Origin of the sequence: Niabella drilacis, from assembly GCF_900101395.1 — a bacterium.
Lineage (GTDB): Bacteria > Bacteroidota > Bacteroidia > Chitinophagales > Chitinophagaceae > Niabella > Niabella drilacis.
Genome location: NZ_FMZO01000005.1, coordinates 1 through 230,686, shown reverse-complemented (window position 1 = coordinate 230,686; position 230,686 = coordinate 1). Strand labels below are relative to the sequence as shown.

Here is a 230,686-nt window from a genome sequence, read left to right as displayed (position 1 = left end):
GTGGTATAGGCACTGGCCCAGGGCGGTATTACCTTATCATTCCACATGCCCTGAAGGTTTAAGGGCTGTCCGCCCACCCGGGATCCTGCTATCATCAGGTATCTTCCATATTGGAAGAAAAGGGTTACCAGGTCTTCATCGCTGCCTTTTGCATAGTTCATGATCCGCTGATCTGTTGGCAGCAACGCCTGTTTATTTTTTGCATTTAACGTAAAACGTACCCGGTCAAATAATTGCCGGTAGTCGGCTATATGCCGTCCCAATAATGCGCTATAACTGAACCTGTGGAGTTTTGTCATCTGCGCACGGGTGCGTTCTGCAGCCAGCTCCGGAAATAAGGCCGGGCTGGTTTGAAAATCCTTAAAGCTGGTAGCCGCGGTTATATACAGTACCAGCTCCTGCACTCCTTTTACAACAATCCGCCCTTCCCTGATCATCATTTCACCCCCGGTATGGGTAAACCGGATCCTGTTTTGGAAATACATTCCCAGGCCATTGGCTTCATCTGCATAGAGCACTGTTTTGGCAAGGGGTTTCCTTGATCCATCCAGGTTAAAGAGCTCCGGGTATTTCCGCTGATCGCCCGCAGCCTCCACCTGTGCCAGGCTTCTCCTTAATACAAAGCCCGGCGCACGGCCATTTAAGATGTACGCATTTCCTTCTGCAGTCAGTTGCATTACCGGCGTATGCGGAGTGGTAAGCCGGATGCTTCCATTGATCGTACCCGGCCCTGCAGCGCTCATCTTCAATACAAGTACCCGGTCCGGGTTGGATGCAAATACCCGGCGTTCGTAGCGCGTGGCTCCCACCGTATACTCCACACCGGCAACAGCGTTTGAAATATCCAGGTAGCGCCGGAAATCTTTAACGGCACCATTGTACTCCAGATCCAGGAGGAGGTCGCTCATCGGCTGATAACATTGTAATGCCCTGCCCAGCCACTGTTTGGTAATAAGGCCCTGTGCTTCGGCATACCTGCCCGCACGCATCCGCTCCATTACCGCATTGTAGTGTTCGCGTACCGAAGGCACCTTATAGTTGGTTGCAGGGTCGCCTGAATAGAGCGTACTTTCATTGAGCTGGATCCTTTCCTTCACCGGATCTCCAAAGATCATGGCCCCCATAAAACCATTACCCACCGGCAGGGCTTCCGTCCAGGTTTTGGCGGGTTTGTTGTAGTAAAGCTCCTGCTTATTGTCCTGGGAGAATGCCGGTCCTCCACAAAGGAGCAGTATCATTATCCCCCAAAACCGCATTGGCAATTTTCGTTTTCTATCTGTTTTTATTTTTGTATGGCAGCGCATTCAGAACGAAGATAAGGTTTCTCCCGGGCAATGACGGAGCGCTGTATGTTTCCTGCTGATTACCGTAAGCGCTTTTAAAAATCAACCCGGGGTTGATGCAGGGAGCCTACCATTTATGCATGACGGTTGTTTTTATCCGCCCGGACCTGGCGGGCACAAACGCCCTATTTTACCGCAACGGGGCAGCTCGCTAAAAGCTGCCAGCCTGGTGCTGCCTGCTATCTCAATACCAGCTCCACTACATAATCTGTTTCATCCGGTTGCTTTTCCAGCAATAACAAAACACCATCTTTCTGCTGAACAAATTTTACCGGCTTTTTATCGATGAACACCCGCGCAGACCGGATCTTCTTGCCGGTCAGCGGAAGAAGCAATTTCGTGTCCTGCAGATCGAGAATATGCACAAACAGGCGGTTATTTTTTTGCGTGGTAACGCCCCATTTTTGCGCAGCTACCAACCCACCCCTGGTACCATAAATGGTTTCACCATATTGCTGCAGCCATTTGCCCATGGCCTCAAAGCGCTGCACTGCGATCTCCGGCAATGTTCCGTCCGGGCGGGGGCCCACGTTCATCAGCAGGTTGGCATTGTTTCCCGCAGCCTTTACGAGGTACTGGATCAACGTTTTTTCTGATTTGTATTTATTATCCGTGATCTTATATCCCCAGGAAGTGTTCATGGTTTCACAGGTTTCCAGCGGCAGCGCTGAAACTTCCACGCCATGTGAAAAGCCCGCTGTGTTCTGCCCGGGCAGATCCCGCTCAAATGCCTGTGCATCCTCGCCTGCCAGTGCTGCCCAGTGATGGTTGTTGATGACGAGACAAGCGGGCTGCAGGGAATGAATGAGGGTGTAGAGCTCATCAAATTTCCAGTCAAACACTTTTCCCTTATCCCAGGCGCCGTCGAACCAGATCGCCCCGATCTCCCCATAGTTGGTCAGCAGCTCTCTCAGCTGCTTTAACATAAACTGATGATAGGTGTTATAATCCGGCTGTCCCTGCCCGGTCCATTTTGCTGCAAGGCTTCCGCCTTTGGGGTTGTAATCGGGCCGGCCCCAATCCAGCAGGGAATAATAGAAATGCAGCTTCATACCCTGTTTGTGGCAGGCTGCTGCCAGCTCTTTTAATACATCGCGCTTAAAGGGGGTTGCGTCTACAATATTATAACCGGAGCTCTTTGTGCCAAACATGGAGAATCCATCATGATGACGGGAGGTAATGCAGATATATTTTGCACCGCCTGCCTTTAACGCAGCCACCCATGCTTCCGCATCAAACTTCGACGGGTTAAAGCCGGCTGCCAGTTTGCTGTATTCTTCATAGGGGATCTTTTTTTGCAACATGGCCCACTCACCATCAGCCAGCATACTGTAAATACCCCAGTGGATAAATACCCCCAGCTTATTATCCTGGAACTGCTGCCGGTAGGCCAAATTTTCCTTTGCAGGAACATAGTCTTTTTGTGCGGCGGCGGATAAGATTACCGCAACCAATATTCCCATTAAAAAAAAACGTTTCATATAATTATACCTGTTTTTAAAAGCCAGTATCCTGCAACCAATATTGCAGGATACAAAAGCCATAAAGCTATTATTTTTCTGCCGGATTTTGTTAGCACCCGGGCACTTATTTATGATCCTATTTTAGAGCCTGTTTAAAATTCATTCAATGGCTTTATTATGGCTGTTTTGGGCTGCAACTGCGTTAAATTTTTCGCCATAGTGGCCTACTATGCCTGCAAAATTTTCCTTGTTTCGCTCCAAAATAGCTTCATAATAAATTCCATCAATAAAATTCAAACAGGCTCTTAACCATTTGCGGTATTATCTTTACAACGGTCCGCATTGTTTTGCTCACCAGCGCTGCACTGCACCCAGCTCTATCAATGATACTGCTTTCGAGTTTGTCCAGTCATTTTTAAACAGGCATTTCACATAACGCAGCGTGGTCCTGCCGGCCAGCCATACCGGCTGGCGGTCTGCACTCCTGTTTAAAACAGCCGTAGCTAACGAGACCCATGGCTGGGTATCATCACCGGTATTGTTGGTCAGTATTTCCACATCCTTCAGCTGCGCTGTATAGCCGGCGGTACGCTGTATAAAATAAAAACCGTCAACCGGGGTCTCCTGCCCCATATCAATAATGATCCAGTGCGGGTAGTTATACGCGGCACCCGGATTGGTGGCCCAGTATGATTTCTTAGTATCATCTGAAAAATATCCGTCAATACATTTTGAGGCGGTTTGTGCGGCATCTGCACTCGAAACGGCTTTTACACTCCAGCCAGCGGTCTTTGTGATATCCGGGTAGTGCAGCACCTGCTGCGTTTGCATGCCCGTCTGAAATACATCCATACAACTGCTATCCGGCCGTATGGTGGTCTGGCAGGTAAAGGAAGTGCCTGTCTTGTATCCGGGAAGCGCAGTTCTTAACGAATCCCGGGGCACAATAACCGAAAGCGCCTGGCCATCGGTTCCCGTATAACTTACGTTCACTTTTGTATCGGCATAAGAGGCATTGGCATCACTCCATTGTACAAAGACCGTATCCGTTTGAAAATTACTGGCGCCTAACAGCATCCGGTTCATCACCTTTTGCTCAAAAACGGGACCGTACACTTTTGAAAAGAACTCAGCCGGCACAGACGGCGCCCCGTTATGATCATAGGTAATCACCCGGAAGGTATATTCGCCTTCTTTAACGGAGGGGATCAGTATTTCTTTTCTTGTTCCTATTTCTGCCGGCGTTATGGCTGTTTCAAAAGAGTCCCTGTTATTGTTCCAGAATACTCTTAACCTGTTCACTTTCGGATCTGAGCTCAGCAGCGCGTTTATTTTGATCCGTTCCTTGCCGGTGAACACCCTGATCGAATCGACCCTTCCCGGATAAAGGATATCCGGGTTTGTAAGAAATTTGCTGTAAGTAGCATCCATCTTGGAGCAGCCGGACAAAACGGCAAGCCCAACAAGAAGCGTACAAAAACATCCTTTCATATTCATACTATTTTTATCTTATGTCCTGAATAATTACTAATTCCCGATTTTTCCCCAAAAGCTTAACTCGGCAATGGCCATTGACTGTTGATTGCCCCAGGTACTCAGCACCCTGAACCTGATATAACGGAAAGCACCGTATATCGGGGGAAACTCAAAATCATGCCCGTCTTTTGCCACCTGTGTGTCTTCAGCGGAATTGGTGCCCAGGGCGCTTCCGGAAGGTTTGATCACTTCGTAGCTGCCCAGCTTTGTCCAGCTATCCCAGGACCCATCGAGGCCAGGGCTGTTGGAACCGTATACTTCAAAGGTTTTTACATTGTTAGCATTGTAGATACTTGATTGCCGCTGGAATAGTTTCATCCGGCTAAGGGTTGCATTTACACCCAGGTCAATCGTAAACACTTCCGGCCATACAGCCAGTAAGGGTGCGGTATGGAACATATTGTCGCTGCCCAGGCTGTTGTCCCACATCCGTTCAAAATACCATTGGGTATAGGTAGGATGCGGAGCGGTGTTATCGCCCGGCAGTTCAAATTTCTTCCAGGTGGTTTTGGGGATGGATTCTTCAAATACGGGTGTGAGCTTTTTAACCAGCGTGTCTGAAGTATTCCCCCACTTATCTTTTACAAATACCCCAAAATCCCGCTGGTCGGTATTGTAGCCCCTGGCCGAGAAGAAAGCGCTCCGGGCATTGGAGTAGTAAGTGGTCTTCTCCCTCCATTTCCCGGTGGAATCCTTGTCGAGGAGCCGGATGGAAAGGTCGCCCTCCGCCGCATTCAGGAAGCTGACATATACCCCGCCAAAGGTCTCGGCCAGGTTCAGCGAGTTCCTGGTAAGTAAATAGGGCGGTTCCGAAACCGTTACCTTTACCGTAACAGGGTCTGAATACACTTCTCCCTTTGCCACTGCATTAAGCGTTACATCATATTCGCCAGCCCTGTCAAAACCCTCCACGATGAGATAATCTTTATACAGGGAAGATTTGGCCTCGTAAGTTTTACCGGAATTCAATTTATAGGTAGCTTTTACATAAAGCAGGTCTTCCGATACGGGCATCCTGAATTTTATTTCGGCGGCCCCGCTCAGGCTGGTCACCTTGTATTGTGTAACCGGCGCCGGCTTTTCTCCTTTTTGCCGGGGACCTTTCACATCTTCTTTAGCGCAGCCGGTACCCAGCAGCAAAAGCCCCCAAACGGCGTATGTGTATATTTTTTTCATAATAATAGTCTGTTCAATAGTTGATTAAATTACCAGCCCGGAGTTTGCACCAGGTTATGATTTACCTCAAGCGTATTTTCCTTTATGGGCCAGAAATAGTTCTTATTCAGAAAATGCTGATCAAATACCGGGGTGGGAACATAGTACTCTGCCTCTGTTTTTTTAAACACACTCCACCCCATAACAGGGGCATTCAGCTCTGTAGTTGCGGTCTTCCAGCGACGGAGATCCCAGGTGCGCTGGCCTTCCAGCATTAGCTCAATGGTCCGTTCCCCCCGGATAATATCGCGTAGCCCTTCCTGTGTCTGGTATTTGCCCGGGTACCTGGAATAGCCGTTCCAGCATTCCTTAACGCCTTTTACACCGCTGCGCGCCCTTACCAGGTCCAGCAATGCAATAGCTTCATCATTAGGTCCCTCGGCCTCATTGATTGCTTCGGCACAAAGCAGGTAAAGATTCGCCAGGCGCATTACCGGCCAGGCATAGTTGCGTGCGGTGGCGCTGGATGCATTGAGAATGGTTTGGTAATTGATCAGCTTTTTGGGGAAATAGCCCGTTAACACATAGTTATCGTTCCGGTAAATACCCCCCGATTGCCCGTAGCGCATATTAATATCGAACTGGTTGTTCTCCGCCGTCCTTCCCTGGCCAAACAGCTTTCCCCCGTCAAAACCCAGGGTGCTGTAGAACCGGTCTTCCCGGTCAAAATTCAGGTCGGCGGTCATGTACCCGTTGATCAGGTTGGTACTTTCCCCGGGCGTCACCAAACGTAAATTATAGCGGGCGCCGTAGTTACGGGTCTTGTCCTCATCCAGGGGCACGCCATTGCTGGTGTAGAACGCTTCGGCCAGCTTTAAGGGTACTGCCAGGTTACCGGTGGTGCCCCCGGTATTGCTGCCAACAACTCCCCGGGCAATAAAGAACGGCTGCTCATTACGCCCCCCGCCTACAACGGCTTTGTTATTTACCCAGATGGCTTCCTGGTTGGTCCGTTCAGTAAGCGCTTCCCGGAAGCTTAGCTGGTTTACCAGGCTGGCAGAAAATGTTTGTACCGGCGAGGGTAAGAACCGGTGCAGCACAAAACCGTTTGCCTGGCAAAACTGTACGGCATCGCGGCAGGCAGCGGCGGCTTTCACCCATTTATTTTTGTCGAACGAGGGGCTGAACAATCCTTTGCCTTCTTTGCTCACCATGCCGGCATAATCCGCATTCCCGTTAAACAAAGGGCTTGCTGCGTATACCAGTACATAGGCTTTCAAGGATTTGGCCACGCATTTATCAATACGGCCTTTTTCCTGCGTAAGTTCGGTGATCACATCCGGAAGGCTCTCCGCCGCTTCGTCCATTAGTTTTACGATATAATCAAAACAATCGTCCGCTGGCTGCTGGTATACTTTTACCTCATCTACAGAAGCTGAAATAGGCAGGTTCACATCGATGATGGGAATGGGGCCGTACATCCGCAGCAAGAGGAAATGATAGTAGGCCTTTAAGAACTTTACTTCACCGGCCCATCTTGCTTTCTCCAGGTCATCCATGTCGGGTACCCTGCCAATGTTCTCCAGGAAAATATTGCATTCCCTGATGGCCCTGAACAGCGGAACACCATCCTGCGCGCCATCCCAATAATTCAGGTAGGGCTCTACAATGCCCTGGTACCCCTTTGCAATTTTCAGGGAGTTCCCGCTATAAGCTTCGGCCCCTACATCCACGGCCCAAAGCTCATCAGCCGTCATCAGCCCGTAGCTGCTATTGACGTTAGCCTCCGGGGGCATATAGGAATAACAGGTAAGCAAAAAGCGTTCTGCCGTAACCCGCATGGTAAATGCGTTGTCGAGGTCGGCAATATTGTCCGGGATGATATCGAGGTATTTTTTTACACAGGAAGGAGCTGTAGCCAGCAGCACTGCCAGGCATCCTGTTACGATCTTTTTATGAATGTTCATTTGCAATACAATTGTGTTTGATACAAAACTTAGAAGTTGATATTGAGGCCAAGGCTATAGTTGCGCTGTATGGGATATCCCAACCCGTTGCTGCCCATTTCTATATCCCAGAGCTTAAAGTTGCTCCAGGTATAAATGTTGGAGACCACCGCATACAACCGGAAGCTGGATACCCCCAACCGCCTGAAATACCTGGTGGGAGCGGTATATCCCAGCTCTACCTGCTTTAAGCGCAGGAAAGCGCCGTTGTACATAAACCAGGTACTTTGCTGGGTATTATTCTCGATCAGGTTGGGGCTTAACCGGGGCCAGATGGCATAGATATCCCGGTTGTCCTCGCTCCAGTGATTATCCGCATACACTTTCAGCAGCTGGGTATTGGCCTGGAAGGGTGCCGTAGCTTTTGGATCAACCCAAAATGAAGAGCGGGCCGATCCCTGGAAAAAGAAGGAAAAATCGAGGGTCTTGTTGCCGGTGGACACCCCAAAGCCATACACCATTTCCGGTGTGGTGGGGTACCCGATGGGCACCTGGTCTGCCTCGGTGATCCTTCCGTCTCCATTTACATCATGATACTTAATATCGCCCCCGGCATACTGCCCGAAGCTTTGTGCAGGCGAGTTGCGGACCTCTTCATCATCAATAAACAGCCGGTCGGCTATATACCCAAATTGCTGGCCGATGCTATAGCCGATCCGGGAACGGTATTGCTCCGTATAATCCGGTTCTTCATAGTTCAGGTACTTGCTGGCAGCATAGGTAAAATTGGCACGCGCCTGGGCCCACCAGTTCCCGGAGAATCTTGCATTGTAATCCATAGAAAGATCCACTCCCTGCCCGGTAGCTTCCCCTACGTTCGCTGAGATATTTTTTACCAGCCCCATCGTGGAGGGGATCGACTTCCGCTCCATCAGGATATTACGGCGATGCTCTTTATAGATCTCGGCCGTCAGGTTCATTTTTCCAAAAAGCGACAGTTCCAGCGCCAGGTTCTTTTTTTCAGCTACTTCCCAGGTGATATTGGGATTGGGATAGGATACAATACTGATGCCGGGTTTGGAATATGCCCAATCCTGGCCCAATGAGTATCCCCGGCCTCCATCTGTCATATTCATTTCGGAAAGGAAGAAGAACCGGTTTGCCGGGTCCCCAATGGCATCGTTACCCACCAGGCCATAAGTAGCCCTTATTTTCAGGTTGGTGATCTTGTCTTTTAATCCTTCAAAAAAACGTTCGTTGGATACTACCCAGGCCGCCCCGGCAGATGGAAAGAACCCAAAACGATGATGCATGTCAAAACGCTCTGAACCGTTATACCCGAAATTAAACTCCACGTAATAACGCTTGTCAAAACCATAGGTGGCCCTGCCCGAAACGCCCAGGTTCCGGAAGGGCAGGGATGCGGTTAGTGAGCCGGCATTCCCGTTCAGCGAATTACGCATGATATAGATAAGCAGGGCGCTTACATTATGTTTTTGGGCAAATGTGCGGTTATAGTCCAGCGAGCTTTCGAGGTAAAATGACGATCCCTGTGTTTTGCCGCCTTCCTTATAATCCAGGTACTCTGTTCCTTTCTCTTCATTTAAAAGTTCATACTGGTACCCCCCGGTTACCGGGTCCTTCCCGGTTACCTGGTACCAGAAAGGATTATACTGCCGGGTAAGATCAAAATACGCGTTACGCGTGGTATTCATCATTGCCTTAAAAGACAGTCCCGGTATGATAGCGCTCAATTGCTGCTTCAGCTCCAGCTGTGCATACATATTGGAGCGGGAATAGTTCTTGTACCCCTTTACCATATCTGCGTACGGGTTCGCATAAGCCCCGTCATCACCGGCATTACCAAAGAGAATATGACGAACGAAGCGCTCGTTATAGCCGGCCGGGTAATAGGGAGCAAACAGTACCTGGCTCGTATGCATGATATCATTATATACATCTGCGCCTCCGCTCAGGGGACCGGTATAGTCGTCGAAAGTACCGCTGAGGCGAGCCACCAGTTCGGTTGTTTTGGTGGCATTTACATTTACATTGATACGGAGCGAAGAAGTAGTTAACCGGATATTGTTGTTGAAATCATTCATTTTGGGAACCTTCAGCACCCCGTTGTCCTGCGCTATATTCCCGGCAATAAAATACCGGGCTACTTTTCCGCCACCGGATATGCTCATATTGAGCCGGTGATTCAAGGTATTGTCCTTCAGTAATGCACTGCGCCAGTCAACGGCGGGATAGAGATAAGGGTCTGCACCGGCCGTTGCTGTTTTTTCGATCTTTTCCTTCGAAAAGGGTTCCAATCCCAGCGGGTTACGGGTGATCACTGCTTCGTTATTCAGCTTCATATAGGTAACCGGGTCGGCCAGCTCTACATTCCTTGTAGGGGCCGACATTTTGCTTTCCACCCTGAAATTGATCTTTGCCTTTCCCTCCTGCCCCGTCTTCGTCGTGATCAATATGACCCCGTTGGCACCCCTTGCACCATATAAAGCAGTAGCGGTAGCGTCCTTCATAATAGAAAACGCAGCGATCTCATCCACATTCAGGCGGGCCAGGTCGGTTACCGTGATCTCCATATTGTCCACCAGTACCAGTGGATCCACCTTATACCCGAAGGTAGTTACCCCCCTGATGAAAAAGCTGGCATTATCTGCCCCCGGCTCCCCGGAACGCTGGTAAGCGATCATACCGGCAATATTACCGGCAAACGCCGTTGTGAGGTTACTGGAAGGAATTTTCAGCTGTTGCGGATCAATAGTGGTCACAGATCCAACTACAGCTTCTTTCCGCTGCCTGGTACCAAAAGCCGTAACCACCACCTCGTCCATTTTTTGCTTCTCAAGATCCTCCTCCAGGATAATGATCCTGTTGCGGTTGCTTCCGGCAAGCAGTGTCTGCGGTTTATAGCCCACCGCAGTCACCACCAGTGAGTCCCGGTCCGAATCTATTTCGATCATAAATTCCCCGTCGTTATTGGTAGAAGTTCCGCGCGGTTTGCCCTTGATGGAAACCGATACGCCGGCGATCGGCCGGCTTTTTACATCAAGGATCTTTCCGTTCAGTACCCAGGAAAAAGCAGCCTTCTGTTCCGTTTCCCGGAAGATCGAGATCAGGCGTCCTCCTGTTTTCTGGTACGTGAGCCCGCTTCCTTTTAACAATTCTTCCAGGGCCTGGTCAATGGTCACGCCCTGCAGATCGGCCCGTACCCGGCGCCCCGACAGCAATTCATTCTTATAAAAAAAGCTGTACTTTGTTTGCTGCTCAATATTCCTGAGCGCCTGTTCTATAGGCACATTCTTAAGACTCAGGTTTACTTTCTCCTGCCCGCTGCTGTTTGCGGCAATACACTGTAACCCTGTTACCAGGATCATTAATACAGAAAGCTTCATTAGTAGGAATAACTTAACAGATGTTCGATGTTTTAGCCGTTCTAAAACACGAAATAATAATTTCATATCTTCGTAATGATTAAATGAATAAATAACGCTTGGCAAAGCTTTTTTTTCGTTGATCACAGGGAAATGTTTGCAGCATTTCCCGTTTTTTTAGGGATACTCACATAGTTGGTCGTTTAGATTAAAAAAATCAGGGGGTTATGGTTACTGTTCTGTTATGTATCGTATAATTAAAAGCACCCGTCAGTTTCAGCGATTCCAGCACCTGCTCCAGGCTGGCATTGCCTACGGCGCCACTGTATTCCATATCTTTTAAATGATCATCGGTGATCTTTATTTCCACATCAAACCAGCGCGACAGTTCCATAGCAATCGCATCCAGCCGTTCATTGTCAAATACGAGGCGGTTCTTCACCCATTCTGTTTCCACCGACCCGGAGCTGTCACTAACGGGTTTTATTTTATTGACCGTATACAAAGCAGTATTGGTCCGGGTGGTTTCCTTCCCTTCTTCGGAATTGCGCACCGTGATCTTTTCAAATGGTTTCAGTAAGAACTTACGGGCGGGGTCCTTCCGCATACTGATCTCCACCGATCCCCGGATCAGGGTTGTTTCTGTATTGCTGTCATTCTTATACGCCCGCACATTAAATGCCGTGCCCAGCACTTTTACATCGATCGTTTCCGTATGGATGATAAACGGCCGGCTTTTGTCCTTCACCACATCAAAATAAGCTTCACCCGTCAGAACGATCTCCCGGTTTACCTTCCCGAAATCTTCGTCATAAGATACCTTACTCTCTGCATTCAGCCATACCTGTGTGCCATCCGGGAGCAGGATATAGGATTTTGATCCCTTCTTGGTTGCTACCACATTTTGTTTGAGCGATGGGCCTCCCTTTCTATACAAAAAGTACCCGCCCAGGCCGCCCAGGAGCAGCAGGCAGGCCGCTGCAGCAGCCATCCTGTTTAACCGGAAGATAGCTTTCTTTTTCCTGACCGGCTCCTGCTGCTGCAGTTGCCTATGCAGTCGCTGCAGTGAGGATTCGATCTCGGGCACCGGGTACGGATCTTCGTACTCAAGCGGCTGGCGGAATACATCATCCACCAGTGACGCCAGCAACTCCGCTTCCGGGTCCCCGGCCAGCAGTTCCTTCAATGTTTTCAGCTCCGGCAATGACAGTTCGCCCGATTTCTTTTTTGCCAGTAGTTCAATCAACCTGCTCGCTGCCATGTCACGTAGATGTTATTCTGTTATATAGACAAGATTTTTCCGGGATCCCCCCAAATCCGGGAGATTATTTTTGCATTTTTTTTTGCGCATAGTACGAAGCGTACTCGGGCAGGGATTTTTCTAGCAATTCCACGATCCGCTTCATGGCAATGGTCATCTGGTTCTCGACCGTTTTAACTGACAGGTCCAGTAAGCCAGCCACGTCCTGGTATTTTAATCCTTCTTCTTTGATGAGCCGGAATACCAGGCGGCAGCGGGGCGGCAGTTCATTGATGACCCGGGCGATCGCCTGAAGGTTCTCTGCCGTGATCATGCTGCCTTCCGGTGTTTTAAATGACAGGGCCGCGGGCTCTCCCAGGTCTTCAAAGCTGATGTTCTTACGGCTTTTGACATAGTTCAACGCCTGGTGGCGGGTTGCAATATAGATATACTGGGAAAAGTTCCGGATGGCCGTGAGCGTTTTCCGGTTCTCCCAGATCTTCACAAAAACATCGCCCACTACCTCTTCTGACCGGTGGCGGTCCCTGACCACTGAATTGGCAAAGGATACCAGGCCCGGCAGGTAATACCGGTAAAGCCGGTCGAAGGCCGAAAGATCATTCTGTTCGGCCATGGCATTTGTAAGCGTTTTGATTTCCTCCGCAGTCATACTATTTCTTTATACGGCTTGCATTCATAATGAACCGGAATCAATTTTATTAAAATGCGTAATTACTAGTGGTTTGTGAGGACACAAACCATGGCCCACGCCACGGTCAGTGTCCTCACTGACCGAGAAAAGAAATAATTTTGATGCCGGCTTATTATAACACGGTAAAACTATTTATTTCATCCGCTCCCGGCCTATGGTAAATTGATCATTCCTGATGCTATTTTTGCACCCCGGCATAACAGGAAGCCAATGATCCTTTTGAGGCAGGAAGCGAACCGGATATTTTGGGAACTTCTTTTTGGGAACTTTTTTTTTGTTTCCAAAAAAAAGTTCCCAACTCCGTGGCAGCCTCCGGGTACGGCCCTCCATGATAGTGGCAGCTCCACCCATTGCGGCCGGATCCGCAGGCTGCAGCGCCCTGAAATCTCCTGTAAAAGACCGGCTGGCTCCTTATTCTTTTATTTCCGGCATAACAGATCGTTAACAGTTTGATAAAACCGGGAACGGGCAGGCGGATCATTCCCAGACTGTATCAAAAGGCGTTATTGGGTTGTGCCGGACAATATCAGGCTGAGTTTTTGATTTGTATAGCAAAATCGATGAGAGGCGATGACAAAATACGCTTCCGGTCACCCTGAATTTAGTTCAGGGGTTGCTCTTGTTTCAGGATCTGCCTGCATTGTACTTTCCATTGTCGTCTTCCGGGCCCATTGTAGTACCGGCAATGATCTCCATAAAAAAACGCGGAGACTGTAAATATCTCCGCGTTTCATATCGTACCCGACATGGGGTTCTCAGTGCTGCTGCACCACCGTCCTCCCCACTAAGGCAATGTATAAGACTGAGCTATGGCAGTCAGCGTATCGATAGATCCGGCGGGCAAATAAGCCGTGGCTACCTGTATGCTTGTTCCCGACTGAAGCCCCTGCAATGTGGTTTGGGTATCGGCATTTGCCACCCGAACGGCTTGCGCAACTCCGCCCAACTGGTATTTTACGGTTGTATAAACAATGGCGCGACTGGCAATGTCGTTCCAGTTAACGCGCATATCCCCGTTGGATTGCTTAGCAATGGAGGCTATGGTCCTATTGCGCAGGTTACCGATGTAGCTATCACCCAATACCGACACGGATATCTGGCGCGGCAGTGAGCGAAGCCCCGTGGCATCCTTGGTCATAAATTCAAAAATATAATCGCCTTCATCTAAATTATCCATAACGTAGCTAACGGAAATCCGTTCAGTAACCGGGCGGTTAACATCCAACAGAACGGAATCCTGCCGGTTGTTCCAGTAAATCACCGTTTGGGTAATACGGGGGTCTGCTTTTACCTGCCAGGTAAACTCCGCCCGGTGATAGCCCGGAGCCACACTAAGGGAGTCGGCAACACCAAGATAGACTCCTTCGGGCCGGTAATAAAATTCCTCGCTTACATCAAACATGCTTTTATTACAAGATGCAAAAACACCGGAAATAACGAGCGCCGTTGCGATCGCGGCCCATACTTTACCCCGATTCTTTTGCTCCGCAAATACATTCCTATATAACTTCATAATAGTTGTATAATTTTAATTAGTGTACAGAATCATCCCCGAATATGGAAAGCTCCGCAAAGTGGATTGCTGCGGTCTTTTGCCAGGTTTCTTTAATTACAAACCGGAGGTAGCGCATTTTTCCGGCGCCTGGTTTAAATAAGAACTCAAAACCTGCGGCTTCTGCTGCTTTATCTTCATTGGTAATGCCCGGTCCGCCAGAGGGTTTTACTTCTTCAAAATCACCCAACAGGGTCCATTCATTTTTCCAGTCATCGGTTTCCCAATATTTATCGGTATGGCCGTGGCTGAGTGTATTGCTGCCCCATACTTCAAAGAAACGGGGGTTGTGCTGGCTGTAAGAATAATCCAACCGGTTCCAAAGTACCATCCGGCTTAGCAGGGCGCTAACACCCAGGTCGATGGTAAAGGTTTCCGGCATTACAAAGCCCGCTGTGGGCACGGTATGCCAGATGACGCTGGTGCTGCCGTCCCATACATTGGAAAGTGGGCGGGTATTATGGCTGGTATTATTATCCCCGGCCAGATAGCCGTCTGTAAACTTCTTTTTATCCAATTGTTTTTCAAACAGCGGCGATGCGGCTTCCACCAGTGTATCGGTGGTATGTCCAAAACGGTCCAGGATCCGTACCCCAAACTGACGTCTGGTGGTGTCGTACCCTCTTAATGCCCGTACATCTTCATCCCTGCTGGAAAAGGAAAGTCCTTGCTCTTCCCATTTTCCCTGGTCGTTCACCGCGTACAGGAAAAAGCCCAATAGCTCCTGGGTTTCGTTGGTCCAGTTAACGAGCACCCCACTAAAGTCGGGGGTTATTTTAACGGTTCTAAAAACCGTTTGTAATGCAGGTTCCAGGGGCACAAAGGAGCCGGAAAAGGGTTGCGAACGGTTTTCACTGTGGTCTACCAGGTACAATGAGTAGTCAACCGGCGCCACTTTCCCCAACCCTTCTACTTTAATCGAGTTTTGATACACGGAGGAACGGGTTACTTTTTTTTCACCGTCGTCACCGGTGTACTCACAAAGTACATAGGAAATATCGGTTTCATTAGGAAGGCTATAGCTGATCACTGCTCCACCGGGAGTGGCCGTTACTTTGGTACTGGTAATGGCAGATGGTGGCTGGCTATCAGTGCGGGGTTGCCCCACTTCCTCGCGTTTACATGCTGTGGTCAAAACAGCAAGCAGGGCACACGCTGTAATTTTGGACAAAACGCTCCTGCTCCAAAAATGTATACTGTACATAATCACTTGTTTCTTGTTAATAATCATTTTACCATCCGGGATTCTGTACCAGGTTGGAGTTCCGGATCACCGATACCTGGTATATAGGCCAAAGATATTCCTTGTAGGTAAAGTTGCGGCTATTCTGATAGGTGGTTACTACATAATAATCCACATCTTTCAACCCCTGAAAGTCCCATCCCTGTACGGGCTGGTTCAGGTATTTTTGGGCATCTTTCCAGCGCCGCAGATCAAATGGCCGCTGTCCTTCAAAGGCCAGCTCAATCATGCGTTCCCGCTTAATGATCTCCCGCATTCCCTCTTTCGTAGAGGGCTTGGCGGGCAGCGAGGAATGAAGACGCCAGGACTCTTCTACCCCCTTGAGACCGGCACGGTTGCGGATACTGTCTACCCACTGATACACTTCATGATCCGGTGCGTCCTTTACCTCATTGAGGGCTTCTGCATAAAGTAAGTAAAGATCTGCCAGCCGGATCACCGGTATGGTATAATTATACGGACTTAAGCCGGTACCGGTGATAGAAGACCGGAAGCTTACCAGTTTTTTAATAAAATAGCCGGTGGGAATATGATTTGCGCTATAAACCACACCCTGCGGTTCTCCGCTCCGGTGTTTAATAGTGGCCGTAGTTACCCCCAGCTGGGCCTGTACATCATACAGTCCGCGGTCGAAAGCAAGGTTGGCATAAAACCGGGGCTCCCGGAAATAGTTCAATTTGGCCGTGGTTTCATTGCTGGCAATAAAATACCTGTGGGTCTGGTTCGTATTTTTCTGCATGCCGTACCGCTCTGCATAGTTCCAGGAAGGATCCTCGTCAATAGGCACCCCATTATTGGTATAAAACTGCTCGGCAATTTTGAGGGTGGCGCACAATTCCTGACTTCCCGATACCTGAGTCGGGTAAAAATTGGGGGTGCAATAGTTCTGGAAACTATTGGCAGATGTGGTGGGTGCAAAAATAATTTCCGGATTTAGTGTGGCCCGCTCGGTTACGGCCCCTCTTACCGTAAAGTTTAATTGAAGCGTATCGGGTATACTTATTAATCCGCTTTTATAACGAAACAGTCCATGCCCAATCGAATGGGCCATATCTATTGCTTCCTTTATAGCGGCAGTGGCCCGTACCCATTTGTTACGGTCTACCGTAGCCGGAAACAATTTGATTCCCCGGTTATCGGCCACCTGTGCATAATCGGGGTTGCCGTTCAATAACGGACTGGCCGCCCATACCAGCACTTTTGCTTTCAGTGCTGCTGCCGCCACCTGGGTGGGGCGTCCCATTTCGTTAATGGGATCTTCAATCATTTCCGGCAATCCGCTGCGGGCTTCATCTAAAAGGTCTACGATATAGTCGGTTACCTTATCCACCGGCTCACGGTATACCCTTGCTTCAGACGGTTCCACTTCCATGGACAGGTTCTTATCCACGATGGGGATAGGCCCGTACAGCTGGAACAGGAAATAGTGCAAATAGGCTTTTACAAATTTCACTTCGGAAATCCAGCGCTCCCGCTCATAATCGGTAATGTCCCGTACCTTGTTGATATTTTCTAAAAAGATATTGCAATCCCGGATGCCGACCCATATGTTTTTACCATCGCGGCGTCCATCCCAATAGTTCCAAAGCGGGTCTGCCATATTCTGGCCTCCCCTTGCAATCTGAGACCCGCTTCTGCCATGGATACCACTGTTATCCATATCCCACCAGATCTCGTCCGAGCCCACATTTCCGGGGTAGGTAAAGGGGTCATTCTGATTAGGCATCATATTAAAGCAGGAAAAGAGAAATTTTTCCGCACTGGCCCGGTTGCTGAAAGCATTGTCCAGCGTGGCCACACCGTCCGGTACCACATCCAGAAATTTCTTACAACCAAAACTACTCAAGCACAGCAGCAACATAACTGCGATCCTATATCTGTTCATCATTGTTTGCATCATTGTCCGATTTCGTTGTTAAAGTTCAAGATTGATTCCCAGGTTTACCACCCGCTGAACGGGATAGTTAAAGGCGTTGCCCGCCTGCTCCGGATCCCACAGTTTAAAGTTCCGGATCTGGAACAAGTTATTTCCGGAGGCATAGATACGTGCTCCTTTAAAACCGATCCGTCCTAAAAGTGATTTGGACATGGTATAGCCGATCTCTGCGGTTTTCATCCGCAGGAAGGAACCGTTACGCATCCACCAGGTGCTGGAAACCGTGTTATTGTCGATATTAGTGGTGGAGAGCCGGGGCCAAAAAGCAAATATATTGCGGGTATCTTCCGACCAGTAGCTATCCGCGATAGCCTGCAGCACGGCCCGGTTTTGTACACCGGCAATATCAGTATTGGTTCCAAAAGGCGCAACAGCCTTAGGATCAATCCAGAAAGAGGATAGTGCAGAGCCCTGGAAGAAACAGTTAAAATCAAATTTCTTATACCCTATAGAAAGCCCAAAGCCATAAATAATTTCCGGGGTGGTCGGATACCCGATGGGAACCATATCATTTTCATCGACCCTTCCGTCACCATTGATGTCTTTGTATTTGATATCGCCGGCCTTATATTCACCAAAGGTTTGCAGGGGTGAGTTGGCTACTTCTTCATCATCTAAGAAGTACCGTTCTGCGATATAGCCCCAGCGCTGTGAAATTTTTTGCCCTTTATGAAACCGCCAGGGCGTGTTGGCATAATCCGGCTCTTCGTACAACTCAAACTTGCTGGATGCATAGGTAAAATTTCCACGCACAACAGCCCAAAAGTCCTGCGAAAAATTCTGTGTATAGTCCAACGAGATATCAACACCCTTTCCATTGGCTTTACCAATATTGGCTTTGGGGCTGGCCTGAAGGCCCATGGTAGTGGGAATATCGGCCCGTAGCTGTAAGATCTTGCTTCGGTTTTCAACAAAATAATCGGCCTGAATATTGATGTTCCGCAACAGGCTTAACTCCACGCCATAGTTACTCTTCTGGCTCACCTCCCAGGTAATTAGGGGATCCGAGTAACGGGAAATAGAGATGCCCGGCCGGTTATAGCCAAAGTTCTCTCCAAATGTGAAGCCTCTTCCGCTATTGTTCATATTTACATTGGAAAGATAGTAGAAGCGATCCTGAATGTCTCCGATGGCATCATTACCCACCAGGCCATAAGTGGCTTTCAGTTTTAGTTTGGAAACGATATCCTTCATGGGCTCCCAGAATTTTTCATTGGATATTACCCAGCCGGCACCGGCCGAAGGGAAAAAGCCCCAGCGCTCTTCCATAGAAAACCGTTCAGACCCGTTGTACCCGAAATTAGCTTCTACAAAATACCGGTTATCATAACCGTAGGTAACCCTTCCGGCTAAACCTGCATTCCGCTGCGGCAGCGAGCTTTGCAGATCATCGTAAGAGCCATTCTTATTTTCGCGCACATTAAACAATAACATACCGGAAACCGAATGGTCGCCAAAGCGGTTGTCATAATTCACCGCAGATTCGAAATACACGGAATTGTTCATGGTCCGGTCTCCAGGCACATAGTCCAGGTAGTCCGTACCAGTGTTCGGATTCAGCGCCATCAGCCGGTAATCATTCCTGCCTGCCCCTATTTCGGCAGTTGGCGCCAACGCATAAGTGAACGGTATATACTGGCGCCTTACTTCCAGATCTGCAAACCGGTTAATATTATACATGGCCCGCGCAGACAGTCCCTTGGTAATAAAGTTCAGGTTCTGGTTCAGCCCAAACTGGATGTACATAGAAGAGCGGTCATCTGTCCGGTATCCTTTTACCATATCCGCATAAGGATTCAGGTAGTTTCCTGAAGCCGTATTACCAAAGAGGATATGCTTGGTGTAAATATTTGCAGAGTCGGGCTCATAATATGGCAGGAAATACACCGGGTTGGCCACCACTGCTTTATTGTACAGGCCCGTACCGCCATCCAGCGGTCCCTGGTAGTTATCAAATGTACCACTCAGCCGTACGATGGCTTCCGTTGTCTTTGTCAGGTTTACATTTACATTGGATCTTAAAGAATAGCGGTTGATCTGGATATTATTATTAAAATTCTGCCGTTTATCCATTTTAATGATCCCGTTATCCCGCGTGTAAGCGGCGGCAATATAATAACGGGCCACTTTTCCGCCTCCGCTTACATTGAGGTTATAGCGCTGGTTATAAGTGATCTTGTCCAGCAAAACGCTTTGCCAGTCAATGGCGGGATATTTTACCGGATCCGTTCCCAGCGCGGTATAATAGATCTTGCTTTCATCATAAGGAAGACGGGTTCCCTCTATCCGGGTGCGTACGGCCTCGTTTTGCAGTTTCATAAAGGTTACCGGATCTGCAAAGCGTACATTCTCCGTGGGAGAAGAAGAGGAGCCTTCTGCCCTGAACTTAATTTGAGCCGCTCCCTGCTTTCCTTCTTTGGTTGTAACCAGGATGACCCCATTGGCACCTCTTGCTCCATAAAGCGCGGTAGCATTGGCATCTTTCATCACCGAAAAGCTGGCAATATCATCCACCGTTAACCGGGAAAGATCGCCGGTTTCCATTTCCACTCCATCAATCAAAATGAGCGGATTGGCTTTACCGGTTCCAAAAGTGGTAACACCCCGTACAAAGAATTGTGCATCATCGGCACCCGGTTCTCCACTGCGCTGATAGGCGATCACCCCGGCAATACGTCCGGCCAGTGCGGTGGTCAGGTTGCTCGATGGCACCCTTAGGGTAGACGGATCTACCGTAGTTACGGATCCCACCACCGCTTCTTTACGCTGCTTTTGTCCGAAGGCCGTGATCACCACCTCATCCATTTTTTGTTTCTCCAGGTCTTCTTCCAGTACGATCACGGTATTCCGGTCGGTGCCGGCTGCAATTGTTTTGCTTTTGTATCCAACAGCCGTAACAACCAGCGAGTCCTGTTCGGAATCTATTTCGATTATGAATTTTCCATCATTATCTGTAGAAGCGCCCCGCTGTGTGCCCTTAATGGAAACAGAAGCGCCCACAACCGGAACGCTCTGCACATTGATCACTTTTCCGTTCAGCACCCACGAAAAGGCATTGTTTACCGTTACATTTTTTACAGTTGTACGAACGCGGGGGCCCGATAAAAGCCCGTTCTTATAAAAAGAAAGATCGCGGGTCTGCGGTTTCGTTTTAAAGGCCTGCTCAACCGGTATCTCCCTCATGCTCAGGCTTATTTTTTCCAGCCTGCTGCCTGTAGCTGCCATAGATTGAGCCCCTGTTACCAGGATCATTAAAATAGAAAGTTTCATCAAAAGGGATAACTTAATAAGGGTTCGATGCCTCGGTTTTACCAAAGCATGAATGATTAATTTCATATTTTTGCAATGATTTAATGTGATAATATCGCTTGGGGAAGCGGTTTATTGCTGCAAATTCTGCGGGGGATGCTGCGAACATTTCCCGCTTTTTCTTTAACTCTTCATGTGCATAGTGTGTCTGTTTTGTATTTTATGGCGAAATCGTTACAATTTTATTGTGGAATAGTACAATGAAATACCCGGGTTGATCTGAGAGATTCCAGCACCTGGCTCCCTCCCCTATGGCTCCGCTATACTCCTCCAGTTTCAGTTGCCCGCCGGCGATCTGAACATCTACGTCAAACCTCCACAACAATTCCCTGGCAACCGGTTCTGGATCTGAATGTCACCGGCGATCGGGCTAAGATCATTTCTTTGTACGTACAGCAGCAATCGATGATCCCGGACCCTTTCATTTTTCCCCGCACAAAGGCACCCCCGGGGGCCTTGTGCAGTTAAACTGTTCCATTCTGATGACCCCAAATCTATAATAAATTGGGGGCTTCGGTCACAGTTTTTACGATAACGTTATAGCCGTATCTGAATTGGGTGAAAAGAATGGAATCAGACACCGTAAGTACCCCCGGGCTGCAGCAAGGTGCTCAAGAGAAAAAAAGCAGCTGTCTCCAAAAGCTGCTTTATAGCACATTGTCGTTCTCTACCTGTTTCAGTATCTATTGACGGATAATCATCTTCAGAGGCCGGAACAACCCCGATCGCTATCGCATCTGCATCAAGGTAAGCGGTAAAGCCCCGGATGGGGCTATGCCCGGATAGCCGGCGGTGCAACCGTAGGTTTATTTACGATTGGTTTGCATTAAACCCCGGCCGGGGTTCAACCAGGATCCGGATCATTCCTGATGCCCTTTTTTGTACCCGGGCCAAAACAATTGCCGCAAACCGGCTGGCCGGGTCATTACATTTATTAACCCGCCAGCTGGTATGCGGCAAATATCCTTTATCAACAGGATCCTGAAGCCGGCAACTGAAACAGTAACCTGCTATATCATCATTATTCTACAGGAACAACGGCCTGCCCAGGGGTTAATCCGTCTGCCGCTGCTTTTATTTTCAATACGCCCCGGGCTCCTTTTTTTGCCTTTACGATCACCAGGGCCATACCATTATAAGCGCTTTTTTCGGGGCTCTGGAAAGACTCAAAACTGGTAGCATCCCCGTTATCAGTGGCCACGATCTCACCGGGACCTTCTACTGAAAACCGGATCTTCGGATGCGAACGGGGCACCATCCGGCCGTTTTTATCTTCCACCTTAACGGTGATAAAAGCAAGCTCCTGCCCGTTGTTCTTAATTCTTTTTGCGTTACTGCTTAAACCCAGTTTTGCGGCTTCCCCGGTTGTGGCAACCCTATCCGTTGCCCACTGTTTTCCCTGTTTATAGGCAATCACTTTTAGCTCGCCGGGTGCATAGACCACATCATCCCAAACCAGCCGGAAATCTTTGCCGGGCTGCTTTTTCTTACGGCCCAGGCTTTTCCCGTTCAGGAACAGCTCGGCCTCATCGCCGGAGGTATATACATGTACGGGAACCACTGAATCTATACGCTCCTGCCAGTTCCAGTGCGGAAGGATATGCGCCATGGGCAGGTTGGGCCGCCAGTGCGACTGATACAGGTAGAAGCGGTCCTTGGGAAAGCCCGCAAGGTCAATGATCCCGAAATAGCTGCTGCGGGAAGGCGGATTATTCTTAGTTAATTCTTCCAGCGCTTTTTCCAGCTCAGCGCGCTTTGAAGGGTCGGTCCGGAAATTGAGCAGGTTGGTCTCATCCGAGTTATAGGGAGTCGGCTCGCCGAGGTAGTCGAAGCCGGTCCACATAAACTCTCCCAGCAGGTTCGGGTATTTTGCATTAGTGGCAAATTGCACGTCCGGCGTGCAGCCCCAGCCCGGATGATCGAGGTCGTAGGAAGTGATCTGCCAGTTCTGACGGTTGGTACCAAAAAAATATTCTCCCCGCGAACTTACGCAGCTGGAGGTTTCACTACCCATGGTAGGCATGTTTGCATACCGCGGATCCGCATCCCATTTAGCCTGCTGACCAAAGAAATAATTCACCCCCATCAGGTCCAGCCCCTGAACGGCGCCGGAGGACCTTCCTCCATCCGGATCGTTATAGCCATTGGATACCGGGCGCGTGGGATCCTCCCGGCGCATAATATCCGCCAGCTCTTTCGTCATGGCTACATCCCGCTGATCCATTACTTCGTTCCCGATGCTCCAGATAAATACCGAAGGATGATTTCTGTCGCGATGTACCAATGCCACCAGGTCCTTCTCATGCCATTCGTCATAAAGCTTATTGTAATCATTCTTCTTTTTGCCATGTTTCCAGGCATCAAATGCTTCATCCCAAACCAGGAAGCCCATTTCATCGGCCAGCTCCAGCAATTCAGGGGCGGGCGGGTTATGGGAAGTACGGATAGCATTCACCCCCATTTCCTTTAGCAATACCAGCTGCCGTTTTAATGCACTTGTGTTCATGGCTGCGCCCAGCGCACCCAGGTCGTGGTGATTGCACACTCCCTGGATCTCTACGCGCTTACCATTTAATAAGAAGCCATTCCTTGCCGTAAACTCCAGGGTCCTTAGTCCAAGTGTGCTGTAATAGGTATCGGTCTTCTTTCCATTCACCAGTACGGTCGTCACGGCAAAATAACGGTTCGGGTTTTCAATGCTCCAGATCCGGGGATTCCGGATCGTAACCGTCATATCCACTTTGTTATTGCTGCCTTCGGCCACCTCGATATTCTTTTGCTGAACGGAAGCTACTTTCTTTTTGAGCGTATTTCCTGCTCCCGCTTCAAAAATATCAGTTTGCAGGGTGGCTTTTACCGGCTTGTTGCCCTGGTTATCGAGGGTTACTGCCATTTTTATATCGGCAGCCTGTGTGGTAACGCTGGGCGTGGTAATATAGGTACCCCAATGCGCCACATGCACAGGTTCCGTTTTTACCAGCCATACATGCCGGTAAATGCCGGCCCCGGGATACCAGCGGGAATCCCATTTTTCAGTGTTCAGTTTTACGGCCAGCACATTCTCCTTTCCAAATTCAAGATAAGGTGAAAGGTCCATCCGGAAGGAGGTATACCCGTAAGGCCAGGTACCCACATAGTGCCCGTTGAGCCAGATCTCTGCGTAGGCCATGGCCCCGTCAAAATCAATGAATATTTTTTTGCCGGCATCTGCCGCGGGGATCTTAAAATGCTTGCGGTACCAGCCGATCCCTTTCCAGGGCAGTTTACCCGTATTTCCGGAAAGATCTATCCGGAAGGGACCCGTAATACCAAAATCGTGCGGCAGGGAAAGCCGCTGCCAATCCCCGTCGTTGAACCCGGCTGTTTCTGCCTGCTGCGGCTCCTCCAGCCGGGTGCCGTCCGGTTGCAGTCCGTATCTTTTAAATAACCAGCCTTCATCAAAGGACGTTGTCCCTGCACTGCCGAGACGGGTAAAGGAAGATTGTGCATGAATGCCGCTACCGCATAAGATAACGGCCAGTAAGCCTAAAATAAATCGCATTCCTTGTTGTGTTGTTTTTTTGTTATAAAATATTTTCCTGATTGATGCATATTTCATTTGAAGGATGTGCAGGGAACGGGAAAACTAATGGGCATTGCCCGAAGTTATCGGACCAGCCAGACCCTGCCGCTTTTTTTACCTTTTAACCCCCATTCTTTAGCCCCGGGCGCTGTTGCCGGCTAAAGCTCCCGGATGGCATCATCCGATAGCTCTACGTTAAACACTTTCAGATCACGGATCCATGCTTTGGCGGCATTCTTTTTATCACCGATAAACTGCAACGGGAAAAAGAGCGTCTGCACTTTGGCCGTTGTGTGTTTCCCGTTCGGAAAGGTCCTTTTTGCCCCCTCCAGCTTCTCCTTCAATACCCCGTTTACATAAAGTGCCGTGCCCTTGTTATTCCCTTTGATGGTAAGGTTCGTCCATTCATTCACCGGCACCGTATAGTCAAAATTATAATGATAGCCTTCCCTCGAAAAGCCCAGTTTCCCGGTGCCCTGCTGGTTCAGGGTTACCACGGCATCTTCTGAACCAAACAATACGGAATTGGGTGCGTTGCCGGATTCCGGCTTTATAGCAAAGCTAACGGTATAACCGTAGCCGATACCCGGGAACGGTGATGCAACAAAACTTTCACCGCCTTTTAAACCCAGGGCTTTTTCATTTTTATCAAAGGATGCATTTACAGCTGCCGGTTTCCGGTGCCCTTTAAAATGGCCGCCGGCATCCATAGCCAGTACCAGCGAATCCTTTGCCCGGATACGCCCCAGCATGTTCAACCCCGGCCCTTCACCTACCTGTTGGGCGCGGGCTGCAAAATCAACATACGCCATTGGCTTTACACTGCCGCCCCACATCTTCTGCGACAATACCTGCATAGCCGGGAATACCCGGTGGTGCACATCTTTTTCAGTGATACCGTTGCCCACATGATCGTTCCAGACAGCAAAGGAGCCTCCTCTTAACAGCGGGTAGTTTTCATCAAAGGTCTCTTTGCCGATCCGGTTGGGAGTCCATTCCTCGTACAGTCTTTTTACATTCAGGTAGTCGTAATAATAACCGGCAGCCGGCACAATGTAAAGCCAGCCATCCGGTGTGCTGATGCCTTTGTAACCCAATGCAAACATATCCTTTGGTTCTGCATACCCATTATACCAGAGGTTCATGGTAACCCCTTCTACTTTTACGGGAGTGGTTCCCTGTGCATGAGTGAGTGATCCCCACATGCGCACTTTCTTTCCAAAGCCTTCTACAAAGCGGATATAATGATCGGCAAATTTCCTGAATTTTTCCGCATCTTTTTTAGCATATTCATCCGTACCAATATGCACTTCCCTGCCAATAAAAACCGGGTTGGGTCCCTGCAGGTATTCCCTGAACACATTATCGATGACCTCATAGGTAAGCGGGTTATCCAGGTCCAGGTGGTCCATACCATATTGTTTGCTGCCCACGCCCGGAACGGCTTTGCTAAACGCCAGCGAATGGGCCGGAACATCAATTTCAGGAATGATGTTGACCCCGTACTGCTGCGCCATCAGCTGAAGGTCGATAAATTCTTTTTTTGTGTAGCTGCCATCTTTTGCTGTAAGCCCGGGATACCGGTCGTTCTGCAAACGAAAGGCGGAATAGGTGCTGTCCCAGTTATCACCGAAGAATTGTTTAAAGCCGTTATCATTGAGATGGATGTGAAAATCGTTCATCTTATAATAGGACATGAACTTTACATAATGCTTCAGGAAATCGAGGCTGAAGAATTTACGGCCCACATCCAGCACAAATCCCCGCACTTCGGATTGGGGGTAATCGCGCGCGGTCCCTTTTGGAAGGGAGCTTTGCTGCGCTAATAACTGGAGCAGGGTGCGCGTGGCCCAGATGGCGCCCACCGAATCTTTTGCCTCGATGGAAATGCGGTCACTGATCTGCAGGGCATATCCTTCTGCAGGCAGGGCCTCGCCTGTTACCTCCAGGGTAAAGAACACGGCTCCCTTTTGCGGCTGCCCTGTTCTTACCGGCAGTTTTGTGCCGGGAGTCATTACGGCCAGGTCTTCTGCCAATAACCGGGCAACAGGAAGCAGCTGTTTTGCATACCGGGGATCTACTACCAGGCGGGTTGCCGGCTTCCACTTAAAAAAACCATCGCCCCCCTGCCATTGCCGCAGGGCCGGAATGATAAAGGGTGCCGGGTTGGTTTGTGCCTGCGAGACCTCTGAAAGTCCTGCCAGTCCTACAACCACTAAAATTAAGACCAGTGTTCTTTTTTTTATTTTCATTATTATCATTTTCATGTTGCTATTATCGCTGCCGGCGGCGGCTTCAACCTGAGCACCCCGTAACAGTATCATCATTGCCCGCGCTGAAATTCCGGCTGTTTTTACAAATGGATAAAAACATTGCCCGGTATCAGCCATAAGACCAATTTAATAGGCCTTTGTTTCTTTTCCTTTCGTAATCCCGTTTTCGTTAAAGGCGTCTACCCTGAAATAATACGGAACGTCTTTATTGAGCCCGGGCAGTTCCAGGTTGCTTTTATCATATACCATTGCCGAATGGAATAGCTGATGCGGAGCCGTTCCAAAATATACCACATAGCCCGTGGCTGTTGCCGCCTGCTTCCATACAAGATGCCCTCTCCGGCTATCCGCCGCATCACGGCTTACTTCAACGGAGTTCACAGCCGCCGGCCTGTTACCTGCGCCCTTCCCAAACACGCGGAATCCCGACAATGAAAATTTGCCTCCCGGCACTGACCGGTTCGTGATCCGCAAAAACCGTGTTTTAACAGGCCTGGGTAAAACGATATAGTCATTTGCCCTATCCAGTTTACTATCTGTTCTATCGATCAGCGGCTTCCAGCTTTTGCCGTCAGCGGAACCTTCGATCACAAATTGATACGGCCCGTATGCCATACCGGCTTTGAGCAAGGCATCCTGGTCGGCAAAATTCACCTGCAGCGCATTAACCGTACACTGCTGCTGCAGATCCACCTGCAACCATTCGCCCGCATTGCCTGTTTGCGCGCTCCACCAGTTGCGTATTTCCTCGTTCACTGCCTGCTCCGGGGCGTGCCCCGGTAAGGTTGAAGAAGCCTGCACCGGTTTATTATAGGAAAGCAGCATCCACCCGGTAAACAGGCTTTCCTTTCCAAAATCCATTTTACGATGCGGCATCACGGAAGGATAATCGCCAAATGCGGTATTGCAATGCAGCTGCCCGTCCTTATCAAAAAACGCCGGGAACAGGCCGATCCTCCTTTCAAACATATGCCGTACGGAGATGGTCATAGTAGCCACATGCCAGTAGTTCCCGTACCTGTCTTTAAAGGTGCTGCCATGTCCCGCGCCATTTATAAAGCCCCCGGGCTTATAAGAGAAAGGGCTGTTGGGCATATAGGTAAAAGGGCCCAGCGGTTTATCCGATACATACACCCCATCTCCATACACTTTAAACTCGGTGCCGGGGGAAGCATACTGCAGGTAGTATTTACCATTGTATTTGTTCATCCAGGCGCCTTCATTCCACCCTTTTTTGCCGTTGCTGTGGGTTTCCCCATGCTCTTCCCACCCGTGCTCCCTGATGTTGTGCTGAATGAGGACCAATGGCGTGCCGATGGTATCAAAGCGGCGTTGGGTATCCAGCTCCACTCCCATGATCGGATCTACATTGGAGCAACCGTAATAAAAATACACTTTGCCATCATCATCGTTAAACAATGCAGGATCGGTAACCCCCAGCGGAAATTTTTCGCGGTATACCTTCCAGTTGTCTGTTTTAGGGTCCGTACTGTAATAAATATTGCGGGCGCCTTTTGAAGCGATAAAAAATACCGTATCATGAATGGTTGCAACCGTAGGCGCATAATCCTCGGTGGGCAGGGTTTTGGAGGGCAGGAATACCCAGTTGAGCAGATCGCTGCTATGCCAGTAACCACCAGACTTGGAGGCATAAAGGAAATAGGTATTCCTGTACAAATGGATCACAGGATCCGCAGCTTCCCGGTAACCCAGCCCGTCATAGCTAAAACGGTAATTAAGGTTGAGCGGATTGCACCAGGTAGCCGGTGCCTGACCCCATGCGGCAGCGCTGAGTAAACAACACCCGATAAGTATGACTTTTATTTTATTCATTTTTCTTAATACTACTGGTTCGTGAGGACACGGACCATGGCTGTGGCCTTTTATTATTTTTTCTTTTTAGCTTTTCCCGGGGCTATTTCTTTGGGATTTTCTGTTGTCTTCAGAACTGCCTTAGCGTTAAGTGCTGTAACTACTTTTTTTCCGGTCCTGGCTTCCAGTTCCTTACGGGCTACTTTGGCAACATTCCCACCCTGCCGGGCTACGTCTGCATTTTCTTCAAACGTATTGGGATTAACAGACTGTGAAATATCTTTGGCAGAAGCCTCAGCGAGCATATTCAAAATCAGTTCAGTATTGGTTCACCCCGTTAGATAATTTATTAAGATTTTCATTTACTTGTTTTTTGTTCATCGATATTTAACTGATGGCTCCCATTAGATAATTTTTCATTCTCTGCTTTAAATAGCGTTTTCCCCAAGCTGTTTTTAAATATTTTTCTCTATGAGTTGCATCCTGTTGGTTTATACATCCCTCAAAATATATCAGTTCAAAAGGTATTCTATTTTTCGTCGAATTAACCTTTCCATTATTATGTTCGTCCAAACGATGTCTTAAGTTATTCGTATAACCTGTATATAAATCACCGTCTTTAAGGGACCTCAATACGTAAATATAGTAAAACATTTATCCTACAATTTTATATCTAACTGGGTAAATATTATCGCGGAGGTTTTCTTTCTTTAGCCCCTTAAGGATTTTGTATTCCTTAGTGGTTTTATCTGACCATGCTTTGGTAATGATATCCGTAAGTGTGGCAAACTGTCCCCCCTCCTTCATTCCTCTTTTTTTCCATTCATCGGTAAGTTCTTTACGAATTTCAATACTTTTCACCCTTTGGTTGATCCAGTTTTCAGAATAACCTAATTTCAGGTATTGCTCCAAAGCCCTGTCGATAGTAATTTCCGGGTCCTGCATTTCGTCCAGGCGCTCGGAGGCCAGTTCCGCCAGCCACAGTTTGAAAGGTTCCGCTTTGGGCGACGGAATTGACTGTATAAGTCGGAAAACCTGCTCCGTATCGGCAACATCGGTCAGACGTAATTTCCCGTCGGGAGCAGGCATCTTCAACTGTCCGATTTTTTCGGACAGTTCACTTCCTTCTTTTCTGAGTTTGGCTTTAAGGTCACTCCAGTATTTACGGGGCCGGTCGGTGCCCGTGAGGACTTCGATAACATCAATTACCGAAAGATACCATTTTTCCTGCTCCCCATCCCAATGCGTGCGGACCTGTTTTTGTTCAAAGACATTGATGGTATTTTCTTTCTTCATAACCATTTTTTTGATGTGTAGCAAAAATATCACGGGCGGGCAGATCATTCCACCACAATTTCATCACAAAACAGCCAGGCGGCCTGCCCTTCACCGGGATGGCCTTTAGGGCATTGCCCCAGGTTCTTTGCGGTAATACGCACATACCGGAAACTGCGCGGATCAAACCGGGTGGTAAAATCCTTTGTTTGCGGCGCTTTGTCGGCAACAGGCACCGTGTTGCTGACCGTAGCCAGCTCAGTAAACTGTTTCCCATCTGCGGATACCTCAAACTTTACCCATTGCGGAAAGAAGATCCATTGCCCGTAGCTCTGCAAACATCCCAGGGTAATGGAACCCGCTGTTGCTGCCTGCCCCAGGTCAACGGTTGCCACCATATCGCTCCCGTTGAATGCATGCCACTGTTTTCCAGCATCTGTTGTGCCCCGGATACCATCCACCAGCGTGGAGGGGCCGTTAGCCGGATAATACTTACTGTAGGGCGTTGCATACTGCAACGGGCGCCCGGTTGCTTTATTCAGTGTAAAAGCCTGTTGTGCAGGCCGCCCTCTTATCATACTATTGTTTATGGCCAGGGCTGCTTTTACCGTCATCGCACCCTTTACTTCAAAAGGGTTTTCATAACGCAGGCTGCCCGTACCCGGGTCGGTACCATCGGTTGTATAATAGATCGTACCGTCTTCATTTTCCGTTTCAAGCTTCACCAGCAAGCGACCATCAACCACCTGCGGTTTAATGTCTACTTTAAAATTGCCCTTCGAATAATGCAGCCCTCTTTGCTCAAAGCCCACGAGGTGCGGCTGCAGGCGCTGATTAAAATCCTTCCAGTTGCGCGATTGTTTTGTACTCCACAATACTTCTGCAAGTGCCGGCATCCGCGGCAGGATCATATACAATACATGCTCGTAGCTTGCGATCTGCTCCGTCCATAAATTAGCCTGTGCGCCCAATACATGCTTTGCCTGTTCGCTATTCAGCTCCGCCGGAATGGGCTCATAGCTGTACACCCGCTTGAGGGTATTAAAACCTCCGAAAGCCAGTGGTTCCGTTTCGGGATCGCCCTGGTAGTAGTCAAAGTAGAGCGGGCCGGTTGGGCTCATGACCACATCATGATTCATCTGCGCGGCCTTAATACCTCCCGATTCGCCCCGCCAGCTCATAACGGTTGCCTGTGGCGCCAGCCCCCCCTCCAGGATCTCATCCCAGCCGATCAGCTTCCGGTTATGGGCTACCAGAAATTTTTCCATCCGGTGGATAAAATAGCTCTGCAACTCCTCTTCGTTTTTCAGGCCCTCCGTCTTCATCCGGCGCTGGCACCGTTCACACTGCTTCCAGCTGGTCTTATCCACTTCATCGCCGCCTACATGAATGTACCGCGACGGGAACAATGCCATTACCTCCTCCAGGATGTTCTGAAGGAATACAAATGCGCTGTCATTGCCTGCACAATAATTGGGATGCACATCCCGGCCATAAAAATCGCCGGGCTCATTAAAGGTATGTTTATGCGGTAAACAGGAATACTCCGGGTAAGCTGCCATGGCGGCTTCGGAGTGACCCGGCATTTCAATTTCGGGCACTACAGTAATCTGCCTTGCTGCTGCATAGGCCACAATTTCCTTTATTTGTTCCTGTGTGTAATAACCTCCATAGGTGGCCTTATTCCTGTCGGCATTAAACCGGACCTGGGACCAATCCCAGGCTTTGCCCCAGTCGTCCACGCGCCATGCCGCCAGCCCTGTGAGCTTCGGATACTTTTTTATTTCGATCCTCCAGCCGGCGCCGTCTGCCAGATGCCAGTGAAAACGGTTCATTTTATAGGCGGCCAGCAGGTCGATAAACTGTTTTACGAGCTCCGGTGAAAAAAAATGACGGCTTACATCCAGCATCATCCCCCGCCATTTAAACCGGGGATAATCACTGATCTCCATACAGGGGATCCGGATGACCTGGTTGGTGCGCACGGCCGGGAGCGTTTGCAATAAGGACTGCACGGCATAAAACAATCCTGCCGGTTTGCTGGCGCGGATCGCAATGCGGGTGGGTGTAACGGATAAAACATAGCCTTCTTCACCAACCCCCTCAGTTGACCCAATACTAAAATGGATGCTCTTTCCTACGGCGGCGGCTTTTACCGGGAGCGCATAACCACTTACCTGTTTTACCGCACCGGTAAAATAGCTGATGATGCCGGATACCTCCCTGCCGGCGGCTGAAGCCTGTACCTGCACATTTTTATCCAGCAGGAAAGCCCCGTCCTGTAACTGCAGCCTCACCGGCTGTGGGATGATATGCACCGGTGGTTGTGCATTTAAAAAAAATGTCCATAACAAGAACCCTGTCAATAATCCGGATCGCATATTTTCTTATTTAAAAATTCATATTCAACCAATACCCGGGTATTTTACAACCCTCCTTCTAACCTGACCACTGCCGTATAGCCCCTGCCGGCGGAAGGCGGAATGGTCAGCCGCAGCGCTTCATCATCCTGCCGGAATATTATTTTTTTGCCGGCTCCCAGCAGAACGGCCTTCTTTATATTGCCCGGGTGCTGCCCCGATCGCAAGCCCAACGAAGGAAGTACCAGCTCACCGGCAGCCGGGTTCAGCACAAACACATACAGGTTTTTTCCTTTTACGGTAAAGCGTACTTCGTTGGGCGAATAAGCCGGGCTTGCAATAGTCCGTTCGTTAAAATCATCGGAAGAGCCCTGTTTTTTGTAGGCTTCTTCATCAGTAATGCTTACATCTTTTGTACGCACGATCCCCTTGAAATTATCACCGTATATGCTCCATGGAACTGAAGCATAGATGGCTTCTTTATTCCGGTTCATCCACCAGCCGATCGTATCCAGTATCATTTTGTGATCCGGCGGAATGGTACCATCGGCGAGGAGCTCCACATTCAGCAACAGGTTGCCGTTCTTACTGATCATGTCGGTGAAGGATTCGATAACGGTTCTTGCATTATGGCGGGAAGGGATCTCCTTTTTATAGAACCAGTGCGTAAAGGTCATGGTTCCCTGCCAGGGATCAGGCAGTATGCCGGAAGCGCCGCCACGCTCAATATCCTTCAGTACCATCGGCTCATTGCTGATCTTTCCGGCCACCACCACGGAGAGATTCCCGTGTTTTTGCAAATGACGGTTCAAAAAGACCCTGCTGGCTTCTTTCCCATACTTACCGTATGGAAAACCATAACCATCGAACCAGAGCATATCCACATCATATTTCGTTGCCAGTTCTATATGCCGGTCCAGCCAGTTCTTCTTCACCCCTTCCTCCCATTCTTTTGTTCTTTTTTCGGGTGGCAGGCCGTAGAGGTCGGCCGGATCCAGCCCCTCCCACCATTTGCCAACGCCATCGGCCTTTGTTAAGTAGCCATCATATTTTACCCCCTTTTTGGGTCCGGAAATATCGCTGCCAAAAGCCGGCAGCCACCAGCTCATAAAACGGTCATCATGCGAGCTGACCCCAAAAGGGATATCGTATTTTTTTGCCGACTGCCGGAATAAACCAATAATATCTTTTCGGGGCCCTACGTTAACAGCGTTCCAGGCGTGATAGGTAGAGTTGAAATTATCAAAATGGTCGTGATGGTTGGCCAGTGCCACAAAATACTTTGCCCCGATGCTTTTGAAATAACGCAGGAGGGCATCCGTATCCAGGTGCTCGGCCTTCCATTGATGGATCACATCCTTAAACCCCACTTCGGAGGGGTGCCCGAAATGGCGCAGGTGGTAAGGGTAAGCATTTTCTCCAAACTTCTGGCCACCGACATCCTGCATATACATATGGCGTGCATACCAGCCGCCGCCGCTATCCGGCAGGGTTTGCGCTCCCCAGTGGACCCAGATACCCAGCTTTGCCTCCGTGAACCACTTTGGGAAGCGGTAGTGTTTTGAAAGCTGCTCCCAGCTCTGCTCCCCCGTTCCCTGTGCCCGGGCAGCATGAATGCTTCCCAATAGCAGGATCGATAAAAAAACAAGACGCCCCCGGGCCTTATACATATCACTTACTTTTTTGCGGTTACAGATGTGGTTTCAAGAATACGGCCATCGATCATCAGTTTAACCGGCCGGGGTTTTTCAGAAGAGATCCTGTAAGCCGTTACTTTTCCGTTCTTCCAGCTACAGTCCACAGTAAATCCTCCGCGGGCCTTCAATCCCTTAAAGGAACCGGAAACCTTCCATGCCGCCGGTATGGCCGGCAGCAGGCTGATGAAACCGGCGTGGCTTTGCAACAACATTTCCGGTATGGCGCCACTGATGCCCAGGTTGCCATCGATCTGGAACGGGGGGTGCGTGGTGAACATGTTGGGCAACATATTGTAGGTAAACAACCCGCGGATCATCATCCCTGCTTTTTCTCCCTCGCCCAGACGCGCCCACATGGCACAGCGCCAGGGCCAGGACCAGGACCGGCGGCTGTCGCCTATGGTAGACGCGACTGTAAAAGGCTTATTGATATTTTTTCCATAGTTACCGCTGCGGCTGCGTAAAGAAATGATCGCCGCTTTTGCCAGCTCCGGTGTTTGTGTAGGGTTAATCTGCCGGCCGGGATATACCGCAAACAAATGCGAGGTATGGCGGTGCTGATCATCCGGATCATCCCGGTCTGCCTGCCATTCCTGCAACTGCCCCCATTTTCCGATTTTATTGGGCGCCAGGTGACGTTGCATGTCCGCTACTTTTTCCTGGTAGTCTGCATCTATCCCTAATGCCCTGGCTGCATCCAGGTAGTTCTGGAACAGGTCCCATACCAATTGCTGATCATGCATCACCCCATCTTCGCGGGGGCCGTGCTCCGGCGACCATCCATTGGGCACCACAAGGGTACCATCCGGCAATTTCTTTAACCGGTCTTCCCAATAATTACAGATCTCTTTCAATATGGGATAGGCCGTTTTTTTAAGGTATCCCGGATCCCTGGTGAACGCCCAATGCTCGTATACATGCTGCGCATACCAGGCGCTGGCCGGTATATTCCATTCCCAGCCATTACCCCCAAAAATGCTCTGGCTGGTGCGGGCCGTCCATCCACGTGTATGCTGACCAAAAGCCCTGCGGGTGGCTATACGGCAGGGTTCCGCCTGTGCCACGATATAATCGATCAGCGGCTGGTTGCATTCCGAAAGGTTGGCCGGCTCTGCCAGCCAGTAATTCATCTGGATGTTGATATTATTATGATAATCGCTGGCCCATGGCGGGTTATTGCTATTGTTCCAGAGCCCCTGCAGGTTGGCCGGCAGGCCACCGGGACGCGAACTGCTGATGAGCAGGTACCGGCCATACTGGAACAGGATCTCTTCCAGGTCCGGATCCTGCCCCCCGGCTGCATACCTGGTACGCCGGGTATCGGAAGGCAGGCTGCGCAGGGCGGCAGGCGTGGTTCCGATATCGATACGCGCAGCGGCAGCCAGCCTTGTAAAATCCTTTATGTGCGCCGCGCGCAATTGTACATAACTCTTACCCATAGCTGCGGACAACTCCTTTTCGATCACCGGCAGCGGATCTGCACCGCGCCAGCCGGCGTTGTAGTCCGGCTTGTAATTGGTACGGGCATCCAGGTACAGGGTCAGGGTTCTGCAACCGGTAAACACCAGCTGATCCTCCTTTGCGAGCACAGTTCCCCCATCATGCGCTACCCTTACCTGCGCGGCATATTTGAGCTGGTTTGCCATGATACCGGCTAACTGCAGCCGGCTTTCAACGGCCTCCGCTTTTGCGCCCTGGGCCGACCACAGGCTGATGCGTCCGGATAATTGCCCCTTGCCGCCGGCGGTATACCGGAACACCATTACCTGGTCCGGGTGGCTGGCAAAGGCTTCGCGCTGATAAGTAATTCGATTGCTCTTAAATGAATTGCTATGGATTCCGCTAACGAGGTCCAGGCTCCGCCGGTAGTCTGTACAGGCAGCGCCCTGGTCAAACGCCAGGCGAACCTCCCCAAAGTTGCGATAGGCACCAAAACCGTGGTCGCCGGTATTGTAAGCCCCGTCCCAGTTGTTATCTCCGCTCCACAGGCTTTGTTCATTAAACTGGATGGTATCGTTGGCCACACCTCCCATGATCATAGCGCCCATGCGCCCGTTGCCGACCGGGAGTCGTTCCGCATCCCATTTAACAGCCGGTTGGGCGTACCACAGAACAAGAGGTGCATCCTGTGCCCAGGCACCGGATATCGTCAAAAATGTCAGTAAGACAATCAGTATTCTTTTTTTCATGCTCAATATTACTATTTTTTATGGCGTTTGAGGTTATCCTTTGGGCAACAAGGCCACCCTGGGTACTTTGCTTTCCGGTAACGGGAGGATGGAAAGCGTTTCGCCTTTGGAAGTGGGTATCAGAACCCGGTTTCCCGATCCCCGGAAGTCCCGTCTTTTATTACTCCGGATCACCAGTTCTTTACCCGGCCACGGGTTTTGCAGGGTCACTGTTCTGCCCTGCTCACTTATTATTTTCAGATACTGTACTTCTTTATTCCTGATAGCGGATGAAATAAGGAAGGCTCCTTCACTCCGGATATTGGTAAACGCTGCATCCTTGTTTTTGGGCCATACCGCAAACACCCGCAATACGCCCTGGTGCCCCATGCATAACATTTCATTGATGGTATTGGGCACGGTACTGCAGTTTTCAATCCCATGCGGGTTATTGAGCTGAAACCCGTTGGGGTAAGTGTGCAGGCTGTACGCATGCAGCTCTTTGAGAATCGTATCTGCATCATACCCCACGCGTACCGCTGCGGGGAAAAAGCTGTTGGATCCGTTAAAGTCCTTCCAGCGCCGCATGGCATCGATCGTATTATGTGCTACTTTCAGCAAACCGGGGTCGCTGTTGAGCCCGATGGCGCCGGCGGGATAAATATGCTGGATCCCCAGGGTATTATCGCCCCACCAGGCCGTTCCCTTTTCGCTGTACCGGAAAACGGTGCGCCCCTCCCGTTCCTGCGTGGTATACCCTGCCAGGCTATCAGCCTTTCCCTGCCAGCTGCTGCGCAGCGTTTTATCTACCCCCAGGAATGTACTCATATCAATAGCAGTTTTGAGCACCATGGGCACCAGCCCCAATGAGAGTACCGGGTTCAGGGTGCCGATCGTGCCTTCATGAATGGCATCATTTTCGATAATATAGCGGCCGTTCTCTTTCTTCAGGTATTTTTCCCAAAACAGGGCCACGGCTTTTATATAGGGATATACCCTTTGGGTAAAGGTCTTATCATATGTGCGGTAGAACTGCATGCTCAAATTAACAGCGCCATAAGCCGCATTGCTCTTTTGTCCAAAAAACAATCCTTCATCCTCCGCTTCCCCGCTTTTAATATAACCCGGCCGGCATTTTTCCATCAACGCGTTCTTCCGCGTTGTTTCTATACCCAGGGGACCGATCCCTACCGGGTATAGTATTCCCTGGCTGATCCCGGTAATTTTTTGAGAATAGTAGCGGCCCCGTTTAATAAAGCCGAGCAGGGGGGCCTCGTAGGGTAAGGCCTGCTCCAGCCGGTTGGCTCCATATAATGCATAAAAAGGCGCGCTGTAATTATAATTCAGGTGATAGTCCCCGTTCCATGCCGGTATTTCCCTGGTAACCCAGCTGCCAAAGATGCCGGGAGGAAACCGGGGATCACGGCTGCAGGCTGCCATATTGTAAAGCGAGCGGTAATACTGGTGTTCCGTTATTGAATCGCCGATATGTACAAAACTCTTATTCCAGTAATCATTCCACCAGGCCTGGTGTTGCGCCGTCATTTTGTTAAAAGCCGCGATCGTAAATGAATTCACCCGGTGCAGCACGGAGGAAAGTGGATCTTTGCTTTTGAAATTACCCGAGAACGCGCAGGCCAGGTAAACGGTTTGCCCGGGCAATACCGAAAGCGTTTGCCTATCGTTCCCTACCAGCTTACAGGCCGCCGTAGCTTTTGTGGGCAGGTCCACGTCTTTTGCAAATCCCCTTTCAATCCACACCGCGCCGGTCTTATCTGTTCCTTTGTGTACCACATCCTCAAATTTGTTTTCCAGGGGCGGGTTTATATGAAACTGGTCCTTACCCGGCAGCTCCAGCGCCATATTGCCCTCCAATGCCGTAGCGCCTGTGTTGGTGACCGTGATCAGCAACATATCTTCTGCCGCAGAAAGGATCGACGTTAATTGCACCGCTGTTGCCTCCTTTATGAACGAAGACTTTGTTGTTGCCGTATACAGATCCTGCACCACGCGGTATGCGGCACCTTTTAAGGCAGGGAAACAGATACTGAGCCTTCCCAATACCGCTGGATAGGACTCATTAAAGCCCGACTTCAAACGCCAGAAATCATTACGGGCCAGGTAATAATATTGTGCCTCCGGCGGCCCTGCCATTGCCGCTGCGGTATAGCCATTGCCCAGCAGCGGGGCATCCACAGCCACAGTGCCAGGGGTTTTAACAGGCGGCGCATTAAAAATATTGTGGTAACGGGTTACGATCGCTTTTGCCCCACCGGTTTGTGCGGATGCCGCAGTGCTAACCAGTAAAAGAATAAAGCCTGTTATTTTTTTCATTTGTGGCAATACGGTAATGTTCTTACTTAACAAGAAGTTTCCAGTCTGTTTTAATATCCTTTTCTGTCATACCAGACAGTTCTACGGTCAATCCTGTTGCATCGGCCATCACATTCTTCTGAATACGTACATTTTTGCAATCTGCCAGCCATACCGGCTTCAGCAGGTGTTCCTGATCCATTGATGGAAGCCCGGTGATCTTATTACCGGTAAACAGGAGTCCGTCCACGCTCCGCGCGGAAAGCAGTTTCCCATCCCGCGTATTAAAAGTATTATCCAGGATGCGGATATTCCGGTGCACATAGCGGCCCGGGACTTTTACATGATTTTCCGGCGCAATGTTTATGGCGCCGCTTCCGCTGTTGTACCCGCATCCGTCAAACACGTTATTGCGGATGGTAACATCCTGTACCGCGCCCGACTCGAACCAGCTGCTGGCGTCATCGGCTATAAGTATGGGAAACATACCTGTATGATAAAAGGTATTCCCTTCAACCAGCACCTTACGCGGTGTTGTGATGAGCAGCCCGCGTGTATTGGTCCGTTCAAACCGGCTGTTGCGGATGACCACTTCCGGCGTCCAGGTACGGTTCTCGATACACAGGCCGACAGTAACTCCTTCCGGTATAGCCCCGCTGAGCCGCAGTTCCATTTCTTTTTTATTGACCAGCGTTGCCGACTGAAGCCTGGCCCAGGCCACGGGCAAAAGGGTTTTGGGATCAACAAAAGCGATGCTATCCCCGGCAAAGAACGCCGGGAAACCATAGGTCTGGTGATGCATAAAGCGAACCGTGAGCTTTCCGTTCTGACCCATACCGGTGATCTGGAGATGGGTGCCGTGTACATTTATAGGATCATCATGCGCACCGGAAGTGTAACAGCTATCAATAAGTACTTTGCCCCGGCAACCGGAGAAATGAAAGCAATCGGCAAAGGCAGCAATAACCCGCCCGCTTCCCGGCGGGGGCGCTACCGCTACCTTACGCAGGGTAATATTTTCCGAGAACTGGGATACAATGCCCAGCCCATGCATATAATACATCTTTACATGCTCCAACACGGTGTTCTTGCTTTGCGCGATCAGTCCCCCGCAATTATCGCGATAGGGATCACGTACCGTAAGCACATTGCCCGGCTTATAGGGCGGCTTTTTAAAATCGCCTTCAAACACTACGGTATTCGGGCCTGTTTGCCGGGCAACCGCCTGCTGCAAGGGTTTCAGGCTGCTGTAATACATGCGGTCTTCAAGCGGATCAAACCGGAGGGTATGATCGTGCTCCGTCTTCCACCCTTCTCCAAAAAGTACCAGTTTGCCACTGTCCACGGTAAAACGGGAATCAGGGTGCAGCCGTACTTCTACCGACCGCTCCTGTACAGCCGTAACGGTCAGTTCGCTCATGGTTGGGCGTTCATAATCGAACCGGATCTGTTCTATCCGGATATTCTGACTGCGCAATATGGCAAAGGAAACCATTTTGCCATGCAGCATGATAAGGCTGTTGCTGCCATCGATGGTGATATTGGCGCAATCTTCCAGTAAGAAAGCAATGGATTTTATCTTACTCAAGGTATCACTTTCTGTACTGTTGGAGATATACAGTTCCCGTTTTGCCGCCCCATCCGGCCATACATCAATACGCCCCTGCGGTAGTTTTAGTATGGCTGCCGGATGCCTGCGGCAGGCCGCGATGGCACGCTGCAAGGCCGGAGCAGCGTTCTCATAACTGTTTGCCTTTACGCCATAATCCTCCGCATGAAGCACTGCCGGAACCCGGGCCGGTAACTGAAAACAATAAAACAGGCACAGCAATAACAGCCAGCCGCACCGTACTGTTGTTAGCCGGGCCGTTTTTATGCGATGTATTGTTTGTTTTAGTATCATCTTTGTTCGTTAGTGAGATGTTATTAGTGAAATGTTATGAGTGAAATGTTATTGGTGAGATGTTAGTAGTGAAATGTTATGAGTGAAATGTTATTGGTGAGATGTTATTGGTGGGATGTGAATAGTGAAAGATGGGGGATGGACACCGTTAATGTATAAAGAGCTTGCCGTTTTGCCCTATCTGTACAAGAACTTCTCCACCGGCCCTTACAGCCACCTTTGGCCAACCTGTAAATGCCGTATACGACAGGGGTTTTGCCGCCTGCCTGCTATTTTCCGCAAACACAGATACCGATGCATCATACCTGGTGTTATTCTTAACCGCCAGCGTTATCCCTTCCTTTCCGGCTTTTACGATCCGCGCCTCCACATGATCAAATACCCGTATTACCTTTTTATCCGGCTGCACATAGATACCGGGCAGCTCTATTGCCATTAATGCCCCGTTGGTCTCTGTCCAGGAGTTCCGGGTGTTGATGTAGTTGCCAATAGCCCCCTTCCCTTCCGCGTCGCTGGGCTGTATACGCTCCATACTACTGCCCACAAGGTTGTTGGTGGTCATATGATCCGGCGGTATATTCACCGCCTCTGCCTGTGCATGCTGGATATCCCTGATCAGGTCCGCATACAAAGGATTGCCCGTTGCCCGGAACAGTTTGAACAGGTAGTCGCCCGATGCGGTACAGATACCGGGTGCCGCATGTTTGTTCTGGATACTGGCCCATACAGCACCGGCCATTTTACTTCCCAGTTTACCGATCTGGCTACCTGCCGGAAAAACCGGGTCATAAGAGATCGTCCATGATGCACACAATGCGGCCTGTACTTCTGCTTTCCTGAGCCAGCTTTTATCACCGGTATAGTGATAGAGGGCCATCAGGGACTCCAGGAAACCAAAGGCCGATTCAGAATTGGCATCCATTGAAATATCCCCGCAGTCTCCGCCGGTAAGCCCCTGCTTTACCACATCGCGCTGGTAGTAATATTCAGCGGATTCTTTAGCAACCTGCAACCATTCTTTATTTTTAAAATACCCCGATGCGATGGCCAGCCCGGCGGGAACAATGGCTCCTGCTGTAGAATTATAAACAGCGATCCTGCCGGTGGCGGGTGCAATATATTGTCCAAATTGTCCGTCCTGCTTCCAGGTACGGGCAAAAGCCGCTGCCAGTTTTTTTGCCGCCGTTTCCCATCCTGGTTTGACTGATGCTTCGTATCCCTGCGCTTTCAACAGCATCAGGTGTTTTAGCAGCCATAACAAGGCATCCGCGTTCTTACGTACCATGGCCTGCACTTCCGGAAAAGCGGGATTCATTTTTTCCGGCCGGATCTTTCCATCAGCTGTAATCCCCCCATAAAAATACCCACTCCTGCCCTGCAGTTTCGTTACTACAAAATCCAGTTCCGCTGCCACCCTTGCCCGCTCTTTTGCATTATTCAATGCCAGCATGGGGTAGGTATTCATCATACCGCTTACCCATCCCAGCTGAAAGTCTTTACTGTTTTCCGGGAGATAATAGCTGCCTACGGGAAATGCCCGGAAATTATTGCTGGTAATAGTGGTGGCCAGCCCGGCATAATAACTCATCGGCAGCCAGTTGCGCGGCTGGTTGGGACCGGAGATATCCTTCCGGTGCCTCATAAACCCGGTCAGCAGGTCCGGGATGCCGGTTGCAGGCATTATACAGATCCTGAAATGCAGGGCTAACTGATCCCCGGCCTTCCAATCCGGTGCTTTATCGCCGCTGGGATGAAAGTCGCCAAACCCAGGGGCCTGCCGGCGCATTGCCGGGGCCGTAATGGAAAAGCGGCATTGATCGCCCGCAGCATTTTCTGCAATCGTCAGTCCATGATTGCCATATGCCGATCGTTGTTCTGTTAGTACCATAAACGCTTTCTGCTTTGCCGGTGCATAATAACAAAGCGCCGGTGTGGCTGTATTGCCGGTCTGCAATTCAACCAGTGAAGCCTTTCCCGGTTCTATGGATAAGCGGGGGTTATTGGAGATGGTGAGGGGTACCCTGGGATTATAATACAGATCCTTTGGGTAATCCGGGTTATAACCGTTGCCGATAGCGGAGTACCGGTTGCCATTGTATACAATGGCCGGTACCAGTACGTAATTGTTCCTGCTCCAGCCGCTGAAATCAAAATCCACATTTACCGCAGTTGCCCTGGATATTCCTTTGGTCAGCGTGAAGACAGCCGTGATATCCAGCACACCCCGAGTATCTTTAACCGGCCGCACATTTAACTGCACCTGCCATCCATCCGGCAGGCCGGGCTGCTGCTCCGTAGCAATATGTTCCTCTGTAAGCGCCGTACCCTCATATTTCCGGATACTTACCTGCAGGCGGCCATTCAGAGGTTTTAACCATCGGTCTACCATAGCAAACGACTGCGCACCGGCGTTGTGACAAAACCAGCTGCCTAATCCGATGGCCAAAAAAAATAAATACCGAAGACTATCTTTCATTTCTAATGTTTGTCTGGCATGAGGCGTCATGCACCGCGTCACTGTATGATATCATTGTACCGATACCGTTTTCTGCACAAAACCCGGCGTAGCAGCCACCGGCTGCCCCCCTCCCACACTGATCGTGAGTTTTCCGGAGGGTATATAACTTTTACCAGCGTCGCTGATCAGTTCCAGGTCTTCCGGCTTCAACAGAAATTTCACTTCCGCTGCTGCCCCTTTTTTCAGCGAGACCCGCTGAAATCCCTTCAGTGCCCTTAGAGGGGCCCTTTCCCTGATGCCGGCATAAGACAGGTACAGCTGAACCACTTCCTCTCCGTCCCGGTCACCGGTATTGGTTACCGTTACGGATACAGGTACTGCCCTGCCTTTTGTAATTTTCGAAGGCAGGTTTAAACCGGCGTATTTGAACCGGGTATAGCTAAGCCCCCAGCCAAAGGGATATAATACTTCCTTCGTATAATACCGGTAGGTACGGCCGGCCATGGCATATTCCTTAAAGTCGGGAAGAGAAGCATCGTCCTTATAAAAAGTTACCGGCAATCTCCCGGAAGGATTATAGTCGCCAAACAGCACATCGGCAACAGCTGTACCGGCACTTTGCCCGCCATACCAGGCATTCAGGATCGCCGGAAGCTCCTGCTGCTCCCAGGGCACGGCGATGGCGCTGCCGGTAAGCATTACAAAAATCACGGGTTTTCCCGTTGCTTTTAACTGTTTCAATAGTTCTGTCTGAACCTCCGGTAACAGGATGGAAGTGCGGTCGCCGCCATTAAAGCCTTTGGCGTTCACCCACATCTGCTCACCTTCCAGCTCCGGCGAAATGCCGCCGGCATAGATGATCACATCTGCTGCCGCTGCCTGCCTGGCAATTGCCTGCATATCGGCCTTCCTGTCACTTCCTTTTTGCAGGCGCATAAAGGCGCCGTCTTCGTTCTGCCGGTATTCTAAAACCAGGTTATAGGTTTTGTTTTTCTGAACGTTCCATTTCAGGTTGCGCACCCCCAGTCTTCCTTTCCAGGAATTTGCCACCAGGCTGTCGTTAATAAACAGGCGGTAACCATCGTCACCTTCCATCTGGAACAATAGTGTGGTATCGGCAGCTGCGGTAAAGCTGCTGCGGTAACGGGCCGAATAGTGATCGGCGCTAACGCCGGCCGCCGGCGCCTGTCCCTGGCTGAAAAAGCAGTTCACCGCAGCGACCCTGCCTGTATGAACAGCCGCCCCTTCCAGGTTTTCATTATTGAAGTATTGTACCTCAAAGCCCGGCTGGCCTTCGTAACGAAAGAACCCATTTTCCACATCCGGTGTAAAGATGGTATCTGAAGTATACCCTACACCCGGCTGCCAGATCACTTCCGCGTCCGGGCCCAGCTTTTCCCTGATACCTTCAAGAACGGAAACGATACGCGTGGGGAACCCATTATAATTGCCCAGCAAGGCAACACGGTTATCTGCATTGGGCCCTATAACGGCTACCCGTTTTAGCTTTTTACTCAGCGGCAGCACTCCTGTGTTTTTTAACAACACGATCGATTCCCGCGCCATTTTTAACGACAGGGCTTTGTGTTCCGGTGCTTCGAGGGTACTCATCGGCAACTGCCCATAAGGCACTTTATCTGCCGGGTCAAACATCCCCAGCCGGTAGCGAATGGTAAATAACCGTTTTACAGAAACATCAATTTGTTTTTCGGAAATCAGTCCCGTCTTTACCGCATCCACCAACGACCGGTATACATTGTTACCGCATTCCACATCGGTACCGTGCATTACCGCATCGGCCGAAGCATCTGCATTTGTTTTATGTGTTTTGTGCCTTTTTACAAAATCATCAATACCGCCACAGTCACTGGTGACATAACCGGTAAACTTCCATTGGTTGCGAAGGATATCGCTCATCAGCAGATCACTACCACAGCAGGGTTGTTTGTATACTGCATTGTAAGCACACATTACCCCGGCCACTTTTGCATTGACCACCAGCTCCCTGAAGGCAGGCAGGTAGGTATCCCAAAGATCGTAGGGCGTTGGATTAAAATTATCTGTGTGCCGCGATGCTTCCGGGCCGCTATGCACTGCATAATGTTTGGCACAGGCCGCCGCCAGCAGGTATTTGGGATCATTCCCCTGCAGGCCCCGTACAAATGCAGCGCCCAGTTTGCCGGTCAGATAGGGGTCCTCACCATAGGTTTCCTGCCCGCGGCCCCAGCGGGGATCACGAAAGATGTTGATATTGGGTGTCCAGTACGTCAGTCCTCTATAGCGGTCGCCGGTTTTGCCTTCCGTAACGGCAAGATGGTTGATGGCCCGGCCTTCCAGTGCCGAATAATAGGCCATCTGCTTTAGGGCAGCGGTATCCCAGGTAGCCGCCATACCGATGGCCTGCGGAAAGACCGTTGTTTTATAAGGTGTACGCGCCACTCCATGTAAGATCTCATTCCACCACTCATAGGCGGGGATGCCCAAACGCTGAACGGCCGGGGCCGCATTGAGCATCTGCGCTACTTTTTCTTCCAGCGTAAGCCGGCTTACCAGGTCCTTCACCCGCTGCTCCATGGGAAGGGAGGCATTCCACATGGGATATTGTTTGTAATCCTGGGCATGGGATGCTCCTAAAGACAGGATGGCAATGAGCGCGGAAGTTATTTTTTTTATTGACATTATATTATTGTTGTTGTATGGAGAAGGGGGGTATAAAGACATTGAATCTGACTGAAGCCCCTTGTCTTTCTTAAATTTTTTCGGGTTTGCCGATAACGGGCACAACCAGTTCCATTTTTACTTTTTCGCTGCCGGCATGCAGTGCGCTTATTTTAAACCGGCCTTCTCCCCTGCTGATCTGCAGCGGCTCATTTACCGGAATGATGTCCAGTAATTTTCGGCCCCGGTCTGCATGATAGAGTTGTCCGTTCTTATAAATAATGTACTGCCCCCCGGAAAGTGTTTTATTCACCGTCAGTTCCTGCCCGCCCGGGGTTATCATTTTTAATCCCTCAACAGTTACTTCTTTAGGCATATTCATTTTAATGGAGAACTCCAGGGGTTGTGCTTCAAAAACATTCTGCAAAGGCAGTGCCGCCCCGTTTACCGTATAAGCCAGATCGCGGAAGCGGTTCTCTTTAACAGGATACAACAGGAAGGAACGCGCACCCGTTTGTTCGAGATGGAATTTATAATCCAGGTCTTTCAGCTTTTCTTTATGCGCCTTTGTAAATACAGCGGCAGCCCGGGCATTTTCCCAGGTGCGGTAGGCACTGAAGATGGCCTTCTTTTCGGCGCTGGCTTCTACCGTTTGCTGGCTTAAGCCCAGCATATACGTAGCATCCCAGCCAATAGATTTTGCCTGCAGGTTCTCAGCGTCATACAGGCTCCAGTCTGCCTGGTAACTCTGAATGCCAAACGTTGCGGGGAAATAGCTGCTTTCAAATACATACCGCATATCTTTTCCTTCGATGCCCCATTTATTCAGCACCGGGCTGAACATATGATCACCCCCGCCCACATTGCACACACTCATATAATGCCAGGAGCCCTCCTGTATGGCGCTGCCCATTACCCGAAGGTAACGGCCGCCATTACGTTGATAGCTGTCAAAAAGACCGCGGAAGAAGCGTTTGAACGAATACTGGCCGTGCCCCTGGTACACACAGCTTTCCAGCCCGTCAAAATCGATATAGTCCATCCCGCCATCGGCCAGCCATTTGCCGTAAAAACCCGCATATTCGTCCTGCAGGTTCATATCCGGTGCAAAGCCATGATAGCAGTTCGGCTGCAGCTTTACAATTGTAGTTCCGGCTTTGTAGGATCCGCGGGCCGTACCATGAAATCCTCTTTTTATTTTCAGGAAGGTGTAAGGCGCCGTGCGCGTGATACCGTCATACTCGATCAGCTCTTTTCCTATTTTGAGCACATTGGTATGATTGCCCTCCCAGCCGCCAAATTCATTAAAATAAGCGGTATCGGCAACAGTGATCACTGTATCTTCCCGGCCTATATCTTTTGTAAGAACGGTACGCTGCATAATGGCCAGACTATCGCTGGGCACGGGCGCCACATCCCGGTTGCGGCCCGGCTGCAGGAACTCGCAGAGGGTATGCAACCCATACCGGATACCCTGCTGCTGCATCATTTTTCCAAATTGCGGAACAGGAATATCTCTTTTCCCGTTCAGGGTGATCCGTTTTCCATCCCAGGGCTGCACCCGGTCCGGGTAATATTCGCCCAGCCCTTCGTCCTGTACGCTGGTCAGCTTCAGCTGCCGGGCATAGGAAGCAAGGCTGTCATGCGGTCCCCACCACGCCATATCCGGGCGGTAGGCGGCGGGATCTTTGATCCATTTGCCATCGATAGTAGGATGCGGCAGCCCCTCAGCCAGCACTACTTTTTCGATCGTATTGAGCCCCTGCATATCCGGGCAGGCATAAAAAGCAATGGATGAGCCGATATAACCGGCATTGGTGGGCGTTACCAGCTGGTAGCGGGCCGAGTTGGCTTTCCCATCTATATTATCCGGGTAATAAGGAAAGCGGATCATCTGCTCTTTAAGCCGGTTACGGGAATGCATGCAGATGCTGGAACCAAAAGCCGGCTCCAGCTGCGCGCCATTGCCATAGTTCATCCGGAAGTATTCTTCCGGCTGCGAATAGAAGGCCACATCACTGATCCCATCTCCACCGATGCTGAAGGTTTGCCCCTCTTTCAAATGTGGCGGAAGCGGGTATTTCTGAGGATCGGGCGAGTGAATGTAATAATACATAAAGGACATATCCCCTTCTGTGGGCGGGCCGCTGGTTGTGTTATCATCCAGCCCCAGCATCCCGATCGCAAAATCATCATTGCGCACCACACTGATCAGGTCTCCAATTTTTTTTGATATAATTGTTTTGTAGGGCCCCCACACAATATTATCAATATGATCTCTTTGAGTAAGTTCAATCAATTTAAACTTAAGGTATGGCTGCTTTTGTTCCAGCTGCAGGGTTGCCCGTGAGCCATTGGGGTACGACAGAACAAGCCGGCCGTTCTTTTCCCTTTTAGCAGCCTCAGGCAAAATGTACTGCCTGTTGCTGTACAGGCTCATTAATGCCGAAGGCTGGCCTGCCGGGCAGTATTCCCTGCCGGAGCCCCTGCTTTTGATGGAAGTGATCCACCCTTTATTGCTGATGGTAACGGTTGCATACTGTGTTTGTAACCGGATGGCCTGCGCTGCAGCCGGCGCGCTGTATAACAGCACCGCCAGCAGCACCAGTACCGCTGCGGCTCCTCCTGCCGGCTTTTTTGACTTCTTCCTGGTCCTGTCTCCCGGAAGCACCAAAAAAGGAACCCGCCCCCGGTCTGCCGGCGGCCTGGAAGGGTATATCCATACTTTCTTTTCCTGAATTGCGGCTTCGTTCCCCGTCTTCTTCATTTTTACTGGTTCTTTATGGTTGTAGCACCGGGTAAGGGATCACTTAAAATGGCATCATGCACGCGCTAACCCGGATTAAGAAAAATTACCGCAATAGCAACGTATCGTTTCATTCTCATTCCATTGAGCTGTCCGGCTCAAGCTTTCCATTAGCCTTCTGCGGCACTGATACAAGTGGTAAAATTATCCCATTCCCGATCAACAGGAATACACAGGATTGATAAAGACTGATGCTTTTTTAACTCCCCGGGGGTATCAGGCGAAGACCGGGTCCATGTGTACCGTATAATGGGGCAACTGAGGAGACCATTTACCAGCCGGGACTCCTTTCAGTAATCAACTATCAATCAGGAATTTCAGGCTAAGAAACGGTCTATAATCAGTGAGAAGCGGTACACAGGGGCGATTAAAAACCTAAACGCGATCCCGGCTACGCAGAAAAAACCGGTACCGTCAACCGGATCACTTCACCGGTCGGATCCAGATGGCCTGCCCCCCTGAAGGACGCAGCGGGGCGTCCAGCACGGTTGATGCATCAACCGGTATCCGTTTAATGGACATACGGGTACGTACCGGGGATGCGGGATCATCGTAATAGACCGAAGCCATGTATTTTTTGCCCGGCGCCAGGAAGGAACAATTAATTTTTATATCCCGGGCATCATTGTTGGTGATACTGCCCACAAACCATTCGTTCCCGCTTCTGCGGGCAATGGTCACGTACTGCCCGATGGCTCCATCCAGCACTTTGGTATCATCCCATACCGTAGGCACCCGGTCAAAGAATTCCAGTTCGGGCTCATCCTGCGAATCTTCCGGCCTATCGTACCAGTACATAAATTGCAGCGGGCTGTAATATACCACGGACAATGCCATTTGATGCCCGGAGGTTGTTTTTAATACCCGGGCATTCTGAGTAGCCGCCAGGTTGGGTTTGAGCTCGGGCCGGTGATAATAACAAATGGTATAATCAGCTGCCCCGGCCAAAAAACGGGTAAACGGCAATATGGTATTGTTATTGGCATCCGGCATTTCCTCGTTGCCCCTTATTCCTTCCTGTGTCAGCAGGTTGGGATAAGTACGGCTAAAACCGGTGGGCCGGTATTCGTCATGAATATCTACCATCAGCTGGTACCGCGCACATTTCTTTACCGCATCATGCAGCCATTGGGTCCACTTAAAGGAGCCCACATTTACAAAACCGAACTTGATACCCGCCACGCCCCATTTCTGGTACAGGGGAAGCAATGCATCCAGTTGTTTTGCCAGGGCGATCTGGTTCACATACAGGAACACACCAACGCCTTTTTGTTTTGCATATCGGATCACTTCCTGCATATCCAGGTCGTTGACCGGGTTCCGTTTGGGATCTACGCTTACCCTGGTAGCGTCGGCAGCAGTATCATATTCATGCCCGTACCAGCCCGCGTCGAAATGAATGTACTGCAGGTGCCTTTTTGCAGCAAAGTCCACCAGCGCCTTTGCCCCGCCTGTGGAAAGCGTTATTTCCCGCATTACCTTACCGGGTTTGATCCAGCTGGTATTTTTAATAGCGCAGGGCGGATTGAGGTTCAGGAGCAGATCATTGTTTGCCAGCAGCTCTGTGGGCTTTTGCGCGATCATGATCACCCTCCAGGGCGTTGCAGCCGGTGTGGGCAGTACCACCGGGTCATACATTGAACAGGCGATCGTATTGGGCTGTGCCGGGTCCAGCATAAATTTTGTACGGCAATAATTGACTACTTCCGCTTCAGCCAGCACTGCGTACAACCCGTTCTTCAACTCCACGGTAAGCGGCCGCTCGGCCTGCGAGGGCCATTTATTTAACGGCAACAAACGATAGATCCCCTGCGCATGATCGGTAAACCATACACGGGTGTCTTCCGGAAGTTCAAACGCTGTAAAATCTTTACGGATGCTGACCGTTGCCGGGCCGGAACTGCTCTTTGGGAAACTGTAGCGGAATGCAAGGCCTTCGTTATACGCCCGCACCTCTACCTGCATGGTTTGCCGGGAGCCGCTCTTCTTCCTGAAGCTGAAGATCTTTGCCTGGTACCGGTCGCGCACCCGGCTGCGTTCTCCGTAAACGGGCGTCCACCAGGTGTCTTTTGATTGCGACCGCACGGCATAACAGGTGAGCCCCGTTTGCCAGTCATCTACCCCCATCACCGAGCGCCGGACCACTTCTTTTCCCTTGTAGGATACGGTATAGCTGATACTGCCATCCGTTACAAAAAGATTGAATTGTATCTTAGCGTCGGGCGATCTTAATACCGTACCGGTTTGGGCAAAAGCTGCTGTTGCAGTAACCAATAATAAAAAGAAGAAAAGACTTTTATTCCGCATAATGTTATTTTTCCACGAAGATTCTGAAGCGCTGAATACTTTTATTTTTTGCTGCTGAGGCCTGAGATCTGATTTAACCGCAATAGCAAGGTTTCCCTATTGTAAGTACCGCCTGCCCAGCCAGCCCTACGTTCCGGCGGCTCCTTCTAAAACACCCGTTGCTTTATCCCCGGCAACCCTGCTGCCTGAACCGTTATTCCCAGCTGGGCCGTGGCCTCCGTGGTCCGGAGCAGGAAGGTGGCGATACCTGCTTCTGCCTGAACCGTAGCAGGGCTTTCCAGCGTGGCATTCCCATTTATTTTCAACGTAACGGCGGGGGTAGCATTGACCACCAGGTTGCCCTTTGCATCCATGATCTTTGCATATACAAAAACCAGGTCGTTGGTGCGTGCTTTCAGCCGCCTGCCATTCTCCCCTATTTCCAGGCGCAGTTTTTGCGGCCGGCCGGGGGTACTGAGTTCTTTAACGGCAACGGCCTTCCCATTGATATAACCTACCGCCCGCAGGTTTCCCTCATGGAAGGTTATATCCTTAAATGTAAAGGGCGGATGCGGCAGGTAATTGGCATTACCTCCGTTAAAGGGCCGGTTACGGTCAGGTAAACCGGTGCCATGGCCTGTTTCCGGGCCTGCATCGGGATGCTGCCGGGCAATAAGCCGGTTGTTCACATACAAGGCCACTTCATCGCAATTGCTGTACACCAGCACATTCTTCCATTTATTGGGCGCCTGCCAGTAATGCGCAACAGCAACCATGGGCCCGGTTGCAACGGCTGCACCGGGTAAGCGCTGAGCGCTGCGCTGGCTCTGAAAGAATGAATAAGAAAATTTGGGGATGCGGAAAATATCTGCCACGCCCCAGCCCTCTATCCCCACCACGGCACCGGCCAACCCGTCGAAGAAAGCCCAGGTAAGATCCCCGATGGCACGCGGATAGTTTTTTTGATTCTTATTATGCTCCCATTGCAGGTTCCATGCCTGCTGCAGCAGGGCATCCTGTCCATCGCCCCGTATTTTACGCGTGGTACTGTTGCCACCGCCAAATTCGTAGTCGCCATATTCCCGGATCAAAAATGCATGACCCGGATAGGTGGTATTATTCCGTGCACCCGGGTCCCCGTTCCAGTCATCATAAGGCACATCCCAGCAGGCTTTGGTGAAATAGGAGTCACCACTGGTAAAAAAATTTGCGCTACCCTTCCATTCACTCCGGGCCACTGCGGCCTGCAAACAGCGAAATTCGGCGGGTGGGTATGCTTCATTTATGCTAACCTCCCAAAGCAGTACGCTGGGATGGTTCCGGTCGCGCCGGATGGTTTGGCGGATGTCTTCCATTACATGTTCCTGGAAGGCCCGGGAACGATTGAAGAACTGCCATCCCGGGATGCAGTTGATGATCAGCAGCCCCAGTTCATCTGCAGCATCCATAAAGGCCGGGGCGGGCGGATAGTGACCGGTACGCACCGCGTTCATCCCTGCATTCTTTATCAGCCAGGCATCCCGGTAGCTGGCATTGCCCGGCAACGCATTGCCCACATAGGGATAGCTCTGGTGCCGGTTGGTGCCGGCGATCTTAAAGGGCTCACCGTTAATGAGCAGCCCTTTTTCTTTGGTGATTTCAAAACTGCGGATGCCGATCGGGGTTATTCTTTCGTCAACGATCTTACTGCCGGACCTGATAATGGTTTTTAGCCGGTACCGGTAAGGATGATCCGGATGCCAGAGCTGCGGGTGCACAACGGTAAGCTGCTGCTCATAGTGGGCAGCGCCTGCTGCAGCCAGGTTGCTGGCGGGAGCAACTGCACGGGCCGCCACCTGGTCCTGTTTATTCAACAGCACCTGCTCTATTGTGAACCTGCGTGCTGTTGAAGATTCGTTGATGATATGCGTTTGTACCTGCACAGTGGCCTGCGCTTTTCCTACCTGCGGGTAGGTAACAAAGATACCGCCACCCGCAGCCTGGTTGGCCGCTACCGCATCTGTAATGTGCAGGGGATCCTTTACATCCAGCCATACGCTGCGGTACAGACCGGAGTAATAGATAAAGTCCAGCTTCTCCACCGGTTTGCCCGGGGGCACTACCGGGTTGGCTTTATTGTTCAGCTTCAGATAAATTGTGTTATCCGTATTAAAGCGGATCAACTTTGTAATGTCGATCACAAAAGGAAGATACCCCCCCGTATGCCGGGTTATATAGGTTCCGTTTACCCAAACATCTGCAACCTGCATGGCAGCTTCAAAATAAAGAGACACAGACTTCCCGCGGTTAGTCGCCGGCACGCGGAATGTTTTTTTATACCAGGCGATGCCCTCCCTCGGTTTCACAATCACGAGCGGTTCGGGGAATGCCGTATGTGGCAGCGTTACCTGCTGCCAGGCTCTTTGCCCCAGGTCCTGCAGCTGTGTCCCCAGGTCCTTTGCACCATCGGTTATTGCTGTATCGGTCACGTTGGTCTGTTCTGTCAGGAACTGATCATTCCAGTTATTACCCAGCCGGCGAAATGAATCGATCTTTTGTTTGGAAACATATTCCTGGCCGATGAACTGCCAGTTGCCGTTAAAAGAACTGCGTTGTGCAAAACCCACCTGTAACAACAGCAAGGCACTTATGAACAAACAACCTTTTTTATATTGCATAAAATCCTTTTTTAATACCCCGGACACCGGCTACAGGTATCCGTTGTAGATCGTTTACTGATTATTTTACCTACTCCAAACAAAGCATCACTGCCGTGGCGCTTAATACGACGCGATCTCCATCGCCTTCAATACCGCGCCGTTCATGGTCTGGCGCAGACCGATGGTAATATTATTGGTTGCTCCCGGGCCTGTCTTCAGCCAGCATTCCGGCAGGTAAAACTCCCGCTGGGGGCCCACTTCCCAATAACGGCCGATATTGTGCCCATTCAGGTAAATATCACCCACGCCCGATGCATTGATCAGCATCCTCCAGGTGTGCTGCTGCGCTTCCTTTGAAGCGGGTAGCGCAAAAGACGCGCGGTACCAGGTCATCAGTGCCTCCTGTTTCCCTTTCGGCTGCAGGTTGTTGCCCTTTCTTGGAATTTCCATTCCGGTGTCCAGCGTAACCGTCTTCCAGCCTGCATTTGCGACCATACCACCCGTCCACCCGTTTTGTATACCGGAAAGCTGTGCCCCCAGCTGCCAGTCCAGCTCCTGGCTGATGGCCGCAAGGGTATCGGCCAGGCCGGCCCGGCGGATACCGCAAAGTTCTTCCATTGGTACATAACCATGCTCATGGCCGATATTCTCATACAGGGCAATGATCTCGTTCGTTCCTTTTTTAAGAAGTCCGCTGATGTCAAAGGCATTATCAAATTCATCCGGCCGTATACGGGCAAAAGATTTGTCGAGGTTGCGGGTGGCTTCCGCCGCATATTTATCGGAGGGATACAGGCGGGGCGCTATCTTCCCGTTTACCTGCACGCTGATAATATCCCGGGAATAGGTATTGAACAACAACCGTGTAAAGGCTGCAGGGTCTTTAACCACCGGAGTAGAGCGGTACAATACATACCGCGGATCGTTGATATTGAGTTCCGGCAGCGATTGCCCGTTTATCCTTTTCCATGCCACATTAAAATCCTCATCCCTTTTCAAAACTGTTTTTATGCGGATGGTTACCGGATCGTTCTTTACTACGGGATCCTTTACCGGATCTGCAAACCACCAGGTGCCCTCGGCAGCCTGTTTTCCCGGTGGAATCACCAGCACTTTGGTGGCCAGCCCGTCCAGCTGGTATGCGATATCGAAGGTAGGCAAGCCTGCCGTTAATTTATGGGCAGTATCTCCACCGGCACTGATCAGCACCTTGTTCCCGTTCTGGTCAATATTGTAGATCGGATCTTTGATAACCGCTGTTGAACCGGGGATCAATGTTGCGGTGCCTGATGCGGCACTGTCCGGATGGGTATTGTGCAGGAACACGAAACGGGTGCCATCGGCGGCTGTTCTTACCCCGCCATAAACACCGGCAGGCGCGCCGGTAATGCTGCAGGGCCCGCCCCTGCTGTGCAGCAGCTGATCCTGGTAAGTTTGTATAAACCGGCTTACAGACCGGGCCACCTCATATTTTTTGCTCAGGGCTCCATTTTCGCGTATGGCCGCATTGTAATCATAGGTAGCCGTTTGCCCGCGCGCTCCCCAATTTGCAAAATGGGTGCCCCCTACAAACATATAGGTATTGATGCCGGTAGCGCCTCCCAGGATCGACATTAAAGTAATAGCGCGGTAATGCCGGTAATCCGAATAATTATCCTCGCTTAAACTTCCCTTTGTTGTAGAAAACCATCCGCCCTGCAACTCTGTAACAAAGGCTGGTGCATGAGGCTGACGCCTGCGCAGGGACATGATGCGCTGGGCGCAGCTGGGCGCTTCCCTTAATCCCACATAAAAATTGTCCGTGTCAAACACTTCTTTCAATATGGGATCCCTGCTGCCCCTGGTTTCGCTGGTTAAACAGGTAAATACGGGGAGGTTAATGCCTGCATTCCGCACGGAATGGTACAGCGCTTTCAGAAACTGGTCTTTACCCTTTGCTCCATGTGCGTTGTATTCATTTTCGATCTGCACCATAATAACCCCCTTGCTGCCCGCCGGCTTACGGGTAAGCTGGTAGCCCGCAAGTACTTTGCTGACCGCATCAAACCAGTGCAGGCTCCATTTTACATGCTCCGGCTCATTGCTGCGCAGCCAGAATGCATCCGGTATATCTTTGGGCAGGAACTTTGCCAGCCACCGGGGGTAACCACCCCCGGCCCACTCCGCGCAGATAAAGGGCCCGGGGCGGGCGATCACATAAAGCCCGAACTCATCCGAAGCCATTTTTAAATAGGCCTTCAAGGTTGAAAAATCAAATTTCGACTGATCCGCCACACCGGAAGGCATGTTCAGTTCTGTAATATTCCAGGGAATATAGGTTTCCACGGTATTCATACCCGCGGCTTTTATTTTCCGGAAACGGTCGCGCCACAATTGCTGAGGAGTTAGGTAATAGTGAAAGGCCGCGCTGTAAATAAACACATCCTTTCCGTCGATCTTCATACAATCCCCGTTATAGCTGATACGGTCGTTCACCACCGGAAGCTCATTACTTCCTGTAAAATGAAACCAGTTAAAGTCTGCATAACCCGGTACGGCATCAGGGACTGTATTATAGTTAAACAACATGAACCGGTTGGCCGTCCATGTAAGTCCCAGTCCCATCTTCAGCTCATTACCGAGCGGGTGGAATTCCTTCCCGTTGAAGCTATAAGAAAAGGTTGCAATAAATCCTTTATCCGTTGCCTGCGCTTTTAACCATACCCGGCTGGCCGGAGGCAGCACTGCACTGTCGATGGTTCTTCCATTGTTGACCATCACCAGCCGGCGCGCCCGGCCCTTCTGCTCAATACCCACAAAGGCATAGGGTTTTTCAAATACGGCCAAACCGGCCACATCACCATCTTTCATACGGCTAAAGTCCAGTTCCGTTATTGCCGCGGAGGCGGGTCCCTGCACGCGTTGCGACAGGGAGTTTCGGGCGCCCAGCAGGTCTTTGGCGTAGCCGCCCTTCAACCGTAAATAACCCGGGCGTTCTGTTAACGACCATTTTGCATTATCCGGGTTATGGTTCCACTGCCACTGCAGGCCGGGCCGCTTTGAGCTGAATTCATCGGATGTGGCAGGGGTCTGTACCGGGTAGGTTTTGCCGGTGCGGGGTTTTGTATGTACCACCACGCCTTTTCCTTCCCCGTTCTTACCCAGCATGGGCCAACCCTCTTTCCATACAACCGGCACCAGGTGCGGTACACGGCCCATGGGCCCCCTATCCTGCATAATGATGAACCACCAGCTCCCGTCCTGCACCTGTACCATGCCACCCTGGTGCAACCCGTTCCGGGGATACGAAGACTCATCCTGTACGATGATCTTACTTTCATAAGGCCCGTAAATATTTTTACTGCGCAAACATACCTGCCAGCCCTCCGTGCCGCCAGCCGGGCAGGTGATATAATAATACCCGTTGATCTTGTATACGTGCGATCCTTCCATACCGTAGTTTCCCCCGGGTGCTGATGATCCATCCGGCACCGGGATACCTTTATCCCAGATCAGCTTTTTTTCCCCTTTTACGGAAAGCGCGTCCGCAGCCAGTTCGGTTACGTATAAATGATGCTGGCCATGTACCACGTATACTTTTCCGTCATCATCAAAAAACAGACCCGGGTCATACAGGTATTCAGGAAACACGGTACGCTTCCAGGGGCCGTTTATATCCTTTGTGGTGCACATGGAGAACTGTCCCTTTTCTTTTCCCCAGTTGGGTGTGCAGAATCCTACGTAGAACAGGCCCTTATGATGCCGGATGGTAGCGGCCCAGGAGCCCCGCAGGTACATTTCCCCACCCTGCAGGTCATAACGGGGATCCTCATCATAACGGTCCACCGCGTAGGAGGCCATCTCCCAGTTCACGAGGTCCTTTGATTTCAATACCGGGCAGCCGGGAACATAATGCATGCTGGTGGAAACCATATAGTAGGTATCCCCTACCCGGGTAATATCCGGGTCCGGCCAGTCGCCCCATAAAAAAGGGTTCTTATATGTTCCGTTACCGTTATCTGCCGTCCATACACCCCGTGACGCCTGTTTTTGCGCCTGCACGGGCATAGCCATGATCCCGGTTAATAAAAAAAATACAAAATAAGTAACTGCACTGCGTTTCATGCGTATGTCCTGTTTTTAAGCGTCTAAACCGTTCTGCTAAAGCAGCAAGGGGCCAAAACTATCGAATATGTCCGCACCCTTACTGATGCAATATTGACCAAAACCGATGCTCTTTTTGCCCAGGCAGTACAGCGTGCGTTTATTCCCCGTATCGGCAGCCCGCATCATTCCTGATAGCGCCTGTCTCTTTGCCCCGGGGCTGCCGGCCTGCGGACGATGAAAAGGCACTCTGACCAATGATTGATGGTATACCTGTTCTATTTTTTTCCCCGTAAAGACCGCCTGCTCCCGTATAAACCGACCAGGGTGCTTTTTAAAGCGGCCGTATATTCAGCTGCTGATCGAGCAGGATCCGGCGACCGGCAACCAGTTTTATTTTTTTGCTGAGCCTGCCATAAGTGATGGTGCAAACATCATTTTTGCCGGGCAGCAGTATAGCCTGCTTCAGCGTTCCCTTTGCCCAGGAAACGGTAAGTTTGTGCCCGCCGTGGATCCGTATACCGGACAACCGGCCTTCCGGAAGTCCGGCGGGACAGGCAGGCAATAACCGGATCCTCTGCCGCTGCGAAAAAACCAGCATTTCCGATAGCAGCCGCGGCAGGCTCAGCACGGCATCCAGGTTATATATGGCATGGTCCGGGTTGTGGGAGGTAACCAGCCCGCTGTAAACATATTTGCGACGGGCAAACCGGTTCAGGTTCTCCATGACCTTGTCCGCATCCTGCAATCTTGCAGCCATTAAAGAGATATGGATGAGGCCATGGGCTGATTCCGTATCATACTTAAACCGCCTGTCCAGGGCTACCCGCGCCGCCTGCAGCAATGCCGGGTTGGCGCCGGGTTGTAAGAACTCCGTTCCCGGGAACACAGGGTATAAATGAGAGTTATGACGGTGCGCATAGTTATCCGGGTAGCCGGCCGGAGCCCATTCTGCCAGGGCGCCATCTGCATTGACCCGGTAAGGCAGCATCTGGTCATGATAGTGCCGCCAGCGGTCCATATCCTGTTTGGCTGCACCAAACATTTTGCCCAGTACCAGCAGGTGTTCAAAAACCTCCCGGGCCACGGCGATGTCGATGGTACAATCCTTTGCCAGGTTGGATGACTGGTGTCCCACGTTGTTCTCCGGTGATATACCCGGGATAATGTGGTAGTAGCCGTCCTTCATTTTTACCAGGTAGTCTTCATAAAACTGCGCCATCTCCCCGTACAACGGCAACACCTTCGTGCGCAGAAAAGCCGTGTCGCCCAACAGCATTCCATGCTCATAAAAAGGCATCAGGTTCCATCCTGCCCCGGAGGGCCAGTACATCCAGGGGAAGTCGGTACCAAAGTGATTTAAGAACCCACGCTCCGGATCGCTGTAATGCGGCACCAGGAAGCCCCTGCACCCCAGGTAATTTTTTGCATTCAGCCGCCAGGCGGGCAGCAGGCGTTCTACATAGCCAAAATAGGATGCCGCACATTCCTGCAGATCGCCGGTCGACATTGCCGCTATGGCCAGGTTTACGTTGGAATCAAATACAAAGCCTCCGTTCCAGGCCGGCCGCCAGCCACCACCCCATATTCCCTGCAGGGGAGGCGGGTATTTACCACAGGAGGAGATCAGCAGGTAGCGCCCCATGGCATGCAGCTGCTCCAGGAAAAGCGACGTAACTCCTTTTTTGTCTGCATGGGTAAGCATCTCTTCCGTTGGTGTGCCGGCCCACTGGCCGGCCGCGCCCAGGTCCAGTACCACCCTCCGGAACATTTCGCCATGAAGGGCTGCATGCGGGCGCAGGAGCTGTTCATAGTGCAATGACAAATTGTTCAGTTCATTCTTTACCTGAACGGCCTGTGATGTGTTGCCATATTGCAGCGGCGTGATGCGTAAAACAACCAGGATCTCCGTTGCATCTTCAATGCGGATCCGGCTGCCGCTACGGGTACGGCGTCCCCCAACGGATGTTACTCTTGCCACTCCCTCATAACCACCCGGATCATTGGTGTACTGCGCATGATAGCGGATCCAGCCGTCATCCGTAGCTTCGGAATTTATGGAACGAAAAGCCTTGCTGATGTCCACTCCATCGATCTGCCCGGTCCTGCCCGGCGTTTCATCAAGACTCAGCGATACGCTCAGCTTCCGCGCTCCCAACCCGCGGATCCGGAGCACGTTCACATCGTTTGCCCGCGAAGAAAAAACAGCCTGCTCCACTTCTCCCTTATCATCCCTCCAGCGGATCATTGACTCCCCCGTTTCCATATTCAGCTGCCGCCGGTAATCACCGGCTGTACCAAAGGTTGTTGTTTGTATATTAAGATCAAAGGCCGGATGCGGCGATACGGGCCAGGCCTGCGGTGCACCCATGGCTTCCAGCTGTCTGCGGGCAGCATCCGTTGCAAAGCGGGCGGCCTCCGTTAAGCTGTCGTTCTCCGCCATCCGGCGTACCTGCGGCAACAGCCCGGCAATATCCGCCACAGCGATCTTGTTGCGGCCCCAGGCCCTCAAAAATAATTCCTCATGTACGCAAATGATCCGCTCTTTACCGGGAGCGCCGAGATGCATAGCGCCTATACTCCCGTTACCGGTAACAAAAGCATCCTGCCAGGCAAGGGCCGGCTTTTTTGACCAGGCGGTCCAGCGCCCCGGCAGCATGCCTGCTCTTTTTACGGGAATACTGCGCTCCTGCGCGCTGCCGGTATAACCGGTAAAAATAAATAAGCCGGCGCCCAGCAACGCGGCTGTAAAAAACTTTTTCAAATGCAAACAATTTTGACCCAACACTCTTTTAATGGCAAAAGTACCGGGTTTGAAAATAGGAAAATCTGAACACAGGAACCTGTATATATGAAATCCTTTGCCGTTTCCCTATGTATTCGGAATAGGAAGATCCTGTTTTATGAAAGAGACGTTCTGTTTCCAAGGGCTTTATTAGTTAGAAGCACTCCTGTTTTTTATAGCGCATCCTGAAAAGGGGCGTTCGGTGAACTGTACGTGAAATGCGTGGTTAAGCACCGGGATACCCGTTGAACCCCGTCAGGGTTCAATGCCCCTCTATCGCAAACGGGCCGGCGGTTACACCCCCGGCTATTAAAGCGCAACTCTTTTAGGGTTGCACCCAAAGAATTTCCCGGATCCTCTTAAGGAAACGACATTGATATAAAATTCCGGGATCAATCAAAGAACCGGTTTATAATTGGAATAGTCAAACCGGCGTATGACGATCCGGATGCCGGAGATGCGGTGTGTTTATTGCATTGTGAGCATTGAGAAAGCCGCTCTGTCAGGAGCCACATAAACACGGAGCCTGCTATGGAACGGATCAGACCTGCCATCAGATGCATTTCCCATGCAGGCTGAAGCGAGGCAAACGCATCTGATTTGCTTGAAAAGGATGAAGCAGGAACAAGATCCGGCACTGTAAGTGCACCGTGTTTGTTGCACGATCTTAAAGAGAGCCCCCCGGCTCCTGCAGGAGCCGCGTAATACCGGCAGGGTCAAGCAACACGACCCTCCCAAGAAGCAGGGTTGATCAAACCAACACATTTGCCACAAACACAACGTCCTCCCAGGAGCTGACCGGGACTAAAGCCAGATGCGTTTGCCCTGATCAATACGGTCCCTTAGATCCGGTTTTCTTAATTTGATGCATAGGGAATCTTAATTCTGATTGCCGACCGCTGCTATCATCTTCCTTAATATAACTGAACCGTTTGCCGCCGTACATCGTTGCCGGTTACCGGCAGATCATTGCGGGCGCCTGCCGCTGCGGCAGGTACCCGCTGCTCCACCAGTACAAAGGATTCAAATTGCTGACCCGTTTTTGCATACCTGATCCGGATCTCCTTTCCCTGCCAGGGTGCAAGATCGTAGCCTGCCATATTCCAGTCGGTTGCTTTACTGCTTTTCATGCCGGCAACAGCATAGCCGGCAAAATTATTGAGTTTGGCACGGGATGTTTTTTGAGGCACCAGCGCCCTGTCGTCAATGGATATGGCAGGCAGGGCGGGATAACCAATGACCAGCAATTCGCAGCGGCCTTTTATATCAGAAGGCACAGTTACCCGGGTTTCTGCAACGCGGGCATCATCGACGGAGGTACGAAAAGAGATCGAAGAAGGGTCCGGCATTTTTTTACGGGGCGCTGTTCCCCGCTCAAGCACCACCACCATTGTTGCATAACCGGGAAGCGCTATGGTGATATTTTTCCCGGACTCGAAAGTTGCCGGGTACCCGCCATCATAAGGATAGGTAACCCGGGCTTTATAGGACTGGCCAGGGGCGCCATAAAATCCGGTACTGCTGTTAAAGGGAATGGTCAGCGTTTGCGTTGCTGCCGAGGGGTTCCGTGCGGTTAATATGGCGCGTGCCCCGTTCCACCCTATATAGCCATACGCATTCCCTTCGTCCGGCCGGCCGCCTACAAACACGGTATTATTAAGTTCTTTTTCATATTGCCCGGCCCATTTCTGCACACCGGCCAGCGCTTTCCATAGCTCCGGGCGCATGGCATTTAACGAAATATACCATTCCTTTAATAAAGTGCCCCGGCCGTAGTGCATCACTACATAATCGGCCCAGTCCTGCAGGGAGATATCTTTTTCCTCCGCTGATGTTTGCAGGATGCCATGGGTCATCAGCCTCGATACCGGAACCAATGGCCGGTCCGCAGGATTCCCGAACATACGCCAGATATAAGTATCCCTGTCGGTAGTGAACATGGCTTTGCGGGATAATTCCGGAGTATTGCCATTAATACCGTCATCACCCGCCAGCATCCATAAAAAATCTGCATACTGCAGCCACCAGGGCGAGAACCAAATCCAGTTGGTCAGGTTCTGGAAGATCTCCGGCTTTGCCTTGCGGGTTGCGGTGAGCACCTGCAATGCCACATCCAGGTTGGCTTCATGCCCGTGCCGCTCTGTGGGCGGATGGTTGTTGCCCTCCCCTGCATCACAGAGATCATTAAAATCGTGTTTAAAATAGACCAGGTCGGCTTTCCGGGCCAGTTCCGGTACGCGCTGCAGGATCTCTTCCTTATATTTGGTGGCCGACAGGCTGTAATAGCGGCCGTATTGGGAAAAGTATTTATTTCGTTTTGCCTCTGCATAACCGTTGCCCACCCCCCAGTCGATATTGCTGGTGTAATTGTTGATAGACAACCATAGGCCCAGGCGGGTGCCTTCCGCTTTGAGCCTGCGGCTCAATGCTGCCAGGTCCGCATCGCCATTGGGAAAGTATTTTGGTGAAGGCTTCCAGATACTGTTGCGATCCTGCCATCCGTCATCAGGGACCATCCCGTCAATTTTGATCCCATAAGGTTCAATGATGGCCTTGTATTTTTTGTACACATTTACAAACCGATCGCCCCGCAGGTCCTTGGCCGATGCATCGAACCAGTTATTGTAGTTGACAAAAGAACGCGGCTTTTTCCAGATCGTTTCCAGGTAACGCATAAATGCCCGGGTAATATCCATCCCGTTTGCTGCAAAACCGGTCACAGCTGTTTTACTCTGAATTTCATAATGTCCCCCGGAGGCAACAGCATAGCCGGGAAAGTGCATCAGCCGTACCATACCCTCCGTTCCCCGGGGTTCTATATCCCTTCCCTCCAGGTCTATAAAACTGTAATTGCCCACGGCATCGTAATACCGTCCGTAACTTTTGGGGGTATTGCCATCCTTACAGCGCGCATAGCCCGCCGGGTATTCCAGCCCTGTAAACCACTGGTCTTTGATAAACACCGGCTCCCCCCGGCCCCCACCGCACTGTGCATCGCCGTTTATAAAACGCTCTACTTCCAGCCGGTCCACCGTTGCCGGATGATCATAGAGGATCCGGATCCTTTTCCGGATAAACCGTTCGCCTTTTACCGCAAAATACGTGATAAGCAGGCGGTGCGGACCGGCGGTATCGGACAGCGGCCGGTAAGCGATTTCGCAAAAGCTGGTATCTTTTTTTGAATAGCGCTTCGGTTGTTCCGCCGCGGTAAAGTTGCTGAGGGTAAGCCCTGCATCGCTATTCATGGGCAGTATAAAAAACTCCTCGCTTTTTACAGCAAGCACCGCAGTGCCGTCGCCACTTAAGAACCGCGTGGTCCGCCACACTTTGCCATCGAACTGAAGCACCCGCTGTACCTGGTCGTTTTTTATACGCAGCTCCAGGGCAGCCGGCGCCTTTTGCGCTGAACAAAAAACGCTGGTGAAAACGCTGGTCATCAAGCAGAAAAATGGAAATCTTTTTTTCATTTATATACAATCTGAATTACCGGTTATTTTTAAGCTCCCCCCGCTACGGATTCCTTTCCGTGGTATAAATATCAGGATCCTTCCAGCCTCCTGTCCTTCCCGCACCGATCCATCAGCAATTTCACCGTTGGCCCGCCGAAGCCCATTAAAGGAAAGGTGATCTTTACGTATATGATCCACAGGGTATCCGCTGCAGAAGGTTTCAACCAATACGCCGGGATCCCTTATCCAAACCCCGGCCGGTAAAGGTACCACTATGGCAATCATCAATACCCCGGTGCTCTTTGCAGCACAATGGGCTGTGTTTTGCGCCCGTTCACCACCTGGTATAAAGTCCAGGTATTTTTGCCGGCGCCCGCTTCGAGCCGCCAGCTTTTGGCAGGGTCCGAAAGCAGGGTCTTTACCCAGCGCGGGAAGGCATTGGCAGCCCGCGCATCTTCCCAGGTACGGATCACGCTGAAGATGGCATCCTTCTGCGGGCAGGCTTCTACATCTTTCTGGTTCAGCGTAAGGCTGTAGGTGGTCCCTACCCCTACAGAAATCGCCTGCACATGTTCGTATTGTTCTACTGTTGAATTTTTCCGGATCGGGAAATTGCCTCCCATGCCAACCGGGAAAAAATTGGCATAGGTCACATCCCGCAGGTCCTTACCCTGGCTGGTGGTACTGCCCCATTCCCGGGTGTCCGCATCATAGAGGTTTTTGCCACCGCCCACATTCCAGATGCTCTGGTAATGCCAGGAGCCTTCCGACAGGGTAGCACCCGTAAAACGAATGTATGGTACGCCCAGCACTTTTGCCCGCTCAAACATTTTATGAAAGAACCGCTTCGTTGAATAATATCCATGGCCATTGTTAAACAGGAATTCCTGCCCGTCAAAATCATAGTAAGCCAGGCCGTTGATCTTACACAGATCGGCATAGTATTTTGCAATTTCATCCTGCAGCTGCATATTGGGAATAATACCATCATACCCGTAATTGATCGTTACCTGGAGCTTATAAACAGTATCTCCTGCGGAATGGCTGGCAGGCGTCGTTTTCCAGTAACCGCGTTTTACATTCAGCAACCGGTATGGTACTTTATCCGATACGCCCAGATAATGGATCAGCTCCTTGCCGATCTTTATCATATTCAAACTGGCTGCATGCCCTTCCCAGCTGGCTATCTCTTCGAGGTACCGGGGATCATCCACGATGATGACGGTATCCGTTGTACTGATGCCCCTGGCCAGCAACCGTTTCTGCTGATAGCAAAGGCTATCGCTGGGTACCGGGCTGGCATCCATGGTGCCCGGGGCCAGCGCGTTCGTAATGGGCGTACGGCCAATGATGATCCCTTTCTTTGCGGCCAGTTCCGAAAACGCTTTATGCGATACATTTCCCGCCGTCATTTTGATCGGCTTCCGTTCAAAATGTTTTCCGTCGATATAGCCCCCGTTGCCGCGGTCGGGGCGGATAAACCCCTGGTCGTACAGGCTGATGGCCTTAAAGCCAAGCCGGCTGGTATACGCGATGATGCTGTCGTTCAGGTTGCCTGCGGTCATTGCATCCGGCACAAAGGCTGCCGGATCCTTTACCCATTTCCCATTAATAGTAGGGTAAGGTAATTTTTCCGCCAATACAATATTCCGGATCACATCCATCAGTGCGGTGCTGTCCGGGCTGCCCCACAGGGCTACCGATGAACCGATATAATCCACGCCCGGCAGGGGCTGTACATCTATATGATTGGGAATATTGGCCGGCATATGCGGGATCAATGAAAAAAACACCTCCCGCTTTTTGGAGCGGTCGCGCGACTGGTAGGAGATTGAGATCCGCCCGGCGTTATCGATCTGTGCGGCATCGCCGTAAAGGATCCGGTACCAGGGCTCTTTATGCGCATAGAACGCTACATCGCTGATCCCGTTGCCGCCCAGGCTGAACACCTGGCCTTCGTGCAGCGAATCCGGGAGGGGAAAGCGCTTTGTATCCGGTGTGTGAATGATGTATTGAAAAGGGGCGGCATCGCCTACCGTGGTAGCCTGCCCTCCCAGGGTATTATCATTGAGTGCCAGCATCCCGATGGCATAATTTACCGCAGCACTGGTATCGCGTGCTACGCCGATAATTTCCCCCATCAGGTTGGTGATGCTGGTATGATACGATCCCCACTGGATCGCTTCGATGCCCTCCCGCTTTGAAAGCGACAGCAATTGCAGCCTGAAATACTTTTGCTTCGGGGCGATCCGGATACGCGCTACCGACCCGTTGGTATAGGTTAGCGTTAATAACTGCTCCGTTGCTTTATACGATGCTTTTACCGGCTCATAGTAGATCTTTCTGACGCCGTCATACAATTGCATCAGCGGCGAAGGCCGGTTTGCGGGGCTAAATTCGCGCTGGGGCCTGACCGTACTGTTTTTCATGCTGGTAATAAAGCCCCTGTTGCTGATCCGGATCTTAAAATAATCGGTTTTAAAATCCCATTGGGCACAAAGATGCAATGCGGTCAGCGCCAGCGCGCCTGAAAGTAAAATCCGTTTTAAATAATGTCGGTCCATTTGATACTGTTCTTTTTTTAGCGGCTCACTATTTCCGCAGTGCCCGCTGATTTAAATTCAATTTCCAACTTAGGCGCGGTGGCGCTGCTGAATGCTCCCGAAACCCGTACTTCATTGCTGTTCTTTTCCAGAACAGGGATGCCTCCGCTATTCAGTTCTTTTATTTTTTTCCAGTTGCTGTCGCACTGGTAGATCTTTTTACCATCGCAATAGACCCGTTCTCCAGCCCTGAGCTGGGAACGGAGCCCGCCGGCATGATCCCCACTACCAGGAAAAAGAGTCTTTTATACATTTCAGAAAAAATTACAATTTACGGATCTTAAACCAGCACATTCATTTATCTGGATACTACCTTTACCCGGATGGTATCCGCCAGGCTCCCCCTGCCGTCGGTTACAAAAAAGTTTTGGGAACGGGATGGCCTGACGTTTATGGAACGGGAGCGTTCTCCGTTACTCCACCGGTATGCGCCGGGCCAGGACGCCGAAAGCCGCAATTTTGAGCCGGCCCTGACCGTTTTAGAAACGTTCTTACTGACATCCTTGAAGATCGTGAACTGATCGGCCACCACACTGTCGCGCCGGATGAATCTGGCGTCTAACCGGTTACCCTCCACTTCAAGATATAACATCCCGCCATCATTCATGGAATAGGGCATCGCATTATGGGGATACCCGGACTGGATATGCCCGCTGGCCCCGGCAGATCCGGCCACTACATAAACAGTGCCCTTATTGGCTTTGCCAGATGCAGTAATATAGGGATCGGAGTTTTCGCTGCCATCGTATTTTCCACTGGAGGCACTCAATGCATGTATGCCGGGATCAAAATCGTTTTCCGGCCCGTAATGCCCGTGCATCAGGCGGGAGCGTTCGTAATTATGGCTGTGACCGCACAGCACCAGGTCTACCCCCATGCGTTCCAGGATGCGGATAAAATTTTCGCGGATATGTACCAGCTCCGCCTCTTTATCTGAGTTATGGCTGCCCATAGTGTAGGGCGGATGATGCCAGTAAGCAATGACCCATTTGCGGGTGTTGGCGGCCAGGTCCTTTTTGATCCAGGTAACCTGCGGCCCCAGCGTATCATACAGCCTTAATTTCTGATCCGTTTCCGTTCCATAGGAATCCAGTGAAAGAAAATGAATATTGCCCCAGTTGTAAGAATAATACGCCTCGGTACCGGAGGCTACTCCCCCGCATTCTGCTGCGGTTGGCATGGTAAAGTTGCGATAGTACGCGCCATCACGGGAGGCCTGGGAGGAACTGTAATAATCATGATTGCCCGGAGCGGGAAACAGCACGTGATTTTTTAATACAGTGCCTTCATACGCCGGGAAGAAATTTTTGGAATATTCCGAGTCCTTGCCGCTGGAGTACGCATTGTCGCCCAGCAGCAACATGATCTCTGCAGGGTTAGTTCCGGTGAAACGAAGATAGGAGTTCAGCGACCCGGCCTGGTAACCTTTGCTGTTAGTACCGCAATCGCCAAATGCAGCGATCCGTATTTTGCGTTGGGTGCCCTCCGGCGGTGCGGTACGGAAATAGTTATCCTTATTACCCTGGAGTATCCCGGTGCTGCTGCCCACGCGGTAGTAATACCGGGTGTCGGGTTTTAGCCCGCTCACCTGCACCACATGCTCCGTGGTAGTTTCCCTGTCCTTTATGATGGTTTTATACCGGCCGGGCTGGGTGCCGATCTCTACCCGCGAATCCGTTGCCATACGGGTGCGCCACCGGATGGTGACCGCTGTTTCTGAACCCATTTGCAGGTAAGGTCCCCGCGTTAACAGCTGGCTGCTGTCCGAAAAATTGCGGGATGTTTCCCCGGCGTATGCCTCAGCCCCGCCCATCCCGGTGATACAATGCAGTAAAACAGATAAAAAAAACCGGCTATTCATTTCACAATATTTTTAATTTTCGTTGAGCCCCGTAAAACAGCCCAGGTGTTTCCAAAAGCCCTTAAACCAGCACCTGCCTTTCACATACCCGTTAATACCCCTTTGCTCTTTTTAATACGACCGGCTGTGTCTTTTTTCCATCAACCATCTGGTAAAGCGTCCAGGTATCAGGACCGGCACCCGCCTCCAGCCTCCAGCTGTATGCCGGATCTGTTAATTTTGTTCTTACCCAGCGGGGAAAGGCGTTGGCCGCACGGGCATCTTCCCAGGTGCGGATCACACTGAAGATCTGCTCTTTTTGCGGGCATTTTTCCACGTCCTTCTGGTTCAGCCGCATGCTGTAGGTAGAACCAATGCCAACAGAAACAGCCTGGATATGCTCGTATTCTTCTACGGTAGATTTTTCTGTAATCGGGAAATTACCGCCCATACCCACGGGGAAGAAGTTGGCATAGGTTACATCCCTCAGGTCCTTACCCTGGCTGGTGGTGCTGCCCCATTCTCTTGTGCGGGCATCGTACAGATTTTTTCCACCCCCTACATTCCAGATGCTCTGGTAGTGCCAGGAGCCTTCGGACAATGTGGCCCCGGTAAAACGGATATCGGCGATGCCATGTTCCTTTGCCCGCTCAAACATTTTGCGGAAAAACCGTTTGGCTCCGTAATACCCATGCCCGGTATTGAACAGGAACTCCTGCCCGTCAAAATCATAATACCCCAACCCGTTGACATAACAGATATCGGCATAGTATTTTGCTATTTCGTCCTGCAGCTGCATATTGGGGATCAGCCCGTCGTAGCCCGCGCCGATGGTCACCTGCAGCTTGTACAAAGTATCCAGTGCTTTATGTGCCGCCGCCTGTGTTTTCCAGTATCCGCGCGTTACATTTAATAAGCGGTAGGGCTTTGTATCGCTGACACCAAGAAAATGAACCAGCTCTTTGCCCACCCGGATGATGTTGAGGCTTTTGACATGGGCCTGCCAGCTCCCGATCTCGTTCAGATACGTGGGGTCATTTACATAGATCAGCGTATCCATGGCGCTGATATCCCTTGCCAGCAGCCTTTTTTGCTGATACCAGATACTGTCGCTGGGCACCGGGCTGGCATCCTTTGTACCGGGCGCTAAAGAGTTCGTGATCGTTGTACGGCCAATCACCAGGTGCTGCCGGGCGGCCAGCTGTGAAAACGCCTTATGTGAAAGATTGCCGGTGGAAAGCCGTATCGGTTTCCGCTCAAAATCCTTTCCGTCAATATACCCTTCATTTCCCCGGTTGGGTCTTAAAAAACCCTGGTCATACAAACTAATGGCCTTAAATCCCAGCCGGCTGGCATAGGCAATGATACTGTCGTTGAGGTTACCGCTGGACATGGCATCCGGTACAAAGGCCGCAGGATCTTTTACCCATTTGCCGTTGATGGTGGTATAGGGCAGTTTCTCAGACAGGACGATATCCCGGATCACATCCATCAATGCCGTACTGTCCGGGCTGCCCCATAACGCTATGGATGAGCCGATATAATCTACACCGGGCAATGCCTGCACCTTTAAATGATTGGGTTTATTAACCGCCATATTCGGCATCAGCGAATACTGTACTTCCCGTTCCTGTTTACGGTCGCGCGACTGGTATACGATCGATATCCGTCCCTTGTCGTCGACCCCTGCCGCGTTCCCGTACAGGATGCGGTACCAGGGCTCCTTGTGTGCATAAAAAGCCACATCGTTGTGGCCGTCTCCGCCCAATGTAAATACCTGCCCTTCATGTAACGAATCCGGCAAGGGGAACCGCTGGGGATCAGGTGTATGAATAATGTACTGGAAGGGGGCTGCATCGCCCTCTATGTCGGCCGTTGCCCCGATCGTATTATCATTCAGTGCCAGCATACCAATGGCATAGTTAACTGCAGCACTGGTGTCCCGGGCCACCCCGATAACCTCGCCCATCAGGTTGGTGATATTGGTATGATAGGATCCCCACTGGATGGCTTCTATATGCCCGGCGTTGGTCAAAGAAAGCAGCTGCAGCTTCAAATATCCGGGCTGCGGCGCCACGCTGATACGGGCCACCGACCCGTTGGGGTAGCTGAGCGTAAAAATCTTTGTCTTTTTTGTATAGACCGACTTTTGTGGCGCATAATATTTTTTTTGCCCTGCATCATAAAGCATCATCAGCGGCGATGGCTTGTCTGCCGGGCTAAACTCGCGGTAAGGCTTCACCGTGGTATTCTGCATACTGGTGATATACCCCTGATCGTTTACCTCAATTTTGAAATAGCGGGTCCTTAAAACGGTCTGTGCCATAAGCGCCGGCCCCCATATACCAGGCAACAGCAGTATAATTGCGATCCTGAGAAATGTAATTTTGTTCATTTTATTATTCGTAGTGATGAATGTTTTTTATATTACCCGTTCTTTTTTATAACCGTGCCTTCCACAACAAAACGGCTTGTTTGTCCTGCTCCTATTTCGATCTTTTTCCAATCGAGGAAGGATGTCAGTTTTAATGCCTTTGCCGACTGGTTCCCGTTTTCCGCAAGCAAACGCACGGTGGCGGCATAGGGTGTGGGATTGTGCAGCTCCACCCATACTTTCTGATGTTTTTGATCCCGTTTGGTCACCCTTCCCTCCAGGTGATCAAATACAAAAAAACGATCTATATCAGTACGCAGGTACACACCGGGAATTTCAAGCGACATTAAAGCGCCATTGGTCTCGTTCCACCCGGTTTTGCCGCCATCACCCCGGGAGCCACGGCTATCCGCATCGCAATAGGTCAGCCGCTCGGTAATATGCCCGTTGGGCTGAATGCCTTCTGCATAAGCATGCGCAATATCATACAGCAGCTCCGCGTAGCGCTGTTCCCCGGTTGACCGGTAGATCCTGAACAGTGCATCCCCGGATTGGGTACAAAATCCCGGCGCGCCATGCTTGTTCTGTGTGCTGGCCCATACCGCTCCGGTGAGCTTTGCTCCCAGTTTGGCCAGCGCCGTGTAGGCAGGCAGCCGGTAATCGAAGGACGTGGTCCAGGTAGCGGCCAAATTGGCCAGATCGCGGCTCTGCCTTAAATAAACAGGCTTGCCTGTAAACTCGTAAAGCGTCATCAGCGCGGTTGTAAAAGCAATGGCTGTTTCTGAATCCGCGTTCTGTAAGATATCGGCACAGGCCCCGGTGGTCATGCCGGTAAGTGCAAAATTTTTATAATAATATGCGGCGGCGGCTTCCGCTACACGCAGGTATTCGGGGTTATGATAGTATCGGGAAGCGAGCGCCAGCCCGGCAATCGCCATCACACCGCCGGAGCTGTTATACACCGCTACCTTACCTGTTTCATGATCCAGGTCGTTGCCCCATTGCCCTTCTTCCTTCCAGGTTTTGACAAACGCATCGGCCAGCTTCCGGATCCGCCATTCCCAATCCGCCTTTATAAATGCCGCATGGCCCTGGGCTCTCATCAGTTCAAATTGCTTTACCATCCAGTAAAGGACATCGGCATTCTTCCGGGTGAGCACGATTTCCGGGCGGTCGTTATAGGCTTCTCTTCCAAAAGGCCACCCATCCTTATTTAAGGCTCCCCAAAAATAGCCGGACCTGCCCTGGCCATAGGTCATCCCGAAATCAAAGGTCCGCATCACGCGCTCGCGGTGCAGGGCATCGTTTAATGCCAGCATCGGGAAGGTATTGATAAGCCCCCCGATCCATCCGAAGGAGATCCAGTCCGCATTTTCGGGACAGTAAAAACTGAATTTCCCCTCGTAATAACGTTTATCGATATTGCGGGTCATGATCTGGTTAATAGCACTGAAGGGCACCAGCTGGCGGGGCTGGTTTTTGCCGGTCAGGTCCTTCCGGATCTTCGAAAACGTATTTAAAAACCCGGGGATGTCTTTCGCCTTAAACTTATACAACCGCAGTTTTATGGTATGTGCATCACCCGGGCTCCAGGTAATGCCCCGGTCCGGGCTTTTGCTGAAACCAATGAACTCCGGTTTCCGTTCGCGCACACCCGGCGCGCTGACCACCAGGGTAGCCTGGGTCCGGCTTTTGTTCTCTTCGAGGATCAGCCCGTGATCTATCACCTGGTCCTTTACCATTATTCCCTGGTCGCAGAGCAAAACAAAGCCAAGTCCCTTCCTCCGGTCGTAGATACATACGGCCGGTGTTGCGGTATTGCTGATATTGATCTCCAGTCTTGAAAGCTCACCGGCATTGGGAGAAAGCTGGGGCAATGAAGTAGTGGTCTGGGGCAGGTCCTTCCGGTAAAGGTCCGACCGGTCTACCCCCTCATTATACCCCCGGGTTACGATCCGGTTCCGGTTCCCGTTGTACACGGAAGCCGGGATCATCACATAATTGGATACATCCCAGTTACCGAAGTCGATCGCCAGCGCCACACCGGCATCAGCAATTGTTCTGCCTTCTCTTTTAAAACGAAAGGTAAGATCCATTATCTCCTGGTCTTCTTTCTGTTCAGAATATTTATCGATATTTAATTCCCATTCATTTTTTGTCCCTTTTTTCCCAACCGGGACCGGTTCCAGGGAACCCAGCTGCGCCCCTCTATAACCACAGGCCAGCACCCGCATGTTCCCGGACAGCCCCTTTAAAAAAGTATGGATCTCTGCTGAAACAGGCGCCGCAGCAGCGCCCGGGGACGGCAGCCAGGAAAGACCAGCCTGCGCAAACAGGAGCAATGGGGCAAAAAGCATCAAAACAATAAATACCGGCAGTTTATTGCAGCACAAGCGTTCCTTTAATTTCAGTGTGTATTTTATCGCAATCATTTCGGGCATAAAGATGCTGAAATGAACCGGTATGAACAGCATTTATATTGACAAGCTATGATGTTTTCTTTGCAGGAAAGAGCGCCGGTTCCTCGTTAGATCCCGTTTCGTTGCCAGATGAACTTCCCTTTATTTGAAGTTTAAGGTTCAAGGTTCAAGGTTCAACCGTTGTTGTACTTGATGTTTTCCTGGACCTCGATTCCGAAGCTTCGGGGCCTGGCTTTAAAACTCAGGTTAATCCCGGTATTGTTCCATGTGAACACCGGCGGGCTGATTGCCTGGCTATTAAGGCAAAATCCATATATCAAGATCCGGGTACCGTTTCCGCCGGGGGGATGCCGCATAAACACGGGGCGCCATACGGAGCCCAATCCAAATAATGAAACATTGCTATAAACACGTTGCTCCATATGGAGCAACAATCGTTGAAATCCGGGAGGAGCAAATGGAACCGTATGGCGCTTCAGGATTGTGTTCCTTAGCCGGCTCTCATGCGAAGCTTCGGGACGCGGCTTTAACGTTAGCGTCGTATTCTATACCCCGTGTTCAAGCCTCAGGTTCATATTCCCCGCAGGGGTTTGATCCGATGAACCGCGCGTGCAACGCGTGGTTCATGACCACAATCCGGGTTGAACCCCGGCGGGGTTCAATGCAGGCCGGTTGCAAACGAACGGGCAGTTACGCCGCCGGCTATCCGGTCATAACCTGCTTCGGATGCCGCACATGCAATTCTGGTCAGACCAAGGCTGCAACACCAGAGCCATTTGCAGCCCGATGTTCGTTATGCAGATCAGTAATCCGGATCCGTTCCGTTTTCACTCCCGATAGCCGGGATTCCTATTTCCGCATTTTAAATATTTCCTTAAGAAGACGAGACCAATCTCTTCTTAACAATGCGCCCTACTCCGGCCCCTTCTTATGGCATCGATACTTTTTCCGGAGCTTGCCGGGTTATATATCTTACCACCACATCGGGTTTGGCCCCATTTACCCCCTCACAGGCAAACGATACGCCGGATGCGCCTTTGGGCAACAGGGCCTTACCCTGAACATTCAGGTCAGCCAGTACCTTATAATTCTGGTCCGTTAATGTAGCCCTGCCCTGGTGATCCAGCAGGATGTACTGGTTGGCTTCCAGCTTCCCTTCGATCTTTACCACGCCGAGTGGTGTGGTAAAGGAAGGATTGGCAACGGCACCCTCGCCTTCTACCTTTATCCGCAGCGCAAAAGGACCTTCCGCCGGGCTTTTCCATGACCAGTCGGCCCCGCCCGGTTGCCCCGGCTGCAGCTCGGACAAATTACAACGGAACCGCTCAGAAATGAACAGGGGATATAACAGGAAATTCTTATCATCCTTTTTTTCGAGGTGCCATTCGGTTTCCGGGTCCTTCAGCCGCTTTTTCTGGTCCTCTGTAAACACATTTGCATAACGTAAGGCATCCCAGTTCTTCATTGCCTCCAGCAACCGGTCGATCTGCCCGTGGTTCTTTAATGTTTTCATGTTAATGCTCATGGCATACCCGGCATCAAAGCCGGCAGATTCCGACAGGGCCCATTCCAGGTCTTCAAGCGAAGTGGCTTCAAAATTACGCTCTGCCAGTCTCACCAGGAACCATCCCAGCATCCTTGGAAACAGGTTCCTCCTGAAATACTCCTGGTTCCTGATCCGGCTGGCCACCTGCCCTTTACGCATTTCCTCGCCCCATGGCTCTCCCCAGTTCATCCTTGTATGAATGTGCCAGAGATAATGATCCAGGCGGCTGGCGTCATTGATGAGGTCTGCCTTATTCTGAAGCCCGTTGTAATATTCCGTTACGAACCGGGCCGTGGCATAGTAATCCTGACCGGTATACATACAGCCTTCCAGTCCATCAAAGGAGATCTGCCTGATCCCTGTTTTATTAAAGACCGCCGCCAGGCGCTGCGCAAATTCATCCTGCAATTCCAGATCGGGGAACAGGGTCCGGTACGGGTAATCCCATAACTTGTATAAGGGCTCATTTTTTTCATGCCGGGCTTTCTGTGTACCAAATGCGCCCCTGGTACAGCCGGTAAGTATGACCCGGCCCTCTTTATTTTCTGCCTTGCCATAAGTGATCAGCTCGTCGCCGATCTGCAAGGCATTCAGGGTGAGGGGCACATTAAACAGATCGGATGCTTCCGTTTCCAGGGTCGTTTGTATATCATCAATACTACCGGTGAGGTTCAGCTGCCCCTGCTTCAGCAGCTTTTTACTGGGCACCGGTGTTACATAAGCATCATTGGTGGTTAAAAAATTGGATAGGGTATGCACCCCGATTTTGATCTCTTTTTTTGAAGCCCTTTCTGCCATCGCTTTCATCCCTTCATCCCCTTCCTTTGTTAAGGAAGGATTCCACTCAAAATGGCCCCAGGTCCTGAACGGATCCGGGTGGTACAGGGTCCTGAATCCGGCACGCTGTGTCTTCTCCAGGACAAAATCAAGATCCTGTTCTGAAAAATTGGTGATCAGGTAAGAGCGCATAGCCCCTCTCGACTCCTTGCCCCATTCGCCTTCGATCACCGGGTGCGGCAGTCCCTGCTCGGTTTCTACTTTTCCGATCCGGCCCAGGATCCGGCTGCGCCGGTCTCCAAACAGCGCTATCCTGGCACCGGCAATAGCTCCATCAGCGCCACTTACCGGGAGCACCAGCGCCTTTTCGACCTGGTTCACCTTACGGTACTCCTGCTCCGAACGGTTCCTGGCTGATAACTGGAATACGGCTCCCTCTTTTGTATCGGCCACCGCAAAATTAAAATAAGGTGTGCTCGAAACCGAAAGGTCTGTATTGCCGCCGGCATAGCTAAACCGGGCGCCATAAGCCGCTGCATATTCCTGCGGGATACCGCCATTGGTTTTTATATTCAACGCCTGCATGGCAAAAGCGATATCCCCGCCCTGTACCACCCCTACCACTTCCCCCACAACCTCATGCGGTACTACTTTTACCGGGCCAAATACAACCGTTTTATAAACGCCGCTGATCTTGCTGACCTCATAAGTGATGGCCTGCGGCTGCTGCCGTACCAGCAATTCAATAACCTGCTGGTCTTCCATGGTCAGCAGGAATTTATTACCGCTCACCTTCAACGCGCCCGGAAGCACGATCTGCCCGTTCTTTACCGCCGAGATCAGGGGATAAGCGCCTTCGCCGATAATTTCTTTCCCTTCCACCTTAATAGAAGTGTAAAACCCTTTATCGTTAATAACAATAGCCGTAGAAGCTGTTTTCAGCTCTACCGCATGGATCCACTGACTGCATAAAACAAAGACGAGGCCCATTGCCCATTTACTCCCCTTCATATTCCTGTGATTAAGTGATCAATTTGCGCTGTTAAGCTACGGTTTTATTCTTTTACTTTCAGCCTTACCCGATAAATGGGAGAGCTGTCCTGTTACAGACAGCTCTATCCCGATGTCACACCTCTTATAGCTGGGTTTGATTGTATTATTTGTAGTGCTCCTTCAACTCCCGCATCAACCGTTCCTAACAACAGGTTTCTTTTTTTTAAAACCTTTTATAAAATTCAGTCAAAACCCGCGAACCAACTACCGCCGGATTGACAAAAACCGATGTTTTTTTTACCGGCACGCCCTTCCTGCTACGCCTATTGATTGAAGTCCGATCTCAGGTCCTGGCGCAGCGCTCGGGAGCTGTTCTTGATGCTCCTTTCCACAGGTTGGACCTGATCGTATTTTTTGATCTCCCCCCTACTGCAGCGGATCAAAATCACCGCCCCAGTTATTATTCTGTTTTAACAGGGGATTACGGTCTCTTAATGTTTTGGGAATTCCATAAAAGTAGAATTTATCGGGGATAGCGATATTCGTATTTTCGGTCTGAACAACGGTCGACTTAAATTTTGTCCATACGGTATTGATATCGCTTAATGGCTGTACATCGGTTTCGCCGGGCTTTAGTTCAATAGCCAGGCCATGCCTTTGTGTAAGCGCTCTCAGGTACCCAAACAGCTTCCAGCGGCGCAGGTCATCCCAGCGTTTGCCCTCGAAGCAAAATTCAACAAAACGCTCGTTTTGATAAGCTGTACGGATGTCGGCCTGCGAAACAGCTGTGATACCGTAATTATTAGCAGCACCCGGCCATATCCCGGCCCGCTGCCGGATCTGCTTTAACGCGTCCAGAGCTTCACTGCTCTTGCCTGTTTCATTGGCACACTCCCCAAAATTCATCAGTACTTCAGCATAGCGGATCTCGGGCCAATCTACCGCGGCATTGTAAACCGTTCCTGCCACAATGGTTTTATCGATCGCCTTTATCCTGTAAAAACTTGAGTTAGACCAGAGCGGATCGGTGGTAACCTGGTTGTGCTGCCCGGTGATGCCGGTAGCTCCATAGTAATTGTCGATATGATTAAAATAGGTCCAGAGATAGGTATTGGACGCTTTCATTCCGGCCAGGTACTGGTTAGGAGCACCGTTATAATAAATATTCGCATAAAACCGGTCATCCCTGCTGCGGAACAGGGTATCGTACATCCGGCTCTGTGCCCCCCATGCGGCCCCATCCTTCATCGGGAACGCATTTACCAGTTCCAGTGAAGGCCGGTCGTAACCCACATCATCCTTGGACCAGTTCAGCGGGATCAATCCGCCCTGGAAATAAGTAGCCTGCGGGTAATTGTAGCGGCGTACCATGATCACTTCCTTGTTCAGCTCATCGTCCCATATCTTATTATAAGGAGCATAAAGCCCTTTCCCCTTTCCATCAAGAAAATCCTTTGCGGCCTTATTGGCATCGTAGGCTTTTTGCCAGGAGGCAACGCCACCCAGCCCGTTAAATAAAGGACTGGCAAAGAACAATAGCACCCTTCCCTTAAAAGCCATGGCTATCCCCTTGTCGATCCTTCCTACATCCTCCCCTGTCCAGGCCTCCGGCAATACGGCAATGGCCTCATCCAGATCTTTCAGGATCTGCGTAACACATTCCGAGGTTTTGCTCCTGGGCACCTGCAAAGCGGTAAGATCCGTTGTGGGCTCCTGTGGCGTAAGGATCAACGGTACACCTCCATAGCTTTTAACAAGGCTGTAGTAGGCCCATGCCCGCCAGAACAGCCCCTGGCCTTTGAGCGTGACCTTGCTGGCCTCATCAAAGGATGCCTCGGCAATATTCTTAAGAAAAATATTGATAGTGCGGATATTGGTGTATTGCGAAAAGCCATCGTAGGAATCTTCTGTTGCCGTACCTCCCAGCCAGGAATTGGCCTGCCGCTGATAGGCCACCCCTTCATCGGTATTATTACCGCTGCCGTAGGTATTGCCTGGCATAAGGTTCGAATAAATAGTATTCAGGTAAGCGGTTGCCAGCTGGGGGCTGCTCCAGACCTCAGAAGGATTTACCGCGCTCAGGTTCTTTTTGTCCAGTACTTTCTGGCAGGCCGTTAAACAGAACACTGCGGAAATAACAGCGACGAATATGTTGAATGATTTTTTCATGCTCATTATATGTTTTTTGAGACAAAGCGTTATAATTTAACATCGATACCTGCTGAGAAGGATCTCATGGTAGGATAACTCATAAACTGGTATACTTCAGGATCGTAAAACTTAAACTTCGATGCGTAGAAAAGATTGTTACCCGATGCAAAAATATTGATGCCTTTTACGCCTACGTGCTTCAGAAGCCCGGAAGGCAGCTGGTACCCTATATTGATGTATTTCATACGCACAAAACTTCCGTTGTATACATTGAACGTAGAGGTTTCCGTATAACCATAAGATTGCGGATTGCCCCAGGGGTATAATTTTGGCGTGGTACCCTCCTGGTTGTCGGTGCTCCAGGAGTCGGCATGATAGGTGGGCACTTTGGCACCGCCGCCAAAGTTCCTGCCCCAGGCATCGCCGTAGGATAACTTAAAGCCGGCTGAACCTGCAAAAAGGGTTTCAAGCGTAATGCCTTTGTAACTGAGACTTAGTAATAAACCTCCGGAATAGGGTGCATTGTCAGAACCAAAATAATTACCCAGCACCACGCGGTCATAGCTGTCTACCTTACCATCGGGCTTGCCACCCGGACCGCTGATATCTTCAAATTTTGCGGACCCCAGTGTGGGAGGCGCACCAAAATAGGTAAAGCCTGTGGGCAGGGCGTCAATATCCGCCTGCGTTCTCAGAATGCCTGAATACACATACCCGGTTCCATAGCTCAATGTTTTACCAATCGGGTTGTCCACATCAAGCGCGTTGGCCGCCCTGTCCCTTTTAATAACCTTATTGGTGGCTATGTTGAAATTGCCCCGCACATTGATAGAAAAGTCGGGGTTAAACTCATGCCGGTATCCCAATTCAATTTCCATACCTTTTGAATCCACGATCCCGTAATTTTCGGCAGGCAATGTGCCTCCGAATTCCGCAGGTATTACCAGGATACGGGTCCCCAAAACATCAGATGTCTGCCGCTTCCAGAAGTCGAGGGTCAAATTGAATTGCTTTAATAAAGTCAGATCAATACCCAGGTCATACGAACGTGATTTTTCCCAGGTCAGGTTTGCGATCGGGATACCCGAGTAAAGCAGCCGGGGAGCAGCGGTTCCATTGGTGCCCAGGTAATAGCTGGAAGACGAAATATTATACTGATCCAGCCAGAGCCATTTTTTGATATTCCTGTCTTCGGGATCATCATACCCATTGGATCCGTAGGAGAACCGGATCTTTGCAAAATCCATGATCCCCGGGAGTGCGGTATTATTGTAAAAAGCTTCTTTTGATAGTACCCAGCCACCGGATATGGACGGGAAATTACCCCAGCGCCGGCCTGGTGCAAACTTCACCGACCCATCCCGCCGCATAGAAGCCGATAACAGGTAACGGCCGTCATAGTCATATCCCAACCGGAAGATATAGGATAGTCTTCCATCCTGTGACTCCGATCCGCTGTTCCGCCAATCCTTGGTATCGCCGCTTGCCGCAAAGAACTGATCGGTGGCCAGCAGGGGAAAATTATAGCGGTAGGCGGTAAAACTATTATACTGTGCCTCCCACTGCTCATAAACGGCATCCCCACTGATATGATGCAGGCCAAAACTTCGATCATAGGATAGCTGCCCGTTTAGCTGGTAAGTGTTTGATTTGGCATATTCATTACCGATATATTCTGTACCGGGCTCCGTGCTCATGGTAGTGCCGATCACCTCATTGGTGCGGATCAGGTTGTTGGTACCGGTGGTTTTAAAATTATATAGCAGCTGTCGTTTGGCAAATGTTTTAATATAGCTGTTATCAAAGTTCTTGCTGTAGGCCATCTTGAGGGATAAGCCTTTAACAAACGGTACCCGGTATTCCGCATTGATCAACGCGTCGATCTGCTGGTTATTATTCCGCCAGTACCCGCCGTTCTTCATCATTTCTACAGGATTTCCCAGCCATCCCGGATTCACCGGTTTTCCATCAATGTAGGCAGGCGCCCATGCGTCCCAGTACAGCAGCTTACCCCATAAATTATTCAGGTCATCAGAGCCATAATCATACGTAAAGTTGAACCGGTTGCGGGTTCCGTAGCTGTTGCTTAAATTTAAGCCCACCGTAAGGTCTTTGGTCAGCTTTGCACTGATCTTTCCGCGCAGGTTGTATTTATTGTACCACACATTGGGCAGGAAGCCCTTCTCATTATAATAAGATCCGCCGAGGTAATAAGTAATCACATCGTTCCCTCCGGAGGCGCTCAACGCATATTTCTGGTTGGTGGGGTCCTGGTAAGCCGCATCCAGATAATTTTCGCCCTTGGGATTATTTTTCAGCACCCAGTCAATTTCATCCTGCCCGATTCCTCCATTCACGGCCTGCGACAATTTCAGGGCATCTGCAACGCCCATATAAGACGGCATTTTACCGGGCTTTTCGATACCGGTAATCGCATTAAACTGTATAAGCGGCCTTCCGCTTTTGCCCGACTTGGTGGTTACCAGGATAACCCCGTTCGTAGAACGCGATCCGTAAATCGCCGCAGACGCAGCATCCTTCAGGATCGTAATATCTTCCACCTCGTTAGGGTCCAGGGCGTCGAAACTGGTTTTATCCCGCACTACACCATCAATTACATATACCGAATTTCCGCCATTCCAGGAGGCCTTTGCCCGAACCCGGATTCCCGAGCCGATACCCGGTGTACCGGTGCCTGACTGTATAAAAGTTCCACTGAGCCTGCCGGCCAGTACATTAGAAAGATTGGAAGTGGGGATCAGCTGGAGCTCCTTGGCATTCATAGACGAAACAGCCGAGGTGAGCCTGGATCTCTTCTGCGTTCCATAACCTACCACAACCACTTCATCCATATCGGAGCTGGCCGCTTTTAATTCAATGATCATTTCGCCGGAAGCAGCAGCAACCGTCAGCGGCTGGTAACCTACCATGGTAACTGTAATGCGGCTGTCCCGGGCAACATCTATTTCAAAATGCCCGTTATCGCCGGAGACGGTGACCGCCGTTCCTTTCTCCTGCTGGATGGTAGCGCCCACCAACGGAGTACCATCTGTGGCGACCACACGCCCCCTCAGTTTTATGCCCTCCTGGGCACTGGAAGCAACTGCAATAAACATCAGGCATACCCAGCCAACAGTTGCAAACAGCAATTTCGTTAGTCTACTCATAAAAATAAATATTAGAAATATGGCTTAAGAATATCCGGCTTTTTTAAGCCGCTTTATAAAGTTTAATCAAAAAGCGCGAACGAACTACTACCTGATTGACAAAAACCGATGTTTTTTTTGCTCATAAAAAAAGGGGCCGTGCCAAAGCAACAGCCCCCGTGCAATGCTAACAGATTGCCTCTAGCCTGAAGATATGCTGAAACCGTTATTTCATCGTCATTACCTCATCAAAAGAGGTACGATGCGTGCCATTCTCATTCATCCAGTATTTCACTTTCAGCACTTTGGTAACGGGGTCAAATTTGTTGATCCCGGAAGGATCCAGTTCACCGGAACGGTTGTTGCCCGAGGGCTGGCCGTTCTTATTCACCACGCTGATGACGTTATAGTTTTCATCGAAGTTAAAGATCACCCCAAACTGGCCATAGCTGGAGTTGCTGCCACTGCTTTTGATCCAGTGGGCAACATCCTTCGTATAATCTTCGTCATACAGCTCCAGCCGCCGGGCACCTACCTGGCGCAGGGTAACGTTCCAGGGGTAGGCTCCGGTTAGCGCCGCACTGGTAACATCTACCATGTTGCCGGTGCAGGTATACCGGCCCGCAGCCAGGCTCATTGTTTCTGTTTTTTGAGCATAAAAGGTGTCGATCCCTTTTACCGGAACATATGCCGTTCTCAGGTCTACCGATGCTGCAAGGGGATCAATATCTGCCAATGTATCCGTTAACGCCGCCATGTCTGAAATCTTTTTCTGTACCGCCTGGCCGGCAATGTTCCGATAGGTCACCACCGTAAACTTGCAGGTCGTATCTACGGAAACAAAAGCGAGCGACATACCTTTTTTGCTGTTTGTTAATGTTACACTCCGCGTAAACAGCTGCCCCTCATAATCAGCGCCCAATGACTGACCCGAAATCAGCGCAGAAGCAGGGGTAGAACTGTTACCATCTTTATCCAGTGCTACAATTTCAAATGTATAGTCCTGCTCGGAAAGACCGGTAACCATCACTTTCTGTATCGTGCTGTTTTTCTCAGCCGGTACTTCCAGTTTTTTGTTCTTATTATTCCAGTAAATAATATACTTAATAATATTGGGGTCTTTTGACTGGGTAAACTGTAGTTCTACCCTTCCCCTTCCCGAATGCGCTTCCAGGTTGTAAGGCGCTCCGATGTAAATGATCTCCCCGTCCTTTAAATAAGGAGCGTATTCATGATCCATCTTGGTGCAGGAGCACAGCACCAGGAGGGCAAAAATGACTGCGAAATATTTATAATTCATATGCTGATTTTATTAATAAAAAATGCTACTGATAGTCACCCATAAATTTGAGGGAAGCCATTTCGAGGCCATTACCGCCGCTGTAGTTCTCAAGGATCACCAGCCGGAAATAACGCATGGGCACGGCAGGCAACGGCATAATAAACTCCGTACCATTATTAACCTCTGCCTGATCTGCCGCATCCAGCTGCCCGTAAGGAAGACCAGAGGGTTTCACCAGTTCAAATACATCTCCGATCTGCGTCCAGCTTGCATCCAGGGCTCCGTTAGGATTCGGGCTCATGCTGCCGTAGATCTTAAAATATTTCAGTGTCCCGTTCCGGAATTCAGCACCGCCATTTTTACGCATATAGTACCGGATCCGGCTCAGCACCACCGGCTTACCCATATCAACGGTAACCCTTTCAGGCAAAGAATCGGTTTTTTCATTGTTAGGAACCCCATAGAACGCCCAATCTCCTGCACTATAGCCATTACGCAGTGGCACGTTGAGATCTGATCCACAACAAGCGGTTTGGTCACCGGGTAATACCAGTGCGTTCATAATACTCCGGTCCAGCACCACCTCGTTCATCGACCGTACTTTTGACCACACCGTATCCGATACATTACCCCAACGGTCCCTCACATAGGCTCCGTATTTTCTTTCGCCGGGACCAAATCCCCGGATCGAAAAATTACCGGTAACAGCTTTGGAGTAGTTGGTATATACATATTCCGGTTTACCCGTGGTGTCTACCAGGGTCACCACTGCAAGGTCCCCGGAACCAGGATTCTGATACTGGATATTGGCGCCTCCGAAATCGCCATAGATCTGAAGCGACTGCTTCACTGAAAGGTAAGGAGGTGTATCCGGGTGCACCGTAACCTCTACCGGGTCCGATGTCACTTCACTCCGGCTAACCGTGCGCAGGGTTACTTTATAATCGGCAGACTTCGCAAAACCTCTTACCACAAGAGTGTCTGTAAAATAAGAGGCTTTTACCTGTTGCTTTGTTTTTTCATTGACCATAAAGTCTGCCTGCACATACATTATACCCGGGTTAGGTGGAATATCATAAATGATCTGGGCACCACCGGCAATATTGATCACTTTTACATTCGTAACTGCCGGTGGCTTGTCTGTGCTTTTATAGAGCGGTTCCTGGTTGGTTCCGGTTTGTTTCTGACAGGAGAAAAAACCAGCCATAAGAAGCGCCATCAGGCCGCACGTAATACTTTTATTATTCTTCATCGTATAAATCAGATTAAATCATGAAACAATTACCATAATGGGTTTTGTACCAGGTTCGGATTTACCTGCAGCGCATACTCTTTAAGCGGTGCCAGAAAATCCCTGTAGGTATTATGCGGAGTATAAATTGTTTTTAACCGGTAAAAGTCCGCTGTCGTTTTTTGCTGGAAGTCCCAGCCGGTAATGGGGCGGTTCATCAGATCGAGCCGCTTCCAGCGACGCATATTCCAGTAATTTTCTCCTTCAAAGATCATTTCGATCATGGTTTCCTGCTGGATAATGTTCCGCAGCCCCTCCTTCGTAGTGGGTTTGGCCGCGTTGCGGGAATGAAGGGCCCAGGATTCCACCACTCCTTTCAGGCCGGCACGTGCCCGTACCGAATCCAGGTACTGATAGGCTTTTGCACCAGGACCTTCCGCTTCGTTGACAGCTTCCGCATACATTAAATAAAGCGTAGCCAGCCGGATCGCCGGCCAGGCATAAGAATCCGGCGTGTAGGAGCTACCGCTTCCGGTGGTTTTCCAGCTTACCAGTTTCTTGGGATAATAACCGGTAAACGAAACCCTCGAAAGCCCGCCGCTGGTGGATGGAGATCCCCACAATGTAGGGAGGTAAAGTAAATTGGTTTCGCTCGGACGCTGCGACATAAAATAAGCAGCTCCGTCAAAAACAAGATCAGCATAAAAACGATACTCCCGGTCCATATTGAAACTGGAAGTAGTGTAGTTAGGCTTCATGATACTGCGCTGCTCTGCAGGTACTGTTTTTAAACTTGTATACCGGTTCGCATAATCCCAGGTGGGATCCTCGTTGATAGGCACGCCGTTTTTGGTATAGAAAATTTCACAGGCGTTCAGGTTAGCCGCCCATAGAGAATAGGTATACGAATATACTTCATTGCGGGGAGCACAAAACCGCTGCAATTCACTGGTACTGCTGTTAGTGAGTACCCAAACCTGCTCAGGATTCCATTGTTCTGTTACCGCCCCCCGGATATCCATCAGCTTTCTTGAGCTGTCGCTGATCGCGTTCAGATCAAAGGGCGCATTGAAATAATGCAACCGGAACCCGGCGCTGTGTGCTGCTTTTATGGCATCATCACAGGCTTTTGCAGCCTTTACCCACTTACTGTTATCAAAACTGGTATTCACCAGTGCCGCTCCATTCCTATTTTTCAGATCCGCATAATCACTATTTCCATTAAATAGAGGACTTGCGTTTAACAACAATGTATAGGCTTTTATGGAAAGTGCGATGGGAACCGTAATACGACCCAGCTCCTCCCGCTGGTTGTATACAACCGGTGGCAGGTCCGGCGCTGCCTCATCGATCAGCTCCGCAATATAATTGCTTACTTCATCCACCGGTGCACGGGTGATCCGCACTGCCTCTACATCGGCCGACACCGGCAGGTTTTCTCTCATAACGGGTACCGGACCATACATCCGGAACAACAGGAAATGATAATAGGCTTTGAGCGTCTTTACTTCCGCAATCCACCGTTTCCGTTCTACGTCTTCTATATCCGGCACTTTGCCGATATTCTCCAGGAAAATATTACAGGTACGGATAGCCTGAAACAACGCTACACCGCCATTGGCACCATCCCAATAATTGTTGATCGGTTCTACCGTGTTCTGGTAATCGTACCCAAGTTCCAGTATCGAATTAGGAATACCCGGGGCCTGCGATCCAGGGTAGGGAGAAGCGATTTCCCGGCTTCCGAGCAATCCGTAATTGCTGCTGGGGCTTCCCAGTTTAGGCAAATAGGAATAACAGGTAAATAAATATTTTTTTGCCGTTACCTTCAGCTGAAAGGCCTGATCCAGTGTAGCAATATTGTCCGGCACAATGTCCATAAATTTATTGCAGGAGAAAAATCCCAGGAGCAGGATTACCGGCAGAACTTTTATCAATTTCATATCCACAGATTTTCTTTTTAATTTTATTTTAAGGTAAGGTTGACGCCGGCGTTCAATACCAGCTGGATCGGATATCCCAGGCCATTGCCCCCCATTTCCACATCCCAGAGTTTAAACTTGCTAAAGGTGTGCAGATTGAGGCCGTTCAGGTAAAAACGGGCATTGGAAAAATGCAGCCGGTTCATCAGGTTGCTTGACAGGGTATAGCCCAGTTCTGCCGATTTGATACGTAACAGTGCCCCGTTGCGCATAAACCAGGTATTGGCCACCTGCGGATCGCTCTGGGATGCTTTACCCATACTGTTCATACTTGCGTCCACACCCAAACGCGGCCATAACGCATAAATATTCTGGTTATCCTCGCTCCAATGGTTATCAGCCCATACCTTCAGCAGCTGCCGCTGCTCGCCAACAAAGGGAGACGTCGCATCCACATCGATCCAGAAGGATTCGCGGGCCAGCCCCTGGAAGAATACCGAAAAATCGAATCTTCCAACCCCGGTTGACACCCCAAAACCATATACAATTTCCGGTGTTGTAGGATACCCGATGGGCACCTGGTCCAGCGTCGTGATCTTCCCATCTCCGTTCACATCCCGGTATTTGATATCCCCACCACCATAAGGGCCAAAACTTTGTTTGGGAGAGTTGAGCGCATCAAGGTCATCAACAAACAAACGCTCTGCTATATAACCCCATCGCTGCGAAAGGGAATGCCCGGGATGCAGCATGTTGGACTCTTTGTATTGCGGCTCTTCATATACATCGAAGGCACTGGTAGCATAGGTAAAGTTGGCCATTCCCTTGGCCCACCATTTACTGGTAATCTGCTGCGAGTAATCCACCGCTACGTCAACACCATGCGAACGTGCTTTTCCGACATTGGCACGGGTAGTAGCGGAAAGCCCCATCGTAGTTGGAACAGATGCCCGATCCATCAGGATATTAGTACGCTTTTCGCGGTAAACATCCACATCAAGATTTAACTTGCCAAAGAAAGAGGTTTCCAATCCAAAATTGGTTTTGGTTGCCTGTTCCCAGGTGATCTGGTCATTTGCATACCGGCCGATACTGATGCCTGAAAGAGAGAAATCCTTCAGGGTGCCAAATGTCATCCCTCTTCCGCCATCATTCATATTCACTTCAGAAAGATAAAAGAAGCGATCTGAAGCAGACCCGATATTATCATTACCAACTAAACCGTAGGTAGCCCTCAATTTCAATTTTGAAACCACATGTTTTATACCCTCCCAGAATTTTTCATTGGATACGGTATAGGCCGCACCGGCAGATGGGAAGAAACCAAAGCGATGGATCCGGGCAAAGCGCTCTGAGCCATTATAACCAAAATTAAACTCCGCTGCATAACGGCTATCATATACATAGGAGACCCGGCCCGAAAGACCCAGGTTACGGAACGGCAGTGAACTTTGCAAAGAGCCCGGGTTGCCGCTGGTGCTGTTTTTAGCAATCCCTACCAATGTACCACTCAGGCTATGTACTTTATTGAATTCTCTTCTGTAATCCAGCGCAACTTCACTATAAAAATCCGCGGAAAGCGTCTTATCTCCTTCCTTATAATCCAGGTATTCAGTACCCTGCGCAGCAGCCGATCCGGTCTCCATATTCAGAGGAATCAGGTCATAATGTTTGGTAGCATAGTCGTAATTGGTTGCCACATAATAAAAGGGGTTATAGGCCCTGGTTAAAGAAAAGGCTCCATTGCGCTGCAGGTTTAGCAAACCGCGGGCAGATAAGCCCTGGGTAATAAAATCCAGTTTCTGGTTAACAGCTATCTGTGCATTCAGCGCAAAACGGTTAGATGATTTATAGCCTCTTTGCAGTTCTGCATAGGGGTTATTATACTGTGCATTCCCTGCATTACCAAACATGATGTGTTTTACAAATCTTGTTTCTAACGTAGGATCATAATAGGCTGGAAACATGACGGGATTGGACTGCATGATCTTTCCAAATATATCCGCACCGCCAGACAGCGGGCCTTTATAATCATCGAAGGCACCGGAGAGCCGCACGATCATTTCTGTTGTTTGTGTAAGATTAATATTTACATTACTTCTCAGGGAATAGGACATGAGCTTAGAATTACTGTTGAAATTCGTTCTCCTGTCTACATTTAAAATACCATTATCAATGTTCAAACCACCGGAAACATAGTAACGGGCCACTTTGCCACCCCCGCTCAGGTTCAGGTTAAAACGTTGATTGTTGGTTGCTTTTTTTAACAGCATTTTCTGCCAGTCTGTAGCGGGATATACCACAGGATCGGTGCCCAGCATGGTTCCCTCAATCTTGTTTTTTGAGTATAATAAACCACCTAACGGGTTCCGGGTCAATACCGCTTCATTAGCCAGTTCCATATAGGTGACGGGGTCCGCCAGCTCTACATTCCGGGTAGATTGCGACCTGGAGTTTTCAAACCGCAGCGAAACATTCACCTTACTTTCCCTGCCCTGCTTGGTGGTGATCAATATAACCCCATTGGCCCCTTTTGAACCATACAAAGCGGCGGCTGTAGCATCCTTTAAGATAGAGAAACTGGCAATATCATCCACCTGCAACCGTGCCAGGTCAGTTGTTGTCACCTGAATATTATCAATGAGGATCAATGGAGAAGAACGGTAGCTTTCTCCAAACGTACTTACACCGCGTATAAAAAAGTCTGCGTTATCAGCACCGGGCTCACCGCTTCGCTGGAAGGCAATGATACCGGCCAGTTTACCGGCCAGCGCGTTGGTAAGGTTGCTGGCCGGGATCTTTAGTTCCGCGGGGTTGATGCTGGTAACGGCGCCCACGACCTCCTTTTTCCGCTGTGTACCATGGGCCACTACCACCACTTCATCATCCGTGCTGGCTTCGGCCGGTTCCAGGGCAATTTTCAGGGCACCGGGCTTTGTAACCGGTATATCAATGGATTTGTACCCGATAAAGGACACAACCAGTGTGCCCCCCTTCTCAGGGATATCGATACTGAAAACACCGTCGATACCAGAAACCGTTCTTTTTTCGGTTCCTTTTAACTCAATGGTAGCGCCGGGCAGCGGGGCTTCATCTCCCGCCGCCACAACGCGTCCTTCCACCTTCATTTGTCCCTGCGCGTAAGCAGGCAGACAGATCAATGCAAGGCATAACAAGCCTGTTAAGCATAATAGGGATCTCGTTAGTTTTAACATAATTAAATAATGGGTTTAATACTATGCGTGAATCGTTTTTAACAATGAGGTAACAAATTTTATATTATATATTTCTTCCAACAACAGCTGTTTTGATCAAGATTGATGCTTTTTTTGCAATCGATTACATAATTGGAACAACAGCGCAAAAAAGACCTACCCTACCACAAACAGGCGCCGGGCAGTTCTGCTTCCTGCCGTTGCAACAGGAGGCAGTCAGCTACAGCGCAGCACAATAAATGCCTGTAAAAAGGTGGCACCTCCAGCTTTTTTTATTGCGGCCTGTGCGGGGGAAACCAACCTGGCCCAACCCCGGAAAAGCACGCCCGCTAATCCACGTTTAAAAGGATCTGTATATGGCTTAAAACAATCCTGTTAAAAAAAATTTATCAACGCTGTAAAGCTTATAAAATAATTGGAAGGCGCCTACATCGTATTTGACCAGATTTGATGCTATATTTGCAGGAAGCAAGGCAACTATGCAATCGATTACATTCTTAACAGGGCAATATCGGACCGGTGTTTATGTATTGATCAACGAAAACTATTGCGCTATCAAAACAATGCATTCTATTGCAGGGTTGCCCGGATTTTAAATTTCAACATATGCAATTCATATACGAAAATTTTACATTCCCCCCCGATCAGTCCTTTACCATCCGTTCTGAATTCCTGGAAATAAAAAAGTACCAAACATTCAGAAGCCATGTAAATTTTGAGATCGCCCTGCTGGAAAATTGTACCGGTAAGCGGTTCATCGGCGATCATATCGAAGAATTTGAAGGAACCGAACTGGTGCTGATGGCCAGCTACCTCCCCCATTGCTGGCAATATTACAAAACCAGGGATGCGCTGATCCCTGCGCATGCGATCATTGTACATTTCTTCCCGGATTTCCTGGGCCAGGAGCTTCTTCAAAAACCAGAGGCCAGGCCGCTGGGAAGGCTGTTTACCGATGCCTCCAAAGGCATCCTGTTTTCAGGCGAAACCCTCGTAAAGGCCAAGAGGATCCTCCAGGAAATGCTTTATGAAAAAGGTATTACCCGGTCTGCATTAATGCTGCAGCTGCTGGATGTAATGGCCCGCTCAACATCTGCCCGGATCCTGAGTTCACCCGGTTTCAACATCATTGAAAATTCCGGGGAAGCCAACAAGATCAACAATGTATTTGAACATATCTTCAAAAATTTCAGGGATTCCATCAGCCTGGAAGAAGTGGCTGCTATTATCCCCATGTCCTCCGCCGCGTTCTGCCGTTTTTTTAAATCCAAGACCGGGAGAACCCTTACCGATTTTATAAAAGAAGTACGGATCGGGCACGCAGCAAAACTGTTACTGGAACATACCCATAACGTTTCTGAAGCCTGCTATAACAGCGGATACAATAATATTTCTAATTTCAACAAGCACTTTAAAGAGATAAAAGGAGTTTCTCCGAAAGAGTTTATAAAACGCTACCAGGTGCAGGTTTAGTTCCACGTTTAAGGTTTAAGGTTTCACGTTAGTGCCAGGTCCGGTTTTGCTATCCCTGCATTTCGGGAAACTTTCTTTAGTTTAAAGTTCGACGTTCAACGTTAGACTCGTGTTTTATACTCGGGGCCCTGGTTTCACTTCCTTATTTCCACTCCCACCCCGAATGTTCGCATGCGCGTCAAGCTAAGTGGTTAACCCCGAATGGGGTTATGACTGTATAGCCGGTGATGTAACCGCCGGTTCGTTTACGGTCGGTTTGCATTGAACCCCGCCGGGGTTCAACCAGGACCCTAATCATTAGTCACGCGTTTCACAAGCGATTAATCAAATCCCCCCCCTTACACGGTTATCATGGCAGCGGCCCCGGACAAAGCAGCGGTTTCGCGGTAAGTTATATATAGAACCTGTACTAATCCTATGTCATTGTTACCCGCAATCACCTACTGGCCAAAATTGACCTGACACATATGCAAACTTTCGGGATTCAAATCTTCAAGTCTATCATTGAACACCCACTACAGGTCCTTGCCGTTGAGTTAAACCCGCAACCGGTATATACATTTTGTTTGCACCAAAGTGAAAGTAGATCTTTTTTAAATGCCGGAGAACATCGCTGCCAAAAATTATGGACTTCACATGCGTACCTTCGGTCAGCTCCACTGAGGAAGACAGGTTTGTGATCAAGTTTCCATACAAACTAACCGAATCCAGCAAAATGTTCAGGTTTGTTGTCCCTTTTACCATTGTTGCAGCCTTGCTTTGTGTACCGGTTGAAGCCCCCTGAAAAACATTCTTATACTTCTTATAAAAAAAATTGCTGAAAGAGAAACCAGGACGTGCACAACCCAAATCCAAATTTATGGGTTCTGCAAGCTTTAACCCGCCCATACTAAATGTAGCTTTAAGATTTCTAAATATACCATTAAAAGGGGGCTCAAAATTTATTTCCCCATACCCCCCAGGTGCCGAAAATTTTGCAGTATCCAATATCTGGACATAGCGTTGTTCATAATTAACCAAAACAATAAATTTCTTTAAAAAGCCAAAGCCCAAAATACCGTCGGGTAATTTTGACGCGGGCAGATTGTGATAGTCTTGCACCTGTACTCTCCGCATCGTATCTTCAAATGACGAAATTGATACCTTGAACAAAGTAGTATCAATACGATCCGTTTCTAAACGAAATGATTTCAATGTATCTATAATCCCGATCCGCGCAGCAGACGGTTTAAAAAGTATAATACTATAATCCGGATGGGTGCCATTATCAAGAAGCAGACGAACGGGTCTTTTATTTATGAGGACTTCAACAATGATATGATTGCCGGATAAGGTATCAATAAATGGTATATTTTTACCTATCAATGGCGGAGTAATGTCCTTCCTTACTTCCGGACGGGAATTGCCTGTGCAGGAGAAAAAAAACAAAAGCAGCAAACAGTAAGTAAAGTGCGCCCTACAATTAACAGCGTTTGGTTGAGTCATATAAGACTTTTTAATACCTGATAATTAATGATCAATAGTGAATAGATGGCGGGAGTCTGTAAATAAAAAAAACTTCGGGATCCTAAATCTTCCGAACTGAAAACTCCTATGTTTGTTTAAAGTTTCAGTCCTGATAACTGAAAACTGCCCCGAACTTTCGGGGGCTGACAACTGCTCACTTCCCAAACGAGTAAAACGGTTTCACCTCTACCCATTTCTGACCGGGTGTAGTACCGGGTACTCCTTCCTGGTAACTATCCATTAAACGGTTCCATTCCGCGCATCGCTTATCATAAGATTCTGCTGCTTTGCTCATACGATCCAGATCAGCACCGGCCGGTACAACAATCGACATCACCACCAGGTGCTCAAAACGCGAAAGCGTTATTTTTTTATACCCTGCCCTTTTAAACCCCGCTTCAACCTCCGGCCAGATATGCTGGTGATGATCCAGGTACTCCTGCAGTTTTTGCTCCCCCGGCGCTATACTGACTACAAAGGTCCGCTCCTGCAGCGGCGCTTCCGTTTTTTGTTGCTTACAACCCATAATTACTGCCAGCAGCAACAGGTAAAAGCAGCTCATTTTTTTTGTATACATACCGTTGACTTTTATTCTTTGGGCATCCTTCAGGAAATTTAAACTACCGACTGAAACCCCGGGGCAAAATAAGCAATTTAAACGTATGAAGAGCGGCTTATTATAGCAGGGCAAACGCATCTAATTTCAGCATTGTTCAGCTCCGGAGGAGCAGCGTGTTTATAGTAATCTGCTGTTTTATCAACCCGGCTCCTGTAGGAGCCGCGTGTTTGTTGGGCCCGAAATTTTACGCGGCTCCTACAGGAGCCGGGGTTTCCCCCTTAATACTTTGCTATAAACACGAGGCACTTACAGTGCCTGAAAATGCTCCTGGTGTGCTCTTTTCACCCAATTTAGATGCGGTTGCCCTGCTTACTATAGCCCCCTAACCTTCAATTTCCAAACGAAGTCTATTTCGGTGCTATATTTACAGCTTTACATTTCCCTACCGGAACACCCAGTAGATCAGCGCCATCACCAGCGCCAGCAATGCCCAGCCCAGCCAAACCCGGCGCAGGTCGCTTCCCCGGTTCTTGTCGGTTTCCAGTAAGGAGGGCAGCCGTGCGGCATCACCTGCGGGTGCCGACAGCAATGAAACAACCACCCCTACTACCAGCAGCCCTATAAAAAGATAAACAGAAAGGATCAGGAAATGCGGCCAAAAGCCCGGGTATGGAAAATTCAGCACATTACAGATCCCCACCGCAAGGCACACCAGGCCACCGCCATACAATACGACCTCGGCAGCCAGGCGGCTCATCCGCTTCCAGGTGATCCCGGCAAGAAAAACCACCGACAAAGGAGGCGCCAGTATGGACACCATGCCCTGGCTCAGCTCAAAGAACCCCTTGCCCGAACGGGAAAAAAGGAATGCGATCCCAATAGCAAGACCGCCGGCAACAAGCGTGATCCACCTTCCCATACGGCGTTTTGCAGCGTCATCCATTTCCCGGAAACGTCCCGCAACATCTAATGTAAAAACCGTGCTGAATGAGTTAAGCCCCGAGGAAACCGTATCAATCAACGCAGCAATTAATGCGGCCAGGCACAATCCCAGCAAACCATGCGGCATCAGTTGTTTTACCAATGTAATGTATGCATTGTCTGCCTGCGCCGTATCCTTAAATAATACAAAGCACATGATACCCGGGAAAATAAAGATCAGCGGCATAATAATCTTAAGAACGGCCAGGAACAGCGCCCCATATTGCCCCTCCTTAAGATCGCGGGCTGCCAGCACTTTTTGTACAATGGTCTGATCCGCGCACCAGTAATAAATTGCCACTACAGGATACCCTGCCAGGATGGCGATCCAGGAATACTCAGGATCGGAAGCCGGGCGGAACAGCTTCCAGTAATGCCCGGGTACGGCCTTTACAAAAGCATCGATTCCGCCGATCCGTTTTAGCCCCAGCCAGGTAAGGACCACCGATGAAACAATAATAATGACCGACTGAAAAATACCGGTACGCACCACGGCTTTCAGTCCTCCTACAGCTGTAAAGCTGGTTGCTATAACAGTGATGAGCACCACCGAGAACATTAATGACCAGTCAAATATCTGCGAAATAATCAATCCGCCGGCATAGAGTGCACTTCCCAGCCATACCAGCAGGATAGAAATGAGGCTGTAAATAACCAGGAAATTATATGCCCGGTTGCCAAACCGCAGCTTCAGGAACTGCGGCATGGTGCTGATCTTTGTAGCCATATAGTGCGGCAGGAAGAACATGGCCAGCAGTAACAGGAAGATCCATGCCAGCCACTCAAAGTTACTGCCCACTACCCCCTGCGAAAACCCGATGCCCGCAAAGCCAATCAACATCATGGGACCTGCGTTAGCGCTGAACAGCGAAAAGCCGATCTGCCACCAGCGAAGTGTCCGCCCCCCGAGGAAGATATCCGAACCGCCTTTGGTCCCTTTTTTATTCAGGTAAAATCCGATAATCAAAAGCAGTACCAGGTAGGCCAGCAATACGACATAATCGATAATTCCCAGGGATAGTTTCACTATATAGTTTTTAATGTGATCACATATTTACCGCCGGCTCATATCTGGCTACATTCTCTTTTGTCCAGGTATGCTGCCGCAGGATCCGGTTGTTCCGCTGCCAGTAATCCCAATCGATCCGGATCGGCAGCCCTTCGATATCCGGCAATATAAACCGGCCGTTCTTCCACTGGGGGTGCAGCATAAAATATTGTTCGAGGCCATGCATAATGGAATACAGGTATTCCACCGGCCAATCATCCGGTGCTGTTGTGAGCAGGGACACGGTATAAAGCGAATAGCCCCCTGATGAAAAATCCAGGTTATTTTTTAATGCAAGGTCCCTCACTTCCTGCCATTCCTGTATCCCTCCCAGCTGCGTAGGCACCGGCTGCAAATGGGTTACACCTGCATTTACCAGTGCCGGAAACATTTTTGCCGTACGCTCAGACTCTCCATAAGCAATTTTAACAGCCGATCTTTTGCAAAGTTTTTCGATCTCGGCATAAGCCGCAGAATGGATCGGCTCCTCAAGCCAGGCAATATCCTGCCCCGATACCTTGTCCATAAACTCCAATGCCTGCGCCAATGTCCAGATCTGGTTGGCATCAACGGCAAGCTGTATCTTATTGCCGATCAGCGCTCTTACAAACTTTACCCGTTCCACATCTTCAGCCATTTTTGTTCCGAAATTGCCGCCCACTTTGATCTTCACGCAACTGGCCCCCGCATCCAGGAGCCGGCGCATTTCGGTTTCCAGTTCCTGCAGGCTGTAATTGGTTCCGCCCCCGCTTCCATACATCCGGGCCCAGTTCCGCCCCCCGTTCAGATACTTATAAAGCGGCTGGCCGCTTCTCCGGGCTGCAAGGTCATGCAGGGCCATGTCCAGCTGGCCGAGGAGCGCGGCGGCCTGCCCCCTGAATCCTTCATTGCGGATAGACCAGTATAACAGGTGATAAAGCCGCTCATAAGGCTGCCCGTTATGATGAAACAGTATCGGGAAAAGACATCTCTCCAAAATATTGATGTAGGTGTTAAAAACCGGGGCTTCCCCCACATTCCCGTCCTTATCCTCAATGGTAAGGATGGAAAGACCAAATGTATGAAAGGGCCCCATAGTGGCATCCTGGAAAGGTGTAACAACCGTTACCGGTTCCAGTACTCTTATTTGTGCACGGATAATACAAAATACCTCACTATCGATCTGCTGCATTGTAGTTACTTAACGATTAAATATTTTTTGTATAATGAATGATCTTATGATACAGGTCTTCCGCAAGCGGCCCGCGGGCGATAGCCGTAAGGCTATCGCCGAGCTCTTTTTGACTGGCCGGTCCTATAACGATATTTACGGGGAGCGGGATACTTTGCAAAAAACGGAGTGCCAGTGAAGGAAGCTGTAGATGATGCTCCACCGCCATCTGATGGATGCCTGATGCCGTATCAATGTACCGTTGTTCTAACCACTCCGGCCGGGCTGCGGCAAAAGCGTTAAAGCATCTGCCCAGTAATCCCATATGAAGCGGGCTGGCCGCCCAATAGGCAATATTGCGGCTGCAGCACTCTGGCAGGGTGGTATCCAGTGCGTCAGTACAACAGGCGTTCAGCCGGTTGTATTCCATTACCACATCAAACATTCCTGCCTCAAGGTATTTAAGGAAAGAAGGCGGGTAATTGCCGCCCAATCCGATTTTCCTTGCATAGCCCTCCCGTTTGAAATCCATCATTTTTGCAATTGCCGGTCCGATCTCCGGTTCCGGGATCGCAGCCGGTTCGTGAAGAAACAACACATCAATTGCCGGTATCCCTAATATTTCAAGGCTGCCTTCCACACTTTTAACCATTGCCCCGGGTGTGTAATCATAAATGCCATGATCAGAAGCATAACTTTTTAAACGCCCTACCTTCGTACTGATGCGGGGCCGGGTACCCTTCCATTGCCGTAATGCCTCGCCCACTATTTGTTCCCCGTTACCATAAGCAGGCGCCGTGTCAATTGCGGAGATCCCGGCTTCAAGCGCATGAATAACCGTATGAACCGATGCTTCCGGGTCTACAGCGCCCCAAACACCTCCCAAACCAGCTGTTCCTAAAACATACTGCTGCAAAAAAAAGGGTGTATTCCCTTGTTCATTCATACGACATTCATTTGTTCTTCCGCGTAAAACTATTCCATTTTATACGATTCAGCCATTCCTATATTGCTTATTTCTTATGCTATTTTGCTTTCGGTGGCATTTTGATTAGGGTGGCCGGTATATTCAGGGCCTGCTGAATAAATCGGCCACCCACCCGGTAACGCTGCAGAAGCGTAAATTTACGTCCCGGCTAAAGAAACGGATACTTTTTTTGCAGGGGCGTCCGTTCACCTTGTGGCGGAGCGGTCCCTCAATAGGGTTATGCCCCCATAACCGGCGGCATAACCTCAGGTTCGTCTGCGATTGGTTTGCATGGAGCCCCGGAGGGGGCAACCGGGATCAGCGCTAAGCTTTACGCTTCGCTTAAATTAACGGCTGCACGATAACGACCGGGGATGCTACGCTTTGCCTCATGTAGTCCAATGACGAATTTTACCCGTAACGGTTTTTTGTTCCCGGGGCCGGAACTTTATTTGTAAATTGAAGCCGGTTTGAACAAACAAATCCTTAAAACAGCTTTCAATAAAACATGATCCATTTAGCCAAAGAACTCGCCGGACAATTCAGGGAAGTACATCTTACCGGCGACTGGGTTTCAACCACCAGCCTTAAAACGCAGCTGGAAGATCTTACATGGCAGCAGGCCACCAACCGCATTGGCGCACATAACACCATTGCAGCTCTTGCCTTCCATCTCAATTACTATATTGCCGGTATTATACAGGTACTGCAGGGAGGCCCCCTTGATATACATGACCGGTACAGTTTTGATGCACCCGCTATCCGGTCTGCAGAGGACTGGGATCTGCTAAGATCTAAATTATGGGCAGACGCGGAACAATTTGCCGCACTTGTGGAAGCAATGCCAGCCAGCGATCTGCACCTTCCGTTTGCTGATGAAAAATATGGAAGCAATTACCGGAACATTAATGCGATGATCCAGCATATTTATTATCACCTGGGGCAGATCACATTATTGAAAAAACTGGTAATACAACCCCTTTAATAATGATCTATGGGCTGTGAGCCCATCCGGAGCACCAGTTTTCCTCCCTTTGTAATACTCCCCCAATCAACAAACGGACGATGCAAAAGCCGGTCATTAAACCTTATGGATTGTACATAGCCATGTGCGGCACTGTTGGCCCTGGTTTGGACTACAAAGGTTTTGCCCTTATAGTACCGTTGATTTAAGCGGATCGTTACTTTATCAAACAACGGGCTGCCCACTCCCATTTCCGGATGGGGAGCCGTCAACCCTTTTACATCAAACAAACCGATCGAAGAAAGAACATACCAGGCCCCCAGCTGGCCCTGGTCCTCATCCTGTCCGAATCCATAGCCATGTACACCCTCAGTGCCATAGAACTGGTTGCAGATGGCGCGCACCCATTTTTGTGTAAGCGACGGCTTACCGGAAAAATTAAACAGCCAGGAAACATGCAGGTTAGGCTGGTTGCCATGGTTATACACACCGGCAATACCGGCAAACGCATCAATAGCAGCGCCTCCTCCGAACAATGCCTTTTGGGCAACGATAAAAACGCTATCCAGCCTCCGGTTAAAAGTCTGCCTTCCTGTTTTCCGTACCAATGCTTCAATATCGTGTGGCACAAAATAAGTATACTGCCAGGCATTACCCTCCTGGAACCCACGCCAGGGCTGGGAAGGATCAAATGGATCAATAAACTTCCCGCTGGCCAGCCGCGGCCTGACGAGCTTTAATTCCGGGTCATAAACCTTCTCCCAGGCCTTTGACAAACGCATCAGCGTTTCGTGATCTTTTTTCTTCCCCAGCAACCCGGCCCACTGTCCTACCGCATAACCGCTGAATGCATATTCCAACGTGTGCGAAACAGAGAACTGCCATAGCTCGGAGCCTCCCGTTCCCTTATCCAGGTGATTCACATACCCATATTTTAAGAACCGGTCTATATCCATTTTGCCCGCACCAAAAGGGCGGTCCTTCCATTCCAGCTCATTTTTTAATGCTGCCTGATACGCCAGCGGCACATCAAAGTCCCTGATCCCCGCCATATAGGCACTGGCGAAGACAAGCCCCATAAAATTCGTTCCTACCCCCGACACATACCGGCTGTTGGCAATACCATCGCCCAGCCAGCCCGCATCCTTATATACCAGCAACTGGCTCCTGATAAAGTCTGAATAATATTCCGGGTACACAAGGGCCCAAAGCTGTGCCAGGTTCCAGTAAATGCCCCAAACGGCATCGGTATTATAATGCTGATGCCTGGGCTTTCCGTTTTGATCCAGCGGGATCTGGCCAATGGTACCATCATTCCTGGGATAAGCGCCACTGACATCACTGGCCAGCCCGCGGCCCAGTACCGCATGATAGAGCCCTGTATAAAACTTTATGCGATCCGTCTTATTGGTTCCTTCCACAACAATACGGCCCAGGTAACCGTTCCATATTTTCCGGGACTGCGACCTGGCCTGATCAAACGAAAGGCCCGCAGCCTCCTCTTCCAGGTTCCGCCTTGCATTTGCAACCGAGGTATAGGATAAGCCCGCTTTAATAGTTACCGGTTCATTGTTTCCGGTAGCAAAACTCAGGTAGATCCCCGCTCCCTTACCGCCGGCCTCCGTGGCTCCGGCTTTTATATTTGATCCGTTAAAAGCACCACAGGCGGTATACTTCTTACTTACAACAGCTGAAAAATACATAGTCACAGACGCGCCGGGCTGATATTTCTGAACATAAGCGGGCAAGGTGGTTACCCATCCCTCTACCCGGCCATCCGGCAACAGGTATACTTTTGCATCTTTAACCGGGCCGCTTTCTCCCTGCTGGTTACCGATATCAAATAAAAGATGCGCCTCCTTTGATTCCGGGAAGGTATACCGGTGAAAGGCAACCCTTTTTGTTGCCGTCAGCTCTGCCCGGATCCGGTAGTCCTTCAGCCACACAGAATAATATCCCGCAGTGCTTATTTCCTCTTTATGATCAAACCGTGAACGGTAGCCGCTATCCGGGGCCTCCAGCTTTCCCGGAACAGTCTGCAACGCTCCCGTGATGGGAACAAAAACGATGCCCCCCACCTGGAATTCATGAAAATTGGGAAAGCCTTCAATTGAGGTATGGCGGTAATCATACCCTGTAGCCTCCCAGCCGCTTGCATTGCCATAGCTGCCGTTAGTAGATGGCGCCGGTTTGGCCATACCAAACGGGAGCGCCCCGGGGGTATAATGGAACCACCGGCAATGCGCCGTGCCAATATTCGGATCGACCAGTTGCGTAAAGTCTTCCTGCGCGGCCGATCGCAGACCCAATGCCATACCTGCGGCTGCTAAAAAAAATACAGGGATCCATGAATACTTCCTCATTACCGAATATTTGATGATACTATAAATTTTTCCAGGTCTGGCGCCAGGTCCTTCTTTAAGCCTGGCAGGCCACTCTTATTGATTACATAATACGGTGCCCGGACCGCAGCCCTTTCCAGATTTCCCGTTCTCCACATTCTCTGATGCGCATATTTCCAAACCCTGTCATTAACGATCTATTATTTGATCCTCCGCATCATCCGGCATGGCTGTTCCGGTTTCTTCAGGCAGCGGGTCCTTCCATTCGGCCTCTATCTGTTCCAGCGATTTGCCTTTTGTTTCCGGAAGCAGCCTGTACACGGTTATATACGCGATCACACCAAATGCCGCAAAGATCCAGAAAGTGGTACCGGTGCCCGCGGCTTTTAAAAGAACAGGCGTCAGCTGTCCTACGATCGTATCCGCGATCCACATCACCATAATACTGATGGCCATGGCCCTTCCGCGGATCTTACCCGGGAAGATCTCCGCCGCCACCACAAACTTCAGCGGCCCTATCGAAAAAGCAAAGCAGGCCAGGAATGCCATAACACATACCAGTAACCAGATCGTTGCAGTGGCTCCGGTTACGAAACAAAGCCCCGTAAAGAAGAGTGCCGCCGTTGCCCCCGCCGTGCCCCACAGGTACAGGGGCCTCCTGCCTGTACTGTCCACCTTCCACATGGCGATGAGGGTAAAAAGCATATTGGCAAAGCCAAAGATAACCTGGCTTAAAAAAGCGTTGCTCAGCGATACACCCGCATTGCTTAAGATGCTGGGACCATAATAAATAATGGCATTGATGCCGCTGAACTGCGAAAACAGCGGAAGCAATATTCCCAGCAGCAGCGCCTTTCGCCAGCGGGGCGATAACAGTTCCCTGTAAGAGCTGTCCTGGGCCTGGGGCAATGCGCTGCCTCCCAGGTCTTCCCCCGGAGCGATACTTTGTATGATAGCCCGTGCCGCTCCTGCCCGTCCCTGCTGCTGCAACCAGCGGGGGCTCTCCGGTACAAAAAACAATCCCAGCAAAAAAAGGACGGCGGGCAGCACCCCCACGCCCAGCATTGCCCTCCATACTTCCCGGCCGCCGATATGCTCCACCCAGCTCTCTGTGCCCCTGGCAGGATGACCAGCTGCATAATGAACCAGGCCGGCATTGCTGAGGTAGGCGATGAGAATACCCAGCGTTAAGGCAAACTGGTAAAAGGTCACCAGCCGCCCCCGCATCTTTGCCGGCGCTATTTCCGAAATGTACAGGGGCACTACATTTGAAGCCAGGCCAATGCCTACGCCTCCCAGAAACCGGAAAGCGATCACACCCGCCAGCGATGGTGCAAGAGCACAACCCAGTGCCGACAAAAAGAAAAATACCGCAGCAATGAATAAGGGCTTTTTTCTTCCCCAGCGATCACTCAGCTCCCCGGAAACGGCCACCCCCGCAATACAGCCAATGAGCGCTACCGAAACAAACCAGCCCTCTTCAAAGGCGGAAAGTGCAAACTGTTTCTGAAGGAACGGAAGCACACCCGAAACCACCGCCATATCAAATCCAAAAAGGAACCCGCCTAAAGAGGCTACCAGCGTGATCGTAAGAATTGAGGATCGCTTATTAAGTACCTTCATGTGTATTTTTTGTTTATACTTTTATATCCGTCTGCGAACAGCGCCAAATACCTATCCTCTCAGATGATCAATAGCGTCTTTGATAAATACCCGCAGCACACGTACCCTGCCTTTACCATTGTTGACCAGGGTATACTGCTTTGCTGCTTCAGGGATCACAAAGGTTTCCGCATAATAAAACACCGGTTCCTCCCCCCCGGTTTGCACTGTTATGGAGCTTCCCTCTACCAGCATCAAAACATTGCAGCTATCATTGGTTGTAAGCAACACCCGGGAATCAAACTCAAACCGGTGCACATCATAAAAATGATGGGGATGCGTGGGCAGGTGATACTGTTCCCAGTCGCTTCCCCTGTCAATGAGCCGGGGTTTTGCAATGAGCTCCCGTGTTACATAATCTCCTTTATACTCAAAACGCAGATTATTAAAAGCATGTTCGATATTGATGGGCCGGGGCGCACCATTCAGATCTACCTGCAGCCAGTCATACATCTTGAATGTAAAAATATAAGGCGTAGCGCTGATCTCCAATACAAGATTATCGGCGCCGGAGCTGTGCACCGTGCCGTTAGGGATCAGGAACAGATCATGGCGGTGCGCATCATGTACCTGCACAAATGCTTCCACCGCTACCGGTACGTTATTGGCCTGACTGTTTTCCAGCGCTGCACGGAAAGCATCCGGTTCAATATCCTCCCGGAAACCCAGGTATACTTTTGCATCATCCTTGCGATCCAGGATATAATAGGTTTCATCCTGGGTTATGTGTTCTCCGAAGTTTTTACGGATATACGGCAACCGGGGATGACATTGAATGGAAAGATTGCCGCCATCCCATGTATCGAGAAAATCGAACCTTACAGGAAATTCATCGCCGAAAAAGCCCGCGTGTTTGCCAATGACCTCCGTCCTGTTCCAGAGCATCAGGAAATCAAATGCCAGCTCCAACAGGCAGCCGCCGCTTTCCAGTACGATCCCGTTTTCCGGTACGATCAGCTCAAATGACCAGGCATAGTTGACCGCTTCCCGGTTCAGCCCGGGAATATGTTCTTTCATCCACTGCCCACCCCATGTACCCGGTTCAAACCAGGGACGCACACGAAAAACAGTTTGCGCCATGCGGCTTAACCCCTGGCGGATATCTGCTGCCAATGCCCAACTCAGTGTTCCGGACCATTGTGTATCGCCTATTACCACAATTTTATTAAGTATATCCTTTTTATGGGCATTATGTACTACCCAGTCTACAAAATAAAAACGCTTGTACATTCCCGCCGGTGATGTTGGTGCAGCAGCGCCCAGGTTGGTGATGGAGCCGGCCCGCATCCGGTACTGTATTTCATTTCTGGGCACATCCAGGTATACCACCGGTGCATCCCAGCCACAAAGTGCCGCGCCGGCGCCGAGCACGATCGTACAGCCGGCGGCCGCATCTGCCTGAATGCTCCTTAAGTCATCCATATCAAAAAAATCGGCCAGCGAACGGCTACAACGGGTACCCCATACGGCATTTTCCTCCCCCAGGAAAGGCGCTATCAACGCGTTAACCTGGTCTTCGGGTTTCAAATAGCCGGCGGTAAAGATCCACTGCACAGAAGCACCTATTTCAAGCAATACCTTATTCAATGAGTTGTATACGTCCTCCCACAGCACCCCGCTATAGCCGTCAATAATAACCCTTTTCTCCCGGAGGATCCATTGCGCCAGTCCCTCATAACCTTTGCAGATCCTGCCGGAGCCCAGCGCATGAAAAGGATACATTGTATAACCCGCCCGCTCTGTACCGGCCTGCTGCTGGGGCATCAGCGGCTGCCCGCTTTTCCGGAACCTTTGCATTTGTCCTGTATCTTCACCGGTCTGTCTCATTTCCGTCATAATAAAATAGTTATTATTTACAATAGTGCTTATAAAACAGCAGTTACAAAATTTTTATACCGCACCCCTCCTGCCAGGCAGTTCCGCCCCCGGTATGTACGATAAACAGTAGGCATTCACCCTAAAAAACGGGCATATCCTCCAATACGTTCAATCGCTTTTACCGGCAGGTTTTCAGGGCAGAAGAAGCATACAGACAAATGTACATACATTTAAACAAGCATTCAAGAGTTTTTTTTCTTAACTTTATGGTTTTTATGAAACTATCTCTCGATCATACCAATCACATCCCACTTTACCTGCAGGCGGAACAGCTGCTTCGCGACCTGATCAAAGACCCTGAATATGTAAACGGGAAGCTGTTGCCCAACGAGATAGACCTTGCCCGGCAACTGGCCATATCCCGTACCACCCTGCGGCAGGCCATCAATAAATTAGTATATGACGGCTTGCTGATCCGGAAAAAAGGGATCGGTACCCGGGTTGCAGGCATTACAGTAAGTTCGAGATCCAATAACTGGCTCAGCTTTTCGCAGGAGATGCATGCCCGTGGCATACCCATTAAAAATTACGAGCTACATATCAGCTGGGTAATACCCGAGGATGTTGTCATCGATTTTTTCCAGATCCCTTCGGGTAAAAAGGTACTAAAGCTGGAGCGGCTGCGCGGCCGTCCCGAAAACCCGTTCGTTTATTTTGTCTCTTATTTTCATCCCCGCGTAGGACTAACAGGAGAAGAGGATTTCAGTACCCCTTTGTATGAAATTCTTGAGAAAAAATACCATATCATCGCCAATCTCTCCAAAGAAGAGATCAGCGCAAAACCCGCTTCAAAAATCATCGCGGATAAACTGGAGATCGCAGCCGGAGATCCTGTTCTTTTCAGGAAACGGTTTGTATTTGATCATGGCGACCGCCCTATTGAATATAATCTTGGCTATTACCGTGCAGATTCTTTTGTTTATACAGTAGAAAGCCGGAGGGAATAACCCGGGGAAATGGGGCGTTAAGGCTTAACGCCGGATCCGTTTTACGCACCGGTTCCGAAACTTCGCATATTTGCCGGGGTAAACCGCTACTTCCCAAACGGGTGATACTCCAATAGCCGCCGGTTCGCTGGTGATTGGTGTATATTGAACCCCTCCGGAATCACACTCATTAACCACGCATTTCTCGCCCAGTTAGAGCCCGTTTAAGATTGAAGGGACAAGACCGGTATATAAGGATCCGGGCGCCACAGGCGCCACGTGTTTATAGAATTGTAATCATAGCGCAACCGGCTCCACAGGATGCCGCGTAACACGGGGCGTCCTACGGGGCCCGATCCGAATAATGAAACATGCTATAAACAGGTACCCCGTCCGGAGCACCAATCCCGGGATTGACGGTAGCAATTTCAGCAACCGTTTTTCATTGGACAATATGGATCTCTAAGGTTCTGTTCCCGAACCTGTGCATATGCCGATTTATAGGGAACGGAGAAAAGCAAAAACTTCATTCGGGTTTCTCTCAAGTCTTCATCATCGCTGTCCGGAGAGTCTGGTCACTTATGAAAGCCAGGCACAACAACAGGGAAACATCCGTTCAGCATAATTGAGGAACCCTCTACTATGATCAAATTGTTGTATCACATTGAATATTGTTGCAACCCGTTGAAGACCGTTGAACTTGCAGCAACGGATTGGCAAAGGCTGAACGCTAATACCGGATTCCTTACCTTGCAGCCTAAAAAAAAGCCTGCAACGAAAGATCATTCATATCGACATGGATGCGTTCTACGCTTCGGTGGAACAGCGCGACTTCCCGGAATACCGCGATCAGCCGATCGTAGTGGGGGGCAGTCCTGAAGGGCGCGGAGGCGTAGTGGCAACCGCCAGTTACGAGGCCCGCAGATTCGGGATCCGCTCTGCAATGTCTTCCAAAACAGCGCAGCGGCTCTGCCCGCAGGCTATTTTTGTATTTCCGCGGTTCGACGTTTATAAGGCCGTATCCCGGCAGATACATCAGATCTTTCACCGCTATACCGATCTGATTGAACCGCTGTCCCTGGACGAAGCTTACCTGGACGTAACAGAAGACAAACAGGGCATCGGGTATGCTATGGAAATTGCAACCGCGATAAAACAATCGATAAAAGAAGAACTGGGGCTCACCGCATCTGCCGGGGTATCCGTTAATAAGTTTGTCGCCAAAATTGCCTCCGATATGGAAAAGCCAGACGGGCTCACTTTTATCGGTCCTTCAAAGATTGAAGCATTTATGGAACGGCTGCCTGTAGAAAAATTCTACGGCGTAGGAAAAGTCACAGCCGCTAAAATGAAAAAAATGGGACTTCATACCGGTGCCGATCTCAAAAATCTTTCCGAAGCTGAGCTCATCCGGCATTTTGGCAAACCCGGTAAATTTTACTACCAGATCGTGCGAGGCATTGACGACCGGCCGGTGGAGCCGGACAGGGAAACCAAATCCATCAGCGTGGAAGACACCTACCAGGAAGACCTGACCACCAAAGAAAGTATGCTCCAGGAATTAGAGACCCTGACGGAAAAGCTGGCAGACCGCCTGTCCCGGGCAGGGCTAAAAGGCCGGACGGTAACTGTTAAATTCAAGTTCCATGATTTTGTTATCAACACGCGGAGCCATTCCCTCCTTACCCCCTTCAACGACAGCATCCGTATATTTGATACCGTCCGCATTATCCTGGATAAGACCGACCTTACGCTGAAAAAAGTGCGGTTACTGGGTGTAGGACTATCTAACTTTGAATCTCCCGGTGAGCAAAACAGTCCTGCACACCAGGCCAACCAGTTAAGACTGTTTTAACATCCATCGTCTTTTGCAATCCTGCGGTTCCATTTCCACGCCAGACACCCGGGCAGGGGCAGCCGGTAACAGGCCAATATAAAAAAAAGGCCTGCCCTGAAAAGAGCTGGCCGTTGCTAACCTATGAAAAACACCGGATGCAAGGTACAGAAATTATTTTAAAAACAAAAAAGATTAATTTTGCCTGTTTTATGATCACAGGTTACCGAGGTTTTTATATCATTTTGCTTCTTATGATCGCATGTGCGTCCTGCAGGAAGGTGATCCATCCCCGTTTATCCGCACCCGGCGCAGCCCCGGTTGTGATACAGGCCACACTTTCCGGCCGGAAAGATTCTGCCGTTGTATTTATTTCTGAGACCCTGGATATTTACGCGCCCAATGTATATGTGGGAAAAGAAGGTGCTACTGTTTCTATAATGCGGGGCGACAGCCTTCCGGTGCAGCTTACCCCGCTCGGAAACGGCCGGTATGCAGGATATCTCAGGACCATTCCCCTGCAGGATTATTTCCTGAGGGTTGACCTGGACGGAGCCTCCTACACGGCGGCCACCCAAATGCCTCCGAAAGTAAAATTTGACTCGCTCTTTATTACCCACCGGAATGTACTGGGAAGAAACCTGCGGATACCAACCGTTCTCTTTACCGACCCGCCCGGTGAAGAGAACTATTACCGGTTCATTCTCTCCGTTGACGGCTTTGAAAGCACTACGATCTTTATTGAAACAGACCGGCTGTTCAATGGCAACAAAATGACGCTGGAGTTAGCAGATCTTTTTACAGACAGTGATGCTCCTACTTTCGTTGATAAATACGATAAAGTGATCGTAGAGATGCAATGCATCAGCAAACAAACCTACCAGTACCTTTACGAGCTGAGGGAAAGCGCACTGGGACAGGGTAACAGTCTAAACCCCGGCAATCCCCGGTCAAACCTTACGGGGGGAGCGCTCGGTTATTTTAGCGTGCACAGCTCGGAAAACAAAATTATCTTTTCCGACTAAGAGCCTGTTTAAATTTTATTGATGGAATTTATTATGAAGCTATTTTGGAGCGAAACAAGGAAAATTTTGCAGGCATAGTAGGCCACTATGGCGAAAAATTTAACGCAGTTGCAGCCCAAAACAGCCATAATAAAGCCATTGAATGAATTTTAAACAGGCTCTTAAATCCCCTGCGCTTCCGGAAAAAAGAAGGTTTCAGCATACAGCATTCAGAAAAAACAGCATTGAGCCCCGGCTGTCAGGGCAAGCGCATCTAATTTCAGCGTTGTTCTGCTCCGGGGGAGCAACTTGTTTATAGCAATGTGCTGTTTTGATCACCCCATTTAGATGCGTTTGCCCTGCCCTGGTGCCTTAAGCCGGAACAATTATTAATAATTATATTTGAGCCTTATTATCATACAACAACCCTGTTTTTATGGAGATCCGCCAAATTTATCTGCATGAAGCAGCGCTCGTCGTGAACCTGTTTGACCAGTACAGGGTCTTTTACAAACAGGCATCGGACCTGAAAAGAGCGCAACAGTTTATTGAAGCGCGGCTGGGCAATAATGAATCGGTTATTTTTGTGGCCTTTGCAGAGCTGAACGGGCAAAAGCATCCCGTCGGCTTTACACAGCTTTACCCAACCTATTCTTCTGTAAGGACAATCAGGAACTGGATCCTGAATGATCTTTTTGTTCAGGATGCCTTCCGGGAAAATGGTATCGGGGAAGCCCTGATCCGCAGGGCCATGCAATTTTCCGTTGCCTCCGGTGCGCATTTCCTGCAGCTGGAAACCGCCGTAGATAATCTTACGGCGCAAAAGCTTTATGAACGCATCGGGTTCCGGCAGAAGCAACCGGATACCGATTTCCTGGTATACCGGATCCCGCTTATCTGACAAGAACAGATGCCCGTCATAGTTGGCCATTTGCCGGATTGCCTTTAACTTTACGCAAAACGATCATTTCATGTCATTACTTAACCAGAAAGGACAAAAAGACAAAAAGAATAAAGATAAAAAAGGCGGTGCCGCCGGATCTGCCAATTCAAAATTCATCCAAAAACCCAAGAGCGCGGGTTTTGTAAGCAAACAACAGAATACCGGCTCACAGCGGGGCAGCTGATCGCTAATCAAATTGTTCCAGTACTTTAAAATGCTTCCGGGAGGCACGCAGGAAGGCTTTTCCTTTCAGGAAAGACCAGTAGGGAATTCCGTGCTTATTATTATACCGGCTAATGGTATACAGTGCCTTCCAGTGCTGTAAGATCACTTTGTAGGCTGCGCTCAGCCGCATATTGCAATCGTAAATATGATTCGGTTCGGCGCCGGCTCCGTTAAACTCCAGCACTGTAAAGTTCCTGCCGGCCTTCAGATCTTCTATAGATGCCGTTTTGATATCATAACGGCCATAAAAAAAACTTTGATTATAATGGCTGAGCCGGTCAAAGACCCGGAGGAGGTGCTCATCTATTTCCGTATGCAGGTTCGTAAACCGGGCACCCCGGTTATGATTGCCCGCATATGACAGGTAAAATATTTCCTGGTCGGGCAGCACACGGTCATAACGGTGTTGATGCCGGTGCTCCATTTCCTGCAACCGGTACCGGGCCCGGGGATGCTGCTCAATCAGCTGTTTTAGGGTGCTCTTCCCATCCCCCTTCACCTGCAGTAATTCTTTATGGATAAAGCCGGAGACCACGCCTTTTTTTTCCCATGGATAGCGGTAATAAAAAACACTCACCTCTACCGGGTAGTCAACTTTTTCCTGCGCGATATACTCCACCGGCATACGGGTATGATATTTCCGGAGTTGCTGCTCATCCTCAATAACGCGGAAGAGGATCCCCTTCATTCCCACATCCGGTTTTACCACGAACGGATATTGCAGTCCCGACGCTGTTAACTGTTCCTGTACTTTTTCAAAAGGGATACCATCCCGGATATAGATTGTACGAGGTATGACTTCTGCAGGGAGCTGTTCGTACATTTCCTTTTTCCCCTCCCCTTCAAACCCGCCAAAGGCAATGGTAGGATTGCTGGGTGTAAAAAACCAGAAAGACCTGCTACGCAAACAGTACCAAAGCCAAACAAAGCTTATGGGGGCGTACAGTAAATTAAAATTCCACAGTTCCCAGTTAGCAATCCTCTTAAAAAAATTCTTTACACTCATTAATAAAATATGCGCAAATATAAGCATCCCCCTGCGGGGAATGTAAAATATCCAATTTAAAAGTACAGAAGAGCCCCTTTGTTACAATCCTCATTGAATATTTCTCATTTTACATTTCTACATTCCCTCCGTACCTTCGTGGACAATTGAATGATAAGAGCATGAGTATAGTTACCGTAGCGGAATTGTTTGCCCGGGGAGAGAGCCCGGAAGTGTTATTCTGGGTAGGATGTGCCGGAAGTTTTGATCAGCGTGCCCAGCGCATTACCCGTGCATTTACTGCCATGCTGGACAAAACGGGGATCAGATACGCCATCCTCGGCAAGGAGGAGATGTGTACCGGAGACCCGGTGCGGCGGGCGGGCAATGAATTCATGTTCCAGATGATGGCCTACCAGAACATACAGGTATTGAACGGTTACAATATTAAAAAGATCGTTACGGCCTGCCCCCATTGTTTCAACACACTCAAAAACGAATACCCGGCGCTGGGGGGAAATTACGAGGTTATCCATCACACTACATTCCTGCAGCAACTGATCGAAGAAGGCCGCATCAAGCTGAAAGAAGGAGGCTCCTTTAAAGGGAAAAAGATTACTTACCACGACAGTTGCTACCTGGGCCGCGCCAATGATATTTACGAAGCGCCACGGAAAGTGCTGGAAATGCTGGATGCCGAACTCGTCGAAATGAAACGCTGCGGCAGCAAAGGATTATGCTGCGGAGCCGGCGGCGCGCAAATGTTCAAGGAAGAGGAAAAAGGAACCACCCGCATCAACCTGGAACGGAGTAAGGAAGCGATCGATACCGGTGCATCTATTATTGCCGCAGCCTGCCCCTTCTGTAATACCATGATCACCGACGGCGTTAAGAACGCAGAAAAAGAAGATAGTGTGGAGGTGCTGGATATTGCGGAGATCATTGCCAGCGAACTGGAATAGGCATTTACCCGAAATCAATCTTATGGTTACAAATATTTCAAAGATCACCATCAATGCCGCACCACAACAGGTTTGGGATGCACTAACCCTGCCGGAGCAGGTAAAGCAATGGCAATACGGAAGTGAGCTAACCACCAGCTGGGAGCCCGGAAGTCCGATCCGCTTTACAACAAAATGGGAAGATACGATCTTTGAACAGTGGGGAACTATAATTGACATTCAGCCTTATACAAGCATTTCCTATAATTTATTTGCACCAAGGCCCGGGCTGGAAGACCGGCCGGAGCACTATTTTATAATGAACTACCTGCTAACGGAAAAAGACGGCGGCACCGAGCTGGAGATCCGGCAGCTCGACGACCGTCCCGGGGCCAAACAGGAACCACCCCAGGGGGAGGAGAACCCGGTGCTGCAAAACTTAAAAAAAGTGGCTGAGCTGAACGAAGCAGCCCGTTTTCCTGTTATACCTGAAACAAAAACAATGAATTTAGCATATAAACATCTTTTAAATCCTGGTTTTTCACCTTATTCAAGGGTATGGGTCTACCAATCCAGCCGTCTGCTCAGCCTTTCAGAGGCATTTGAAGCAGAAGACCTGATCCGGGAATTTGTGGGCTCCTGGGCGAGCCATAGCGACGAGGTAAAGGCCGAAGGACATCTTTTCTTCGGGCAATTTGTTGTGCTCATTGCAGATGAAACGCTTATAAAAGTAAGTGGCTGCAGCACCGACAGCTCCGTCCGTTTTTTGAAGAAATTGGGCGAAACCTTCAAAGTCGATTTTTTTGACCGGCAGAACCTGGCATTTGTAAAGAACAATAAAATAGAGATCGTTCCGCTTTCGCAGGTCAAATATGCCCTGCAGCATCAAATACTCACGCCGGATACGCTCTACTTCAACAACCTCGTGCTGAACCGGTCTGAACTGGAAAATGACTGGATCATCCCTGTAAAGAACAGCTGGCTGGCAAAAAAAACAGGCATTGCTGTCTGAACGGTAAAACGGCATTACCGGCAGCAGGAACGCCTCCGAGTTGGTAAAAAATGAACAATCCTTATATTTGTTCCTCAAAACATTAAACAAGGAAACTGAATATGTCCAAAGAGATGGAAGATTTTGATGCCGACCTGAGCGGGGCTGGTCAGGATAAAGATAAAACAGGTTGGTTCAAAAGAATCAAAAAAGGTATTCTTACCAAAACATCCGAAAAACGGGAAACGCAGGAAGGGCTTTGGACAAAATGCCCTGAATGCAATTATATTTCCACGCAAACCGAGCTTAAGGAGCAGCAATACGTATGCCCCAAATGCGGATACCATCACCGCATCAGCAGTCTCCAGTACTATGATATCCTGTTCGACGATAAAGAGTATACAGAACTGTTCAATAATATCCGCGGCAGGGATTTCCTGGGCTTTACCGATCTGAAACCTTATAAAAAAAGACTGGAAGACTTCTGGAGCAACACCAATATGGATGATTCCATGCGGGTGGCTGTTGGAAAAGTAGAGGGCGAAGGAATTGTGATCGCCGCCATGGATTTTGCTTTCATCGGGGGATCCCTGGGGAGCGTGGCAGGAGAAAAATTTGCAAGGGCCGTAGACCATTGCATCCGGCACCGGCTGCCTTTTATGTGTATTTGCAAGAGCGGAGGCGCCCGTATGATGGAGAGCGCGTTCTCCCTGATGCAGCTGGCCAAAACCAGCGGCAAGCTTTCCCAGCTTACAGATGCACAACTTCCTTACATCTCGTTCTTAACCGATCCTTCCTTTGGGGGCATTACGGCATCTTTTGGTATGCTGGGCGATCTGAACATCGCAGAACCGGGCGCCCTTATCGGCTTTGCCGGTCCCCGCGTGATCAAAGAAACCATCAAAAAAGATCTCCCGGAAGGCTTTCAGCGCAGTGAGTTCTTACTCGAGCATGGGTTCCTGGACTTTATTGTGAACCGGAAAGACCTGAAGCATAAGCTGGCTACCGTTCTCCGGCATTTTAAAAATTAATTTTGGGCCGGGCATCCGGTCAGGCATCAGCCCCGTTGCGTCGCACACTTATACGCCGGTGCATGGGGCAGCCGGAATCATCAGTTACAACAACGTTTAAACGCATCAGCTTTTAAGCCTGGAACTTCAAACCTTAAACATTAAACTCCGTTGGCCAACCAACTCTCCATAAAGAACCGTTCCGCATACTACGAGTATTTTATAGATGCTACCTACCAGGCCGGCGTTGCCTTGCTGGGTACCGAAGTAAAATCCCTGCGGGAAGGTAAGGCCAGCTTTAATGATAGTTACTGCATCATTCACCAGGGAGAGATCTGGCTTAAGAGCCTGCACATCTCCCCCTATTCTCATGGTACGGTCAATAATCACAACCCGGACCGCGACAGGAAGTTACTGCTCCAGAAACGGGAGATCAAGAAGATCGAAGCCAAACTAAAAGAGAAAGGATATACACTTATCCCCTTACGTATTTTCCTTAACGAAAACCGCCTGATCAAAATTGAGATCGGCCTGGCCAAAGGAAAAAAACTCTACGACAAACGCGAGAGCATCAAAAAACGGGATGTGGAGCGCGATCTGAAGCAATACCTGAAGTAGGCAACGGGCAGTTTTCAGTCTTCAGCAGTCCGTTATCAGGATCCTTTAAACAATATTCAACAATGTTCCGCCACGTTAAACCAGGCCCCCTCCTGTGATCTTCGAGGGGTGAAACACGGATCTGACGTGAAACTTTAAACCCTGAACTCAAACAAAAAAATGATCCATGAGCAGTGAAACACGGCTCAAACCCCGTCCATGCTAAAACACCAGCGGGTACGTTTTACCGGCGATCGTCTGAAGCCGTTTCTCTGCAGCGCCATACCGGATCATACAGGGGCCGCCGTTTCTTGAAAAAAGGCTGGCGCTGACCAGTTTTTTATCGTTCCATTTCATGTTCACCACAAACCCACCTCTTGCCACCAGGCCCTTTACTTCCCCATCGGCCCATTCGTCCGGCAATGCCGGCAGCAACTCCGTATACCCCTGGTGGCTTTGCAGCAACATTTCGGCAATGGCCGCCCCGCCACCAAAATTGCCATCGATCTGGAACGGCGGATGCGCCCCAAACAGGTTGCTGTAAACACCGCCACCGCCCATTTTTACAGACGCATCCTTACCCACATAGTGCATTAATTTCTTCACCGCATCATAAGCACGTTCTGCGTTCTGCAAACGGGCCCACAAAGCTATGCGCCAGGTGATAGCCCAGCCGGTGCCATCGTTGGTGCGTACCCTGAGCGATTGCCGGACAGCGGCAGCCAGCTCCGGAGTTTGGGAGGTGGTGATCGTGCTTCCGGGGTAGGCTCCAAATAAATGCGACAGGTGCCGGTGCCTGGGATCCTCATCTTTCCAATCGTGGTACCATTCCTGCAGGTTGCCCTCCCGGCCTACCTGGTAGGGATATAGTTTTGCAAGCGCCCCTCTTACCCGGTTTTGCAGGCCTGCATCCATCTCCAGGAGCTGCGCTGCCTGTAAGTAGCCGTTCAGCAATTCCCGGATCATGGCCAGGTCGGCCGTACTGCCGTATAGTGTTTGCCCGTGGTAGCCCTGGTCGGTAATATAAACATTCTCCGGTGAGGTAGAGGGCGCCGTAACCAGGTACCCTTTCTTATCAGCAGTTAAAAAATCCAGGCAAAACTGAACAGCGCCTTTCATCAGCGGGTAGGCCTGTTGCTGCAGAAAAACCCGGTCCCTTGTAAACGCATAGTGCTCCCACAAATGGGTGCTCAGCCAAACCCCGCCCATGGGCCAGTTGGCCCAGCAGGGAGCACCCTGGCCATAATCACCTACCGGGTTGCTAAGCCCCCAGATATCCGTATTGTGATGGCATACCCAGCCACCGGCATTATAAAAATTACGGGCAGTAGCCGCGCCGTTCTTTGCCAGCCGTTTCATAAAATCGAACAACGGCTGATGCAGCTCACTAAGGTTGCCGGTTTCGACGCCCCAGTAGTTCATTTCCGCATTGATGTTGGTAGTATAGTTGCTGCTCCAGGGCGGGCGGGTAAGCTCATTCCAGATCCCCTGCAGGTTGGCCGGCTGGCCACCGGGCCTGGAGGAGCTGATCAGCAGATACCGGCTAAACTGGTAAAACAACGCAATAAGGCTGTTATCCGTGTTACCGGCAGCAAAACGGTTCAGCCGCTCAATGGTCGGCAATTTTTCATTTTCTGCGTCGCCCAGGTACAGCGAAACGCGGTCAAAATACTTACGGAAGTCATTGGTATGCGCCGTCAGCAGCGATGCATAATTTTTAGCAGACGCTTTTGCAAGACTGGCTGCAGCCAGCGCTTTTTCATTACGCCCCTCTGTACCTGGATTTTTGTCAAACCCATTATAGCTGGTGGCCATCGACAGCAGCAAGACCACCTCGGTAGCATTGCGCACCTGCAAAACCGTATCGGACCATTGCTGTGCGCCATCATTCTTCAGCAGCTTTAAGGAGGCATTAAAACGCATGGCATTAACCGTGTCATAAACGATCGCATTCTTTATGTCTCCCCGGTAATTGGGCTCTGCATGAATGGGTGCCCAGCCATTCAGTTGCAGCATTCCGTTCTGAATGGAACTGCCGGCCTTTATTTTACTACTAAAGCGGCAGGAAAAGCTGAGCCTGTTGCTCCCTTTTGCAGTTAGCCGCATCACAATAACCTGGTCCGGGTAAGAGGCAAAGACCTCGCGCGTATAAACTGTACCGTTTATGGTATAGCTGGTTTTTGCAACAGCCCGCCGAAGATCCAGCTCCCGGCGGTAGTCCGTAACCGTTCCCTCCTCACTAAATTTAAAATTAAGGCTTCCCAGCGGCGCATAGGATTCGGTAAACGGCCCCTGCATCCGCCGCACCAGGGAATCAGCACTTCTATAATCTTCGTTAAACAGGGCATCCCGTACCGGCTGCAGGTATTTATATGCGGCCGGGTTAATGGTATCGGCGCGTAAAGGCCGGCCGGCCCAAAGCGTTGCTTCGTTCAGCGAAAGCCTTTCTTCCGGCACACCACCGTATACCATGGCTCCCAGCCTCCCGTTGCCAACCGGCAGGGCCTCCTCAAAAGCCTCCGCCGGTTTTGTATACCACAACTTCAATGCATCGGGTGTTTGTGCCTGCACGCACTGCAAAAATACAAGCCCCAATAAGGTACCGTAAACACGCATTGTTCTTATCATATTTTAAAAAGTTTAGATCCTTTTATTGGCCACTGAAATATTTCTCCTGCCCACTGAACGCGAAGCCCGCGATGATCCCGCAAGGCATACGCCAGGACTATAACGCTATTGATCCCCTGCGAACTTATTGCAATCTTAGTGCATTTTGCACTTTATCTAAAATGCGGACAAGGCGCAGGGCTATAAACCGATGTCAACTTTGTACTGCGGTACCACTTCTACCTTTTCGATCACTGCGCCTTTTGCCTTTATATCCTGTACGCGGTCCGGATCCACGCCCGTAATATCCTCCTTCCACTCCTGCACCGTCAATTGCACCGCGCCCCCGCCTGAATAATTTTTTGTACCAAGCAGCCAGGGTTCCCCGTTAAAGACATGATCTGTTAATACCATTCCATCCCGGCGCGCAACAGCACTGCCGCCAGCATATTTTATTTTAAGCCATACATCATTGACCTGGCGCGGCAGTGATTCCGGCAGCTGAATCGTTGCATTCCCCTTTTGTATATCCACCCTTATCCCGGGCTTGTAGGCCGGCACTGTAATGCCGTATGCTGCAAACAACCCCCGTTTACCGGCTGTAACAACGCCCCCTGCTACCATAGAAGCAACGCTCTCCGGATAGATCTTAAAATGGAAACGGTTACTACCCGCCTGCTGCAATTGTATATGCCGGCCGTCACTGATAAGATCTGCACCCGTGATCACCAATACCTCTTTCCCTTTCACAGTCGTACGCCAGCTATTTTCAGCTTCCCTGCGCGTAAGCGTGATGATCACCAACCGCTTTCCTGTTTTACCGGTCAGGCGCAAAGGTACACCAGGCTCCAGTTTCCGTATCTCCGGGCCTGCGCTTTTTTTTGTTTTTAAAGTGGCAGCATCGATTGCTATTACCGGGTTAACGCCTTCCGGTTTCATAAAAAACAAGGTAGTGGCAGTACCGTCCTCTATCTTTGCCAGGGGTTGCGCCGTGGCATATTTTATCAACACGTCATTTACTTTTAAATTGAAGGGAAGCAGCAGGTTGGTCTGGCCTTTTAAAAAAACGGAAGGATAATGAATCGTTTCACCTTTTAATTTCACAGCTACCGTTATATCCCTGTCCGGCATGGGGATGCGTACCTGGGTATTGTTCAGGAACAGGAAGCCGCTGTTATCCTTTACACGAACGATATACCGCAGGTTCCGGGTATTGTGTACGTCCCGCACAGGGTTTGCAGGCTCCACCTGCGGCATAGCAGCCAGCAGGCTGCCAAAATCATTGATGAAGCAGTGCAGTACCTTCAGATATTTATAAGAGGGACGAATGATCCCGAACTCACCGACAGGCGCCTGAAAATCGTAGCTTTCAGGAAGCCCCGGTTCCTTTAAGCCCGGCGTTTGTGTACCGCCATGAAACATATAGTAGCCGATCATATTCATACCACGCCCCAGCTGGTTCTGAAGATGTGCTTCTTCCACCTCTGGCGCCACTACAAAACGGTTTTGATAGGTCATCTGGCTGCCGGCGCCCTGCTCGCACAGGCCGCGCGGAAAGCGGTTCATATCATAATACAGCTTTCCCAGCGCATCGGTCATGATCCACTGATCATCACCATATAAAAAATCTGCGGTTGGGCCGCCGCCTCCTTTTTCCCAGCCCCGGTAACAGTAAGAGCCCTGCAAAGGGATCACTTCCATCTTTTCCTGGTCAAAGACGGTATTGGCCGTTACCGACCAAAATACGGGATGCATGCCGGAGGCCAGCGCCATCTCCTTCAGCTTTGAAATATGCGCTGCCTGGCCGCCGGCATATTCGTTTTCAAGCTGTATCCCAATAACAGGGCCGCCTTCCTTAAAAAAAAGACCCTTTGCCTGCGCGCCTATCTGGCCGAACAATGTTGCGGCAGCAGCGATGTATGCCGGGTCATTGCTCCGTTTCCCGGGCATTTTTGCAATCCATTCGGGATGGCCGCCATGGAGCTGCTCACCGTGAGCCCAGGGCCCGATCCGCAGCCATACATACATCTGATGCTTTGCACATAGTTCCACAAATTTTCGCAGATCGCGATTCCCCTTCCAGTCCCACACACCGGGGGCGGTTTCATGTTCGTTCCAGAAAATATAGGTGGCTACAATGGAAAGGCCGGCATTCTTCATCTTCAGAATCCCACTTTCCCAATCCTGCGGTGGTACCCGGTTGTAATGCATTTCGCCCATCAGCGGGAACCAGGGCCGGCCATTTTTCAGGAAATACCGGTTAGTGGCGGCAAGGCTTACCCCCTGCGGATCCGTACCCGAAAAAGGGATGGACTGTGGTGCTTTCGTTACTGTTTCCGATGCATCTATTTCATACACCTGTGCCTGGCCATATAAGACCCCGGCTGAAAGGAAAAGGAACAACTGTGCAAACAAAAAATACTTTTTCACCCCGTTTGGTTTTATTTAATTGTTATATGAATCTTCACCGGGAAAAACAATACCATCCATTCAGCGATCCCCAGTCTCCTGATGATTTTGTGCTCCCTGATCATGACCGTTGGGGCCGCACCACGATCGCTTCCCCTTTTAAAAGCGATAGCCGGATGCGGCGGTTCACAACCGGCACGCGCTTTAAGAACCGGGCCCCCGATGTATCGACCCGGAACAGCTCCGCATTTTTCACATCCGACCAGTCACTCGGCAACGTCCATGTTACCGAGCGGTACCCGTCCCGGCTATAGGCGATCACTTCCCGTTCCTTAAGCCACACTGCCGGTACAAACAGGTTGTTCCCTTTGCGGAGTATCACATCATAGTGGGTGATCTGTGAATCCTTCAGACTTACAGTAAGCCCGTTGCTATAACGGGCAACCCGTTGCAATCCCGTGCCCTGCAGCTGTTCCCGGCGATAGCGGTTCAGGTATATATACGGCAGGGTGCCGGTATAGAACTCGTATCCAAACGCCTCCTGCCAGTGCACAATGGTACGAAAATCATCCTCCAGGTCGTTAAAACAATCCTCCCCGCGGGTACTCATACCAAACAGGAAGCCCAGCTGCATTTCTTCAGCTGCCTGCCTGGGAAATTGCCGGATAAACAGGAACGGCCCCCCACCCGTGGCCACCGATGCCGGCGTATGCATATATCCGCTCTCTGTTTGATCGAACCAGGTAAACCAGGGCGACAGGCCGGTAAAATGATCGTATCCCTCCCGAAGGCGCAGGTAACTTTCCTGGGCCACATCAAGTCCAAGGGTTTTAAAGTACCGGATCACACGGCGCTGGTAGCTTTCTTCTTCTTCCCGGGAAATGTTCAGATAAGGATTCCCCCGCGAAAAGTAGGCGTCCAGCAGCAGGGTTTTTGCCTCCTTCAGAAAAGGCAGCAAGGTAAGCAGCTCGTTGATCCGTTTTACTGCATAGCCTTTTTCCCATTCCTGCCGGGCGCAAACCTGGTAGGCATCCAAGCCGTTGTAGGCACCGATCTTCATGAGTGCGCCATCCTTCAACCTTGCAATCAGGCCCTCGTTCCGGTAGGTGTCCCATAGGGGACTGTTCTGATAGGCATCGGCCATATTCACATGTACGCTGATCGTCGTATTGTATTTTTTACATGCGTTAAACAGCCAGATCAGCGATTGCCGTCCCGTGCTGTCCCCGGGTCTTTTCAGCGCATCATTCACCTGGTGCCATGCGGGGTACCGGTCATCGTGCCCGTTATACTGCCAGCCCACCAGGTAAATGATCTTGGGCACATGACGGGTAATGGCATCCACCTGTTTAACGAGCGTATACACTTCTTCAAAATTACGCCGTACATAGGAGCCCCCTTTGCCATTGGGTGTAGCCAGCATGAGGTGCATCACCAGTGTTTGCCCATAATCATGGGCATAGGGCGTTTCCGGTTTACCGGTTTTCGTCCAGTCATAAAAAGCACCCGAAATATGACGCCAGTCTGCATCCTGAGCCTCTATAAAGCCCGGGAGCATTCCTAACAAGCATAAAAAAACAACTCTTTTCATTTCATTTTATTGAATCTGCTCCTGGTTATTGATCGATAATGAGCAACCAGCCCTTTTGCGGGGCTACGGGTATGCGTTGGTCCTTTTCAAATTTCTGTGCCGGCTGAAAACCGGGGATCAGGGGGGCTTTTACGGAACCACCCCGTGGAGACCAGCCAATCCGCTTCCAGTCGATGTTCAATTTTACAACCGCTGTATCTGTTGCCCAGCTGGCAACCGCTATCAATAAACGGTCATTCCTGCTGTAGGCTGTGGCCAGCACTGCCGGGTTATCTGTGGTTACCACCGGGGCCTTTTCCCAGTAGCCGGTCATTTTTGCATCTGCAATGCCAAAATCATCCCATACCTTCCAGATATCCCGCGGATCACAATTCACGCCCTCTGTATACCAGGGATAACGCACCGTCATTCCGTACACCATTCCCCGCCAGGGATTGCCTCCGCCATGCAGCATATCGCCCATCAGCCCAAATGGCAGACCGGATACTTCTACCAGCCAGTTGGCCGGCGGCATTTTATGATACTGGAAACTTTCGCCAAACCACAGCTTGTTGATATAAGGGAAAAACTCTGTATACTGCGTAGCCGGACCTTTTGAAAAACCGGTATTGGAATGCAGGTCAATGATACAACCGGGCCTTACCTGGTCCATCACCTTGCGCATCCGTTTGAGCAGGTCCCGGTCGTACGATACATCATCCAGGTACAAACCGTCAATACCGGTATACTTTACCAGCCAGCGCAGCCCTTCAATATAATAGTTATACCAGCGGCTGTCGCCGCTGGTGAGCAGGGCTGCATCGGAACGCTCATAGCCGCCGATGGTTGTAAACCATTGCGGATCGTAATGATCCACCAGGTGCTCGCGCAGCCATACATAGCCACCACCCCTGCCATCTGCCAGAACTTCATTGCCCAGGCTCCTTAATGCCCAAAGCTCCGGCACCTGGTTGGTGAGCTCCCGGGTGGTATAGTACAGTTTTACTTTCAGTCCTTTTTTGTGCCAGGTATTGGTTACGGCACGGATGGTATCAACCGTAAGAAAGGGATAATTGATATAAGGATTGATCGCATTGGCATGATGCACATTAAAAATCCTGATCCCCGTTTTAAGATCGGCCTCATGTGGCAACGGATCGCTGCCATTGTGGTAATACCGGTCCGTAAACTGCGACCGGGTATCGGCCTGCTTTACCGGGGTAGGCAGCAGGGCAAATTCAAACCGGAGCGTATCTGCAGCATCCAGCATCCGATCACCGCTGTAAGCGGTTGCGTACCGCACGGCTCCCTGCTGATGCAAAGAAAAGCCGCCCTTATCCTGGTTGTACCAGGCAGGCGGCGGAGGCGGATGGTACAGGTTCAGCAACGGACCACTGTAACGGGCGCCCCGTAGTTCGCAAAAGATACCGGCATGCACATCCCCGGTCCAGAAGGCGTCCTGCGGACCTTTCCATTTCCAGTTGTATACCGCCGGGGTCTCGCACCCGGGCAACCCCATTCCCATAAAATACTTACTGATCGCCTTTTGCACCGGCAACTGCAGCCGGATGTCCTTTATAGATACCGGCACATGACCGGATACGGTTATATGAAACCGCATATAGCCATCGGCCTCCATGCTTCCGGTACAAACCAGCGTAAACCGTTGATTCGAGGCCCGGGCTTTCCAGCGGATAAGGCCGCCGGTTTCTTTAATAAACTCCGGTCGTCCTGTATTCCATTTTTCAACGCCTTCACTGGTTTCCACGATAAAATTTACCGGGGCCGCCAGCAACCCTGCACCGAAGGTGCGGATCGATTCCGGTAATCCCATCGGGCCAACGGTCACGGCTGCCGTACTTCCGGTGATGGTATATTGATTCCGCTTCAGTGCGGTATAAGGAGCTACCACAGCATCATCGATCCCAAGGGTGGAATTCAGCCAGCGCAGCCGGCTATGCCGCCACAGCTCATGATCGCCCCGTTCTGCAATCATTTTATTGTCTACCTGCAGCGTCACGGGAACCCGCTGTTCCGGCACTCCTTCTGCAGAAACGGAAACGGTAAACGTATACCTTCCCGGTTTTGCAGTTGCCGGAACATCCACCCCCAGCCACAGCGGCTGCACGGTTCCTTCTGCCACATCCAGGGTTTTGGTAAAAGCAACACCCCTGGAGTCCCTGCCGCCGGTATTAAAACAGGTAACCGGGAACGGTGTTTTACCAAAGCGGACTTTCAGATCTTTCAGAGGCCCACCCGCTGCAAATACGCCCACCTGGAACGTGTAGTACTCATTGCGCTGTGCGGTTCCGGAAAATGCCGCCGCCGGACCATACCGGATCCATCTATAAGGCAGATCGGATTTCATTTTTACGGGGAACCGCCGGTCTTCCGGGAACAGGATCATTTTCTGAGGATACCTTGCCATCAGGGTGCGCAGCTCTGCTGCTGTGGCCGTTACTTCCATGGGATAAAAACGATCAAAGTCCGTACGGGCTTCCAGCCGGCTTACTTTTGACAACAGCAACTGCGCAGCAGATGCCGGAAGACCCTGACGCTGCATCCAGGCGGGGTCCGGCGCAGTTTCCGGCTTTAAATAATCCCCCGCAAACCAGCCGTTTTCCTTACGCCCCTTCCAGGGCAGGTAATATACATAATAGGTTCCCCTGCCGTTTACCGGTTCAAATACGAACTCGGCCATTTCTTTGTTTACTGTAATACGATAAATATGCCGCACCGTATCCCCGTTTGCCGCCAGGATCAGCAACCGTTTTTGCTCGGGCGCAGCATCATGCCGCCGCCAGAATAACTTTACATGGGCCAGTCCCTGTACCGGGCATTCAACAACCGCCCTGTGGTTGCCCAGGGTTTCGGGCCAGGGCACTTCCGGCACACCGTAGGTATGCTCCTGGCTGTACCCATTCCCCGCAAAGGGCCACCATACAATAAGCAACAGTAATTTTTTCATCATGGGGTCGTTATATGAAGATCCGTTTGCACCGTTTTACGGTCGGTAGCTGTGATATGCACCTGAACCGGCCATGGCAGATCCGTTGTATTCTTTTTTATGGAAATATTTTTACAATCGCGCAGTTCAAAGGCCGGCTGTTTCAACAGGGCTCCGCCGCCCGCTCCCCTTTTTATACGGTTCGCATTAAAAACCAGCCCTGCAACACTTTTGGCAATGAGCACCGGCGCATCCATCAGATCAAATGTATTACCGGTGATGGTGATATTGCGGTGTACATAATAGACGGGAGCGCGCTGATGATTTTCGGGCAGCAGGGCAATTACATAAGATCCCGGAGCCTGGTTATACCCGCAGGATTCGAAGGTATTGTTCCGGATCGTTACATCCCGGACCGGGCCGGATTCGTACCAGCTTGCTGCATCATCAGCGATCAGGATCGCATGCATACCGGTACGCCTGAATACATTGTTTTCGATCACCACTTTCCTTCGGGTAGTGATGAGCACACCCCGGGTATTGGTGCGTTCAAACAACGAGTTCCGGATCTCTACAGAAGGCGTCCAGGTAAGATTTTCTATACAAAGCCCCGGACCTGCGGCCCCCGGTACCGGCCGGTCCAGCTCCGCCACCATTTCTTTTTTATTGACCAGCACCGCCTTCCGGATCCGCGCATACCCCATTTCCTGCAAGGTTCCGGGGTCAATAAAGGCGATACTGTCGCCCGCAAAAAATGCAGCAAACCCATAGGTCTGGTGATGCATGAACTGCAGTTTTACATGCCGGTCATCGATCTTTTCCGTGATCTTTAAATGAGTGCCGTGCACATTTACGGGGTCATCATGTAAACCGGAAGCAACACAGCTATCGATCAGGATCGTCCCTTTGCAACCAGAAAAATGAAAAGCATCGGCAAAGGCAGCAATGATCCTCCCCGAATCTTCGCGGGGCTTTACGCTCACCCGCCGGAAGCTGATGTTCTCCGAAAACTGTGATACGATGCCCAGTCCGTGCATATAATGCATCTGCACCCCCTCCAGCCGGATGTTTTTACTCAGCCAGATAAAGCCCCCGCAATTATCGCGGTACGGGTCCCGGAAGGTAAGCACATCATCCTTGCTGAAATCCCGTTTACGGAAGTCACCCGAAAAAGCCAGCTGAAAAGGGGCGGTTTCTTTTACCGCTGCTTTTAAAAAAGGCTGGAATGAACTGTAATACATGGCCGACGTAGCAGGGCTGAACCGGATTGTATGAAACCTGTTGGTCTTCCACCCTTCGCCATAAAAGACCAGCCGGCCATCCCGGACCTGGTACCGGCTGTCCGGGTGAACCGCCAGTACAGCAGCACTGTCATTTACCGAGGCCACTCTCACTTCACTCATGGTTGGCCGCTCGTAATCAAAAGCGATATTGCGCAGTGTGACATCCCTGCTGTTGATGAAGGCAAAGGAAACCATTTTGCCATGCAGCACCACCAGGGTATTGTTGCCCTCGATAGTGAGGCCGGCCATACCATCCAGCAGAAAGCCGATATGTTTTACTTTAGACAGGCTGTCCGACTCGGTATCGTTGGACACATAGAGTTCCCTTTTAAAAGCCCCATCCGGCCAGAGGTCGATGCGGCCGCCCGGCAGTCGCAGGGTTGCGTTTGTTTTGCCCCGGCAGGCTTCCAAGGCTTTTACAACCGCCGGGGCTGCATTCTCAAAACTGTTGGGCCGGGCCCCGTAACCAGCCAGGTCAATGACGGCATCACCTGGTACGGCCGTTTGTGCATTACCCAATGTACCTATCGTTAAGATGCATGTATAGAGCATCACAAAGCAGCGGCTGTTTTTTTTATTTATGCGCATTGACCTGTTTATTTCTTTTATGATCCGGATCTATGGTGCTCCGGGTTTCGTTGCAGACTTTTACAACGAGCCGGGGATTGCTGTTGGTACATAAAGGCGAGACGATGCCTCTTTCTGCCCGCTTAACCTGCCCCCATACGATCAACCGGGATGGCATCTTCAGGGCGCCGCTGAAAAACCGGCCATCACCGCACCGGCATCGTGCATGCCCTCCCCCTACGCTCCAACACAAATTACATGCGCAGCACTGCTATACCCATCGGCGCCATGTTATCGCGTAAGTACCAGCATCTGGTCCTTTTCCAGTGAAAGCACCAGCTTACCGGAACGTACAGGAACCGGCTGTAATTTTGTTTTACCATCTGTAGAAACCGTATATACCTTTAACTCCGCAAACCGGCTGAGGCCCTCCGGCAGCGCCCATTCCCTGTTCCGGTATCCCTCGCGGCTGTAGGCGATCCAGGTGTTGTCATCCACCCACAATGCCGGCAACAATATATCTCCATTATCCACAAGGGTCCCGCCGTTCTTTTCCAGCCGGAACTGACCGCCGTCCAGGATGGTGCGCACCCCGTTGGAAAACCGTACTTCTTTCCGCTCCCCGTTCCGGATCAGCTGTTGCCGTTTCAGCCTGTTCAGATAATACCAGACTAATGTATGCGTGCAAAAATCTTCTTTAAACCCCGTAAGTCCTTCTTTGTCTTTTTTAACGAGGTCTTCCCCATGCATGCTGGTACCAAACAGCCTGCCCCATTCGCTGCGATCTGCACCACCCGTATACAGGGACGAAGGCCAGTTTGTGTAAAACGAAGATCCGCCTCCTACCCACCAGGCCATCGGCTGATACCCCTCAAAGGAGGTGGGACGCAAGAAATCAACGCCCTCACTGGTCACATCGATTCCCTTTCCGGCCCAGTAGCGGAAGATTTTCTTTTGTGCTGCTGCTTCATCGGCAACCGTAAAGGACAGGTAAGGGCTGATGGGTTTCAGTTCCAGGTTGATCCGCTGCTTCCCGTCTGCACCGGTTTCAGGCACCGGGGGGCTGGTATGGAAGGCATCGATATGAACCGTACCTGCCTTCTGCAGGGGCAACATCCGGCAAAGACGGTCGATCCGTTTTTGTGCCATCCCTGTCTTCCACTCCTGGGCATAGCTGATGGGACTGCCCCATTCCGCCCTCAGCACTGTACCATCTTTGTGCTTTGCAATGATGTCCTTGGCCAGGTATTCGTTCCAAAGCGGACTGTCTTCATACGCATCAAACATATTGATATGAACGCTTACGGTGGTATGATACCTGCGCGCCTCCTGCATCAGCCATTTCAGGCTGGTAAGCGCATCCGGATCCTGCGCACGTTTCAGTCCCGGGTTCACTTCAAACCAGGCAGGGTACTTACTGTCGTGCCCGTTGTATTGCCAGCCCGCCAGGTAAATGATCTTCGGAATGCCCAGCGTTAGCCGGTCTATGCGTTTGATCACTTCCAGCGCCGCGGCGAAATCCAGGAACACTTCGCTTTTGCCGTTGTCCTTTCTTTTATACGGGCCATCAAAAAGGGCCTGCGACAGCATCAGCTTCAGCACCAGCGTCTGATCATACCGGTAATGCCAGCGGATCTGCTGCCGTACCGGCTTGTGCACGATCTGCAGGGTATCCGCCGCTTCCTGGCTACGGACCACCAGACAAAGCCCCATAAAAAATAATAAGGTTATGATCTTACTCAATCGTTTCATCTTTTATACGTTCAGTTCGTTGATAATTGTCAAGGAAGCAAACCCGCTTTGAATGCTGCACATTCCAGGGAGCATTACAATGGGCAAATTCATTGCCGCTTACCCTTACATTTTCCGCCCCGGAAATGAAAATACCATTTTGGGAATACCCCGGTTCCCCTTCAATGATGTTTCCTTCAATGATTATATTTTTATGAATGCCCGGCGCGGTGGCATCCGGCGCTTTTACATTAATGGCAATAGCGGTGGCCGCACCATTGGCCCCATCGCCGCGCCCGCAACGGATAAACCGGTTATTGCGGATGATGATATCTGCAGCACCCGGTCCCTCGCGCCAATCGCCCTCCGCTCCCACATGCACGGCGGTACCCGTTGTTTCACGAAAAATATTGTTCTCTATTAAAACACTCCGGGTCTTCACCAGTACCGCCCGGGCCAGGTGGCTGCTTACATTGGAGTTCACAAATTCCAGTCGCGGCAGGCGGCTTATATTAATGAGATAATAATTGCCGATATCCTCCGGCAATGCCCTGTTCAACTGTACCTGCGACTTCCAAAGCATGGGGAACGTATCCGTTCTGACTACCCGGTAACGGCCCGCCACCTGCAATGTCTGTTTTGAAACCAGCTCCAGCATATCGCCGGCATCGGGGTAATCAAGCACCGCGGCGTGCGTGGTAAATTCCTTATCGAGCTGCAGCGTATAGGTTTTGGGAGCCACCTGCGCTGTAATATCATGATAATAACCATGCACATTGGTGGCATCATCGCCCTGCCCCTCAAAGGAACAACCATTAAAACGGATGAGGCCTTTACAGGAAGTAAAATGTGTGGCATCCGTATTGGTAGACTCATAATTACCTGCACGGGGTACGATCCGCAGGCCGTTCATTATGATGTTTTCTGACCGGTTGCCTACAATGCCCATCCCCGGTTGTGCATGGATGGTAACCCGCTCCAATACCGTATTGGCGGCGGATTGGATCAAAATGGCCGGACGAAAATGCATGCTGTGATTCATCAGCGCGATGAATCCCGATAAGATGCCGGCCGCACCGGAACCGATCCTTAGTACATCCGGCGCGATCCATTCCTGCTTTTGCGGAAAATACAAGGGGTTTCCCAGCAACCGGTTACGGACCGGGTCCCAGTACATGATACGGGTGATGAGCAAGGGCCCGGATATATCATACCCGGGCGGTAATTTTACATCAAAAAAACCAGTCCCGGTTTTAATGATCCGTCCCTCACTGTGTGGAGGGTTGGTATAATCGATGGTAAGCCCCCTGATGGTCAGATGCTGGCATCCTTCGATGGTTACCGGCTCCATCCAGCCCTCCGCCATAAGGAACGCGCCTGCTGCTTCTACGGTAAGGCCTGCAATATTTTGAAAACGCAGTCCGCTCACGTAAGGGAAATAAGGTTTAAACACCACGTCCTGTGGATTGCGGCCCAGCCGGCCGCTGAGCGCATCATGCATCAGCCTGGTAGCCGCGGTATCTGCAATGCGGTACCGGCCCGGCGGGATGCGGAGTGTTCGGATCTTTTTTTGTTTACAATAATCAATGGCCCTTTGCAGGGCAGTGCGGTCATTGACCGTGTCATTGGGCAGGGCGCCGAAGTCGGCTGCAGAGACCATTTGCTGCGCAGCAGGCTGCGCACCGGGTTTCAGCGTTCCTAACAGCAACAACGGTATGTAAAGAAAGCTTTTTTTCATGGTCTTCATTTTTCCGGCACCAGCAGCACCGGTATGCCGGGTTGTAATCTTAAAGAAATCTGTTGTGCTTTTACCTGGATGGTCTTCCACTTTTTTAACCCGGTGCCTTCCACGGTCAAAACCGCTGCACGGCGCACCCCCTGCCAGCTGCCGGGCACCTGGCAGGTAAGCACAGTGCCGGGAAGACTAAATGCTGCCAGGCTGTTGTCGCTGCGCCAGCCTGCGGGGAAACAAACCGTGCTTCCGGTGCGGAGTTTTCGCTGCCCTTCGTATACCGTGCTGTCGCCCAGCGATACTCTTACGTCATTGGAGAAATACGCCACCCGGTTATTGCCGTCACCTTCCACACGCAGCCGTTGCAGCCGGTTGAGGTAATCATACTGTATGGTATTGAGGTAAAAATCCCTGCAGAATGCCGCCTGCCAGTTGACGTCCCGGTTATGGCTGAGCGCCCCGGGAAAAAGGTTCTCTCCGTACATGCTGGTGCCAAATAAGAATTCGAGCCCGAAATCACTTTGTTTCAGGTCCGGATTAAAATGCCCGCCGGTGACCAGCCCCGCAGGTACTTTCAGAAAATCATCCTGCGTGCGGTGATTAAAATGCCAGTAGTAAGGGATCAGCCCCGTCATATAATCCATGGCCCATTCGCTGGTGGGATCGATCCCTTTGCTGATCCAGTATGCCGCGATCTTTTTCTGATAAGCGGCCTCCGTCACCAGGCTTTCATAAGCGCCTTTGTTTTCCCGTGCGATCCACGCATCAATGTGGATGGTACCGGCCTCTTTCAGCTGGGGCAGCAGTGTTAACAAAGAATCGATCCGCAGCTGCGCATAGCCCTTGTTCCACTCGTTGCGGTAATTGACCTGGTAGGCCTTATGATTATTATAATTGCCCGTTACCATCAGGCTGCCATCCGCATTCCGCGAAATCAGGTCCTGCGCTTTATAAACGGGCCACAGGGGACTGTTGTCATATGCTTCGGTCATATTGATGTGCAGGCTTACCGTGGTATGGTATTTACGGGCTTCCTCCATCAGCCATACCAGGCTCTGGACGGCGTTTGTATCCTGCGGCCGTTTCAGGCTTCTGTTGATCTCGAAGAAGGCCGGGTACTGATCATCATGCCCGTTATAGGTGGCCCCCACCAGGTAAATGATCTTGGGCATCTGCAGGGTAAGTGCATCTACTTCTTTTACCAGGGCCAATGCCTGTTCAAAATTCATATTGACCTCACTTCCACCTTTGCCGTCCGGCTTTGCCAGGAACATTTTCATGACCAGCGTATGGGCATAATCGTGCCGGAAGCGGAACGGGGTTTCCTGTGCCATGATGGCCGGCGGCCTTCCCAGTGCTGCCGCAGCAAGCAATAGTATCATCAGCGTTCGTTTTATCAACATGCTATTTATTTATAAAGGTTCGATCCGGGCCACCCATCCACCGCCGGGTGCCAGGTCTAATTTCAGTGTACTGCCGGCCTCCATAACCGTTTCGGTGCGCAGATAGTCTTCCGCCCTTTTATCTGCATTGATACCGTCTCTGATAATGGTGATCTTATAGCTCCCGGGCGGCAGGAAATCCATTTTCAGCTCCAGGTTGCGTGCCAGGGTATCTGTTATAGCGCCCACAAACCAGTTGTTGCCATTGCGCCTGGCCAACGCCGTATACTGCCCGATCTTCCCGGCAAGCAGCCGTGTTTCATCCCAGGTAACCGGTATACGGGCCAGGAAGTCCGTACATTCCTTCTCCCGCTCATAGTCGGAGGGTGCATCCGGCAGCATGGTCATGGGGCTGTTGAGGATCACGAACAATGCCATGGAATGGGCCCGGGTTCCTTCCATCATCGGGTAATCGCCCAGGGTACGGAAATTTTCACGGGTGGCATTCCGCATGGTGCCGGGTATATAATCCATGGGCCCGGTAAACATACGGATATAAGGCAGCAGATTATGGTGTACAGGATTGTCCAGGCGGGTCCAGCCATTGTATTCAAATTCGATCAGCGCCTCACGGGTAAGCACATTGGGGTATTGCCGCCGGAGCCCGCAGGGCTTATAGGCCCCGTGAAAGTTGACCAGCATCTTTTTTTCGGCAGCTTTTCGGGCTACCTTTTCATAAAAGGCCACCATCGGCTGATCATCCCGGTTCATAAAATCCATTTTGATCCCCCTGATGCCCCACTGCGCATACAGGTCAAAAGCCGCGTCCATCTGTTTTTCCATCGAGCTCCAGATCACCCAAAGCAGGATGCCGACACCTTTTGTTTTGGCATAGGCCACCACCTCGGGCATGTTCAGCTCCGGCACTTCCTTTAAGATATTTTCCTTGGGGCACCAGCCATCATCGAATAAAAAATACCGGAATCCATGCGCCGCACAAAAATCGATAAAGTATTTAGCGGTGGCCGTATTGATGCCCGATTTAAAATCCACGCCATAGATATTGTTCTTTGCCCACCAGTCGAACAGCACCACCCCCGGTTTTACCCAGGAAAAATCGGCTGCGGGTGCCTGCGGCGATGCCAGCAGGTATACCATATTATTGCTGATCAGCGCTTCCTCGTTATCGGCTACGGCAATGATCCGCCAGGGAAAGCTCCTGCTGCCGCTTACCCGGGCTATAAAACCAGCCCTTGTTTTTACCTGGCCCTGGTTGTAAATGCTGCCACTGTAATCCAGGCCCTGCGGATAGGCCGGGTTGGTAACTTCCAGGCGGCCGGTGCCGGTACCGGTGAGCCACAGCCCCGGGTAATTATAAAGATCGCTCTCCGTTATCATTACAAAGCGGCCGTTGCTTTTTTGTACCAGGAAGGGGAAATTGCACAGCCGGCCGGAGGTAATACCGGATACGGGCTTTGTTTCATAAGGCGTTTCATAGGCCGAGCTGATGGACTCCGAGGCCTGGAAACGGGCCGTATCCCCTTCTGCAAAATGAAGTGAAAGCTGCTCACTGAGCACTACCATACTGTCTTTGACCGCAGTCAGAAAACGATAGGCCAGCCCTTCATTGAACAAGCGCAGCGCCAGCGTATAACCGCCTTTAAAATCGATGACCAGCTCATTGTACCGGTTGGCGTAGGCAGCGCTCTTCTCCCGGATCACCGGCCGTACCGTTTCGTTTACCGAACGGCGACGGGTGCCCTTTACCTGCCGGTTATTAAAGTCCACTTTTTGATCCCGGATATTCAAGCCGGGGTTATCCAACTGTACCAGTTCCTCTCCACCTTTTGTAAGCCGGATACGGATATTGCGCTGATCTACGGCAATTTCCGCAGTAAGCTGCAAACCGGGCGACTGCAGCTGGTAACGCTGCGCCCCTGCGTTAAAATGCAGGATCAAAACAAAGAGCCCATATAAACAGTTCCTCATCGATATTTTATTTTAAACAGGTCTGTTGATCAAAAGAACAAAGTTATTGATAGAAGAATACCGGTCAACCCCTGTTATAAGGAGGGCCGGCCAAAAAGGGTACGGGTAACAGAACCGCTTTTTAACCAGCCCCCGGAACCGCATTGCTATGGAATGAACAGCAATGCCTATTTTATAAAATTCACAATACGCACCACCCACTCCCTGCTGCTGCCATCAGCCGCCGTGATCCTGTACCTGCGGGCCTGGCTGAAATCACCGGGAACACCCGGTTTGGGCGCACCGTCAACGGGCACCATGGTAGCTGCCGTGGAAATATTGCACATAAAGGAAAGATTGGCGGTGGTCACTTTTGCCCTTTCTTCCGTTGTAAAGGAGCCGGAGGCCGCCGGTACGGTAACAATAAAGATCGCTGAGTCTGAAGCGGCACCCGAATCTTCTTTCTTTTTAAATTGCTTGCCGGAAAGGCTCATGGATACAGCCCTTACAACCGGGCTGCCACCGGAACCGGGGCTTTCATACAGGTATTCCATGAATACATCGGTCATCATGGCGTCTTTAAATTTTGGCAGATCCTTGTCCAGTCCTGCTTTCAGGCAGGATGACGCGCCCATCGCTATACAGCTGATCCATATCAGATAAACTACTTTTTTCATTTCAATATTTTTAATCCGTAAATCAATCGGTTACCAGTTAGGGTTTTGCTCCAGACTTCCGTGTCGTATGATCTGGGAATTCTGGATCGGAAGCAAATACCTGCGTGATTCATCAAACACCCGTACCTGGTTCTGTGTCCAGTTCAACACTTCGATCCGGTATCCGTTCCGGTTCCGGTTGATCTCCATATAGGTGGGTGGTTCTTCCAGCTCGGGGATATTCCCCCCGGCTGCTATTCCGTTGTTTGCTGCGCCACCATATTTGCCCCAACGAAGCAGGCTCCAGTAATAATCCTGCTCTTCAAACAGGTCTACCCGCCGTTCTCTTTTATAATCCGTCCAGGCGGCTGTGGCCGTAGCAGCAGTCGAAGGTGGCAGTCCTCCATGAGTAACACGGGTCATATTCAGTGCCGCTACCGCTTCTGCGATCCGGTTCAGGCGCAGCAATGCTTCGGCCTTATTGAGGTAAACCCGTCCCAATCTGAAAATAACCCAATGATAATCGGTGGGGATCCCTACAAAGGGCCGCGGAGTTACACTATAAGTACCTTTGCGTACAAAGCAGTTGGTCACCGGCATACAGCACCCGGAGGACAGGCTTCCGTTGATGAGCCGGTTCAGGTTTCCATTGCGGTTGGTGGTCACCGTTTCTCCATACCACTGCACGGAATCGTACACGATGGATGCTGCCAGTCTTTTATCGCGGTTATTATAGATGATGCTGTTTACACTGCCTGCACCTGTTACTACGGCACTGTCTGCAAATGCTGAAGCGCGTTTGGTAATATTAGCGAGGTACTGAGCGCTCTGATCCCATTTCACGGCTTTGGTTGGGTCTGCAGCATCAATGGCCAGGTAGGCATCCATCATACTCTGCGTGGGCGAATACTGTGCCCAGGCCTCAAACATCTTATCTACCTTAAATTCAGGAGTAGCCCCTCTTAACCGCACATTATCGTTATTGGTATTGGGAATGATCTGCTGCATATCGGTATTATCGCAGTTGGTATTGCTCTTATCGCGGTACATGGCCAGGATGATCTCCGGGGAGGTCCGTTTCTTTTCATTGAACAGTCCTTCATAATCCGTTTCCAGCGAGTAGCCCCCTTTCTGGATCACCGAATCCGCGGCATCCAGGGCCTTCTGATAATAACTGTTATCCCCGGTATAGGCGGCTGCCTGAAGGGCCACTTCCGACTTAAGGGCATAGGCAGTCCATTTGGAGGCAAGGCCGGAGGGCGCCGTAGCGGGCAGGCCGGTGATGGCCGCGTCAATATCCTTCATGATCAGGTTATAGGTTTCGGCAATCGTTGCGGTTTGCGGTAGTTTATAATCGGCTTCATTTTCGGTGAGTACTTTGTCTACATAGATCACCCTTCCGAACCTGCGCGCCAGCCAGTAGTAGGTCATGGCTCTCAAAAATCTGCCGTGTGCCTGAAGCTCTGCTTTATCCGCATCGGGAATAGTAGCGGAAGCAGCCGATTTTTCAATGATCATGTTGCAGCGGCGGATACTGGAAAACTGGTTAAAGCCAAAATCATTATCCCGGGTAATCTCTTCTCTTGTAAAAGCTGTTCCCGCCGTAGCCACCAGGTTGTTAGTCCAGGTCTCTGTGCCGATCTGGCTGGTGTAGAGCCCCTGGAGGATCTGGCCATAAGTACCATACACAAAGGTCATGGCGTTGTTCCTGGAAGCCCATACGGAAGGCTCATCAAACCGGTCGTAAGGTTGTGTGTCTCCCAGCTTTTTACAGGACCATACGATGCCCGTTAAAACAGCCAGGGTGAATATAAAAATGCGTATACTTTTTTTCATTGTTTTCTTTTTTCATTAATTGTTCTCATAATCTTTTTACCGGCTAAAAGCCCAGGTTGATGGACAGGGCATAGGTCCGCTGCACCGGGTAGTCGTAATTATTATTACTTCCGGTTTCAGGATCCAGGCCGTAATCCAGCAATTTGGAGAACGTAACAAGGTTGGTGCCGCTGAGTGTAATGCGCAGATCGGAAACAAAGCGCAGGCGTTTGGCCAGGAGGTCTTTGAAATTATACCCCAGCTGAACGGCCTTTAAACGCAGGTATCCGGCATTGATCACCCAAAAATCAGAGCTACCATCATTATTGCTCCCGTTCACCCCGCCGCTCGATAACAGGCGCGGGTATTGGGCGCCGGGATTGGAAGCGCTCCATCGGTCTTCCGTCTGAAATACATAGCGGATGCTGCTGGCACTATTGCCCTGGAATACATCACCCAGGTACACGCTGCGTTTACCGCTTCCCTGCCACAGCATGTTCAGGAACCATCCCTCGTAACTCAGGTCTGCATTAAAACCATAGTTCACCCGGGGAAATCCGTTTTTACCGATCCTGCGGAAATCGTCGTTATCAATCTTGCCATCGCCGTTTACATCCTGGTACATGATATCGCCGGGCGCCAGCGTGGTATTTCTTTTGCGCGGATTATTGATAATGTCTGTGGCATTCTGGTACAGGCCCAGGGCATACAGCCCTGTTGTTAAAAATCCTGTCTGATGATACGAGGTCATATACGGGTTTTTGAGCGTGGCGCTATCTTCATTGGCGTTTACTTCCCAAAGCTGGTCAAACCTGGTAAAATTAGCACCGACCGTGTATTTCAGCTTCCCGGCATGGTCCGAATACTTCAGGCCAAAATCAAACCCGGCCCTGCGAAAGGCCCCGTTGGAAAGCCGGAAAGGCAATGCAGTACCCAGGGGATCTGTATACAAAGAGGCAGAAAGGGAAGCCAGGTAACCCGTATTACGCAGGTAAAAATAGTCAACAGAACCGCTTAGCCGGTTGTTGAGCGTGGCAAAATCCAACCCGGTATTGAAGGACTGCTGGGTATACCAGGTAATATCCGGGCTGGGAATGGCCGGCGGATTCAAACTGGGTTGCAACACCCCGCCTACCACATAACCGCTGCCGGATCCATAGCCCGGCACATAGCTGAAATAACCGATCACCGGGTCACCGGCGCCGTTGCGTTCGATCTGTCCTACCGAACCATAAGAAACCCGGCCCCTGAGATAGTTGATGATATTACTGTTATCAAGCGCTTTCATAAAGGGTTCTTTCGAGATCACCCAGCCGAGCACTCCGCCGGGGAAAAATCCCTTTCGTTTTCCTTCAGGGAAAAGATCGCTTCCGTCATAGCGGAAAGCGCCCTCAAAAAAATACTTCCCTTTATAATCATAATTCAGCCTTCCCAACCAGGCATTCCGCACATTTTCGGAGGAGGAGCCGCTGTTACGTGAAGTGCCTACAGGCCCGGCAAATAACTGGTCCAGCAGAAATACATAAGAGTTGCGGGAGGCATTTACACTTTCTCCAAACCCATATGCTTCTTCATAACCACCCATTACGGAAAGGCTATGATCGCCAAAAGTTCGTGTATAATCCCCGAAGCCCTGTAATACATAGTTGTACCCGGTTGTGGCCGTAACGGATAAGCTGGGCGCGGAGGCAGGTTGCGACGGCACATCACTTCCGATCGCGTACTGGGGCGCTGTAACATTCCATCCTCTTATAAAAGACTGGCTCTGGCGCAGGTTCCCGTTCCCTTTAAAGGAAAGCCCTTTTACTCCGGGTACGCTCCATTGCACTTCCAGCAGTCCATTGATATCTCTTCCTTCATTTTTTAAATACCCGCTCCGGGGATCAATTTCGACAATGGGATGATCGCCCTGGTTGGCGTATTTGGTATGCGCCAGGTCTGCATATGCTTTATCGATCGGGGACCGGTTCTGGATATGGCCCCACACGTTGTAGTTCTGACTGGGAGCATATGCGCTCAGCACATCCCGGTTGATCTCATTAACCCCATACAGGCCGATGGTTGTTTTCAGGCCGATCTTCTCAAAATTACCGGTCACATGCAAGCGGTAGTTATAGCGCTTCAGCCATTTGGTATCGAACTTATACAGGGAACCCTGGTCCAGGTATCCCAGCGAGGCAAAATACTGCATTTGCTCGTTGCCACCGCTCATCGACAAATTGTGCTGCGATTGCGGGGCATAGCGCTTTAATGTAAGCCCCTGCCAGTCGTTATCCTGGAAATTCAGCGGATCGCTGTGATCCTTATATTTTTGCACATCCGCATCCTGGAATACCGGGGCCGCTCCTTCTGCAGCCGCTACCTGGTTCTGCAACGTTACATATTCATAAGCATTGAGCTTTTCAGGCAGATAAGTGTTCTGGGAAATGGAACGGGTAAAATTGTAATTCACATTCATTTTCCCCTTGGTACCTCTCTTAGTAGTTACCAGCACCAGTCCGTTACCGGCTGCTACCCCGTAGATCGCTGTGGCCGGCCCGTCCTTCAGAAAAGAGATATTCTCTATATCATTGATGTTTAGGGTTTGGAACTGTGCTTCGCTGGATATGATATTATCGATCACATATACAGGCGTACCACCACCGCGTATGGAGATCGTCGGTTTTTTTCCAGGCCCGCCACCGCTTGCAGAAACAATAAGACCAGGCACACGGCCGGCCAGTCCATCCCCCACAGAAGCAGCACCCAGGTTGGTGATCGCATCCGGTTTTAAGGTAGATACCGAGGTTACATTTTTTCCCCTTGTAGTACGGCCATAGCCGATTGCAATTACCTCATCCAGGCTTCCCTGGCTGGCCTTTAACACAATGGTAAGCGTTTCCCGCTTATCCACATTTACCTGCTGCGGCTCATACCCGACGGACGACACTTCCAATACCGCGTCCGGAGCAACATCGATGGTAAACTCGCCTTTGGCATTGGTACTGGTGCCCCGCGTTTGCCCCTTAACCAGGATACTGGCCCCGGCCAGCGGTTTACCCAGCTCGTCCAGTACGGTACCCGTAACAATAACCGGCACTCCCAGTAATAATTTCTTTTGCGGATCTTCTTTTATTATAATCGTTTTATCAACGATATTATAAGTCAGCGGCTGGTCTTTAAATGTAAGATCCAGTGCTTTCCCTACCGGCATATTGCTGACAGCGATATTCACCGGGCGGCTAAAGCGCAGCAGGGCGTCTTTGTAAAGAAAATTGTACCCCGTCTGCTTTTTTATTTCAATAAAGATATCCGAAATGCTGGCATTCTTTTTCGAAAAAGAAACTGTCTGGCCGTTGACCGCTGCCGAAGCGTACATCGTTGCCGCCAATAAACAAATCATTAAAAGCTTCATGCGCAAGAAAAATGTGGCTGCCGTCCCCCGCCGCCGGCGAAAAACGCAATCGTTCCCTGTAAAATTCATACTTTTGTTGTCCCGATTTCCTATCGGGATAGGTTTGGTGAGTAGAGATTGGTTTAAAATTTATTTACTGAACCTCCGGCGGGAAGTGGCTTCAACACTTTCCGCCTTTTATTTTATTACTGACTTTTCTTTACAATTATGTGCCGGTCCCGGATTTCGAACTCCAGGCCGCTGCTGAGATGCAGCATCTCCAATACCTTTGAGGCATTGATATTCCGGTTAATGGTACCGGACAGGGTAACCTCCGGAACCGCTCCTTCATAAACTACTTCCACGTCGTACCACCGGCCGATCTCCTGGAGGATCTCTTTCAGCGGCGTCTCCTTAAAATTAAAGAGGTGGCTTTTCCAGGCCACAGCACTCACCGTGTCTGAAGCCGCTATATTGAGCCCGTCGGTAATGATTGCAGATTGTCCGGGTCTAATGAGCCCCGAATCCTTTTGATTGCTGACCTGCACCATGCCCTGCAACAGCGTTACTTTGGTTTTATCATCAAATGTATTGATATTGAAATGTGTTCCCAGTACCTTTACCAGCGTACTGCCGCTTTCTACAATAAAGGGTTTACCATCCTCATGAGCTACTTCAAAGTAAGCCTCGCCACTAACCTGCACCCTTCTTTCAGCAGTGGCAAACTCTAACGGGTACTTTACAGAGCTTTCTGCATTCAGCCATAACCGGGTGCCATCCGCCAGCACCACAGCGATCGGCTGGCTGCCACGGGGATTAAATACCGTATTGAACTGTCCCGGCTGCCGGGCAGTACCGGCAGTAACAAGCGTATCACGGCTCTTCAATACCTGCTTATTGCCATTGTCTGAAAAAAGTACGGCGTTGGAAGCCGCCGGGGGCGCCAGATCCGTAATAACCGGCAATGCGGCTTCCTGCTTTTTTCCGGAGCCATATTGCAGCCACCACCACCCAAGTGCCAAAACCAGCAAAACAGATGCCGCAGCCATCCACCGGCCCACCGGCCATCTTTGCGGACGGGACAACCGGCGGCTGATGTTCCGGTACAAGACCTCTGATTCCTGATCGGTTAACAACGTCTGAAAAGACGCCGGGTCCCAGAGTTCATCAATCAGCGCTTCCACAATACCTGTATATTCCCGGTTTACGTAATATCCGTACAACTCTTCCGTATCGGCCGGAGCTGCCTTCCCTTCCGCATGTAGCCGGAGCAACCACTCTATCCTGATTTTAGGCGTCAAAAGCAATACTTTTTTATTTTTATACCCTCCAGTATATAATAAAGACAGCCGGCAGAACAAAAAGGGCTATTCCCGGAAAAATTATTTTTTTGAAAGCAGTACCATAGTAATAACCAGTTCCATATTCCGTTTACAAAATGCAATGATGGATGCCGTTGCTACCTTTAGATGGTTTTTTACCGTATAAATACTGAGGTCCATTATTTCAGCGATCTCTGCCACCTTAAAGCCCTCCTGCCTGCTGAGCAGGTAGGCCTTTTTCTGCTGTGGCGGCAGGCGGTCGATCGCTTTCTGTATCAGGTGATTGATCTCTTTTTGCTCCAGTTTGGGCGCCAGCAGGGTTTCTGCAAGGGCTGCTCTTTCCTGCTCCTGCTGTACTTTGCGCGTCAGCCGCTCCTTTGCAGCTTTTTCCAGCACATTGAGGGTATGATTTTTTACAATAATTTTGAGCCAACCCTCAAATTGCCGTACTTCCCTCAGTTCAGCCCGTTTATCCCATATTTTTAAAAATACATCCTGTACGATATCTTCTGCTATCGTTTGAGAGCGGCTCAGGTAATACCCGATAGCATATATCTGCTGATGGTAACGGTTATATAACTGCCGGAAGGCGCGCTCATCGCCCGAAACAATCCTTCCCAACAGAACCCCGGTTGTTACTTCCATAAATAAACCCTGCTATGGCAGATAAAAGTAGGTATTAAATTCCAAATGCTGCCCTTAACCGGGTAAAGGACCGGGTACTTTGCTGAAATTAAAAAGCCAGGGTAAAAACCCCGGCCGGCTCTAAGTTTTAATCTTGTCCAATTACATAGTGCAAATTATTTAATATTTCAATACGCGTTCGTCACCATTTTTAGTGACACACCAGGCAGCAGCCAATCGCCCCCCCGCGTTCATTTTGCGCCCGGTCCGGTCTTTTCTGCCACGGGTTCTAAGGCAAAACCCGCCCTGCCAGTCCCCGCTGGTAACCTCCAAGCCGGCAAAACCCCTCTGCGTATGCACAGCCTGCTGCCAGTCCCCGGAACTTCGCCTGCGTTCCGATCAATTCAAGCACATCTGTATTTGCCTCATCCTTCATGTCTTTGAGCCGGCTTTATGACATTGCAACATCTTCTTTTTGATTTCAGAAACACCCTTTATATCTACATACCCGGAAGGCATAAACCCGATCCCGCAAACAGTGTCCATATAATAGATCTACGCCTCATTTAAACGGCAGGGAGGAAACGACTGGCCGGTGATGCCATACGCCCCGCTCTTATGTTTGCATGCCGGGGCCACCCGTTTCTTTGTGCTCCCGGCCGGGATCCGCTAAACCCAGGTTTCCAATTGATGCCGGAAGAATATATCCCGGCAGTGCATTCCGGGCAGTTTCCTGCCGGCCTCCGCCGGCGGGCAGCCTCTTTTTCTGCATTTCATTAGCCGGATTTGCCGGCAGCAAAGCTACCACACACCGAAAGAATGGCCGGTGATAGAAACGGCGCCTTAAGAATACCGGTCGGGGAATTTTAAACGCATCGCCCCAAAACTTGTTTGCCTTCCGCCCTGAATCGTTGTATATTTATTATCATACTTTTGCCCCACACGATTTGTATAATGGCCGGTGATAACGTAATAGGGCGGTGAACAATCACTGGTTGTAACAACGGGCTCCCGGTGGCATCTGTAAACATTAAAAGCCCTGTTATGCACCGGGCTGGGGTACATCGTAACCTGACAGGGCCACGCGGGCTGTTAAACATTATGGATAAAATTGTAATAAAAGCATGAAAGATCAGCGGCGGGGGTTGCTCCTCCTACTATGTATTGTGGCACTCAATAGTTTTGCTCAAACCAGCCATCCCAATATCATTTATATCCTTGCGGACGACCTTGGCTACGGCGATATAAGCGCATTAAATGCCTATTCAAAGATCCCCACAAAAAACATCGATGCGCTGGCCGATGCCGGCATGGTATTTACAGATGCACACAGCAACTCGGCCGTATGTACGCCTACACGTTATGGCATACTAACAGGCCGCTATGCCTGGCGTACCCGTTTGCAAAATGGCGTACTATGGAGTTATGATGCCCCGCTGATCGCCCCCAACCGCAGCACCATTGCGTCGCTGTTAAAACGCCGTGGTTACCAAACCGCCTGCATCGGCAAATGGCATTTGGGGCTGGGTTGGCAAAAGGATGCCAATGGCCGCATCGATTTTACGCGGGAGATCAGCGGAGGTCCTGCTTCCCTGGGGTTCGATTATTTCTATGGCATTACGGCTTCCCTTGATATACCCCCCTATTTTTATATAGAAAACAACAAAATCACGGCTACTGCTATCGACAGCATAAAAGGAAGCAATGGCATGGGGTTCTGGCGTGCAGGTCCCATCGGAAATGATTTTGAACATGCTACCGTGCTGCCCCGGTTTACACAGAAAGCAGTAACCTACATTAAAGAAAAATCACGGAGCAAGGCCCCGTTCTTCCTGTACCTGGCATTGCCCTCACCCCATACGCCTATTCTTCCTTCGGCGTCCTACAAGGGCAAAACCGCTACCAATGACTATGGCGACTTTGTGCTGATGACCGATGATATGGTAGGGTGCATACTGCAGGCTGTAAAAGACGCAGGCATTGGGAATAACACCCTCATTGTTTTTACCAGTGACAACGGGGTTTCCCCATCTGCCAATCTAAAAGAGCTGAGTGCTGCAGGGCATAGCTCCAGTTATACCTTCAGGGGAAACAAGGCCGATATTTATGAAGGCGGGCACCGGATCCCTTTTATTGTAAAATGGCCGGGTATGATACCAGCGGGCACTTCGTCCGGCGTTACGGTTTGCCTTACCGATTTTATGGCAACAGCTGCGGCACTTACCGGTCCGCCATTAAAAGCTACGGAAGGAGAAGACAGCTATGATCTTCTGCCCCTGCTGCTGCAGAAAGGGAAATATAAAAGAACCGCCACCATTCATCATTCTATCGACGGCAACTTTGCCATACGTGAGGGCAAATGGAAATTGGAATTTGCCTACGGCTCGGGAGGATGGAGTGTTCCTGTAGAAAAAGAGGCCCGGCAACAGTCCATGCCTCCGCTGCAATTATACAATCTGGAACAAGATCCCGCCGAGCAGACAAATGTTGCAGCACAAAATCCGGAAATAGTAGCCCGGCTGAAGCGCAACCTGCAGCATATTATCAGCAACGGCAGGAGCACGAGCGGTACTCCGCAGGCAAACGATGTAAAAGTAAATTACCTGCAATATCAATAATCAGAATTCATGCAGCACTGTACATTGCAACAGTAGGTAGCTTGCGGGCATGAGTTTTTAACGCCCGTTAACAGGTGGCTGTTTTTTACCACGGGTGTTCCACAATTCCCGTATTGTTTCTTCAACGTTTAAACCGTCGGGGTTATTGGCAGATCTTGTGTTGCCCCTGTATTTTCCCGGGCCTTTTCCTTCGCACAAACTCACCACCCTGCTTACCGGCATTTGCAAAAATCCGTTCGGATCCTGCTCACGGATCCAATGATCGGCATATTTTAACCATTGTTTACGATAATCCTCACTTTGCAGGTAAAACCAGGTAATTTCATCATAGCCCCATATAAAATGACTGGTAATGGTGGACCGGCCCGGCGTACTGCTGCAGCCGAAATTATCAAACTCAACCAGGTAGGGCAATGAGCTGCACAACCAGCCACTCGGTGTAACCCCTCCCCTGCTACGCCCGTAAAGTGCATCCAGGTATCCCTTTTCCAGCAATGCCTGCCGGGGCTTATCCGGTATTTCTTTAATGCGCAGGGGAAAGCTGTTAAAGTCCAGCAGGCTGGCCCCATCCACGATCATGCCCCCCGTTGGAACATGCGCATCCAGCAATACCCAGCCACGACGCGTTGCAGTACGGGCATACCTTCTCAATTTATCGATGAACGCCTTCCAGTGATGCAGATCCGGATCCGCCATCCCTATTAATGCCGTTTGCCCCAGATGCAGGGCTTCGCACCCGATTTTGAAATACGTGCCTGCGAGGAACAGGAACCACAATTGGGTTTCCTGTTGTGCAATATCCGGCACGCTGGATCCGGTATGCCAGTGATCAACCATCTTTCCCCCGGGATTCAGCATCCGCTCATAACGGAAAGAGCGTTCCTCCGGAGGAAGCCCCATGGCTTCAAAGGTCCAGGCGGGTATGGGGATCTTATTTACCTCGCGGGTAACGATCTCGAAAATAGCCGCCTGAAAAACCACCTCCCTATCAAAAGCATGTACCCGCCCGATCAGTTTTTCTGCCTGCTCCAGGTAGCCGGGAACCGTTAATGCAGCTTCCCGGCCCCAGCGATAAATGGCCCGGCCGATAAATTTCGCCCCTGTGTTCTTTATCAATCTTATATCATCCTCTTTATAGGGATAGGGACCATCAATTCCAAAGGGATCCACTGTCAGAAACTCGGTCATGGTAACCGACCGCTCAAGATAATTGCTCAATACCGGTAAGGAGATCCCCGACCTGTTAAAGTGAAATGACTTTGATGGCGCCGCCGGCTTCCGGGCCACGCTGCAGGACAGGAACAATAAGCCAATAGCCGCCAGGCATGCAGGTAGCTTCATTCGTATACTTTTTATCCCGGGGTATTGGTGAATCACTGCTCCGTTCCGATATTACCGTTAACAAAAGCGTTTTGGATCTTATTGATGATATTTACTTTTCCTTTTACCGTATTTTCACTTACGATGGCCCGCGATACGCTTTCGCCTATAGCAACCTGCGGGGCATTGGTTCCAAAATCACATCCCCTTACCAATAAAGTACCGCTGTTTACCTGTATGGATGGGAGCCCCTCTTTGTTCCGGTCCCACTGTACAAACGTACAATCAGAAAACCCAATGGTTCCCGTTCCGTCGATCATTGCGTTCCGGTTGCAGGGCCCCCAGAATGCACAATTTACAAACCGGACATTCCCTTTATTCGCTCCGGTTACCACCACCATCGTAGGATCTGCGCCCTCCATTGCAACAAATTCGCCATTAGTGATCAGCAAACCGTAGGGAGCGCTTTGTTCTACCAGCACGGCCGTTTGACAGTCGTCGGCGCCGATACCAAGAAAATTTCCGTTACAGGCCCCGGTGCTTCCGCTGCTGGCGCCAAATTTATACCCCGTCTTATAACCAAAGCAAAAGGTATTGAATACATAATGCCAGTCGGTACGTTCGAAAATAAAAGCTTCTCCATTTTCTTTCTGCCAGTTAAAAAGTCGGGGTTTCATACTCCACCAGGGATTCCAGTGAACATTTTCAATACGGCCGATATCGTAAATACCATCCACATAGATCCCTCTCCGCAGGGCCTGCCCACTGATATTGCGGATCAGCGCCCTTTCGTTTTTTGATGCATCAATAGCATTATACGGGTTCAGCATCTCAACATCCAGGACGGCAGGATTTTTTCCCCGCATCGCTATACCCCAGGGATAAGGCTCCGGAATATTTTCAGGATCCTGCAGGGGCCAGTATAGAACCACTCCCCGTAAAGTACTATTCGTATTTAATGTAATGAACGGGGCTGCGTCTTCCGTTCCCCTGTTACCTGTAATTAAAAAAGTGGTACCGTCATCCCCAGGCTTCGGTAACCCTTTGTTACGAATGCCGTTATGTGAGGGTACAGATTCGAAAGCCCCTTTTAGCGTCACAGCCTGTGGAATATTCAAACTCCCTTTAAAAAGATAGGTACCCCGGGGAACATACACGGTACCACCCTTTGTTCCAAACGAGGTAAGCGCCTTTTGAAAGGCCCCGGTAGCATCCGCCTGTCCATCGGGCCGGGCTCCAAAATCAAGTACTGATACCACATCGGCAGACTCCGGGTGGGGGTTGATATTGACATTTTTATCCTTCTGGGCAGCGCTCCAAAGTGTTGTCAGCAACAACAATACCGCCAGGCAGAAAGATCTTCTGCTCCTTTTGAAACTTTTCATACACATGGTAAACCTATTAACCGTTAAGCTTTCGTTCCTGATCGTGCACCTGATAGTTACGCTCCCGGATCACAGGATCAATTCCGGCGCCGGGAAAGAGCCCGCTGTCCCGGACCTTCATCCGGTCATCAATCGCATTCTTCGTCAAAAGAAAGCCCCCTGCCGCTTCAAATAGAGAAGGCAGCAATCAGGATCATAAATGCCAGTTCTGCAAACTGCACCCCCATACGTTAACGCAACCGTACAAATGCACTCTTCATCGCCCCGGGTATACTTTTACATTTTTCAGCAAGCTTCTCTTCTACGCAATGGTCAGTATCTGCATCCTGCAAATCAGGGCCACAAGTTAATTGAAATTCCGGATTGTCCCGGCTAAAAAAGTATTTTATGCATTTATGCGTATTACACAGAAAAAAGCAGAATTTCGCGGCCGATTATTCAATATGGAGCATTTTTTTGAATTACCTGTTCGCTATAAAGGAGCAACATTAATTTTGAGAGGCCGGCTTGTGACCTTTGCCTATTCTTACAAATTTTATGTAATGGTCAATGGCCGGGAGCTGATTTTTGAACGCGATGACGAGCAGCAGTTTCGCGTGTTGCAGGAAGCTTCAGAGGATGCTTCGGAAATTGACCGGGAATTGATACAGCAGATCATCATTACGCTGAATGACCTGCAGCAGGTATAAACGGCTGGCAGGAGCGGAATACCTCAGAACAACGATGACCGGTGCATTGATCAGACATTTGTTTTTAACGTATCCTTCAGACCAGAGCCCGTCTTTTCTGTTATGTTCCCCTGTTTCAGACCAGGTTTGCCCTGACGGGTTTCATCCGCAGCCTGAATGATAAACCTGTAATCGCCGGCTTCCAGAACCTCAAACTGTATTTCGCCGTTTTCGCCAACCGTCAGACCTGTCATCGCCTCGCCGGAATTTTTACCCCCCTGTACCACCACTCCATGCCGCTGCCGGGCATCGGGTCCTGTAAGCGTAAACCGGTAATTGCCGGGCTCCAGGCCATTCAATTCAAATTCGCCTTTATCATTACTTAAGATTGTCAGCTGATGTCCGCCGGGATTGTGCCCTCCCTTGACAATCACCCCCTTAATGGGTTGACCGGGACGGGCTTGTCTGGCAGGATCGTACATAGGATCAACTTCGTTTGTAATTTCCCCTTCATACAATGGATTATGGCCATCATGAGCCGCCATGCCCTGTGCAACTTTCTCTCCGAAATTCAATCCCTGCGTTTGTTTTACAGTTGTAGGCGTCATGGAAAGACGGCCGGCTGCATAAGACGAAGACACAGCCCCGCCGGGCTTGGCAGGTACCCCTTTGCTGGAATCATTAACCGTCCTGGCATTGGCACCTGCCTGAAGGCCACCGGCAACTTTTTCTCCGAAACTGCTGACCGGTGTCTGTCTTGCTGTTGCAGGCGTCATGGAAAGACGGCCGGCTGTATAAACGGAAGCATCTGAATTACGAACCGGCTGCTGCGCAATAGCCTCCCCTGCTGTTACTGCAACAAGGAGAATCAATAATATTCTTTTCATAACACATGGGTTTTAGATTGTCTTTACCTGTTTTACCTTCAGATCAACACAAACAGTATTTTGTTACCCATGCAATGCGCATAATATGCAAACAAACAGTTATCCGGTTCGGTACACTCCGGTAAATGCCCGCCTGCCAAAGGCCGGCGCAGTATTGCCTGGCCTGTCAGGGGTTTATAGCGGTGAGGAGATAACACAATCCCGGGCGCATCCCTCCGTCCCGGTCTCTGCGTTCCACAGGCAGGAATAAAAAAAGGCTGCAGTTCTTGCAGCCTTTTCAAAAATATACCGGAAGGTTCCTTATAGTTTGGTAATAACGCCACATCCGACACGGGGGCCGCTATTGCCTGTAGGCTGGGTTTTGTAGTCATCAGTACCTCCATGCACAATAACAGCACGGCCAATGATCTCTTTATCACCTGGCTCTACGCTCCAAAGGTCCGTGGTTACACTCTTGGTGCCATGACCGGAAGCGTCCAATTTAATATTGCCGATATCACCTGAGTGAAAAGCTGCGGATCCCCATTCACCATGGTTGGATTTTGTAGGGTTCCAGTGGCCGTGAGAATTTTCGCCTTTCATACCACAGTCTCCATGCTCATGAAAGTGAACCGCAACATTGCTGTCGGCCCTTTCCGGCATATTAATCTCCAGGTCCAGCCGGATCTTACCATCGGTCAGCTTATAAAACTTTGCAGTACCGATGTTCTTGGTACTGTCGCTGGTTAACTGTAGGTTGGCTACTGCCACCTGTGTTCCTTCCGGTGTAACCGCATCTGATGTTGCCGGAGGCATTGTATCTGCAGGTGCCGTGGCGGTGGTATCAGCCCCGTTTTTTTCTGTAGCGCTGTTTCCGCAGGATCCCAGGATCAGCAAGGCGGCAACACCTGCGGAGAAGAACATTTTTTTCATAATCATTATTTTTTAAAGTGTTGAGAGATGCACTATTAATACGCAAAACTAAATGAATTATTGTAATAAACAGGGCATGGTACCAGCAGAATTGTAATTTCGCCTGGATCATAACAACCGTACCTGCGCTTATCCTTTAACGATTCCCGCGCGGTACGTGGATCAGAATAGTTAATTTCATGCATCAAAAACAAGAAAAAAGAACGATGGAAAATCCATGGAGCGTACTGGACAAACAGGATGTATATGATAATCCCTGGATCCGTGTTACGGAATATAATGTGATCAACCCTTCGGGAGGGAAAGGGATCTATGGGAAAGTCCATTTCAAAAATATAGCGATCGGCATCCTGGTGATCGATGCGGATCAGAACACTTTTTTGATCGGTCAGTACCGCTTTGTACTTAATGCATACTCCTGGGAAATCCCGGAAGGCGGTTGCCCGGAAGGGAGTGATCCCCTGGAAAGTGCAAAAAGGGAATTACTGGAAGAAGCAGGACTGGAAGCATTGCAATGGAAAGAGCTGCTGCAAATGCATCTATCTAATTCTGTATCGGATGAACTGGCCATTGTATTCATGGCTACAGACCTGGTGCAAAAGACACCACAACCCGAGGAAACCGAACAACTGGTGATAAGAAAACTCCCCTTGCAGGATGCATTGGATATGGTTGAAAGAGGAACCATCACTGATGCCATTTCCGTTGCTGCATTGCAGAAAGCGGCGCTGCTGCTGGAGAGAGGGCATCCGTTGTTCTGATCCCTGAGAACCGGGTATTTTAAGAACCTAAAATATGGGATATGAAACAGGACCCTTCACGATTACCACATTTCAATGACCCGCGCCTGAAAACAGTTCGGGTCATCAGTAAATTAATGGATGAGCAATTCTCCATTGGAAGGTTTAAGTTTGGACTGGACCCCGTCCTGAACTTCATACCCGTACTGGGAGACGTAAGCGGGTACCTGATGTCGATCGGGCTGATCATTACCATGGCTCAACATGGGGCGTCGGGCAAGCTGGTAGCAAAAATGGTTCTCAATGCTACCCTGGATGCTTTTGCCGGAGCTATTCCTGTTTTGGGGTGGGTCTTCGATTTCGTTTACAAAGCCAATACCCGGAACCTGAAACTGCTGACAGAACATTATACAGAAGGCAAACATAAAGGCAGTGCCCGGTCGGTTATTTTTGCCGTGCTGCTCGTAGCGGCAGGCATTCTTGTGCTTCTCGTTATCCTGGCTATAAAGTTCCTGCAGTGGATCATTGAGTGGGATGAAAAATCGAATGGATTAAAATTTAATTTTTAAGGCCCGATTTTCTTTTCTTTGCGTGGTGAAAGAGTTCAGAAAAAAACAACAACGACCCAAAAAGTCCAGTCTCGTTTACGGAAAGGCTGCTGTATTACAGGCCCTGGAGCAGGGTGAGGCACTTGACCGTATTTATCTCGACCAGAAACTGAATGATCCCGGTGTAGGTGAGATACGGCGCCTGGCTACCGCCAAACAGGTTCCGGTCAACTATGTGCCCGCTGTAAAGCTGGCCCATTTTAATGTAGCGAACCACGAAGGCGTTATCGCCCAGAAATCGAGGATCGTTTACCAGAACCTGCAGGACCTGCTCTCCTTTGTCATCGAAAACGGGGAGGTGCCCCTGTTCCTGATACTGGATGGGATCACCGACGTACGGAATATTGGCGGTATTGCCCGAACAGCCTGGTGCTGTGGTGTGCAGGCAATCATCATACCGGATAAAGGGGTAGGCGCATTAAATGAAGACGCGATCCTGACCTCCGCCGGGGCGCTGGAAAAAATTCCCGTTTGCAGGGTCAACAGCCTGATGAAGGCGGTTGATGAGTTACATCTGAACGGCGTTACCGTATTTGCCAGCGCCATGGATGCTTCGCTGCCGGTGGCAACAGCGGACCTCAGCGTTCCGGCCGCCATCATAATGGGAAGCGAAGAAAAGGGCATTTATCCTGCCCTTTTGAAAATATGTGATACAAGGATCTCGATTCCCATGCAGAACCATTTTGAAAGCCTGAATGTGTCGGTGGCTACCGGAATGATCCTGTACGAAGCGATGAAACAGCGGATGCAGGGATAGTTGCCGGCCCGTACAGGATAAGAGCAGCCGCGTTGCAGCAGGCCCGGGCGATACAAAGTCTGAACTATGATTTTTATGAAACGATTCTTTTTGCTGTTGCCTGCCGGGCTTCTTCTGTTTGGCTGTTCATCCAAACTGAACCGCTCCCGTACCGGGGAGGACGCGTTTACATTATCGAAGCAGGAAAAAAAAGAAGGATATGTATCCCTGTTTGATGGGCGCACCCTCTCCCACTGGATCGACAGGAACCACCAATATGAAGTTGCAGACGGCGCCATTGTGAAGAAAATAAAAGGGTATGGTAATTTATACTCAGCAAAGGAATACCATGATTTTGTGCTCCGGTTTGAGTTTTTGCTGACTCCTGCCGCAAACAATGGCCTGGGGATCCGTCATAAGCTGGCAGACGGGGCCACCGGATATGACGGAATGGAACTTCAGATCCTGGACAACGACGCAGCCCCGTACAAAGATCTTAAGCCCTACCAGTACCACGGTTCCCTCTATGGATATGTTCCGGCAAAACGAGAGGGGCTAAAACCGGCCGGGCAATGGAATAACCAGGAGGTTCAGGTACAGGGATATAAAGTAAAGATCGTTCTGAACGGGGAAACCATTTTAGATACCGATATAAAAAATCTTCCGGCAGCAGCGCTGGCAAAGGACCCTAAATTGCTGTATGAAAAGGGACATATCGCATTTCTGGGACATGATTCAGAAATACGGATCCGGAATATCCGGGTTCGGGAATTATAGGCCTGCAAAAGGGCTAAGGAACGCGGGCAGATTCCCGGCCAGGCAGATCACGTAAATCAGTATTGCCCATACCCTGTGTAAAATATTTTATATTTTGTATAAAAAAAATGTCAAAAAGTTTTGACATAAAAAAAGCAACCACTATATTTGCACTCCCAACGGAAATAACACAAGCATCGGTAGCTCAGTTGGTTAGCAAGAAGTTCTTTTTTAAAAATAGTTGGATCGGTAGTTCAGTTGGTTAGAATGCCGCCCTGTCACGGCGGAGGTCGCGGGTTCGAGTCCCGTCCGGTCCGCAAAAAAGGATTATCAGCAATGATGGTCCTTTTTGCTTTTTACCCCACTTTACTTTTAAGGGGCTGACTTTCAGGTTCTAATAACAGAACTCTCTAAAATTCCTTACTACCTTTAAAACAGCTTAACAATTTAAAAAAGTAGACTAAAAGTAGACTAAAAATTTAGGCTACCGGAGTCAATAAAATTGTTCAAGCTATGGCACTCCCAGTTAAGTTAATTTGTCGCACAGGCCAGGTTCACGCTGATGGAACCTGTTCCATTTTTGTTCAGTACTGCTGCAATGAAAGCCAGAAACCTTTGTTTGGAACGGATGTTAAAATACCTCCTACCTATTGGGATAAAGCAGGTCGCTGTATTAGTGAACGGCTTCCTGCAAATCATGGAGATTACAATGAGCTCAATGATGAACTAAAGAGGTTAAAAAAAATTGTCGAAGACATTGTAACCTATGCAGGGTTAAAGAAAATCCCACTTGAAGCTCGCGCCCAATTTGCAAAGACGCATTTTTCGCCAACGTTTGACTTTAACGATATTGAGACAAAAGAAAAAGAGGCAGCAGAACAGCAGGAAACTGAGAAAAAGAATCGAATAAATGTATACTATCAATTTGATGAGTACATAAAATCCAAGAAACGTAAAGTAAGTAAAGCCACCCTCACCGTTTATGGCAATGTAAAGTCCCATTTACTCGCCTTTGAGGTGTTCCGGGGGCAGGAAATATCCTTTGATAACTTCGATTTTAGCTTTTACGAAGATTTTGTAGACTACCTGACCTTTGAACATATACATATCCGCAGAAAGACGGTGCAGACCGGGCTAAAATTAAACACCATTGGAAAAACGATCAAGCATCTCCGGGGATTTATTAAAGACAGAGTTAAACGAAAAATTGTTAAGCCAATCGATCTTTCTGATTTTAAAATACCGGAGGAAGAAAGTGACGCTATATACCTGACTTATGAGGAAATCGCCAAGATTTATCAAGCGGACTTATCAGAGCATCCATATCTTATTGAGTACCGGGATCTGTTTGTATTAGCCTGCCTAACTGGACTGCGATTTTCAGATTTTTCTACTCTGCGGCCTGAAGATCTGCAACGGGATATGCTTTATAAAAAACAGGAAAAATCTGACCATTGGGTGATTATCCCCTTACGACACGAAGCAAAATTAATTTTCACTCGACAGTTCCGGGATAGAATACCTGAGCTAACGAATCCCGAATTTAACCGGCATATAAAAACTATAGGAAAGCTCGCCGGCATCACTCAAATGATCAAATTTTCTTATAAAAAAGGAAATCAAAATATAGTCGTGACCAAACCAAAGTATGACTGGATTACCTCTCACACTGCCCGGCGCTCATTCTGTACCAATGAGTTTTTAGCCAGCACACCTGTTGAACTCATTATGAAAATAAGTGGTCACAAAAGAACAAAGGATTTTTACAAATATATCCGCATTACACCTGAAGAAGCGGCCAATAAAATTAAAGAATTGTGGTTGGCCCGAAATGATATGAAATTGATAAAAGAGTCGGTAACTGAAATGGAATTGCAGTATAATTAAAAATGAAGGACGAAAGAGGTAGCTCTTCGACAGCAGGTTACTTTAGGCCAGTATAGGTCTATATAATGTGCTTTGCTCCAATATAATCTTAGGTAGCTGCCTTAGTGTATTAAGTTTTTATAGCCGAGAATTATATTCTTTATCAGTTACAAATTCCAGCCAAACGGTTTCCCCCTTTTCCCTGCCGGTTATAGCGATCTGTACAAACGCGGTATCAACGCTGGCACCGTGCCAATGCGGAATATCAGGCGAACATTTTATAACATCACCTTTTCTCAACACTTTCTTTGGCTGCCCCTTTTCCTGGTAATACCCGATTCCGTCCAGTGCCAGGATTATCTGACCCGCGGGGTGAGAATGCCATTTGGTTCTGGCTCCGGGTTCAAAAGTAACGCTGCCCACTGCTATCTGGTTGACGCTATCCGCGTTTACCAGCGATTTTAACCAGGCCGTCCCTGTAAAATTATTATTGGAGATCTTTTCACCTTTTGGGAAAATGATATCCGCATTTGTATTTTCCTGAGATTTTTCTTTGGTTTCATTGCACGATAGTATACCCGCAACAACGCAAAACACCAATAAGAAATGTCCATTAAAATTTATTCTTTTCATTATTACCGTTTAAATACTTATTTTTTACTCTTATTCTTCAACACCTCACTCACCACCTTCTTTGCATTCCTGGCTTCCTTTCTGCCAATCGCCTGCTTAATAACTTCTGTAAATTGCTGCAACTGGTCAGGTGCTATTCCCACATTCAGACAGATATTCAAGTGTGAGCGCAGCATGGGTTCTACGCCTCCGATACTGCTGAGTACTGATACCGTTACCCATTCTCTTTCGGCATAGGTCAGTACATCGCGTTCAAAAATATCAGCAAACAGGTGTTCTTTAAGGAAGACCTCTATTTCCGGAGCAAATGCAGCATAACCCGTTTTAGGTCCTGCCTCCGGTACTCCGGTTAATTTTTCAAGGATGGCTTTACCCCGTTCATACTTACTATGTTCACTACGGATCGGTGATGCCTTCGCACCCATAATATCATTAATACCTTTAGCCTTACGTTCATCCAATACGGCCATAAATGTCTGTAGTCCGCGAAGGCTGCGCGGGAACCCGGCATAGGCATATAAATGAACAAGAACTTCCTTGATCTGGTTTACCGTCAAGCCTGCCTCCAATCCGGCATTCAGCTCTGCTTTAAGTTTTGACAGGTCACCCTTTCCTGCAACAGCAGCGATTCTGATAATGCTTTGCTCCCTGAGGGTCAAGATTACTCTTTTTTCCGGATCACTTTGAGCATTTAACGCAAAGGGAGCAATACTTAATACAATTGCCAACCCTATAAAAAGTTTAAATGTTTTCATGCCACAAAAGGTTTTCGGTGGCTTTATCTGCCGCCGGGAGTCAATAGCCTGGTAAACGATAATACACCTAATTTCCAATTGCCGTTCTGTTTTACATAAACCTCGGTGACCATAAACGGGTTCGTTACTTCATTGCCACCTACAACAGCTAACAGGTCTATTCTATTTAAAAGAATGGCCGTATTATCAATTACTTTCACGGAGACCTCGTGAATATCTGCTTTCTTATACCAAATGCCGCCGCTTTTAATTGTTTCAAGTTCGCGCTGCTTTCCCCAGGAGCCGCCCATGTGAACAAACATAGATTTCTCATCAAAAAGGCTGTCCAGAACGGCAACATTTTTATCTGCCATCCACTGCCACTTTTCCCTCGATAGCTTAATAATTTCCTGGTCTGCGGTGAAATTTTGTGCGGCTGACCATTGTGTACCTGCAATAGCTAAAAACAGGCCGAGCATTACTTTTTTCATACTGAAAATGATTTTATAGATTCTTGCCAAAAAAATCAACAAGTTTATTAACTGCCTTATTTACATATTCCGGCTTCCAATAGGTTTGTATATGAGTAGCGCCATCAATCAGAAATAATTCTTTGTTTTTTGCATTTGTTGCTTTTTTAAACGCTTCATCTGTCATATATTTTGTATCGGCCTTACTTCCCGCCATCATTAAGAGGGACTGGTTGATTAATTCAATCTGATCGGTAGCATCCCAGCTCATCAGGTCCATTAAGCTGCTCGTGGTGTACAAAAAGGTTGAATTGGGATGTGCATGGGTTCTATAATAGTATTCAAATCCTTCCCGATACAGATCGGTCGGGGTTTTGGCAATTTCCTCATCTGTAATACTCGCTACTCCCGAATACAGCATTTTACCACCGGCGGCCTCCTGCGCACGCGCATCTGAAGCTTGTTTTAAGCGTTCCTGTATGGTAGCTAATTGCGAATTCTGAAACCCGTTGCGTCTTACCTCGCCAGAATTAAACATGCTCAATGTTGCCACAGCTTTAAACCGTTTATCCGATTGGGCAGCTTTCAGTGTATAACCACCACCACCGCAAATACCCAAAACACCCAGGCGGTTGGCATCAACCCCTGCATACTGGCCAATAAAATCAGCCATGCCGCGAATATCTTCAGTCCGGTATTGAGGTTTATCTGTATGGCGAGGTTCTCCTCCACTCGCGCCCTGGTACGCAGCATCCGCAGCAATAGTAATATATCCGTTTTCTGCCAGGCGCTGGGCATATAACCCGGCAGTTTGTTCTTTTATACCTCCGTTAGGATGTGCTACCACTACTGCCGGATATTTCTTTGAAGTATCGTAGTTGGCCGGCGTATAAATATTCGCTGCTATATCGATCCCGTTTAGTTTATAGGTTACAGGGTGAATATTTACTTCCCCTTTTTCATTCCTCGTTATTGCCCCATCATATACCAATGTAAAGGGGTTTTGTTGATACTTCTTTTCTGTAGATTGCGCATTTACCATATCAGTAGCAGCGAGTGACGTTGCTATTGCGATTATTGATGTTAATTTTTTCATTTTATATTTATCCTTTTGAAGCGTTAAAGCGTTTGCTTTTTATCATTTTACAAAGCCTATTTTATTCAACCAGTTTTGTACCGCTATCTGTACCTGCTTTTCTTTGTCACCTTGCATCACAAATAAAATTCCGTCTCTTTCTATACCGCCTTTGGTAGAAAAGCCTTCCAGAACTTTACTCTTCGGGCAAAGCTGCTTTACCGTTTCAAAGCTGCTGCCAACACCGTATCCGGCATTGGTATTAAAAGGAACTACTGTTTTCCCACTCAGGTCATATTGCTTTAAAAAGCTTTTCATAGGTGGAGGTAATTGCATACTCCAGGTAGGAAAGCCTATAAGAACTACATCGTATTTTTCAATGCTATCAATAGTTGTTTTTAGTGGCTGCAAAAACCCCGTTTCGTTTTCTCTGGCCACCTGATCTACCGTTTTTTTATAATCGGCGGGGTATGGCGTTTTTAATTCCAGCGCCACCAGGTCGCCACCTGTTTTTTTATGAATTATTTCGGCTACGGCTTTGGTGTTTTTTGTTCTTGATAAGTAAACGATCAGCACTTTTTTATCTTTCGGTAATTCGCCTTTTTCAGTTAAAGGGTTTTCTTTCTCAGATGCCAGTGCTTCCGCCCCTGAACAGGAGGTGAGCATTAAAAGAAAAATGTTTAGTAATAACCCGTATAATTTAACCCGCTTCATTTCTGCTGTCATTTAATGATACAAAGTTCTAAAGGACAAAGAAGTTTTATGGTAGACGGATTACTGGAATTACTACCAATATTACTTATCCAGTCCTTTTTGTTGTAACCATTTGGATAACTGGTCGGCGATTTGACCATTATTCAAATCTGACATGATGAAATGTGTATTGCCCCTAATCCCTATTTCCGGCAAATGAACAATGGTGGCGTCACCGCCATGCGCGTTTACAACTTTTGCCCATTGCCTTGCAGTGGCCAGCACATTACGCCAAAAGTTAAGCGAAGCCGCGTTGGTTTCTTCTTTGGGTATATAGTCGCCGTAGTAAATCACGATAGGTATTTTGGTTAATTTCAAAAACTCGTTAAGCGGCACACCTTTACCACCACGATTACCTTCAGGAACTTCGCCTTCGGGAAAAGTAAATCCGCCCGGCTCTATGGCTACGATGGCCTTTACCCGGCTATTTTGGATAGCCGTTTTCCAACCGGGAGAACCGCCGGCGGAATGGGTAAACAAGATGCCATCACCCGTTCTATCAAAAACGGCCGACATGGCATTGACGATAGTTGATTCATCTACATTTCCGGTGTTAGGCGTCATCATCCGGTAAAACTGATCCAACGATTTTTCGTCTTTTGGAAATTGTACACCTTCGTTAAAACTGGGATACAAACCTATACGAAATTGCGTAAACCAGGTTTGGTCATCAGGTGTTGCTGTGATTTGTCCCGGCTTTGTGGTTTGTCCTGCATCGCCGCGGCCCGGCTGGTCAACAAGATAAACTCCATATCCTTTTCGCAAGAAAATATCAGCAAAGCCCTCTCTGCCATCGGCAGTAGTTTGCCAACTGCGGCGGGATTGACCATAGCCGTGTAGGAATACCATTGAATAGCGTTTTGCATTTTCAGGAATCTGGTAAAAAACATCAGCATGGTCGCCATGCCGGGTTTGCCCGCCCTGCTGCACATTCCACGGTTTTAAGGCATCGAATTCACCTTCACTTTTAACCACCGTACCACCTGCCGAAAACGCCCCTTGCTGTTTAATGATCAAATTGCCACTTGAATGTGGTTTCGTTGACACACAAGATGCAATGCCAAATACAAGAATTACCAATAAATAAATACCAGATCGCTGTTTGCCCATTTGTTTATAATCTGCTGTTTTCCTTTTCATTTTATTAATAGTTACTATACAATTTTATTTTCCTACTCGTTTTTGTAAATGTTCAGGATACCTTGCCCCTACAATTTCGATATCTTTCAGCGCTTCACCGATACCCGCCAATTCGCTATTATTCAAGTGAATATCAGCACCCCCTACATTTTCCTGCAACCGGTGCATTTTTGTTGTGCCCGGAATGGGGACAATCCAGGTTTTTTGAGCCAGTAACCATGCTAATGCTATTTGCGCAGGTGTGGACTGCTTTTCAGCAGCAATGGCTTTCAACAGATCTACCAAGGCCTGGTTGGCTTTCCGGTTTTCTTCAGAAAAACGGGGAACGATGTTCCTGAAATCAGATGGATCGAATTTTGTGTTTTCATCAATAGCCCCAGTTAAAAACCCTTTGCCCAATGGACTGAACGGTACAAAACCAATACCCAGCTCTTCGAGCGTGGGGATGATCGCTGTTTCGGGTTCACGGTAGAATAATGAATATTCGCTTTGTAAGGCGGCAACCGGTTGCACAGCGTGCGCTTTGCGGATGGTTTCCACTCCGGCTTCTGATAGCCCCCAATACCGAATCTTACCTTCTTTGATCAAGTCTCCGATGGTTCCGGCAACTTCTTCGATGGGCACATCCGGGTCTACTCTGTGTTGGTAAAAAAGATCGATATAATCCGTATTCAAATACCTCAATGAATTTTCCGCCACCTGACGTATACGTTCCGGACGGCTGTCCAGTCCCTTGGATGAATCCCCGTCTTTGAAACCAAATTTTGTGGCAATTACAACCTGGTCTCTAAAAGATTGTACCGCTTTCCCTAAAAGAACTTCATTTCCTCCCTGACTATAGGCTTCAGCGGTATCAAAAAATGTAACGCCCAAATCGTAAGCTTTCCTGATCAGGGAGAGGGCATCAGCTTCTGCTGTAGCAGGCCCATAACCAAATGTTAGCCCCATACACCCTAAACCTAATGCAGATACTTCCAGTCCGCTATTTCCCAAAAATCTTTTTTTCATTTTTTGTGCTTTTTAATTGAATAGTGCAAAGTTCCGATCTGAAAATGAGGCTATTGGTATACAGATTACTGGTTTTACTACCATTATTACTGATTGGATGTGAGGAAAAGCTTCTGTTATCAGGGAGTTTGTACTTTTACATTAGAAAACAAGGATATGGAAAGAGCAATCACCTTTAATACCGTTCACGACTATAATGTCTTCAACAATAACCCCACCTTACATCCGCTGGTAAACATTGTGGATCTTTCTATGGCAGACCCCAGGTCCGGTCACCGGATGACCTTTAATATTTTTTGTATTGTACTCAAGAACATAAAGTGCGGAGATATCCGGTATGGTAATCATTATTATGACTACCAGGAAGGAACTTTGGTGTTTTTTTCTCCCGGCCAGGTAATCGATGTAACGAACCCCGAAGTGTATCAGCCTACAGGAACAGCGCTGACCTTCCACCCGGATCTGCTACTCAATACGCCGCTTGGAAAGCGAATGAATGAGTTCAGCTTTTTTTCTTACCAAACAAATGAAGCACTTCATCTGTCTGAACGGGAGAAGAAGATTGTACTTGAATGTTTTGATAAAATTACTTATGAATTAGGCCAGTCCATCGATAAGCACAGCAAAACACTAATTGCTTCCAACATTGAGCTGTTTTTAAACTATTGTACCCGGTTTTACGACCGGCAATTTATTACCCGCGAAAATGTTAACCGGGGCATACTGGAAAAATTTGAAGAATTGTTAAACAGTTACTTTGTCTCTGAAAAACCGCAGCTGATTGGTTTGCCTTCGGTTGCTTATTGTGCTGGTGAGCTACATTTGTCCGCCAACTACTTTGGAGATTTAATCAAAAAAGAAACCGGTAAATCTGCCCAGGAATACATCCAGAATAAAATAATAGATACAGCAAAGAATAAGATATATGATGCTGGCAAAACCGTTAATCAAATTGCTTATGAGCTGGGCTTTAAATATCCCCAACATTTTACTCGCTTATTTAAGCAAAAAACCGGCGTAACTCCTAATGAATACAGGAGCATGAACTGAAGAGGAGAGTTCTTCCGTTTATTTGAAGCATTAACGATGATTACGTATCAAATCTAACCGTTTGGCTCCAGGAGATTGTTAAAATCAGACATTAAGCAGTTCATTATTTTTAAGAAACCTGTTCCACTGCTGTGATAACTTCATGAATGCCGAACGGTTTATTAATAAAAGCTTCAGCGCAGGCGTCTTCTACATTGCTAAACTGATATGCCGACATAATGATCACTGGTATATGGTTTGTTAAGCCGTTTCCTTTTATCTTTTTGCACAAATCAATACCATTACCATCGGGAAGCATAATATCCAGTATGATTATATCGGGAAGCTTTACTGCAAGGGCATCATTCAGGTCTTTAGCTGAAGTACCCGTTCTAACCTTATAAAGTGCGCCCTTAAGAATATATTCTATCAAATAGCGTATATCATCATCATCTTCTATTATTAAAACATCTTTTTTCACACCTAATAAAATAAATTACTTAATAAAATGTTTCTAATCTTTCTTTTGCGGGAGTGAAACGGTAAAAATAGATCCGCCGCCTTTCCGACTTTTTGCTTCTATTGTTCCTCCATGTCGAACAATGATTTCTTTGCTTATATATAAACCAATTCCTAACCCGGAAATATTTGACTGATCATCAACGGCCCGGTAGAACTGACTAAAAATTTCAGCCAAATGTTCATTATCAATGCCAATGCCTTCGTCCCTGACTGATAAATGAATGTTGTCACGTGATTCCCATATTTTTATTTCAACGTCTCCTCCTGATGGAGAATACTTAATTGCATTATTAACCAGGTTTGTAAGTACCTGCTCCAGTCGAATTCTATCAGCATAAACGATTATGGGCTCCCTGTTTTTAACGCTGAGGGTGTGTTTTTCAAAGTGGATAAAGCTGGAGAGGACCTCCGTTGCCATACTAACAATATTAAAGTATTCATAACGAAGCTGAAGTTTTCCAAGTTGAACGCGGGAAACATCCAAAAGATCGTTCAGTAACATTATTAATTTATTCACTTGCCGACTGCATCTTTCAAGCAAACTGAAATTAATGCCATCCGGGGAAACATTCTTTTGTAATACTTCTAAAAATCCTCGCAAAGAAGTGATGGGCGTTTTTAGTTCATGAGTTGCCAGTGCGATAAATTCGTCTTTTTTTTTGTTCAACATTTTAATCTCCTCATAAAGCTGTTCTTTTTCCTGCTTGGCCGTAATGTTTTCAGAAATATCCCGCACAATTTTAGATGCTCCAATAATTTCATGGCGCTCATTAAATATCGGTGACAAGGTAAGAGAAATAGGGATTTGTCTGCCATCGCTGGTAACACGCATCGTTTCAAAATGTTCCAAACGCAAGCCTTTGGAAATTTGTTGTATGATAAAATCTTCTTCGTGTATCCGGTCTTCTGGTATGATCAATGATATGTGCTTGCCCAGTACTTCTTTTTCTGAATATCCAAAGAGCCGTTCAGCAGCGGGGTTCCAACTTGTTATAATACCCTTCAGGGTTTTACTTATTATTGCATCCTGAGAAGAGGATACAATCGCTGCCAGTAATGCCTGTTTCTCTTCTGCTAATAATCCCAAACTCTGGTTATTCATTTTATAAAGTATGTATGTAAAGCGCTGGGAACCTTTTAGAGCCAGGGAGCCCAACAATCTTTACAAAACCACAATTTTCAATCCATAAATAAGGTTTTGTGCAAAAATTCTCTATAGTGCCTATAATATACGCCTGTTAGAACGTGAATTTATAAACGAAAGTCCTATTCTATGCATATTAACAACAACTCTTTAGTACTTAGCCCTGCCTAACAGCTATTGAAATAGTAATCAAATGTAATGCCTTTTCATGCATAGTTTAATTTCTATAATGCTGTTCTTCCCTGACGCAGTACTGCCTGCTGACTCCTGGTGAGGAAAATATTACCCCTTCTTTCTCTTGAAAATGAAAAATAATATCTGAGCTATGATTTTGTAAAAAGAGTGCCTGTTAGCGGCTCTTTATATGCGCTCTTTATAAGAAAACATTTGTGGGGGACCGGTCATTGCAGATACACATCAAACCTGTGATATATGTAAGTCTGGCATATAAATATGTAACGCAAATAACGACAAATTGAAGATCTTTATAAACATTGACCTCCCAGGCATCTAATTTTAGGCGTTTTCAAATTATGAACATAATGGCTACTAAAAGCAATCGCTTTTTTGAACCGGCAACGGACGGAAAAGGAAATCTGAAACAGACGGAAAAGGGAACCATCGGGTTGAAAAAAACCTGGTTCATACTTGAACCGAAAGAAAAAAAGATGAGATCATCCCGGGGGGTACTAGCTAACTATTCAAAGATGCGTGAGCGGATTCTAAAATTTGTAAGAAGCATACAGCTGTAGCAAATTTATTGAACAGGTGAAGATCTGTTATTAATAAAAACAAATGTCAACCATAACCCTTTTCCTATATAAAGGTTGCATTATGCAAAAAATGCCTTTATTTAATACAAAAGATAAACTGAGCACGGTGTATAAAATAATGGCTGTAAATTTTATACGTATCGAAAAAGTGGCTCAATTTATAATAGAAGCGCCGGATGATTTTGTTTTTGAAGATGTTTCAAATGATGTACTACTCCAAATGTGTAATAATGCAAAGCAAAGGATCAACCATCATTTTATAGCCGTTAAGACGACGTCCTTTAGCAGGTGCTACAAATTCATTCAAAAGAGGGCTTTTACATAAGGCCGGTTGTTAACATACTGTTCACCTGAGGATGTAAAAAAGACGTTTAAAATCAGCGTCTGAATACATTTTCAAAAAAGTTAAGGGTTTAATAAAAGGAATTATGCATATTCCTGTTCAATTTGAATTTGAAGGAAAAAAAATCTTTGGTGAGCTGAGAAGAAGCAAGAAGATGAATTCCAGACATTACCGGTTATATATTAACAACCGGGAAGTGGGGGAATTTTTTAAAACAGAACGTTTCGGATGGCAATATACAACCCAACAGGGATACTTTCCGGTTATAGCCATGCAGCTATTGCCATATGTGGATGAAAGAGAAGACTGATAAAAATTGCTGCAGTTATTTTGGGCACCTGAGTTCTACAGAGTTGGGAAAGCGCTGCGCCTGATCCAGTTAAAAGCGGAAACCTCACTTTTCGCAGCATCCGGCAGATCCCGCGTAATGGTCTGCTCAATGATCCTGCCTTCCAGGAGGCTTACCCGCCCGGCCAATGATGCGTAAAAGTTGATCAGGTAAAGCACCTGATCGCCATTATTTTTATCAAATCTTCTGCGGCTGGGCTGGCCACTAAAAGCAGGCTGTTCGTTGTTCCAGGTATAGTGGGTGCCCGACAGATCTTGTTTTTGGAAATGCATGGTACATGTTTTAAAATGAAGCACACTGAGTACTCACAACAGTTATACTATTAAAAAAGAAGGGGCCGGACGGCCCCTTCGAACATTTATTACCATTTTCTATTAGACCGCTCTTCCCGTTCTTTTGCAGCCGAAACAGCAATTCTCCTGCCATCGACATCCTTACCGTCCAGCTCTTTCATTGCAAGTGTGGCATCTGAAACTGAGCCCATTTCTACGAAGCCAAAGCCCCGGCTCTTCCCGGTGGTTCTATCCATAATTACTTTGGCAGAAGACACTTGTCCGAAGCTGCTAAAAAGTTCGCGCAAATCATCGTCAGAGGCATGAAACCCCAGGTTTGAAACATACATGTTCATTGTAAATAAATTTTTCTTTTAAAAAATAGAGGCTAAATGCGGCAGCAAAAAAAGAAGAAGGAGAAAAATAAATGCTATTGGTGCGTAGTAGATATGTAACTGATCCTGACTTGAAGTGATGGAGTATTTATGCCTATCCTTGTAAAGATAAGGCTTTTTAGGCAAATGTGAGTTTTTCTTTTTAAGGGATTAAGAGAATTAAAGTAGGGATGCCATTTGCATCCTATATCCACCAAATGCCCTGTGCCACAAGGTTGCAGGATTTTATAAACAAATGAGTGACATCGCCTGGAGATGGAAACATACCACGCGCGCTGCCTGGTGTTATGAGTTCTATTATATCGTTTTTGGAATTTATAGAACAGATCTCAAATACATCCGTATCCTTTTTGCGTTCCTCATCAAATTGTTCTTCAGGAGCTCCGCTGGAAGGAAATCTTTTTATAATATCTCCTTTCCGTAATAACGGAACCTGTGCTGTTGAGATCTTTTTGCTGGTCATATCAAACAGTTTAGCAGATAAAAAATTTTAATGATGATTGAAGCAGGCACCGGAAAGGAAGTAGTACAAAAGGGAAGACACTACAGCCGAAAACGATCTGCAGAAAAGAATATCGTAGTATAAACATATAGGAAGCTTTCTTTTGAGCAACCAGGCACACTATATTCCTTACTGAGACGAATAAAGCTTCTTTATTAATTCCGTGAATCTTCTGGTAGCTGAATATTCTTTAAAGCCAGGAATAAACGATTTAAACTGAAATAGCTACTTTTTTAATATCGGTAACAATGTAGTAGAGCGATCCGCTTCTTAATTCATTATAGCCATCCCAATCGTCTAAATGTATCGTCGTACCTGTGGCTGCATAATTGTTTAACAATGCAATAGCGTTTCCGGTAAAACAGACATTCGTCGATATGTTTTCTTTATCCCCGCCCAGGATGTTCAGTTTGTTGCCTGCATGAAATTGATTTTTGGACATAAAAGTTGTTTTTAAATTATAGTAAATAAAGCGGGTAGAAAAATACGTTTCCTTAAGCCATTACCGGTTTTTTGGCAAAGCGTATAATGCGTAGCCATTTTAATAACAGGATAACCGGGTACACCGGATCTACCTCGTGCCAGCGGTTACCAAAATTTACAGAAGACGGATGTTTATGATGATTGTTATGATACGATTCTCCCAGCATTAACACATCTACCACCAGTAAATTGCGTGATGTATTTCTGAGTCTGAAGTTTATATATCCGTATTTATGTGCAAACCAATTTACCAAAGCTCCATGAAAAGCGCCCATCGTAATAACAACAGGTAGCAATAGCCACCACCAGAACGAAGAAGCAAAAATCAAAAAAAATGAAATATAGATCACTACCCAAAGTATACGTGACAGCGGGGAGTTTGCCCAGCGATCAAAACCGTGCCAGTGGGGCAGATTCTTTTCAAATCGTTTTTCTATAGGATATCGCTGGTGTACGATCGCTGAATAGATTTTTTTAGTACGCCACATCATGCTAAACATATTGGAAGAAAAATTAGGTGAGTGTGGGTCTTTTTCCGTATCTGTATAAGCATGATGCATCCGGTGCATGATTGCATAAGCCCGCGCACTCATGTAAGAAGATCCCTGGGTTAGGTAGGAAAACACGAAAAAGAAGCGCTCCCAGAACCTGCTCATCGTAAAGGAGCCATGCGCTGCATACCGGTGCTGAAAAAAAGTCTGACTGAATAGCGAAAGATACCACAACGCTACAAAAAAAATTAAAATCGTCATAATACTATGATGCGTAAAACAGGAATGCAGAAAACGGTATAAAAAGGAGCCGCTTTTGAATGAGAAGAAGAAGGGGAGCGGGAACCCGTGGATGTTTCGCTGTATCTGTAACCAGCTAAAGATACAACCTTTTGATCATATGGTCAAATAGAATGCAATAGCTGTAGCGATGGGCGATGGATCGTTTCGCCTTTTTAATGGCTATAATGCAACAACAAAAAAAGGCAGAATATTTCTTTCTGCCCCACGTTTTCAATAAGATGGATTTCTTTACTGGTATATAAAACAGATGAAGGGTTAGGCGCTGGGTTGTACTTTCCTGAGAATATTAATTACCTCGTCTCTTTTTTTGTTAAGCCGGGTTCCTACCCTGGTGAGTAAGTCATTCTCTTTTCCTTTTTCAAATTTCAGATCGGCATCCACTAAAAGCGGATATTTTTCTTTAAGTGTCTTTGACTGACTGGTCCAATCTCCTATCATTTTAAAATTTTCATTGTTTGTGATTTTACCTGTGTACATGACATTTTATTTAATTTGTAACGGATTTGTTACGCAACAAAGGTCAGGTGTTTTTGAGGCGCTATTACTACACATGCGCTCATTAAACTTACAAATATCACAGGTTTTCGAGGTTTTGCTTACGTTTTAGCTTCAATTGCTTATAAAAAGAAGGAGTTAGTCCTGTGATCTTTTTAAACTGGTTAGATAAATGCGCTGCACTACTATAATTAAGTCTGTAAGAAATTTCTGTCAGGTTCAATTCATCATATAATAACAATTCCTTTACTTTTTCAATTTTATGCATAATGATAAATTGCTGCAGGTTGATGCCCTTTACCTCTGAAAAGGTGTTGGAAAGATAAGTGTAGCTGTATCCTAACTGTTTACTGATATAATCAGAATAGTTTACTTTAGGTAATTCGTCCGCATGGTGGATCATTTCCGTTACAACGTTTTTTATTTTCTCAATCAGGATACTCTTTTTGTCGTCCAGTAATTCCAGGCCATATTTAAGCAGGTTTATTCCAAGCAGATGGCGCTGGCCTTCGGTAATTGTTTCCTGAAGATCAACCACGCCAAGATCTACAGAACCGTGCTGAATGCCCAGTTTTTTCAATTCCTCCTGTACTGCCATTTTGCATCGGAGGCTTACCATGTATTTTATGTATATCCTCATTGCTATGATTTACCTGGCTAAGATTCCTCCCCGGCCGGTTTCATGATGTACGCACACTCACACTTTACAGAGTTGTTATCCGGGCCTGATTGTGAGGCATGTTATCAAAAGACTCATTTTGAGGAAAAGATCAATGGCATGAATCAGGATTTACCCGGGATCCTTTGTGTGCGTTCCCTCATCAGGCAAATAGCCTGTTCCCTGGTTTCAAATGTATTATTGATGTTAACCAGATTACTGGCCAGTTTATTATATTGCCGGGTCATTAAATAATAAAAAACATGAAGATAATGGATGCCATCAAATACAATGGCTTTCTGCCGTGCAAACTCATCCTGCCGCTTTAAAAACTCCTGCGGCATGTCTGTATAATGCATACCCGGCCGCAAGTGATGTATGATATGGTACCCATCATTCCAGCATGTGTGATTATAGGGCGTATTAATACAGTTAATTGAATTTGTATAGATGTTTTCAGGATTGCTGCCGTCTATAAACGAATGTTGTGCCCAGTTCCCCAGCATCATTACAAACCGGGCAAACAGCAACGGAAAAACACATACCATTAATGTGGCCTTCAAATTGACAAAGCAGAGCACAATACAAAAAATGATGTATGACCATTCTCCAACGGTTAACCGAGTGTACAATTTCTTCCTTTTGCGGCTATATAAATACTGAAAGGTTTGCATCACTCCCAAAAACAGAAAGTTAAAAAAATAGGATAAAAAGCTTTTGAAACTATCCCTTTGGTAGTGCATCGTACTGCTGGAGTCTTCTTCGTTATTGTTTTCAACATGATGCATTCCCATGTGGTGGCTGAAATAACTTTCGGGAGTATGTCCAAACAGCGGGCAAATAATCCAGCTGATGTATCCATGAATTTTTTGCTGATGACCGGGCTTGAACATTTTCCTGTGGCACAGGCAATGGAACATTAACCCGAAGCGGCCCTTAAAATAAAACTGAGAAAAGTAAAAATAGATAAGCGCCACCAGCCACCATGCCCATCCTTTTAACAGAGGGGTAAAAAGCAGCAGTGCAACCGGCAATATGAAAATATGGATCCGAGTAAGCAGATACATAAAGGGAAGATCCCGTTTGTCATTCATAAAGCGGAGCCAGAAATTTTCGTAACGGCTAAAATGGGCTTTAGTTGTATAAACGGGATCCGTTAAGGCGGATAAAATTTTCATTCTTAAATTTTTATTGTTTTTAGACGCCCGATGTATTGGAGTAACCTTTGATTCGAAAAGCTCTCTCACATCGGATTTATCCGTATATTCTATTATTGTTCGCCGTTGATGGAAGACTTTAGCAGCTGGTTTGAATTTCGCACATTGTGTTGTGTGGAGAATAATAATTGTGCTCCGTTTCAGGCAGACATTTTAAATATGTAGTTAAATATTTTCGTAAGATACTTATTTAAACCGGCATTATTAATATTTACTGGCTCTGCCGGTGTTAAAGAATCGCCATTATCGGGATTGTAATTGTTCTGATTATTTGCAATAGGTCAATAAGGTAACTTATTTATTACCCTGTTTGCTGCGGCCGGTATTCGATAATTGGCTGACCTCTAATGGCTGAGATGGATGCAGGCCTTTTTTTAAAATGGAATTTTCATCAAGCACCTGACTTTGATTTGCTTTTATAGACTACCAGGGTTTGTATAAAACATTGATTATAAACAATGCCAAAACCCACCGGTAATCAATGTTTTCTATTTTTCAGAAAAAGCATAAAACGTCATCGCTGTGAAAATATAATGATCAATACCGGTTAAATGAACTACCTTCGGTTCTTTGTATGTTATCCTACACTGGATTTGTCTTCCTTCCTCCATTCAAATATAGTGATTGCTTAACGTAAGACAGGCATCGCCTTCGCACTGTTTGTGAATAGCATTGCCCTATTTTATCATTTTTTAATTTACTTAATTTTGTCATTTAACAATTTACAGCTTATTGCGCCTTTGCTAAAGGCGCTGAGTGACACATGCTATACTACACCCACCCCTGTACAGGAACAATCCATCCCGGTAATTTTGCAAAACAGAGATGTGCTTGCCTGTGCTCAAACCGGCACCGGCAAAACGGCCTCTTTTGCCCTTCCGCTGTTGCAACTGTTGCACCTGCAGGGAGCAACAAAGCAAAATAATTGCCGGGCTTTAATTTTAGTACCTACGCGGGAGCTGGCGCTACAGGTGGCGGAAAGTTTTGGTGTTTACGGAAAGTACCTTTCGTTAAAACACCTGGCAGTTTTTGGAGGCGTATCTCAATATAACCAGGTGAAAGCATTGCGGCAAAAGGCTGATGTTCTTATTGCAACTCCCGGCCGTTTGCTGGATTTACTTAACCAGGGCTGCCTTTCTTTAAGCAATATTCAATACCTGGTACTGGATGAGGCTGACCGTATGCTGGATATGGGCTTTGTGAATGATGTGCGAAAGATCCTGTCCAGATTACCTTTGCAAAGACAAACAATCCTGTTTTCTGCAACCATGCCTACGGAAATTCAACAATTAGCCGGTACGCTGTTAAGCCAGCCAATAAAAATAACAGTAACGCCACCGGCAACAACAGTTGACCGTATACAACAATCGTTGTATTACACAGAAAAGCGGTTTAAGCCTTCGTTGTTGTTGCAGTTACTGAAAGATGAGCGCATTCAGACAGTGCTGGTATTTGCGAGAACAAAACATGGAGCCGATAAGATCACCCAAAATCTTACTGGTGCGGGTATAAAAGCTGCTGCCATACACGGAAACAAATCGCAGTCTGCAAGGCAAACGGCGCTACTGAATTTTAAAAAAGGGGCAATAAAAGTGTTAGTGGCCACGGATATTGCAGCCAGGGGGATTGATGTAGACCACATGGGACATGTGATCAACTATGAGCTGCCAAATGAACCGGAAACCTATGTACATCGTATCGGGCGTACGGGAAGAGCAGGCGCAGAAGGCATTGCTATTTCTTTTTGCGATTATGAGGAGAAATTGTATTTACGCGATATTCAAAAACTGATCCGTAAAAGCATACCGGTTATAAAGGGGCATGCTTTTGATGTACCCCTGATGCACGGAGATGATTTTAAAGCAGCGGATTCGTTGCAGATACCGCGCCGAACAAACCGCCCGGCTAAAAGAAAGGGCCGGTCGTTTATGCAGCATATTTAATCAACAATGCTGTAGTGCCAGAGCTCCTAGCCATATTTTTATTTTAGGTGAAAGCTTTCCGGAAATAAGCCTGCATCATAAAATACAGTGGCATAAAAATGTATTAATGGAAAATGTAAAAATCGGAGACACAGTTACACTGCAGTCTCCGTTCGATTCTAAAAGACAATATACCGTGTTAGAAATAAATGGTAATTATGTTACCCTGCACCTGGCTGGGCAGCGCAAAAACCTGGTTATTTATATCAAGTGTATAAAAGGTAAACAATAGATTTAAGGAATAGGGACGATTTTTTTTATGAATTGTATGGCACCGGGTTATAAAACAGGTTGTTTAGCCAAATTAGTTAACAATTTTGGGGCCGCTCTTTGAGAACTGTTCGTATAAAGAGTAAACACGCTAAAAAAGCTCAGCAATATATTAACGAGTTTGCTCTAAAAAAGCGGTATATTCAGGAACTGTAAATTACTTCCATGACCTGTTCTACTTTTTTAGGGATTTTTGGGTATCATTACAGGAAAAGCCAGGGGATTAGCTCGGCAGCTTTTTTCCCGGGATACGGGACTGAATAACAGGCTTAAAATCTCCAACAGGGCACAGTCCGTTTTGGTGCCGGTAAGCGTTGGTATGGATATCAGTTTGCTATTATGTTTATTAACCGCAGAACGAAACAACATGGAACAAGATCCTGTTTTAATAATAACCAGCTTCCGGAAAACTGCGTTTCGATTGTTTGAAGAGCTTTACCACGATTTTAAAGAGCAGGCTGGGAAATTAGACCGTCAAACAGACGAAAATGTATTTCAACAGTTGTGTGGAAGATACGAGCGCCGGCTGCAATACCAATTGGGCCTGGAGGCCAAAGATTTGATACGCACTTATAAACGAAACGACATATTACAGTTACAGCAATCGCTTACTGAGCATATTACGTATTGCCTGTTGGAGTTTAAAAGAAAAGCCGGTAGCCTTTAGAAGGCGCCATTAGCCGGTAATCTCCAGCTTTGTAAATCCATCTCCATAAAAAACGCGGGCCAGATCTTTATTTCCGGTCTTGTCATATTCAGCAATCCTGCTTTCATCTACAATCCGCCAAAAATTTTTCAGCTTTAATTCATTAGTCTGTTGTTTGTATAAATAGCCCTTTAATTGAAGAACGACTTTTAAACCAGATCTCGAATACGGGTCGGTTTTGTTTTTGTATGGCGCTGCCTATTTGTTCGGATGTCATATAAGTAAATATATTTATCGGGAAGGTTTGTGACGTAACAGGTTTGTTTATAATGATCAATGGTCTATAAGTGCATAATTATTGTTCAACGATTATGCCTGATAATATGGGCTTCATTCATCCAGCTAAACTGCATGTGAGCCCGGTGCTGTCTTTTAAAAATACATGGTATCAAATTCAAATAGTGATCAAAACACTCGGAGGACTGAAGAAATACCCAACTCCCCCAATTCTGTTATCAGGCTTCCCTATTGAAACCCAACCGTTATTTATGATTGATTTTGGTTAAACTGCGTGAATGAAAGCGGAATGAGACAGGAATACAAAAAGTCAGAGAAATAAGAACCGTAGAAAATTTAAATTACTTTATGTGCTATTACGTTGCTGAAGATACACTATTAATAACATACTACAACAAAAAAAATATATTGCCGGATTACCTGGACTCAAAAAAGGAAATCAGGTATAAATTTAGAAGATATCAGATGGAGTTGCTTCAATATGGTTCCCTTTACAAAAAGAAGATTAAATACCTGCATCAGGAGATTGTTTTTCCTTTTTGAATCTTCGTATAATTTTAATTACAACAGGCACCGTAACCAGCACAATAATTGCCATCACTACATAATTAAGGTAAGGGCGTAAAAAGGGCATGGTTCCTATTACATAACCGGCAATTGAAAAACAAAGTATCCATCCTACAGAACTAATAAAGGCAAATAACAAAAAACGGCTGAATTTTTGTTGGATGATGCCCCCAACAATGGGAGTGAAAGTGCGAATCAAAGGAAGAAATGCACCAACAATCAATGCCATGCCGCCATATCTTTTATAAAAGTTTTCCGCTTTTGTTAAATACTGCTTTTTAAAAAAAGCTGAATCTTCCCTGCGATATAAAACAGTCCCTGTCTTATAACCGACAATATAACCCGTAATATTTCCCATTAGCGAAGCTAAAATTCCTAAGCTGCACAGCGTAAAAAAGCTATGGTCCAGCACATTGGTAGCAATCAATACGCCTGCCATAAAAAGAAGCCCTCCACTTGGAAGAAAGAAACAGAAAAAAAGGCCTACCTGCCCATAAATTGCCAGGCAAACAAGTAGTAACCCGCCATATTGAATTAGTGCCTCGGGATTAAACATTTGATTTTAGTTAAACAAACTGCTTTGAAAAGCTACTTAAAATTCTCTTTTGGATAAAACAAATTTTTGTTTACGGCAAAATTTGATTGTAACAGCACGATATAAGGGCGCAATAGTCGTAAAATCAAAATCCATTTTAAACTATATTTAGCCGCGGAAAGCGACCTGCCTTTTTAAATATAAGAGAGCCAATCTCTTTTAATTCCTGTATCGCCCGACTCACTTTCTGCCTCACGATTTCCAGCTGTGCATATCCAACCTCAAAATCTGCATCATACCTTGCCGAGCAATAGGACTTTTGAAGCAGCCTGAATGCTTCTTGTTCCTTTTGTGTTGCTCCGCAAAAATCTGCTGCAATGCCAGGGGCTAAAAAGCCAAAGTATTGATTAAGGTGGTTGATGTTATGAATATGCAGCTCCAGCCCGGTTTGGGATTTAATAAAGGCTGTCAGCAGTAATTCTGTAGCCTGGTGATACATAAAAAGCGCCAGCTTATACTGTTTGCGAACGGTAAAAAGCGCTGCCCCGGCGATGTACTCGTTATAAAGAGTAAAACATTTTTGGAAACATGATTTCTCCGTTTCCGGAATGCTTTCCGCAATAATATCCTTGCCCCATTCTTCAAGTTCCGGGTTGGTGTTATAAATAAACGGAGCGTTTAACAAAACAGTTAACGCAAAAGGATCTTTTGCGCTTAGCCAACGTACAAAAGTGCTTGTTTGCATTACAATACAGCTAACAGCATGAAAGTGGTTACACTTTTGCTCCATTTCATCCTGGTATATCTTATGCCGCTTATCATCGCCAGTAATCAATACCAGCAGCCAAAAAGCTGAAGTGTACGCGCTGGCAGCACAAGATTCCATAAAAATATTGTGAGCTGTATTTTCTTTTTTACCTAAAACAAAGATGGTGTCCACCTGCGTAATCTTGGTAATAGTGTCCACCACCTTTGTGGCAATGGCTTTATCGTCTTCGGTCAGATAAAGCGCTTTATGGTTAGCAACGGTTTCTTCTTTCATGGTTAACTGTGTTTAATATGCCGGGGTTTGCGGAACCATTTTTTAAACCACCAGGTTTCGTGCTTATCCCGCCATTTGGCGTAGCGGTCTACCATTTTGCCATTGCTTTCGCGTGGAAACAGCAGGCCAACGGCATCCATTTCCTTAAAAATTTCGCGAATATCGGCTTCCGTATAATGCTCCTGCCCGTAGCCGTGTGCAATAAAATAGTTGATCAGGTGTTCTTTTTCTGTGTCCCGGCCCTTACGATTCCAACTGCCGCAGGACAGATTATCCATAAAGTCGGTTAGGGCCTCCTGGGGCGTTACGTCCATCAGGCGGCAGAGCAGCAAAAATTGATAGGGAAGAATGAAATTAAAGTCAGCAAAGCGTTCATAGGCCCCGGTTTGCCACTTTAGTTCCGGCTTGGGCTTGCGCTGTTTTTGTTTGGGGGTGGGTTTCTTTTTCATTTGTTTGCATTTATACCCTAAATCTGCACCCACTACAGCCGCTATCCTAACTGAAAAGGCGATAATTTATTGGAAAAATGAGGTATTTTAGCGCGACGATTTATTTATCTTTGAAAAACGCTGTAAGGGCATAAAAATCAAATCTTATGGAGAAAACAATACATCAGGGCAGAAATGTAAAGCGGTTCAGGGAAATGCTGGGCATAAAGCAAGAAGCATTGGCTTTGGATTTAGGTGATGATTGGAACCAGCGTAAAATATCACTGTTGGAGCAGAAGGAAGTAATTGAAGAGCCTTTGCTAAAGCAAATCTCTGAGGTATTAAAAGTACCTGTAGAGGCAATCACAAATTTTGATGAAGAGCAGGCCGTGAATATTATTGCCAATACATTTCACGATAGTGCTGTAGCTAATACATTCACCGAAAACTCACAAGCCAACTTTCACTGCACATTCAACCCCATAGATAAATGGGCGGAAGAGATTGCCGAAAACCGGAAATTATACGAGCGCCTGTTACAGGCTGAAAAGGAGAAAATGGAGCTTTTGCAGAAGCTGCTGGAGAAAGTGAAGTGATTTTATGTTTTGGAGAAGTCTTAGTAGACGCCTTTAAAATTAAAAATAGATAACCTATTGATAATGAAATTTTTAATAAATTTCAATCAAATCTAATTTTCTACACCAGCTTTTAAGCACATTATTAGCACGAAACTGTAAATTTGCAAAAAATAAACCCATAAGTTGATTTTATGACATTTTGCTCTATATTTGTGTTTCCAAACAATAAACTTTACGCCGTAAAGTTTGATGGAGAAACGCAAGATGAGTACCAAAAAGCATTTAATCAATGGCAGGATGTGGAATACCTGCACGATTTTTTTGAGGAGCATAAAGCAGACCTGGAAAATGGATTTTATAACTGTCCCTCTGTAGATGAAGCAATAGCGCAAACGCTGAAAGAAAGCCGCGAATTTGAACAACGTATAAGAGCTTTATGCAAGCAGGAAAAAAACAACCTCAATGATGTAATCTTTCGTCCTTTAAATAAAAAAGAAACAAAAATTGAACTTCAGCAAAATAAAGCGTATGGCATGGGTAATTCCCGCAGTTGGCTGCGACTGTATGCAATACGATTAAGTCAATCGATTTATTTTGTTACTGGAAGTGCAATAAAATTAACAGCTACGATGAGCGAAAGAGAACACACAAAAAAAGAATTGGAAAAACTAACAAAAGTAGCGCAAGACCTCAAAGATGAGGGAATAATAGAGGAAGATGATTTTGGCTATCTTGAAATTCAAAATCAATAGTTCTTATTATGAAAAATCAAGAAGAAATTTTAAGCAAACTGAAAGAAGTTGCAACTGTTGAACAGTCGGATTGGATTAAAGATGCCGATTACAGGCATGAAAATAAAGGATGGCTTTTAAAATCGCAATTAACGGCCATTCAAATATTAAGGGCATTAAAGAACCAGCATCTTTCCCAAAAGGATTTAGCGGCAAAACTAAATGTAAGCCCGCAGCAGGTTAATAAATGGGTAAAGGGCCAGGAAAATTTCACCTATGAAACAGTAGACAAAATAGAGCGAGCTTTAGGCATCCGCATAACCAATATTGCGGGTGAGTTTGATGATGAAAAAACAGAGGTAGTTGTCAAAAAAACATCCGAATATCAGAAAGCAGATTATTCAATGCCTCACTTTCAACAAAGCGAAATTTCAAAGACTACTACATTGATTTCGATGAAAGCTTATACATTCGAAAAGTGCGCCCCAACACCCTCTTTCTTAGAAGCCGTTTAAAATGGAAAAATATATTCAATTCCAGATTGCCAAAATAAATACAGTACAATTTGCTACTGTTGAAAGCGCATACCCTGATGTGCCCGGCACAAAGGTGGAAACAACTTCCCGTCTCTATTTTAATATAGACCATACTAATAAATATATACGGTGTGGTATTGATATTGGCTTTGAAAATGAAAAAGCGCCTTTTATTATTCTGGATGTGAATTGTGAATTTTCTATTGCGCAGGAGAGTTGGCAAAGTTGTTTAAGAGAAGATAATAAAATTGAGTTTGAGAAAGGTTTTGTTCAGCACCTTGCAGTTTTAACAATTGGTACCGCAAGAGGTGTTTTACATGCGAAGACAGAAAACACAAAGTTTAATAAATACCTGCTGCCTACACTTAACTTAACAGAGCTCTTCCAGGAAAATATGATTTTTGAAATACGCGCTATTTAATCCGGATTTGGCAGCCTCTTTTTCTGTATCAGATATAAACATCCGACTGTTCCGGGGAGATGTTTTTTTCATCTGACTCAACGCTGTAATTCGAGTAGTGTTGTGGCCTTATTATATTTTGTAATCATCCTTTAATTCATAAAATGTTACTGGAATAGAAGGCTTTTTCTCCTTCTTTTGCTCTTCGATATGAATAGCAAAGGATAAATACATAATTGCTGATCGTGCCATTTGCATAAGTACATACACCTTTTCCTCAAATTCATCTCTGGTTATTTGGAAAGTCAGGTCATTGTCTGTTAAGCCTGTTTCACCATACTCGACAATTTTAAATGATTTATGCTCTATAAAATTCCTGATCGTAGCAATCTGCTGTGCTTCTGGGAGAATAGCCTTAGAAAATTGCGACTCAAATTCCACTAAATCTTTACTTAACCAGTACATTCCACGTAAAGGCCAGTTTTGTGAATTAATAATAATAGGGTTTAATTCTGACTGGTTGTTCTTTCTTGATTTGGAACACCATATTTTTCTGAAAGAAACATCTTTGGGATTTAATCCGAGTTGTAGATACTCATTAAGCAAATATGCAATCTTATCAAATAAAGAATAACACACTCTGAATACAATTTTAAGTTTCTCAGTATTGATAGAGTATAGCGAATAGTCAAGAGTGTCCATCTGCTTGTTTTCTTTATCTGAAAAATGGACTTCTGTCTGATTAATCCCTTCATAATAAAGGAACCGGGCACTAACATACTCTTGTTTTATTTGATTATATATTGTATGATATACAGGCGGTTGGTCTAAGTCCAATGTTATCGTTGGCAGATAGAAGCAATCATGCCCCACTATGTTTTCAGAAAGAAAATCGTTAAGTGGATTAATAAAAAGTGTGTTCTGGATACACCATTCCCTATATGCTGTTTCTTCTTTGGAGTTGCCCAAGCTGAAATCCGTAAGAGGTTTAATATTCTTTAAATTATCTGCACCGTAGCGCTCTTTGATAGTTTCTGCTACATATTTAAACCCATCCTGCCCTTCTTTATAAACGTCATCACGTGTGCTGGCTTCTACTAAATATTTATACGCAAATTGACAAAATAAGAAACGATGCCCCTCATCATAAAGCGCTCTGGCATAGTGAGCAAGACCAAACCCTAAATTCCCAACAGCCATTCCAAAGCCGGGCATAATTCTCATAGCCTTCTGCCAATATTGCGTGGCCTCTACAAATCTACCTATATGAGAAAATGTGTTACCAAGATTGATAAGAATCTGTGATTTTAATTCTGGGCTATCAAAATTATTAGTAAGAGTTAGAGCCATGCGCAGATGGATTACCTGATTTTCTATTTCAGGTGTTTGAAACGCCCAAAATTCAACAGAATTGAGTGTTTGTATAAATCGTTGTAAATACGCCCAACCGTTTGAAACGAAGTAATGAAATGTTGCTTTTTCATAATCGCTAAAATTATCCAGTTTCTGTTTTTCAGAAAACCCTAACCCTCTTTCAATAGCATTTTTATCATTCTGCTCACGACCTGTTTCAAAAATAATAGCAAGAATATTGCAGACTTGGTCAGGTTCAAATTCATTAAGGTTATTCAACGCTAATAAATCCTCAAAAGTCAGTTCCATACAAAAAATTTATTCACATCAAATGTACTAATAAATTTAGTAATACTTTTGCATAAAGCACGAAATGTATGATAAGAGTATACTGCGATAGTAATATATATCGTTACTTGAACACAAAACATCCTGGTTATAATCAAGAATTGTTGAATGCCTTTGACGCATTAAATGATAAAATGCTTTTTACTTTTTCAGATGCTCATTTAGATGATTTAAAAGATAGCAAGCCAGAATATATAGAAGCGGATTTGCTTTTAATGGGGAACTATGTAAAGGACAATTATTTTTTGCACGATTTAATACGTGATAAGGCTACTGGTCCTTATCTGGCAACACCAATACAAGCATTCAAAGGAAAAGATTATGACGCTTATAGAAAAACATTTGAAAATCCATTTGATATTGACGCTCTATTAAATGATCTTGATGATTTTCCAGAAGGAAAACTTGCTAAACAATTGCTCAAGGGGTTATTGGATATCCCAATAGGCGCAATTGCGAGTCAACATAATTTCGCTGCTATGGACGAAAAGAGTATAGCGCTTTTTAACAAAATGATCCCCGGATATAACCCTCAAATGAGCATGAATGAGTTTATAAATAGCATATGGCCATATAGCAAGTCGCTATTAGAAGATAAAAAGGAGTTTACTGAGTTAAGAAGGTTTGTTTCTTCGTATATGAATAGAGATGATTATAGTTTTGAAAATTGGGGAATGGCTTTTGATGAAAGGATTAAAAAAAGCACGCTTGGTAAATCATATTTAGAGTTAATCGATAGCATTCTTTCGGATAATCAAAAAAAGGATCTTTATCAAAGATTTAATTATGCTTACAACATGCTCGAAACGTTTAATATAACCCAGGAACGATCTGGAAAGTCAATTAAGAAATTCAATATGAATAGCCTGAATACAGATGCGCTTCATGCATGGTATGCTTCTTTTAGCGATTATCTTGTTACTGACGACAAAGGCTTACAAGTAAAGGCATTTATTGTTTATCAACTCTTAGGTCTACCGGTAAAAGTTTTGTCTTCAAAGGATTTTATTAATTACAGAACGTTGTTGCTCGGCCAAGAAGAAACATTACAAACATTTATCAAATCAATTCAACATGATTTAAAACATAGTATGCAGCTGTATGATAGAAATGATCCTTTTAAAAACGAATCAGTAAAAACTTTTAAACCGGGGCATCCCTATTTTAATTACTTCAACCGTTTTCAAATTATTCATTCTGAAGAAATCTCATTTATTGCGTTCTACTGCGATAGGAATAGTCATGCAAGTTTTATGATGTATCGCGAAATCGAATTACTTGTTGCAAAATTAAATCGCATGCTGGGTATAGATATTGACGGCAGAGGAGAATACAAAATGGAAGAAAATGACAAGTACAATGATGACGAATATATCCGAAAATGGATATTTGGAAATATGCATTTCAGGTTATTAACTGCTTCAAAAAGTTGGGGTAATACAATTTGCTTAGGATTTGAGATTTTAGATGAACAATAATAATATCTAAATTGCAAATGCCGCGATTCGCATTTTATTATTTTCTTTAAAAAACTATGCATTTAAAACAAAGCATCATTTAGCAGGTAACTGGTGCTTCTGCCACCTGCCGGTTCTTTAACCAACAGTTGCCGGTTTATCAGGTCCTGGATATCCCGTATAGCCGTGTCTTGCGATGTTTTGGCAATCTTTGCCCATTTGGAGGAGGTGAGCTTACCGGTAAACCCATCCAGCAATTTATTCAGCATCAGCTTTTGCCGGTCGTTTAAAGTATGCGTAGCCGGCTGTTTCCAAAAGGTTGCCTTCTTCATTACCCCGGCTAATGTGGTGCCTGCTGCATCTATGGATCGTTCCAAGCAGCCCAGGAACCAATGGATCCATGGGGTTATATCCATCCGGCCTTTTTGCGTTGCCTCCAGTATATCATAATAGGCTTTGCGCTCAGCCCGGATTTGGGTAGACATGCTGTAAAACCGCTGGCGGCTTTCATCTGCGCGGGCCAACTGCATATCTGTTATAGCCCGGGCAATACGGCCATTACCATCATCAAACGGGTGTATCGTCACAAACCATAAATGGGCAATAGCAGCCCTTAATACCGGGTCTGTTTTGTCCGGAGTATTAAACCAATCCAGGAATGCTTTCATTTCAGCCGGAACCCGGTCTGCATCCGGTGCCTGGAAATGCACAGTCTCTCGTCCCATAGGGCCGGATACTACCTGCATGGGATCATCAGGCAGATTATCCCGCCATTGGCCGGTTACGATCCGGTGCATACCACTGCGCCCTGCCGGGAACAAAGAGGCATGCCAGCCAAAAAGACGGTCTTTAGTAAGTAACTCCTGGTATTGCTGGGTGGCATCCAGCATCATTTCCACAACGCCCTCCACATTACGGTCGGCAGGAACTAAACCGGCTATATCCATTCCCAAACGCCGGGCTACAGAAGAGCGCACCTGTTCGGCATCTAATACCTCGCCCTCTATTTCACTGGATTTGAGCACATCCAACGTAAGGGTTTGCAGGGTAGCTTCCTCCCGCAGGCTAAACCCCAGGTTTTCCATCCGCCCCAATAGCCGGCCCTGCTGATGGCGTACGCCTGCCAGTAAGGAAGCTATATCTTCCGTGTTCCATTGAAAATGAGGCCATTGGGCTAATTGATAGATATACATTCTACGCGTTTTATGCAACGAATATATCGAATATTCTCCGCATTAGCTATTTTTATACGCAAAAAAAGCGGAGAATAATAGTGTTATTCTCCGTATTTCCCTGGCTTCTGTATTCTTTAGTTTTATAATCCCATGGTATTTTCTCGTTGTTTGGTTTGGATAAATGCTGTTTGCTTTTGCAAGGCTTGCCGGTTATTGCTTTCTATTTGTTTTTCGATAGTTTGTAACGAAAGGCCAATGTCACTCCCCTTAATTTTAATGCCTTTTTCATCCATAAAAGCAATACCGCGTCCTTTAATAATTTCAATACGTAATTCCTTTGCTTTTTGCTGAAAACGCTCCATCGTTTTTGAGGACTGTAATATTTGCTTCAACTGTAATTTAAATTGTTCCTTTCGCTGGTCAATCCTCGGTAGTAGTTGTTGCTGCTTTGGTAAAAAGCGCCTGGGGCTTAGCACTTGCTGCAGTTGATATTTGCGTTCCATTTTTCGGCAGAACTCGGCCATGCGTTTATAACTATTGCTATCCGATACATTTGTTTTGCCAGCAAAGCCAATACGGTTAGCTACTATATGAATATGCTGATGCTGCGTATCCTTATGTTCTACTGCCAGAAATTGGTTCTCAACAAACCCAAATTCTTTTGCACAATCCTGGACAATATGGATCAGCTGCGCCCTGGTCAACTTCTCGCCCGGAGCAAAGCTCAGTGTAAAATGAAACACCGGTTTGGATTGTTTGGGGTTGAGCTTTCTAACTTCATTAAAGTCCCGCACCAGTTCCTTTTTATTACCGAAACATTTATTAAAGAGTAAAACTTCCGCTCTGTTATGCACGATGGTTTGATCCCTATTCATCTCCATTTTTTTATCTTCCAGGCAGTATTTGATACACCCGGCAAATCCCTTTCCTATAATCGCCTTACCAATCATCTTAAATAGTTTTTAATATTTAGAGTCAGCTCTTTTACCTGTGCTGCCAGTTGCCTTAATTCTGTGCGCTCAAAGGCATTAAAAGCCTGTGCAGCATTATTTTTATAAGCCAGTGAATTTATATTAGCCGCAAGGTGGCTAAGTTGGGCGGCGAAATCCAAAACTTCTTTGGGCAACGTTTTCTGCCGGGTGTCAATATGACTATTGAAAGCTGCTTCACGTAAAAACTCGGAAACAGTAAGCTGTACCTGTTTGGCTTTTTCTTCTATGATTTGCAGCTCTAATGCGCTGCAAGCTACACGTAGCCGATAGCTACGTTTTACTTCTTTCCTTGGCCTGCCGCCCTTGTTCTTTTCATTTGGTGTATTCATACTATATTAATTTTAAAGTTTAACAACCGCGCTTTGCGCCCCCATGAATGCCGCCCTAAAGCGGCATGAATGGGCCAGCATGTTCGAAGTAGGTGAGGTTACGAGCCTACGAGAACATAGCTGGCTCCCGAAAAATCGATGCACTAAACCGGATCGAACAGGTTTAGATCCGCAGGATCAGGCTTGTTTGATCTTAATTAAATGTGTTAGGGCTTATTCAAGCCCGGAGTTTCTTCATTGACGCCTATATGCCGTGAAAGGAAATTGGAGTGCGCTTATTGTGCTGCGTTTTATAGTTCATTGATCCGTGGCAGTTTCTTATCGCCCGATCCGGGTTTTGAAAATTGAAATCCTTCCACTTTGTTTACAGCATGATCAGCCTGGGGTAAGGCTACCGGTGGGGTGCGTTGCTTATTCTGCGCATCTTTCTTTCGCTGTTGTTGCAGCGCCGAATTAAGGCTGCTAAGATTTATTTTCTCTAAAGGGACATCGAGTTCAACAGATAGCCACCGGCGAAAGCGGGAAGGGGTTTCCAGGAACGCCATTTGTTCCCGGTAGATATCCAATATTTTACCGTACACCCCATACCCATTATCCAGCAGGTCTTTTCTTATAAATTCTTTATACATGATTTTCGCTATTTATTTCGTTGCCTGGATTTTTTTCCAATAGTGCCCGTGCCCGCCTTATCAATTAGCTTTTGCGCCGCTTCGTAATGTTCTTTATACCACACAAGCGCCTGTTGCATGTCCTGCTGCTTTTTGTCATTGCTAAGGGTAATGGAGAAAACGACCAGGAGGGCAATCACTCCCAGGCATAAGCCAAGGCCCCATTGCCCCATGCCGTGCAAGAATGCCTGCCAGCGGGGATGATCAGGGTCTACCTGTAATGCTTTTTTCGACTGTTGTATTTGTTCACCCATTTCAGCCAGTTTTGTATGCATTGGTGTAAACTGGCGTTTACCTTCCTGTAGCAAGATGGCAAGAATGGCAAGGGCCGTTTCATCCAGCTCAATGCCATATTGGAGCGCAATCTGTAACCGAAGCTTCTTTAAATCAATCCGCGATTGTTGCATGGGCTTAAATTTTTGATAACTCTTTGAGCATTTTTATCCTTTCGATAAACGCATAGGCTTCGATCCCTTTCCCTTCGCTGATTTTTTGCAGAATACTCCTGTGCGGGGCTGTGGTGATATCAAAGTCTCCATATAGTTTAATAGCGCCTATATGGTTTTCGGTCGCAGACCTGAAAGCCATCAATTCCCTAATAAGCTGCGGTGTACCTGCAAACGTACTTTCATTAACATAAATGTTGGTTTCAAAAACACCTCCATTTAATATGGTAATCTTTTGCAGGTAATTTGTACAGGGTTCATAGGCGCTGCCCCCGGCAAGAATAACATTGAAAATAAATTGAGCGTTTAATTGGTCTTGGACTTCCTTAAGCTCTTCAACCGTATAATCTTTTGAAAAAAGGGATGGTAATTGATCACTTTCCGGAGCGCCAAAGTCCAGATAAAAACAGTCGTAGTCCTTTTGCGAAAGTTCGTATAGGTTTTCAAAAAGCAATTGACGGTCCAGTTTTTCGCGGCTGTCCAGCAGGCTCATTGTTGCAAAACGCGACGGCGTTTTGCCCTGGAGAAATTTTAACTGTTGGCAGCTTGATTTCACAGAACTGTCAAAATCTACAAAATAAGCCCTGTCATTGTCCTGTTGTTTTAAGGCTTGCAGATACGTAAGCATTGATTTACCGGCACCCCCTTTGGACTGGATATTAAATTGAAATTGTTGCATTGTTTGAATCTTTTATAATAAATAAATATTGCTGCAAAGGGAGAAAGATCAAAGCCCTCTGCCTCTTTGCGTCCTTTGTTGTTCCTGTTGTTTGGCCCCGTCCATCAGCCAGGCGTTAAGATCGTCACGGGATTTGTATAGATCACTGCTATCTGTATATTTTGCTAACCCCATTTCCTGATTCCAGGAAAGTGCTTTTTGTGTGTTTTGCCTGCCGGATAGATCCCGGTCTAAAAGCAGAAATATTTTATTATGCTGCTCCATCAGGGAGCGGCTCTTTTCAAAAAATGCAAGGGAGTTAAGTACCAGGCAATTTGTAAAGCCAATACCAGTTTGGGGGCGGATAACCGTGAACGACAAAAAATTGAAGAAACCTTCAAATACATAAAGATCTTCTTTACCATTATCAAAAAAAGTAATGTCCTTTGGGGCAGCGCTGCCCTTAAAATGAGCGTTCCTTAACTCAAAGCCGCCTGCATTATTGGGAAATCCAATGGAGTAATATTTTTTATCGCCCAGTTCATATTGCACCTCCCGGCAGTAGTTCTGCGCGATGGAGAGCGGGATTTTTCGCTGTTCCAGGTAACTGATTAGAGCAGGGGACTGAATAGGGCCGGTTGCCACGATCCGGATCTTTTTCTTTTCATCGGGAGATGGTGTTGCGCTGAAAAGCGGGAAAGCCTGTGCTTGGCCCCGGTGAAAAGAAAGAAATCCCTGTAATTTGTTTAACGCTTCGTGAATATTGCAGCCATGATATTGTAAACAGAAATCAATAATACTGCCGCCCTTTCCCAGTCCATGATCATACCACAGATTTTTTCTTCGATCCACCTTAAAAGATGGTGTTCTTTCATTTCTGCCAGGAAGCGGCGATAAGTACCAATATTCCCGATTGCGGCTCATCTTGATGTCCGGATGATGCCCCAGGAAGGCAAGGTAGTCTATAAGGTCAATTTGCCTGATTGTTTCCCAGTTAATACTTTTCATATTTGAATGAGTTTGAGTGTTAATAAAATTGCTGATGGTGATTTCCAAGCCAACGCTTTAGGGTGTGCCAGGATCAGGTTGTAATAATTGCTGGATGTCGTTCCAAAGAAAATAAACCCGTGACCGTATCTTATACGGCTTTAGTTTGCCGTGTTTAATCCAGTCGTAAATAGTAGGCTTGGTAACCTGGAATAGCTGACAGACTTCTCCAATTTTATAGAGTGGCTTATAGGTAAGGCCTGTAGTGTTGTAACTGGTAGCTGGTGGAGGTCGTTTTTCTAGTTGTCCAACTTCTTCACGTATCAATACACGAAGTGTCTGCCAGAACTGTTCCGGATCTATCGGGAACAGCATCGGTGTTGCTGAATGCGCACCATTTTCATTTTTTTCCATTTTTAACTGAATTAGCCAGCTAAAGTGGATTTATGGAAAGGAAAATATGGGCTAAGTATACTTGTTTTTGGCTAAATAGACTTATTCAGTTGTTTTTCTTGCTATGATCAGGACCTGAGAAACTGTTGTTCTAATTGCTTTAACAATTTTATGCCCTCTGAGAACTGCATTGTCTCTAAAACCTTAAAGGCGTCCTCAAAACTTTTATTAACTTCTACACGGAGACGGGACTCCATTTTTGCGCGTTTCGCCTTTTTGAAAATCAGATCAAGTTCATTCTTCATGCTTTTAGTGCTAACTCCAAATAATTTATGAAGCAGATCGGCACATTTATCATTAGGAGATAGGTAGTTTGCGCAGCTGGTTTTGTCAAATACGTAAAAAAGCAGCACCAATGTACGATTGGATAGTTGATCCTGTCGGCACTTTTCGAGTAATGAAAGTTCACGCCCTTCATAAGTGGCTATGGCGTTTTCCAAATTGGGAAGGAAGCTACTGTTAAATATGGGGCGGTAAATAAAATAATATAGTGGTGGAAAAGCGCCAATAGTGAAAATAGCGACGCTTAAAAAATACAATAGGTCTAAAGTACCGCTAAAAAAAGAAGTAACTAAAACTCCTAAAATTATTATTGAGGAAAAATGCAATAACGCACTTCGCCAATAAGTATCGATTAATTGGCTCCGGGTAGCAGTAGCAGGCCAATATCGATGAATGCTACGTCTCCGCTCATGCATTTGACGGAACCGGGTGTAAATGTAACTGGGATTTTCAGGAAGTTCAAATGTAAATCGGTCAATCAGACGCTTCATATTCATACGCTTCATTTTCTGTGTTTTTTAGGTAAGTAATATTCGATTAGCAATATAAATTTACGAAATATTCAATAGGTTCCAAATAGTCAGTTTTCCGCTCTTTATTCAAAGACTGCAAAAAGATTAAAATCGGATAAAACCGGTTAAAAATGGATGACCAAAGAAATATTAAATAAAAGAAGCGTAACTTTATGCTGTTAACGTTAAGCGTTATAAAGTGCAGTAAGATTTGAAGGATTTCGTGCTTGGAAGTATACTAAAAGTAGACCAGAAAAGAATCGCAATTGATAATCAATGAAATATGGGCCTGTGACTTATCCCGTCCGGTCCGCAAAAAAGGATTATCAGCAATGATGATCCTTTTTGCTTTTTACCCCACTTTACTTTTGAGGGGCTGACTTTCAGATTCTAATAACAGAACTCTCTAAAATTCCTTACTACCTTTAATACAGCTTAACAATTTAAAAAGTAGACCTGTTTTCAGGGCTATTCAAGTCGATTAAAATTGTTCAGGTTATGTCTCTCCCAATTAAGCTAATTTGTCGAAAAAACAGGGTTCATGCTGATGGAACCTGCTCCGTTTTTGTTCAGTACTGCTGCAATGAAAATCAGAAACCTTTATTTGGAACGGATGTCAAAATATCACCCATCTATTGGGATAGTGGAAGTCGCTGTATTAGTGAACGGCTTCCTGCAAATCATGGAGATTACAATGAACTCAATGATGAACTAAGAGCCTGTTTAAAATTCATTCAATGGCTTTATTATGGCTGTTTTGGGCTGCAACTGCGTTAAATTTTTCGCCATAGTGGCCTACTATGCCTGCAAAATTTTCCTTGTTTCGCTCCAAAATAGCTTCATAATAAATTCCATCAATAAAATTTAAACAGGCTCTAAAGAGGCTAAAGAAAATTCCAATTGAGGGCCCCGTTAAATTTACAAAGAAACATTTTTCGCCAGCTTTTGACTTTGGCGATATTGAAGCAAAAGAAAAACAAGCTTAGCGTCTATTATCAATTTGATGAGTTTATAAAGTCCAAAAAGCGGAAAGTAAGTAAAGCCACTCTTACCGTTTATGGCAATGTAAAGTCCCATTTACTCGCTTTTGAGGCGTTCCGGGCGCAGGAAATATTCTTTGATAGCTTCGATTTTAGCTTTTACGAAGATTTTGTGGACTACCTGACTTTTGAGCATGTACACATGCGCAGAAAAACAAAATACTGGAGGAAGAAAGTGACGCTATCTACCTTACCTATGAGGAGATTGCCAAAATCTATCAAACTGATCTATCGAAACATCCCCATCTTACGAAGTACAGGGATTTATTTGTACTGGCTTGTTTAACCGGGCTGAGGTTTTCAGAATTTTCGACCCTGAAACCCGAAGACCTGCAAAGAGATATGCTCTATAAAAAGCAGGAAAAGTCCGATCATTGGATGATTATCCCGCTTCGGCACGAAGCAAAACTGATTTTTACCCGCCAGTTCCGAGACCGTATACCAGAGTTGACGAGCCCAGAATTTAACACGCATATTAAAACCATCGGAAAACTTGCTGGAATTACCCAAATGGTAAAATTCTCCTACAAAAAAGGGAATCAAACGATAACTGTTACTAAGTCAAAATATGAGAGGGTCACCTCTCATACAGCCCGCCGTTCCTTCTGTACTAATGAGTTTTTAGCAGGTACTCCGGTTGAACTCATTATGAAAATAAGCGATCATAAAAGAACAAAGGATTTTTATAAGTATATCCGTATTACACCTGAAGAGGCGGCAAGAAAAATCAAAGAATTATGGATGGCGAGGAATGATATGAAATTGATAAAAGAAACAGTAGTTGAAATGGAAAGGCTATAATTAATTTAGCAAAGTACATGTCCTGGTGAGATTGGTATAACGGAAAAAAGAGGCGATATTCATTTTTCTGGTTCCGCAGCTTATCAACAATTGGCATCATAAATTAAAGTAAAAATCCACTCTCATCAGCCTGGCGGTGTAACATTCCAGACATTCAGGCGTATAGTATATAGGAAAATTTCCACAATGAGGGGTATTATAACGTTGATCGCTCTGATTTTCCCGGCGTACCTTTTTAGCCAGGAACTTACTATTATTGGTAATGCCCACCTTGCATCAAAAAGTTTTAATGCAGACACACTTTTCACTATTCTTGAAAAAGTAAAACCTGATATTATTCTTCTTGAACTGGATAGTGGGCTATTTTCAAAAACATTTGATGAAAAATTCGAGCTAAAATACAAATCAAAAGAGAACGAACCTATTGCTACAGCCAGGTATATTAAACTACATCCTTTAACTATTGCCTCACATTTTGATTACGAAAACAGGGATACGTATCGCCTGCAGCATGGAATTAAACAATCGCAAAATTTAACCGGAAAGTTGCTGGATAGTTTATATCAAAAAAAACTTTTGAGAAAACGACAAACTAAAATTGTAAAAAAATACTATTCGCTTACAGAAGAATTGAATGCTTATGTTGACAAGCCTGCTTTTAACTTTAATAGTTATGAGCTGGATAAGCTTGCAAAAAGGAAACAGTTCTACCAACACCGCAAAATCACAAAAGTTATAAATCAAAGGAGTGAATTCTCAAAACTATTTGTACCCACAACTTTGGGAACAAAAGTAAGTTTACGAAATGCTTATTGCAGCCTGTCACACTTTTGGGATTTGCGAAATAAAACTATGGCAAAAAATATCGTTGCGATTGTTAAACAAAACCCCGGAAAAAGGATTGTAGTATTGACTGGTTTCTCTCACAGATACTTTCTAAAACGGGAAATATCCCGGCAATACAAGGGAATAAAGCTGCATGAGTTTTACGAATATTAAATGTAAAAGACAACAATATTCAGCAAAAACTATACGGACTCGACCATTTACGAGCTGTAGCAATTTTATACGTTTTTCTCTCTTTTACACCTTATTGAAAGATAAAATTCTTTAGTTCAGTTTTCGATATTCAACAGGAGATAATCCTGTTTTCTGCTTAAATAGCCTTGTAAAATGCTGGGGATATTTAAACCCCAGCTCATAAGCAATTTCATTAACGGTTTTGCCAGCATCATATATCTTATTCTTGGCTGTATCTATTATTTTATTCTGAATGTATTCCTGGGCCGATTTCCCAGTTTCTTTTTTGATCAAATCTCCAAAGTAGTTGGCGGATAAATGCAGCTCGCCGGCACAATAAGCAACCGAAGGCAAACCGATTAGCTGCGGTTTTTCAGAGACAAAGTAATTGTTTAGCAGTTCTTCAAATTTTTCCAGTATGCCCCGGTTAACATTTTCGCGGGTAATAAATTGCCGGTCATAAAACCGGGTACAATAATTTAAAAACAGCTCAATGTTAGAAGCGATTAGTGTTTTGCTATGCTTATCAATAGACTGGCTTAATTCATAGGAGATTTTATCAAAGCATTCCAGTATGATCTTTTTCTCTCGTTCTGACAAGTGAAGCGCTTCATTTGTTTGGTAGGAGAAAAAGCTGAACTCATTCATTCGCTTTCCAAGCGGAGTATTGAGTAACAAGTCCGGATGAAAGATTAACGCCGCTCCAGTCGGTTGATAAACTTCGGGATTTGCTACATCGATTACCTGCCCGGGAGCAAAAAATACCAATGTTCCCTCCTGGTAATCGTAATTATGATTGCCATACCGGATATCTCCGCATTTTACCTGCTTCAAGACGGCACAAAAAATATTAAAAGCCATCTGGTGCCCCGATCTCGGCGCTGCCTTATTAAGATCAACAATGCTTACCAGTGGATGCAGGGTAGAATTATTGTTAAAGACATTATAGTCATGAACGGTATTAAAGGTGATTGCTCTTTCCATATCCTTGTTTTCTATTGTAAAATTACAAACTCCCTGACAACGGGAGCTTTTAGCCGCATCCAATCAGTAATAATGGTAGTAAAAGCAGTAATCTGTATACCAATAGCCTCATTTACAGTTTGGAAATTTGCAGTATCAAATTAAAAAACACAAGAAATGGAAAAAAGATTTTTGGGAAATAGCGGACTGGAGGTATCGGGATTGGGATTAGGTTGTATGGGATTTACTTTTGGGTATGGACCCGCCACACCGGAGGCTGACGCCCTCTCCCTGATCAGGAAAGCCTACGATTTGGGCATTACATTTTTTGATACGGCGGAAGCCTACAGTCAGGGAGGAAATGAAACCCTCCTGGGCAAAGCAGTGCATCCTTTCAGAGACCAGGTGGTGATTGCCACAAAATTTGGGTTCAAAGATGGGGATTCCTCTAAAGGACTGGACAGCCGCCCGGAAAGGATCCGGCAGGTTGCCGAAAATTCATTAAGGTATTTGAACACTGATTACATCGACCTGTTTTATCAGCATCGGGTTGATCCGGATGTACCGATCGAAGACGTAGCCGGAACTGTTCAGGATCTGATCAAAGAAGGTAAGATCAGGTATTGGGGGCTATCAGAAGCCGGAGTGGAAACTATTCGCAAAGCTCATACAGTACAGCCGGTGACTGCGTTACAAAGCGAATATTCTATGTTTTTCAGGGATCCGGAAAAGAAAATAATTCCGGCATTGGAAGAACTGGGCATTGGATTTGTACCATTTAGTCCTTTAGGTAAAGGATTTTTGACAGGAGCCGTTGATGCGAACACCGTATTTGATCAATCTGACTTCAGGAACACGGTTCCCCGTTTCAGCAAAGAAAACAGAGCAGCCAACCAGGTATTGGTTGAACTGGTAGGTTCTATTGCCAAAAATAAAAACGCTACACCTGCCCAGGTAGCACTGGCATGGTTGCTCGCTCAAAAACCGTGGATCGTTCCCATTCCGGGCACAACAAAGGAGCACCGGCTGGAAGAAAATGTTGGAGGGGTAAGTATTTCCTTAACTGAAAATGATCTGGCAGCTATCCGCACGGCACTGGAGGGTATTGAGATTGCCGGGGAAAGATATCCGGCTCATTTACAGGCACGGGTAGGCAAGTAACTGTCCCCAAACCGTTGTTGTTATAGTATTAATCACAAACCAATAATAATAGGCATGAATAACCGCAGAGACTTTTTAAGATCAAGCGCTGTACTGGGCGGGGTATTGTTGTTTTCACCAGCCAACAGCGGTGCCCGGTCCCTTGAGAGAAGTAATCTCAATAATAATGAAGAAAAAAAGACACGGGTACTTGGGAAAGGAAGCCAGGCGCTGAAGGTATCCACTCTTGGCCTGGGATGCATGGGCATGAGCTATCATCGAAGCTTTGTTCCTGATAAAAAGGCAATGATCGCATTGCTGCGCAAAGCTCCCGATCTGGGTGTTACCTATTTTGACACCGCCGAGGCCTATGGTCCCCTGATTAATGAAGAACTGGTTGGTGAAGCTGTGGCTCCATTCCGTAAGGATATTATCATCGCTACTAAGTTTGGCTTTAAGAATGGCAAGCCGGCGGAAGGTCTGGATAGTCGGCCGGAACAGATCAGGGCGGTGGTGGAACATTCGCTAAGAAGCCTGAAGACGGATTATATTGACCTGCTTTATCAACACCGGGTAGATCCGAAAATACCTGTAGAAGATGTGGCCGGTACTGTAAAGGACCTGATCAGGGAAGGTAAGGTGAAGCATTTTGGAATGAGTGAAGCTGGTGTGGACAATATTCGTAAAGCGCAAGCGGTTCAACCGTTAACCGCTTTGCAGAGTGAATATTCTTTAATGACCCGCGAACCTGAAAAGGATGTTATAAAGCTATGTGAAGAGTTGGGGATCGGTTTTGTTCCTTACAGCCCGCTGAGTCGCGGCATGATCTCTGGTTACCTGAATGAACGGTCAAAATATAATCCCAATAACGATAACCGGCCATCGCTGCCACGTTACCATGCAAAAAATGTTATTGCCAACTGGCCCTTGATTGATGTTTTGAAAGAATTCGGTGATCAGCGCGGACTAACCGTAGCGCAGGTGGCGCTGGCCTGGTTACTGGCGCAAAAGCCGTTTATTGTTCCTATTCCCGGGACCACCAAACTGGCCCACTTGCAGGAAAATATGGGGGCAGCAGGTTATGAGTTCGCATCCGGGGAGCTGGAAGCCTTAACTGGTAAACTGGATCAAATAAAAATCGTTGGCGAACGCTACGTAGGCCAATCAGCTGAACAAACGAAAAAATAACTTAATTCAAACGCCTGTACTCATTCGGTGTTACACCAACTTTTTGTTTAAACAGACGCGTGAAGTGCTGCTGATACTTAAAGCCCAGATCAGCAGCTACTTCATTGATTGTTTTCTGACTATCAAATATCCTTGTTTTCGCCTCGTCTATCAATTTACTTTGGATGTAATCCAACGCAGTAGTACCTGTTTCTTTTTTGATAAGGTCGCCAAAATAGTTAGGAGAAAGATGTAATTGTTCTGCACACCAGGTTACAGACGGCAAACCTAAAGTTTGCGCCTTTTCAGACCGAAAATAGTCAATCATTAAATTTTCAAACCGAGCCAAAACATCTTTATTGGCATGGCTGCGGGTAATAAACTGACGGTCATAAAAACGCATACAATAATTCAGCAGTAGTTCTATATTCGATACAATAAGCGTTTTACTATGCTTATCAATATTCTGCTTTATTTCCGAAGCAATCTTTTCAAAGCATTCCACAATCGTTTTTCGTTCCTTTTTTGAGAGGTGCAACGCTTCGTTTACTTCATAAGAGAAAAATGAATACTCCCTGATTGTTTTGGCTAAATGCGTGCCTGCAATCAGATTGGGGTGGAACAGCAATCCATACCCTGACGGATTCGTATTCACACTATGATTGTCAATTCCGTAAACCTGCCCTGGGGAAACAAAAACGAGCGTTCCGTCCTCATAGTCGTAAGGCTGCCCGCCATAAATAATGTCGCCGCATTTGGCATCTTTCAGGAACACGGCATAGATGCCCATATACCGCCTGAAGTTCCGGATAAACGGAAGTTCGCTGAAATTAACCACACTTACCAAAGGATGCAGGGTGTCTACACCTGCATAATCATTATAACGCTTTACCGTGTCTATTCTGTCAAACTGTTCCATAACCTAATCTTTACAGTACAAATTTAGCAAACCTTCTTGTTGGGACAGTGTGTCTGAAGTTGAATCCGTAAAAGTGGTAAATAAATCTGTGTTTTGTATAAATAGCCTGCAGCCCATACTTACGAACTTTGCAGAAATAATTTCAACAGGCAACATGATAAACGAAAAAGACATTTTTGAACGACTGAGAAACGGCCAAACAATACCGCCTGGCGATCCGCAGGCCCATAAAATGCGGGAGGCTTCTTTTGCTACGAAAAACTTGCTTGTTCAGATGAACAATTCTGCTGACCCCGCAGAGATAAGAGCATTATTAAGCAAGATTACGGATAGTCCAATTGACGAAAGCGTGGCCGTGTTTACCCCTTTATACATCAATTACGGAAAGCACACAAAAATTGGCAAAAACGTATTCATCAACTTTGACTGTATTTTCCTTGACCTGGGAGGTATTACTATTGAAGATAATGTGCTGATAGCGCCGAAAGTAAGTTTATTATCAGAAGGTCATCCCCTCTCACCCCAAAGCAGGCATGTACTTGTGCCAGGTCATATACATATCAAAAAGAACGCCTGGATTGGAGCAAATGCCACCATACTTCCCGGAGTAACTATTGGTGAAAATGCTATTGTGGCTTCAGGTGCAGTGGTCTCAAAAGATGTTCCTGATAATACGGTTGTGGGTGGTGTACCGGCAAAAATTATTAAAAGCATAGCATAATATGAGCAGGTTAATGTATACACTCGTCATCTTGCTAAGCTGTTCTCAACTGTATGCCTGTAATACAGGTAATGATGGGAGCACAAACAAACAAGAAAACAACCTTTCCAAACATGATAGTATGAAATTAAAAATAACAATCGGCGATAAAACCGCTACGGCTATTTTGTACGATAATCCCACAAGCAGGGATTTTGCAGCAATGCTACCGCTTACCGTAAAACTGGACGATTATTCCAATACGGAAAAAATATTTTATCCGTCCTGCAAGCTATCTACCAAAGATGCTCCCGCGGGTTTCGACCCGTCCATTGGCGACATTACGTTGTATGCGCCCTGGGGAAACATCGCCCTGTTTTATAAAGATTTCGGCTACTCCAACGGCTTGATTTCGTTAGGTAAAATCACAAGTGGTATGGACGCCTTTACTGTTAAAGGTTCGGCTACTGTAAAATTTGAATTGGAAAAGTAATTAAACAATAAAAGAAAATGAAACAACTATCCATCATAGCAGTGATGCTTCTTATGCTGTTGGGACAGGCTTTCGCACAGGCGAAGCAAGAACAGCAAGCTAAAAAAGCGGCCACTATGAAAAAAATATCAGCGAAAGACTTTACCACGTTTGAGACCAGCGATAACATAGAACTATACAGTGTATCATTCCCCAATCAATACAATATGGATGTCGCCGGTCATTTGTTTATACCAAAAAGTTTTGACAGGAATCAGAAACACCCCGCCATTATTGTAGGACATCCAATGGGAGCAGTAAAGGAACAAAGTGCGGATGTTTATGCCTCCAATATGGCGGAACGTGGATTTATCACATTAGCTATTGATTTATCTTTCTGGGGAGAAAGTGCCGGTGAACCAAGGCAGGTGGTAGCGCCTGATATTTATGCTGAGGATTTTAGTGCGGCTGTTGATTTTCTGGGCACCCGTCCGTTCGCCGATAGAAACAGGATCGGCATTATTGGCGTATGTGGAAGTGGAAGCTTTGTCATCAGTGCTGCTAAGATTGACCCACGGATGAAAGCGATCGCTACAGTGAGCATGTATGATATGGGGGCGGCTAACCGCAATGCGCTGAATAAATCGCAAACACTGGAACAAAGGAAACAGCTCATTGCTGAAGCCGCCGAACAGCGTTACATAGAATTTGAAGGCGGCAAAACCCAATATACCAGTGGCACTTGCCACCGGGTAGAGGCAAACACAAATCCTATACAACGGGAGTTTTATGAATTCTACCGTACACCGAGAGGAGCATACACTCCCAAAAGCAGCTCGCGGGCGTTAACTACACATCCCACATTGAGCAGCAATACCAAGTTTATGAACTTCTATCCGTTCAACGACATTGAAACCATTTCACCACGTCCAATGCTTTTTATTACAGGAGATCAGGCTCATTCAAAAGAGTTCAGCGAGGATGCCTATGAGCGGGCGGCGCAACCTAAAGAATTGTTTTACGTGAAAAGAGCCGGGCATGTGGATTTGTATGACAAGACCGATTTAATTCCTTTCGACAAACTGGAAACCTTCTTTAAAACGCATTTGAAATAATATTTTATGATGAAAAGCTCATTAAGATTTATATGCGCAATGCTGTTTGTCGGCATAATAATTAATTTTACAGCATGCAATAACAATAAAAATCGAAATAATATGACAGTGCAAAATGAAATAGCACTTTTTCCCAAGGGTCAGCAGCTTCCCGCTGAATGGTTTAGCGGCGAGGCTTTCCTGACACCGTTGGTTGGAAAAGATAAAAACAACGAATTTTCTGCGGGGGCCGTAACTTTTGAACCGGGTGCCAGAACCAACTGGCATACGCATCCCAAAGGCCAGGTTTTAATTGTTACAGAAGGAACAGGATGGTACCAGGAAAAAGGCAAACCAGCTCAGCCGATCAAAAAAGGAGATGTTGTAAACATTCCTGAGAATGTGGAACACTGGCACGGAGCTACTGCAACCGAAAAAATGGTGCATATCGCTATTACTAACTATAAAGATGATGTACAGGTAACCTGGCTGCAACCGGTAACCGAAGAAGAATATAACGACGTTCACACTAAATAATATTAAAATCAAATTATGAATACTCATACGGTTAAAGCTTTCGGAACAGAAGCGCCTGAAGCGGATTTAAAACAAATGTCTATTGAACGCAGGGAGGCGACTGCAAAGGATGTGGAGATCGATGTCCTGTATTGTGGGGTATGCCATTCCGATATCCATACCGCCCGGAATGAATGGCCCGGTACCATTTATCCAAACGTACCTGGTCACGAAATTGTCGGCCGTATTACCAAAGTAGGCAGCAGCGTTACCAAATTTAAAGTGGGTGATTTAGCTGCCGTTGGCTGCATGGTAGACAGCTGCAGGGAATGTGAAAGCTGTAAGGAAGGACTGGAGCAGTATTGTGAAAATGGCATGACTGGCACCTATAATGCACCTGATAAACATTTGGGGATACAAACCTTTGGCGGATATTCCGAACGCGTGGTAGTAGATCAAGATTTTGTGTTACGCGTACCGGAAAACCTGGACCTGGCGGCAGCCGCTCCGCTGCTCTGCGCAGGCATTACCACGTACTCGCCGTTAAAGCACTGGAACGTTGGGCCGGGTAAAAAGGTAGGCATTGTTGGTATCGGCGGGCTGGGACATATGGGCGTAAAATTAGCCAAAGCAATGGGCGCTCATGTAGTAGTGATCACGACTTCCGCTTCAAAAACGGAAGATGCAAAACGTTTGGGAGCGGATGAAGTAATCCTTTCAAACGATGCAGAACAAATGAAGAACAACGCGGGAACATTGCATTTTATCCTGGATTGTGTATCTGCTCAACATGATATAAATGCCTATCTGAGTCTGCTGAAAAGAGACGGTCAGCTCACGCTTGTAGGAGCGCCGGAAGAGCCGCTTCCCGTTGCGCCCTTCAGCCTGATCCCGGGGCGCAAAAGTTTTTCAGGTTCCATGATCGGCGGTATTGCGGAAACACAGGAAATGCTGGATTTCTGCGGTAAGCACAATATTACTTCAGATATTGAATTGATCCCGATACAGGATATCAACAACGCATATGAACGCATGTTGAAAGGTGATGTCAAATACCGTTTTGTAATTGATATGGCTTCGTTGAAAAATAATAGTTAACCAGCATTTACTGCTATTCTGCACAATTTTTACGCCCCCCTTGTCTCGGAGCGTTTGAGCTAAAAATCTGAAAGATTTGTCATTGGAACTATCGGACATTTATATCCGGTTCCGTCAGATGCATGCGCGGAGTTAAACGATGTATCAGCCTATATATAAAAACTGTTGCAATTGACGATACTCAAAACCTGATTGTGCCTTATTTAAACCAATCCGGCATCCATACCGGGAGGTCCTTTACTTCCATTTTTGCTTCATCCGAAATAGGTATTTTTAATTTGTCAAAATAGCTGCCTAGATTTTTTCCCAGGGCTTTTGAAAACAATACAAAATACCGGTTCCGGCGATCGTCATTTTCTTTTTTCTTTAGATACGGTTTCAGGTTTTTATACTCTATGTTATAAATTTTCCGTAGCGAAGCATTCAGCTTTTGAATAGCTTGCCATCCAAATGTGTCAATGACAGGATAATATAGGGTGTGAAGCATCAGGAACGGATTAGTTTTCCATTTATCATAATCCGGATTCTTTATATATTCTTTTATTGAGCGCTCCACACTTTCCCTGGTATTATCTTCCCGGGATTGATAAATGCCCTTTTTGATTACTTTATTGTATGTATAGAGTGTGTATAAGTTTACACTAACCTCCGTTAACTCCACAAAATCCAGCCCATAAAACTGGTGCCGGTGCCCGATCTCATGCAATAATCCCCAGGAACCTGATTTTTTCATATAAGATTCATTTAGGAGTTGGCCAACACTCTCGTCATTAGGTATCATAATTCTTGAAGGAAGTGTGAACATATATCCCCATCTTATATCATTGTCAACAATGATCCGTTCAGGGTGCACCCGTTTTCTTGAAATCACTGCTAAATCAGCATTGGCATCCATAACCTCATCCCAAAACCGCATTAATTTTTCAGGATCGTTAAGTGCACGAATACTGTCGGATGGAACTGTCAGGATCAATTTGTCTGAGCATAATTCTGCCCAGGGAGCGGGACGATTCCGGATATGTTGAATCCAATCACTCCTGGAGGTTTTCCCTAACTGAAAATAAGGAGCCTCGATGGCATTGATGACAGTTGCTTCAAAGATGTTGCCTGCATCTGCAACAGGAATATTGAAATACAAAAGTCCTCCATAAAGCGAATAGATCGTTATGGTATCCTGATCCATCGCAAATATTTTTGTAAGGTTTTGCGGGTTTCTGCTATACCCACCAGCACCCGATACATCGTCCTCATGGGCGCCAATCTGAGCGGCAATATTACGCGCCGTATCATTTTTATTTTTCAGAACAATTTTTACAAGATCACCCGGCGCTACATACAATCCGGTACTATAGCGCCTTTTAGCAGTAATGGGAGGCTCTCTAAGCCCGCTCCAGGCATTGGAATACTTAATTTTGACCGGCCGGGTTACACGCAGCGCATTATCCGGAACAATACCCGGAAAATCGCTGTTGGTCGTAGCACGATACGTATGCTTCATTATTGAGGCCTCGTTGTCTCTTTGCAGACGTACCAAATACTTCAATAAGTTAGGCCAATTCGTTGCATCCAGCGGTTTCTTTAAAGATGCAGTATCGGAGTATTTATTGAGGGGATCATCTGTTATCCGGTAAAGATCATTGAGTGCTTTCGAGTTTTTGGGACCTGCAGAAAGTATTAGTTTCAAAATGTTCAATGGCACAAGTGCTTCGTCCTTTTGATAAAACAGTTCCTTATACCTGAAATTTTCAATATTAGAAATAATACTGTCAACAGTAAAATATTTCGGAATAGAAGAAGTAAACATTGTATCGCTGGCCGATTTGACGAAAATATGATGTGCCTTGTGGTACAACCCGGCTTTAGTCAACACCTCGTTCATCCTGGTGGTATCGGTAGCATATTTAGATTCTTCAAACAAATTCCATAAGGACGAAACATAAACTAATGTGCCCCCATCATAAACAAAGTTTGCAAGCCGTTGGATATACATACTATCCAGGGGTTCCCTGGTAATAAAAATAACTGGCAGGTTGTTAAACCGGTGCTGATCAAAAATGGTTGCTTTCACATCCATGTCTTTAGCTATGGATGCGATCCGGTCAAATTCCGACCCTTCGATTCCAATTTGCTTATTGTTATTTAAAGACCAGCCAATAATGTTCTTCCAAAGTTGACGAACATTTTCGTTCTGAATCAGTGGTTCCTTTAGATACCGATCACTTCCCACTACCAGGATTTTCCCTTTGCCGTAGCGCCCGGTGATTATTGAAGGCGCGTAAAGCTGCCGGCCGGAATGATAGTTCAGGTTGAAGTAAGCAATTGTCTGTGTTTGATAATTTATGGGATAAGTGGCCAGGAGATGAACAGAATCCGGAGGTAAGGGTATTTCTCTGACATTGGTCAGAATTATATCCTGATCCGATCTATCCTGGGAGCGGGCAACAATTGCTATACAGGTAAGACAAATCAGCGATAAAAATGTCTTAATAATGATCGCCCGCTTTTCGCAGGAATTATGAATAGCTACTACCGCTGGTAAATATTCCCCTGATAGAAAAGAAAAATCATCTTTTTTCATAGCCTGGACTTTATTATTTGGGTCAACATCAATTATCTGCAATATATAACTAAGTTAATAGTTTTTAAACTATTTTTTTAGTTATAATTAAATAAATGGATTTTGATTATATACCCAAAAACTAAAATCCCCTGGCAGCCGGTTTACGGGGAAGAGCACCCTCAAAACGAAACGCTCATCCGGAAAAGAAACTAAAACGAGGTAATGCGAACTCTATTGAGCAACGGATCCGGGCGATAAAAATAGTGCAGATCAGTTTTGATGGTCCTGTCAGGGTCATGAACAAATAGCCGGCCCGCCGGTCAGCGAAAACGGGCGGCTCCCTTTTTTGTTTGCACTGCCCTACGCATCAGGCCGGATATTTCTTTAACTTGTATCCTATGAAAAAGATCCTTTTATTTGGCGCCGGAAAATCTGCCACAGTGTTGATCCGCTATTTACTGGATCATGCCTCAACAGAGAACTGGACACTGACGATAGCGGATATCACTGCGGAGCCGGCCCTGAGTAAACTGAACGGACACCAAAGCGGCAAGGCTGTTGTAGCCGACCTAAACGACCTGCATGCCCGGGAACGACTGGTCAGGGATGCAGACCTTGTCATTTCCATGCTTCCTCCATCCTTTCATATATTGATTGCAAAGGATTGCCTGGAGTTTAAAAAGCATTTTCTAACAGCATCATATATTGATGAGGAATTACTCCTGTTAAAAGAGGCCATTGCAAAAAACAACCTGCTCTTCCTCTGCGAAACGGGGTTAGACCCGGGGATCGATCATATGAGCGCAATGCAGCTTCTGGAGAAGATCCGGGATGCAGGGGGCGTTGTATCCGGCTTCAGGTCTTATTGCGGAGGACTGATTGCACCGGAAGCAGATAACAATCCCTGGCACTATAAAATTAGCTGGAACCCCCGGAATATTGCCCTGGCAGGGTATGCCGGAGCTACTTTTCGAGAAAACGGGCAATTAAAAAACATCGCTTACGAACAGGTATTTGAGCACTGTCCATTGCTGGAAGTAGCTTCACAAGGTCAATGGGCGAGCTATCCTAACCGGAACTCCCTTACCTATGTACCGGTTTACAGCCTGGAAAATGCAACAACCGTCATCCGCAGCACTTTGCGTCATCCCGATTTTTGTATCGGCTGGAACTACATTGTAAAAGCTGGGCTTTCTTCAGTTTCGGACGCCGGACTGATCAACAGTTACCGCGGGCGCTCCATCGCTTCCTGGTTTATCGCCTGCCTGAATTTTTATACCCGGTCCCAAACTTTTGAAGATTTTCTGAACCGCTACGTTTCCAGGAAGGAGCAACAACTTGTAGACCTGCTATTCCGCTATTTGGGGCTATTGGGCACAGAACCCATCCCTGAGCATGCAGTCGTCTCTGCGGATATACTGCAATACCTGCTGGAAACAAAGCTGGCCCTTGCTGCAAACGACCGGGATATGATCATCATGGTTCATGAAATTGAATATACCATACGGGGGCAACAAAAAAAATCAGTCAGCACCCTGGTTGTAAAAGGCGACGATGCCCTGCATACCGCCATGGCGAAAACCGTGGGCCTCCCATTGGGCATTGCAGCCCGGCTGCTATTAGATGGCAGCATCAGCGCAACCGGCTTACAGATCCCCGTTACAAAAACATTCTATCAACCCATCCTGGAAGAGCTGGCACAGAACGGGATCCGGTTTTATGAAACGGAACAGGGAGCGTCCTCATAAACCGGCCACAGATCTGAAAACAAAATGGCCTTCACAAATGAAGACCATTGACCATAAATATACTGAAGATCATTTTGAAGCAGCACCACCTTTCGTTACTAAAATGCAGTCTGTCCCTGCATTTTATATACTCCTATGACGCCACACCTGCCATCAGCTGATCCATAAGCGTTTCGTGATGTTTACTTATGGGCACTACCGGTAGCCGCATGGTATTTTTGCAATAACCCATTTTACTCAGCACATACTTTACACCGGAAGGGTTCCCCTCTTTAAACATAGCATCCACCATGTCCAGGTACTTCAGGTGCAGGGGAAGTGCCTGTTCAAATTTTCCGGCCAGGCAAAAACGTACCATCTCCGCATACTCCCGGGGATAAGCATTGGCGATCACTGAGATCAGTCCCTTAGCGCCACAGGCAATCATTGGAAGTGTCATAGCATCATCTCCGCTGATCACCATAAAATCATCCGGCTTCCCTTTCATGATCTGGTTCACCTGCTCAAGACTCCCCGAAGCTTCTTTTGTTGCAAAAATATTTTTACAATCATGTGCGATACGCAATGTTGTTTCTGCCGAAACGCTCATCCCTGTGCGGCCGGGTACATTGTACATGATGATCGGCAAAGGGGCCGCATCACTCAATGCTTTATAGTGCTGGTAAATCCCCTCCTGCCGGGGCTTATTATAGTAGGGAGATACCGAAAGGATCGCATCAAACCCATCCAGTTTCATATTTCCAAAAGCATCGATCACTTCATATGTATCATTGCCACCCACGCCGGCAACAAGCGGTACCCTGCCCGCGGTTATCTTTTTTACAAAATCAAATACTTCCTGTTCTTCCTCCCTTGTCTGGGTAGCGCTCTCCCCGGTAGTACCTACAGCAACCAGGTACTCTACCTTATTTTCAATCCAAAAATGGATCAGGTTTTCAAAACCTGCCCAATCGATGGAACGATCTTCATTAAACGGAGTAACGATAGCGATTCCTGTTCCTGTAAATTTTTGCTGTAATGACATTTATTTGACGTTAGATTTTATATATAGCTATTAAATTTTAGACGCGAGGCGACAGATTTCAGGCTGGGGGTAAAATTTCAGACTTAGCCTTAGATTGATGGTTCCCTGCTGACTATTTATATTCCTCCCAGAACCCCATCTTTGAAAACTTATCGATCCGTTCATTGATGCGCTGCTGCGGCTCTTTGGGAGTCAGTTCTTTCAGCGCTTTCACCAGTTGTTGTTTCAGATTGCGGGCAGCCGTAGCATAGTCCCAATGTGCACCACCATCCGGTTCAGGAACGATGCCATCAATGAGACCAAACTCATTCATTTTAGAAGAAGTCAGTTTCAGTTGTTCTGCCGCCTTCACTTTATAATCCCAGCTGCGCCAAAGGATAGTGGAACAGTTTTCCGGAGAAATAACCGTATACCAGGTATTCTCCATCATAAAAACACGGTCACCTACGCCAATCCCCAGGGCCCCTCCACTTGCTCCTTCACCAATAATAACGCAGATCACCGATACCTTCAGGCGCATCATTTCATAAATATTCCGGGCGATAGCTTCACCCTGTCCCCGCTCCTCCGCTTCCAGACCGGGAAAGGCGCCGGGAGTATCAATAAGCGTGATTACCGGTTTGTTAAATTTTTCTGCCAGCTTCATCAGCCGTAATGCTTTACGATAGCCTTCCGGATTGGCCATTCCAAAATTACGCAGCTGGCGTTTTTTCGTATTAGAACCTTTTTGTTGCCCGATGATCATAACGGTTTGACCTTCAAGAGTAGCAAACCCACCTACCATAGCTTTGTCATCCTTGATATTACGGTCGCCATAAAGCTCCACATAATTTTCGGTCATCAGCTCAATGTATTTATGGGTATAAGGGCGATCCGGATGCCGGCTTAGCTGAACACGCTGCCAATCAGTAAGATTGCGGGTAATACTCTTACGCGTTTCTGCCACTTTCTGCTCTAATTGAGCAACCTGGTCGGAGAGATCGATCTTTGTCTTCTCCGTACGTTCTTTTGTTAATTCGATCTCATCCAAAAGGTCCTTAATCGGCTTCTCAAAATCTAAAAATTGTCTAACCTGGTCTTGTGGCATAATTTTTTCTTCTTAATACGCGTCGAAATTAAGAATTTCTACAGGATAACCGGAAATTTTAGCCAAAAACATTCCCGGCGTTTTTTGACATTTTGTTAATATGTATGTGTAAAATGATATAAATAAAACATTTCGTTTCTTAAACTTGCAATGTTATCTTTGCAAACTATTCAGTGCTCGAAACCTCGAAACATTTATGAAAATACTCGAAAAGGCCCTCTTTAAAACACAGGGAGGAGTGTGTACATTATTCTCTGTTCTCATCGTATTTGCAGTAACATCCTGTAGTACGAATAGGAATCTTGTGTACTTTAGTAATTTACCACCAGGTGGAGATACGGCTCAGATTGTGAACAAAATGAGCGCAAGAATTGAAAAGGGAGATATCCTGGGCATCACCATTACCACCCTCAGCCCGGAGTATAACCAGCTCTTCAATTCCGGCGCTCCCCCCCAGGCCCTGGTAAGTCCGCAGGGAAGTACCACAGCAAACCCCATAACTACCTACAATAACAATAGTTTTGATGCAGCCCGCAGCGGCTTCCTGGTAGACGAAAATGGCCAGGTAAACCTGCCGGTTCTTGGAAAAACAGAGGTGGCAGGACTCACCCGCAAGGAAGCTCAGGATAAGATAACCGGTGAAGTGGCAAAAACAGCCAAGACCCCGATCGTCAATATTAAGTTCCTGAATTACAAGGTCACTGTCATTGGGGAGGTAGCTCACCCCGGCTCTTTTACGGTTCCCGACGAACGCGTAAACTTACTGGAAGCCCTGGGTATGGCCGGGGATCTGACCCCCTACGCCATCCGGGAGAATGTTCTGGTGATCCGTGAAAAAGAAGGCACAAGGACTATGCAGCGGATCAACCTGGCTGATAAAAATATTTTCAATTCCCCCTATTTTTACCTGCAGCAGAACGACGTGGTATATGTGCAGCCCGAAAACAACCTCAAGGCCAAGCAGGCTGATGCAAGTAATTACCGCTGGGTCCCTATAGCTACAGCAGGGATCTCGGCCATCGCAGTGATCCTGGCCTCTCTGCTCCGTTAATAATGGAGGTGCGTACCTAAAAAGTGCGCTGCATTTGCAATTTTTATGATTAACCATTTACTCCTTCTAAATGAACGAAGAATCCGTAGTATCCGTTGAACAACCGAAAGAGCTTAATTTACGGGCAGAGATCACCCGGTACACCCGCAATTGGTATTGGTTTGCCCTTGGGGTGCTTATATGTCTGATACTCGCCTTTTTCTATTTACGATATACAACCCCTGTTTACCAGACAACAGCAGAGTTGTTGGTAAAAGACGATAAAAAAGGCGGCGGAGGCGCTGCAGATGCCATGCAGATGTTCCAGGACCTGGACATCTTTAATACCACCAAGAGTGTTGATAATGAAGTGCGCGTTCTAAAGAGTAAAAGCCTGTTGCAACGGGCCCTGCGCCAATTACCCGATCTGCAGCCTACCCAATTCGTACAGGGCAATATACGCACCTCCGAAGGTTATGGAAAAAGCAGCCCGTTCATCATACAGATCGATACGCTCTATGAAGATTCGCTCTTAAAAAAAGATGTTGGAAATTATTCGGTCTCAGTAAATAAGAACCGCTCCGAATTCGTGCTAACACATGACGACGGAAAATCGCAAACGTTCCGGTTCGGACAAAAGATACAAATGCCTTTTGGAACGTTTAGCATTGCACCGAACCCTAAATACCGGTTTTCGGATGATAAGATCCTTATTCGCTTCAATAACATTAAGGAATATGCCGCCGCCTATGCTAAAAATATGTCCATTGACGTAAGTGACCAGCAGACCAGCACGATCATTATAACAGTTAAGGACCCCGTTTCACAAAAAGCCATTGATATCATTAACAAACTCATTGAGGTTTATAACCAGGATGCCGTTGATGACAAAAATATTGTTTCCCGCAATACCGTGGCGTTTATTGACGACCGTTTGCGGACATTGGTCGGTGAGCTCTCCGGGGTGGAAAAAAAGGTATCGGACTTTAAGGAGAAGAACCAGATCACCGATGTCACTTCTGATATCAGCCAGTATATGACCCAAACCCAGGGACTGTATCAGAAACTGGAGGATGCAAAACTCCAGGCGTCTATCCTTAATTCTTTACAGGCCTACATTGGTAAACCAGGCAATGAGCATTCCCTTGTACCCACCTCGTTAGGCATCCAGGACCCCACTCTTAATGGCCTTATCGAAAACTTCAACAGCCTCCAGCTTAAACGTCAGCAAACATTGACCACGGTAGAACCGGGGAATATACTGGTACAGAATATTGACAACAGTATCGGCGCTGTTCGTAAAAGCATTTCAGAAAATATCCGTAACCTGCAAAAAGGGGTATCTGTTACAAAAGGATTGATCAATCAGGACTATGGTCAGTTCCAGTCAAAGATCAAAACGGTTCCCGCTGTCGAGCGTCAATTATTGGAGATCCAGCGCGAACAAGGCATTAAACAAACCATTTACCAGTACCTGTTACAAAAGAAAGAAGAATCCCTGATTTCACTGGCAGCGACGGTGTCCAATTCCCGTATTATTGATGATACCGCCTCGGGCAGAACTCCCATCTCGCCGAAGAAAAGCATTATTTACTTAGGAGCTTTACTATTGGGGCTCCTTATTCCATTTATTATAATGTATCTCGCGGACCTGCTAAACGATAAAGTAAGACTTCAAAAAGATATTCTTTCACGCACCAATATCCCCATTTTGGGTGAGATCATGCATGCAAAATCCGACGAAGAGTTAGTAGTAAAAGAAAACACACGCACTCCTATTTCAGAAATGTTCCGCCTGATCCGAAGCAACCTCAAATTTGCCACTTCAGGAGAGGACGACAAAGTTATTTTAACCACATCCAGTATGAGTGGAGAAGGAAAGACCTTTTTCTGTACCAATCTGGGAGCGAGCCTGGTCCTGAGCGGTAAGAAGGTCATTCTGCTGGAATTTGACCTGCGTAAGCCCAAATTATTAAAGGGCTTAGGTATAAGCTCCTCCAGAGGCATCTCAAACTTCGTAATTGATCGCAGTCTGAAGCCGTCGGATCTGGTACAACCCATACCGGAGCTGAAAGGGATGTATGTCATTGGGTCCGGCCCCCTCCCTCCAAACCCTTCCGAGCTTCTGTTAAGCGAACGGATTGCAGAACTCTTTGATTTCCTGAGACAGCAATATGATCATATCATTGTCGATTGCCCACCAATAGGCCAGGTATCAGATGCATTTACGCTGGGTAGTTTTGCCAATATCAGCGCCTATGTAGTACGCTACAACTATACATTTAAAGAACAACTGAACATCGTACAGGACATTTACAGCAATAAAAAACTCAATCATCTGATGATCGTTTTAAATGATGCTCAACCTAAGAACTCCTATGGATATGGGTATGGATATGGGTACGGATATGGATATGGGAGCGACACAAAAGCAAAAAAAGGCCTTGCGAACAGGATCAGGAACTTCTTTAAAAGATAGCATACAATAATAGAACCTCCAGATGAGCAAAAAGCAAATTTTAATTACGGGAGGCGCCGGGTTTATCGGCTCTAACCTTACAGAATATTTTTTGAACAAAGACTATGCTGTGCGGGTGCTGGACAATTTTTCTACCGGCCATCGGCATAACCTTGCCCCCTTTTTTAGTAATTCGGATTTTGAGTTAGTGGAAGGCGATATTCGCAACCTGAGCACCTGTCAACAGGCAGTGGAAGGATGCCATTACGTACTGCACCAGGCAGCCCTGGGTTCAGTTCCGCGATCAATCAAAGATCCGATCACAACCAATGAGGTCAATATCTCCGGGTTTCTAAATATGATGGTAGCTTCCCGGGATGCAGATGTACAACGTTTTATATACGCAGCCAGTTCTTCAACATATGGCGATTCAACAGCACTTCCCAAAGTAGAGGATAAAATCGGCAAACCGCTTTCACCTTATGCAATTACCAAATATGTAAATGAACTTCATGCAGATATTTTTAGCCGGACCTATGGGCTGCAAACGATCGGTCTGCGCTATTTTAATGTATTTGGAAGACGGCAGGACCCCAATGGGGTTTATGCAGCGGTGATCCCGCTTTTTGTAAAAAAACTCATGAACCACGAAAGCCCGGTCATTAATGGAACAGGTGATTATTCCCGTGACTTTACCTACATCGATAATGTACTACAGATGAATGAACGATCCATGGTTACAAAAGACCTGGATGCTATCAATACCGTGTACAATACTGCTGTGGGAGACAGGACCACCCTCAAACAGTTGGTGACGCTTTTAAAAGAATACTTATCGGAATATGACCCGTCCATCAGCCAAATAACAGTCATCTACGGTCCGGAGCGACCAGGAGACATACCCCACTCGCAAGCCAGTATTGAAAAAGCAAAGAAGTTATTAGATTATGTGCCCTCCCATGCTTTTGCCCATGGACTAAAAACAGCGGTAGATTGGTACTGGAACAACCTAAAATAAGTTTTTATTATGCCCCCGAAAAAAATTGCAGTTATTGGACTTGGTTATGTTGGACTCCCACTTGCTCGTTTGTTCGCTTCACAATATCCGGTTGTAGGATTCGATATTAATAAACAGCGCGTACAGGAATTAAATAGCGGACTCGATCATACACTGGAAGTAGAAACGGAGATACTGAAATCTGTATTGAAAAAAAATGCGTCCTTTGACTGCGCCGGGCTTTATTGCAGCGCAGACCTGAACGATATCGAAGAAGCAACCGTTTATATCGTAACCGTTCCTACCCCTGTGGATAAAAACAACCGACCCGATCTTACGCCGCTATATAAAGCTAGTGAAACCGTAGGTAGGGTGCTAAAAAAGGGAGATATCGTCATTTATGAATCAACCGTATATCCCGGTGTAACAGAAGAGGAATGTGTACCGGTTTTAGAGAAAGCATCAGGATTAAAATTCAATCTGGACTTTTATGCCGGCTACTCTCCGGAACGCATTAATCCCGGTGACAAAGAACATACCGTTGAAAAAATCCTTAAAGTCACCTCCGGTTCTACACCCGAAATCGGCAAGGTTGTAGACGATCTATACAAGTCTGTTATCGCAGCTGGTACACATTTAGCGCCTTCCATCAAAATAGCTGAAGCCGCCAAGGTAATTGAGAACTCTCAGCGGGACATCAATATCGCCTTTGTAAATGAATTAGCCAAGATTTTTAACCGTATGGGGATCAAGACACAGGATGTACTTGCAGCAGCAGGCACCAAGTGGAACTTTCTCCCCTTTAAACCGGGGCTGGTAGGTGGACACTGTATCGGTGTAGATCCTTATTACCTCGCTCAACGGGCCCAGGAATTTGGCTATCACCCGGAGATTATTCTGGCAGGCAGAAGGTTAAACGACAGCATGGGAGCATATATCGCTCATGAAGTGATCAAACTGATGGTAAAAAAAGACATCCCGGTGAAAGACGCAAACATTCTGGTACTGGGTATTACGTTTAAGGAAAACTGTCCGGATGTGCGAAATACCAGAGTTGTTGATATCCTGAACACATTAAAAGAATACAACACACATATTACAATCTATGATCCCTGGGCGAACCCTGCTGAAGTAATGCACGAATATGGTTGGAAATCCGGGAACAAACTAATTGAGGATAAAAAGTATGATAGTGTGATTTTAGCAGTAGCACATGTCGAATTCACAGGCATCAACTTATCTGCACTACTAAATGAAAGAAATGTAATTTATGATGTAAAAGGCGTTCTAAAAGATTTAGCCGATGGTCAGCTTTAAAAAGCGAATACTTTCAACGACATGACTTATTTAAAAAAAAATATCAGACTACCCTTAATTGTCATAAGTCTTTTTGTTTTTATAATTGGCTTCTTCATAAAACTGAATATCCCAACCAGCAGCGCATATAAAAACATCTACTTTTTACCTATTGCCTTCGCTTTTTTTCTCTATGGCATTGTTGGCTTTTATGCAAAGCTGAAGAACTATTTTGTCTTTTGGATACTTACTACCCAGCAGATCTTACGATATGTTATAGCCCCCCTTTTGCTGGTTATAGAGGGAAAGTCGCGGTATGGGAACAATACGAGCAATGCAGACTATGCAATAACAATGATGCTAATCGAGCTACTCGCTATGTTCTTTGCTTACAAACTAATAAAGCAAAAAAAAAGCAATATAGCCCGTATACATTTTTTAAAAATCAACTTTATCAACGTTGCATTACTCGGCACATTCGTGGCCCTTTTATTGTCCGACAATAATTTCATAAACAAGTTAAATTTCGTTTGGAACATCAATGCATATATAAAGGAGCGTTCCGCAGGCGAAATCGAAAAAACGTCGCCCTTGCTAACTATCACCTTCCCGATCATACGAGCGTATATTATTTTATTTATTTTCTCCCTTATTCACAAGCTTCGCGTCCGGCCAGGGTTCAAAGTTGCCCTATCCTTCTTTATTATCCTGCTGAATGCCACGCTCATAATTGGTGTTAGCCGGTTCAGCATTATTTATGCATCCTTTCCATTGGTTCTGCTGATGATCTTTTTGTACCCCAATTACAAAAGAAAGGTAATTTTAACGTCTTCGATCTTCTTTCTTGCAACACTGTTAATAGCATCCATTGGCAAATTCAGCAGGAATAATAAAACGGCCGAAGTTAATACATTCTTCTCTTTCTATCAGATCAATGCTTATTTTTCAGGTGTGGCCAACTATGCGATCGGATACGACAGCTATGAAAAGAGCAATGTCACAGACCTGGCAGATCACTTTTATTACCTCTCCTCCGATCTTACGCAGAACATACCCGTGATCTCGGCTTTATCAAGCGACCAATATAAATCAAATATAAAATTCAACAACGAGATCTACGGATCCTTTATGACCCGGGACCAGATCGTTCCGATATCCATAGCAGGACTCTACCATTTTGGATTTTATCTTTTCTTTATACACATGTTCCTGATCAGTCTGCTGGCTTTTAAATTTGAGAACAAAGCATACACAGCCAAAGATGTACTCCTGTTCTTTGTTTATATTATCCTTGCCGTTGGCTGTAGCACCTGGATGATGATCAATATTGGCTCCCTTTCCGCCACACTTTTTGTTTACTCAATATTCTATATCCCTCTTTTCAATTTTACCAACCGTTTGAACAGAATACAAAGAACCTAAGCCTTTTTTAACATTTTATCATCTCAACCATATAACAACCCATAAATCATAACAAATAATATTCAATATAAAATAACATCTAAAATTAAGGCCTGTACAAAATGATCGTAATAATTCTAACAGCCCCCTAAACAAGAAGGCAAAAATAATAATATGAAAAGGAGCGTTACTCATGACCCAGGTATTTAAGCGTTTATTTAATAGCACCGACAAACGAGTTCTTTTGGAGAACTTTTTATCGCTCTCGGCCCTGCAGTTATTCAGTATGGTATTACCACTACTAACATTGCCCTACCTGTTGCGTGTTATCGGCTTTGACCACTACGGTACAATTGTATGGGCCTCCTCCCTTATCGCTTACTTTCAAACACTTACGGATTATAGCTTTAGAGTAACCGCCACAAGAGATGTGGCCATACATAAGCATAATCAAAAACAATTAAACCTTATTTATTCCAAAGTAATAACGACGAAAACCCTGTTCCTGATTATATCGACCATCGCCCTCATAGCCATCATTAACCTGTATACTCCTTTCTATAAGGAAAGAGCTGTCTTTTACCTCACAATTCCGCTTCTTCTGGGATATGCCTTGTTTCCCGAGTGGTTCTTCCAGGGTATTGAGAACATGAAATACATAACCTATCTAAACTTAAGTATTAAGATCTTCTTTACACTGGGCATATTCATTTTTATACGACAAAAAGCAGATTACTGGATGTACCCGTTATTTCAAAGCTGTGGGTACATAGGAGCTGGAATTGCAGGTCAGTATATACTGATGAGAAAGTATAAAATTAAATTTTACCTGCTTCCCCGCCGGATAATAGGTCAAACTTTAAAGCAGAATTTCCCTATTTTTGTTAACCAGTTTGTTCCCAATCTGTACAATAATACCAGTGTATTCTTCCTGGGTATATTAACTACGAACGCTACCATCGGCGTTTACAATGCGATAAATACAATTGTAAATTTAGGGGTCACCCTTATAGAGATCTTCTCAAGAGTATTTTTCCCCTTCCTAAACAGGAATAAAAACGCATTTAGCAAATACAAAAATATAACGCTTGGGCTCGCAGCTGCAATTATACTTTTCTTTCTACTTGGGAATAAAGTAATTTTCTGGGCGCTGCATATCCAAGATCCCGATGCATTCTTTGTATTATTTATATTATCATTGGGGCTAATGGGATACACTCTATATAACATATATGGCGTCAACTTCTTTATCATTCACCGAAAAGACAAGCTCGTGATGTGGAACACGATGATCGCATCTGGTATTGGTCTGATATTGGCATATCCCTTAATAAAAGGTTGGGGGATTTTTGGAGCAGCCATAAATCTCTCCTTTTGCAGACTATTAATGGGTGGGGGACTTTTAAAAAAATATTTTGCTTATGACCGGGTTCGTTAAAAAAAATATTAAATTTCTAAAGAAAAAAGCGATATGGTTTTATATTAAATACCGGCATGCGCCAGTTCTTGGAAAGGGTGTGATATTTAATGGAAAGCCAATCATTTACAAAATCCCCGGCGGACATATAAAGATTGGCGATCACACGCTCATAAATTCTTCCAATAAGGTTTACCATGCAAATATGTTTACACGATCCAAGATAATCGTGGACAGACTTAATGGAACAATTGAAATTGGCAGCAATTGCAGAATACATGGCACATGCATCCATGCATTCAAAAAAATTCGAATTGGTAATAACTGTTTAATAGCAGCAAATACACAAATACTTGACGCCAATGGACATGCGTTGTGTTACGATAATCCGGCCGCGCGTTTAACAACCAGTGACGAAGGAAAAGAAATAATCATAGAAGACAATGTGTGGATTGGCCTGGGATGCATTATTCTGGGAGGTTCGCATATTGGGGAGGGAAGTATTATTTCTGCCGGATCGGTGGTAAAAGGCCCGGTTGAAAAGAATGCAATCTACTCAGGCAATCCGGCCGTTCTAATAAAAAAATTCTAAATATAATGGTAGCAATAGTTGACACAAAAGGTAGATTTTCTGATCGGTGGATCGAGTACTGTAAGAGCAGAAATATTGCATACAAGATAGTGAATCCCTATGCAAACAATATCATTGAAGAGCTCAGCGAATGCACCATTTTCCTATGGCATTGGCACCATGCAGACTATAAAGATCAATTATTTGCCCGCCAGCTCCTTTACGCTCTTGAGCAAAAAGAGATATCCGTATTCCCCGATTTCAAAACAATGTGGCATTTTGATGACAAGCTGGGGCAAAAGTATTTGCTGGAAAGTATCGACGCTCCCCTGGTCAAGTCGTATATCTTTTATAGCAAAGAAGAAGCTGTTCAATGGACAACGGCGACACGTTTCCCTGTTGTTTTCAAATTAAGAGGGGGCGCAGGCTCTATAAATGTCAAACTGGTTCACAATAAATACCAGGCGCTGGGACTGATTAGGAAAGCGTTTGGCAAAGGATTTCCCCTGTATAATCAAACAGCTATTTTTAATGACACGGTTTCGCAATTTAAAAAGGCGAAAACAGTAAAAAATATCCTGCGCATGTTAAAATGGGGTGGTTATGTTTTATTCCCCCCAAAGTCATACAGACTCTTTCCTAAACAAAAGGGATATGTATATTTTCAGGAGTTCATTCCCAACAACACTTTCGACATCAGAATCATAGTTATCGATAAAAAAGCATTCGCCATTAAACGACATACCCGAAAAGGAGATTTTAGGGCATCGGGAAGCGGAAGCATCAGTTACGCGGCTAAAGACATTGACATACGATGTGTTCAAATTGGATTGGAGGCAGCAAAAAAACTACATACGCAATGCGTTGCTTATGATTTTGTATTCAACGAACAAAATGAGCCTTTAATCGTAGAAATAAGCTACGGGTTTACGATGGAAGCATACGATAGTTGCGAAGGTTTCTGGGATCGTCATTTGAACTGGCACCCGGGAAGGTTTAACCCACAGGCATGGATCATTGAAGCATTGTTGAAAAAAAACAAACCACTCAATGAGCCGGTCTCTGAAAACAGGCCTTCACAGACACAGGATTTGTAATATAATTTCGGTATACTCTAATCAAAAAATCAACAATATGAAAAAGCGTTTTATTGTAGTTTTAATGATATTGATCTGCACAAATATTCTGCATAGTCAATCTTACAAATACAAGCTGGTTGAGGATGCAACAATACAAACGAATGGAATTTTCAATGATTGGGGGGCTTCGTACAAAACGCAGGCCTACCCGGTCATTAATATCCTTCCCAAAAACTATTCCCAAAACGGGAACGTTGATTATACAACCTACCTACAAAAAGCGGTCGACAATAACTCAGTGGTACTGCTGCCCGACTTCCCTATTCTCATCAATGACATCGGGATCAATTTGAACACCAATTCCACGATAATCTTTCAAAAAAATTCAAAACTAATTCTGGCCCCCACCAGCAAGACCCGTTATAGCATATTAAAGGCAAATGGGGTAAATAATGTAAAGATACTAGGGGCCAACATTGAAGGCGATCGATTAAAGCATTTAGGAACTGAGGGCGAATGGGGGTATGGTATTGAGATCAAAAGCTCGAGCAACGTCCTGATCCAGGGCGGAATAATCAAAAACTGCTGGGGCGATGGAATTTGTATAGGCCGGTCAACCGCGGCGCTCAGCAGGAATATCACCATAAAGAATTGCCTGATTGACAACAACCGGAGAAACGCATTAACGATCGGATCCGGCGACGCAGTCTCAGTGCAGAATTCCATATTTGCAAATTCGAACGGCACCTTCCCGATGGCGGGCATAGATCTGGAGCCGGATAATTCAAACGATGATTTAAAGAATATCAATATATCAAACGTCACAACATTTAATAACGCCCAGGATGGAATAATTATCTCTCCGGACAATCTACGCTCAAAAGATAATACAAACGGCAAAACACTCAGCATTACGATTCAAAATCATGTCGACAAATTCTCCAGAGTAGGCCTAAGCCTGCTATTAGCAAAGGAAAAGAATCTCGGGGGTCCTATAAACGGGAATATCGATATCATCAATCCAAAATGGATTTACAGCAGGGCCGCTGCCTTCAAAAATTATGTAGCAACAAAAAACAACATTAAAATAAATATAAAGAACCCGGCTATCAGGACTGAAGGAAACGGAAGTCTCTTTAAAAACAATCTGGGGGTCAATAAAATGCTTAAAGAGGCCTCTATTAATCCGTTAATTAATATACAATGAAGATTTTCTTTCTTGAAACTGTTCAAGATTATGGTGGAGCAAGGATAAGCACTGTTGAATTAGCCGAACGGTTACATCACCAGCATGAAGTACGAATGGTGGACTTTGATGGGAGTTGCGCCCCCTTTCTGGATGCTGTAAACCAGAAACAACTCAAAATATCCATACTATCAAAAAGAGAAAAGCCTTTTCTGATCCGTGCGCATAAATCCAGGGTAAAAAACCTGTTTAATTTTGCAGGCTACCTTTTCTACTGGAAACGCTTACGAAATGCATTAAAGGCCCTGCTAGTTCAATATGATCCGGATATAATTGTACTAAACAATGCCAAAACGCTCTCCGTTTTATTCGGGCTAAAAAAACGTGCAAAAGTGATCTATTTTGCTAGAGGATGGTTCATCCCACGATTTATTCCCAGATTTAATAAATACATTACTCAAAAAACGGTAGATCAGTACATCTGTGTTTCTGAAGCCACCAGACATGCATTATACGCCGGTGGAATGGCCAGCCTGAAGGACCTTTTTGTTGTTCACAATGCTATCAATGTAAACAAGTTTAGTAATATTGATCCCCTTCCGATAAAAAAAGAGAGCGACGAAATCATTATAATGCATTCGGGAGGTTTCCTGGAGAGTAAGGGGCAGCTCATCTCGTTGGAAATTGCATCAAAATTAAAAACCCTGGGTCTAAAATTCAAACTGATTTTAGCAGGTCTTGTTTATAAAGAAAAAATCTCATCAGAATTTCTTAATACCCTGAAGTTAAAAATACAAAAATCAGATCTTCAGGATCACGTCCAGCTTATCATAAACAACCACAATATCATTCCATTGATTAAGTCAATCGATGTATTGATCCATCCCTCAGCTACCGAAGGGCTACCACGTGTGGTAATGGAGGCCATGGCGTTGAGAAAAGTGGTCATTGCAAATGCTGTAGGAGGAGTAACGGATTATTTATTACACAATTTCACAGGTTTTATAACAAACTTTAACGATTCGGATGACTATGTCAAATACATTGTACAAGTCACCGACAAAAGTGAATATGAAAGAATTTCTCAAAACTCCTATTCGCTGATAACATCCTCTTTTACAGAAGAACAGCAGGTATCACAATTTGAAGCAGTCTTTACCAAATTATATCATAGCAGGTCATGAAATCTATAACAATCTTTACACCAACTTATAACCGGGCAAATTGCCTGCATAAGTTATATAATAGCCTGTGCCAGCAAAGTTGTAACGATTTTCATTGGCTGATTGTCGACGACGGATCCTCTGACAACACTGATGAGATTGTAAACACATGGATAACTGAGGGAAAAATCAGTATCGAATATCATTACCAGGAGAATAAAGGGAAGTTAGCGGCGCAAATACTGGCATGTGATTTTATAAATACCGAATTGTTTCTATGCATAGATTCTGACGATTTTATACCTGATGACGCGATCTCAAAAATCAAAAATTTCTGGGCCAAAAACGGGGATCCCAACGCCTCCGGGATTATCGGACTGGACGCATATACAGATGGGCAAGTTTCCGGCACCATGCTACCTGAAATCAAAGAATGTACTTATTCTGAATTAATCGACAAATATAAAGTCAGAGGTGATAAAAAATACATTTTCAATACACGGGTCTTTAAATCATACCTGCCGTATCCCTATTTCCCGGACGAGAAGTTTCATGAAATCAGCGCCATCTTCTTTTTAATAGATCAAAAACATAAGTTCTTACTATCGAACGAGGTGTATTGCATCATTGAATATCTGGATGGAGGCCTTACAAATGGTATATTTCATCGCTACAAAAACAGCCCAAAGTCATTTTCCAGCTACAGAAGCTTAAAAATGAAATATGCGGTTAATTATAAATCGAAATTCAAGAATGCAATCCACTATGTGTCATCCTCAATCTTTGCGAGAAACAAAAATTACCTCTCAGAATCGCCGAAAAAGATAACAACCATATTGGCAACTCCATTTGGGATTTTATTGTACCTGTACATCAATCGAAAAACAAGGAACCAGAAAACAAGAATAAAAAACGGAAAATTAAAATAATGAAAGCAATTATTGTCCCGGGAGTAACGGATCTGAACAAAGGAGATCAGGCCCTCGTCTGGGAGAGCTACAGGATCGTTAGCGATACCCATCTCTTTGACAAAATATATATCCTTTCTAATGGCGACACCCCTTTTGAAGAGCAACAATTGTGCGCCCAAACTGTCGAAAAGGGGTTCGAACTTATTCCTAATATCATTCCCCATCCGCGCCGCGGCAAACATCTGCAGGACAAAGTCATTAATGAAGGCAGGCTGGATCTTGTAAAACAAGTGGCCACTGCTATGTGGGACTACTTTACGAGAAGCGTTATTTTAAAGTTCGCGCCTCAAAAAGCCCTCCTGAAACGCTTCTTTGGGCAAAAGGTTATTGAAACGCTGAAAGTCTTTAACGATGCAGACACCATATTTGTAAAAGGCGGAGGGTTTATTCACGCACACGGAGAAAAGACAGCTCCGTATGTTATATGGTATCTGTTATTCTATGTAAATCTTGCCAAGCGCCTTAAGAAAAAGGTAGTTTTCCTGCCTAATTCCTATGGCCCCTTTGAAGGTGTAACCGTAAAAAAGCAGGTCACCAACGCCTTCAAAAAAATGGAACTAAAATTAGCAAGAGAGCATATTTCTGCTGCAGCCCTGGGCAATCTTCTTAAGGAAGAGATACAAGTATTGCCGGATCTGGGATTTTACTTAAAGGCAAAAGACAAATCTTTTGGCGCTTCCTTATTACAGAACTATAAAACAGATGCTTCTCAAAAAAAAGTGGGAATCACCATACGGCCCTGGCGGTTCCCCGGCCTTACGAATGTAGACGCCCTGTACGAAAAATACATCAATTCCGTGCATGCATTAATCGTTTATTTAAACGGAGCGGGATACCAGGTATTATTCTTTAATCAATCTATGGGACCTAATATGCATGAAGATGACAGGAATGCAATCCGATACCTGATAACCAAACTGGAACACGAAAACTTTTTATGGATAGATGAAAATTTCACCTGCGAGGAATTGAAATCAATCTATTCCAATCTGGACTTCTTTATCGGAACAAGGTTCCATTCGGTCATCTTTTCCATGACAGCCGGAGTACCGTCCCTTGCAATTGCATATGGCGGCAATAAGGGCCAGGGAATCATGCAGGATTTCAACCTGTCTGACTACGTTGTTCATATCAACGACGTCACTCCCGAGATCTTAACGTCAAAATTTAAAGACCTGGAGCTTCATGAAGAAAAAGTAAGGCAGATTCTTGAAGAAAAGACCCAACAGCTGGAGACGAAAAGAAATGCCACCATTAATTTGATTAAGAAAAAATTAAATAGCTAATGAAGGTACTACAGGTTGTTTCTGTTGCTTTTTCGCTCAGATATTTTATCGGCGATCAGTTTGAATACTTCGCCCAAAGGGGCGTTTCGTATTCCGTTGCCTGCTCGCCTTCAGAACAACTTTCACAATATGCAGAAGAAATGAAATTCAAGGCGGTTCCAATAAACATCAACCGTTCGATATCTCCGTTACAGGATGTTGCTTCGATATTCAAATTATACTCACTAATCAAAAGAGAGCAGTTCGATGTCGTAATTGCACATTCCCCAAAAGGGGGCTTAATCGGAATGATGGCGGCCTTAATGGCTCGGACTCCGAAAAGGATTTTCTTTCGCCATGGGCTGGTTTTTGAAACAACATCCGGGTTCAAACGAAAGCTGTTGATCTTTATCGAAAAAATAACCGGAGCTTGCGCCAACAATGTCGTAAATGTTAGCCCGTCAATTGCAGAAAAGTCAGTTCGATTAAAACTGAACAGCCCGTCAAAAAACCTGCTGCTCGCCAGGGGAACCTGCAACGGGGTCAACGTTTCTAAATACAAAAGGAATCCGGCCCTGCCAAGGTCCTCCAGGGCGATTATTGGCTTTATCGGACGTCTGTGCAGAGACAAAGGTATTGTGGAACTGGTTGAAGCATGGAAACTACTGCTCCCTGAATTTCAAAATATCGAATTGCTCCTTGTGGGCCCTTATGATGAGCGTGACACACTTCCTGAAGAAACAGTCCAATTCATTCAATCATGCTCCTCAATAACTCAGGTTGGCGAGGTAGCACAGACCATTAGCTTCTATGATCAAATGGATATTTTTGTACTTCCATCCTATCGGGAAGGATTTCCTACAGTTGTGCTGGAGGCCTCATCCATGGAGCTCCCTGTTATTACAACCCGCAATACAGGTTGCATAGATTCCATTATAGAAAACAGCACGGGGTTATTTACAGATTTAACGCCCCAGGATATTGCGGAGAATATAAAGCGCTACTTAACAAATGAGCCCCTTCGAAGAATACATGGAAAAAATGGACGGGAATTTGTTACAGAGAATTTCTCCGAAGAAATAATATATAAAGAGATCGAAACGAAAATACTTAAATGAAAATAATCGTTACAGGAGCATCAGGATTCATTGGTCAGAACATCATGGAGCATCTGGCTGGAAGCTTCCAGATAGAAAGTGTTTCTTTAAGAAAAAGCGACTGGCAGCATTCCTTCCAGGGGGCATTTACGGTTATTAACCTAGTAGGGAAAGCGCATAATCATAAAGGAGTAGCTACTAAAAATGATTACTTTTACGCAAATCTCGAGCTTACAAAACAAATTTTTCAATGCTTTATAACTTCATCTGCTACTCTTATGATCCACGTCAGTTCTCTTGCTGCATTGGAAGAATTCGAATCAACGATACCTTTGACTGAAGAAAACAGCTGTGCTCCCGACTCCTGGTATGGAAAATCAAAAAGAGCCGCTGAAATATGGCTGCTGGACCAGCCCCTTCCAGAGAACAAGAAGCTGATCATTTTACGGCCACCAATGGTTCATGGGCCTGGTGATAAAGGGAACCTTGGACTTTTATACAACCTGATTTCAAAAGGAATTCCCTACCCTCTTGCCGCATTTAATAACCTTCGCTCATTTATTTCAATTGATAATTTCGGCTTTCTTATTAAACAGATCATCAGTCATCAGGAAATCGTCCCCACTGGAATCTATCACATAACAGACGATGAAGCTGTTTCAACAAATGACCTGATTGAAATAATTCGCGCTCAAACCGGCAAAAAAGGGATCACGCTTTCACTTCCAAAAGCTTTTGTAAAACTGGTTGCAAAGACAGGCGACCTCATTCCCCTGCCACTAAATACCAATCGGCTAAAAAAATTGACTGGCACTCTTCTTGTATCAAATAAAAAAATCAAAAGCGTATTAAAAATTGAGAAACTACCCATAACTGCCAGAGAAGGATTAGTAAACACAATTAAGAGCTTTCAAAAAAAGTAAATATGCCCCTACACTTCAATATTGAGCAATTTATCAGAGAACACATCACCCGCCGCCCTCAAAGCCTGTTTCTCCCCGACATGGAAGACCATGCCGCAAAATTGCATACGGAAATAAAGGACAAAAACGTCCTGGTCATCGGCGGCGCCGGCACGATCGGTTCTTCATTCATCCGGGCCCTGGTGCAGTACCTGCCCGGCAAATTAATAGTGGTCGACATCAATGAAAACGGACTTACCGAGCTCGTCCGGGACTGCCGGAGCCGGCCCGAGCTCCAACTGCCGGACGATTTCAAAACCTACCCGGTAAACTTTAGCGACAAGGCATTCAGGAAAATTTTTGAACATGAAGGACCTTTTGATATCGTTGCCAATTTTGCAGCGCACAAGCATGTCCGCTCCGAAAAAGACATCTTCTCTATAGAAGCAATGGTTGAAAACAATGTAACACGGGCAAAGGACCTCCTGGATCTGCTGACTCAATATCCTCCCAAACATTTCTTTTGCGTATCGACCGATAAAGCTGCCAACCCCGTAAACGTAATGGGTGCCAGCAAAAAGCTGATGGAAGAAGTGATCCTGGCTTACTCCGGGAAAATGAAGATCACTACCGCACGGTTTGCCAATGTGGCCTTTTCAAATGGGAGCCTGCTGGCAGGATTTATCGAAAGAATTCTCAAACAACAGCCGCTATCCTGTCCCTCAGATGTAAAACGTTTCTTTGTTTCTCCGGATGAGTCGGGGCAGATCTGCCTGTGCGCCTGCATCCTGGGGCAGTCGGGTGAGATCTTCTTTCCTAAACTGGACACCTCCAGTATGGTCAACTTTGCCGACGTGGTGCCTTCCTTCCTGGCTGAAATGGGCTTTAAAATAAAGCGCTGTACATCTGAAGAAGCCGCAAAAAATGCAATCGACATGATCAGGGACGGCTACTACCCGGTTTATTTTTTCCCAAGCAGCACAAGCGGGGAAAAGCTATATGAAGAATTCTATACCGATGAAGAGGAGCTGGACACTGCCACTTTTCAATCGCTTGGTATTGTAAAAAATGCCAAAAGAAGAAGAATTGCCGATCTCGATAAGATCATCGAGACCTTAAAGCAGGTTTTTGAAGATACAAAGGCAGAAAAAAAAGATATTGTTTCTGCATTGAACTCGATGATCCCTGGCTTTGAGCATATCGAAACAGGCATCAACCTCGATCAGAAAATGTAGCCGGTGATGCCCGTCCTTTATTACGGACATCACCGGTCTCAATCCTTTGTCCCTACTTAATCACCGAACAATGTATTCCTTTTTTAAACGTTTTTTTGACCTAATTGTCTCGCTGACCCTATTCCTGGTTATTCTTCCTTTTATGATCCCGATCGTGCTCATTCTTCTCTTAACAGGAGAGCACTATGTTTTTTACCGGCAAAAAAGGATCGGTTTTAAGAACAGGTATTTTTATATTCTTAAGTTCGCTACAATGCTGAAGAATAGCCCCAATATGGGTACGGGACTGATCACCGTCAGGAACGATCCCCGCCTGCTCCCCATCGGAGGCTTTTTACGAATGACAAAAATCAATGAGCTGCCCCAGATCATTAATGTGATCAAAGGTGATATGAGCCTCGTTGGTCCCCGCCCGCTGGTTGATAAAACATTCAACGCATATCCTGAAGCCGTCCGGAGCCGCGTATATGATTCTGTACCGGGCATCACCGGTATCGGATCGATCATTTTCCGGGATGAAGAACAGCTGCTCACCAATACCAAGATGGACCGTGTGGAATATTATGAACGGGTGATCGCCCCCTATAAAGGGGAACTGGAGATGTGGTATAACCGTCATAAGAGCCTGCGGGTTGATTTCTGGATCATTTTCCTCACTGCATGGTCGATCATTAATCCGAGCACAAAACTCCCGCACAAAGTTTTCAAAAATTTGCCCCAACGGACTTTTGCAGATATTGCACAAACAAGGCCCGTGCTTAATGCAGCAGATCCTAAAAAAAGGAGCGTACACTCTTAAGCCCTATCTTTGCCGCGGTTTTATATACCTCGATTATGAAACCCGGCGTATTTTACACGATCATATTATGTTGGGGGCTGATGCTGCAGGGCCCGCTTTTTGCCCAGAGTGCACGCTACAAAGCGCACCTGAACGTGGCACGTCAGCATGGTGTGCCATTGCTGAAAAGCAGCGCACAGGTCAAAAACTATGTAAGCAAAAAAAAATTAACGCGGGTAAGCTCCGGAAAAGGATACCGGTTACAAAAGCTCAACTATAGCGCCCCTTACCTGACTCCAAGGGCAAAAGCCGTACTCAACCAGATCGCCCGCTCCTTTTATGCGCAAACAAAAAGCACCTTTACCGTTACATCCCTTACAAGGACCCTACATGCACAAAGCCGGCTACGCCAGGTAAACGGGAACGCTACTTCTGGAGTCAGCTCCCATAACTATGGCAGCTCTTTTGACATTTCCTATATCCGTTTTAACGGGCGTAAAGGTCCGAATAAAAGACTGGAACGAGCCCTGCATGCGGTGCTTGCTAATTACCAGGCACGTGGCAAGATCCTGTTCATCAAAGAATACTATGTCAGTTGCTTCCATATTACGGTTCGTTAAACTCCGGCATAAAATTCAGCATCCACCGGATCCCGAACCGGTCGGTCAACGATGCATAATAACTTCCTGACTGCGTAGGAATGACGCGTTGTGTGGCGTTGCCTCCCTTGCCCAGCCGCTGATATACCGCCATTAATTCATTCAGACTCCTACATTCCAGCATCAGCGAAATATTGTTTCCCTGGCACAATCCCTCATCGGGTACCATATCCGTAGCTATGATCTCTGCATAGGGCGACCGCAGTGAAGCCTGTAAGATATACTGCTCCATCGCCTTTGGCAATCGCCCGGCCCCCAGGGATTCGCCCAGCGTCTGGAACTGCAGTTCTCCCCCCAGGCAGTTTTTATAAAAGAGCATTGCCTCAAGGCAATTCCCGTTAAATGTTAAATATGATTTTATACGGATCACTGACGATTTTTTCAATTACAAAATTGGCCAAATACCCGCGCATAGAATGGTGGCATATACGCCATTGAGAGGGTTGTTAGCGACAGCTACATTGTTTATCTTTACGGAAATTTTCAAAATGAAACGGATCTGTATCTACGTCCCGATCAACGGGGTTATTGAAGCCATTACACCGGCAGCAAGAATCTTCCAGACCGCTAACGATTTTCTGACCGCCAACGGCTACCCTGCAAAATTCGGAGTGGAACTGGTTGGCCTGAAGAAATCAATTCCGCTGTCTAACGGATTATACACCGTAACTACAGACCGCCTGCTGAAGGAAGTTACAGCCGCCGACCTGCTCATCATTCCGGCGCTTATTGATGCAGACATGAGCAGGGCCGTGGCAGCAAACGAGCCCGCGTTGTCACTTATCGCATCGATACATGCCCGCGGCACAGAAGTGGCTTCTTTATGTTTGGGTGCATTTTTACTGGCGGCCACCGGCATCCTCGATCATAAAAAATGCTCTACCCACTGGGCCTACTACCATGAATTCACGCAACTATATCCACAGGTGGAAATAACTGACGGCACTGTGATCACGGATGAGGCCGGGGTCTATTCCAGCGGCGGAGCCAATTCTATCTGGAACCTCCTGCTCTACCTCGTGGAAAAATATACCAACCGCGAAACGGCCATCCTCCTTGCCAAATATTTTGCCATCGACATCGACCGGAACAGCCAGAATGCCTTTTCTATTTTTAAGGGTCAAAAGGGCCACAACGATGAAGGCATAATAAAAACACAGGAATTCATCGAAAAGAATATTGGCGAACGCATCAGTATTGATCAGCTGGCCGGCCTTATTGCTGTAAGCAGGAGGAGCTTTGAGCGCCGGTTTAAACAGGCTACGAATAACACTGTGCTGGAATACATCCAGCGCGTACGCATTGAGGCCGCTAAACGGAAATTTGAATCCAAACGATTGAATATAAACGAGGTCATGTACGATGTAGGCTATACGGATACCAAGGCCTTCAGGGATGTATTTAAAAAGGTAACCGGCCTTACGCCCATCGAATACCGCAATAAGTACTATAAGGCCAATCTGGAAATGCCGGCGGCAAACTATGCGTTCTCATAAGACACGTATCAAAAGTTCATCGATCAATAGATCCTGGAATAAGTTCAGCACAACGTAAACAAAAAATCGCCTGTGTTGTCATCCTCCCCCGAATGTTCGCATATGCGTCAAGTTAAAGAGAGGTCTATTGCCTTGTAATGTAGCACGAATGCGCCTTCGGTACCAAAAAGATCCTATTTTTTGATAGCAAAAGGCGCAGGGCGCCGCAAATCATTGTAACAGGAACGCCCAGGGGACTTGCTGTCAGCCGCAGCGCGGCGGGAATCTTTTGGAAGGCGGTTTATATTGCCGGTGCGCTGCGCTGCAGCTTCGACCTTTAAGGTCTTACAATTAACTTAACTCCTATGCAAATGTTCAGGGTTGTTTCAGGGCCAGGCTGGCAGACGCCGGAACACTCCCGATTGTAATTGGGGAAACAGGATACAAAATAATAATTCACATGTCAAAACCCGATCAAGATCCCCCTAAAGATACTATTTCTTCAATGCGGCACGCACTTTGGGGGCTATTTTGGTTCCATAGATCTCGATCGATTTCATAATATCCCTGTGCAACGGTGCGCCTGTATCCATATGCGTGGCAAAGCGGGTCAGCCCAAACAATTCCTGCAGATATAAGATCTTATCGATCGCCTCACTGGCATCTCCGATCACCAGCGCTCCGTTCTTTGTTTTACCAAAATCGAACTGGTTCCTCCGGTAAGGAGGCCATCCCCTGCTTCGCCCAACACGGTCCATCTGCGCAGCATACAGCGGGTAATACATTTCACTGAGTGCGGCGCTGTCTTCTCCATAAAAGCCATGCACGTGAATACCTACCTGGTATTGGTCCATCGGATGCCCGTATTGCTGATAAGTTTCTTTATACAGCTCAAAAAAGGGCTGAAACTGTGCCGGAGATCCCCCGATAATGGCGATCATCAGCGGCAATCCCAGCCGTCCGGCGCGCTCCACAGACGAAGGAGTACCTCCCACAGCTATCCAAACCGGCAAATGATTATCCGTAGCCCTTGGCAATACCATTTGCTCCTGCAGCGGCGCGCGATGCTTCCCCTTCCAGGTGATCACCGGCTCTTTATTGATCTTTAATAACAGGTCCAGCTTTTCCTCAAACAAAGAATCATAATCACGAAGATCATAGCCAAATAGCGGAAAAGATTCAATAAAACTTCCCCGGCCTGCCATCAGCTCAGCCCGCCCCCCGGAAAGCAAATCGACCATCGCAAAGTTCTGGTACAATTTTACCGGATCGGAGGAGCTGACAACCGACACAGCACTTCCTAACTTTATATTCCTGGTTACCGTTGAAGCCGCCGCCAGCACAATTTCGGGGGTAGGCACGGCGTAATCCGGCCGGTGATGCTCTCCAATACCAAAATAATCCAGCCCCACCTCGTCCATTAATTTTATTTCCTCGATAATTTCTTTTAACCGTTCACCGGGAGCCTGCACGCTATTGGTTGCCGCATCAAAATGAAGGTCTCCAAACATACTGATACCAAGTTCCATATTTTTTATTTTGACTACAAATTTAACGGTCTCCCGCGGAGCCGGGCTTAACCTAGATTAACATCCTTCCGATCATGAACTTTGTGACAATAGCCAATGGCCGGGGTAGAACAGGAATGGATCAAGAGCTGGCCGCTTGGCTGGTCCGGGCGTGCCGGAAGACTATTACAGCCGGAGACATGACATGCACCGCCCAGGGCTGGCAACTGATTACCGACAGCGGATAATGCTTTAAAATCCGCCTCCAAAAGCTTAGCTTTATAAAAAGTACAGGCATGAATGATTCCGTATTCACCGGTTCGCCCAACAGCCACACCAAGGAAAATGCACCCATTCCGTGCAGGCAGCTGCGCCCCGCGTTGTTTGAATATATAAAACTGGAACGCCCGGACCTCAAACGCTCGGACAATATTTCTTACAATGAGTTAAACGAATATAAGCTGCGTTATATTTCCAAATACCTCCTGCGGGATATTCATCAGCTTTCGGAACTGGAAGATAGTGTGATCTCTTCCATGACCAATCAAACGATCATATCGGATATGATCGATGAGGACGACAGCGATAAACTCACTGTTGGTCAGCGCCTGGCCGACCGGGTATCCGGGTTCGGCGGCAGCTGGACATTTATCATCTCATTTATCATTTTTCTTCTGGTATGGATCCTTGTTAATATTTACTGGCTGCATAACAAAGGGTTCGACCCCTACCCCTTTATCCTGCTCAATCTTATCCTTTCCTGCCTGGCAGCCCTCCAGGCACCGATCATCATGATGAGCCAGAACCGGCAGGAGGAAAAGGACCGGGGCCGGTCGAAAATGGATTATATGGTTAACCTTAAATCGGAGCTGGAAGTGCGCATTCTTCATGAAAAGCTGGATCAGCTATTATCCAACCAGGAAGAATATATGAGCCGGTTAACAGATATGGAAAAGAAACAGCCCCGCGCGGATCATTAGGACCTGATTAACGTGGAAATCTGACCATAAGATCCGTATTCTACATTAACGGAATTTTAGCACCCTAATCAGGCTTATCGGAAATCACTCTCCGTACTCACTCTCCGGCACCGGCAGGTTTTTTAATGTTGCGCTTCTGAGCGAGATCGTTGAAGAAGCAGAATACAAGCCAATGCCGTTCCCGAAATAGGTATAATCGATCAGCGAGAGTTTTACGATCCCGTCAATAGCCAGCTCTATATAATTTCCGTAACGGATCAGCCGGAAATGGAATTCCTTTTCTTCCTTTAAATGGAAAATATTATCCTGGAGCACGTTGTACACAAAATTTGACCGGGTATTGACCGCGTTGAAACCCCAGCTCTGAAGATGCACCACACTATTGATCACATCAAAACTATAATAATACCCGGACCCCTCCTCGTCGATATCCGTTACCAGCCCCAGTTTGCCCATGCCCTCCACAGCAAGTATGCCTTCCCAGATGAAGCTGGGCGCCGATTTCTGTATCACAAAAACTTCATACCCGCTGCGGGATCCGCAGATCCACTTGTCCTGATCCTGTTCGAAAGACGCCGTAGGGTTTTTGAACAGTGTAATGATCGCCCCCATTTCATTCTGGGTGAGGGTATGGATCACCATCTGGTCCCACCGGTAATAGCTCTTTAGTACCAGCCTTCCCCTGTTATCTGTTTCCAGCTGCTTGGGCGGCGGAAAGATACGCAGGGCATTGACATTTCCGTTCGCATAAAAAAAGTTATAGACCAGCAGGTAGTCGCCATCCTGCTGGATCCGGGCCGCATAGTTACCCTGCGGCAGCAGCACATTATTATGAAAGCAATGGTACTCGCCCATAAAATCCGGGGCGAACCAGTACCGCACTTTTATATCTTCCCGTATCGAACCTAACAGGTAGTGCGTTCCGTTGAGTTCAAATACACAGGGGCATTCCACATCATCATACATCCTTGGGAAATGCAGCGGAGGGTGAAAGATCAGCTCCTTATCCATCAGTTGCACCAGGCCTACACACCCCCTCCGCGAGACCGGCCCCACAGCAGCCCTTGTACAAACCAAAAAGAATGTTTTTCCCTCATAATCGTACCGGAAAGGATCCCGGAAGCTCATCCAGAGCCGGGGATTGTTTTCATAGGTTTCATAGTGAGGGGCCCGTGGACCAAAGGGGAACACTTCATCATTCACTTTCTCCCAGTCGAACAGGTTATCAGACACTGCCAACCCGATCTTTGATACCACACCGCGGTCCTTACGCTGTAACCCGGTATAATACATCTCGAACCGGTTGCCGGACTCATATATCTGCATGGTCCAGAGCATATCATCATCCCAATCGCCCGGATCGCCTACAAACAGGGCGTTCTTTACCCTCCGCCAGGTAATACCATCTTTTGAAACCGCATGAGCGATATAGTCATGATTGGGAATGATCAGGTGAAAAAGATGGTATACATCCCTGTGCAGGATCATTGTAACATCTCCTATTTCCCATTCGCTGAATCCCGAGCCTGAATATAAATTATCGGTTAACCGCTCCATTTTTAAAAAATTAGTTATATTTCAACCGTTTTAAAATCTGATTGCCGCACCGCAGCGGCCGGGCACTATTACGTAAGTACCGATTTCTTCCAGAAGCTATATCCGGCGATCTCCGCCTTCAGGAAGATGGTACCTGCTGCCTCACCTCTAAAATGATATGCAATGCAGGAATACTATATACAACTTTTTAGTCCGCATGGATTGATCCGGCACCACAAACCTGAAACCGGGAGAGATAAAGACACGGGCGGACAGGTAAAATATGTGCTGGAATTACTGGAGGCCCTGTCTCATCATCCGCAGGTCCGGAAGATCGATCTGTTCACAAGGCGGATTGCAGACAAACGGGTTTCGGAGACCTACAATCACGAAATAGAAACGTTGTCTTCCAAAGCCCGTATTGTACGGATCCCTTGCGGCGGTCAGTTATACAAACCTAAAGAAAGTTTATGGGATAACCTTGATGAATTTGTGGATAAGGTTATCCGCTTTATTGAAAAGCAGGACGATTACCCGGATATTGTGCACGGGCATTATGCGGACGGCAACTATATAGCCGGCGAGATCAGCAAGATCTTTGAGATCCCCTTTATTGCAACGGGGCACTCGCTTGGCCTCAATAAAAAAAATATTCTTTTAAAGGACGGTCTTTCAGAAGACACCATCAACCAGAAATTCAACATGATCCGGAGGGTGAATGAAGAAGAAGAAACCCTGCGGCTGGCCAACCTGATCATCGTAAGCACCCAGCATGAGATCGAAACACAATACCGCTGGTATCATAACAAGGACAAGGCCCGGTTCCGCATCATTCCGCCAGGCATCAATAACGAGGTCTTCTACCCCTTCTACCGGGTGGGGATGCCCTCCTTCAATATTCCGCTGGAACAGGAACAGGCCATGTACCGGGTGAGCTCAGAAATTGAACGTTTTCTATTTGCTCCCGGCAAGCCCCTTATCCTTTCTATAGGCCGTGCAGATAAACGCAAAAATTTTGAAACGATCATCGACTGTTTCGGACAGGATAAAGAGCTGCAGAGCATGGCAAACCTGGCCATCTTTGCAGGTGTGCGAAAAGATATTACCCAAATGCCGCAGGATGAACAGGAGATCCTTACCGGGCTGCTGCTGCTGATGGACAAATATGATCTCTACGGTAAAATGGCACTTCCCAAAAAAAATGACCCCTCGCTGGAGGTCCCGGAGATCTATCGACTGGCGGCACAACGAAAAGGCGTTTTTGTAAACGCCACACCAGGTGAGAACTTTGGACTTACGATTGTTGAAGCGGCCGCCTGCGGTTTGCCTATTGTAGCTTCGCCCACGGGAGGCCCGAAGGAGATCATCGGCAATGCCCGTAACGGCATGCTGGTGGATGTACAGGATACCAAAGAAATTGCAGACGCCTTAAAAAAGATCATTGCCGATACCGCACTCTGGGAAAAATATTCTGCCAACGGTATCCGGGCAGGGCAGGAAGACTATTCCTGGGAATCACACGTTAACGTATATATCAAAGCCATTGACGAAATATATAAACCCAAAATACAGCTGAAAGAAACACAGGAGCTTCCGCTGGGTAAAAAACTGATGAAGGCTGAGTTCTTTTTCATTTCAGACCTTGACGGCACACTCATAGAAGGCAACGATGCATCCGGCCTTGATGCAATAAAACAATGGGTTGAGGAAAATAAGAACAGGGTTATTTTTGGCATTGCCTCCGGCAGGAATAAAGCGCTCACCGCCGCTGCGCTTCAGCAGTTCCGGTTCCCGGAACCGGATATCCTGATCTGCTCGGCCGGAACAGAGATCTACTATACCCGGAATTTTCTGCCCGACCCTGGCTGGGAAAGTCATATCAATCATCAATGGAAACGGAAGGAACTGGTGGCTGCGCTGGAGAACTATCCGGGCCTGCACCTGCAGGAAGCCGATGCCCAGTGGGAATACAAGCTCAGCTACTATGTTACCGAGCGCTTTAATGAGGGCGACCTGGCCAATCTCTATAAATTCCTGGATGACCGCCGGCTCAGGGCAAAGATCCTGCTGACCGATAACCGGTTCCTGGATATCTTGCCGGTGCGGGCCGGAAAAGGAAATGCCGTCCGCTACCTGAGCTATAAATGGCAATTGCCACTTGATCATTTCATAACAGCCGGAAATGGAGGGAATGATATCGACATGCTGCGCGGCCGCACCCGGGGCATTGTAGTAGCCAATCACAGCCCGGAGCTGGAGCTGCTGAAAAAAAGCCGCCATATATATTTCGCAAAGCAAAAGCAGGCCGTTGGGGTTATGGAAGGCATTCATCACTATTTAAATCACCATCCTTCAAAGACCGGGAAACCGGATGCAGGCGGTCATCAGGAGAAAAGTCCGAAATGAGGAATTATATTCTTATTTTTACCGCTCATAATTCAACTGTATGGCATATAATCTTTTAAAAGGCAAAAAGGGAATCATTTTTGGAGCATTGGATGAAAAATCCATTGCGTGGAAAACTGCCCAGCAATGTTACAATGAGGGTGCAGAACTGGTATTGACCAATGCCCCTGTGGCGTTGCGTATGGGGGAGATCAATAAACTGGCAGAAGCATGCGGCAATGCCCCCGTAATAGGTGCTGATGTTACCAATATGGATGACCTGAAGGCCCTGTTTGAAAAATCAATGGAACATTTTGGAGGCAAGATCGACTTTATCCTTCACTCTGTAGGTATGGGGCTGAATGTGCGTAAAGGAAAAGAATACACCGATCTGAACTACGACTGGAATCATAAGACCTTTGATATTTCCTCTATGAGCCTGCATCGTATTTTAAAGACCGCCTGGGACCTGGACGCGCTCAATGAATACGGAAGCGTAATTGCCCTCACTTATATTGCCGCACAGCGCGTATTTCCTGATTACAGCGAGATGGCAGATGCAAAAGCGCTGCTGGAAAGCATTACCCGGACCTTTGGTTACTATTACGGGGTAAAGAAAAAAGTACGTATCAACACAATCTCCCAGTCGCCCACAAAAACAACTGCCGGCAGTGGTGTAAAAGGGTTTGATAATTTTATCAGCTATGCAGAAAAAATGAGCCCGCTGGGCAATGCCCCTGCAGAAGCCTGCGCCAATTACATTTCCGTTCTGTTCAGCGACCTGACCCGGTATGTGACCATGCAAAACCTCTTTCATGACGGAGGATTCAGCTTTACGGGCGTTACAGAAGCCGTTCTGGAATCGATGACGGTGGAAATTTAATATAGCCAACATAAAGAGCCTGTTTAAAATTCATTCAATGGCTTTATTATGGCTGTTTTGGGCTGCAACTGCGTTAAATTTTTCGCCATAGTGGCCTACTATGCCTGCAAAATTTTCCTTGTTTCGCTCCAAAATAGCTTCATAATAAATTCCATCAATAAAATTCAAACAGGCTCTAAATATTTCAAAAAAGGGAAAGAGATCTCGTTCAGGAACCACAAACGGGGTCTCTTTCATTGTTTTGTTTTAGCCGGAACATTCCCGGTTTCATACACGCTCCCACGTTTTTTACACCTATTATGAAAAGAATACTTTTCACCTGCTGCCTGTGGCTAACCGCACTGGTAATGCATGCTCAATCCGATACACTGGGCCTGTTTGAAAAACAACAGGAGGTATATGCCTTGGCAGATAGTGTCAATATCCGGACGGCGCCCTCGCTGGCTGCTGAGAGCATCGGCCTTATCTCCGTAGGAACCCCGATGATAATTACCGGGATCAGCCCCGTGGCCCTTCAATTGAACGGCGTCATCTTCCCCTGGTATAAGGTTGCCTGCAGCAATGGCAAAAGTGGTTTTATCTGGGGTGGTAAACTGGCAATGGCCTCCTTCAGAAGTCATAAAAATCCGGATATCAGTTTTCATTATGGTGTAGAGCGGGTTACAGACAGCAATATCGTGCTGCAGATACGGGTTGTAAAAAATGCAAAAGAACTACAACGGATATCTTTTACCGGCCTCGGCAACCGGTCGCCCCGGTTATACAGCTGCAGGAACCTGTCCAACAAAGGACTGAAAAATGTAGATGATATTATTGAAGTACAGGGCGGCTCCGAAGCCTGCGGTGAAGCCGGGGGTACCCTTACTTTTTTCTGGGCAGACCAGCAACTTCATTTTGTAAGACGCCAGTTCGATACCCCGGATGGGGAATATTTTGACCGCACCTATTTTATTTACCCGAGCGACATGCAAGGTATTAAAGACCTTATCATTGAAAAGCATGAAGAGGGAAGCATCCTTTTTGAAGAAGGACAAAAGGTTGCCAGCTGGGACAGCAATAATGTTAAATACGGCACTAACAAGGCAGAGAAATACCGCTGGACGGGTGAAAAGCTGGTACCAACCCTATAACGATATTTGCTTCGGTAGTTTAGTTTCAACCGCAAAGCGCGCAATGACCACCGCAAGGTTCGCAATGGGATTCGATGGCGGACAAACCACTTGGCGTCCTTTGCAGGAACCTGGCGTACCTTGCGTTTAATATCAACCACAAAAATCGCAACAATAAC

The 230,686-nt window shown here is 47.3% G+C and carries 173 protein-coding genes and 1 tRNA gene (1 of these 174 cut by a window edge); 63 read left to right on the top strand and 111 right to left on the bottom strand.

Going from position 1 to position 230,686, the window contains the following annotated elements; genetic code table 11:
- The 44 genes from BLS44_RS11230 to BLS44_RS11005 all read right to left on the bottom strand — a co-directional run.
- Nucleotides 1–1,256, bottom strand: partial view of a glycoside hydrolase family 95 protein gene (locus BLS44_RS11230; RefSeq protein WP_245729185.1) — the start only. Its footprint begins 1,330 nt before the window's first position; 1,256 of the gene's 2,586 nt are visible here — the first part of the coding sequence; the start codon lies at nucleotides 1,254–1,256; its stop codon lies off the left edge, out of view.
- 266 nt (nucleotides 1,257–1,522) lie between these two features.
- Entirely contained in the window at nucleotides 1,523–2,824 is a 1,302-nt protein-coding gene (locus BLS44_RS11225) for an alpha-L-fucosidase (RefSeq protein WP_090390310.1), read from the bottom strand.
- Between the two features lie 141 nt (nucleotides 2,825–2,965).
- A complete protein-coding gene (locus BLS44_RS26520) occupies nucleotides 2,966–3,103 on the bottom strand; it encodes a hypothetical protein (RefSeq protein ID WP_176954390.1) in 138 nt (45 codons plus the stop codon).
- Nucleotides 3,104–3,157: 54 nt separating this feature from the next.
- Nucleotides 3,158–4,297: a DUF4998 domain-containing protein gene (locus BLS44_RS11220; protein WP_176954389.1), complete on the bottom strand. Its 1,140-nt coding sequence runs from the start codon at nucleotides 4,295–4,297 to the stop codon at nucleotides 3,158–3,160.
- Between the two features lie 36 nt (nucleotides 4,298–4,333).
- Nucleotides 4,334–5,518, bottom strand: a complete 1,185-nt coding sequence (locus tag BLS44_RS11215) for a DUF5000 domain-containing lipoprotein (RefSeq protein ID WP_090390150.1) — start codon at nucleotides 5,516–5,518, stop codon at nucleotides 4,334–4,336.
- Nucleotides 5,519–5,547: 29 nt separating this feature from the next.
- Complete coding sequence (locus BLS44_RS11210; protein ID WP_090390149.1) at nucleotides 5,548–7,464, bottom strand: RagB/SusD family nutrient uptake outer membrane protein; 1,917 nt, start codon at nucleotides 7,462–7,464, stop codon at nucleotides 5,548–5,550.
- A 29-nt stretch (nucleotides 7,465–7,493) separates the two neighbouring features.
- A complete protein-coding gene (locus BLS44_RS11205; RefSeq protein ID WP_218127735.1) occupies nucleotides 7,494–10,850 on the bottom strand; it encodes a SusC/RagA family TonB-linked outer membrane protein in 3,357 nt (1,118 codons plus the stop codon).
- 196 nt (nucleotides 10,851–11,046) lie between these two features.
- A complete protein-coding gene (locus tag BLS44_RS11200; protein WP_090390148.1) occupies nucleotides 11,047–12,090 on the bottom strand; it encodes a FecR family protein in 1,044 nt (347 codons plus the stop codon).
- 64 nt (nucleotides 12,091–12,154) lie between these two features.
- Nucleotides 12,155–12,739, bottom strand: coding sequence for an RNA polymerase sigma-70 factor (locus BLS44_RS11195; protein ID WP_245729184.1), 585 nt, complete (start codon nucleotides 12,737–12,739; stop codon nucleotides 12,155–12,157).
- Between the two features lie 826 nt (nucleotides 12,740–13,565).
- Nucleotides 13,566–14,294, bottom strand: a complete 729-nt coding sequence (locus BLS44_RS11185; RefSeq protein ID WP_090390146.1) for a DUF4998 domain-containing protein — start codon at nucleotides 14,292–14,294, stop codon at nucleotides 13,566–13,568.
- A gap of 19 nt (nucleotides 14,295–14,313) precedes the next feature.
- Nucleotides 14,314–15,537, bottom strand: a complete 1,224-nt coding sequence (locus BLS44_RS11180; RefSeq protein WP_176954388.1) for a DUF5000 domain-containing lipoprotein — start codon at nucleotides 15,535–15,537, stop codon at nucleotides 14,314–14,316.
- Nucleotides 15,538–15,565: 28 nt separating this feature from the next.
- Nucleotides 15,566–17,464 carry a RagB/SusD family nutrient uptake outer membrane protein gene (locus BLS44_RS11175; RefSeq protein ID WP_090390307.1) on the bottom strand — a complete coding sequence of 633 codons (1,899 nt, stop codon included), beginning with the start codon at nucleotides 17,462–17,464 and terminating at the stop codon, nucleotides 15,566–15,568.
- Nucleotides 17,465–17,491: 27 nt separating this feature from the next.
- Nucleotides 17,492–20,782: a SusC/RagA family TonB-linked outer membrane protein gene (locus BLS44_RS11170; protein ID WP_245729183.1), complete on the bottom strand. Its 3,291-nt coding sequence runs from the start codon at nucleotides 20,780–20,782 to the stop codon at nucleotides 17,492–17,494.
- Between the two features lie 1,060 nt (nucleotides 20,783–21,842).
- On the bottom strand, nucleotides 21,843–24,362 hold the full coding sequence (galB, locus tag BLS44_RS11160) for a beta-galactosidase GalB (RefSeq protein WP_090390305.1): 2,520 nt from the start codon (nucleotides 24,360–24,362) through the stop codon (nucleotides 21,843–21,845).
- A gap of 179 nt (nucleotides 24,363–24,541) precedes the next feature.
- Nucleotides 24,542–26,635 carry a family 20 glycosylhydrolase gene (locus BLS44_RS11155; protein ID WP_090390304.1) on the bottom strand — a complete coding sequence of 698 codons (2,094 nt, stop codon included), beginning with the start codon at nucleotides 26,633–26,635 and terminating at the stop codon, nucleotides 24,542–24,544.
- Nucleotides 26,636–26,782: 147 nt separating this feature from the next.
- Entirely contained in the window at nucleotides 26,783–28,489 is a 1,707-nt protein-coding gene (locus tag BLS44_RS11150) for a family 43 glycosylhydrolase (protein WP_090390143.1), read from the bottom strand.
- 53 nt (nucleotides 28,490–28,542) lie between these two features.
- The gene (locus BLS44_RS11145) at nucleotides 28,543–28,779 is read right to left on the bottom strand and encodes a hypothetical protein (protein WP_218127734.1); all 237 of its coding nucleotides are present in this window, start codon (nucleotides 28,777–28,779) and stop codon (nucleotides 28,543–28,545) included.
- A gap of 76 nt (nucleotides 28,780–28,855) precedes the next feature.
- The gene (locus BLS44_RS11140; RefSeq protein WP_090390141.1) at nucleotides 28,856–29,122 is read right to left on the bottom strand and encodes a GIY-YIG nuclease family protein; all 267 of its coding nucleotides are present in this window, start codon (nucleotides 29,120–29,122) and stop codon (nucleotides 28,856–28,858) included.
- Nucleotides 29,123–29,764: a BRO-N domain-containing protein gene (locus tag BLS44_RS11135; RefSeq protein ID WP_090390303.1), complete on the bottom strand. Its 642-nt coding sequence runs from the start codon at nucleotides 29,762–29,764 to the stop codon at nucleotides 29,123–29,125.
- Between the two features lie 44 nt (nucleotides 29,765–29,808).
- Nucleotides 29,809–32,124 (bottom strand): glycoside hydrolase family 20 protein, encoded by a 2,316-nt coding sequence (locus BLS44_RS11130; RefSeq protein ID WP_090390140.1) that lies wholly within the window; start codon nucleotides 32,122–32,124, stop codon nucleotides 29,809–29,811.
- 44 nt (nucleotides 32,125–32,168) lie between these two features.
- Nucleotides 32,169–33,773, bottom strand: a complete 1,605-nt coding sequence (locus BLS44_RS11125; RefSeq protein WP_090390139.1) for an alpha-L-fucosidase — start codon at nucleotides 33,771–33,773, stop codon at nucleotides 32,169–32,171.
- A 5-nt stretch (nucleotides 33,774–33,778) separates the two neighbouring features.
- On the bottom strand, nucleotides 33,779–35,989 hold the full coding sequence (locus BLS44_RS11120) for a glycoside hydrolase family 95 protein (protein ID WP_090390138.1): 2,211 nt from the start codon (nucleotides 35,987–35,989) through the stop codon (nucleotides 33,779–33,781).
- A 33-nt stretch (nucleotides 35,990–36,022) separates the two neighbouring features.
- Nucleotides 36,023–38,302: a glycosyl hydrolase family 95 catalytic domain-containing protein gene (locus BLS44_RS11115; RefSeq protein WP_090390137.1), complete on the bottom strand. Its 2,280-nt coding sequence runs from the start codon at nucleotides 38,300–38,302 to the stop codon at nucleotides 36,023–36,025.
- Between the two features lie 22 nt (nucleotides 38,303–38,324).
- A complete protein-coding gene (locus BLS44_RS11110; RefSeq protein WP_090390136.1) occupies nucleotides 38,325–40,184 on the bottom strand; it encodes a right-handed parallel beta-helix repeat-containing protein in 1,860 nt (619 codons plus the stop codon).
- 148 nt (nucleotides 40,185–40,332) lie between these two features.
- Entirely contained in the window at nucleotides 40,333–42,660 is a 2,328-nt protein-coding gene (locus BLS44_RS11105) for a hypothetical protein (RefSeq protein WP_143019736.1), read from the bottom strand.
- 51 nt (nucleotides 42,661–42,711) lie between these two features.
- Entirely contained in the window at nucleotides 42,712–45,321 is a 2,610-nt protein-coding gene (locus tag BLS44_RS11100; RefSeq protein ID WP_090390134.1) for a glycoside hydrolase family 3 C-terminal domain-containing protein, read from the bottom strand.
- Nucleotides 45,322–45,391: 70 nt separating this feature from the next.
- Nucleotides 45,392–48,067 (bottom strand): hypothetical protein, encoded by a 2,676-nt coding sequence (locus BLS44_RS11095; RefSeq protein ID WP_090390133.1) that lies wholly within the window; start codon nucleotides 48,065–48,067, stop codon nucleotides 45,392–45,394.
- A 462-nt stretch (nucleotides 48,068–48,529) separates the two neighbouring features.
- Complete coding sequence (locus BLS44_RS11090; protein WP_090390132.1) at nucleotides 48,530–50,413, bottom strand: glycoside hydrolase family 97 protein; 1,884 nt, start codon at nucleotides 50,411–50,413, stop codon at nucleotides 48,530–48,532.
- A gap of 146 nt (nucleotides 50,414–50,559) precedes the next feature.
- A complete protein-coding gene (locus BLS44_RS11085) occupies nucleotides 50,560–53,049 on the bottom strand; it encodes a glycoside hydrolase family 2 TIM barrel-domain containing protein (protein ID WP_143019735.1) in 2,490 nt (829 codons plus the stop codon).
- A gap of 102 nt (nucleotides 53,050–53,151) precedes the next feature.
- Complete coding sequence (locus BLS44_RS26515; protein WP_176954386.1) at nucleotides 53,152–57,135, bottom strand: beta-galactosidase; 3,984 nt, start codon at nucleotides 57,133–57,135, stop codon at nucleotides 53,152–53,154.
- A gap of 313 nt (nucleotides 57,136–57,448) precedes the next feature.
- Entirely contained in the window at nucleotides 57,449–59,878 is a 2,430-nt protein-coding gene (locus BLS44_RS11075; RefSeq protein WP_090390130.1) for a glycosyl hydrolase family 95 catalytic domain-containing protein, read from the bottom strand.
- Between the two features lie 935 nt (nucleotides 59,879–60,813).
- Nucleotides 60,814–63,336, bottom strand: a complete 2,523-nt coding sequence (locus BLS44_RS11070; RefSeq protein WP_143019734.1) for an alpha-amylase family protein — start codon at nucleotides 63,334–63,336, stop codon at nucleotides 60,814–60,816.
- 296 nt (nucleotides 63,337–63,632) lie between these two features.
- Nucleotides 63,633–65,912, bottom strand: coding sequence for a hypothetical protein (locus tag BLS44_RS11060; protein ID WP_090390127.1), 2,280 nt, complete (start codon nucleotides 65,910–65,912; stop codon nucleotides 63,633–63,635).
- 160 nt (nucleotides 65,913–66,072) lie between these two features.
- Nucleotides 66,073–66,204, bottom strand: a complete 132-nt coding sequence (locus BLS44_RS27015) for a hypothetical protein (RefSeq protein WP_262492848.1) — start codon at nucleotides 66,202–66,204, stop codon at nucleotides 66,073–66,075.
- Nucleotides 66,205–66,249: 45 nt separating this feature from the next.
- Entirely contained in the window at nucleotides 66,250–67,812 is a 1,563-nt protein-coding gene (locus BLS44_RS11055) for a purple acid phosphatase family protein (protein WP_090390126.1), read from the bottom strand.
- 91 nt (nucleotides 67,813–67,903) lie between these two features.
- Nucleotides 67,904–70,186, bottom strand: a complete 2,283-nt coding sequence (locus BLS44_RS11050; protein WP_176954385.1) for an SRPBCC family protein — start codon at nucleotides 70,184–70,186, stop codon at nucleotides 67,904–67,906.
- 32 nt (nucleotides 70,187–70,218) lie between these two features.
- Entirely contained in the window at nucleotides 70,219–72,597 is a 2,379-nt protein-coding gene (locus tag BLS44_RS11045; RefSeq protein ID WP_218127733.1) for a hypothetical protein, read from the bottom strand.
- Nucleotides 72,598–73,513: 916 nt separating this feature from the next.
- Nucleotides 73,514–75,919 carry a hypothetical protein gene (locus BLS44_RS11035; RefSeq protein WP_090390124.1) on the bottom strand — a complete coding sequence of 802 codons (2,406 nt, stop codon included), beginning with the start codon at nucleotides 75,917–75,919 and terminating at the stop codon, nucleotides 73,514–73,516.
- 408 nt (nucleotides 75,920–76,327) lie between these two features.
- The gene (locus BLS44_RS11030) at nucleotides 76,328–78,070 is read right to left on the bottom strand and encodes a RagB/SusD family nutrient uptake outer membrane protein (RefSeq protein WP_176954384.1); all 1,743 of its coding nucleotides are present in this window, start codon (nucleotides 78,068–78,070) and stop codon (nucleotides 76,328–76,330) included.
- Between the two features lie 29 nt (nucleotides 78,071–78,099).
- Nucleotides 78,100–81,219: a SusC/RagA family TonB-linked outer membrane protein gene (locus BLS44_RS11025; RefSeq protein ID WP_090390122.1), complete on the bottom strand. Its 3,120-nt coding sequence runs from the start codon at nucleotides 81,217–81,219 to the stop codon at nucleotides 78,100–78,102.
- Nucleotides 81,220–81,424: 205 nt separating this feature from the next.
- Nucleotides 81,425–82,498, bottom strand: a complete 1,074-nt coding sequence (locus tag BLS44_RS11020) for a DUF4998 domain-containing protein (RefSeq protein ID WP_090390121.1) — start codon at nucleotides 82,496–82,498, stop codon at nucleotides 81,425–81,427.
- 25 nt (nucleotides 82,499–82,523) lie between these two features.
- A complete protein-coding gene (locus BLS44_RS11015; protein WP_090390120.1) occupies nucleotides 82,524–83,732 on the bottom strand; it encodes a DUF4959 domain-containing protein in 1,209 nt (402 codons plus the stop codon).
- A gap of 29 nt (nucleotides 83,733–83,761) precedes the next feature.
- Nucleotides 83,762–85,654, bottom strand: a complete 1,893-nt coding sequence (locus BLS44_RS11010) for a RagB/SusD family nutrient uptake outer membrane protein (protein WP_090390119.1) — start codon at nucleotides 85,652–85,654, stop codon at nucleotides 83,762–83,764.
- 23 nt (nucleotides 85,655–85,677) lie between these two features.
- On the bottom strand, nucleotides 85,678–88,848 hold the full coding sequence (locus BLS44_RS11005) for a SusC/RagA family TonB-linked outer membrane protein (protein ID WP_090390118.1): 3,171 nt from the start codon (nucleotides 88,846–88,848) through the stop codon (nucleotides 85,678–85,680).
- 606 nt (nucleotides 88,849–89,454) lie between these two features.
- On the opposite strand from BLS44_RS11005, the gene BLS44_RS11000 reads away from it, so the two are divergent.
- Nucleotides 89,455–90,321 (top strand): AraC family transcriptional regulator, encoded by an 867-nt coding sequence (locus BLS44_RS11000; RefSeq protein WP_090390117.1) that lies wholly within the window; start codon nucleotides 89,455–89,457, stop codon nucleotides 90,319–90,321.
- 501 nt (nucleotides 90,322–90,822) lie between these two features.
- On the opposite strand, the gene BLS44_RS26230 is transcribed toward BLS44_RS11000, so the two are convergent.
- The 5 genes from BLS44_RS26230 to BLS44_RS10975 all read right to left on the bottom strand — a co-directional run bounded on the left by BLS44_RS26230 (nucleotide 90,823) and on the right by BLS44_RS10975 (nucleotide 96,511).
- Nucleotides 90,823–91,806: a pepsin/retropepsin-like aspartic protease family protein gene (locus BLS44_RS26230; protein ID WP_143019733.1), complete on the bottom strand. Its 984-nt coding sequence runs from the start codon at nucleotides 91,804–91,806 to the stop codon at nucleotides 90,823–90,825.
- Nucleotides 91,807–91,981: 175 nt separating this feature from the next.
- The gene (locus BLS44_RS10990; RefSeq protein ID WP_176954383.1) at nucleotides 91,982–92,404 is read right to left on the bottom strand and encodes an L-rhamnose mutarotase; all 423 of its coding nucleotides are present in this window, start codon (nucleotides 92,402–92,404) and stop codon (nucleotides 91,982–91,984) included.
- 424 nt (nucleotides 92,405–92,828) lie between these two features.
- Complete coding sequence (locus tag BLS44_RS10985) at nucleotides 92,829–94,394, bottom strand: SLC5 family protein (RefSeq protein ID WP_176954382.1); 1,566 nt, start codon at nucleotides 94,392–94,394, stop codon at nucleotides 92,829–92,831.
- Nucleotides 94,395–94,413: 19 nt separating this feature from the next.
- The gene (locus BLS44_RS10980; RefSeq protein ID WP_090390113.1) at nucleotides 94,414–95,586 is read right to left on the bottom strand and encodes a mandelate racemase/muconate lactonizing enzyme family protein; all 1,173 of its coding nucleotides are present in this window, start codon (nucleotides 95,584–95,586) and stop codon (nucleotides 94,414–94,416) included.
- Nucleotides 95,587–95,602: 16 nt separating this feature from the next.
- A complete protein-coding gene (locus tag BLS44_RS10975) occupies nucleotides 95,603–96,511 on the bottom strand; it encodes an aldo/keto reductase (protein WP_090390112.1) in 909 nt (302 codons plus the stop codon).
- 529 nt (nucleotides 96,512–97,040) lie between these two features.
- On the opposite strand from BLS44_RS10975, the gene BLS44_RS10970 reads away from it, so the two are divergent.
- Nucleotides 97,041–97,517, top strand: a complete 477-nt coding sequence (locus BLS44_RS10970) for a DinB family protein (protein ID WP_090390111.1) — start codon at nucleotides 97,041–97,043, stop codon at nucleotides 97,515–97,517.
- On the opposite strand, the gene BLS44_RS10965 is transcribed toward BLS44_RS10970, so the two are convergent.
- The 3 genes from BLS44_RS10965 to BLS44_RS10955 form a co-directional block, all read right to left on the bottom strand.
- Nucleotides 97,514–99,859 carry a GH92 family glycosyl hydrolase gene (locus BLS44_RS10965; protein WP_090390110.1) on the bottom strand — a complete coding sequence of 782 codons (2,346 nt, stop codon included), beginning with the start codon at nucleotides 99,857–99,859 and terminating at the stop codon, nucleotides 97,514–97,516. The two genes, BLS44_RS10970 and BLS44_RS10965, sit on opposite strands and share 4 nt — an antisense overlap.
- 168 nt (nucleotides 99,860–100,027) lie before the next feature.
- Nucleotides 100,028–101,461 carry a sugar porter family MFS transporter gene (locus tag BLS44_RS10960; RefSeq protein WP_090390109.1) on the bottom strand — a complete coding sequence of 478 codons (1,434 nt, stop codon included), beginning with the start codon at nucleotides 101,459–101,461 and terminating at the stop codon, nucleotides 100,028–100,030.
- A 51-nt stretch (nucleotides 101,462–101,512) separates the two neighbouring features.
- A complete protein-coding gene (locus BLS44_RS10955; protein WP_090390108.1) occupies nucleotides 101,513–103,336 on the bottom strand; it encodes a class I mannose-6-phosphate isomerase in 1,824 nt (607 codons plus the stop codon).
- A 257-nt stretch (nucleotides 103,337–103,593) separates the two neighbouring features.
- Between BLS44_RS10955 and BLS44_RS10950 the strand changes: the two genes are divergently transcribed.
- The 5 genes from BLS44_RS10950 to BLS44_RS26510 all read left to right on the top strand — a co-directional run bounded on the left by BLS44_RS10950 (nucleotide 103,594) and on the right by BLS44_RS26510 (nucleotide 108,269).
- Nucleotides 103,594–104,325, top strand: a complete 732-nt coding sequence (locus tag BLS44_RS10950) for a GntR family transcriptional regulator (RefSeq protein ID WP_090390301.1) — start codon at nucleotides 103,594–103,596, stop codon at nucleotides 104,323–104,325.
- Between the two features lie 712 nt (nucleotides 104,326–105,037).
- Nucleotides 105,038–106,159, top strand: coding sequence for a DNA polymerase IV (gene dinB, locus BLS44_RS10945; RefSeq protein ID WP_317039719.1), 1,122 nt, complete (start codon nucleotides 105,038–105,040; stop codon nucleotides 106,157–106,159).
- A gap of 233 nt (nucleotides 106,160–106,392) precedes the next feature.
- On the top strand, nucleotides 106,393–107,163 hold the full coding sequence (locus BLS44_RS10940; RefSeq protein WP_176954381.1) for a DUF4249 family protein: 771 nt from the start codon (nucleotides 106,393–106,395) through the stop codon (nucleotides 107,161–107,163).
- A 415-nt stretch (nucleotides 107,164–107,578) separates the two neighbouring features.
- Nucleotides 107,579–108,043, top strand: coding sequence for a GNAT family N-acetyltransferase (locus BLS44_RS10935; RefSeq protein WP_090390105.1), 465 nt, complete (start codon nucleotides 107,579–107,581; stop codon nucleotides 108,041–108,043).
- A 70-nt stretch (nucleotides 108,044–108,113) separates the two neighbouring features.
- Complete coding sequence (locus BLS44_RS26510) at nucleotides 108,114–108,269, top strand: hypothetical protein (protein ID WP_176954380.1); 156 nt, start codon at nucleotides 108,114–108,116, stop codon at nucleotides 108,267–108,269.
- 3 nt (nucleotides 108,270–108,272) lie between these two features.
- Here the strand turns inward: BLS44_RS26510 and BLS44_RS10930 are convergent, their stop codons facing one another.
- Nucleotides 108,273–109,316: an ATP-grasp domain-containing protein gene (locus tag BLS44_RS10930; RefSeq protein ID WP_090390300.1), complete on the bottom strand. Its 1,044-nt coding sequence runs from the start codon at nucleotides 109,314–109,316 to the stop codon at nucleotides 108,273–108,275.
- A gap of 161 nt (nucleotides 109,317–109,477) precedes the next feature.
- Here BLS44_RS10930 and BLS44_RS10925 point away from each other — a divergent pair, with 161 nt between their 5' ends.
- The 4 genes from BLS44_RS10925 to smpB all read left to right on the top strand — a co-directional run bounded on the left by BLS44_RS10925 (nucleotide 109,478) and on the right by smpB (nucleotide 112,855).
- Nucleotides 109,478–110,257, top strand: a complete 780-nt coding sequence (locus tag BLS44_RS10925) for a (Fe-S)-binding protein (protein WP_090390299.1) — start codon at nucleotides 109,478–109,480, stop codon at nucleotides 110,255–110,257.
- A gap of 22 nt (nucleotides 110,258–110,279) precedes the next feature.
- Nucleotides 110,280–111,248 (top strand): SRPBCC family protein, encoded by a 969-nt coding sequence (locus BLS44_RS26790; RefSeq protein ID WP_218127732.1) that lies wholly within the window; start codon nucleotides 110,280–110,282, stop codon nucleotides 111,246–111,248.
- A gap of 101 nt (nucleotides 111,249–111,349) precedes the next feature.
- Nucleotides 111,350–112,258, top strand: a complete 909-nt coding sequence (gene accD, locus BLS44_RS10910; RefSeq protein ID WP_090390104.1) for an acetyl-CoA carboxylase, carboxyltransferase subunit beta — start codon at nucleotides 111,350–111,352, stop codon at nucleotides 112,256–112,258.
- Between the two features lie 150 nt (nucleotides 112,259–112,408).
- A complete protein-coding gene (smpB, locus tag BLS44_RS10905) occupies nucleotides 112,409–112,855 on the top strand; it encodes an SsrA-binding protein SmpB (protein WP_090390103.1) in 447 nt (148 codons plus the stop codon).
- A gap of 201 nt (nucleotides 112,856–113,056) precedes the next feature.
- On the opposite strand, the gene BLS44_RS10900 is transcribed toward smpB, so the two are convergent.
- The 15 genes from BLS44_RS10900 to BLS44_RS26505 form a co-directional block, all read right to left on the bottom strand.
- On the bottom strand, nucleotides 113,057–115,462 hold the full coding sequence (locus BLS44_RS10900) for a glycoside hydrolase family 95 protein (RefSeq protein ID WP_090390102.1): 2,406 nt from the start codon (nucleotides 115,460–115,462) through the stop codon (nucleotides 113,057–113,059).
- Nucleotides 115,463–115,642: 180 nt separating this feature from the next.
- Nucleotides 115,643–117,871 (bottom strand): beta-galactosidase, encoded by a 2,229-nt coding sequence (locus tag BLS44_RS10895; RefSeq protein WP_143019732.1) that lies wholly within the window; start codon nucleotides 117,869–117,871, stop codon nucleotides 115,643–115,645.
- Nucleotides 117,872–117,971: 100 nt separating this feature from the next.
- On the bottom strand, nucleotides 117,972–119,441 hold the full coding sequence (locus BLS44_RS10890) for an endo-alpha-N-acetylgalactosaminidase family protein (protein WP_090390100.1): 1,470 nt from the start codon (nucleotides 119,439–119,441) through the stop codon (nucleotides 117,972–117,974).
- A gap of 25 nt (nucleotides 119,442–119,466) precedes the next feature.
- Entirely contained in the window at nucleotides 119,467–122,391 is a 2,925-nt protein-coding gene (locus BLS44_RS10885) for a glycoside hydrolase domain-containing protein (protein WP_218127731.1), read from the bottom strand.
- Nucleotides 122,388–124,202, bottom strand: coding sequence for a right-handed parallel beta-helix repeat-containing protein (locus tag BLS44_RS10880; protein ID WP_245729193.1), 1,815 nt, complete (start codon nucleotides 124,200–124,202; stop codon nucleotides 122,388–122,390). The genes BLS44_RS10885 and BLS44_RS10880 overlap by 4 nt, the downstream gene beginning before the upstream one ends.
- 306 nt (nucleotides 124,203–124,508) lie before the next feature.
- The gene (locus BLS44_RS10875; RefSeq protein ID WP_090390097.1) at nucleotides 124,509–125,969 is read right to left on the bottom strand and encodes an endo-alpha-N-acetylgalactosaminidase family protein; all 1,461 of its coding nucleotides are present in this window, start codon (nucleotides 125,967–125,969) and stop codon (nucleotides 124,509–124,511) included.
- Nucleotides 125,953–127,686 carry a right-handed parallel beta-helix repeat-containing protein gene (locus BLS44_RS10870; protein WP_176954378.1) on the bottom strand — a complete coding sequence of 578 codons (1,734 nt, stop codon included), beginning with the start codon at nucleotides 127,684–127,686 and terminating at the stop codon, nucleotides 125,953–125,955. Before BLS44_RS10870 ends, BLS44_RS10875 begins: the two co-directional genes overlap by 17 nt.
- Nucleotides 127,687–127,691: 5 nt before the next feature.
- Nucleotides 127,692–129,083, bottom strand: a complete 1,392-nt coding sequence (locus BLS44_RS10865; RefSeq protein ID WP_090390095.1) for an endo-alpha-N-acetylgalactosaminidase family protein — start codon at nucleotides 129,081–129,083, stop codon at nucleotides 127,692–127,694.
- A gap of 9 nt (nucleotides 129,084–129,092) precedes the next feature.
- Nucleotides 129,093–131,051 (bottom strand): glycoside hydrolase family 97 protein, encoded by a 1,959-nt coding sequence (locus BLS44_RS10860; protein WP_090390094.1) that lies wholly within the window; start codon nucleotides 131,049–131,051, stop codon nucleotides 129,093–129,095.
- A gap of 167 nt (nucleotides 131,052–131,218) precedes the next feature.
- Nucleotides 131,219–131,707 (bottom strand): DUF5018-related domain-containing protein, encoded by a 489-nt coding sequence (locus tag BLS44_RS10855; RefSeq protein ID WP_090390093.1) that lies wholly within the window; start codon nucleotides 131,705–131,707, stop codon nucleotides 131,219–131,221.
- 30 nt (nucleotides 131,708–131,737) lie between these two features.
- A complete protein-coding gene (locus tag BLS44_RS10850; RefSeq protein ID WP_090390092.1) occupies nucleotides 131,738–133,522 on the bottom strand; it encodes a RagB/SusD family nutrient uptake outer membrane protein in 1,785 nt (594 codons plus the stop codon).
- A 43-nt stretch (nucleotides 133,523–133,565) separates the two neighbouring features.
- Nucleotides 133,566–136,895, bottom strand: coding sequence for a TonB-dependent receptor (locus tag BLS44_RS10845; protein ID WP_176954377.1), 3,330 nt, complete (start codon nucleotides 136,893–136,895; stop codon nucleotides 133,566–133,568).
- A gap of 185 nt (nucleotides 136,896–137,080) precedes the next feature.
- On the bottom strand, nucleotides 137,081–138,175 hold the full coding sequence (locus tag BLS44_RS10840) for a FecR family protein (protein ID WP_143019730.1): 1,095 nt from the start codon (nucleotides 138,173–138,175) through the stop codon (nucleotides 137,081–137,083).
- A gap of 81 nt (nucleotides 138,176–138,256) precedes the next feature.
- Nucleotides 138,257–138,841 (bottom strand): RNA polymerase sigma factor, encoded by a 585-nt coding sequence (locus BLS44_RS10835; protein WP_090390089.1) that lies wholly within the window; start codon nucleotides 138,839–138,841, stop codon nucleotides 138,257–138,259.
- 268 nt (nucleotides 138,842–139,109) lie between these two features.
- Entirely contained in the window at nucleotides 139,110–139,256 is a 147-nt protein-coding gene (locus BLS44_RS26505; protein WP_176954376.1) for a hypothetical protein, read from the bottom strand.
- A gap of 688 nt (nucleotides 139,257–139,944) precedes the next feature.
- Here BLS44_RS26505 and BLS44_RS10820 point away from each other — a divergent pair.
- Nucleotides 139,945–141,438, top strand: coding sequence for a sulfatase family protein (locus BLS44_RS10820; RefSeq protein WP_090390086.1), 1,494 nt, complete (start codon nucleotides 139,945–139,947; stop codon nucleotides 141,436–141,438).
- Nucleotides 141,439–141,495: 57 nt separating this feature from the next.
- Here the strand turns inward: BLS44_RS10820 and BLS44_RS10815 are convergent, their stop codons facing one another.
- On the bottom strand, nucleotides 141,496–142,779 hold the full coding sequence (locus tag BLS44_RS10815) for a hypothetical protein (protein ID WP_218127730.1): 1,284 nt from the start codon (nucleotides 142,777–142,779) through the stop codon (nucleotides 141,496–141,498).
- A gap of 32 nt (nucleotides 142,780–142,811) precedes the next feature.
- Nucleotides 142,812–144,143, bottom strand: coding sequence for a glycosyl hydrolase family 28-related protein (locus BLS44_RS10810; protein WP_176954375.1), 1,332 nt, complete (start codon nucleotides 144,141–144,143; stop codon nucleotides 142,812–142,814).
- Between the two features lie 443 nt (nucleotides 144,144–144,586).
- Here BLS44_RS10810 and BLS44_RS10805 point away from each other — a divergent pair, with 443 nt between their 5' ends.
- Nucleotides 144,587–144,832: a hypothetical protein gene (locus tag BLS44_RS10805; protein ID WP_176954374.1), complete on the top strand. Its 246-nt coding sequence runs from the start codon at nucleotides 144,587–144,589 to the stop codon at nucleotides 144,830–144,832.
- A 50-nt stretch (nucleotides 144,833–144,882) separates the two neighbouring features.
- On the opposite strand, the gene BLS44_RS10800 is transcribed toward BLS44_RS10805, so the two are convergent.
- Both BLS44_RS10800 and BLS44_RS10790 read right to left on the bottom strand, forming a co-directional pair.
- The gene (locus BLS44_RS10800) at nucleotides 144,883–145,698 is read right to left on the bottom strand and encodes a carboxypeptidase-like regulatory domain-containing protein (RefSeq protein ID WP_090390083.1); all 816 of its coding nucleotides are present in this window, start codon (nucleotides 145,696–145,698) and stop codon (nucleotides 144,883–144,885) included.
- Between the two features lie 300 nt (nucleotides 145,699–145,998).
- Nucleotides 145,999–146,610: a superoxide dismutase family protein gene (locus tag BLS44_RS10790; RefSeq protein ID WP_090390296.1), complete on the bottom strand. Its 612-nt coding sequence runs from the start codon at nucleotides 146,608–146,610 to the stop codon at nucleotides 145,999–146,001.
- 179 nt (nucleotides 146,611–146,789) lie between these two features.
- On the opposite strand from BLS44_RS10790, the gene BLS44_RS10785 reads away from it, so the two are divergent.
- From BLS44_RS10785 to BLS44_RS10760, 6 genes are all read left to right on the top strand, one after another.
- On the top strand, nucleotides 146,790–147,371 hold the full coding sequence (locus BLS44_RS10785; RefSeq protein ID WP_245729182.1) for an NUDIX domain-containing protein: 582 nt from the start codon (nucleotides 146,790–146,792) through the stop codon (nucleotides 147,369–147,371).
- Nucleotides 147,372–147,412: 41 nt separating this feature from the next.
- A complete protein-coding gene (locus BLS44_RS10780; protein ID WP_090390080.1) occupies nucleotides 147,413–147,919 on the top strand; it encodes a DUF4112 domain-containing protein in 507 nt (168 codons plus the stop codon).
- Nucleotides 147,920–147,944: 25 nt separating this feature from the next.
- Nucleotides 147,945–148,715: a 23S rRNA (guanosine(2251)-2'-O)-methyltransferase RlmB gene (gene rlmB / locus BLS44_RS10775; RefSeq protein ID WP_090390295.1), complete on the top strand. Its 771-nt coding sequence runs from the start codon at nucleotides 147,945–147,947 to the stop codon at nucleotides 148,713–148,715.
- Between the two features lie 75 nt (nucleotides 148,716–148,790).
- Nucleotides 148,791–149,471, top strand: coding sequence for a 3-keto-disaccharide hydrolase (locus BLS44_RS10770; RefSeq protein WP_218127729.1), 681 nt, complete (start codon nucleotides 148,791–148,793; stop codon nucleotides 149,469–149,471).
- Between the two features lie 222 nt (nucleotides 149,472–149,693).
- Nucleotides 149,694–149,767, top strand: a tRNA-Asp gene (locus BLS44_RS10765).
- A 196-nt stretch (nucleotides 149,768–149,963) separates the two neighbouring features.
- Nucleotides 149,964–151,337 carry a site-specific integrase gene (locus BLS44_RS10760; RefSeq protein ID WP_090390078.1) on the top strand — a complete coding sequence of 458 codons (1,374 nt, stop codon included), beginning with the start codon at nucleotides 149,964–149,966 and terminating at the stop codon, nucleotides 151,335–151,337.
- Nucleotides 151,338–151,454: 117 nt separating this feature from the next.
- On the opposite strand, the gene BLS44_RS10755 is transcribed toward BLS44_RS10760, so the two are convergent.
- From BLS44_RS10755 to BLS44_RS10725, 7 genes are all read right to left on the bottom strand, one after another.
- Nucleotides 151,455–151,949: a cupin domain-containing protein gene (locus tag BLS44_RS10755; protein ID WP_090390077.1), complete on the bottom strand. Its 495-nt coding sequence runs from the start codon at nucleotides 151,947–151,949 to the stop codon at nucleotides 151,455–151,457.
- A gap of 17 nt (nucleotides 151,950–151,966) precedes the next feature.
- Nucleotides 151,967–152,704 carry a carboxymuconolactone decarboxylase family protein gene (locus tag BLS44_RS10750; RefSeq protein WP_090390076.1) on the bottom strand — a complete coding sequence of 246 codons (738 nt, stop codon included), beginning with the start codon at nucleotides 152,702–152,704 and terminating at the stop codon, nucleotides 151,967–151,969.
- A 23-nt stretch (nucleotides 152,705–152,727) separates the two neighbouring features.
- Nucleotides 152,728–153,174 carry a nuclear transport factor 2 family protein gene (locus BLS44_RS10745; RefSeq protein WP_090390075.1) on the bottom strand — a complete coding sequence of 149 codons (447 nt, stop codon included), beginning with the start codon at nucleotides 153,172–153,174 and terminating at the stop codon, nucleotides 152,728–152,730.
- 13 nt (nucleotides 153,175–153,187) lie between these two features.
- Entirely contained in the window at nucleotides 153,188–154,249 is a 1,062-nt protein-coding gene (locus BLS44_RS10740) for an alpha/beta hydrolase (protein WP_090390074.1), read from the bottom strand.
- 42 nt (nucleotides 154,250–154,291) lie between these two features.
- Nucleotides 154,292–154,942: a flavodoxin family protein gene (locus BLS44_RS10735; RefSeq protein ID WP_090390294.1), complete on the bottom strand. Its 651-nt coding sequence runs from the start codon at nucleotides 154,940–154,942 to the stop codon at nucleotides 154,292–154,294.
- Nucleotides 154,943–155,023: 81 nt separating this feature from the next.
- Nucleotides 155,024–156,121 carry an alpha/beta hydrolase gene (locus BLS44_RS10730; protein ID WP_090390073.1) on the bottom strand — a complete coding sequence of 366 codons (1,098 nt, stop codon included), beginning with the start codon at nucleotides 156,119–156,121 and terminating at the stop codon, nucleotides 155,024–155,026.
- 24 nt (nucleotides 156,122–156,145) lie between these two features.
- Nucleotides 156,146–157,129 (bottom strand): aldo/keto reductase, encoded by a 984-nt coding sequence (locus tag BLS44_RS10725; RefSeq protein WP_008582775.1) that lies wholly within the window; start codon nucleotides 157,127–157,129, stop codon nucleotides 156,146–156,148.
- A 156-nt stretch (nucleotides 157,130–157,285) separates the two neighbouring features.
- Here BLS44_RS10725 and BLS44_RS10720 point away from each other — a divergent pair, with 156 nt between their 5' ends.
- A complete protein-coding gene (locus tag BLS44_RS10720) occupies nucleotides 157,286–158,179 on the top strand; it encodes a helix-turn-helix domain-containing protein (RefSeq protein WP_090390072.1) in 894 nt (297 codons plus the stop codon).
- 109 nt (nucleotides 158,180–158,288) lie between these two features.
- Here the strand turns inward: BLS44_RS10720 and BLS44_RS10715 are convergent, their stop codons facing one another.
- The gene (locus BLS44_RS10715; protein ID WP_008582779.1) at nucleotides 158,289–158,639 is read right to left on the bottom strand and encodes a response regulator transcription factor; all 351 of its coding nucleotides are present in this window, start codon (nucleotides 158,637–158,639) and stop codon (nucleotides 158,289–158,291) included.
- A gap of 33 nt (nucleotides 158,640–158,672) precedes the next feature.
- The gene (locus BLS44_RS10710; RefSeq protein ID WP_143019728.1) at nucleotides 158,673–159,782 is read right to left on the bottom strand and encodes a PAS domain-containing sensor histidine kinase; all 1,110 of its coding nucleotides are present in this window, start codon (nucleotides 159,780–159,782) and stop codon (nucleotides 158,673–158,675) included.
- Nucleotides 159,783–160,667: 885 nt separating this feature from the next.
- Here BLS44_RS10710 and BLS44_RS10700 point away from each other — a divergent pair.
- Together BLS44_RS10700 and BLS44_RS10695 are read left to right on the top strand one after the other, a co-directional pair.
- Nucleotides 160,668–160,922 carry a hypothetical protein gene (locus BLS44_RS10700; RefSeq protein ID WP_245605231.1) on the top strand — a complete coding sequence of 85 codons (255 nt, stop codon included), beginning with the start codon at nucleotides 160,668–160,670 and terminating at the stop codon, nucleotides 160,920–160,922.
- Between the two features lie 103 nt (nucleotides 160,923–161,025).
- Complete coding sequence (locus BLS44_RS10695; RefSeq protein WP_008582786.1) at nucleotides 161,026–161,250, top strand: hypothetical protein; 225 nt, start codon at nucleotides 161,026–161,028, stop codon at nucleotides 161,248–161,250.
- Nucleotides 161,251–161,285: 35 nt separating this feature from the next.
- Here BLS44_RS10695 and BLS44_RS10690 read toward each other — a convergent pair whose 3' ends face one another.
- From BLS44_RS10690 to BLS44_RS10655, 8 genes are all read right to left on the bottom strand, one after another.
- Entirely contained in the window at nucleotides 161,286–161,561 is a 276-nt protein-coding gene (locus tag BLS44_RS10690; protein ID WP_008582788.1) for a hypothetical protein, read from the bottom strand.
- An 89-nt stretch (nucleotides 161,562–161,650) separates the two neighbouring features.
- On the bottom strand, nucleotides 161,651–161,917 hold the full coding sequence (locus BLS44_RS10685; RefSeq protein ID WP_008582790.1) for an RNA recognition motif domain-containing protein: 267 nt from the start codon (nucleotides 161,915–161,917) through the stop codon (nucleotides 161,651–161,653).
- Between the two features lie 223 nt (nucleotides 161,918–162,140).
- Nucleotides 162,141–162,419 (bottom strand): hypothetical protein, encoded by a 279-nt coding sequence (locus BLS44_RS10680; RefSeq protein WP_008582794.1) that lies wholly within the window; start codon nucleotides 162,417–162,419, stop codon nucleotides 162,141–162,143.
- A 250-nt stretch (nucleotides 162,420–162,669) separates the two neighbouring features.
- Entirely contained in the window at nucleotides 162,670–162,900 is a 231-nt protein-coding gene (locus BLS44_RS10675) for a hypothetical protein (protein ID WP_008582795.1), read from the bottom strand.
- A 52-nt stretch (nucleotides 162,901–162,952) separates the two neighbouring features.
- Entirely contained in the window at nucleotides 162,953–163,693 is a 741-nt protein-coding gene (locus BLS44_RS10670) for an acyl-CoA desaturase (RefSeq protein WP_090390070.1), read from the bottom strand.
- Nucleotides 163,694–163,990: 297 nt separating this feature from the next.
- Complete coding sequence (locus BLS44_RS10665) at nucleotides 163,991–164,212, bottom strand: hypothetical protein (protein WP_008582797.1); 222 nt, start codon at nucleotides 164,210–164,212, stop codon at nucleotides 163,991–163,993.
- A gap of 97 nt (nucleotides 164,213–164,309) precedes the next feature.
- The gene (locus tag BLS44_RS10660; RefSeq protein WP_176954373.1) at nucleotides 164,310–164,870 is read right to left on the bottom strand and encodes a helix-turn-helix domain-containing protein; all 561 of its coding nucleotides are present in this window, start codon (nucleotides 164,868–164,870) and stop codon (nucleotides 164,310–164,312) included.
- A gap of 143 nt (nucleotides 164,871–165,013) precedes the next feature.
- Nucleotides 165,014–166,066, bottom strand: coding sequence for a fatty acid desaturase family protein (locus BLS44_RS10655; protein WP_090390069.1), 1,053 nt, complete (start codon nucleotides 166,064–166,066; stop codon nucleotides 165,014–165,016).
- A gap of 746 nt (nucleotides 166,067–166,812) precedes the next feature.
- Between BLS44_RS10655 and BLS44_RS10650 the strand changes: the two genes are divergently transcribed.
- Nucleotides 166,813–168,048: a DEAD/DEAH box helicase gene (locus tag BLS44_RS10650; protein ID WP_090390068.1), complete on the top strand. Its 1,236-nt coding sequence runs from the start codon at nucleotides 166,813–166,815 to the stop codon at nucleotides 168,046–168,048.
- A gap of 676 nt (nucleotides 168,049–168,724) precedes the next feature.
- Entirely contained in the window at nucleotides 168,725–169,024 is a 300-nt protein-coding gene (locus tag BLS44_RS10640) for a hypothetical protein (RefSeq protein ID WP_008582816.1), read from the top strand.
- A 781-nt stretch (nucleotides 169,025–169,805) separates the two neighbouring features.
- Here the strand turns inward: BLS44_RS10640 and BLS44_RS10620 are convergent.
- The 3 genes from BLS44_RS10620 to BLS44_RS10610 all read right to left on the bottom strand — a co-directional run bounded on the left by BLS44_RS10620 (nucleotide 169,806) and on the right by BLS44_RS10610 (nucleotide 171,893).
- Nucleotides 169,806–170,423, bottom strand: a complete 618-nt coding sequence (locus BLS44_RS10620; RefSeq protein ID WP_090390065.1) for a DedA family protein — start codon at nucleotides 170,421–170,423, stop codon at nucleotides 169,806–169,808.
- A 136-nt stretch (nucleotides 170,424–170,559) separates the two neighbouring features.
- On the bottom strand, nucleotides 170,560–171,444 hold the full coding sequence (locus BLS44_RS10615) for a HEPN domain-containing protein (protein ID WP_090390064.1): 885 nt from the start codon (nucleotides 171,442–171,444) through the stop codon (nucleotides 170,560–170,562).
- A gap of 2 nt (nucleotides 171,445–171,446) precedes the next feature.
- Nucleotides 171,447–171,893 (bottom strand): hypothetical protein, encoded by a 447-nt coding sequence (locus tag BLS44_RS10610; RefSeq protein ID WP_143019727.1) that lies wholly within the window; start codon nucleotides 171,891–171,893, stop codon nucleotides 171,447–171,449.
- A 146-nt stretch (nucleotides 171,894–172,039) separates the two neighbouring features.
- On the opposite strand from BLS44_RS10610, the gene BLS44_RS10605 reads away from it, so the two are divergent.
- The 4 genes from BLS44_RS10605 to BLS44_RS10590 all read left to right on the top strand — a co-directional run bounded on the left by BLS44_RS10605 (nucleotide 172,040) and on the right by BLS44_RS10590 (nucleotide 174,138).
- On the top strand, nucleotides 172,040–172,468 hold the full coding sequence (locus BLS44_RS10605) for a helix-turn-helix domain-containing protein (RefSeq protein WP_090390062.1): 429 nt from the start codon (nucleotides 172,040–172,042) through the stop codon (nucleotides 172,466–172,468).
- Between the two features lie 173 nt (nucleotides 172,469–172,641).
- Nucleotides 172,642–173,202: a hypothetical protein gene (locus tag BLS44_RS10600; RefSeq protein ID WP_090390061.1), complete on the top strand. Its 561-nt coding sequence runs from the start codon at nucleotides 172,642–172,644 to the stop codon at nucleotides 173,200–173,202.
- Nucleotides 173,203–173,210: 8 nt separating this feature from the next.
- Complete coding sequence (locus BLS44_RS10595) at nucleotides 173,211–173,696, top strand: helix-turn-helix domain-containing protein (protein WP_090390060.1); 486 nt, start codon at nucleotides 173,211–173,213, stop codon at nucleotides 173,694–173,696.
- Nucleotide 173,697: 1 nt separating this feature from the next.
- Nucleotides 173,698–174,138 carry a hypothetical protein gene (locus tag BLS44_RS10590; protein WP_090390059.1) on the top strand — a complete coding sequence of 147 codons (441 nt, stop codon included), beginning with the start codon at nucleotides 173,698–173,700 and terminating at the stop codon, nucleotides 174,136–174,138.
- Nucleotides 174,139–174,249: 111 nt separating this feature from the next.
- Here BLS44_RS10590 and BLS44_RS10585 read toward each other — a convergent pair whose 3' ends face one another.
- Complete coding sequence (locus BLS44_RS10585; RefSeq protein WP_090390058.1) at nucleotides 174,250–175,779, bottom strand: LA2681 family HEPN domain-containing protein; 1,530 nt, start codon at nucleotides 175,777–175,779, stop codon at nucleotides 174,250–174,252.
- A 107-nt stretch (nucleotides 175,780–175,886) separates the two neighbouring features.
- Here BLS44_RS10585 and BLS44_RS10580 point away from each other — a divergent pair, with 107 nt between their 5' ends.
- Entirely contained in the window at nucleotides 175,887–177,296 is a 1,410-nt protein-coding gene (locus BLS44_RS10580) for a hypothetical protein (RefSeq protein ID WP_143019725.1), read from the top strand.
- Nucleotides 177,297–177,358: 62 nt separating this feature from the next.
- Here BLS44_RS10580 and BLS44_RS10575 read toward each other — a convergent pair whose 3' ends face one another.
- The 9 genes from BLS44_RS10575 to BLS44_RS10535 all read right to left on the bottom strand — a co-directional run bounded on the left by BLS44_RS10575 (nucleotide 177,359) and on the right by BLS44_RS10535 (nucleotide 183,771).
- On the bottom strand, nucleotides 177,359–178,468 hold the full coding sequence (locus BLS44_RS10575) for a Fic family protein (protein WP_090390056.1): 1,110 nt from the start codon (nucleotides 178,466–178,468) through the stop codon (nucleotides 177,359–177,361).
- Nucleotides 178,469–178,590: 122 nt separating this feature from the next.
- Nucleotides 178,591–179,400, bottom strand: a complete 810-nt coding sequence (locus BLS44_RS10570; RefSeq protein WP_090390055.1) for a relaxase/mobilization nuclease domain-containing protein — start codon at nucleotides 179,398–179,400, stop codon at nucleotides 178,591–178,593.
- Nucleotides 179,397–179,771, bottom strand: coding sequence for a plasmid mobilization protein (locus BLS44_RS10565; RefSeq protein WP_090390054.1), 375 nt, complete (start codon nucleotides 179,769–179,771; stop codon nucleotides 179,397–179,399). The genes BLS44_RS10570 and BLS44_RS10565 overlap by 4 nt, the downstream gene beginning before the upstream one ends.
- Before the next feature lie 290 nt (nucleotides 179,772–180,061).
- Complete coding sequence (locus BLS44_RS10560) at nucleotides 180,062–180,400, bottom strand: hypothetical protein (RefSeq protein WP_090390053.1); 339 nt, start codon at nucleotides 180,398–180,400, stop codon at nucleotides 180,062–180,064.
- An 8-nt stretch (nucleotides 180,401–180,408) separates the two neighbouring features.
- Nucleotides 180,409–180,846: a hypothetical protein gene (locus BLS44_RS10555; protein ID WP_090390052.1), complete on the bottom strand. Its 438-nt coding sequence runs from the start codon at nucleotides 180,844–180,846 to the stop codon at nucleotides 180,409–180,411.
- 4 nt (nucleotides 180,847–180,850) lie between these two features.
- Nucleotides 180,851–181,564, bottom strand: coding sequence for a hypothetical protein (locus BLS44_RS10550; protein WP_090390051.1), 714 nt, complete (start codon nucleotides 181,562–181,564; stop codon nucleotides 180,851–180,853).
- Nucleotides 181,565–181,612: 48 nt separating this feature from the next.
- Nucleotides 181,613–182,551 carry a CHC2 zinc finger domain-containing protein gene (locus BLS44_RS10545; protein ID WP_090390050.1) on the bottom strand — a complete coding sequence of 313 codons (939 nt, stop codon included), beginning with the start codon at nucleotides 182,549–182,551 and terminating at the stop codon, nucleotides 181,613–181,615.
- Nucleotides 182,552–182,608: 57 nt separating this feature from the next.
- Complete coding sequence (locus BLS44_RS10540; protein ID WP_090390049.1) at nucleotides 182,609–182,944, bottom strand: helix-turn-helix domain-containing protein; 336 nt, start codon at nucleotides 182,942–182,944, stop codon at nucleotides 182,609–182,611.
- 107 nt (nucleotides 182,945–183,051) lie between these two features.
- Nucleotides 183,052–183,771: a hypothetical protein gene (locus BLS44_RS10535; protein ID WP_090390048.1), complete on the bottom strand. Its 720-nt coding sequence runs from the start codon at nucleotides 183,769–183,771 to the stop codon at nucleotides 183,052–183,054.
- Between the two features lie 504 nt (nucleotides 183,772–184,275).
- On the opposite strand from BLS44_RS10535, the gene BLS44_RS26225 reads away from it, so the two are divergent.
- The 4 genes from BLS44_RS26225 (at nucleotide 184,276) to BLS44_RS10525 (ending at nucleotide 186,617) form a co-directional block, all read left to right on the top strand.
- Nucleotides 184,276–184,554 (top strand): Arm DNA-binding domain-containing protein, encoded by a 279-nt coding sequence (locus tag BLS44_RS26225; protein ID WP_245729181.1) that lies wholly within the window; start codon nucleotides 184,276–184,278, stop codon nucleotides 184,552–184,554.
- A gap of 168 nt (nucleotides 184,555–184,722) precedes the next feature.
- Nucleotides 184,723–185,103, top strand: a complete 381-nt coding sequence (locus tag BLS44_RS26950) for a phage integrase SAM-like domain-containing protein (protein WP_245729180.1) — start codon at nucleotides 184,723–184,725, stop codon at nucleotides 185,101–185,103.
- Nucleotides 185,001–185,618, top strand: coding sequence for a tyrosine-type recombinase/integrase (locus BLS44_RS26945; protein ID WP_317039718.1), 618 nt, complete (start codon nucleotides 185,001–185,003; stop codon nucleotides 185,616–185,618). Before BLS44_RS26950 ends, BLS44_RS26945 begins: the two co-directional genes overlap by 103 nt.
- Nucleotides 185,619–185,804: 186 nt before the next feature.
- Nucleotides 185,805–186,617 carry a hypothetical protein gene (locus BLS44_RS10525; protein ID WP_090390047.1) on the top strand — a complete coding sequence of 271 codons (813 nt, stop codon included), beginning with the start codon at nucleotides 185,805–185,807 and terminating at the stop codon, nucleotides 186,615–186,617.
- Between the two features lie 111 nt (nucleotides 186,618–186,728).
- Here the strand turns inward: BLS44_RS10525 and BLS44_RS10520 are convergent, their stop codons facing one another.
- A complete protein-coding gene (locus BLS44_RS10520; protein WP_317039712.1) occupies nucleotides 186,729–187,499 on the bottom strand; it encodes a helix-turn-helix domain-containing protein in 771 nt (256 codons plus the stop codon).
- A 279-nt stretch (nucleotides 187,500–187,778) separates the two neighbouring features.
- Between BLS44_RS10520 and BLS44_RS10515 the strand changes: the two genes are divergently transcribed.
- Both BLS44_RS10515 and BLS44_RS10510 read left to right on the top strand, forming a co-directional pair.
- The gene (locus BLS44_RS10515; protein ID WP_090390045.1) at nucleotides 187,779–188,762 is read left to right on the top strand and encodes an aldo/keto reductase; all 984 of its coding nucleotides are present in this window, start codon (nucleotides 187,779–187,781) and stop codon (nucleotides 188,760–188,762) included.
- 54 nt (nucleotides 188,763–188,816) lie between these two features.
- Nucleotides 188,817–189,929, top strand: a complete 1,113-nt coding sequence (locus BLS44_RS10510; RefSeq protein WP_090390044.1) for an aldo/keto reductase — start codon at nucleotides 188,817–188,819, stop codon at nucleotides 189,927–189,929.
- 1 nt (nucleotide 189,930) lies between these two features.
- Here BLS44_RS10510 and BLS44_RS10505 read toward each other — a convergent pair whose 3' ends face one another.
- Nucleotides 189,931–190,827 carry a helix-turn-helix domain-containing protein gene (locus tag BLS44_RS10505; protein WP_090390043.1) on the bottom strand — a complete coding sequence of 299 codons (897 nt, stop codon included), beginning with the start codon at nucleotides 190,825–190,827 and terminating at the stop codon, nucleotides 189,931–189,933.
- A 154-nt stretch (nucleotides 190,828–190,981) separates the two neighbouring features.
- On the opposite strand from BLS44_RS10505, the gene BLS44_RS10500 reads away from it, so the two are divergent.
- From BLS44_RS10500 to BLS44_RS10480, 5 genes are all read left to right on the top strand, one after another.
- The gene (locus BLS44_RS10500) at nucleotides 190,982–191,548 is read left to right on the top strand and encodes a sugar O-acetyltransferase (RefSeq protein WP_090390292.1); all 567 of its coding nucleotides are present in this window, start codon (nucleotides 190,982–190,984) and stop codon (nucleotides 191,546–191,548) included.
- Nucleotides 191,549–191,669: 121 nt separating this feature from the next.
- Nucleotides 191,670–192,020 (top strand): cyclophilin-like fold protein, encoded by a 351-nt coding sequence (locus tag BLS44_RS10495; RefSeq protein WP_090390291.1) that lies wholly within the window; start codon nucleotides 191,670–191,672, stop codon nucleotides 192,018–192,020.
- A 17-nt stretch (nucleotides 192,021–192,037) separates the two neighbouring features.
- Nucleotides 192,038–193,114: an alpha/beta hydrolase gene (locus BLS44_RS10490; protein WP_218127728.1), complete on the top strand. Its 1,077-nt coding sequence runs from the start codon at nucleotides 192,038–192,040 to the stop codon at nucleotides 193,112–193,114.
- 102 nt (nucleotides 193,115–193,216) lie between these two features.
- Nucleotides 193,217–193,630, top strand: a complete 414-nt coding sequence (locus BLS44_RS10485) for a (R)-mandelonitrile lyase (protein WP_090390289.1) — start codon at nucleotides 193,217–193,219, stop codon at nucleotides 193,628–193,630.
- A gap of 15 nt (nucleotides 193,631–193,645) precedes the next feature.
- On the top strand, nucleotides 193,646–194,707 hold the full coding sequence (locus tag BLS44_RS10480; RefSeq protein ID WP_090390042.1) for an NAD(P)-dependent alcohol dehydrogenase: 1,062 nt from the start codon (nucleotides 193,646–193,648) through the stop codon (nucleotides 194,705–194,707).
- Nucleotides 194,708–194,906: 199 nt separating this feature from the next.
- Here BLS44_RS10480 and BLS44_RS10475 read toward each other — a convergent pair whose 3' ends face one another.
- Nucleotides 194,907–197,285 carry a M60 family metallopeptidase gene (locus tag BLS44_RS10475; protein ID WP_090390041.1) on the bottom strand — a complete coding sequence of 793 codons (2,379 nt, stop codon included), beginning with the start codon at nucleotides 197,283–197,285 and terminating at the stop codon, nucleotides 194,907–194,909.
- A gap of 380 nt (nucleotides 197,286–197,665) precedes the next feature.
- Here BLS44_RS10475 and BLS44_RS10470 point away from each other — a divergent pair, with 380 nt between their 5' ends.
- Nucleotides 197,666–199,015, top strand: coding sequence for a saccharopine dehydrogenase C-terminal domain-containing protein (locus tag BLS44_RS10470; RefSeq protein WP_090390040.1), 1,350 nt, complete (start codon nucleotides 197,666–197,668; stop codon nucleotides 199,013–199,015).
- Nucleotides 199,016–199,148: 133 nt separating this feature from the next.
- Here BLS44_RS10470 and dapA read toward each other — a convergent pair whose 3' ends face one another.
- Together dapA and BLS44_RS10460 are read right to left on the bottom strand one after the other, a co-directional pair.
- A complete protein-coding gene (dapA, locus tag BLS44_RS10465; protein WP_090390039.1) occupies nucleotides 199,149–200,039 on the bottom strand; it encodes a 4-hydroxy-tetrahydrodipicolinate synthase in 891 nt (296 codons plus the stop codon).
- A gap of 112 nt (nucleotides 200,040–200,151) precedes the next feature.
- Nucleotides 200,152–201,126 (bottom strand): acetyl-CoA carboxylase carboxyltransferase subunit alpha, encoded by a 975-nt coding sequence (locus BLS44_RS10460; protein ID WP_090390038.1) that lies wholly within the window; start codon nucleotides 201,124–201,126, stop codon nucleotides 200,152–200,154.
- A 196-nt stretch (nucleotides 201,127–201,322) separates the two neighbouring features.
- Here BLS44_RS10460 and BLS44_RS10455 point away from each other — a divergent pair, with 196 nt between their 5' ends.
- The 17 genes from BLS44_RS10455 to BLS44_RS10375 all read left to right on the top strand — a co-directional run bounded on the left by BLS44_RS10455 (nucleotide 201,323) and on the right by BLS44_RS10375 (nucleotide 220,592).
- Complete coding sequence (locus BLS44_RS10455; protein ID WP_090390037.1) at nucleotides 201,323–202,177, top strand: polysaccharide biosynthesis/export family protein; 855 nt, start codon at nucleotides 201,323–201,325, stop codon at nucleotides 202,175–202,177.
- 70 nt (nucleotides 202,178–202,247) lie between these two features.
- Entirely contained in the window at nucleotides 202,248–204,635 is a 2,388-nt protein-coding gene (locus BLS44_RS10450) for a GumC family protein (RefSeq protein ID WP_090390036.1), read from the top strand.
- A gap of 22 nt (nucleotides 204,636–204,657) precedes the next feature.
- Nucleotides 204,658–205,632 (top strand): SDR family oxidoreductase, encoded by a 975-nt coding sequence (locus BLS44_RS10445; RefSeq protein ID WP_090390035.1) that lies wholly within the window; start codon nucleotides 204,658–204,660, stop codon nucleotides 205,630–205,632.
- Nucleotides 205,633–205,641: 9 nt separating this feature from the next.
- Complete coding sequence (locus BLS44_RS10440) at nucleotides 205,642–206,928, top strand: nucleotide sugar dehydrogenase (protein ID WP_090390034.1); 1,287 nt, start codon at nucleotides 205,642–205,644, stop codon at nucleotides 206,926–206,928.
- A gap of 21 nt (nucleotides 206,929–206,949) precedes the next feature.
- Nucleotides 206,950–208,329 (top strand): O-antigen polymerase, encoded by a 1,380-nt coding sequence (locus tag BLS44_RS10435; protein ID WP_090390033.1) that lies wholly within the window; start codon nucleotides 206,950–206,952, stop codon nucleotides 208,327–208,329.
- 223 nt (nucleotides 208,330–208,552) lie between these two features.
- Nucleotides 208,553–209,746, top strand: a complete 1,194-nt coding sequence (locus tag BLS44_RS10430; RefSeq protein ID WP_218127727.1) for an oligosaccharide flippase family protein — start codon at nucleotides 208,553–208,555, stop codon at nucleotides 209,744–209,746.
- A complete protein-coding gene (locus tag BLS44_RS10425) occupies nucleotides 209,730–210,317 on the top strand; it encodes an acyltransferase (protein WP_090390031.1) in 588 nt (195 codons plus the stop codon). The genes BLS44_RS10430 and BLS44_RS10425 overlap by 17 nt, the downstream gene beginning before the upstream one ends.
- A gap of 5 nt (nucleotides 210,318–210,322) precedes the next feature.
- Nucleotides 210,323–211,393 carry an ATP-grasp domain-containing protein gene (locus BLS44_RS10420; RefSeq protein WP_090390030.1) on the top strand — a complete coding sequence of 357 codons (1,071 nt, stop codon included), beginning with the start codon at nucleotides 210,323–210,325 and terminating at the stop codon, nucleotides 211,391–211,393.
- Nucleotides 211,394–211,430: 37 nt separating this feature from the next.
- A complete protein-coding gene (locus tag BLS44_RS10415; RefSeq protein WP_176954372.1) occupies nucleotides 211,431–212,582 on the top strand; it encodes a right-handed parallel beta-helix repeat-containing protein in 1,152 nt (383 codons plus the stop codon).
- Nucleotides 212,579–213,745, top strand: a complete 1,167-nt coding sequence (locus BLS44_RS10410; RefSeq protein WP_090390028.1) for a glycosyltransferase family 4 protein — start codon at nucleotides 212,579–212,581, stop codon at nucleotides 213,743–213,745. Before BLS44_RS10415 ends, BLS44_RS10410 begins: the two co-directional genes overlap by 4 nt.
- Nucleotides 213,742–214,653, top strand: coding sequence for a glycosyltransferase family 2 protein (locus BLS44_RS10405; protein WP_090390027.1), 912 nt, complete (start codon nucleotides 213,742–213,744; stop codon nucleotides 214,651–214,653). The genes BLS44_RS10410 and BLS44_RS10405 overlap by 4 nt, the downstream gene beginning before the upstream one ends.
- Nucleotides 214,653–215,981, top strand: a complete 1,329-nt coding sequence (locus BLS44_RS10400) for a polysaccharide pyruvyl transferase family protein (RefSeq protein ID WP_090390026.1) — start codon at nucleotides 214,653–214,655, stop codon at nucleotides 215,979–215,981. The genes BLS44_RS10405 and BLS44_RS10400 overlap by 1 nt, the downstream gene beginning before the upstream one ends.
- Nucleotides 215,981–217,078, top strand: a complete 1,098-nt coding sequence (locus BLS44_RS10395) for a glycosyltransferase family 4 protein (protein ID WP_090390025.1) — start codon at nucleotides 215,981–215,983, stop codon at nucleotides 217,076–217,078. The genes BLS44_RS10400 and BLS44_RS10395 overlap by 1 nt, the downstream gene beginning before the upstream one ends.
- Nucleotides 217,075–217,980 carry an NAD-dependent epimerase/dehydratase family protein gene (locus BLS44_RS10390; protein ID WP_090390024.1) on the top strand — a complete coding sequence of 302 codons (906 nt, stop codon included), beginning with the start codon at nucleotides 217,075–217,077 and terminating at the stop codon, nucleotides 217,978–217,980. The genes BLS44_RS10395 and BLS44_RS10390 overlap by 4 nt, the downstream gene beginning before the upstream one ends.
- A 2-nt stretch (nucleotides 217,981–217,982) precedes the next feature.
- The gene (locus BLS44_RS10385) at nucleotides 217,983–219,194 is read left to right on the top strand and encodes a polysaccharide biosynthesis protein (RefSeq protein ID WP_176954371.1); all 1,212 of its coding nucleotides are present in this window, start codon (nucleotides 217,983–217,985) and stop codon (nucleotides 219,192–219,194) included.
- A 70-nt stretch (nucleotides 219,195–219,264) separates the two neighbouring features.
- Complete coding sequence (locus tag BLS44_RS10380) at nucleotides 219,265–219,993, top strand: sugar transferase (protein ID WP_245729179.1); 729 nt, start codon at nucleotides 219,265–219,267, stop codon at nucleotides 219,991–219,993.
- A 35-nt stretch (nucleotides 219,994–220,028) separates the two neighbouring features.
- On the top strand, nucleotides 220,029–220,592 hold the full coding sequence (locus tag BLS44_RS10375; RefSeq protein ID WP_245729178.1) for a DUF5715 family protein: 564 nt from the start codon (nucleotides 220,029–220,031) through the stop codon (nucleotides 220,590–220,592).
- Here BLS44_RS10375 and BLS44_RS10370 read toward each other — a convergent pair.
- On the bottom strand, nucleotides 220,579–221,001 hold the full coding sequence (locus BLS44_RS10370; protein WP_143019724.1) for a VOC family protein: 423 nt from the start codon (nucleotides 220,999–221,001) through the stop codon (nucleotides 220,579–220,581). The genes BLS44_RS10375 and BLS44_RS10370 overlap by 14 nt on opposite strands.
- 118 nt (nucleotides 221,002–221,119) lie before the next feature.
- Here BLS44_RS10370 and BLS44_RS10365 point away from each other — a divergent pair, with 118 nt between their 5' ends.
- Nucleotides 221,120–222,127, top strand: coding sequence for a GlxA family transcriptional regulator (locus BLS44_RS10365; protein WP_090390286.1), 1,008 nt, complete (start codon nucleotides 221,120–221,122; stop codon nucleotides 222,125–222,127).
- 473 nt (nucleotides 222,128–222,600) lie between these two features.
- Here BLS44_RS10365 and BLS44_RS10360 read toward each other — a convergent pair whose 3' ends face one another.
- Nucleotides 222,601–223,635, bottom strand: a complete 1,035-nt coding sequence (locus tag BLS44_RS10360) for an Atu2307/SP_0267 family LLM class monooxygenase (protein WP_090390022.1) — start codon at nucleotides 223,633–223,635, stop codon at nucleotides 222,601–222,603.
- A 275-nt stretch (nucleotides 223,636–223,910) separates the two neighbouring features.
- Between BLS44_RS10360 and BLS44_RS10355 the strand changes: the two genes are divergently transcribed.
- Nucleotides 223,911–224,594 carry a DUF1003 domain-containing protein gene (locus BLS44_RS10355; RefSeq protein WP_090390021.1) on the top strand — a complete coding sequence of 228 codons (684 nt, stop codon included), beginning with the start codon at nucleotides 223,911–223,913 and terminating at the stop codon, nucleotides 224,592–224,594.
- Between the two features lie 84 nt (nucleotides 224,595–224,678).
- Here BLS44_RS10355 and BLS44_RS10350 read toward each other — a convergent pair whose 3' ends face one another.
- Nucleotides 224,679–226,151 (bottom strand): glycoside hydrolase family protein, encoded by a 1,473-nt coding sequence (locus BLS44_RS10350; protein WP_090390020.1) that lies wholly within the window; start codon nucleotides 226,149–226,151, stop codon nucleotides 224,679–224,681.
- A 162-nt stretch (nucleotides 226,152–226,313) separates the two neighbouring features.
- On the opposite strand from BLS44_RS10350, the gene BLS44_RS10345 reads away from it, so the two are divergent.
- Nucleotides 226,314–228,536, top strand: coding sequence for an HAD-IIB family hydrolase (locus BLS44_RS10345; protein WP_090390019.1), 2,223 nt, complete (start codon nucleotides 226,314–226,316; stop codon nucleotides 228,534–228,536).
- Between the two features lie 40 nt (nucleotides 228,537–228,576).
- Nucleotides 228,577–229,398, top strand: a complete 822-nt coding sequence (locus BLS44_RS10340) for an enoyl-ACP reductase FabI (protein ID WP_090390018.1) — start codon at nucleotides 228,577–228,579, stop codon at nucleotides 229,396–229,398.
- Nucleotides 229,399–229,428: 30 nt separating this feature from the next.
- Here BLS44_RS10340 and BLS44_RS26220 read toward each other — a convergent pair whose 3' ends face one another.
- Nucleotides 229,429–229,635, bottom strand: coding sequence for a hypothetical protein (locus BLS44_RS26220; RefSeq protein WP_143019723.1), 207 nt, complete (start codon nucleotides 229,633–229,635; stop codon nucleotides 229,429–229,431).
- 62 nt (nucleotides 229,636–229,697) lie between these two features.
- Here BLS44_RS26220 and BLS44_RS10335 point away from each other — a divergent pair, with 62 nt between their 5' ends.
- Entirely contained in the window at nucleotides 229,698–230,528 is an 831-nt protein-coding gene (locus BLS44_RS10335) for an SH3 domain-containing protein (RefSeq protein WP_090390017.1), read from the top strand.
- Nucleotides 230,529–230,686: the final 158 nt, after the last annotated feature.

What these genes read in the sequence shown, in the direction of transcription:
- BLS44_RS10730 (WP_090390073.1), bottom strand. Translation starts at nt 156,121, where the DNA reads ATGAAAAGGAAAACAGCAGATTATAAACAAATGGGCAAACAGCGATCT.
- BLS44_RS26230 (WP_143019733.1), bottom strand. Translation starts at nt 91,806, where the DNA reads ATGACTCAACCAAACGCTGTTAATTGTAGGGCGCACTTTACTTACTGT.
- BLS44_RS10640 (WP_008582816.1), top strand. Translation starts at nt 168,725, where the DNA reads ATGGAACAAGATCCTGTTTTAATAATAACCAGCTTCCGGAAAACTGCG.
- BLS44_RS10790 (WP_090390296.1), bottom strand. Translation starts at nt 146,610, where the DNA reads ATGAAAAAAATGTTCTTCTCCGCAGGTGTTGCCGCCTTGCTGATCCTG.
- BLS44_RS10500 (WP_090390292.1), top strand. Translation starts at nt 190,982, where the DNA reads ATGATAAACGAAAAAGACATTTTTGAACGACTGAGAAACGGCCAAACA.
- BLS44_RS10935 (WP_090390105.1), top strand. Translation starts at nt 107,579, where the DNA reads ATGGAGATCCGCCAAATTTATCTGCATGAAGCAGCGCTCGTCGTGAAC.
- BLS44_RS26220 (WP_143019723.1), bottom strand. Translation starts at nt 229,635, where the DNA reads ATGAAAGAGACCCCGTTTGTGGTTCCTGAACGAGATCTCTTTCCCTTT.
- BLS44_RS11140 (WP_090390141.1), bottom strand. Translation starts at nt 29,122, where the DNA reads ATGTTTTACTATATTTACGTATTGAGGTCCCTTAAAGACGGTGATTTA.
- BLS44_RS27015 (WP_262492848.1), bottom strand. Translation starts at nt 66,204, where the DNA reads ATGTATAAAAGACTCTTTTTCCTGGTAGTGGGGATCATGCCGGCGGGC.
- BLS44_RS10445 (WP_090390035.1), top strand. Translation starts at nt 204,658, where the DNA reads ATGAGCAAAAAGCAAATTTTAATTACGGGAGGCGCCGGGTTTATCGGC.
- BLS44_RS10815 (WP_218127730.1), bottom strand. Translation starts at nt 142,779, where the DNA reads ATGAAGCTACCTGCATGCCTGGCGGCTATTGGCTTATTGTTCCTGTCC.
- BLS44_RS10340 (WP_090390018.1), top strand. Translation starts at nt 228,577, where the DNA reads ATGGCATATAATCTTTTAAAAGGCAAAAAGGGAATCATTTTTGGAGCA.
- BLS44_RS10865 (WP_090390095.1), bottom strand. Translation starts at nt 129,083, where the DNA reads ATGTTGATAAAACGAACGCTGATGATACTATTGCTTGCTGCGGCAGCA.
- BLS44_RS10940 (WP_176954381.1), top strand. Translation starts at nt 106,393, where the DNA reads ATGATCGCATGTGCGTCCTGCAGGAAGGTGATCCATCCCCGTTTATCC.
- BLS44_RS11115 (WP_090390137.1), bottom strand. Translation starts at nt 38,302, where the DNA reads ATGAAAAAAATAACAGGCTTTATTCTTTTACTGGTTAGCACTGCGGCA.
- BLS44_RS11110 (WP_090390136.1), bottom strand. Translation starts at nt 40,184, where the DNA reads ATGATACTAAAACAAACAATACATCGCATAAAAACGGCCCGGCTAACA.
- accD (WP_090390104.1), top strand. Translation starts at nt 111,350, where the DNA reads ATGTCCAAAGAGATGGAAGATTTTGATGCCGACCTGAGCGGGGCTGGT.
- BLS44_RS10385 (WP_176954371.1), top strand. Translation starts at nt 217,983, where the DNA reads ATGCCCCTACACTTCAATATTGAGCAATTTATCAGAGAACACATCACC.
- BLS44_RS10755 (WP_090390077.1), bottom strand. Translation starts at nt 151,949, where the DNA reads ATGAAAAGAATAAATTTTAATGGACATTTCTTATTGGTGTTTTGCGTT.
- BLS44_RS10390 (WP_090390024.1), top strand. Translation starts at nt 217,075, where the DNA reads ATGAAAATAATCGTTACAGGAGCATCAGGATTCATTGGTCAGAACATC.
- BLS44_RS10950 (WP_090390301.1), top strand. Translation starts at nt 103,594, where the DNA reads ATGAAACTATCTCTCGATCATACCAATCACATCCCACTTTACCTGCAG.
- BLS44_RS26510 (WP_176954380.1), top strand. Translation starts at nt 108,114, where the DNA reads ATGTCATTACTTAACCAGAAAGGACAAAAAGACAAAAAGAATAAAGAT.
- BLS44_RS10835 (WP_090390089.1), bottom strand. Translation starts at nt 138,841, where the DNA reads ATGGAAGTAACAACCGGGGTTCTGTTGGGAAGGATTGTTTCGGGCGAT.
- BLS44_RS11010 (WP_090390119.1), bottom strand. Translation starts at nt 85,654, where the DNA reads ATGAAATTGATAAAAGTTCTGCCGGTAATCCTGCTCCTGGGATTTTTC.
- BLS44_RS10975 (WP_090390112.1), bottom strand. Translation starts at nt 96,511, where the DNA reads ATGAATGAACAAGGGAATACACCCTTTTTTTTGCAGCAGTATGTTTTA.
- BLS44_RS10420 (WP_090390030.1), top strand. Translation starts at nt 210,323, where the DNA reads ATGGTAGCAATAGTTGACACAAAAGGTAGATTTTCTGATCGGTGGATC.
- BLS44_RS10660 (WP_176954373.1), bottom strand. Translation starts at nt 164,870, where the DNA reads ATGAGGATATACATAAAATACATGGTAAGCCTCCGATGCAAAATGGCA.
- BLS44_RS10360 (WP_090390022.1), bottom strand. Translation starts at nt 223,635, where the DNA reads ATGGAACTTGGTATCAGTATGTTTGGAGACCTTCATTTTGATGCGGCA.
- BLS44_RS11205 (WP_218127735.1), bottom strand. Translation starts at nt 10,850, where the DNA reads ATGAAGCTTTCTGTATTAATGATCCTGGTAACAGGGTTACAGTGTATT.
- BLS44_RS10400 (WP_090390026.1), top strand. Translation starts at nt 214,653, where the DNA reads ATGAAAGCAATTATTGTCCCGGGAGTAACGGATCTGAACAAAGGAGAT.
- BLS44_RS10870 (WP_176954378.1), bottom strand. Translation starts at nt 127,686, where the DNA reads ATGAAAAAAAGCTTTCTTTACATACCGTTGTTGCTGTTAGGAACGCTG.
- BLS44_RS26505 (WP_176954376.1), bottom strand. Translation starts at nt 139,256, where the DNA reads ATGAAGGATGAGGCAAATACAGATGTGCTTGAATTGATCGGAACGCAG.
- BLS44_RS10345 (WP_090390019.1), top strand. Translation starts at nt 226,314, where the DNA reads ATGCAGGAATACTATATACAACTTTTTAGTCCGCATGGATTGATCCGG.
- BLS44_RS11180 (WP_176954388.1), bottom strand. Translation starts at nt 15,537, where the DNA reads ATGTACAGTATACATTTTTGGAGCAGGAGCGTTTTGTCCAAAATTACA.
- BLS44_RS10745 (WP_090390075.1), bottom strand. Translation starts at nt 153,174, where the DNA reads ATGAAAAAAGTAATGCTCGGCCTGTTTTTAGCTATTGCAGGTACACAA.
- BLS44_RS10930 (WP_090390300.1), bottom strand. Translation starts at nt 109,316, where the DNA reads ATGAGTGTAAAGAATTTTTTTAAGAGGATTGCTAACTGGGAACTGTGG.
- BLS44_RS10845 (WP_176954377.1), bottom strand. Translation starts at nt 136,895, where the DNA reads ATGAAGCTTTTAATGATTTGTTTATTGGCGGCAACGATGTACGCTTCG.
- BLS44_RS10850 (WP_090390092.1), bottom strand. Translation starts at nt 133,522, where the DNA reads ATGAAAAAAAGTATACGCATTTTTATATTCACCCTGGCTGTTTTAACG.
- BLS44_RS10470 (WP_090390040.1), top strand. Translation starts at nt 197,666, where the DNA reads ATGAAAAAGATCCTTTTATTTGGCGCCGGAAAATCTGCCACAGTGTTG.
- BLS44_RS11060 (WP_090390127.1), bottom strand. Translation starts at nt 65,912, where the DNA reads ATGGACCGACATTATTTAAAACGGATTTTACTTTCAGGCGCGCTGGCG.
- galB (WP_090390305.1), bottom strand. Translation starts at nt 24,362, where the DNA reads ATGCGATTTATTTTAGGCTTACTGGCCGTTATCTTATGCGGTAGCGGC.
- BLS44_RS11225 (WP_090390310.1), bottom strand. Translation starts at nt 2,824, where the DNA reads ATGAAACGTTTTTTTTTAATGGGAATATTGGTTGCGGTAATCTTATCC.
- BLS44_RS10875 (WP_090390097.1), bottom strand. Translation starts at nt 125,969, where the DNA reads ATGAAACGATTGAGTAAGATCATAACCTTATTATTTTTTATGGGGCTT.
- BLS44_RS10885 (WP_218127731.1), bottom strand. Translation starts at nt 122,391, where the DNA reads ATGATGAAAAAATTACTGTTGCTTATTGTATGGTGGCCCTTTGCGGGG.
- BLS44_RS11100 (WP_090390134.1), bottom strand. Translation starts at nt 45,321, where the DNA reads ATGTCAATAAAAAAAATAACTTCCGCGCTCATTGCCATCCTGTCTTTA.
- BLS44_RS11175 (WP_090390307.1), bottom strand. Translation starts at nt 17,464, where the DNA reads ATGATGAACAGATATAGGATCGCAGTTATGTTGCTGCTGTGCTTGAGT.
- BLS44_RS11025 (WP_090390122.1), bottom strand. Translation starts at nt 81,219, where the DNA reads ATGAGTAGACTAACGAAATTGCTGTTTGCAACTGTTGGCTGGGTATGC.
- BLS44_RS10515 (WP_090390045.1), top strand. Translation starts at nt 187,779, where the DNA reads ATGGAAAAAAGATTTTTGGGAAATAGCGGACTGGAGGTATCGGGATTG.
- BLS44_RS11035 (WP_090390124.1), bottom strand. Translation starts at nt 75,919, where the DNA reads ATGAAGGGGAGTAAATGGGCAATGGGCCTCGTCTTTGTTTTATGCAGT.
- dapA (WP_090390039.1), bottom strand. Translation starts at nt 200,039, where the DNA reads ATGTCATTACAGCAAAAATTTACAGGAACAGGAATCGCTATCGTTACT.
- BLS44_RS10550 (WP_090390051.1), bottom strand. Translation starts at nt 181,564, where the DNA reads ATGCAACAATTTCAATTTAATATCCAGTCCAAAGGGGGTGCCGGTAAA.
- BLS44_RS10520 (WP_317039712.1), bottom strand. Translation starts at nt 187,499, where the DNA reads ATGGCTTTTAATATTTTTTGTGCCGTCTTGAAGCAGGTAAAATGCGGA.
- BLS44_RS10725 (WP_008582775.1), bottom strand. Translation starts at nt 157,129, where the DNA reads ATGAAAAAAAGATTTTTGGGAAATAGCGGACTGGAAGTATCTGCATTA.
- BLS44_RS10680 (WP_008582794.1), bottom strand. Translation starts at nt 162,419, where the DNA reads ATGACCAGCAAAAAGATCTCAACAGCACAGGTTCCGTTATTACGGAAA.
- BLS44_RS11030 (WP_176954384.1), bottom strand. Translation starts at nt 78,070, where the DNA reads ATGAAAAAATCATTCAACATATTCGTCGCTGTTATTTCCGCAGTGTTC.
- BLS44_RS10365 (WP_090390286.1), top strand. Translation starts at nt 221,120, where the DNA reads ATGAAACGGATCTGTATCTACGTCCCGATCAACGGGGTTATTGAAGCC.
- BLS44_RS11215 (WP_090390150.1), bottom strand. Translation starts at nt 5,518, where the DNA reads ATGAAAAAAATATACACATACGCCGTTTGGGGGCTTTTGCTGCTGGGT.
- BLS44_RS10750 (WP_090390076.1), bottom strand. Translation starts at nt 152,704, where the DNA reads ATGAAAACATTTAAACTTTTTATAGGGTTGGCAATTGTATTAAGTATT.
- BLS44_RS10575 (WP_090390056.1), bottom strand. Translation starts at nt 178,468, where the DNA reads ATGTATATCTATCAATTAGCCCAATGGCCTCATTTTCAATGGAACACG.
- BLS44_RS11155 (WP_090390304.1), bottom strand. Translation starts at nt 26,635, where the DNA reads ATGAAAATAAAAAAAAGAACACTGGTCTTAATTTTAGTGGTTGTAGGA.
- BLS44_RS10990 (WP_176954383.1), bottom strand. Translation starts at nt 92,404, where the DNA reads ATGTATACAAAAAAAATGAGCTGCTTTTACCTGTTGCTGCTGGCAGTA.
- BLS44_RS26225 (WP_245729181.1), top strand. Translation starts at nt 184,276, where the DNA reads ATGTCTCTCCCAATTAAGCTAATTTGTCGAAAAAACAGGGTTCATGCT.
- BLS44_RS10540 (WP_090390049.1), bottom strand. Translation starts at nt 182,944, where the DNA reads ATGGAAAAAAATGAAAATGGTGCGCATTCAGCAACACCGATGCTGTTC.
- BLS44_RS11070 (WP_143019734.1), bottom strand. Translation starts at nt 63,336, where the DNA reads ATGACCAGCGTTTTCACCAGCGTTTTTTGTTCAGCGCAAAAGGCGCCG.
- BLS44_RS10820 (WP_090390086.1), top strand. Translation starts at nt 139,945, where the DNA reads ATGAAAGATCAGCGGCGGGGGTTGCTCCTCCTACTATGTATTGTGGCA.
- BLS44_RS11045 (WP_218127733.1), bottom strand. Translation starts at nt 72,597, where the DNA reads ATGATTGCGATAAAATACACACTGAAATTAAAGGAACGCTTGTGCTGC.
- BLS44_RS10700 (WP_245605231.1), top strand. Translation starts at nt 160,668, where the DNA reads ATGCCTTTATTTAATACAAAAGATAAACTGAGCACGGTGTATAAAATA.
- BLS44_RS11095 (WP_090390133.1), bottom strand. Translation starts at nt 48,067, where the DNA reads ATGAAGAAGACGGGGAACGAAGCCGCAATTCAGGAAAAGAAAGTATGG.
- BLS44_RS10890 (WP_090390100.1), bottom strand. Translation starts at nt 119,441, where the DNA reads ATGAAAAGAGTTGTTTTTTTATGCTTGTTAGGAATGCTCCCGGGCTTT.
- BLS44_RS10555 (WP_090390052.1), bottom strand. Translation starts at nt 180,846, where the DNA reads ATGCAACAATCGCGGATTGATTTAAAGAAGCTTCGGTTACAGATTGCG.
- BLS44_RS10450 (WP_090390036.1), top strand. Translation starts at nt 202,248, where the DNA reads ATGAACGAAGAATCCGTAGTATCCGTTGAACAACCGAAAGAGCTTAAT.
- BLS44_RS10665 (WP_008582797.1), bottom strand. Translation starts at nt 164,212, where the DNA reads ATGTACACAGGTAAAATCACAAACAATGAAAATTTTAAAATGATAGGA.
- BLS44_RS10480 (WP_090390042.1), top strand. Translation starts at nt 193,646, where the DNA reads ATGAATACTCATACGGTTAAAGCTTTCGGAACAGAAGCGCCTGAAGCG.
- BLS44_RS11210 (WP_090390149.1), bottom strand. Translation starts at nt 7,464, where the DNA reads ATGAACATTCATAAAAAGATCGTAACAGGATGCCTGGCAGTGCTGCTG.
- BLS44_RS10955 (WP_090390108.1), bottom strand. Translation starts at nt 103,336, where the DNA reads ATGACGGAAATGAGACAGACCGGTGAAGATACAGGACAAATGCAAAGG.
- BLS44_RS10460 (WP_090390038.1), bottom strand. Translation starts at nt 201,126, where the DNA reads ATGCCACAAGACCAGGTTAGACAATTTTTAGATTTTGAGAAGCCGATT.
- BLS44_RS10760 (WP_090390078.1), top strand. Translation starts at nt 149,964, where the DNA reads ATGGCACTCCCAGTTAAGTTAATTTGTCGCACAGGCCAGGTTCACGCT.
- BLS44_RS10435 (WP_090390033.1), top strand. Translation starts at nt 206,950, where the DNA reads ATGACTTATTTAAAAAAAAATATCAGACTACCCTTAATTGTCATAAGT.
- BLS44_RS10810 (WP_176954375.1), bottom strand. Translation starts at nt 144,143, where the DNA reads ATGAAAAGTTTCAAAAGGAGCAGAAGATCTTTCTGCCTGGCGGTATTG.
- BLS44_RS10925 (WP_090390299.1), top strand. Translation starts at nt 109,478, where the DNA reads ATGAGTATAGTTACCGTAGCGGAATTGTTTGCCCGGGGAGAGAGCCCG.
- BLS44_RS10600 (WP_090390061.1), top strand. Translation starts at nt 172,642, where the DNA reads ATGACATTTTGCTCTATATTTGTGTTTCCAAACAATAAACTTTACGCC.
- BLS44_RS10695 (WP_008582786.1), top strand. Translation starts at nt 161,026, where the DNA reads ATGCATATTCCTGTTCAATTTGAATTTGAAGGAAAAAAAATCTTTGGT.
- BLS44_RS10720 (WP_090390072.1), top strand. Translation starts at nt 157,286, where the DNA reads ATGGAAAGAGCAATCACCTTTAATACCGTTCACGACTATAATGTCTTC.
- BLS44_RS10490 (WP_218127728.1), top strand. Translation starts at nt 192,038, where the DNA reads ATGAAACAACTATCCATCATAGCAGTGATGCTTCTTATGCTGTTGGGA.
- BLS44_RS10960 (WP_090390109.1), bottom strand. Translation starts at nt 101,461, where the DNA reads ATGAAGGTACTTAATAAGCGATCCTCAATTCTTACGATCACGCTGGTA.
- BLS44_RS10980 (WP_090390113.1), bottom strand. Translation starts at nt 95,586, where the DNA reads ATGCAGCAGATCGATAGTGAGGTATTTTGTATTATCCGTGCACAAATA.
- BLS44_RS10475 (WP_090390041.1), bottom strand. Translation starts at nt 197,285, where the DNA reads ATGAAAAAAGATGATTTTTCTTTTCTATCAGGGGAATATTTACCAGCG.
- BLS44_RS10590 (WP_090390059.1), top strand. Translation starts at nt 173,698, where the DNA reads ATGGAAAAATATATTCAATTCCAGATTGCCAAAATAAATACAGTACAA.
- BLS44_RS10970 (WP_090390111.1), top strand. Translation starts at nt 97,041, where the DNA reads ATGATCCATTTAGCCAAAGAACTCGCCGGACAATTCAGGGAAGTACAT.
- BLS44_RS10740 (WP_090390074.1), bottom strand. Translation starts at nt 154,249, where the DNA reads ATGAAAAAATTAACATCAATAATCGCAATAGCAACGTCACTCGCTGCT.
- BLS44_RS10425 (WP_090390031.1), top strand. Translation starts at nt 209,730, where the DNA reads ATGACCGGGTTCGTTAAAAAAAATATTAAATTTCTAAAGAAAAAAGCG.
- BLS44_RS10415 (WP_176954372.1), top strand. Translation starts at nt 211,431, where the DNA reads ATGAAAAAGCGTTTTATTGTAGTTTTAATGATATTGATCTGCACAAAT.
- BLS44_RS10595 (WP_090390060.1), top strand. Translation starts at nt 173,211, where the DNA reads ATGAAAAATCAAGAAGAAATTTTAAGCAAACTGAAAGAAGTTGCAACT.
- BLS44_RS10805 (WP_176954374.1), top strand. Translation starts at nt 144,587, where the DNA reads ATGGAGCATTTTTTTGAATTACCTGTTCGCTATAAAGGAGCAACATTA.
- BLS44_RS11150 (WP_090390143.1), bottom strand. Translation starts at nt 28,489, where the DNA reads ATGAATAAAATAAAAGTCATACTTATCGGGTGTTGTTTACTCAGCGCT.
- BLS44_RS11105 (WP_143019736.1), bottom strand. Translation starts at nt 42,660, where the DNA reads ATGAAAGATAGTCTTCGGTATTTATTTTTTTTGGCCATCGGATTAGGC.
- BLS44_RS11005 (WP_090390118.1), bottom strand. Translation starts at nt 88,848, where the DNA reads ATGTTAAAACTAACGAGATCCCTATTATGCTTAACAGGCTTGTTATGC.
- BLS44_RS10485 (WP_090390289.1), top strand. Translation starts at nt 193,217, where the DNA reads ATGACAGTGCAAAATGAAATAGCACTTTTTCCCAAGGGTCAGCAGCTT.
- BLS44_RS10335 (WP_090390017.1), top strand. Translation starts at nt 229,698, where the DNA reads ATGAAAAGAATACTTTTCACCTGCTGCCTGTGGCTAACCGCACTGGTA.
- BLS44_RS10710 (WP_143019728.1), bottom strand. Translation starts at nt 159,782, where the DNA reads ATGAATAACCAGAGTTTGGGATTATTAGCAGAAGAGAAACAGGCATTA.
- BLS44_RS10570 (WP_090390055.1), bottom strand. Translation starts at nt 179,400, where the DNA reads ATGATTGGTAAGGCGATTATAGGAAAGGGATTTGCCGGGTGTATCAAA.
- BLS44_RS10615 (WP_090390064.1), bottom strand. Translation starts at nt 171,444, where the DNA reads ATGAAAGAAGAAACCGTTGCTAACCATAAAGCGCTTTATCTGACCGAA.
- BLS44_RS10655 (WP_090390069.1), bottom strand. Translation starts at nt 166,066, where the DNA reads ATGAAAATTTTATCCGCCTTAACGGATCCCGTTTATACAACTAAAGCC.
- BLS44_RS26790 (WP_218127732.1), top strand. Translation starts at nt 110,280, where the DNA reads ATGGTTACAAATATTTCAAAGATCACCATCAATGCCGCACCACAACAG.
- BLS44_RS11085 (WP_143019735.1), bottom strand. Translation starts at nt 53,049, where the DNA reads ATGCAATATAAAAAAGGTTGTTTGTTCATAAGTGCCTTGCTGTTGTTA.
- BLS44_RS10620 (WP_090390065.1), bottom strand. Translation starts at nt 170,423, where the DNA reads ATGTTTAATCCCGAGGCACTAATTCAATATGGCGGGTTACTACTTGTT.
- BLS44_RS10375 (WP_245729178.1), top strand. Translation starts at nt 220,029, where the DNA reads ATGAAACCCGGCGTATTTTACACGATCATATTATGTTGGGGGCTGATG.
- BLS44_RS10440 (WP_090390034.1), top strand. Translation starts at nt 205,642, where the DNA reads ATGCCCCCGAAAAAAATTGCAGTTATTGGACTTGGTTATGTTGGACTC.
- BLS44_RS11220 (WP_176954389.1), bottom strand. Translation starts at nt 4,297, where the DNA reads ATGAAAGGATGTTTTTGTACGCTTCTTGTTGGGCTTGCCGTTTTGTCC.
- BLS44_RS10880 (WP_245729193.1), bottom strand. Translation starts at nt 124,202, where the DNA reads ATGCTCTATACATGCATCTTAACGATAGGTACATTGGGTAATGCACAA.
- BLS44_RS10455 (WP_090390037.1), top strand. Translation starts at nt 201,323, where the DNA reads ATGAAAATACTCGAAAAGGCCCTCTTTAAAACACAGGGAGGAGTGTGT.
- BLS44_RS10735 (WP_090390294.1), bottom strand. Translation starts at nt 154,942, where the DNA reads ATGAAGCGGGTTAAATTATACGGGTTATTACTAAACATTTTTCTTTTA.
- BLS44_RS10785 (WP_245729182.1), top strand. Translation starts at nt 146,790, where the DNA reads ATGCATCAAAAACAAGAAAAAAGAACGATGGAAAATCCATGGAGCGTA.
- BLS44_RS11125 (WP_090390139.1), bottom strand. Translation starts at nt 33,773, where the DNA reads ATGTATAAGGCCCGGGGGCGTCTTGTTTTTTTATCGATCCTGCTATTG.
- BLS44_RS10410 (WP_090390028.1), top strand. Translation starts at nt 212,579, where the DNA reads ATGAAGATTTTCTTTCTTGAAACTGTTCAAGATTATGGTGGAGCAAGG.
- BLS44_RS11050 (WP_176954385.1), bottom strand. Translation starts at nt 70,186, where the DNA reads ATGAACAAAATTACATTTCTCAGGATCGCAATTATACTGCTGTTGCCT.
- BLS44_RS10770 (WP_218127729.1), top strand. Translation starts at nt 148,791, where the DNA reads ATGAAACGATTCTTTTTGCTGTTGCCTGCCGGGCTTCTTCTGTTTGGC.
- BLS44_RS10395 (WP_090390025.1), top strand. Translation starts at nt 215,981, where the DNA reads ATGAAGGTACTACAGGTTGTTTCTGTTGCTTTTTCGCTCAGATATTTT.
- BLS44_RS10350 (WP_090390020.1), bottom strand. Translation starts at nt 226,151, where the DNA reads ATGGAGCGGTTAACCGATAATTTATATTCAGGCTCGGGATTCAGCGAA.
- BLS44_RS10860 (WP_090390094.1), bottom strand. Translation starts at nt 131,051, where the DNA reads ATGAGGAACTGTTTATATGGGCTCTTTGTTTTGATCCTGCATTTTAAC.
- BLS44_RS10690 (WP_008582788.1), bottom strand. Translation starts at nt 161,561, where the DNA reads ATGCATTTCCAAAAACAAGATCTGTCGGGCACCCACTATACCTGGAAC.
- BLS44_RS10800 (WP_090390083.1), bottom strand. Translation starts at nt 145,698, where the DNA reads ATGAAAAGAATATTATTGATTCTCCTTGTTGCAGTAACAGCAGGGGAG.
- BLS44_RS11130 (WP_090390140.1), bottom strand. Translation starts at nt 32,124, where the DNA reads ATGCGATCCGGATTATTGACAGGGTTCTTGTTATGGACATTTTTTTTA.
- BLS44_RS11055 (WP_090390126.1), bottom strand. Translation starts at nt 67,812, where the DNA reads ATGAATAGCCGGTTTTTTTTATCTGTTTTACTGCATTGTATCACCGGG.
- BLS44_RS10510 (WP_090390044.1), top strand. Translation starts at nt 188,817, where the DNA reads ATGAATAACCGCAGAGACTTTTTAAGATCAAGCGCTGTACTGGGCGGG.
- BLS44_RS11185 (WP_090390146.1), bottom strand. Translation starts at nt 14,294, where the DNA reads ATGAAGTTATATAGGAATGTATTTGCGGAGCAAAAGAATCGGGGTAAA.
- BLS44_RS11135 (WP_090390303.1), bottom strand. Translation starts at nt 29,764, where the DNA reads ATGAAGAAAGAAAATACCATCAATGTCTTTGAACAAAAACAGGTCCGC.
- BLS44_RS10610 (WP_143019727.1), bottom strand. Translation starts at nt 171,893, where the DNA reads ATGAAAAAGAAACCCACCCCCAAACAAAAACAGCGCAAGCCCAAGCCG.
- BLS44_RS10585 (WP_090390058.1), bottom strand. Translation starts at nt 175,779, where the DNA reads ATGGAACTGACTTTTGAGGATTTATTAGCGTTGAATAACCTTAATGAA.
- BLS44_RS10565 (WP_090390054.1), bottom strand. Translation starts at nt 179,771, where the DNA reads ATGAATACACCAAATGAAAAGAACAAGGGCGGCAGGCCAAGGAAAGAA.
- BLS44_RS10965 (WP_090390110.1), bottom strand. Translation starts at nt 99,859, where the DNA reads ATGAGGAAGTATTCATGGATCCCTGTATTTTTTTTAGCAGCCGCAGGT.
- BLS44_RS26515 (WP_176954386.1), bottom strand. Translation starts at nt 57,135, where the DNA reads ATGAAACGCAGTGCAGTTACTTATTTTGTATTTTTTTTATTAACCGGG.
- BLS44_RS10675 (WP_008582795.1), bottom strand. Translation starts at nt 162,900, where the DNA reads ATGTCCAAAAATCAATTTCATGCAGGCAACAAACTGAACATCCTGGGC.
- BLS44_RS10670 (WP_090390070.1), bottom strand. Translation starts at nt 163,693, where the DNA reads ATGACGATTTTAATTTTTTTTGTAGCGTTGTGGTATCTTTCGCTATTC.
- BLS44_RS10405 (WP_090390027.1), top strand. Translation starts at nt 213,742, where the DNA reads ATGAAATCTATAACAATCTTTACACCAACTTATAACCGGGCAAATTGC.
- BLS44_RS10525 (WP_090390047.1), top strand. Translation starts at nt 185,805, where the DNA reads ATGAGGGGTATTATAACGTTGATCGCTCTGATTTTCCCGGCGTACCTT.
- BLS44_RS11015 (WP_090390120.1), bottom strand. Translation starts at nt 83,732, where the DNA reads ATGAAGAATAATAAAAGTATTACGTGCGGCCTGATGGCGCTTCTTATG.
- BLS44_RS10855 (WP_090390093.1), bottom strand. Translation starts at nt 131,707, where the DNA reads ATGAAAAAAGTAGTTTATCTGATATGGATCAGCTGTATAGCGATGGGC.
- BLS44_RS10545 (WP_090390050.1), bottom strand. Translation starts at nt 182,551, where the DNA reads ATGAAAAGTATTAACTGGGAAACAATCAGGCAAATTGACCTTATAGAC.
- BLS44_RS10505 (WP_090390043.1), bottom strand. Translation starts at nt 190,827, where the DNA reads ATGGAACAGTTTGACAGAATAGACACGGTAAAGCGTTATAATGATTAT.
- BLS44_RS11000 (WP_090390117.1), top strand. Translation starts at nt 89,455, where the DNA reads ATGCAATTCATATACGAAAATTTTACATTCCCCCCCGATCAGTCCTTT.
- BLS44_RS11170 (WP_245729183.1), bottom strand. Translation starts at nt 20,782, where the DNA reads ATGAAACTTTCTATTTTAATGATCCTGGTAACAGGGGCTCAATCTATG.
- BLS44_RS11020 (WP_090390121.1), bottom strand. Translation starts at nt 82,498, where the DNA reads ATGAATTATAAATATTTCGCAGTCATTTTTGCCCTCCTGGTGCTGTGC.
- BLS44_RS10780 (WP_090390080.1), top strand. Translation starts at nt 147,413, where the DNA reads ATGAAACAGGACCCTTCACGATTACCACATTTCAATGACCCGCGCCTG.
- BLS44_RS11120 (WP_090390138.1), bottom strand. Translation starts at nt 35,989, where the DNA reads ATGAAAAAAAGAATACTGATTGTCTTACTGACATTTTTGACGATATCC.
- BLS44_RS11090 (WP_090390132.1), bottom strand. Translation starts at nt 50,413, where the DNA reads ATGCGGAATAAAAGTCTTTTCTTCTTTTTATTATTGGTTACTGCAACA.
- BLS44_RS10605 (WP_090390062.1), top strand. Translation starts at nt 172,040, where the DNA reads ATGGAGAAAACAATACATCAGGGCAGAAATGTAAAGCGGTTCAGGGAA.
- BLS44_RS10355 (WP_090390021.1), top strand. Translation starts at nt 223,911, where the DNA reads ATGAATGATTCCGTATTCACCGGTTCGCCCAACAGCCACACCAAGGAA.
- BLS44_RS10380 (WP_245729179.1), top strand. Translation starts at nt 219,265, where the DNA reads ATGTATTCCTTTTTTAAACGTTTTTTTGACCTAATTGTCTCGCTGACC.
- BLS44_RS10535 (WP_090390048.1), bottom strand. Translation starts at nt 183,771, where the DNA reads ATGAAGCGTATGAATATGAAGCGTCTGATTGACCGATTTACATTTGAA.
- BLS44_RS10495 (WP_090390291.1), top strand. Translation starts at nt 191,670, where the DNA reads ATGAAATTAAAAATAACAATCGGCGATAAAACCGCTACGGCTATTTTG.
- BLS44_RS10900 (WP_090390102.1), bottom strand. Translation starts at nt 115,462, where the DNA reads ATGATAAGAACAATGCGTGTTTACGGTACCTTATTGGGGCTTGTATTT.
- BLS44_RS11195 (WP_245729184.1), bottom strand. Translation starts at nt 12,739, where the DNA reads ATGACTGCGGAGGAAATCAAAACGCTTACAAATGCCATGGCCGAACAG.
- BLS44_RS11200 (WP_090390148.1), bottom strand. Translation starts at nt 12,090, where the DNA reads ATGGCAGCGAGCAGGTTGATTGAACTACTGGCAAAAAAGAAATCGGGC.
- BLS44_RS10685 (WP_008582790.1), bottom strand. Translation starts at nt 161,917, where the DNA reads ATGAACATGTATGTTTCAAACCTGGGGTTTCATGCCTCTGACGATGAT.
- BLS44_RS10560 (WP_090390053.1), bottom strand. Translation starts at nt 180,400, where the DNA reads ATGTATAAAGAATTTATAAGAAAAGACCTGCTGGATAATGGGTATGGG.